The following is a 230,686-nucleotide window of genomic DNA, read 5'->3' on the forward strand; positions in this document are numbered from 1 at the left end:
GCAACCGTAGGGGAGTCGATGATCACCATCATTCACCCGGTCGGGCAGGGAGAACTCGGCACCGACATCGTCGAGCTGCAACGGGACGAACGTCTGCACGCCCAGGAAGCCCGGCAGAAGGAACTGCGGCAGCAGGTGGCTGAGGCCGACGCCGAGGTGCTGTCCAACAGGCTGCTGAACATTCCCCCGGACGAGGGCGGGCGCCCGGGCCGCTTCAAGCGCACCCCGCTGGCGCTGGTGCTGGAGGCACTGCGCGGCAGGGGCGCCGTCGTGCGGGTAATCCTCCTGGGCACGGCCAATGGCCGCGAGGGCACCGAAACCGACGTCGAGGCTGCGCTGCTGGAGCAGGCCTACAACCGCCCCGACGTGAAGGCCAGACTTGAGGAGTACTTCGGGCTGGCGTTACAGGTCGAGGCCTACCAGCATGGCGATCTCTTCGAACGGAAGTGCGTCGACGACCTGCACCGGTGGCTGGATGACGATGGGGCGATCACGGACGGGAAGGTCATCGTCTCCGGCATCGCAGGGGCGAATGCCGTTGTGTTCGCGGTCATGGGTCTGGCCGACCAGATGGGCCTGGACTGGCGGCTCGCCGTCGCCCCGGAGGAGGGAGAGAAGCGGGCCGTGTTCCTGGAGCGCGCCGCCAACCGGGTCGCCCCGTTCTACTGGCTGCGATCCCTCGGGTACCCCAAGCAGGCGTCGGACTGGGCCGAGACCACGGGGGCGGCATCCGCGCTGCCGACGGGGGAGCAGCAGGCGACGGAGGCGCTCGCTGCCGCCCTGGACCGCGCCCGCTACGGGGATGACAGAGAGCCGGGAGCACTCGCCGCGCTGGCGGTCACCGACATGGCGCGCGCCGACCACGGCGCCGGCCTGGCGCTGCGGGCCTGGGTGGAGCGGCGTTACCGGAGCCTGTATGGGAAGGAGCGGGAGCTGGCCGAGCAGAAGGGGGATAAGCCGCGCCCGCCGTTGCGCTTCGTGAAGGCCAATGGTCGACCGAAGATGCTCGGCGAGGTCGTTGCCGACGCTGCGGCGGAGGCCGTCCGCCTGGGTGAGGACTGCCCCGGCTCGACCGCGTGGCTCGCCTCCGCCGGGCCGCTCAACGATCTGGCCAAGCGCACCGTTCACGACGGCCAGGCGCCGCACGCCGAGGACTGGGCGGTAGTTGAGGGGGAGCCGGCTCTCCTTGAGGCGCTGCCGAAGTGGGTGACGCGGCCGGGTCGGCGTCCGGTCCTGTACATATTCGGTTGTGGAAGGTCCTTCCGGTCGCCGACCATCCCGGAGCGTGTGCTGCGTGCCGAGCCCGAGCGCGAGCTGCGGCGGGCGGTTCCTGGGGCCTTGCTGGAGCGGGACGCGTTCGCCGCGGGACCGGACGGACACCCCGCCCTGCCGGTCGAGTTCGTCATTCTGCACTCGGCGCATCCCGAATCCAGGAAGACGGCCTGGCTCAACGCGCAGACCGTCGTCGCCGACGGCGTGCACCGGGAGTGGGAGCTGCCCGAACCGGGCTGGAGCTTTTTGGACTACGGTGAGGGGGATTCCGGAGCCCGGGCGGTGCCCGAAGCGATGTGGACAGTTCGCGAGCGTGTGGGCGCGGTTCTGGCGCAGCAGATGCCGTCCGCGGTGGTGATTGTGGGAACCGGGGAGAAGTCTGCGGTCTACGGCGCGCTCGAGGGGGCGCAGGAGTGGTGCGCGCTCAACGCTGTGCCGCTGTTCGTCCAGACCTTCGTAGACAAGGGCCGGGGCATCAAGGAGCCGGCCTCCCAGTTTCACCGGATCGCCCTGCGCAACGACGCCGAGGAGGCCTTGCGGCGTGCCGCCGCCATCAGCCTGCGCAGCCTCAACCTGCTCAGCGCTGTGCGGGTGCTGGCCGCCGGTGATCGGGACATGGACGCGCTCGCGGAGAAATGCGAAGAGTTGCGTCAGGAATACGTGCAGGCGCGGCAGGCGGAAAGGCTCGACGACCACGCTGGAGTGATTGTGGATGTGCTGCGCACGGTACGTCTACTATTCGATGAAGCAGACTGGCTGACGCAGGCGCGGCTGGTGGTGGCTGCGGCAGAGGCCGTGCACGCGCGCCGGCTTTCCAAGAGAGGGCAGAGCCTGCTTCAGGAGCCCGACACGCTACTGAATAAGGAGAAGGTAGCCGAGCGGAAGAAAGCTGGCACAAAAGCTGCGTTTGCATGTCTAAAACGTGGCGATCTCTTGCGCCTTCCCTACGAGGTGCGCGACAGACTGGTGATCACCCATGGGCGTTCCACCGTTCAGGAAGCGTTGGAGCGTGCTTTGGATGAGCTGCGGGTGGACGCTCCCGAGGGATTCACCTTCGCTGACTTACTGGATGCGCTTATCGCGCGCTTGGAATGTGATGCCAAGGGGAAGACAGGAAGCGGTGCTAGGAACGAGAACGAAGGCTGTGGCGAGAGTAAGGACGACTTCGGCGCCCTGGATCTCAGCGCGTCCTGGTCTGCCGAGTTCGCGCAATTGCTGCGGGACATTGAGGGATGATCGTAGGTGCGGAACGACCGCGCGGTGCTGGTGGTCGGTGCGCGAGACCGGCTGTCTTGACGGCGGAGGGACCTGGAAGGAGGTGTGACGCGTGTGCAGCCTGGTTCTTATGTGACACATGTGGCTGGTGTGACACCTGCCAGGAGGTCACGATTCGGTCTACGGTACAAAGATTGGTACGTTTTGACCCCGACTTTTCCGCATGACTTCGTTGAAAGTTGGTGGCTGGAGGGGTTGGATGGGTGTCGGTGGCGCTTGGCTTGTTTTCAACGAAAGGTGGTAGTTTTGGCCTGGTGCCAGTCGGTCTCGTGGGGTGCTTGCGGGGTCGGTGGCGATCTCGCCTCTGGAAGTGGCGGTATGACGCGGTTTCCAGGGGTAGGGGTCAGGAAGCACCTCGCACCTTAAGGTGCATTAAGACCGGCGACGGTCATGGGGTACCTCTTTCTCGGGTGGTGGTCAGGAAGCACCTCGCACCTTAAGGTGCATTAAGACCGACAGCGACTCGCCACAGGCGACGATGATGACTGCGGTCAGGAAGCACCTCGCACCTTAAGGTGCATTAAGACAGGTCCTTCCGGCGCGAGTCTCATAGCAGAGGAAGGTCAGGAAGCACCTCGCACCTTAAGGTGCATTAAGACCTGAGCGTCGATGGCGCTCCGGGCCGCCAGGCGCTCGTCAGGAAGCACCTCGCACCTTAAGGTGCATTAAGACGCCCCGGAAAGAAATTCGAACCCCTCAGGCATAGGGTCAGGAAGCACCTCGCACCTTAAGGTGCATTAAGACTGTGCGACCGCCGCGTGCCGTGTCCGCCTCAAGCTGGTCAGGAAGCACCTCGCACCTTAAGGTGCATTAAGACCCCAATTCAAGTCCAACCCGTACGTCGGAATGTCGTGTCAGGAAGCACCTCGCACCTTAAGGTGCATTAAGACTGGTAGTCGACCGCGACCAGGTCGCCGGTGTGCATAGTCAGGAAGCACCTCGCACCTTAAGGTGCATTAAGACGTAGCGCCGTCGCTCCGCGTCTCTGCGTTCAACACACGTCAGGAAGCACCTCGCACCTTAAGGTGCATTAAGACTCCACTGGTGGAAGTACCCGGTGATGTACAGCGTGTGTCAGGAAGCACCTCGCACCTTAAGGTGCATTAAGACACATGGTGGGTTCTCCTTTGGCGAGAGCGTTCTTCTTGTCAGGAAGCACCTCGCACCTTAAGGTGCATTAGGACCTCGGCGGTGGTGTCGTAGTGGAGCATGGATTGGTCGTCAGGAAGCACCTCGCACCTTAAGGTGCATTAAGACTTGATCGGCAGTACCTGCATCTCGGAGACCAGTCTGTCGTCAGGAAGCACCTCGCACCTTAAGGTGCATTAAGACTTCTCGGCCTGGTACTGCACGCACCGCGTGGCAGCAGTCAGGAAGCACCTCGCACCTTAAGGTGCATTAAGACAGCCAGTCGATGGGGGTGATGCCGAGCCCGTACCCGTCAGGAAGCACCTCGCACCTTAAGGTGCATTAAGACTCACCATGCAGAAGATGCTGAGGATGTTCATCAGCGTCAGGAAGCACCTCGCACCTTAAGGTGCATTAAGACCGTTCTTATCGGTCTTGGTGCGCATGGTTGGTGTCAGGAAGCACCTCGCACCTTAAGGTGCATTAAGACTGCCGGTGAACTCGGTCGTGGTCATTGGGTTGCTCGTCAGGAGGCACCTCGCACCTTAAGGTGCATTAAGACGGTGAGCAGCGCTGATGAGGTCATGGAGCAGGTCCTGTCAGGAAGCACCTCGCACCTCAAGGTGCATTAAGACGGCTTCGGCGGCATCATCTGCTGAGCATTTCCTGGCTCTTCGTGCGTGGGGCGTGGAGGGTTGCGTGTCGCAGGGTGAGGAACCCGGTGAGCCGTGGCGGTTCATTGCGCCGGAATTGACTGCCGCTATCCCCGGGACCGGAAGCGGGGGCTGTCTACTACGCCACTTCGGGGTTAACAACGCCGGTTAACGTTCTGCTGAAGGGCTCCGAGGTATACAGCAGAGCGTTAAGTAGCGTTGTTAACGTCCAACCGGCGTAGCAGACTGTCTCGGCCTGGCGCGCCAGGAGACTGCGCCTAGAGGCTTGACCGGGTACGTCCACCCGCGTAACAGTTGCAGCCCGAACCGCCGCACCCACAAGCACTACGAGCCGCTCGGACGCTCCGTCCCTGCCGCATGCCGCTCAGTGCGCTACCAACTCGAGCAGAGCACAGGCCTCCCGATAGGCGGCGTCCTGCTTGGTAATCCGGGTCTGACCAGCAGGGTTCCACTGAACGCCGTCGAAGATGGCCCAGCACTCGAAGGGACCGAGCTTCGACATGTACCGAACGCCGCCGTACGCCGGTTCGCCGGACGCCGATGAGGCGAGATACGCCCAACGCGCCAGCAGGCGAGTCACCAGTCGATTGGATCCTCGGACGATGCTGACATCAATGTGTGACACGCCGAGCAGGCTCAGCTCAGGGGCCAGCGCGTCTTCAAGTACCGGCCAGGCGTCGGAACTCTCCACATCGATGAACGGGCTTGGTTCTTCAAGGGTTAGCCGTGCGAGCCGACGCCGTTCACGCCAGTCCCGGGGCACTGATCCAGCAATCATGAGCCCCGGGGTGTCGCGCGCGACAGCGGCCCGTGCCGCCGTGGTCGGTCGGAACGACTGCAGTGTCTCAACGAAGGCGCCCGTAGGAGTGCTGGCCGCATACAGAACGCCGCCTCCGAGGACGTCGAAGCGGTTGCCTGCCCGGGGTAACTCAGAGACGTCGGGCGAAATCTCCGAGAAGTGAAATGGCGAGTCCGCTCGACCGATCCGGTACAGCGGTCCCGTCGGCTTGCATAGCATGGTCATCTACGAAGCCACTACGCCTGGAAGGAGCGAGCGGCGGCGAAGACCTCCTTGAAGCGGTCCTCCGACAGCGCCTCCGCGGGGGAGTCGTTCCCGAGCTCGGGGTTCGAGCCCATAAACCACGCGCGTACGGTGTGTGGTGAGTCCGTGGCCGCCAATTCCAGGTAGATGCGGAACGCTTCCCGCATGCGTCGTTCGTTGGCTTCCCGGGGGTTCGCGGACGTGCCCTTCGTCCAGCGGATGATGGTCTCTGGTGCGACTCCGACGATCAGTGACACCAGGCCGGTGCCGAGGTTGTCGACGAGCGTGTTGGTTACTGTGCGCCAATCCGTCATCGTTGTGCGACGGTGCGCCGTACGTGCTTGGATCAGTGCCGAAGTAGTCATAAAGTCAATGATATGTCGCGCGGATGTCGGCGACAAGACCTGCGGCGCCCGACCGGACATTCGGTCGGGCGCCGCAGAACAGGGCACTATCCAAGGGCTCTACCTATCGGTAGGCATCACCCGTAGAAGACCCAGCTGCGGAACTTCGTCGCTGCGGTCGCATGCGTCGCGGTCGCGGTGGCGTAGTGCCCGGGGTAGTGCCGTTCGAACCAGGCCGAGTAGAACGACGTAGTGTTTGTGCGCTGCTGACCGGTCTGCGCCTGCTGCGCGCCGGACGCATCCCCGGAAATGCCGGGGTTGGCGTCGTCCCCGGACGCGCCGGTGGTCGCACCGTCGGTGGCGGAGGCGGGGGCGCCCGCGCTGCCCGTGCCGGCGGGGGCGGGCTGGCTGTTGTTGACGGTGGTGGAGGTCAACTCCGGGCGGGCGACGAAGGACAGGTCCTCCTTCAGCAAGGGGTTGAGCGCGGTGATGTTCACGCCGGTGCCGGTGCCCGTGGAGTGCAGCAGCATGCCGTCGCCCAGGTAGATGGCGGCGTGGTAGACGTTGCCGAAGTAGGTGGCCTCCTCGCCACTGCGCACCTCGTCGAGGCGTCCCTCCGGGTTCTGCGCGGAGAAGAACAGGATGTCCCCGCGCTCGTAGTTGTCGTTCGTCTCCAGCCACAGGTCGCCGTGGGCGTAGAACCAGCTGGCCAGGTTGTTCGCGCGCCAGATCTTGGAGGTGCTGGGGTCCACCCCGAAGTCGACGGCGTAGCCCACCTGGGTGTTGGTGTCAGCCGTGTAGGTGGTGTGCGTGTAGTCCCAGCCCAGCAGCACCATGCTCACGAAGGTGGAGCACGTGACCCCGTAGGGCGCCGTCGTGGCGCTGTGCACCACGGTGCCGGTCAACGGGGTGGGTCGGCTGGAGTCCCAGACCAGCGTGGCGCCGGCGTCATAGAAGCTCTCGCCGCGGGAGATAAGGTCCTCGACCTGGGCGGAGTTGGAAGCGCGCGTCGGCGCGGTGGGCAGGTCCTGCGGCACCGCCCAGGTCCCATCCGCCAGCGGAACGGCGATGTTGCCCTCAATGCCGTCCGGGAGGGTGCTGGTGACGTTGAAGCGCATGCCGGCGCCGTCGTCGGCGGTCTCATCGCCCGAGGTGTAGACGGTGCCGGACAGGTTGGAGGCGGCCATGAGATCGGCGGTCGTGTCGAACTGCGAGCCTGAGGTACTGGGGGCGGCGAGCGCCGGGGCGGCGGGTAGGGCGACGCCGACGGCCAGTGCGACGGCGGCAGCGGCGGTTCGTATGGTGGCGGATGCACATCGGTGCATGGATTTGATCGACGACAAAGTCAGGGTCTCCTGTGCTCGTGTAGCGGCGGGTGCTGCGATGCGGACCGTGCCCTGGGAGCCAGGGACCGAACCGGCGCAGCTCGGGCGTGTGTGGCGCCGGTCTCAGGGATGAGTCCCGGCGTGCATGTTACCGACACGTTAGATGACGGGACCCGGCCTGCGTCAAATGGATGCGGCCCGCGTCGCCCTTCGACTTGGACACATTGCCAACGCACAGGTTGCCCCCCCCGCGCAGGGAATACGCCGCTTTCCGCACCGCATCCCGCCCACGCCCGGCGCGAACAGGAGGCCGCTGGAGGCGAAACCCAGGCGCGGTTTCCGCTAGCGTCAGAGGGGTTAGACGTGCGAAGGGACCAAACGCCGATGAACGATTCCGGTCAGATCCGCGTGACCGAACGCTCCAGCAAGCCGAGCGGCCGCGGCGGTGACAAGGGAGGCTCCAAGCCGGGGAGCGGACGGCGCCGGGCGGCGCTGGGCAACCCCCTGCTGTGGATCGCTCCCTTCGTCCTACTCATCCTGCTGGGCTGGGCCCTGTTGAGCTCCGCCAGCGGATACCGCTCCATCGACACCTCCGAGGGGCTGGCGATCCTCCAGGACAGTGCCGACACCGTCGAATCCATCACCGTGATCGACGGCACTCAGCGTGTGGAGCTCGACCTCACCGAGGACTACACCAGCCAGGCCAACCGGCAGGGTGAGAGCTCCCAGAACCTGGGGCGCCGGGTCCAGTTCACCTTCACGGAGGCGCAGGCCGGGCAGGTCAACCGGCTCGTCCAGGCCGCCGATCCCTCCGGCGGCTATAACTCGGTCGTCCCCACCACCACCTGGTGGTCCTCCATGCTGCAGCTGCTGCTGCCGATGGTGATCTTCGTGGCCTTCATGTGGTGGTTCATCGGCCGCATGGGTGGCGGCCGCAACGGTGCCATGGGCTTCGGCCGCTCCAAGGCGAAGGTCGGCAGCAAGGAGATGCCCGACGTCACCTTCGACGACGTCGCCGGGGAGGACGAGGCCGTCGAGGAACTCGAGGAGATCCGCGAGTTCCTGTCCGAGCCGGAGAAGTTCCAGGCCGTCGGCGCCAAGATCCCCAAGGGCGTGCTGCTGTACGGCCCCCCCGGCACCGGCAAGACCCTGCTGGCCCGCGCCGTGGCCGGCGAGGCCGGCGTGCCCTTCTTCTCCATGTCCGGTTCGGAGTTCGTGGAGATGTTCGTCGGCGTGGGCGCCTCGCGCGTGCGCGACCTGTTCGACCAGGCCAAGGAGAACGCCCCCGCCATCATCTTCGTAGATGAGATCGACGCCGTCGGCCGCCACCGCGGGTCCGGCATGGGCGGCGGGCACGACGAGCGCGAGCAGACCCTCAACCAGCTACTGGTGGAGATGGACGGCTTCGACGCCACCACCAACGTCATCCTCATCGCGGCCACCAACCGGCCCGACGTGCTCGACCCCGCCCTGCTGCGCCCGGGCCGCTTCGATCGGCAGGTGTCCGTGGAGGCCCCGGACATGGCCGGCCGCGCCGCCATCCTGCGCGTACACGCCAAGGGCAAGCCCATGACCCGCGACGTCGACCTCGACCAGGTGGCCAAGCGCACCCCCGGTTTCACCGGCGCCGACCTGGCCAACGTCCTCAACGAGGCGGCCCTGCTGACGGCCCGCTCCAACGCGCAACTGATCGACAACCGGGCCCTGGACGAGGCCATCGACCGCGTCATCGCCGGCCCGCAGAAGCGCACCCGCGTCATGAACGACCACGAGAAGGCCATCACCGCCTACCACGAGGCCGGCCACGCCCTGTGCGCGGCGGCCAGCGCCTACTCCGACCCGGTCACCAAGGTCACCATCCTGCCGCGCGGCAAGGCCCTGGGCTACACCATGGTCATGCCCGCGGACGACAAGTACTCCACCACCCGCAACGAGCTGCTCGACCAACTGGTCTACGCCATGGGCGGGCGCGCCGCGGAGGAGATCGTCTTCCGCGACCCCACCACGGGCGCCTCCAACGACATTGAGAAGGCCACCGAGACGGCCCGCAAGATGGTCACCGACTACGGCATGACCCGCTCCGTGGGGGCCGTGCGCCTGGGCACCACCGAGAACGAGACGGTGCTGGGCCTGAACGCCACCAGCCGCGACTTCTCCGAGGACGTCGCCGCTACGGTCGACGCCGAGGTGCGCGCCCTCATGGACGCCGCCCACCGCGAGGCCTGGGAGATCCTGGTGCGCAACCGGGACATCCTGGAGGAGCTCGCCACCCAGCTGCTGGAGAAGGAGACCCTGCTGGAGAAGGACCTGGAACGGATCTTCGCCCCCGTGATCAAGCAGCCGCAGCGCCCGCTGTGGCACTCCGACGACGCCTTGGTCCTGACCGACGACGTCTCCGCCACCTTCGCCTCCGCCGCCCAGGCCCCCGATCGCCACACCGCCAAGGCCGCCCGGGCCGCGTCCGAGTCGGTCGACGCCGTCGACACGGCCGGCGGCCCGTCGGAGGGCGTGAGTGGCGAACGGCCGACATACGCCGGCCAGAACCCGGACTCCGACGAGCAGCACGACTCCTGGAGGCAGTGGTGAGCTACGACGCCGACGGCGTGCGCCACGCCATTCGCGAGCTGCTGGTCGCCGTCGGGGAGGACCCCGACCGCGAGGGACTGCGGGGCACTCCCGACCGGATCGCCCGCGCCCTGGCGGAGATGTTCTCCGGCCTGGAGGACGACCCGGCCCGCCACCTGGAGACCGTCTTCGACGCCGACCACCAGGAAATGGTGCTGGTGCGGGACATCCCCCTGTACTCGGTGTGCGAGCACCACCTGCTGCCCTTCCACGGGGTCGCCCACGTCGGCTACATCCCCGGCGAGGACGGGCGCGTCACGGGTCTGAGCAAACTCGCCCGCCTGGTGGAGGGCTACGCCCGCCGCCCGCAGGTGCAGGAGCGCCTCACCTCGCAGATCGCCGACGCCATGGTGGAGCGCCTGGGCGTGCGCGGCGTGATCGTGGTGATCGAGGCCGAGCACCTGTGCATGTCCATGCGCGGCGTGCACAAGCCCGGCGCCAACACCGTCACCAGCGCGGTGCGCGGCGTCATGCACAATGCCGCCACCCGCTCCGAGGCCATGAGCCTGGTACTGGGCCGCCGCGCCTGACCCCGACGCAGCGCCCCGTCGGGACGGGCGTGCCAGGCCAGGCGGGGCCGTGCCGGGGTTGTGTCCGCGAAATCCTGGGGAAACGGGCGGCGTCCGATAGCCTGGGGGCGTGAACGCGATCCCCATCACGGCCCCGGCGCCACTACCGCAGCCGCTCGCGGCCGCCTCCGCCGCCGGTCGGACCCTGGTGATGGGCATCATCAACGTCACCCCGGACTCCTTCTCCGACGGCGGCCGCTGGGATACCACCGGGCTCGCCGTCGCCCACGGCCGTCAGCTGCTGGCCCAGGGCGCCGACATACTCGACATCGGCGGCGAGTCCACCCGCCCCGGTGCCGCTCCGGTGACGGTGGCGCAGGAGCAGGACCGTGTACTGCCGGTCGTCCGTGCGCTCGCCGACGCCGGCGCGGTCGTCTCCGTCGACACCCTGCATGCCGAAACCGCGGACGCCGCCATCGCCGCCGGCGCCCACATCATTAACGACGTCTCCGGCGGGCTCGCCGACCCCGACATGCACCGCGTCGTCGCCGCGGCGGGCGTCGTCTACATCTGCCAGCACTGGCGCGGCACCCCCGAGACCATGGACGCCCTGACCGACTACGGGCCGGACGGCGTCGTCGCCGGGGTGGAGGCGGAACTGCGTTCGCGGCTGGACGAATTGGTCACCGCCGGGGCACGCCCGGAGCAGATCGTGCTTGACCCGGGCCTGGGCTTCGCCAAGACTCACTCACAGTCCTGGCAGTTGCTGGCCGCCACCGGGCAGCTCGTGGCCGACCTGGGGCACCCGGTCCTGATCGGCGCTTCCCGCAAGCGCTTCCTGGCCGCCGCCACCGTCCCCGAGGCCGCCCCCGACCCGCTCGCGCGCGACGCCGTCACCGTAGCCACCACCACCCTGGCCGCCGCCGCCGGCGCCTGGGCCGTCAGAGTCCACGAGGTCCCGGCCAACCGGGACGCCGTCCGCACTGCTTCCCTCTGGAAGGAAAACCGATGAGTACCAACCACGACAACGCCGACAGGATCGTGCTGACGGGTTTGTCCGCCCGCGGCTACCACGGGCTCCTTCCCTTCGAGCGCACCGAGGGGCAGTTGTTCACCGCCGACGTCACCGTCTTCCTGGGGGAGCGCGGCACGGCGGTCGCGGCCGTCACCGACTCGCTCGACGACGCCGTCAACTACGTGGACATCGCCCGGGAGGTGGTCGGCGTCATCGAGGGGGAGCCGGTCGGCCTGCTGGAGACGCTCGCCGAGCGCATCAGCGACGCCGTGCTCGCCCTCCCGCGCGTAAGCGCCGTGGAGGTCACCGTCCACAAGCCCCAGGCGCCCCTGGACGTCGCCTTCGACGACGTGTCCGTGAGCATCGCCCGCGACGCCGACTCCGCCGCCGAGATGACGCCGGCCGCGGAGCCCGGCGCGGCCGCATTCAACGCCGTCCCAACTGCGGCCGCGGCCCCACTGGCGGCGGCCGCCCCCGCCGCGGAGCCCGGCGCAGTCGCCGACGCCGCAGAGCCGGTTGCCGAGTCCAGGCCGGTGGTGGAGCCGCTCGCTCAGCCCCACGTCGAGTCGGCGGCCCAGCCGGCTGAGGTCGGCGCTGCGCAGCCCGCCGTGCCGGCGGAGGCGCCGGTCGCCCCCGAGTTGCCCGACCTCGCCGCCGGGACGCCACTGCCGCCGGTGCCCGCCGCCCCATTTGCCGCGCCGCCGGCCGCACCGGCGGGAGGCCCGCTGTCCGCGGGCCCCGTCGCGCCGTCGGAGCCCGGTGTTGCCCAGCCACCAGCGGTGGCGCCGACCGGCACCCCGGAGGCGCCCGCCGTCGCGCCCGTGCCGGAGGCGGCCGTCGCGCCCGTGCCGCCGCAGCCACCGGTCGACCCGCTCACCGTGCGCCCGCAGGCGCCCGTGCAACTGGTCATCGCCCTGGGCGGCAACGTCGGCGGCGTCGTCCCCTCGCTGCGCACCGCGGTGAACACGCTGCGCCAGACCGACGGCATTACCGTCACCACGGTCGCCCCGCTGGCGCGCACGGCTGCGGTCGTCAGCGACGGTGTGGAGCAGCCCGACTACCTCAACACCGTGGTGCTGGCGACCACCACCCTCTCCCCGCGGGAGGTGCTGGCCGTCTGCCAGGGCCTGGAGGCCGCCGCCGGGCGCGTGCGCACCCGGCCCCAGGGGCCCCGCACCCTCGACGCCGACATCATCACCTACGAGGGCGTCACCTCCACCGACCCCGAACTCACCCTGCCGCACCCGCGCGCCGCGCAACGCGCCTTCGTGCTGGTGCCCTGGGCACAGGCCGACCCCTTCGCCGAGATCGGCGACCAGTCCGTGGCCGCCCTGGCCGAGTCCGCCCCAGACCGCGACGGCGTGCGCTGGCTCGCCCTCGACTGGCTCGACTCCGACCACCTGCCCGCCCTGCCGACCGGGCAGTACGTTGCCCCGCCGGAAGCGGAGCCCGAGCCCGTGGCGCCGGTCGAGCCCGAGGCGGCGGTTGCGCCCGAGAGCGCAGCGCCGGTGGAGCCCGTGGCGCCGGCCGAGCCCGAAGCGGCGCCGTCCGCGGATGCGGACCCGGCAGAGGCCGCACGCGCAGTGCCTGCCGAGCCGGAACAGGCTGCCCAGCAGCAGCCGGTTGTGCCCGCCGCACCGGCGCAGCCGGTCCCCGTCGAGCCCGCCCGGCCCGAGCCGATCGCACCCGCCCAGGCGGAGCCGGTTGTGCCCCCGCAGCCAGACCAGAACCAGCCCGAGCCGCCGGCCGCACCCCGGTTCTCCGGTGACGGTGACGCCGCTGGTGCCGATGCGGGCGAGTGGACGGCCCCGCCGGCCTGGAACGACGTCATCGGCCGCAACGGCCGGGACCTGTGATGCGGCGCACGCGCTGGACGACCGTCCTCGCGTGCTTCGCCGGGCCGGCCGTCCTCGCCTGGGCGGCCTCCGACCTCATGCTGCGCCACCGCGGCTGGGCGGTCTCGTTGACGCCGTGGGGCGCCGCCGTCGCCGTCGCGATCGCCGCGATTGTGCTGCTCGCCGGCCTGGCGGTCCGCCGCCTGCGCGAGCATGAGCCCACCTGGATGACCCCCACCGGCGCCGCCCTGACCGCAGCCGCCGCACAGGCGTCGTCCCGGGTCGGGGCGGTGGTTGGCGGAGTGTACGGCGGCGGGCTCGTCGTCGCGCTGATGCACCTGAACTCCCCGGCCATGACCGCCCTGGCCTGGTCGGCCGCCGCCTGCCTGGCCGCGTGCGTGCTGTGGATCGGCGTCGGCCTGATCGTCGAGCACTGGTGCGCCATCGGCGAGGACGACGATGATGACCTGCACACCGGCTCCTCCCCGAGCGGCAGCGCCGCCTAGGCCCGCCCCGGCGCGCCGTGAGAGCATCGCGTCATGCCCACGACCCCTGCCACGCCCGCCGACCCCGAACCGACCCCGAACCCGCCGACCCGGCCGCCGCGGCCCGGCAGGCTGGGAGTCGGCATCATCAGCGCCGGGCGGGTCGGCGCCGTACTCGGTTCCGCGCTGCGCTCGGTCGACCACCAAATCATCGGCGTGCACGCCGTCTCCGAGGCCTCACGCGAACGCGCCGAACTGCTGCTGCCCGGCGTGCCCCTGCTGGAGGTGGAGGACATCGTCGAGCGGGCCGAACTCGTGCTGCTCGCCGTCCCTGATGACGCCCTGGCCGGCCTCGTCCAGGGGCTGGCCGACCTGAAGCGGTGGCAGCCCGGCCAACTGGTGGTTCACACCTCCGGCGCCTACGGCACCGCGGTGCTCGAGCCCGCCCGCCGCTGCGGCGCCATCCCGCTCGCCATCCACCCGGCCATGACCTTCGGCGGTTTCTCCACCGACGTCGCCCGCCTGGTCGGCTGCCCCATGGCCGTGACCGCCCCCGCCGCGGTGCTGCCGATCGGGCAGGCACTCGCCGTCGAACTGGGCGGGGAGCCCTTCGTACTGCCGGAGCAGTCCCGCCCCGCCTACCATGCGGCCCTCGCCCACGGCGCCAACCACCTGGTCACGCTGGTCAACCAGGCCGTGCGCATCCTGGCCGCCGCCGGCGTCGAGGACGGGGCCGCCACCCTCACCCCACTGCTGTCCACCGCGCTCGACCGCGCCCTGCGGGAGGGTGAAGCCGGACTGACCGGACCCGTGGCGCGCGGCGACGCCGGCACGGTGCGTACCCACCTGGAGGCGCTGGGCGCGCTGCGCGACGCGAATGGTCGACCGCTGGACGACGTCGTCGCCACCTACCGGGTGCTGGCGGAGGCGACGTTGCAGCGCCGCGAGGCCACCGGGGCACTCGGGGAGCAGCAGGTGCGCGCCCTGCGCGAAGCCCTCGCGGCCCCTCCGGCAGAACCCGGCAGGGACTCCAACACCAGTCCCGCCGACTAACCCGCCCCGGCCCGCCGCGTCGTCCTCGTTGAGGTCGGCAGAACTTGCATATCGCGCTCGGTTGAAGCGGCCTCAGCCGCGCGCTCCTGGCGCCGGGCGTTCCCGGTCGTTATTCGGCCAACCGGCGAACCTGGTGACTGCGCTCGGAGCGGATCATCTAGCGTTGGTTCCATGACCGCCTCAACCTCCCCGGACACTCCCGCCCGCACCGCCCTGGCCCGCACCCGCGAAGAACTCGCCTCCGCCCTGGCCGGCGACGACGCCCCCCGCGCCGTCGTCATGACCATGGGTGCCCTCCACCAGGGCCACTTCGATCTCGTGCGCGAGGCCGCCCGCCACGTCGGGGCCGACGGCACCGTCGTCGTCACCATCTTCGTCAACCCGCTGCAGTTCGCGCCCGGGGAGGACCTGGACGCCTACCCGCGCACCCTGGAGGCGGACCTGGACGGCCTGGCCGCCGTCCTGACAGGTGCGGACGGCGCGCTCGCGGTGGGGCGACTGGTGGTCTTCGCCCCCACCCCCGAGGTCATGTACCCCTACGGCGACCCGCAGGTGCGCATCGACCCCGGTCCGCTGGCAACCGTCCTGGAGGGCCGCACCCGCCCGACCCACTTCGCCGGCGTGTGCCAGGTGGTGCTGTCCCTGATGCACCTGACCGCGCCGCGCTGGGCCATGTTCGGCCGCAAGGACGCCCAGCAGCTCGCCGTCGTCAAGGCCATGGTGCGCGACCTGGCGGTACCGGTTGAGATCGTGCCCGTCGACATCCGCCGCGAGACCGACGGCCTGGCCATGAGCTCACGCAACGCCTACCTGTCCGACGCCGAACGCGGGCACGCGCTCGCTTTGTCGCGGGCGCTGGAGGCCGGGCGTGCTGCCGCCCGTACCGGCGCCGACGCCGCCGCGGTGCGTGCGGCCGCCCAGCAGGTGCTCGACGCCGAGGCGGGCGTGGAGGCCGACTACGTCGCCGTCGTCGACCCGGATTCCTTCGTCGACCTGGCCGGGGCCGGGCTCGGCCTGGAACCGCAGGACGGGGCGGCGGACGGTGCGCGGTCGTCCCAGGGGCTGCTCGCCGTCGCCGCCCGCGTCGGCAGCACCCGGCTTATCGACAACACGCTGATCGACCTTCCCTGAGGCGGAACCGAGCGCGGCAGGGCCGGGCACCGACCGGGGCGCGAGGACGCTCCGGGATGAGTGGCGTCGGCGTGGCGCGGACATCGAGCCCCGAGCCCGCGCCGAAACGGAGTACCGCCGGTACAGGACCGGCAGCCGAAAGTGCAGGCACCCGAGCCCGCGCCGAAACGGACTGCCGGGTTCCGCAGGGCTCCTACCGCAGGAGGATGCGTGCGCCGGGGGCGCCTGCGATGCTCGCCGCGAACGACCTTCAGGAGCCGCCATGATCCCCTCCGTCCCACCGTCCGAGGTCACGCCGCTCGCGGCCGATCCCTTCGCCCCCGTCGGCGTCGAATTCCGTCCCGTCTCCCCACGCCTGATCGCCGCCCGGCTCGTGCCCAACCTGATCCTCGATGGCGTGTGTCTGCTCGGCCTGATGATCGCGGGCATGCTGGCCAGCCGTTGGTTCTATGCCGGCGCGGCGGTGGTTGCCGTCGGCATGGTGTGGGAGTTGTGGATCATCCCGCGACAGGTGCGGGCCATGGGGTACGCCATGGCGGACGACCACCTGCTGTGGCGCAAGGGCATTATGTTCCGCAGAATCAGCGTGATTCCCTACGGACGCATGCAGTTCGTGGACACCTCCCAGGGGCCGTTGGGGCGGCACCTGGGCATCGCGGAGGTGAAGCTGCATACGGCGTCGGCCTCCACGGACGCGACCATTAACGGACTGCCCGTTGCCGAGGCCGAGAGCCTCCGTCGGGTCCTGTCCGAACGCGGCGAGCAGAGGATGGCCGGACTATGAGCACGCATCCGGCCACATCCGGCGACCCCGGCGCGCCACGGGCAGCCACCGTCCCGCCCGGGCCCGGCGATCGGCGTCGGCGCGATGACCTGAACCCGACCACCCAGGAACGCGGTATCACCCTCCCACCCGACGCCAAGTGGTCCCGGGTGCACCCCATTACCCCGCTTCTAGAAGGGTGGAAGGGCATCACCGCCGTACTGGCCATCCTGGTCTGGCAGAACGTTGAGTACGTGGGCGACGCCTATTCAGCGCTACAAGAGGTACAGGCGCGTGTATCGCCGCGGCTGATTCTGGGGGCGGCACTGGCTGTCCTCGGTGTGGTCGTGGTGATCGGCCTGGGCTTGTGGCTGTCATGGCGGATGCGCGCATTCGCCGTCGACCGCGACGCCGTCTACCTGCGCACGGGGGTTCTCAACCGCCAGTTGCGCACCGCGCGCCTGCCGCGCATCCAGTCCGTTGACATCGTCCACCCGCTGCTCGGCCGCATCTTCGGCCTGGGCCGGCTGAGGGTGGAGGTGGCCGGTGGCAGCGATTCGCACGTACTGATCGGATTCCTGCGGACGGGCGAGCTGGAGGAGCTGCGCGATCGGATCCTGTCGCTGGCGGCCGGAGCCCAGCTGTACGGCGAGGGTGAGGCGGTGGAGCCGAATGCGACTGCGGGCCCGGGGATGGAGCGGCTTGGCGAGGTCGGCGAACCGTATGGGGATGCGGTGCCGCGCAGTCGCCTCGTTGACCCCGACGGGGCGGCGGGGCCGGGTTCGGCGGAGCGCGGGATGCGTGCCTCCGGGGAGCCGGGGCGCGTACCCGGGGAAGCGCCCGCCGTTGGCGGGGAACAACGCGAGGGAGCCGCGGCGGGCCGGTCGGTGCCCCGCGGATTCGAGGACGCCGCGGCCGCGCAGCCGATCCCAGAGGAGCGTCTATCCGCCGTCGAGCACTACCTGTATGAGGTGGACACCCGCATCCTGATCGGTTCCATGCTCCGCTCCGGAACGACCCTGGCCGCCGCCGCGGTGTCGATCGACTTCCTGGTGCTGTTGGCTGTGTGGCTGAGAATCGGGGCCTTCCAGGACGACAGGGCGCTGGCGGTGTTCGTCAGCGTGTTGCCCATGCTGACCATACCGTTCGGTCTGGGGGCCTATGCGTGGAGCCGCTTCGACAAGGGGTGGCGCTTCCGTGCCGCGGCCACGCCTGCGGGGATTCGCACGCGCTTCGGGCTGACTGCGGAGACTTCCTCCACGCTTCCTCCCGGCAGGGTCCACGGCGTGCAGGTAGAACAGGGCGTGCTGTGGCGCCGGCGCGACTGGTGGCGAGTCGAGGTGAGCGTGGCCGGGCGCGATACCGCGGAGGCCAAGTCCTCCGGGGCGGTGGAGAACACCGGTGCGAACGTGCTGCTGCCGGTGGGGCGGCGGGAGACGGCTCTGTGGGCGCTGTGGCTGGTGGTGCCCGACCTAGGCGTGGCCGATCCCGACGCCTTCCTGGAATCTGCCCTGACCGGGCAGGACCAGGACGGTGTGGGCGACGAGCGACTCGCGGTAGAGGACCCGGGACGCGGCTTCATCCGTATCAGTCCCCGCGGACGTCTGTTCTCACCGCTGGCGTGGCGGCGCGAAGCGATTGCGCTGACCTACACCTGCGTGGTGCTGCGGCTCGGCCGGTGGCGGCGGCGCATTAGCGTGATCCCCTATGAGCGGATCCAGTCGCTGCGGCTGGTGCAGGGGCCCTGCGCGCGGCGGCGTGGCCTGGCTGCGCTGCATCTGGACATGGTGGATGCGGAGATAGGCCGCTCCTTGAGCAACCTGGACCTGAACGATGCCGCCGCCATTGAACGCGTCATCTCCGAGCGGGCGCTGCGGCGCCGCCAGCAGGAGCGTCTGGACCGCTGGCTCGCCCGCGCCACCGAGGTCGGTTGATATGACCGCCGAGGTCGGTTGAAGCTGTCACGGACGACGGGCGCTGTGTCCAGGGCCCGTCGTCCTCGTCACGCTGTCTTCTCTGTCACGACACTGCGGCGGTCGATCCCGGGGCGTCTACGCTTATATGCGATGAGCACTCGCACTCGGACGATGATGACGTCCAAGATCCACCGCGCCACCGTGACGCAGGCCGACCTCGACTACGTCGGCTCCATCACCGTGGACGCGGATCTGCTCGAAGCAGCCGATCTGCTGCCCGGCGAGCGGGTGGACATCTGCGACTGCACCAACGGCAACCGCCTGTCCACCTACGTCATCCCCGGCGAGCGTGGCGCGGGCGAGATCTGCATCAACGGCGCCGCCGCTCACCTGGTGGACCCGGGCGACATCGTCATTCTCATCGGCTACTCCCAACTGAGCGATGACGAGGCGCGCACCTACCTGCCGCACGTGGTGTTCGTGGACGCGGACAACCGCATCGTCGAACGCGGCACCGAGCCCGGGCAGGTTCCCGCGGACTCCGACGTGGCCCGGATGCAGGGACTGCGGTCCTCCGGCCTGCCGCTCGCTGCGGTGCGCGGCTGAACTGCGCAGTGTCCACGGTTGGGCAAGTTGAGCCGATGCCCCAGCCTCGCTTCCCGACGACAACTAACGGTGCATACGGCGCCGAATCTCCCGTCGAGTGCCACGGCTGATCTTGTGGCTGCGGAGCATAAAGCGAAGGGCAGCTTTGCGTCTGAGCGAGCGCGGTGTTGCACGCAACGGCTAATCTCCTACGCCGGGTGGGAGCTGGCGCAATGGTGGAATAGCAACGAAAAACTCCAATTGGTCGGTGGACCGCGCGGTTGTCTGACCACCCTCCAGTGTGCAGCGGAGGTCTCGCTGCACACTGGAAGCTCATCACGCTTGTGCGGCCTTGCGAAGATTCCGCATGATTCCGGGGTTTTCTGGGAGAGCCAGTCGGCTCGAGTGTGCAACGCCGAGGAATGCCCGCGCAACGACGCTCCGAATGTGGTCCTCTCCGGCTGCCACATCCTGTCCGGTGAGGCGGACGGCAACGTAACCGCCCGCGAGCGCCTCCTGGTCGCGCCGGCGATCTTGCGTGAACTGTTCGTTGGATGAATGGAACTCCCAGCCATCCGTCTCAACGATGAGCCAGTTCTGCACCAGCATGTCGACCTCGCCGACGCCCTCAATGGTTACGCCTGTTTCGACGGCTAAGCCGATATGCCGCAATGCGAGCCGAGTGCGAGTTTCCAGAGGTGAGCGGGAGGCGGGGTCTGTGAGCATCAGGCGCTGTCGCCCTTTTGCTGCGTATCGTCCAGTCAACAGTTCCGAGATCTCCTCCGTCGAAGTGTCGCCGCGGTTGAGGGCCGCGTCCGCGACGCATATGGCATCGAGTTCGTCGAGGCACACCAGGCAGCAGGCGACTATCTCCGCCGGGGACACAACTGGGAAATCGTCCACTGTCAGCGGTGTGATCTGGGTCTTGCGATGCAGCGTTACGGTATCCAGATCCCGGTAAGTGCTGGGCCGCATGCTGTGGTTTCTTGGAACCGCCAGGTGTAGGGATTCAGGCTTGTTCCACATGGGGTAGCCGAGTACCTCGGCGGCGCTCGCGCAGGTCAGGTGCGCTCGAAACTGTCTGCACTTGACAATGCGTGGATCTGTTCCCGGGATCGCAAGGAATCGCGGTATGGGGCGGTAGAGCAGCTCGGCGGCGAGGGCGGCTTCGATGATGCGCTTATCCTCCGCACCGCGAACGACCTCATCGTCATACGCCGCACCGTGCAGTGCCGTGACGCGTTCCAGCAATAGCTCGACTTCGAGGTCCATGAAGGAATAATGGCCTTGCACCCGTCGACTCGTGTAGCCCCGGTCGCCTGCCTGTGGATAACTCGCGCACGGAGTGGTCTGCCGCTGCTACCTGTGGATGCCCCTGAGGATAGGTCGGTGGATGTTCGGGACGGGCTCGGGAACGTTCTGGGGTCGGGCCCGGTCAACGCTGGTGGAGATGACGTCCGGCCGGATATGAGCCCTGTACGGCCAGCGGTTACACTCGCGCGCGTGAGTGAAGCCCTCGACAACCAGCAGACTTCCGCGCCGCAGGCCGCCGAGCCGGGCGCATCTCGGCCCGAACCCCGGCAGGCCGCTCCATCGTCGGGCGACCAGTTCCGGATCAGGTCCGATAAGCGCGACCGCCTGCGCGAGGAGGGTTGGGAGCCGTACCCGGTTTCCGTGCCGCTGACCACCACGATCTCCGCCGTGCGTGAGCGCTACGGCCACCTCCAGGCCGGCGAGGAGACAAGCGATGTCGTCGGCGTCGCGGGACGCGTCGTGTTCCTGCGCAACACCGGCCGTCTTTGCTTCGTCACCCTGCAGGACGGCGCAGGCGAGACTCTCCAGGCGATGCTGTCGGCCAAGTCGCTGCCGGGCGCGGGTCACTCGAGCCTCGCCGCCTTCAAGACCGACGTTGACCTCGGCGATCACCTGTTCGTCCACGGGCACGTAGGTGCCTCCCGGCGCGGGGAGTTGTCCGTCTTCGCGGAGCCGGAGTTGCGCGCGGACGCCGACCCCGCCGCCCTGGCCGAACTTGGTGACGACGCCATCGCGACCCCGGCCTGGCGCATCGCCTCCAAGGCGCTGCGGCCTCTGCCCAAGACTTGGACCAATGAGGCCGGAGAGGCGGTGACCCTCTCGGAGGAGCAACGGGTGCGCCGTCGGGAGCTGGACCTGCTCACGCGCCCGGCCGCCCGCGACATGGTGCGCACCCGGGCCGCCGTGGTGCGCAGCCTGCGGGAGAACTTCTACGGGCGCGACTACGTCGAACTGGAGACGCCGGTGCTGCAGGCGATTCACGGCGGCGCCGCCGCACGGCCGTTCATCACGCACATGAACGCACTGGACATGGACCTGTACCTGCGCATCGCCACGGAGATCTACCTCAAGCGTGCCGTCGTAGGCGGCGTCGACCGGGTGTTCGAGATCGGCCGGGTTTTCCGCAACGAGGGCATGGACTCCTCCCACTCCCCGGAGTTCGCGGTCCTGGAGGCCTACGAGGCCTACTCCGACTACAACGGCATGGCCGAGCTGACCCAGAACCTGGTGCAGCAGGCGGCCCGCGACGCCTTCGACCTGAGCGAGGGCGAGGAGATCGTGCGCCTGGCCGACGGCACCGAGTACGACCTGTCCGGCCAGTGGCGCCGACTCGACCTGTACACCTCCGTATCCGAGGCGGTGGGGGAGGAGATCACCGTCGCCACCCCGCGCGAGCAGCTGGTCCGGATCGCGGAGCGGCTCGGCCTGGAGGTCGACGACTACGCCGTGGCTGGCAAGATCGTGGAGGACATCTTCGAGGAGACGGTCGGCAACGACCTGTGGGAGCCGACCTTCGTCTACGACTTCCCCGAGGACACCTCCCCGCTGACCCGCTACCACCGCTCCCGCCCGGGGCTCACCGAGAAGTGGGACCTGTACATTCGCGGCACCGAGACCGCCACCGCCTACTCCGAGCTGGCCGACCCGGTCGTCCAGCGCGAGCGCTTCGAGGCGCAGGCGCTGGCCGCAGCCAAGGGCGACCCCGAGGCCATGGTCTTGGACGAGGACTTCTTGGTGGCCATGGAGCAGGGCTTCCCGCCCTGCGGCGGCATGGGCATGGGGGTGGACCGGCTGCTCATGGCCCTGACCGGTCAGGGCATCCGCGAGACCATCACCTTCCCCCTGGTGCGGCGCGGCTGAGTTGGCCGGGCAGGTCTAGTCGGCCCGCCCGACGACGACGGCGAAACGCGCCTCCCCCGGTTCGGTCACGCCGCGCCTAGGGGCCTAGCAGCAGCCGGTCAGGTCATGCCCGGGAGCGGGGTCACTTCTGTCGGCGTTACCGGTCAAGGAGCGCTGGCAGTTCACTCAGTGATTTGACGCAGGGCTGGAAATGGCCGGTGTCGAACCGGTCCAGGTGGAATGCCTGCCAGCCGGCGGCGCGTGCACCGAGCACGTCGACTTCGACGTCGTCGCCGATGTATGTGAGTTCCGCACTCGGTGCGTTCAACACCTCGGCTGCCCGGTCGAATGCCTCCCGGTGAGGTTTTGCGGCTCCCAAGGAGTCGGAGGTGAGCACGCAGGAGAAGAACTTGCGGACGCCGATCCGCTCAAGTTTCAGGTCTTGCTGCCGAGCATCGCCGTTACTGAGCACCGCGAGCTTGAAGCCGCGGTCGCGCAGCTCCTCCAAACACGGCGGTGCGTCAGGGTAGGCCCGCCAGGCGCGTTCGTACTCTGCCAGGTAGGAATCGAAGAGCTGGTCCAGTTGCGCTTCGCCGCCGACGGTCTTCCCCAGTGCTTTGAGCAGGTCCGCCATGCGTAGGCGTCGCTGCTCGGTGAAACTCAGCTCCCCTTCTCGCCATGCCGTGAAGTGCTTCCGTTCTGCTCGAATCCAGGTGTTGTGCAGCGACGGCGTGGGCTCGGCCCCTATCAGGCGAAGATAACTGTCCAGGCCTGCGTCTGCCGCCGCCCTGTGGTCCATGAGCGTCCCGTCGATGTCAAAGACAATAACTGTGCCGGTCATAGGGCGATCCTCCGATTGAGCCGTGGCGGATTTCGGTGCGTGTGCGGCACACATACTTGTAGGTATCGAAGTCAGTTGGTGAGATCGCCAGGCCAGTTTCTCTGCGACGCCGGAGCCCTCGTCCCGCGGACGGGAGTGTTTCGGCGAGTCGTCCGTGTGCGGCGGCTTTGGCTTGCTCGGGGGCAGTGTGGTCGCGGATCCTCCATTGTGTGCCTACCAAGTTGTATGTCACAGTTAAACTTTCGGGTTGCATGGACTGGAGGATGGGGTGAGCATTCGGGTTGGAGGCGGCGCCTCTAGCCCGGTTCCCCACCGGGCCCGGTCTTGTCGTTCAGGAGTTGTCAATGAAGAAGCGCATCGTGAAGGGCGTGCTGTCTCTGGTTGCGGGCATCGCCGTGATAGGCGCCGCCTTTGGCGGCCTCGCCTGGGCAGGGGTGCTCGGGGTGGGTAAGCCGACCATGGATTCGACGACGATTGCCGCATCGTTCGAAGATATCGCCGAACTGGCCACGGAGGAGTACAACTTCACCAACGTCGGTAAGTACTCCGAGAGCGGCAACAAGATACTGGCCTGGGATGTTCCGCTCACCGGTGGCTCCTTCCTCATCACCTACAACGGTACGGTCAAGGCCGGCATCGCCGACTTCTCCGCCGTCAGTATCGAGATCGATGACCAGAGCAAGTTCGTTGAACTCAACGCTCCCGCCGTTGAGATTCTGTCCTCTACGATCGATCCGGCGATCGTGCACACCTACGATCAGTCCTTCAGCCTCGTCAACCAGCTGGATGTTGATGATGTCACGACCTTCCTGGCTGCGGAGGAGGCCAATGTCCAGCAGGTGGCCATCGACGGCGGCGTGCTGGACAAGGCCAGGATACGAGCCGAGGAGCTGCTCACCTCACATGTTGAGAGTATGCTCGCCGGAACGGACCGAAGCGACTACACGGTCAGTGTCGAGTGGTCCGAGTGATTCTGGTGAAGGGCCGGTGAGCAATGGCTGATCGTCCGTGTGCGACTCGGGTTTGTTCGGCTTCGCTATGGCGGCGTCATCTCCATGGTCTCTCGCTGTGCACGGGGCGTGCGTGGGGTCTGGAGTACGGTTTCCTGCTGGATTGATGGCTATTCTCCCACTCGGGGTGCGCAGGACGGGAGGAAGGTGTGCTGACGGTAGATCGTCCCGAATACGGGGATCACTTCTCGCTCAAGCACTTCAGCCTGCTCAACGCGCTGCTTGGCGCCTTCAATGCGTCCGAGGTGGGTTCGCCCGGCTATGTGTTGTCCAAATACCTGCTGGAGCACTTCGATGACCTGCCCCGTCTGAACGTTTACGAGGTCGCCGAGGAGTGCGCCATCTCGCGGTCGAGCATCCGCCGCTTCTGCCAGGCGATCGGCTTCGAGACCTTCACGGGGGTCAAGGCGGCCGCCTATGAATGGCAGCTGCACTGGCGGTACTTCGTCGACTACGCGAACGAGCCTGGATTCGATGCCAACCTGTCGGCTCACATCATCCGCATGCTCTCTGAAATTCGTGACGTCGCCGCCTCCCGGAGTGTGCGGGAGTTCGTGGAGGATCTACACCGGGCGCGCGAGGTGGCGTGTCTTGCCTCCGACTTCTCATCCATGAGTGTGCGGGAGTTCCAGCAGGCGATGCTCTACGGCGGCAAGCTTCTGCACGTCCTGACCGAGGGCTCCGGGGATCCCGTGGTGTTGGACGGCCTATGCCGGGAGGACCTCGTCGTGGTCGTGTCGGTGACGGGCAACTACGCCAAGGCCGCTTCTAAACAACTGCGAACGTTACGTGCACGCACCGTTGTACTGACCACCAACCGCTCGGCGGAGCTGCACCGCTTATTCGACCGGGTCATCTACCTCAGTCGCGAGGATCTCCAAGGACGCAGAAGCGTGTACTCAAAGTACGGGGTGAGTGTGTTCTTCGATCTGGTCTACAGCCAGTACACGCGACGCTATCTCGCCTCGGAGCCGGTTCGGCGCTCGCTCGAACCCGGTTGGCATCCCGATGACGGTGTGCTGGACTGATCGCTTCGACGCTTGGGTTCAGAATATGAACCCCGTGGCCGGGCGGGCCGCTTCTAACTTTGAAGTACCACCACGCTGGTGCACTTCAAAGGAGATGGCATATGCACTACGACTGGAATCCTCGCTTTCCCGAGGGCTTCTTATTCGGCGCCTCCAGTGCCGCCTGGCAGGTTGAGGGGGCGACCACCGAGGACGGTCGCACTCCGGCGATCATCGACCTCAACTCGCAGAAGAAGGCCCCGTTCGTCGACAACAAGTTCACCGCGGACCACTACCACCGTTATGCCGAGGATGTCGCGCTCATGAAGGAGTGCGGTCTGACCAGCTACCGCTTTTCGATCGCCTGGCCGCGGATCATCCCGGCCGCCGACGGCGCTGTGAATCCCGACGGCATCGCCTTCTACAACGGCCTCATCGACGAGCTGTTGGCGGCTGGCATCACTCCAATCGTCACCCTGTACCACTACGACATGCCGGTTTGGGTCGAAGAGGAGCTGGGCGGCTGGCGGTCTCGAGACGTCATCCCGGCCTTCGAACACTACGCGCGTACCTGCTTCGAAGCCTTCGGTGATCGTGTCAAGTACTGGCTCAGTATCAACGAGCAGAACATGCAGATCTGCTACGGCGACTGGCTGGGCGTATCCAAGGGCGTCGAGGACTGGTTCCGTGACAAATGGAAGATCAACCACATCATGAACCTCTGCCACGCCGTGGCGGTCAATCTCTGTCATGAGCTCGTGGCCGGAGGCAAGATCGGCCCGGTTCCCGGGTATGTGCCGATCTACCCCGAGACCTGCCGCCCCGAGGACCAGATCGCCGCAATGAACGCGGAGGAGTTCACCGAGAAGATCTGGTGCGACACCTACGCCTACGGAGACTACTCGCCCTTCTTGTACAACTATTGGCGTAACCACGACATCGACCCGGATATCCGGCCGGGCGACATCGAGACGATGAAACGGGCGAAGAGCGACTTCCTCGCAGTCAACTGCTACCGGTCCAATACCGCCAGGCACGCCCCGGCCGACGCCGAGGCGCAGGACTACCTGTTGAACGCGTCCGGTAATAAGGGGGAGCTCACTTTCCCGGTGGTTCCCGGCCAGTACGCGCTCACCCGCAACCCCTACGTCGAGTACACCGATTGGGACTGGGAGATCGACCCGGTTGCGATGCGCTACGCCCTGCGCTACCTCTGGGACCACTATCGGCTGCCGATGGTTATCACCGAGAACGGTTTCGGTGCCCACGAGTCCAAGAGTTCCGACGGGAAGGTCCATGACCCGCAGCGCCTGAACTACATCCGAGACAACCTCTACCAGATCGGCTTGGCCATCGAGGACGGCGTGGAAGTATTCGGCTACAACGCGTGGACCTTCACCGATCTGCTTTCCACCGGCAATGGAATGGCGAAGCGGTACGGCTTCGTTTTCATCGACACGACCGACGAGGAGCAGAAGGCGACAGACGACGTCTCCACCTTGGCCCTGACCCGCATTCCCAAGGACTCCTTCTACTGGTACCAGTCATTCATCGCCTCCGGGGCGACGCAGTGGGGTAAGGAGATGAGCAACTGATGGGGATCAAGGAAGACCGTATTGCGCTCAGCCGGGACCTGATTGAATACATGGGCGGCGAGGCAAATATCTTGGCGGCGGCTCACTGCTACACGCGTCTGCGCCTGACGGCAAGAGATCCGTCGAAGATCGATGAGGCCGCTATTTCTGGCCGTGACGGGGTGCTGGGGCTGGTCAAGCGCAACGGCCAGTATCAGATCGTGATCGGCCCGGATGCGACGGATCTGTACCACGAGTTCGTGCAGCTCGGCGACTTCGAATCCGCCGGCGGCGTCGTCGACGAACAGGCCGCGGCGGAGGACGCCCAGCACTCCGCGGGGAGCGTCGAGGCGGGGGAGCAGGGACGGCGCGGCTGGATGACCACCGTCCTGGACTTCATCGGGGGTACGTTCTCGCCGGTCATCCCAGTGCTGATCGCGGGCGGCCTGACCGGGGCCGTGCTGACGGTGCTGACGAACTTCTTCCACGTCGCCGACACCTCCGGCACCTACCAGGTCTTCTACGCCGTCAACCAGGCCGCCTTCTACTTCCTGCCCGTGTTCATCGGTTTCAGCGCGGCACGAAAGCTGAATGTGGATGGCTACCTGGGTGCCTTCCTCGGCACGGTCCTGCTGTTTGAGACGATCAACGGGGCGGAGGGGCTGACCTTCGTGGGACTCCCGGTAGCCCAGGTCACCTACAACACCACGGTGTTCCCGATCATTCTGGGCGTGCTGTTCATGAGCCTGGTGTACCGCGGATTCGGGCGCATTCTGCCCGGGGCGCTGCGCGCGGTGTTCCTGCCGTTGCTGACCATGCTGGTGACGGTCCCGGTGACGCTGCTGGCGCTGGGACCGATAGGCAACGTGCTCGGCGGCTGGCTGGCGAGTGGGGTCACGACGGTGTACGACGCCGCACCGCCGCTGGCCGTGCTCGTCATCGGGGCGACGACGCCATTCCTGGTGTTCTTCGGCATGAACAACGCTCTGTATCCGGTCGTCTTTGCCCTCCTGGCAGAAGTGGGCGGCGATCCACTGGTGATGGCCGGGATGCTGGCGGCGAACGTGTCCGTGGGTGCCGCCTGCCTCGCCGTGGGACTCAGATCCCGGGAGGTGAAGACGAAGTCCGTGGCGATCTCCGCCGGCATCACCGGCCTGCTGGGCATCACCGAACCCGGCGTCTACGGCGTGCTGTTCCCGCTGCGCCGCCCGTTGATCGCCGCCGTCATCGGCGGTGGCGCCGGAGGGCTGCTGGCCGGTCTGCTGGGCACCACCCAGTACGTCATCGCCAGCCCGAGCTTCGCCTCACTGCCCGCCTACATCCCCGCCGACGGCTCAATGTCGAACTTCTACGGGGCGATCGGGGTGGCAGTCTTCTCGGTGGTGGTCGCCTTCACCGCGGCATGGCTGCTCGGAACCGGGGAGAAGGCACGGGCTCCGCAGGCGGGATGAGCGCCGACATCATCGACGACGGCGCCGGAGCCACCCACCACGGGCGGGCTCCGGCGCCGTCGGGCCCGGCCCTATTCGAACCGGACCGTCGCGGAGGCGACCATCCGGGCCGCCGCCCGCGTGCTCGCCAACACGGCGACGCCGACCAGCGCCAGGCATGCGCCGAGCACCACGTAGTAGGAGCCCGCAGGCCAGCCGACTCCCCGCGACGAGGTACCGACGATGACGACCCACGCCGTGTACACCGCCGCGCCAATGCTCAAAGCCAGCACGGTGACCACGGGAAGCAGCATCTCCCAGGCGACCGCATGCCGCAGCGTCCGCTGGGGCATCCCCACCAGGCGCAGCAGGGACAGTACCCGGCGCCGCGCCAGTAGAGAGGAGACGGTGGATACCGCCAGCGCCGCCGCCGACACCCCCGCGGCGATGAGGATGCCGATATAGCCCAGGGCCGCGAACTGGTTCTCCAACGCGGAGGCGGAGGTGACCACATTGTCGACGCGTGAGATCGGGTATTGGTTGATCACTCCCGGTGCCGAGTTCACCATGGCGGTGCGGGCGCGCTCCACCGAGGTCGCTTCGCCGTCGGTCGCGACCAGCAGCATGGCTGCGGCATCGGCCTCGGGAGCGGTATACGGCCGCGGATCGGCGGCCTCGTTGAGGAGCCAGTCCCACCCGACGCTGACCCACTCAGAGTCCTCGACCGCCCCCGGGGAATCGGCGTCGAAAGCGCCCAGGGCGCAGGCGTCCTCCGTCCGCAGCGCCAGCCGCATGGAGGCGTCCTCGGAATCGCCCGATGCGTCGGGGGCGACGGCTACGGCAGTCACGCCCTCGACCTGCGCGATCCGGTTCGCCACCTGCTCGAGCTCGGTCGCGGCGTCGAGCTCGGGCAGCGTGTACAGCGTCGTCGGCGCCAGGTAGCCGCGGCCCTGGTGCAGCTCCGGGATGCCGGCCGCGGCGGTGATGGCGACTGCGAACAAAGTCACCGCGTACACGGCGACGACGAGGCCGCCGACGGCGCGGAAGGTCGCCCGGGGATGCTGGACCATCCTGCCCAGGCCGATCACCTGCGCCGCATTGCGGGCGCGGCGTTGCGCCAGGCGAGCAGCCCATGAGGTCAGCAGGGGGCCGGCCCACAGCAGTCCCAGCATGGTCAGCACGAATGAGGCCACCAGCAGTTGGCCAGTGGGCATGGCGGCGGCCCACCCCGAGCCGGATTCGACGGCGCTGGTGAGAATGCGCACCGTCGTCAGTCCCGCCAGGCCCAGCAGCAGGGGCAGGAGGGAGCGCAGCCGCGGCGGGCGCTCGCGGCGCTCGCGGGAGGCGCCCAAGGGGCCGACGTCGGCCCGCAGCGTCGTCCACCAGGTCACCGCCGCCGCCATCAGGGGGACGGCGACGACGGTCGCGCCGATGACTCCCGGCGAGGTCAGCAGATCGCGTGGGAAGAAGGTCGAGGAGCCGATCTCAAGGCGCGCCGCCAGCGGGATGAGGAGGAGGTATAGGACGACGCCGAGCATTGCTCCCAGCAGGGCCGTCACGGCGGTCTCCGCCGCGGCAATCCGCGCCACCCGCCCGGGAGTGGCGCCGATCAGACGTAGGGTGGCGAAGCGCTCGGCGCGTTGTGCCGCACCGAGACCGGTGACGATGGCGATCAGCAGCAGCACCGGAACGAGTACGGCGATCGCCCCGATGAGGGCAACGATCCGGTAGGCCGCGGAGGCGTAGTCGTAGCCGATGAACTCGGTGACCACTTGGGGATCGCTCCTACCCTCCCACTCCAGCACGCGTGACTGCTCCACTCCGAGCACCAGCACCAGGGAGTCCGGCCCCTCGATGGCGTCGTCGGACAGGACTCCCACGCGCTCGCCGTAGCGCTCGCCCAGCTGGTCGGCGGGCACGGCATCGATGAGTTCGGCCAGGGCGGGGGAGGAGAGATACTGGCCCGGGCGGGGGACGACGTCGGAGCCGGGGATCCGCACCCGGGTGTCCGGTGTGGTGGCGACCATCAGGATGGTGATCAGGCGATCCTCGTAATGGTCGGTGGCTGATACGGCGGCGGCCGTCTCCGGCGTTAAGACTGTGTCCTCCTCAAGTTGCTGCACCACCCCCGGGTTTGTCAGCATCAGGTCGGTCCAGGTGGAGCGCTCGGAGCGCTGCCCGAAGGCCTGGGCGGCGGCGGCCAGCAGCAGGAAGAGTGCGACGCCGATCATGACGCCCGCCGTAATACCCGCAAGACGGCGGCGAGCGACGCGGTCTCCGGCCACGACCAGGCGGGCAAGGGGGAGCGTGCTCATCGTGTCTGCTCCTCGCCGTCGGGCCGGGCTGCGGCGAGCAGGCCGTTGTTGAGGCTGACGCGCCCGTCGCGGATGATCACCTCGCGGTCGGCGTAGGCGGCGATGCGGGCGTCGTGAGTGACGATCACCAGGGCGGAGTGCGCCGCACGCGCGGCCTTGAGTAGGGCGCCCATTGTCTGTTCGGCGGCCAGGGAGTCCAGGGAACCGGTGGGCTCGTCGGCGAACAGGATGCGCGGCGAGGTGACCAGGACGCGGGCGACCGCGACGCGTTGGGCCTGCCCGCCCGAGAGCTGGGTGGGCAGTTTGCGTTCGTGGTCGCCCAGGTCGAGGGCCGCCAGTTGGGCGTGGGCGCGTGTAAGGGCCTCCCGGCGCGAGGCGCCCGCCAGCAGCAGTGGCAGTGTCACGTTGTCCAGCGCCGACAGGTCCGGCAGGAGCTGACCGAACTGGAAGATGAAGCCGAACTCCGCCAGGCGCAGGCGGGCGCGGTCGGCCTCATTCAGGGCGGCGACGTCGCGGCCGCCGTAGAGCACGCTGCCGGCGTCGGGCGTCAGCACTCCCGCCAGCACGTGCAGGAGCGTGGACTTGCCCGAGCCGGAGGGGCCGGTGATGGCCAGGACCTCGTCCGTGGCGATGTCGAGGTCGATGCCGCGCAGTGCGCGGGTGGCGCCGAAGGCGAGTTTCAGTCCGCGCGCCCGCACGATCACCTCGGGTGCCGAGGCGGGGGAGGGCGTGGCTGAAGCGGCTGGGGCGGCCGAAGCATTCGGGGCGGAGGGTGTGGTGCTCATGCCCGGACCTCCCGGCGCAGCTCGTTCAAGCGGGCGGCGGTCAGGTCGATCCAGCGCAGGTCCGCCTCCAGGTGGAACAGGGCGTGGTCGGCAATGAGGATCGTGTGCAGGTCGGCCCCCTCCTTGCGGCGGGTGAGCTCCCGCATGCGCTGGGTGTGGGCGGAGCGTTGCAGGTCCAGGAGGTGCTCGGCGTCGTCGTCGAGCAGGATGGCGATGATGGTCTTGGCGAACAGGTCGGCCTGGATGGAGTCGGAGGGGACCTCGGGGCTGCGAATCCACTCCTCCACGGCGGCGCGCCCGGTTTCGGTGATCTCGTAGCGCTTGCGTTCCGGGCCGGCGCCGGTTTCGGCCCCGAGCTGGACAATGAGGCCGTCACGCAACAGGCGGGCGAGGGTGGCGTAGACCTGGCCGAAGGCGAGAGGCTTGGTGCCGGCGAACCAGCGGTCCCAGTGCGTCTTGAGGTCGTATCCGTAGCCGGGGCCGGTGCTGAGCAGCCCGAGGAGCGTGAGGCGTGTGTCCATGAGCCGGACTATACACGCGAGGTATACCTGTGGTGTGTAGATGGGGTGTGGATCGGTTGGACGCTCACTAGCTGGAACTCGGTTGGGCAAAGTGTCCGGAATCGGCATGAACGTCCGCGGATGGCCGTCCTGCGTCTTGCGGATCGCCGAAATTACGCGGTTTTCCTGCCCAGCGACTCAAGTCCGGGTGGCGTTTGTGCCGTTCTTGGACAGTTTCGGCGACTGGGCTGCCAGGTTCGAGTGGCGGTGTTGGTGTGTTTAGTGTCCTTGTTGGGTTTCGGCTTGGTCGGTGAGGTAGGTGGTGGTGCGGACGATGTTGTAGGCGGTGGTGGTGTTGGTGGTGGTGATGGTGCCGACTACGGGGGTGGTGGTGCCGCCGGTGGGGGTGTAGGTGGCTTGCCAGGTGGTGGTCAGGGTGGTGGTTACGCCTTGGGCGGTGGTGGTGTATTGGTGGGTGACGGTTTGGTTTGGCCAGGGGGCTCCGGGGTCGGTGGTGGTTGTGGTGGTGTTGTCGCCCCAGTTCCAGGTGTAGGTGGTGGGGGTGGCGTGGATGGTGACCTCGGTGCCGGCGATGGTGGTTGTGAGGGTTTGGGTGTCGGGGTTGGTGTAGACGATGAAGTCTTTGGTCAGTAGTACTTCCGGGCCTGGGGGTTGGCGGGTGATACCGGACCCGTCGGCTAGGAGGGTGGACACGTCGGTGGCGGTGACGGTAATTGCCACCATGGTGCCGTCCGCTGCTTGGGCGGTGGTTGTAGGGGCGGCGTCTGTGTCGCAGTCGGCGGGGTTGAGGAGGAAGGCCCCCACACCGGTATTCACGCTGGTTCTCATGCCAATGCAGGCTAGGTAGCGTAGTTGGGCAACTTGGGCGGCATGCTCATTGAATACGCCGCCGCCGACAGCGGTGTTCGCTGCGGCCGGCCCACCCGGCGCAAACGCGAACACCTGATACGACGTGTCACCAGTAACCGTCACCGAATTACCGGAGCCGTGGGCGTCGTATTGGTTCGAACGCTGCGTGGGGACTTCGGCGTACGCTGGTGCACCTAGAAGTAGCGCAACGATCATTAGTCCTGTAATGCAGAACACGGGCAGGTTGAGTCTCATTCTGAGTCCTGGTCGTTGTTAGTTTGGAGTGCCTCGACACTCCAGTCATCGCCGTTCCAATACAGTTGGATCAACAGCTCACGATCGAAATACTCAACCTGCTGCGATGGGGCAGAGGGGGTTGGATGCTCCGTATACCCGTCGGATGTTACTTGGGCGCGTATGACGTATCGGTTGGGGTCTGCGTTGTCAACCCACCCATCCAGGGGCGTGATCTCCTGCTCCCACGGATCTGTCCAACCACCCGCGTCATGCATTTCGGATGCCTCAGCTCCGACTCCGTTGCAGAATTCGCAGTTGTCGCCGCTCATGTCCTCGAACGCAACTAGGTCGCCGGTGGCACCCACGTAAGGAACTAGCTCGAGGAAGTATGTGGCTGCGGTGGCTGCGCCTTCGGGGGTGAACTCCGGGGTGTAGGGGGCGGGTGGTTCCATGGCCAGGGCGGTGGTCCGGGCGGCGGCGTCCTCGGGCGAGAGTGTGGGCGTGGCGCTAGCGCTGGCGGTGGCGGGTGGGGTCCAGGTGGGGGTGTAGGTGGTGCGGTTGGTGGCGTTTGCACAGCCTGCACCCAGGACGGTGAGGCAGATGGCCAGCGCCGCTGCTTGGCGTGCTCGGTGCGCTGGTGCCGGGTTATAGGGGTGTGCGGCAGTACGCGCCTGGTGGCATGGGCTGACGTGCGGCGTGGTGGCGGGTGTGGGCATGTTGGGGGTGGCCTCCTCGGTGAGGGCCCGGGTGGGGTGTCGGCGGCGTGCCGATGCTCCGCAACCGTACCGTGACCCTCGCCGTTGTCGCCACCCGGCCCGTGGCCCCTGTGGATAACCCCAGGGGCGGGGCGGTCGGCGGAGCCCGCGGGTCGGGCTGGCTGTGCCGACCGGCCCTAGTGACGTTTTACGACCTTGGGGTACGTTCCACGACTACCCCGGGGTCGTTAAACGCACCCCAGGGTCGAAAAACGCCGAGTGAAGCCCCCGGGACATACCTCCCGCCGGTCGGGGAACGTCACCGGCGCCGGTATCGGCGAAGCGGAGGAGTGGGGAGAGCTAGAAAGGCGCGGGAGCTGGGCGCTAGACGATTCTTAGGCCCGCATGTACGGCGAGTGCGGGCGCGAGCTCAACGAGTTGATCGGCGCCCACCCACGCTCCTCGCAGGCCCGCGGCGTCGTCGATCTGCTCGAGTTGAAGTCCCCGCAGGTCCACGTCTTTGAGTCGGCTCTCCCGGATCCGCAACTCACCGACGCGGCAGTCGTCAAAAGCCATTCGGTTGAGCGTGGCGGCGGTCAGGTCGAGCGTGTCCACCGTGCAACCGCGTAGGCGCACATCCAGCAGATTGGCCCGCCCCAGCCCCAGGAAGCCGATGCGGCAGTCCTCGACCAGCACGCTGCGCCACTGCGCATCGTGGCATTCGCAGGCTCCGACCCGTGACGACTCCCAGGAGACCTCTCTCCACACCGACCGCTGCGCGTGCAGCTCGGAGGCCGTCAGCCTGTCCACGCGCGACTCCGCCAGGCGGAACTCCTCAAGATGGGCACGATCCGCCCGCACATCCTCCAGGACGCACTCAACCAGTTCCAACCCGCGCAGATCCACCCCGGAGATGTCGACGCTGCTTATCCGGGCTAGGTCAACGTACCCTCCCGCACGCAGGACGACGGCGCCGGCGGACTCAAGGTCCCGCGGTCGGATCGGTTTCGCGCGGGGCGGCCGGGGGAGATGCCTGTCGGACACGGGGCTCAGGCGGCGTCGTCGGCCCGGGACTGCTGGACGCCGGCGCTGAGGTATTCAGTGATGATGGCCTCGCACTCGGCGCGATCGACCGGGCGGCACCCCTTCGCCACCCAGCCGGCGATCTTGGTGGGTTCCTCCCGCGCCAGTCGCAGTCCGCGGCGCAGCAGCACATGAATGGGCTTGCGATGCTCGGCCAGGTCCCGGCGCAGCCGGAACCACCAGGTCTGCAGGCGCGGGCGCCGCAGCACGAGCGCGTCGGCGAGCACGCCGGCCTCCCGGCAACGGTCCACGAGCTCCGCGGCGAACACGCCCTCCGCGACGTATGCCGGCAGGGCGTCCACGTCGAGGGTGGTGTAGTCGACGGTGGCGTTGTCCCGGATCGAGTACACGGGCACAGTCGTCGAGCCCGTGGCACACAGTTCCAGAATCGCCGTCATGGCCCGGTCGGCGTCCCAGGAGGCCGGGTTATCCCAGTCAATGGCGCTCATGGCCTCGGCCCGACTGACGCCGTCTGCGCCCGAGAACGTGCCGTCCAGCAGGGGCATGCCTGGCTCATCGCCGTCGCGATAGAAGTCGTCCAGTTTGAGGCGGTGTGCGCCGCACCGACGTAGCAGGGAGGTCTTACCGGAGCCGGACGGGCCGGCAAGCAGGATGACGCGGGTGCTCACGGGACCCAAGGCTATCCTGCCGGGCGGGTGCAGGCGGAAACGACGGGGTTGTCGGCAGACGCAAATGCAGATCGGAGTGGGCGGATCGGGGCAAGCGAGCATGCGATTCGAACGTGCGATCTCTGTCCCGGGGGCTGCCGTCGAAAGCGGCGAATTGGGTACTATCGCCGTGAGGGGCAAACATGAGGCGGCGTCATGGGGAACGTGCGAGAGGCTGAGGCCAGTGAACTCCTCGGGCTGATCCGGCGCGGAGAGGCGACCACTCGGTCCGAGCTTCAGGATCGTATGCAGCTTTCACGAGTCACGTTGGGCAAGCGGCTTGACGTGCTGCTGCGCTCGGGGCTGGTGGACGAGGCCGGGCAGGACGCCTCGACCGGTGGCAGGCCGCGCACGGTATTCCGAATTCGCCCCGGCTGCGGCGTGCTGCTGGCCGTCGACATCGGCAGCTCACGCACCAACCTGGCGGTGACGGACTTCGCCGGGACGATCCTGGTACGTGATGACCGGCTACTGGACCTCTCTGGCGGTCCTGGCACGGTGCTCCCCTGGGTCCGCCGTCGTTTGAAGGCAATGCTCAAGGAGATCGGCGCCGCCGACAGCGTCCTCGGTGTGGGAGTCTGTGTTCCCGGTCCGGTCGATCCCGTCTCACGGCGCCTGGTCCACCCGGCGCTCATGCCTGGATGGCACGGGGTCGATCTTGCCGCGGAGTTGAAAGAGGATTTCGACGGCGTCCCGGTGGCCGTGGGCAGTGATGTGCAGGTGACCGCACTCGGCGAGTACCGGATGCACTGGTCCAACCCCGACGGCATCATCCTGGTTAAGGCGGGTGAGGGAATCGCCGCGGCTGCCGTGATCAATGGCGTCGTGCGCACGGGCGCCACTGGGGCGGCCGGAGAGATCGGGCACATGCGGATTTCGGAGGGGCGGCAGTGCCGCTGCGGGCGATTCGGGTGCTTGGAATCGGTCGCCGGCGGCTGGGCCCTGCGGGAGCGCCTGAGCGAGGCCGGCTGGACGGTCGGCAGTAGTGAGGAACTGGCCGACCTGGCGCTGCGCGGGGACTCGCTGAGTATCGAGCTGCTCGAGCTTTCGGCGCGACTCGTGGGCCGTGCGCTCGCGCCGGTCATTGCGGTTCTCAATCCCTCCGCGGTGGTGGTCGCCGGCGCCCTCGCCGACGGCGGAGCGGTGTTCCTGGACCCGTTGCGCGCCGCCTTGGAAGCCGTCGGGCCCCAGGAGGCGACTCGGCCGCTCGTCGTCGCGTCGGCGCAGTTGGGGGCCGATGCCGGCGTGGTCGGGGCGGCGCTGTTGGCTCAGGATCTGCTGACGGCCCCCGCGCATCTGGACATGCTGCTGACCCGAGTGACCTCACGGCGCCCAGACCAGGACAGTTTTGTAAAGCTCTTTACATAACGGGTTGTGGCCGGTATCGTCGTGTCCACCGGAACCCACCGGCACACATGACGAGAAGAGGCAACGATGGCTGTTCTCACTCTGTCCACCGCTTTACCGGATACGTCCTTCCGACTCGACGTCGACGCGACCGACTGGCGTGATGCGCTTCGGCTGGCAGGGGAGGGGCTTACCGCTTCCGGGGCGGCGACACCCGAATACACCGAGGAGATGATCGCGGCCGTGGAGGAGCACGGCCCCTACATCGTCATCGCCCCCGGTCTCGCCCTGGCGCACTCGCGGCCCTCCCCGGCGGTGCTGAACACCGGCATGAGCTGGGTGCGGCTGACACACCCCGTCGACTTCGGCAGCCCGAACGATCCGGTGCGCCACATCATCGGGCTGGCAGCCAAGGACGAGCGGGAGCACCTGGACGTCATGGCCGCCCTCGCCCGCGCCCTGTCCGACCCTGTCGCTCGCACCGAGTTGGACCGTGCACCCACTCCCGCGGCGCTCCGCGCACTGCTCGACCCGAACTCAACCGACACCACCACCTCTACCGGATTGGAAGAAGAATGAACATCACCTGCGTCTGCGGCATGGGCATCGGCACCTCGATGCTGCTGAAGATGAACGTCGAGCAGGCCGCGGCCTCGCTCGGCCTTGACGCGGAGGTCAGCACCTCCGACATCGGCACCGCCAAGGGGGCCGCGCAGAGCGCCGATCTGATCATCACCTCGGCTGAACTCGCCGAGGAGCTCACCGGGCTGTCCACGCCGGTCGCCGTGGTCCACAACTTCACCGACATCTCCGAGATCGAGGCCGCCTTGAAGGAGAAGACTCAGTGAACGCGTTGGTCGCGGTTCTCGATTTCATCAGCCAGGAGATCCTCAACGTCCCCGCCTACCTGATCGGCATCGTCGCCGCCGTCGGCCTGATCGCGCTGCGCAAGTCCGCCGGGCAGGTCATCGGCGGAGGACTCAAGGCGGCAATGGGGTATCTGATTCTCGGTGCCGGCGCCACCGTGGTCACGAGCGCGCTGGCGCCGTTCGGGGACCTGATCTTCACGGTTACCGGCGCCCACGGCGTCGTCCCGACCAACGAGGTCATTACCGCCCAGGCCGCGAGCGAGTATGGGACCACATCCGCCTATCTCATCGTGCTCAGCTTCCTGGTGATGCTGCTGCTGGCCAGATTCACGCCGCTGAAGTACGTGTTCCTTACCGGACACCACATGGTGTTCATGTCGACGCTGCTGGCCGTGGTCCTGTCGGTGGGCTTCGGCCCCGGGCACTCCGCCCTCGTGGTGGTGGTCGGCTCGGTGCTCATGGGCATCATCATGGTGGTGATGCCGGCCTTCGCCCAGCCGTACATGAACCGGGTCACCGGGGATGACAAGCTGGCCGTGGGTCACTTCAACACTGTCGGCTACCTGCTGGCGGGTGCGCTCGGCAGCGCCGTCGGCAAGCGCTCACGCTCCACCGAGGACATGAAGTTCCCGCAGGGCCTGCGCTTCCTACGCGACTCCATGGTCTCAACGACCCTGCTCATGCTGGTCCTGTATCTGGTGTTCGCCATCTGGGGCATGATCGCCGTACCCCGCGAGGAACTCATGACGGTCTTCGAGGGGACGCAGACCTCCGACACCTACGGCTCCTACATCATGGCGGCCTTTGCGCAGGCACTGCAGTTCGGGATCGGCGTCAGCATCATCCTGTACGGGGTGCGCATCATCCTCGGTGAACTGGTACCGGCCTTCCAGGGAATCGCCAACCGGGTGGTGCCCGGCGCCAAGCCCGCGCTCGACATCCCGATCGTCTTCCCCTTCGGCCCCAACGCCTCACTGATCGGCTTCATCGCCTCCTTCCTGGGCGGTCTGGCCTCGCTGGCGCTGATCGCCGTCTGGTTCGGGCCCGCCTGGGGGATGGCGCTCATCCTGCCCGGCATGGTCCCGCACTTCTTCGACGGCGGCGGTGCGGGGGTGTTCGGCAATGCCACCGGCGGGCGCCGGGGCGCGATCCTGGGCGGATTCGTCAACGGCATGCTCATCACCTTCCTGCCGGCCGCGCTGCTGACCGTCATGGGGTCCCTCGGCCTGGCCAACTCCACCTTCGGTGACGCCGACTTCGGCTGGTTCGGCTCGATCGTGGGCGTGCTCAGCCGTTTGGGAGCCGTCGGCGGTTCGCTCACCGCGCTCGGCTTCGGCGTCCTCCTGTTCGCCGTGGCCTGGTGGTACCAGGTACGGCTGGTGAACACCGGCTGGCTGCCCGCATCCGAGCGGGCGGCGCTGCAGGAGGAGAACAAGGCGAAGGCGGCGGCCGCCTGACCGAGGGCGGCTGCCTGAATTCGACGCACACGACGGGCCCGACGACTAAAGTCGTCGGGCCCGTCATTACTACTGGTCGCGGTGTGTGGCTTGTGCCGGCCTCGCTAGCCGTCTCGACCGATCTCGGCACGTAACGTCTACCGACCTCGGTGAAGGGGGGCCGGTGATGGCTCAGGCGAGCAGGGCGCGCATGCGGGCGCGGGCACCCTCGCGCTTGAGCGCCGCCAGCTCCTCGATGTAGGCGGTGCGGAAGCGCTCGTCGTCGGCCAGGTCGCCGAAGATCTCCCGGTTGCCGATGAAGCCGAGCTCGTCGCCTGCCTCCTGCTTCTCGGCGAAGGGCCGCAGGTCGTCGGCCACCGGGATCGCCTCACCGTTCTCGTCGGTGCCGAGCACCCCCAGCGACCAGGCGGCGCACATGGCCGCGCCCAGGCGGATCGGCCCGCCCGCGGCGAGGTTGTCGCGCACGGTCGGCAGCACGAACTTCGGCATGCCGGAGGGGCCGAACTGCGCCAGCCGCAGCAGCGTGTCCGCGATCGCCTCATTGGTGAAGCGCTCGAAGAGCGTGTCGATGTACTCGTCCAAGTCGATGCCCGGCACCGGCAGCAGCCGCGGCCGCGCCTCGCGCTCCAGGAAGGCACGCACCCAGGCGGCAATGTCGGGGTCGGCGGCGGCCGTGTGCGCGTACTCCATGCCCAGCAGCCGGCCCCAGTGCGCCAGGCCCTGGTGGGAGGCGTTCAGCAGCCGCAGCTTCATCAGCTCATAGGGGACGACGTCGTCGACCATCTGCACCCCGACCTCCTCATAGGGCGGGCGTCCGGCCGGGAAGTCGTCCTCCAGCACCCACTGGGTGAAGGGCTCGGCCACCACCGGCCACGCGTCCTCCACATCCAGTTCGGCGCGCACCTCCTCAATGTCGGCGGGGGTGGTCTGCGGGGTGATGCGGTCGACCATGCAGTTGGGGAAGGCGACGTTGGCGTCGATCCAGTCGGCCAGTTCCGGGTCGGACAGGCGCGCCTGGGCGACGACGGCGGTGCGGGCGATCCTCCCGTTGCCGGGAAGGTTGTCGCAGCTCATCACCGTGAACGGGGCGGTGCCGGCCTCGCGGCGCAGCCGCAGCGCCTCCACGATGTAGCCGAAGGAGGTCTCCGGCTCGTGGGGGTGGGCGGCGTCGTGGGCGGCCCCGGGCGCCTCGGCGCGGAAGGCGCCGGTGGCGTCGTCGATGTTGTAGCCGCCCTCGGTCACGGTCAGGGAGACGATCCGGGTGGTCGGCGCCGTCATCACCTCCAGCACCCCGGCACGGTCCTCGGGGGCGAAGCGGTAGTCGCAGATGGAGCCGATGATGGCCGGCTCGTGGTGGCCGTCGGGGTGCTTGAGGGTCAGGCTGTACAGGTAGTCCTGGCCGGTCAGGGCGTCCCGCATGCGCGCGTCCTGGGGCAGCAGGCCGACCCCGCAGATGCCCCAGTCCAGGGCCTTGCCGTTGCGCATGAGCCGGTCGAGGTACATGGCCTGGTGGGCGCGGTGGAAGCCGCCCACACCCATGTGGACGATGCCGGTGGTAATGGCGGAGCGGTCGTAGCTGGGGGCGAGCGGAGAGGCGGCGAGTGTGGTGGTCATGGTGTTGACATCCTTGTCTTGAGTCGGGTTCAGCGGTGTGGAAGTGGATGGGGTTTGCGGCCGGCGTCGGGCCGGGGTGCCGTATGCGCCCCGGGCGGGTGACGGCGGCGTCGCTGGTGCGGGATCAGGCGGTGACCGCCTCCTTTTGCTCGTCGGCGTCCTCATCACTGAAGGTATCGAGGATGCGGGCGTTGCCGGGCAGTTTCAGGGCGAAGCACAGGAAGAACGAGACGACGTAGATGCCGGCCAGCGCCATGGCCACCCACAGGTAGCCGGAGGCGGTGTTCTCGTCCCCCATCAGCAGGGTGACGATGGCTGGGCCCACGAAGGCGCCCAGGCCGGCGCCGAGGTTCAGGATCGCCAGGGCGTTGCCGGTCTCGCCGTGAGCGTGGGCGGTGATCAGCGGCGTGGTGGGCACGTGGGCGCTGAGTCCGATGCCGACGGCGGAGGTACCCAGGGCGATCAGGAAGAAGTTCGGGCCCGCGACGATCGGGATCAGGTAGATGTAGGCCAGCGCCGCCGCCGTGATGGGGGTGGCGAACCACTGCAGGGTATTGCGCCAGCCGAGCTTGTCGCCGATCACGCCCCAGAAGACGTCGCCGAGGATGGCCACGAAGCCGAAGATGGAGAACTCCAGGATCGCCTGGGACTCGGGCATGCCGTAGACCTTGTGCAGGTAGACCACGTAGTAGGCCTGCATGCCGTACTGGCCGGACAGGTTGATGACCTTGACGATGCCGCCGATGGAGACCTTCGGGTAGCGCCACAGTACCGAGACCGCCGAACCGACGGACTGGGCCACCGACTTGCCGCGGGTCTGCGCCGAGGAGGGGTGCAGCCGCAGGAACAGCATGCCGATAGTGCCGCCGACCGCCGCCAGTACCCAGCCGAGCCACAGGGTGGGGATGTGGCCGATGTGCGGCAGCAGCAGGCTGGAGAAGTAGGAGCCGAGCAGCTGCATGCCCAGGCTGAAGGCGAACCAGAACCAGCCGGAGACCGAGGACTGCCGGGCGGGCGGGGTCACCATCATGGTCCAGGTGAGGAACCCGTAGGCGAACATGGGGTAGCCGAAGCCGCGGAACCCATAGAACAGGAGCAGCAGCGGCAGATTGTGACTGGGCAGGCCCACGGCGATGAACAGCGCGTCGAACACCAGGAATGACACCAGGCCGATCAGCATCACCCGCCGGCAACCGATCGCGTCACACAGGGCGCCGGACAGGAAGGCCGCAATGGCGACGACCACCCCGTAGGAGGTGACGATCATTGAGGCCTGGGAGACGGCGAAGCCGACGGCGTCGCTGGACAGGTAGTTGGTGATCCACACCGCCTCGATGCCGTCACCGATCACGAAGATGATGACCGCCAGGAATCCGGTGGCGAGGTTGGTGGGGAATCCAGTCTTCTGTATGGCTGCTATGAGCCTGTTGGAGGAGGGCATCGTTGCTCGATCACCTTTGGTCGCTGTTTCAGGGGCCGGCGTCCTTCGCCGGTGAACCCAGTTTGCGGTCCCCGAGTGACCGTCTTGCTGACCGGTTGACCGCCCGCGAGCGACCGATATTGAGCCTCGTTGGCCTTGGAACGGTGCGGTCGCAGTTGACCGGTTGGGGCGGGCGGTGACCGGTCAGGGCCGGAGGCGTGACCGCTTCGGCACCCGGCCCGACGGCGGCGGCGCGCTTGGGCGCGGCCTCGCCCGGCCGGCGGGCCCGCCCACCTCGCGCGCTCAGACCCGCTCGACCTGTGGGCCCAGGCCGCCGAGTCTGCGCGCCGTCGCGGAGCGCAGCTCCCGGCCGGTGATGATGCGCTCCAGGGACCGCACATGGCCGAAGCGCACGAAGGTGGAATGCCCGAACTTGGAGTGATTGCCAACGAATATCGCGCGGCGGGCAACGGCGAGCGCCGTCTCCTTGACCGCGGCGACCGCCGGGTCCGGGGTGGTCAGCCAGCCGTCGTCGGTCACCCCGTTGGCGCCGATGAAGGCGAGGTCCGGCTCCATACGCTCCAGCATGGTGGTGGCCCAGTGATCAACGGCGCCCAGGGTCTTCGGCCGTACCCGGCCGCCGACGGCGATTACGGTGTAGCGCGGCCGCTCGGCCAGCTCGATCGCCGTCGGCAGGGAGGTGGTCACCACGGTGAGCTCGCGGTCGGCGGGCAGGGCGCGCCCCACCAGCAGCGGCTGGTTACCCTCGTCGAGGAAGACCGTCTCCGCGTCACCCAGGCACGCGGCGGCCGCCCGGGCGATGCGGTCCTTCTCGGCGACATTGTGGCTGGAGCGGAACGCCTGCGTGGTCTCGTAGGCGGCGGACTCGGCGGCCGTGACCCGGCCGTAGGAGCGGATGATGCGGCCGCTCGTCTCCAACTGACGCAGGTCGCGGCGGATGGTCTCCACAGACACGCCGAACCGCTCCGGCAGGGCGGCCACCTCTGTTTCCCCGCGCTCACGCAGGTAGCGGATGAGCGCCTCCCGTCGCGACCGAGTGTCCGAGCGCGCCGGGAGTGGATCAGGGGTGCCGTTGTTCATGCGAGCCTCGTTGCCGTCAGGTACCGGCCGCCAGTGCCGCCCCGATCGGCGGCACTGGTCTCAGTGGGCGATGACCACGCCCAGGTTGCGCGGGCCATGCACGCCGTTGACACGCACCAGCTCAATGTCGGAAGTCGCCGAGGGGCCGGCGATCCAGGTCATCGGGCGGGTGGGGTGCCGGCCGAGCACGTCGACGGCCTGCGGCACGGTCGGCATGATCATCTCGCGCTCCAGCACGATCACGTGCTTGTCCGGCACCAGGGTGATGGCGCGTCGGCCCTGATCGGGTTCTCCGTCCAGGCAGATCGTCCCGGACAGGGACACGCCCACCCGGGAGCAGGTGACGACGGCGTCGATCTCGTTGAGTTCGAGCGTGGGGATCTGCTGCTCGCGGGAGTCCTCCACCACTTTGCGTCCGTTGCGGGCGGCCGCTTCCTTGTACGCGGCGGGCAGCCCGGCGGGGACGACGACGGTCCTCGCCTCTCCGAGCAGCTCGTCGATACCGTCCAGGATGGCGGCGTCCTTCGGGGCCTGTACCACCTTCGCGGAGTAGTCCTCGAGCTTCTCGATCATGTCCGCCACCACCGGCTCCGAACCGGGGGCGTCGGCGCCGACGCGAATGTAGTCACGCGGGATCTCGCGCACCGGGCGGCCCTGCTGAGAGCGGGAGATGGCCTCGCGGGCACGGGCGAGAATGGCGGTCTTGGCATCCATCAGCGGTTCTCCTCGGTGGCGGCGGGCTGGGCGGCGTCGACGGCGTCGGTGGCCGGGCGGGCCGGGGTGACGCCGTCGGGATGGGTGCGCTTCCACCAGTGCCGCAACGACTCCTTGGGGGCGATCGGCAGGTCGCGCGAGCGCGTCCACAGGGAGGCGGGGAAGGGCAGGGCTCCGATGCGCCCGTCATGCCCGATCAGCCGAGTGGCCTTGACCCCCTCGGTGGCCGCCAGCCAGGCCTTGCCATTGGACATGATCGGGGTGGTGGCGTTCATGGCCACGTCCCACATGTCCGGCACCAGGCGGCGCTTGACGTCCACGCTGCGGGCCCGCAGGTGAATCAGGATGGTGGGGATGTCGATCTTGACCGGGCACACCTCCGCGCAGGCACCGCACAGGGAGGAGGCGAAGGGCAGCGTGTGGACCGGATCGTCGTCGTCGAGTCCCTGCGTGAGCTGGGGGGTGAGGATCGAGCCGATCGGACCGGGGTAGACCGAGCCGTAGGCGTGCCCGCCGGTGTGCTGGTAGACGGGGCAGATGTTCATGCACGAGCCGCAGCGGATGCAGGCCAGGGCCTGCCGACCGATCGGGTCGGTGAGCACCTTGGTACGACCGTTGTCCATGAGGATCAGGTGGAACTCCTGCGGGCCGTCGCCGGGAGTGACGCCCGTCCACATGGAGGTGTAGGGGTTCATGCGCTCGCCGGTCGCGGAGCGGGGCAGCAGCTGGGTGAAGATCTCCACGTCCTGGAAGCGGGGGACCAGTTTCTCAATGCCCATCAGCGTGATCAACGTGTCCGGCAGGGTCAGGCACATGCGGCCGTTGCCCTCGGACTCGAAGATGGAGACGGTGCCGGTCTCGGCCACACCCATGTTGGTGCCGGAGACGGCCACCTTCGCGTGCAGGAACTTGCGGCGCAGGTGGGCGCGGGCGGCGGCGGTGAGCTCCTGCGGGTTGTCCGACAGGTCCTCGGGGGCGTCCCCCATGCGGTCCAGGAAGATGCCGCGCACCTCGGAGCGGTTGCGGTGGATGGCCGGGACCACGATGTGGGAGGGCATGTCGTCGGCGAGCTGGACGATCATCTCCGCCAGGTCGGTCTCGTGCGCGGTGATGCCCTCGTCCGCGAGGTACTCGTTGAGGTTGGTCTCCTGGGTGGCCATCGACTTGATCTTGACGACGTCGTCGACCCCCTTGGACTTGATGATGTCGGCGACGATCCGGTTGGCCTCCGCGGCGTCACGCGCCCAGTGGACGATGCCGCCGTTGGCGGTCACATTCGCCTCGAACTGTTCCAGCAGCTCCGGCAGGCGGGAGGCGACCTCGAACTTGACGGCCTCCGCGGCGTTGCGCAGGTCCTCCCAGTCGGGCATCTCATCCACGCGCATTTGCCGCTTGTTGCGGATGGTGCGGGTGGCGTGGCCCAGGTTGCGGCGCATCTGGGTGTTGGCGAGGGTCTTGTGGGCGCCCTCGGGGAAGGTGTGGCCCCAGCGCAGCGTGTCCTGCGGGACTTCGACGTTGGTGCGCCAGCCGCCGGTGTGGGGCTGCTCGTCGGGGGTGGAAGCGGGCATGCCTAGAAACGTCTGGGTCATTACAGTCGCACCTGATCCTTGCTGGGCTGGAAGGAGACGTGGCCCTCGAACGGGGCTTCCTTGGTGGAGGCGAGAATCTCCGCCAGGTGCATGACGCGCACGCCGGAGTTGACGCGGGACAGGGCCCCGCCGATGTTCATGAGGCAGGAGTAGTCGCCGGTGCACAGCACCTCGGCGCCGGTGGACATGACGTTGGCGGCCTTGTCCGCGACCATGGCGGTGGAGGTGTCGGAGTTCTTGATGGAGAAGGTGCCGCCGAAGCCGCAGCACACCTTCTCATCGGGAAGCTCGATGAGGGTCAGGCCCTCGACGGCCCGCAGCAGCCGGTAGGGGCGGTCGCCGACGTGCGCCACCCGCATGGAGTGGCAGGTGGGGTGGTAGGTGACTGTGTGCGGGAAGTAGGCGCCCACGTCCTCCAGGCCGAGTACGTCGACGAGGAACTCGGAGATGTCGTAGGTGTACTTGCTCAGGGCGTCCACCCGCTTGACCAGGGCGGCGTCGCCCACGTGCTCGGCCACGAGCCGCTGTTCGTGCCGGGCGGCGCCCGCGCAGGACCCGGAGGGTACGACGACTGCGTCCCACTCCCCGTCCAGGACCGGCTCGAAGGTCTTGACGTGGTTGGCCACGATGGAGGCGGCCTGCTTGAAGTAACCGGTGTTGGCGTGCATCTGACCACAGCAGGCCTGCCCCTGGGGGAAGACCACCTCGTGGCCGAGGCGCTCGAGAATACTGACGGTGGCCTGTGCGGCCTGAGGGAACATCGTGTCTGCCAGACACGTGGCGAATAGTGCGATGCGCAAGGGATGGGGTCCTTTCCTCCACGGCGGCGTTGGCGTAACCGTGACCAGGTTAGGACGGCGGCGCGGCCGTCTCCACCGGTCGGCGCGAGCACCTTCGAGCTCCCTGGGTGAGGCCTGGAATCTCGGGGGAAAGTGGGGGCGTTTCGGGTCGGCGGGTGGTCGTGTGGGCGCCGCGGTGGGCGCGTTTTGGATCACATTCCGCAAGTCCGGTCTTCGGTTTTCCTCACCTGTTGCCGCGTGCGGCCGACGATGTCGTTGGCTGACTCTTCCGGTTCGAGGGTGCGGGTGTGGGGGCGGGGCGGTTTCCGGGGTGCGCGGCTGTTTGCGGTTGGCCACCTGGCGCCGACGCTTCGGCACTTCCGACGACGCTTCGGCACTTGGCATCAGCGCTTCGTACCCTCCGGTGACGGTTCGTACCCTGGAGTGCCGAACCGTCACCGGAGGGTACGAAGCGTCCACCGGAAGGTACGAAGCGTCGTCCCGCCGCTTAAGGGATCCCTACGGGAATTGCCACCCCGCCACGAGCCCTGCCCCTTGAGCATGGTGTTACGCCGTCAGGAGTAGTGCCCGGTGCCGACCATGACGACGAGGTTGCACTCGGTGGACAGTGCTAGCTCATCCACGGTGAACCGCTCCGAGCCTCCCTCGAGGTCGGCGTTCTCGGTGTCGAGAATCCGGTTCGCGTCGGACTCCGGGACGGTGACGAAGGTGCAGTCCTGGGGAACGTACTGGTGCAGGTCGGGGTAGATCGGCGGCAGCAGGTCGGGCGTGGTAGTCGCGGTGTCGCTCAGAGCCTGGCTGGTGGCCTGGTCGACTTCGATGACGGCGTGGAACCAGTAGGGGCGATCGGGCTCCGGCAGCCGGGACTCGCCCTTGTTGACCCGATACTGCCCGACGAAGTGCACGTCCGTGGCACCCATGGCCGGCATGCGGCTGGTGACCGAGTCCAGGGAGGTCTGCACGGTCAGTGGGTCGGGAACGTACTGCGTGAATTCGGCGAAACGTTCGTCCTGCCCATTGCCCTGTTCCTGTGAGGGCGCAGAGGAGCACGCGCCAAGGAGAAGGACTGCGCTCATAGTTATGCAGGCGACTGCCGTGCCGAGGCCCCCGCTTCTCAGGTGCCGACGCGCGCAACGAGTACGACGGTTCGAGGACGTCATGTTTGGCCCGATGTCACGCAGGCATGTAACCGCCCAGCCAGCCCTGGGATGCGGCCAGCACCAGGCAGCACAGCACCAGCAGCAGCCCGATGGAGTAGGGGGCGGCCTTCTTAAGGATCTCTGCGTCGGTGCCGGGGGCGTCCACGGCGGTGGTGACCACGGCCAGGTTCTGCGGGGAGACGATCTTGCCCAGGCCGCCTCCGATGGTGTTGGCTGCCAGCAGGATGCGGGGGTCCAGGTGGGCCTGTGCGGCGGCGGTGGCCTGCAGGTTGGCGAACAGCGCTCCGGCGCTGGTGGCCGATCCGGCCACTGCCGTACCGACCCAGCCCAGGACGGGGGACAAGAAGGCGAAGGCGGCGCCGGTGGTGGCCAGGGCGGCGCCGACGGCCGTGGTCTGGCCCGAGAAGTTCATGACGTAGGCCAGGGCCATCACCGAGGCGATGGTCAGGATCGACATGCGCAGCGTGTAGATGGTGCGCGGCAGCACCGCGAACATGGCGCCGATGGAGGTCTGGAAGCGTCCGCCCGAGGAGCGGGTGCCGTAGACGATGCACACGATCACCGCCGTCAGCAGGATCCAGGTGCCCGGGTTGGACAGGGTCTGCAGGTTGTAGACCGCGGAGGTGGAGGCCTCGCCGTCGGCGGTGAGCAGGTTGCCGTACACGCCCGGCCAGGGGATCTTGATGTCGGTGCCGGACAGGACGGCGGACAGGTCCACGCCGAGCTTCCACAGCTTGGTGATGGCGATGATGACCACCACGAGCACGTAGGGCAGCAGAGCCAGGATGACGCGCTCGCGGTCGGGCTTGTCGGCGGCGGCGACCTCGGAGTGGTACTCGTCCGGCGTGCTCGGCGTCCACGCCAGCAGGAACAGGTAGCAGGCGGCGAAGGCCAGCAGCGCGCCCACCACAGAGGTCAGCTCGTAGGAGAGACTGGGAGTGATGAAATGGCCGGCGCCGGCTGCGATCCCCGCCACCAGGGCCAGCGGCCACAGCTGTCGCACGCCGCGGGTGCCGTCGAGGATGAACAGCAGCAGGAAGGGCACCAGCACGCAGATGAGCGAGGTCAGGTGGCCCATGTTCTGCGCGACGGACACCGGGTCCTCACCGCCGAGGTTCCCGGCGGTGGTCACCGGGATGGACATGGCGCCGAATCCGACGTAGATGCCGTTGCCCACGATGGTGGCGATCGCGGCCTTTAACTTGGGTACCCCCAGGGTCACCAGCATGGCGGCGGTGATGGCCACGGGCGCGCCGAAGCCGGCCAGGCCCTCCAGCAGGCCGCAGAAGCAGAAGGCGACGATCAGGGCCTGGGCGCGCTGGTCGCCCTTGCCGATCGTGTTGAACACGGCCTTCAGGTCCTGGCTGCGGCCGGAGGTCTCAGTGAGGTTGTACAGCCACACGGCCGCGATGATGATGTAGATGATCGGCACGAAGCCCATGGCCAGGCCCTGCGTGGCCGACAGCGCCGTCATTCCCACTGGCATGTGGAAGGCGGCGACGGCGATTACGGCGGACAGTGCCAGGGCGATGATCGCGCACCAGTGGGTGGCGACCTTGAAGGCGCCCATGAGCACGAAGAACGCGATCAGTGGTAACAGGCCGATGATCGCGGTGAGGAAGACATTGCCGCCGACGGCGGTCGTCGAGGGCGTGAAGGCCGTGGCGAGCAGGGCTGATGTAAGTGTCATGAGCTGTTCCGGGCGGAGTCGGGGGCGTCGGTGTCTGGACCGGAGGGCGTCGATTGCCACGGCCGCGACGTGCGGATCATCTCATCTTTTCGGCCACGGCGTGTGAGGCTCGGCAGGCCGGTTCATCGGCGGGGCTGACGGGGGGCCCAGGGGAGGACGGCCGAGTCGGCGGCCGTATGCTCCGGACGGTTGGGAAGTCAGTGGTGAGGTGGGATGTCCGCCTCGTCTGCTCGGGTTCCGAGGCTCTCCAGGACGAGACGGCGCAGCCAGTGCTCTGGGGGACTGAGCCTTTCGCGTGTCCTGGTGTAGACGGACACCGGAGGGCTGTCGATCGGCCAGGGAAGGTCGTGAAGCAGCAATTCGTGGCGTTCGGCGTACACCTCGCCGACGTGGCGCGGGAGGAGAGCGACCAGATCGGAGGATTCGACGACCAGCGGGACCGTCGCGTAGCTCTCTACCCACATGGCGACCGAATCCAGCAGACAATGCCGTTCGAGGGCCTGGTTGGGATAGATGTGCCCTCCGTGCGCCGCGACCCTGACGAAGCGACGGCCGTTGAACATCGTGGTGCCGGTGTGCTGCAGGGGGTGGCGGCGCGAGGTGACGGCTACGTAGGTGACGGGCAGGAAGGGCGTGCGCCACAGGTACTGAGTGGGCAGTACGGACACGGAGATCGACAGGTCCACGGCGCCTCGCACGAGCGTGTCCTCCACCTCCAATGATTTGGCGGGGATGACGCGAAGCCGGGCGCCCGGAGCCTCTTGTCGGAATCGCTGCAGGATGCGCGGGAGGAAAACCTGCTCTCCGATTGAGGACAGCGCGAGCGTGAACTCGTCCCGGGTCGCCGCGGGGTCGAACTCGGCCTGTTCATCGACCGCGCGATCGATCTGCACGACCGCGTCCTTGAGGGAGTGGTAGAGGGAGGAGGCCCGCGGGGTGGGGACGAAGGACCGTCCGCGGCGACGGAACAAGTCGTCTGCGAACCGGCGGCGAAGGCGTCCGAGCGCGTAGCTCACGGTCGGCTGGGTGACGTTGAGGCGGTCGGCGGCGGCGGTGGCGCTGCGGGTCTCGTAGAGCGTGACGAAGGTGCGGGCGAGATTGAGGTCCTCAAGCGGCATGGATCAACCATATCAATAACATGCGAATGAAATATTTATTGGACTTTTGGCTCCGGGGATCTCAGGATTCTCGTAACGGCCCAAAGGAGGAATTCCGATGATCATTGATGTGCACGGCCACTACACCACGGCGCCGGAGCAACTCGCAGCGTGGCGAGAGCTGCAGGTCGCCTCCGTTCGGGGCGAGGGGGACGCCCCCTTCCCCGACTCTCTGACGATCAGCGACGACGACATTCGTGAGACTCTTGAATCGAACCAGCTCCGCCAGATGGACGAACGCGGTGTGGACCTCACCGTCTTCAGTCCGCGCGCATCATTCATGGCTCACCACATCGGCGATCTGTCCGTGTCGACGGTGTGGGCCAGGATCTGCAATGACCTGTGTTATCGAGTCAGTCAGCTGTTCCCCGATCGCTTCGCGATGGCCGCGATGCTGCCCCAGTCGCCGGGATTCGACCCCGTCACCTCGGTGCCCGAACTCGTTCGCGCGGTCGAGGAACTCGGCGCCGTTGCGGTCAATATCAATCCCGATCCCTCCGGCGGGCACTGGACGGCGCCTCCGTTGACGGATCGCTCCTGGTACCCGCTGTACGACAAGCTCGTGGAGTACGGGGTTCCGGCCATGATCCACGTGTCGACCTCATGCAACCGGGCCTTTCATACCACCGGCGCCCACTACCTCAACGCGGACACGACCGCGGTGATGCAGCTCATCCAGGGGGACCTCTTCCGCGACTTCCCCGATCTCAAGCTGGTCATCCCTCATGGCGGCGGCGCGGTGCCCTATCACTGGGGCCGTTTCCGCGGGCTTGCCATGGCCCTGAAACGGCCCGAACTTCAGGAGCACCTGCTGGGCAACGTCTTCTTCGATACCTGTGTCTATCACCAGCCGGGCGTCGACCTGCTGACCAGCGTCATACCGGTGGAAAACATCTTGTTCGCATCCGAAATGATCGGGGCCGTGCGTGACGTCGATCCCCGCACCGGTCATTACTTCGATGATACCAAACGCTATATCGAGGCAACCGCGAACCTGACCGATGCGCAGCGCCGGCAGGTCTATGAGACCAATGCCCGGAGCGTCTACACCCGACTGGACCGTCAACTCACGGCACGCGGGCTGTGACGAGGAAAACGAAGAGCAAGGAGGCCGCTCATGAAAACGAACAATCTCGGCGAGGTGCATACCGGCATTGAACGAGCGCCGCGGGAGGCCGTTGAGGCGCTCTCAAGGTTCGGCGTCGCCACGATTCACGAGGCCATGGGGAGGGTCGGGCTCATGCGTCCCTACATTCGGCCCGTCTACCCGGGCGCCCATCTGTGCGGAACTGCGGTCACCGTGCTGTTGCAGCCGGGCGATAACTGGATGCTTCACGTTGTTGTCGAGCAGTTGAGCCCGGGCGACGTGGTAGTTGCCGGCTGCACGAGCGAAAGCGAGGACGGCTTCTTCGGGGAGCTGCTCGCGACCTCGATGCGCGCCCACGGTTGTGCGGGGCTGGTCATCGACGGCGGCGTGCGCGACGTCGCCTCGCTGGAGGCGATGGGCTTCCCGGTGTTCAGCCGTGCCATCAGCGCCAGGGGAACCGTCAAGGCGACCCTCGGTTCCGTCAACGTCCCCGTGGTGGTGGCGAATGCGAGTGTCAGCCCGGGGGACGTCGTCATCGGGGACGTCGACGGCGTCGTCGTCGTACCTCGCCAGTACGCGGCAGCCGTGGCGCAGGCGGCCGCCGAGCGCGAGGCGAACGAGGCGGCGAAGCGGACCGAGTTTCAGGCCGGAACCCTCGGCCTAGATCTTTACGACATGCGGGGCCGGCTCGAGGCCAAGGGATTGACATACCTCGACTGACCCCGAGGCGGCTGCCACGCCCGTCATCCAATACCACTAAGGAGATCAATGATGATCCATGGACAGACCACCGGAGACTTCATCAAGACCGAGGGCTGGCTGGACTGGTGCGAAGACCCGTCCGTGCCCGAGCTGGCCCTGCCCGATGGGGCGGTTGACGCTCACTGTCACGTATTCGGCCCCGGGGAGCGGTTTCCCTACGCGCCCCAGCGTAAGTACACACCCTGCGACGCCCCTGCCGAGCAGCTCTTCGCGTTGCGAGACCACTTGGGCTTCTCCCGGAACGTCATAGTGCAGGCAACCTGCCATGGGGCGGATAACTCGGCGCTGGTAGACGCCTTGCAGCGCTCCGACGGGCGCGCCCGCGGCGTCGCGACGGTGACTCCGGACGTGGACGAGCGTGAGCTGCTCCGCCTCCACGAGGCCGGGGTCAGGGGGGTGCGCTTCAACTTCGTCAAGCGGCTCGTGGACGCGGTTCCGACCGACTCGCTGACCGCGATCGTGGAGAAGATCCGCCCGCTCCACTGGCACGTAGTCGTCTACTTCGAGGCGGTGGACCTGCCCGAGCTCAGCGAGTTCTTCGCCGCGATCCCCGTCGATGTCGTCGTTGATCACATGGGACGCCCAGACGTCACGAAGGACGTCAACGGGCCGGAGTTCGGACTGTTCCTCCGATTCATGGAGGAGAATCCCTCTGTCTGGGTGAAAGTCTCCTGCCCGGAGCGCCTGTCGGTCACCGGGCCGGCCGCGCTCGCCGGCGAGCGCAATGCTTACACGGACGTCGTCCCCTTCGCCCGCCGGCTCGTCGAACGGTTCCCCGACCGGGTGCTTTGGGGGACCGACTGGCCCCACCCCAACCTCAAGAAGCACATGCCCGACGACGGCCTGCTGGTGGACTACATCTCGCGGATAGCGGTGAGCGCTCAGGCCCGGCACAAGCTACTGGTCGACAATCCGATGCGTCTGTACTGGCCGGAGGAGACGGCATGAGCGCCGCGGAAGGAAGGGGACTGGGAATCAGAGTCCTGTGCTCGATGGCCGTTCGGCATCTCCTGACCGACCTCGCCGAATCAGCCCAGGGAACTCGGGGAGTTCGGACGAGTCCGGTGGTTGTCACCTCAGTGGGGGGAGTGACGGCACGAGAGATGATTGCGACTAAGGACTGTGCCGACGTCGCCGTCCTGGCCGACGGGGCCATCCGGTCGCTTGAGCGCGAGGGACACATTCTGCCCGGGACGGTCACCCCACTGGTGGTCTCCGACATGGTGGCCGCGGTACCGGAGGACGACGGCGCCTCGCCCCGGCCGGACGGCACGGCCTTCGCCGACGCCGACGGCCTTCGCGGCGCCCTGCTGGAGGCGCGCTCGATCGGCTATTCCACCGGCCCCAGCGGTCGTGCACTCCTGTCCATGATCGACGGCTGGGGGCTGAGGCCAGCGCTGGACAACAGGTTGGTGCAGGCGCCCGCGGGGGTGCCCGTGGCCGAACTGATCGCCTCCGGGACGGTGTCTCTCGGATTCCAGCAGAGAAGCGAGTTGACGGGGGCATCCGGGGTGAAGGTGCTCGGAGCCCTACCGGCCGATTGTGCGGTCAAGTCCGTGTTCTCGATGGGTGCGGCCGCACGTGCAGTCGATACTCGCGCGGCACGGTCGCTAATAGCCGAATGGGCCTCCCCGCGTACTGGCCGGATGCGGCTGGCGCACGGATTCGAACTGCCCTGAACGTGACGGCAGCACCGGACCCGATCGGCCGGGTGGCGGGCCGCCTGCTCTCCAACGACGTAGAACGGTAATGCAATGAAATCTCAGATGATCAAGCTGGGCGCGTGCATGGCGCTTGTCGTCATTCTGCTTCTCCTGCCCGCTCCGGCCGGGCTGTCCCCCATCGGCTGGAGGGTCTTCGCCCTCTACCTCGGCGTGATGGCCGCATTCATGCTGCGGCCGGTCCCGGCGCCGGTGACGTTTCTTCTGGTAATCGGCGCGGTCGGCGTTGTTCTGCCGACCGGCGGGGAGATCTCCTTCGAGGACCTCCTGGCCGGATACTCCAATGCCACGGTGTGGCTGGTGTTCTCGGCATTCTTCATCGGTACGGCCTTCGCCACCACCGGGCTGGGCCGGCGAATCGCCTACCATCTCATCGACATGATGGGGTCCACGCCCCTGCGCCTGGGATACGTTGCCTGCCTGACGGACCTGGTGCTGGCGCCGGCGACCCCCTCCAACGCCGCCCGCACCGGTGGGATCACCTATCCGATTATGCGCAACGTGGCTTCTGCGCTCGATTCCGATCCCGGCCCCAAAGGCGGGCGAATCGGCCGATACCTGACAATGACCACCTATTACGCCAGCTTCGCCACCTCGACGATCTTCCTCACTGCGATCGCCTTCCTCCCGCTCACCGTCCAGGTCATCGGGGAGGGACTGGGCGTGGCTCCGGTGACCTGGATGCAGTACACCACCTACGCCGTTGTCCCGGGTCTGGGCCTGCTGCTCATCGTTCCGCTCGCGGTCTACCTCATGGAGCGGCCGCAGCTGCACCGCATCGACAACAAGGACATCGCCCGCCGGGGTCTTGCGGAGCTCGGCCCGATGACGGGGAAGGAGAAGTGGCTGCTGGTTCTCTTCCTGGCGGCGATCCTCGCATGGGCGCTCGGGTCGTTCTTCGGAGTCAACGCCAACGCGGTCGCAGTACTGTTCGTGGCTCTCCTGAGCGTGGTTGGTGTCATGTCCTGGGAGGACGTGTTGAACACCAGGGCGGCCTGGACCACCTTCATGTGGTACGGGGGGATTGTCGGCCTCATGGGTGCCTTGACGAAGACCGGATTCTTCGCCTGGCTCGGTGACTTCATCCGAATGCACGTCCATCTGAGCGGGCTGCCGTGGCTCCTGACCCTGCTCGGCCTCATACTCGTGGTCATAGCAAGCCGTTACCTGTTCGCGTCCGGAGTGGTGTATGCGGGAACGGTACTGCCCATACTCGTGGCCATCGCGGCGGCCGCCCGCGTTCCGGTATGGCCCGCGTTCATGACGCTCGCGCTCGTGTCTATTTACGGCGGTCAAGTGACTCACTACTCCGGGACGCTGTCCCCGGTGCTGTTCGGCACGGGATACGTGAGTCAGCAACGATGGTGGGCGATGAGCCTCGCCATGGCGCTCATCTGGACGGTTGTCTCCTTGGCGCTTGGCCTACCCTACTGGAAGCTTCTTGGTTTGTACTGACATCCGGGCCATCCGTATTGTGCCCTAGGGGCATGAGCCGGTTGATTCCGGGGCGGGTGTGAGCGTGGGGCGTGCGATACGGCGGTCGGCCCCGTAGCTGCGGGCTACGGGGCCGACCGCCGTATCTGCCGGACCCAGGGGGCCTTACTTCACGTCGTCGTCCACCCAGTCGAAGGTGCGGGTGACGGCCTTCTTCCACAGCCGGTAGGTGCGGTCGCGCTCGGCGGCGTCCATGGACGGCGTCCAGCGCTTGCCCTCCTGCCAGTTGGCCACGACGTCCTCGGTGCCGTTCCAGAAGCCCACCGCGATGCCGGCGGCGTAGGCCGCGCCCAGCGCGGTGGTCTCGGCCACCACGGGCTGGATGACGTCGACGCCACACAGGTCGGCCTGGAACTGCATGACCAGGTCGTCGTTGGTCATGCCGCCGTCGACCTTGAGCTCCTTGAGCGGTACCCCGGCGTCGGCGTTGATCGCGTCGAGCAACTCGGCGGACTGGAAGGCGGTGGACTCCTCCACGGCGCGGGCGATGTGCCCCTTGGTGGCGTAGCGGGTCAGACCCACGATCACGCCGCGGGCGTCGTCGCGCCAGTAGGGGGCGAACAGGCCGGAGAAGGCGGGCACGAAGTACACCCCGCCGTTGTCCTCCACCGTGCGCGCCAGGGCCTGGATGTCGCTGGACTTCTCGATCATGCCGAGGTTGTCGCGCAGCCACTGCACCAGCGAGCCCGCCACCGCGATGGAGCCCTCCAGCGCGTACACCGGCTTGGCGTCGCCGAGCTGGTACAGCACCGTGGTCAGCAGGCCGTTCTTCGAGAAGACGGGCTCCTCACCGGTGTTCATCAGCATGAAGCAGCCGGTGCCGTAGGTGTTCTTAGCAGTGCCGACCTCGAAGCAGGCCTGCCCGAAGGTGGCCGCCTGCTGGTCGCCGAGAATGCCGGAGATCGGGGTGTCGATCAGCAGGCCGTTCTTGCGACCGTAGCCGTAGATCTCGGAGGAGGAGCGGATCTCGGGCAGCATGGACATCGGGATGCCGAAGTCGGCGCAGATGTCCTCGCGCCACTTCAGCGTGCGCACGTCCATCAGCAGCGTGCGGGAGGCGTTGGTGACGTCGGTGACGTGGACGCCGCCGTTGACGCCGCCGGTCAGGTTCCACACGACCCAGGTGTCGGGGGTGCCGAACAGCAGGTCTCCGGCCTCGGCCTTCTCGCGGGCCCCGGGCACGTTGTCCAGGATCCACTTCACCTTGGTGGCCGAGGGGTAGGTGGAGATGTTCTCGCCGGTGATCTGGCGGTAGCGCTCGGTGCCGAGCGGGTCGCCGGCGGCGATCTCGCGGGCGATCGATGCGGTGCGGGTGTCCTGCCAGACGATGGCGTTGTAGATCGGCTCGCCCGTGTTCTTGTCCCACACGATGGTGGTCTCGCGCTGGTTGGTGATGCCGACGGCGGCCAGCGAGTGGCGGTTGATCTCCGCCTTCTGCAGGGCCTCGGCGACGACGGCGCGCACCGACTCCCAGATCTCCACCGGGTTGTGTTCGACCCAGCCGGGGTTGGGGAAGATCTGGGTGAATTCCTGCTGGCCGATGGAGACGACCTGGCCGGAGTGGTTGAAGACGATCGCGCGGGAGGAGGTGGTGCCCTGGTCGATTGCCAGGACGTACTTCTCGGCCTCGGTTGCTTCGGTCATGAACGAGTCCTTTCAGTTCACTTCATTGTGATTGCGGGCGAGTGTCAGAACAGCCCGGCCATGTTCGGGATGAGCAGACCGGCGACGACGCCGCCGAGGAGCGGGCCGACCACCGGCACCCAGGAGTAGGCCCAGTCAGCGGAGCCCTTGCCCGGGATCGGCAGGAACGCGTAGGCGATGCGCGGACCCAGGTCACGGGCGGGGTTGATGGCGTAGCCGGTGGGGCCACCCAGCGACAGGCCGATGGCGACAATCACGAAGGCCACCGCCAGCGGGCCGAGCTCGGAGGGGGACTTGCCGTTGTAGATCACCCAGGAGACCAGGGCGAAGGTGCCGATGGCCTCGGTGACGACGTTCCAGCCGTAGGAGCGGATGCCGGGGCCGGTGGAGAAGCAGCTGAGCTTGACCTCGCCGGGGGCCTGCTCGTCGAAGTGCTTCTTGTAGGCCAGCCAGGCGGCGACAGCGCCGACGATGGCGCCCAGCATCTGGGCGAGGATGTAGATGCAGATGTTCGCGGCGGTGGCAGGGACACCCGCCGCCAGATCCTTGCCGGCTACGGCCAGGCCGATGGTGACTGCCGGGTTCAGGTGACCGCCGGTGGCGTAGGCGGCGTAGACGCCCATGAAGACCGCCAGGCCCCATCCGAAGGCGATGACGATCCAGCCGGATCCCTGCGCCTTGGACTTGGGGAGATTGACGGCGGCGCAGACGCCGGCACCAAAGAGGATGAGGATGAACGTCCCGAAGAACTCCGATAGGAAGATCTGGGCGAGACTCATGGCCTGCTCACTTTCTGCACGACAGCGTGCTCGATGTGTAGGGCGAGCGGCCTGCCGCCGCCCGCGTTCCACGAAGGATCGGGCGGAGTCGTTGCTGTGCCCGAACACCCTAGAAAGTACTCGACGGCGGCCCCCGATTCGGAGCTCTGCACCGCCGGGACGGAAGGTTGGTGAGGTGAAACTCAGTTGCGAAGTCGGCGGATTTGCAAAGAAAAAAGGGGGTTTGTCCGATCGTTACGGGAAATAGGTGCGCGCCGTCGTGTCGCGCGGTGAACGTTTGCGCATTCGGCGTGCACGAGCTCCCGACGCCGTGTAGTCATGAAAATGACAAACAGTTCGGGTGGCCCGGCGTGGCCGCCCCGCCGAGCCGGACGAGGAGGTCCTAAAAAGTGAGAGCCATGACTGCCGACGTGGTCGTCGTCGGCGGCGGCGCCACCGGCGTCGGGGTCGCCCGGGACGCCGCCATGCGTGGCCTGAGCGTCGTGCTGCTGGAGCGCGCCGACCTGGCACAGGGCACCTCCGGCCGCTTCCATGGGCTGCTGCACTCCGGGGGCCGCTACGTCGTATCCGACCCCGGCTCCGCCCGCGAGTGCGCCGAGGAGAACGCCATCGTCTCCCGCATCCACGCCGACGCCGTCGAGCGCACCGGCGGCATGTTCGTCGTCACCCCCGAGGACGACCTGGAATTCTCCGACCGCTTCCTCATCGGCGCGCAGGAGACCGGCGTCGCCTGCGAGGAGTTGAGCCTGTCCGAGGCGCTGCGGCTGGAGCCGCGCCTGAACCCCGGCATCAAGCGAGCCTTCGCCGTCAACGACGCCGCCGTGGACGGCTGGCAGATGGTGTGGGGCGCCGCCCGCTCGGCCCGGGCTCACGGCGCCGAGATCCTGACCTACCACGAGGTCACCGACCTGGTGGTTGAGGGCGAGGGGGAAGACCGCCGCGTCGTCGCCGTGCGGGCCCACGGGCTCAAGACCGGCGAGGACCTGACCATCTCCTGTGCCATGGTCGTCAACGCCGCCGGCCCCTGGGGCGGGCGCCTGGCCGCCATGGCCGGCTCCGAGGCGGTGGAGATCGTGGCCGGCGCGGGCATCATGATCGCCGTCAACCACCGGCTGGTCAACCACGTCATCAATCGCTGCGTCTACCCCGCCGACGGCGACATCCTCGTCCCCGACCACACGGTGTCCATCATCGGCACCACCGACAGTCGCATCCCCGACCCCGATCACATCCCGATTCCCCGCGAAGAGGTCGCCCAGATGCTCGACGCCGGCGAGGTCCTCATCCCCGGGTTCCGGCAGACGCGGTTGGTGCACGCCTGGGCCGGCGCCCGGCCACTGGTGCGCGACAAGCGCGTATCCGGCACCGATACCCGCCACATGAGCCGCGGCATGACCGTGCTGCGGCACAGCGAGGCCGAGGGCCTGGCCGGGCTGATCACCGTGGCCGGCGGCAAGCTGACCACCTACCGGCTGATGGCAAAGAACACGGTCGACGCCGTCTGCGCCGAGCTGGGCGTGGAGCGGCCGTGCACCACGGACACCGAGTCCGTCCCCGGCTCCGAGTCCGGCCACAACTACCGCATCACCCACCGGCTGGCGGCCCGGGAGCAGGATCGGCTGGAGGACCAGATCATCTGCGAGTGCGAACTGGTCACCCGCAAGATGCTCACCGACCTGATGGACGAGCAGCCCGACGCCTCCTTCGACGACCTGCGCCGCCAGTTGCGCATCGGCATGGGCCCGTGCCAGGGCGGTTTCTGCGCCGCCCGCGTGGCCGGCGTACACGTGTGCCAGGGGCGTACCGATGCTGCCGAGGCGACCGAGCTGCTGCGCACCTTCCTGCGGCACCGTTGGATCGGGCTGTGGTCCATCCTGCACGGCGAGCAGGTCCGCGAGGCGGCCCTGGACTTCTGGATGCTGCAGGGCACGCTCGACGTCGAGGACCTGCCCACCGCCGCGGCCCCCGCCGCCGCGGCCACCCCGATTGAGAACGCGGAGGACGGCGAGCAGCGGCCCGACGAACTGGCGGAGGCCCTGGCCGCCCTGGCCGCAGCTCCCCGGCTCGACGCCGAAGCCGCGGCCCTCGCCGGCGCGACCCGCGCCACTGCCGCAGCCAACCAGGAGGTCCGTGCATGAACAGCGACGTCGTCGTCATCGGCGCCGGGATCGCCGGCTACGCCGCCGCCCTGCGGCTGCGCCGGGCCGGAGCCGGCGTCACCCTGGTCACCAAGGGCATGGGCGGGCTGGCCCTGTCGCCCGGAACCATCGACGTGCTCGGACGGCTCGGCGGCGCGGCCGGCCCCGCCGGTCCAGGAGCCGGAGGCGAGGCGGAGCGAGCCGCACGCCGTGCCATCACCCACCCCTACGCCGCCATTGCCGCGGCCGACCTGCTGCCGGAGGGCCATCCCTATCGGGTGATCGGCCGGGAGGCCACTGCCGCCGGCGTGGATCGTTTCGCCGCCCTGGTCGGCCCCGACCTGCTGACCGCGCGCCCGGACGGCGCCGCCGAGGACGCCGGCACGGGGCAGGGCGGCTCCGCCGCGAACAGCGGCGAGGGGCCCGCGAACCTGTGGCTGCCCACGGCGCTGGGGGCCGTGCGCCCCACCCTGCTGGTGCAGCCCTCCATGCAGGCGTCCGTGCTGCACGACGGCGGCCGCTACCTGGTGGTCGGCCTGGCCCGGCTCAAGGACTTCACCGCCGACATGGTGGCCGGGAACCTGGGGCGCGCCGAACTGCCCGGCGGCGGACGCGTGCAGGCGCGCGCCATCACCGTCGACTTCGAGGCCCGCGCAGGCGAGAGCGACACCAACGCGGTCGGGCATGCCCGCGCCCTGGACCACCCGGACGGGATCGACCGGCTCGCCCGCCTGCTGGACGGCAGGGTGCGCGACGGCGAGACCGTGCTGCTGCCCGCCGTGCTCGGGCTGAACCGCCCCGGCGTCTTCCGGGAACTCGCCGACCGCCTCGGCGCGCCCGTCGGCGAGATTCCCCTGGTGCCGCCGTCGGTACCCGGGCTGCGGCTGGAGCACTGGCTGGACCGGCTCGCCTCCGCCGAGCGCGTGCGCGTGGTCATGGGGGCACGCGTCGTCGACAGCTGCATAGAGGGCGGCCGACTGGTCTCCGTCACCAGTGCGGCCGCGGGCCGACCCCGCGAGCACCGTGCCGACGCCTTCATCCTGGCCGCCGGAGGCTTCGAGTCCGGGGCCCTGACCATGGACTCCCACGGGCAGGTGACCGACACGGTGTTGGGCCTGCCGCTGGCCGGGGTCAGCGCGGACGGGCAGGAGAACCTGCGCCGCCTGATCCACCACGATTACTGGGGCGCGCCCCAGGGACTGTTCCGCGTGGGCGTGGCGGTCGATGCGCAGATGCGGCCGCTCGGCCCCGATGGCGCCCCCGTCCTGGCCGGTGTCCATGCCGCCGGCGGGGTGCTGGCCGGCGCGGTGCGCTGGAGTGAGAAGTCGGGGGAAGGCATTGCGCTCGGCTCGGCCGAGGCGGCGGCCGCCGCGGTGATGGCCGAGCTCGGCCACGGCGCGGCCCCGGACGCGAACAACGACAGCTTGAACGTAACGAAGGAGCAGGACTGATGTTCGACGTCGACACCCTGGCTCAGCGCTGGGACCTGCCGCTGCCCGGCAAGGGCGGGGCGCGGGTCAAGAGCGGCGCCGCCGCCGTCGAAACCGCCGCCCACTCGCTGGCTCGAGCCAGCCTTGACTGCTGCGTCAAGTGCACCATCTGCGAGACGATGTGCCCGGTCATGGAGGTCACCGACCTGTTCCCCGGCCCGAAGTTCGTCGGCCCGCAGGCGGAGCGCTACCGCAACGGGGAGAGCGTGGACCACTCCATCGACTACTGCTCCTCCTGTGGCACCTGTACGCGGGTGTGCCCGCAGGGCGTGAAGATCGCCGAACTGAACAACCAGGCCCGCGCCGTCATGCGCGCGCAGAACAACGCTGTGCCCGTGCGCGACCGGCTGATCACCCAGACCACCCTCATGGGCAAGGTGATGACCCCTATCGCGCCGCTGGCCAACGCCGCACTGGCCAACAAGCCCATCCGCGTGGTCATGGAGAAGACGGTCGGGGTGCACCGCGACGCGCCCATGCCGCACGCACAGCCGCAGTCACTGGCCGGCTGGCTGCGTCGTCGCACCAAGCGGGCCCGCACGCTGGTGCCCGCCGGCTCGCGTGGGCCGATCGTGTTCTTCCACGGCTGCGCCGGTGGCTACTTCGAGGTGGAGACCTCCAAGCGCGCCATCGAGGTGCTTGAGCACATCGGCTATGAGGTGATCGTGCCCAAGCAGGGCTGCTGCGGCCTGGCCGCCCAGTCCAACGGCCTGTACGGGCAGGCGTCGGCCAACGTGGTCAAGTTGTGCGAGCAGCTGGCGGCGGCCGGCAAGGACCTGACGATCGTGTCCTCCTCCGGCTCCTGCGCCGGCATGCTCAAGCACGAGGCTCACGAGATCATGGGCGTGGACGCCGAGGTACTCGCCGACGTGTCCCCGCGGACCGTGGAGCTGTCGGAGTTCCTGCGCGACCTGGACGACGCCGGTGAGTTGCCGCACCACTTCCGCCGCATCGACGCCACGGTCGCCTACCACGCCCCCTGCCAGCTCAAGGGGCAGAACATGGGGATGCCCGCGATCGAGCTCATGGAACTGGTGCCGGGCTTCCACGTGGTCGAGTCCGGCCGGGCCTGCTGCGGCATCGCCGGCACCTACGGGTTGAAGAAGGAGAAGTACGACGTCGCCCAGGCGGTCGGCGGACCCCTGTTCGACATCGTGCGTGAGGTGAACCCGAACCTGGCGGTGTGTGAGACCGAGACCTGCCGTTGGCAGATCGAGCAGTCCAGCGGCGTCAAGACGGTCCACCCGATCTGGGTGCTGCACGCCGCCTACGGCCTGTCCCGGCTGGCCGGCATCGAGCCCAAGCCGGAGCGCGCCGACCGGGCGCGCTGATCCCGCGGATACTGCGTCCAACCCGTTTGGGCCGCCACCCTCCTGTTCGGACCCATGCTTTCGGTTTGGGTCGTCGCAGTGTGCTACTGGGGCGATCCAAACTGACGCGAGCGGTCCAGACCGACTTACGGGGTCCAAACCGGTGCCAGGTGTCAAGGGCAGCCGCCGGCGCATGCGATAATGGTCGCTCATGGCGCACGAACGTGCAGGCCAGTGGGTGACAGGGGGATGCATGACGGAGGGGGCCGGCAGCACGGTCTCACTCGAGCGCTGCTATGAGGCCGCCTCGATGTACTACGTCCAGGGGGAGACCATGGACGTGATCGCCCGCCACCTGGGCGTGTCACGCTCCACCGTGTCCCGCCTGCTGACGCGGGCACGCGCCGACGGCATTGTCCGCATAACCCTGACCGCGCCCGGCGGTGCCGGCACCCTGGAGGCCGCACTGAGGGACACCTTCAACGTCTCCGCCCGGATCGTGCCCGTGCGTGAGGGCACCACCGAGATTCACCGGCTGGAGCAGGTTGCCGCCGTGGCCGCCGAGGAGCTGGTGGCCCTCGCCCCCGAGAACGGGGTGATGGGCGCGGCCTGGGGCACCACCATGTCGGAGGTCTCCGCCGCCCTGCCGCGGCGCCGCGTGCCGGGACTGACCGTGGTTCAACTCAACGGGGCCACCGCACCCGAGGGCGACGGCCCGAATGTGGGGGAGGTATTGGCCGACTTCTCCGAGCGACTCGGCGCGCGCACGGTTGCCTTCCCGGTTCCCGCGTTCTTCGACCACGCCGCCACCCGGGAGGCCATGTGGTCGGAGCGTTCCGTGCGGCGCGTGCTGGCGCTCGCGGACCGGGCGAGCCTGGCGGTTTTCGGCGTCGGCTCACTGGATCCGAATGCGGCGCTGCCCAGTCAGGTCTACAGCGGCGGGCACCTGAGCGAGCAGGACCGCGCCCTGCTGCTGCGCGACGGCGTCGTCGGTGACGTGTGCACCGTCATGCTGCGTCAGGACGGCACTTGGCGTGACGTCGCCCTCAATGTGCGCGCCACCGGTCCGACGCCGGCGCAGCTGTCGCGGATTCCTCGCAGACTGTGTGTGGTGGCGGGTGTCGGCAAGACGCGCGCCCTGCTGGCGGCGTTGCGGGCCCGCGTGGCCACCGACCTGGTGGTCGACGACGCGACCGCCCGCGCGGTGCTGGCGCTGGCCGCACGGAAGGAGAAGCGCGAACATGGGCCGCATGCGCAATATGCCCAGCACCGACAACGCTGAGTCGAGCGCCGTGGTGCCCGCAACCAGCGCGGGAGCCGAAACGGATGCGACCACCGCGGCGGATGCGGCGGCGTCTGCCGCCCCGACGGCATCGCCGGCGGTACCCGTGGCTGCGTCCGACGCTGGCGCCCGGCTGCCCGACCGCTTCCGGGACGCGGCGTGGCGCACCGTGCTGCGCCCCGCCCGCCCTGCCGACGCGCGCGCCATCGCCGAGCTCGTGCGCCCCTATGCGGAGCGGCGCATCCTGATCGGTAAGGACCTGATCAACTACTTCGAGGACATTCAGGAGTTCACCGTCGCGGAGGGCACCGGCCAACTAGACGGCGCTACCGAGTCGGGGCTGATCGGCTGCGGCGCCCTACACGTCATGTGGGATGACATCGCGGAGGTGCGCACGCTGGCGGTACGCCGCGACCACCTGCACCACGGCGTCGGCCATGCCATCTTGAACAACCTGCTGGACCGTGCCCGCACCCTGGGGTTGCGGCGGGTGTTCTGCCTGACCTTCGAGGTCGACTTCTTCGCCGCCCACGGGTTCAAGGAGATTCAGGGCACGCCCGTGGGTACCGACATCTTCGTGGAGATGCTGCGCAGCCACGACGACGGCGTCGCCGAGTTCCTCGACCTGGCGCGTGCCAAGCCCAACACCCTGGGCAATACCCGCATGCTCCTGGAGCTGGACGACTGAGAGGACGTTCGCTGGAGTCGCTCCGGGAGACGAAGGACGCCGCTCGCGTTCAGGCGTTGTTCGTCGGGGTCACCAGGAGTCGGACTCCTGGGTCCACTCCGGGGTGGTCAAGGTCTCCAGCGAGCCCGCCTGCCCGGCCACGCCGGGATCCGCGATGTAGTCCTCCTGGACCTCGTCTTCCAGCAGTGGGATGTCGTAGGTGCCGTGGGGGCGCCGCCGTTGGCGCGACTGCCCCCCGCCGCGTCCCGCGGCCGGCGCACCCATGGCGGGGCGTCCGGTTGCGCCGTGCGCGGCGGATCCCGCGGTGCTGCTGCCCTGAGCGGAAGCGGCACCAGCAGTGGTAGCCGCCATTCCGGTGCTGCCGTTGATGCCGGCGGTCGTGGTGGCGCCCATTGTTGCGCTGGTGCCGACGGCTGCGGTTCCGCTGGCTCCGCTCAACCCGCGCACGACAGCCGCGGCCGCGGCTGTGGCGCCGACAGTGCCAGCAGTTCCGGCGGCAAGGCAGGTGGTGCCGGGACCGCCCGCTCCGCCGACTGACGTGGTGTGACTTGCGGATGCCAGGGGGATGAGTTTGCCGTTCTCAACCGTGTAGCGTGCCGACGCAAATGCGGTGCTCTGTGTCGAAGCCGGACCGTTGACTCTGCTGGTGAAGCGATCAACCTGGGTGACGGAGTGACCGATATGGGTGTTGGGAACGAGACGCGAAGTCGCGGTGACCGCCGTCGTACCGATTGCGGCTGTACCGGTTGCGGTTGGCACGAGGGGGACGGCGTGACCGGTGGCGTAAGTGCCTGCCCCGTAGCCGGCGGTGCTCCCGGCTCCTCCGGAGCCTGCGGCCCCACCGCCGCCGGCGCCTGCTCCCGAAGTGGCGCCACCGCCGCCGCCGTTGCCTGCGGAACTGGAGCTGGGAAGCTCGTCGAGCGGTGTCTGGTTGACCTGGCGATTCGGGTCGAACTCCGGCCGTGAGAGGTCAATCGCGCGCAGGGCCGCTGCCGAGGCGGTCAGCGTGGTGTCCATGGGGGAGAGCGCTTCGGCGGCCTGCCTGTTACGCCTGTCCTCAATGACGATTTCTTCATCCATGATGTCTGAGGTGTGCTCGGGCAGTTCGTCATACTTGGGCTTGGCGGTGCGCATGGAGTCGCGGGCCGTGGTGCGCTCGGATTTGATGGCGTCTACTGCTGCGTACCATTTGCGCACCTCCGCCTGCAGCTGGGCGAGTGCCCCGTTGACGGCGAGTTGGGTCTCGCCCTCGAAGGCGGGGCTGGCGGCGATCGTGCGGATGGTGTCGTCGCAGGAGACCAAGTTCGACCGGATCTGGGCGAGGATGACGTCGTCCCCGTAGTCGTCCAGGTCGAGGTCGTGGATCTTCTTCAACTCGTCGGCGTTCGTTCCCATGCTTCGTTAGTCCTTGTCGATCCTTCGTCGTATGTCAGTCTTCTTGGTTTTCTCTACGCCGGGCCGAGGCGCGTGCGAATCGTACGGCCGCGGGCGGTGGACGCTACTCGGCGGTGGCCCTTGTCTGAGCGGGACCGCCGGGCAGGCCGGTGGGCCTCGACGTATCGGGGATTTCGGAGCGGTTCTCGCTCCACTTCTTCAGGGTCTGTAACGCGTCTTCCTTACTCTGCTCGTCCTGCTCGGTGAAGGCGGTGACGGCGGCGTCATAGTTCGTCTTGAGCGTGTCCAGATCCTTCTGCGTGGAGGCGATGCAGGCCTGGAGCTGATCGAGCACATCGGTGTATGCGCGCATGCAGGAGTGGGCCTGGGTGTGGGTGGACCAGGTCGTGGTCGACTGGTTGACGGTGACCGAGTCCACGCTGGTTGCTGCTGGTGAGGCGTACTCGTCGGAGGCGGTGGCCATCTTGGCGGAGTTGCTCGTCGCGGTGTCGTAGTCGACCGAGAAAGTACCGGACATTGTGTCTCCAACTGTTCGCAGGGGCGGATGTAAATCTGTAGTGGTTGAGGTGGCGGTGGAGCCGTATGTGAACGACCGTAGCCGGTGAGGGCATTGATCTGAAGGCATGAGAGTGGGGAGCGCTCCCCACCCTCGCGCCGACGTCGAAGCGCCAGGCGTGGTGGGGGGGCCGACCACCCACATGTCACGAACACGCTACGCCAGTTGTGTCCGGACTGTCACCGTTGTGCGGGCGCTGAAGGCGTGACATCTGCCTCGCCGCCGCGTCATCCCGGGGTTCCCGTCGACTAGCCCCGGTCGTTATCATGATCGTCCCGTGACAGAGGAGAGTGAGATGACGCAGCCGACACCGGGACGGGGGCAGGGCCAGGAGCCTCAGGTGCAGGGGCAAGGGCTGCGCCCGGGCGTGCAGGGTTACGGCCAGTACGGGCAGCCCGGCGGGTATGGAGCTCCCGAGTACGGCTCGGATGCCGGCGGGCAGGCGCTCGGGAGCGGTCAGTATGGGCACGTCCCCACGCAGTCCGGCTACGGTTACGTGCAGCCGGGCCCCCCGGCCGGCCAGGGGGCGACGACGCCGTCGGCCGGGCAGCCTTATCCTGCGGGTTTTCAGCAGCCGGGAATGGCGGGTGAGGAGCAGCCCCTGAAAGTTGAACTCGCCCCGATCCCGCTCTCGCAGGAGCGGCTCGTGCTCAAGTCCAACATCACGACATCCGGTGGCTTTGCCTTCTGGTTGACGGCGGGTTTCGGACTTGCCTGCCTGTACGGCGCCGGCTGGTACCTGGTGAATGAGCCGGACAGGATCGGCTACATGCTGGTGGCGCTGTTCGCGGGCCTGGCGTCGCTGGCTCTGGTCGTCACCATGGCGCGCAGTCACACCGTACTGGACGCGACCGGAATCCACCTGCATGTGTTCGGACAAACGCGCGACTTCCCCTGGCCGACCTCGCGCACCAGCCTGTTCGCCCGCGTGACGCTGGGGAAGGTGGTTAAGAGCGCGGATGCCTACATGGTGATGCCGGATGGACAGGCGGTGGCGCTGACGGGACTGTCCTGGATGGGGGCGTGGCCGCCGTCGCTGGAGGCTCGGGCCGTGGCCCAGTGCTCGCGGATCTGGGACTGGGCGGTGGCCCGCGGCTACACGCAGGAGACGCATGATTACATTCCGCTGTCGGGCGTCACCTGGCAGGCGCAGCAGGTGGTGCGTGAGAGTCAGGAGCGGCGTTACGGGCTGCGGTGATCGACGACTGCTATGAGCCGGTCCAGCATGTGCTGGTTCAGCTTGTCAGTGAGTTGATCAACCCGTCGTCCCGGCACTGCAGCATGTGCCGGGCTATTGCTCATGCGATTGGTGCTGCGAAGCGGGCGCAGTAGGTGGGGTCTACCGGGGGTGTTTGGCCCTGGGCGTTGGTGATGGTGGTGGCGACGGCGCGTTCGAAGCGTTCCTGGGGCGTGGGCTGGTCGGGAACGGGCTGGTTTGGCGTGGTCATTGGCTGGTGTCCTCCTGGTCCGGGCCGCTTTCGGATTGTTGGCGCTCCTGCATCCTACGAAAAGTGAACATGGCGGCAATGCCCTCGGACTGCCGGTAGTACCGACGGTTTGGTGCGGGCTTGATCCATGGCTGGGGCCGGTAGGGCAGGATCGGATCACCGTCCCTCCACCAGGGGCCGAACAAGGCGTGGTCGGTGGCGACCCGTGCCGGGACGGGTTCGGCGGAGGGGACAGTTATCGGGCTGCCCGGGTCGGTTGGGACGGCGGGCAGTGGCGTAAGGGTCACGGGAAGCCACAGGACCGGGAGCCTGATCTCCATGGCGTTTAGGTCGGTGGGCCAGGGCTCTGCATCGGTGCGTGAGGCCGCCCATGCCCGCCCGTAGTACTCCAGCACGAATGTGGTCTGGCCTGCAGGGTTGGTGGTGCGGAATAGTCCTACGATCCAGACGTCCTGATCCGACCGCTCCAGCCCGTAGTCCCACCGATCGGCGTCTATTTCTGTCCGGTCGGCCTGGTCGGTGTCGAGGCGGATGCTGGTCGAAAAGCCTCGACGCAACCGAAGGCTGTAGGTGGGAGGAGTCTTTACCGGCGATAGGACCTCATCGGCCCAACGCGGCTTGCTGGGCGGGACCCGACGCACCCGCGTACCGCCACGCTGATCCTCTAATGCGACGTATTCTGTCTGTGCGTGGCGCAGCCGGTTGCGGCGCCAATTCTCGGCGTCACGTTCTTGGGACTCCTGATCGGTCATGCCTTCGTAGTCGATGGTGCCGTCTTCAGGACGGGTGGGGTACCAGCGTCGGTCCCAGTGCTGGTCCTCAAGATCATCGGGGATCTGTCCCAGCCCCAGACGTGTGGACTCGGACTGGTCAATGCGCAAATGGTCTTTGATGACACCGAAGCGGAGGTCTCTGATGTCGCCGGTGAATGGACGGCGCACCCCATCGTCGCCAATCAAATCAAACATGGCTGTGCGGCTCTCCCGGTTTGAGGGCGTAGAGGCTCCCGCGCGGGGCTGCGATGTGTGGTCGTTGGGCGCGAGGGAGCGATGTCGTTGTCGGGTTGGGCGGCGGTGGGACGCCGCCCAGTGCCATGTGTATCGCTCAGGCACGTCCGTATTCCCAGGCGACGTTGCCGATTCTGGGCTTCCTAATCTCAATCGGTGATATAGGTCGACGCCCGCAAAACGGCTGTGGTCAGTCGCCGCGTTCCTGCTCGCGCTTGCGGCGGTAGTTCTCTCGACGACGTGCATTGCGCTCCTGGCGTTTGAGTTCGGCCTCGTAGCCCTTGCGCAGCCAGTCCGGGATGAACTCATTGTCACGCGGATACAGATCCAGCTCAATCCAACAATCCCGCGGTCCCGGGGGGCCACCATCAGGTTCGTCGAAGATCGGCTCGCGCATCCAGTCGCTCTCCTGGTGCAGCACCCCGTCGGCGGCATCCATCCACAAGTGGCACCACGTCCACGCACCACGACCAGGCAACGCCTGCGCGTGACGAAGATCGCCGAATGGTAGTCGTGTACCGTATGGGGGTATAACCCTATTCGTGGTTCCGTCAACAGTTAACTGTGGGTCGTACTGGCTGGTTCGACCAATAGCGTTGATGACTATTTCGGTATGGGATGCTCCAGCATGCTGTATCCAGTTTTGGATAGTTTCTTCTAATTCTCTAATGATGCACTCTGTCGACTTTATTTCCCTTGGCGTCATTCTTGGCCCTCTTCTTGTGTTCACCGGTTTTCAAAGCGTCTTGGAACTCTAGAAATGCCATTCGCGTCCTGTGAATGTACTTCCCAACGTGTTGGTACTCTATCAACCGGGTTGACGTCGCTGAGACGGTTGACGGAGTCGGCGTTGGCTGGTGGGCCGTCGTACTCGATGCGGATGTCGATGTTCCTGTAGTTGTCCGGGTTAGCGGCGACCTCATACTCAAACCGTCTATAACTTTTCGGGTAGGTGCCGTTGGTCCCGCGGTTGACGTCCTTGTGCATGGGAGCCTCGTTGAGATCCTCGGGCCCGCCTCCGCTCTGCGAACCAACCATGTGCCCACCATCATAGGTGTCCTTGGCGATTCCGTCCCCGTAGTGGCCGATCCGCTGCTGCACGGACTCGGACCGATACCGCAGGCTCTGGTCGACCACATCCATGCGATCGACTTGGATGCGTACGGTGCGACCCCAGGGGTCGGTGGTGTAGTGGAACTTGCCGTCCACCGTATAGGTGGCATTAGGCAGCGGATCCTTCAGGTCCGGGTTCATCGGGGACACGCCGTCGTGGTCCCACCACGTCTGGCGCAGAGCCGCGGACTCGGTCTCCACGTGCACGATCTCGCCCTGCTCGTTGGTGTAGAACCTGCCGCGTTCGGCCACGTCGTAGCAGGTGTTCGGTTGCAGGTCGACGCCGTCACCGAAGGGCTTGGTCGTCTTAGGTGCCAGTGGGCTGTCGGCTCCAACTGTGACGTTGTGCTTGATGTCGGGCCGGTGCTCCTGGTTAAAGGCATCCTGACCCGGGTCATAGTGCTGCTTGCCGTCCCCGGCGTCAGGCGAGTCCTTCGCATCTGCAGAATCAGCATCCGAGGTCGACTCGCCGTGACGGTCATTGTCGGCCTCGTGCTGACCGTCCTTGTCGGCAGCGCCGTCCTTCGCGTGGTCGTTGTTGGTGTCGGTGTCGCTGTTGTGGGTCGTGTCGGGGTCGGGTGTGTCGTCGGTTTTGGGTGTGGGGTTGTGGCCTCGGCTGCTGCGGCGTTCGAGTGGGAGTTGTTGTCTTCCGGGTCCCTGCGAGCAGACACGGATTCGGGTTCCTGGCCCTTGGGGTGCTCGGGGTCCGGCGATTCTGGATCCCGGGGGTGCTGGTCGGGGGCCTGTTTGCCGTGCTCGTCGGGTTGATGCTGCTGTGGGCTGTGATCGCCAGGCCGGTTGCCACCCGGGTCGGCGTCAGCATCGGACCGGCCGTGAGTGTCGGTGCCTGTGTTGTTGGGGTTGGTGTTCCCGGGGTCGCTGGTGCGCGAGAGTCAGGAGCGGCGCTACGGGCTGCGGTGATCGACGACTGCAATGAGTCGGGTGCCGGGTGCTGGTTCAGCTTGTCAGTGAGTTGATCAACCCGTCAGCCCGGTACTCCAGCATGTGCCGGGCTGTTTCATGCGATTGGTACGGCGAAGCGGGCGCAGTAGGCGGGGTCTACCGGGGGTGTTTGGCCCTGGGCGTTGGTGATGGTGGTGGCGACGGCGCGCATGAGTTGGGCGACGGCGTCATTGGTGAGCTGGCTGGCCCACTGCTGGTCGTCGGTGGGCATGAGCTGCTCGATCAGTTCGACGGTGTGTCCGGCGACCTGGAGGAAGCGGCCGGTGTACAAGACGGTCCCCGGCAGGAGCGCTACCTCCTGGGCCTGGGGCACGGCCGATACCGGCCCCACATCCCTTCCGGTATGTACCACGACGACGGCGATGCCGGGGCTGGTCATTCCTGCGGTGGCTACCACGAGGTCACGGCTGGTGGCGGTGATACCCCGGGGCACTACCACTCCTGGCTGGGTGCCGGTCGGGCTGGTAATGCCGCGGAAGGTGACCGCCCCGGTGGGCGGCAGCTCGCGCAGTCCCGCGACGGCGCGCTCGAAGCGCTCCTCGGCCGTGGGCTGATCGGGCCCGGGCTGATTGGGTGTGGTCATTGGCCGGCGTCCTCCTGGTTGCGGTGCATCTCCTGTTCCCTTTGCTCTTGTGCCTTCCGGTAGGAGCGCTTGGCTTTGTGGCCCAGTGCTTGTCGGTAGTGTTCACGGTTTGGGGCTGGTTTAACCCATGGTTGGGGCCGGTATGGCAGGATCGGCTCTCCATCCTTCCACCAGGGGCCGAACACGGCATGATCGGTGGCGACTTGGGCCGCGACGGGCTCGGCGGATGTGGGGATGGATACTGGGCTGCCCGGGTCGTTGGGGATGGTGGGCAGCGGTGTCAGGGTCACGGGCAGCCACAGCGTCAGAATGCTGAGTTCACTGGCGTTCAGGTCGGTGGGCCAGGGGACGCCGTCGGTGCGGGCCGCCGCCCATGCCTGCCCGTAGTACTCCAACACCAAGGTGGTCTGGCCTTCAGGAGCGTCAGTACGGAACAGTCCCACAATCCAGGCATCCTGCTCCTGACGGTTAAGCCGGTCATACCACTGGTTTACGTCGGGCTCAGGCTGGTTGGCGTCGAGGCGGATGCTGGTCAGAAAGCCCCGACGCAACCGGAAGCTGCAGGTGGGCGGGAGCATCTTCAGCCCCGTCGGGTCATCCGCCCAGCGGGGCCTTTTCGGCGGGACCTGGCGTACACGGGTCCTGCCGCGCTCGTCCTCGGTGACCGTGTAATGCAACTGTGCGTGGCGCAACCGGTTGCGGCGAAGATTCTCCGCGTCGCGTTCTTGGGACTCCTGGGTGGTTATACATTCGTAGTCGATGGTGCCGTCCTCAGGGCGGGTGGGGTACCAGCGACGGTCCCAGTACTGGTCCTCCAGATCGTCAGGGATCTGCCCCAGCCCCAGGCGCGTGGCCTCGGCCTGGTCAATGCGCAAACGGTCTTGAATGACGCCTGGGCGGAGATCACGGATATCGCCGGTGAACGGCCGACGCACCCCATCATCATCGATCAAATCAAACATGCTTACACCTCCGTCATCTTCACATAGAGTATACCATCTGCGCCGACACTGGACTCGGTCACTTTGAACGTAGTGCCTGGTCGGAAAAGGATTTCCGCTTCACCCTTGTGGGCCGAGAACGGATTGACGTCCACTCCGCTGTGTCCTTCGATGGTGAAGACGACGGCATTATTGCTGTTGTCCTTGAAGGTGTCGGCTATGTTGCCCTCCTTCGATGAGCTCAGGAATCCTTGGTCGACGTATTCTTTTGCTCCGTCCTTAAGTGAATGGTAAACGTCGTCTGGGAGATTGGTTCCGCGGTAGGTTGTCCCTGGAACGGGGGGCAATTCGTCCATGCCCTTGAGCGTATTGTCGATACGCGCCTGGACCTCGGGAGTAAGCGGGGCGTCGGGTGATCCTCGCAGTGCTGGATTCATTGTGCTGTACCCGTTATTTGTCGTGTAGTCATAGGTGCCGATGACTCCGTCCCTGGAGAGCCCGGTGGCTGCGGAGGTCTCATCCGCCCACCTGGCAACCTCTGGATCGTTGTACGCGTAACGGGGAGTGTCGAAAGTCTCCTGAGGCGGTGTCGGAACATCCTTTTTGTCGAAGTGGACGTGTCCGTCGGAGTCTGAGGGAGGCTCGCTATCGTGTGCATCGTGGGAGCTGGCCTCCCCGTCGTCGTTCGAGTGGCTGGATGTGGTGTCGGTGTCGGGTGTGTCCTTGTGGTTGCCGGTGGGGTCGGGTGTGTCGTCGGTTTTGGTGTGTGGGGTTGTGGTGTCGGCTGCTGCGGCGTTCGAGTGAGAATTGTTGTCTTCCGGGTCCCTGCGGGCAGACACGGATTCGGGTTCCTGGCCCTTGGGGTGCTCGGGGTCCGGCTCCTGGCCCTTGGGGCGCTCAGAATCCGGCGACTCCGGATCCCGGGGGCGCTCGGGGTCCGGCTCCTGGCCCTTGGGGCGCTCAGAATCCGGCGACTCCGGATCCCGGGGGTGCTCGTCGGGTTGATGCTGCTGTGGATCTTGGTCGCCGGGCCGGTTGCTACCCGGGTCGGCGTCAGCATCGGACCGGCCGTGAGTGTCTGTGTCGGTGCCTGTGTCGTTGGGGTTGGTGTTCCCGGGGTCGCTGTCGGAGCCGGTCTTACCGTCACCGGTGTCGTTGGCGTGTTGGGTGTCAGGCCGGTCACTCTCGGGGGCGCGCTCGGAGTGCGGGTTGCTGGCGTCCGGGGTGTCGGTATCGGGACTGCCGGTGCGCGAGGGGTGCGGGCCGGCGCTGTCTCCTGTGGGTGTGGGCTGGTCCGGGCGCTCGGGGTGGCCGGTGTCCTGTCCGGTCTCGGGGCTGGATCCGTCGCGGGTGGTGGTGTCGGGCTGGTCGGCGTCGGTGCGTGCGGGCGTGGTTTCGGCATCACGGCCGGCAGGCTCGGTGTCGTGTTGTGCGGGCCGAGAGCTGTCCGCGTCGGCGCCGTCACCGGTGTGGGTACCGTCGGCCTCAGCCGGGGCGTTACCAGAGTCGGCGCGCCCAGTGTCGGTGTCGTTTGTGCGGCTGGACCCGGAGTCAGGGTCGCCGGCCTCGGCCCGGCCGGTGTCCGCCTCGGGGCTGCTGGTGCGAGCGCCCTCCGGGCCACTGCTGCCCGCCCGCGAGGTGTCTCCGGTAGCACCGGCGTCGGCGCGCGTGGTGTCGGCGTGTGTCGTGTTGTGGGCAGAGGAGGGGGCACCGGCGGTGTCGCCGTGGATGGGGTCGATGCCGTGGTAGCTGGCATCGGTCGTCGGGACCGCCGGGGTGGTGGCGGGGGTGTCGGCTTGCGGGGTGGTGGTGCCGGCCCGGGTGTGGCTACCACCAGCGGCATCAGCCATGCTCGCGGACGCCGGGGTCGAGGACGTCGATGCTGCTGGGGACGAGGGCGTTGTACCGGTGGTGTCGCCGTGGATGGGGTCGATGCCGTGGTAGCTGGTACCAGACCCGCCGGAGCTGCTGCCTGGGCTACCCGCGCCGCCGGAACTACTGGTGCTGGTGGTGCTGTGGCCGCCGCCGGCGGAACTGGTGGTGGAGTGGCTGGAGCTCGTACTGGTGGTGGAGTGGCTGCTGGTAGTGGAAGTGCTGTTGCCCCTGCCCCCCGAAGTGCTGGTGTGGGCTGCGGTCAGGGTGGTGGTGTGGTGCTTGGGGGTGGAGCCGCTCATGTGGTTCTTGATGTCGCGGCCCACCTGGGTGCCCTTGCTCTCGGCCCAGTCGGACAGGTCGAGCTTCTTCAGGCCGTTCATGAGCTTGGTGACGCCCGGCTCGATCTTCTTCAGCAGCTCGGACAGCGCCTCGAAGGAGTTGACCAGGTCCTTGGCCTTGGAGGCCAGCATGCTGACCTTGTCCGCCACCCAGGTGCTGATCTGGCCCGCCACCACCGGGGTGGCCAGGCCGAGGGAGAAGATCTCCTCTGCGGCCGCCTCGAAGAACATGCCGATCGCCTCGGAGATCGCGTCGCGCACCATGTCATGCACGAACTGCACGATCGCCGCGGAGATCTCTAATCCTTTGGCGATGTTCGCCGCCGCAGCCGACATGGCATTCATACCGCCGGCCAGCTTGCCCGCGCGGGTTCTCCACGCGTCCGCGGTCTGCCCGGCCTGGTCGGCCATGTCCGCGGTGAGGTAGTCGTTCAGGCTCGTGGCCTGCTGGGTGTAAGCGTCAGCGATGTTCGTCCAGGTCTGCGACCCGGCTATCACCGCGTCCGCGTCACCGGTGAGCTGCTCCAGCATCTCATCCAGTGGGGAGATGTGCTCAATGATCCAGCCGACGACGATGCTGACTCCGGCGGCGATCGGGTTGGTGACGGTGAAGAGCACGTCCCCGGCCAGACCCACACCGGCCAGGCTCCCCTGCACCCACGAACCTTCGCCGATGGCCTGGCTCAAATCGGAGATGTCCTCGCCAACACCGGTACCCGCCCAAAATGACGACTCCGACTCCTGCTGCGCGGCAACCAGCGGGTTAGCAACAGTCACGACAGACCTCCAGGGGGTGAGCTAATTACGAAAAACAGGTGATACGGCGGGTGTGTGGGGTGGGACGGGGTCAGACCGCCGGGTAGGTGTTGTTGGCGTCGGTGGCCGCCTGGGAGTCGGTCTCCTCGAAGTCGGTGGCCACGCTCCGCAGGGTCTGCGCGTCCTCGTCCAGCTGTCCGCTGAGCGTGGCGGTGCCCGAGTCGAAGGCCAGCTTGGCGATCGCGTAGGCCGGGGCGAACAGCGGCGTACATATCACCCCGAAGGGCAGGCCGCTCAGGGCGGCGTCCGAAGCCTGGTCGATGGTGTCCAGTCCGTCGCCTACCGAGGCGACGTGCCCGGCGTGGGTGCGCCACACCTCCGGGGAGATCTCCAGGTCAGCCATCACCAACCACCCCTGAAGCCACGCCCGTCATCGCCCTGCCGCAAGCTTCCTAACGAACCGGTCGGGTCGATCAGGCCCGCACCCCGCGGGGCGGTCCCAGGCCGCCGGCCCGACCCCGACTGCGACTGCGAAGCCCCCTCGTCCTCGCCGCCGGTGTAGGCCTGCCGGACTCGCTGTGCAACCGCCGAGTCCTCACCCCACACATCCGCGGCCATTTGGGCCGTCTTCTCGCCCGCACGCGCGGACGCCTTCTGGACCGCCCGCATGATCGCCGCGGCCAGATCGCCGGGCGTGAAGTCCATTGCCGGCTCGCGCAGCTTCAAATCGACCAGCCTGCCGGCCGCATCCACCGTCACGCTGATAGCCCGATCCCGGCTCACCTCGGTCTCGCGCAAAGACTCCACCTGCTTCGCCAGACGCTGGGAGGCCTCCGCACGCTCCTGCGCCTGACGCACCCAGCCATCAATATGCGCATGCGCCCGCGACGCGGCGTCATCGATCTCGTTGGCCACCGAAACTCCTCCTCATGCGTGTAACCGAAATGGAACATACCAAACCTGCAACGCCACTTACCAGGTGCACGCGTGGGTAGTTCTTCACTTGCGTGCCGCGGCTCGCGGTGCTCTACCTCCCGCCTTGGACGCCACCAGGGGCAATATCAGCGCGATGGTGCCCACTGCGCCGACGCTCGCCGCCAGCCGCCGCCGTCGAGCCGGCGCCGGGTCGGGGGACGGGGGCGTGGCCATGGCCACCGCCGGGGTTGCCCTTGTGGTACTCCCGCGCGGATTGGCGGGTCCGAGTGCCGTGCCATCGTTGACGAACTCGATGGCCGCGTAGGGCGCCACCAGCCCCCAACCGGTGTTGGCGTTGCGCTCCGCCGGGGAGGTGCGCAGGGCGGTGACGGTGAGTCGGTACGCCCAGTCCGCCGGAGACTCCGTCCCATGAGCCTCCGCCACCAGGGCCGCCGCGGCGCCCGCGTATCCGGTGGCCAGGGCCGTGGACGGAGCCTGCTGAGAGACCACGCAGTCGCCGTCGCCGAAGAATGCGGTCAGCACCGACTGCGCCGGGACGGCGAGGTCGACGTCGTCGCCGTGCAGCACGGCGTCGGAAACCGCGCCCGCGGAGTCCAGGGCGGTGACACCGAGGACACCCTCATAGGCGGCGGGATAACGGGTCGTCGAGTCCGCCTCGGCAGCTTCCGTGCCGGCGGTGCCGATGGCATCCGCAGTGGGCTGCGCGGAAGCATTGGCGGCGGATGACTCCTGCGGCTGGTCGCCGGTGGAGGCAACGACGAGCGCCCCGGCTGCGGTTGCATGCTCCACCGCCGCGGCCAGCTCTGCGGAGCCCTCGCTCAGCGCGCGCGGCACCACGATGATCGTGGCTCCGTTGTCCGCGGCCCAGACGATGCCCGACGCGGTCTGGTCGGCGCGTGGGCCCGTGCCGGCCTCAACGGCGGCCTCCGAGGTGTCCGTCAGCACCCGCACCGGCATGATCGCGGCGTCGTGTGCCAGCCCGGTCAGTCCTGACCCGGAGACGGCGCGCCCGCTGATCACCCCGGCGACGGCGGTGCCCAGGCCGTCCACGTCCGTGGTCGCCTCTCCGGTTCCGGTCAGGTCCACGCCGTCGACGAGCGCGTGGGTCAGGTGCGGGTTGGTTGCGTCCACACCGGAGTCGACGACGGCGACGACGACGCCCTGCCCGGTGGACACGGTCCACGCCTGCTCCGCACCGATCTGTGCGATCACCGACGGCGGGGTCTGCACGAGCGCCGTTTGTCCGCGTTCGCAGTCGGCGACCTCGGTCGCGGTGGTCGGGGTTGGGGCAGTGGTGGGCGTGGGGTCCGGCGTCGGCTCAACCGCTTCGGTGGCCTCTGGCGTGGGCTCCGGCTCCGTGGTCTCCTGGGCGACCGGCTCCTCTTCTGGTGCCTGCGGGGTGGGCTGCGGCTGCGGCTCCGCGGTTTTCTCGGTGCGGGGAATCGTGTTGCGGGCTACGAAGCCGTCGGTCTGAACCGTCGCGGGCGTCTCATCCGCGGACGCCATGCCGCCGGCCGGAAAACCAGCCGCTAAGCCGACTGCGACGATTGAGGACAGGGCGAGCACTGCGCCCAGGCGCCTGCGCCGGTGCGAGTGCCGCAGATCGGTGAACCTGCCGGAAGTGCCGGTGCGGATCATTCCTCGGTGACCCCCTCCCAGACCGCTTCTCGGGAGAGCTCAGTGCCTGTGGGGAACAGGGCCAGCCACGGTGAGGGGACCGTGGCGATCTGCTCCTCCGTGTACCCCAGCCGCTGCACCGTGTCGCTCGGGTCCCCGCCCAGGCCCCAAGCACGGCCCGCATCGGTGATCAGGAAGACCGGTCCCATGGTGCCGCCGGACACCGAACGCACCAGTGCCCCCGTGCCGCCGGCAACGCTCACTCCGCCCGTGGTGATTGCGTCGGCAGAGGCGAGAGCGGTCTGTGACGCATCGCCGGTGGAACTCGCGCCGAGCACGGCACATAGGGAGTCGTCTTCCGAAAGAGCGGTGTCCAGAGACTCGGGCCAGTCCGACGGTGCGCCACCGCTGGTGGATACACGCGTCAGATCGGAGACCCCGACCTCCTGGATCGGAGTGTCCGCTCCCTCGCCGAGTTGGTACATGGTCACCGCCACCTCACTGAGGCGGCTCAGGCTGCCGTCCTGCTGCACGACGTAGTACCGCTCGGCACCCGAAGCGTCGGTAACCGACAGCAGCATGCCCGCGACCGGGTCGGTTATCGCCGCGGACAGGCCGTTCACGGGGGTGCCCGCACCGGGGACGGAGAACGGTTCCAGCGTGCTGCCACGCGCGAATAGGTTGAGCCAGGTGGCGTCGACGGCGACGACGGGCTCCGATTCCAGCCCCAGCGCCAGCAGCGTGGTACTCAGCTGATCGGCAGGGATCTCGTGGCTGACGCCGTCGGCCACCAGATAGGTGGTCTCGCCGACCGACACCAGCGCATGCTGCACGCTGCTCAAGCCGGCGGGGGAGGAGCCCAGGTAGGTCATGGTGGTCCCGTCCGCCGTCGAGCAGGCCGACCATCCGTCCGCCACCAGCCGGTCGGCCTCGGGCAGGTGCTCCGGGGCGTCGTCGATCCCCACCTTGCTGCCGCGCTCAATGCCGTCGAGGACGGAGGCGTCAACGGAGACTTCCTGGAACGAACCGGTCTCGGACAGCAGCATGGCGCTGGCCAGGTTGGTGACCGGCCGCAATCTGCCGTTGATCGTCAGGTAGCGGGCACCCTCGCCGTTGACCACCACCAAGGTGTTGTTCTCCCATCCGTCCGGCAGGGAACTGATGAACAGTCCGGAGACCCAAGACACCAGCAGGATTACCAGTGACAAGGCGATACCACCGATTAGCGGACGTGTCACGCTGCGGGGCTCAAGCTCGCGGCCCCCGGGGGCACCGGCGACGAATACGGTGACGAGGCGACGGCGGTTGAACCGCTGCGCATCCAGGATGTCCTTATTGGAAGCCACCTACAACACCTCGCAGGCCAACGCCGCCAGCGGCAGGATGGTCAGCAGCACGATGATCTCGGCAGCGTCGGCGACGCGGGCCAACTGTGGCCGGTACGTCGGACCGAGCACATTCAACAGCAGCACAACAACCCCGACGGCACCAACGACAGCTGTCACCGGTGCCACCAGGTCGGTGCGGCTGACCGCAACCGTTACCACCACTGTCGCCAGGATTCCCATCCCGCCGACGATCCCCGCCACGACGTCGGCGCGCGAGCGCACCGCCCGGGTGCCCAGCAGCGAGGCGACGGCGATGGCGGTGGCCAGGGCGGTGCCGGCCCAGCCCTGGGACATGAGCGAGGGGACGCTTAGCAACACGATCAGCGAGCAGGCGATACGGGTGGATAGCACCAGGCCGCGAGAGTTCATCACTCGAGCCGTAAGGGACGGCGCGACCTCCATGTCCGGCTCCGGTCTGATCGAGTCGATGCGATCGGGCAGGCGTACGTCGATCGGCACGGAGGCAAGCGCCAGCCACGGCGCAAGCAGAGACAGGACCGCGGCGCAAGCGGACACGATCGCCAGCATGTGTGGTAGGGGCTGATGAGCGAGCTCGGTTCCGAACCCGACGCTGATCAACGCGACCCCGGCCACCACCGGTCCCGCGACGAGCGGACGGTCATTGCCGAGCAGCGGGATGCAGGCGAGCACAGTCATCGCCAGGGCTGCGCCGGCAAACGCCAGGCGCAGGCCACTGGGTGAGGCGACCACTTCCGAGTAGCCGGTGTAGGCCGCGACGGCGACCAGCGCTCCCGCGGTGAGCACCAGCGCCCAACCGTGCGTCCTGCCGAGCCGCTTGAGCGCGTATGCGGCCAACACCAGCACCAGAGCCGCCGTCGCCGCGGCCACGGGCGCGAACAGGCCCGGACCGTCCTGCCGCAGCAGCAGCCCTCCGGCGACCAAGAACATCACACAGGTGGAGACTACGGACATGGTGGTGGAGTCCGCGGGACGCCACGCGACCTCCTGCCGCTCAACCGCCGTCGCCACCGCTTCCACGAGGTCGTCATAGCGGGCGGCCTCATCCGGGTTGCGCACTTCCAGGGTGAGCACACTGCCGGCCGCCACCCGTTGCTCCTCCAAGGACCGCGAGTCCTCCAGGCCGATGCCGGCTGCCGTGACCAGCCGCATGCCGTAGACCGCCCCGTCGGGCTCCAATGCGTCCAAGCGTTGCGCGAGGGATGGCAGGACCTCTGCCAGGGGTAGGTTCGCAGGCAGCGACACGTCGGCCGGGATGCCGCGATATATCACAGTGGCGGGCACTGTCATCACGCCGTGTACGGTACTGCTCGACTGGCTCAAAGGCACTCTCCTGCGACGGGAACGACCTGCGGGCAAGTCGGAAGAGGTCGGCGCCGGTGACACGTCATCCGATGCCGCCGCGCGGGGAGGACGCGGCTCCCGCCTGCCACGGGGAGGACTGTGCCATCGTGGCACATCTGGGCCTCCGTGTCACGGCGGCGTTAATGCCGCCGTTCTGCCGGGATGGGTATTTCTACCCACCGCAGGTGGCGGTGTTTGAGTGCGAGATTGGTTAAAACCGTAGACAACGGAACGTGTGGAGGGGTTAGTCTTGGTCCGTTACCGAACCTCCTCCGGGATGTGTCGCGGTGGTTACCGCGGTCACAGCGGATGAGGGCGGAACGGCGCTCGCGGTCCTCTGCTCGGCGCCAGACTCTGCACCACACCTGAGAAAGGTCACAGACCATGAGTACTAACCTCGCAGCCGGGAGCGGCACCCTAGCCAATGCCGCAAACGTCGTCGCCACCCATCGCGGCCAGCAGGAGAGCATCCTGCGCAACGTGGAGAACGCCGTCCAGGAGCTCAGCCCCGGCTGGAAGGGGACTGGTGGGGCGGCCTTCACCGCGGCGACCAACCAGTGGCTGCAGGACGCCCGCAGCATCGTACGGGTACTCAGCAATTTCGAGTCCGGGCTGCGGAACACCGACGCCGCCTACCAGAACACCGAGGAGGAGACGGCGTCGAACGCCCAGAGCCTCGGGGCCAACTCGCAGGGCTACCACGGGATGATGGCCTGATCCCGCAGGCTTACAGCTAGCTCACACCACGCTTACGACTTAGGAGAGTAACTATGACCGACATGCTGGTGAACTACGGATCGATGTCCGCCGCGGCCGAGGCCCTGACTCAGGCGTCCTCGGCGATGAGCTCCGACCTGGAGGACATGGACGCGGAACTGCGCCCGACCCAGTCCGACTGGAGTGGTGAGGCGCAGGCCCAGTACACGGCTGCCAAGGCGCAGTGGAACCAGTCGCTCCAGGACATGAACGCGCTGCTCGCGCAGCTGGGCGCACACGTGACCTCGTCCTCGGAGAACTACAACGCTACCGACGTGCGGGGGCGGGCCAACTTCGGAGGCTGAGCCGACCTGCCGCCGTTTTCAGCGGGCTGGTTCGTCCAGAACCATTGGAGTTCTGGACGAACCAGCCCGTTCTTGGTTGTCGGGCTCTTCGTGTTTGTGGGCGTGGGGGGTTCGGAGCGGTAGGCCGCTGTGTGGTGGTCGTGTTTGGGCGCGAGAGGACGACGTCGGGATGGCGATGACCGTTGTTACGACCTCTGCGCGCGCCTGGCCCGCCGGCTCGCCTCAACGGTGACTTGCACCTGCTCGGCCAGCACCACGACGCCTCCCCGCCCCAGCGGTGTGCGGACGCCGGGTTCCAGAGGGACTCGCGTGCCATTCGCCCGCAATATCATGCTGCCGTTCGCAGACCCGAGATCCTCCGCCCAGGGCCCGCCGCCGGCCACACCGATGCGCAGGTGCGAACGGGAGACGGCCGTGGAGGCATCCAGCGCTAGGAGCTGAACGTCGTCGTCGGCCAGTCGCTGTGGATCGCGTCCGAGGATGCACTGCCCTTCAAGCGGTAGCCATCGGGTCGAATCAATGACGATGTGGTACAGCGGTGGAGACGTGGCGCCGGACGAGTTTGCGGTGCCAGTGGCTGAACTCGCAGTTGTAGGTAGCTGCGTGGTGGGAACCGGACCGGTGGCGGCGGGGTCGAGCGCCGGGCCGGGGGCGGATTCGCGTGGCGTCCCGGTGCCGCCGGGCGGGAAGGACTGTGGCAGCTGCGCAGGCGGAGGCGGAGCAGGACTCGCAGCGGGCTGCGGTCGCGGCGGGGTGGACTGCACATCAGGCGGTGGGGCGTCGGGCGAGTGCAGCGACGGTGAGGTAGCTGAGGCGTACGAGGCCGCCGTGGACGGAGCGCCCGGGACGATGGGCGGGGTCGGAGCCGGGCCGGACGCTTGTGATGGGCCGTATTCGGCCTGTCGACCATACGCCTGCCGACCATATGTCTGCGGCTGTTGGCCATATGTCTGCTGGCCATACGCAGGTGCAGGGATAGCGGGGTCTGCGGGCAGGGCGGGCTCGGCCGGCGCCGCTGCGGGCCCCGGTGCCGACGCAGGCATGGGCGCGAAAGACGTTACGGGTTCCGGCGCGGACTGTGCCTGCGGCGCGGGTTGTGTCGGCGGGGCGGTGTAGAGATTCGCTGCCTGCGCGGGCTGTGTCGGCGGGGTGGGTTGTGTCGGCGGCGCGGTGTAGAGATTGACCGTCTGCGCGGACGTTTGCCGACTGGCCCGCCTGGTCCTGGTGCTGGTTCGGGTGATCGAGTCGACCAGCGACTTCCGCCCCCCGGCACCGGTGCCCCCGCTCGTGGCGCTCGGGGTGCGGCGTTGGATCGGCAGCAGCGGCGTCAGCAGAACCCGGGCCAGAGCCGTAGCGATGCCCGGTGTCTTCCCCACCGAGGATGCCGCGGATGCGGACATGACGGCCAGGCCCGGGGTGCGTCCGAGCGTGGCCAACAGCAGCGCCATGACGACCACGATTTCTCCGGCGATGATCCACGCCAGCACCGTCCAGTCCAGCACCAGGTGCACCAGCACTGCGGGAACCAGCACCAGCAGGACGTCGACGAGCGCGACCGCGATGGACTCTGGGACGTTGAGCGGGCGGCCGGTGCTCGGATCAGGGCGCGATGGGGCCGCCTGCGATGGATTCCTCCGTGGCGACTCGACTTGGGGCGTTTGTGCCTGGCGGACTACCTCGAATTGACTCACAGTTGCCTCATCACTTCTATCAGTCCGGCTGCGACCACCGCGGTGGGGAGTATCAGGAAGGCAGAAAGCCGTTCGAACACGTCGCCTAGGCGTCCCCACCACGCCGATCGTCTGAGCAGGGTGAATGCGCCGACCAGGCTCAAGGCGCCCCCGATCGCCAGCACCGCGCCCGCCGCGACCCACGGTTGAACCGCTTGCGTCGCTGCCGCCACCAGCGCGCTGAGACAAATGGCGATGCATGCGAACATCCGCGGAATAATGCGGGCAGCGTGCGAGCGGGCGGTGCGCGGCCGAAGCGTGAGCAGTGCCAGCGCAAAGATGATCTCTGCCCGTGCCCCCCAGGCCTCGATTCCGTGGCCTACCGCTACTCCGGTGACAGCGGGTAAGCACGCTGCGACCAGAGCGCCCAAGGCGATCTCAAGTGCGACAGAGACGGCTTCGGCGTCGGCAACGGTGCGCCGGGTGCGGGCGCGGGTGACCTGAACCGGGGGAGCCGTCGTCGGAGCACGTACCGACTGCCCCGCAGCCCTCTGCCCGGTCATGTCCAGGAGCTGTCGATCCGGCACCGAGGCCAAGGCGGCCCCTGAAATCAGCAGACCGCCGAGCGCCGCCAGCGCGGCCGTCAACAGCGCCAGCGTTGTGGCCGAGATCCCCAGCGCAGCGCCGACCGTCACCACCGTCGCCGCAGCGGCCCAGGTCGCCGCGGCGACGGCGTCGCTTGGGCCCCTGTGGCGCAGCCACAGTGCCATGGCCGTAGCCGCTGCGCCCCAAAGCGCAACGAGGGTCGCCAGCAGCGCCCAGTCCGGGTTGGTGGGAGGAACTAGCAGGGCACTCATGCTCGCACCCAGCAACGGAAGTGACAAAGTGAACAGTGCCGCCGATGTAGGCGTACAGGATGCGCGTTGTGGCAGCCCGAGCGCCGCTAGCAGCGCGAGCAACATCACAGCGGCCGTCACGCGGACGGGTAGCGACAGCACAGATGTTCCGGTGAGGATCCCGGCAAATACGAAGGCGAGCATCAGCGCGGCTAGCAGAACCGCCGTCGCCTCCGCCAGCCAGAACGGGGGACGTACTGCCGCCCAGGACGCTGGACGCGGATGCGTCGTCGCCCGGCCGTTAGTGTCCACTGCATCGGTGATCACCAACACCGATCCCTCGGCCACGTCCTGTCCGATCAACCCACCGGTCTCGATCGGAAGGCCCGACGGCGTGGCGATGGCCGCCGGACGAGCGTCCGGAACAATGCGTTGGGATCCCAACAGTTCGTCGACGCTCGTGCCCGGTGCGGCCGCAACGTCAACCGCGCCGCCCTCGTGGACGAGGGTGACATGAATGGCCGTTGCGCTCATACGCCTCGCTGCTCCGAGTATGGGGTGGCCCGTTGGGCCGCCCGACGGAAGGTTACTAACGCGGTTACTCTAGGTGCAGATAGCATAACGACGCGACGGGGTGGGCCTTGTGGCAAGGCTCGCCCCGTGCCGCCGGCCCCAGACTCGGACGGAACTGCCTCGATGGCGGCCCTCCGCCAAATGGTGCCGGAACACGACCGGAAGGTGCCCGCCCACCCCATGAATGCCAACAACAATCAGTCCCCAGAGCCCGCCGGCGGGACTATCGAGGTCAAGGCCCCGCCCGACACCATCGCCCCGCAGGACGCCACCAGCGTCCTTGCCTCCGTCTTGCCGCTGACCGGCTCCATGGGCGTGATGGTGTTCATGGCGATCTCCAACAGCTCCAACACGCGGATGCTGCTCATGGGCGGAGGCATGGTGGTGGCGATGCTGTCGATGGTGGCCGCCAACATCTACCGGCAGATCCGCCAGCATCGGGGCAACGTCACCGACCAGCGCCGCGAGTATCTGGCATACCTGTCGGAAATGCGCGAGACGGTGCGCAACGCGGCCCGGCAGCAGCGCGCCGAGTCCATACGCAGCTTCCCCGACCCGGTCTCTCTGCCTTATTTCGCCCAGTACGGGCAGCGCGTCTGGGAACGCAGCGAAGCTGCCGATGATCCGCTGGCGGTGCGTTTGGGGCGGGGAACGGTGAAGTTGTCCGCCGAGCTCAAGGCCGAGAAGCTCGATGCGCTGGCCAAGCCGGACCCGGTGTGCCTCTCGGCAATGACTCGGTTCGTGTCTACCCACGGGGAGGTCGACGGGGTGCCATGGGTGGTTTCGCTGGGCAACCTCTCCCGCGTGGAGGTGGTGGGGGAGGGGAGCGTCACGCGCGCTCACACCCGGGCACTGCTCACCCACCTGCTTGCGATGACGCCTCCGAGCCTGTTACGCGTGGCGGTACTCGCCAGCGAGGAGAATCTTCCGGAATGGGACTGGATCAAATGGGCGCCGCACGCCTGGTCCGACTCGGTTAGGGACGCCGTCGGCCCGGCACGCCTGATCGCCACCGACCTCGACCAGCTCTTGGACAAGCTTCCCGAGGGGCTGGAACACCGGGGGGCCTTTTCCGCCGGTGCAGGCGAGGGGCCCACGCCCCACGTCATCATCGTCGTCGACGGCGGTCGGCTGCCCGATACCTCCCCGCTGGGCTCAGCCGCGGGAGTACGCGGCGTCACCATTGTTGATCTGCCCGCCGAGTGGGGACTGCTGACCTCCCCGACGACGCTGCGTCTCCTGCTCTACCCGCCCCAGCCGGGCGGCGCGGGCGACGCCGACGGGTCGGTCACCGTGCCCATGGAGATTGCCGTCGTCGGCCAGGACCCCGTTCCACTGGCGGCGGACATGCTTGACCCGACCGCGGCTGAAGCGGTGACTCGGCGTCTGGCGGCCAGGTTCACCGAGGTTGGGGAGGACGCTGCCGCCGTCCCCGTGGGCATCTCTGACCCCAAGCGCTCCGCGGACCTGTTGGACCTGCTGGGCCTGGGAGACGTGCGGGACATTGATCCGGAGCGGTGCTGGACGCCGCGTCTGGGCGACGACAGGCTGCGGGTTCCCTTCGGCGTCACGCCCGAGGGCACTCCCGTGGTGTTGGACATCAAGGAGTCGGCGCAGGGAGGCATGGGCCCCCACGGGCTGCTGGTGGGGGCAACCGGATCCGGTAAGTCAGAAGTCTTGCGCACCCTTGTCCTGGCGCTCGCGCTGACGCACTCGCCCGACCAGCTCAACTTCGTGCTGGTGGACTTCAAGGGCGGTGCCACCTTCGCAGGCATGTCCGAACTGCCACACGTGTCCGCCATGATCTCCAACCTCGAGAACGAGCTCGGTTTGGTCGACCGCATGGAGGAAGCGCTGCGCGGGGAGATGAACCGCCGCCAGGAGATCCTGCTCAAGACGGGCAACTACGCCAATGTCTCCGACTACGAGGCCGCTCGCCGCGCGGGCAAGCACAATGGCGAGCCACTGCCCGCACTGTTCGTCATTCTTGACGAGTTCTCCGAGCTGCTCGCCGCCAAGCCCGACTTCATCGAGGTATTCGTCGCCATCGGCCGTCTGGGCCGTTCCATGCAGATCCACCTGCTGCTGTCCTCACAGCGCCTGGAGGAGGGGCGCCTGCACGGCCTGGAGTCCCACCTGTCCTACCGAATCGGACTGCGCACCTTCTCTGCCTCGGAATCGCGCACCGTCCTGGGCGTCACCGACGCATACGACCTGCCGCCCTACCCGGGAGTCGGCTACCTCAAGAGCGACACCCGCACCATGACCCGGTTCCGGGCCGCCTATGTGGCAGGGCCGCCGCCGGAGCGCGCCGCGGCCACCGGACGCGCCTCGGAGCGGCCGGAGCTCCCGGCCGCGAGCAGCCCGGGGCGCGGTGACACCGGTCCGCTGGTGCTGCCCTTCACCGCCCAGGAGATCCCGCTGCCGCCACAGGCACAGCAAGCAGAGCCCGAGCCGACGTCGGAGCAGCAGGTGCCGGAGACGTCCGCAAAGGACGCCACCTACGCCGACATGTCCACCATGGACATCGCCGTGGCGCGCATGACCGGTCACGGCAACCCGGCGCATCGGATCTGGCTGCCGCCGCTGGACGTCCCCGAGACCTTCGACTCGTTGATCGACGACCTGGCGGTCGACCCCGAGCTCGGACTGATCTCCCCATCATGGCGAGCTCGTGGCGACCTAGTGGTACCGCTGGGTATCACCGACGTGCCGCTGGAGCAGCGGCGCGACCAGTACAGCGTGGACTTGTCCGGGGCGGGCGGCCACGTGGGCGTCGTCGGCGGTCCGCTCTCCGGCAAATCCACCGCTCTACGATCGTTGCTCATGGGCCTGGCGCTGACCCATACACCCACCGAGGTCCAGTTCTATGTGATCGATCTGGGCGGCGGGACCTTCTCCACGATGCTCGACCTGCCGCATCTGGCCGGCGTGGGCACGCGTGACGACCCCGACATCATCGCCCGCATCGTGGCGGAGATCGAAGCGATGCTGGTTGACCGTGAACGCTACTTCAAGGCCAATCGGATCGACTCGATCCAAACCTATCGACGCCGGCGCGCCGCCGGTCAGGCCGACGACGGCTACGGTGACGTCTTCCTCATCATCGATGGCTGGTCCGTGCTCAAGACGGACTTCGAGAACATCACGGAGCGCGTGCAGGCGATCATGACGCGGGCGCTCGCCTTCGGCGTGCACCTGGTCATTTCCGCGGGCAGGTGGATGGAGATGCGTGCCGCGATCAAGGACGCCCTCGGTACCCGGATCGAACTGCGTCTGGGTGAGCCCTCCGATTCCGAGATCAGTCGCCCCGCCGCCAAGGCGGTGCCGACTGGCCGGCCTGGACGGGGGCTGGACCCCGCCGGGCGGCACATGCTGCTTACGCTCCCGCGAGTGGACGGCGAGCACGATCCCGCCACGCTCTCCGAAGGCGTCGGCCACGCGTGCCGCACCATCGCCGATGCTTATCAAGGACCGGCCGGACCGAAGCTGCGGCTGCTGCCGACCCGCATCGACCTTGCCGAGCTCCAGGCCCTGGTGCCCGCCGAGGATGGCCCCGTCATCGGGATCAACGAGGCCCGCCTGGAGCCCGTCACCCTCGACATGCGGCAGGAGCCCCACCTGATCGTGCTGGGCGATGCGAAGAAGGGCAAGTCATCCTTCCTGCGTGCCCTGATGGCCGAGCTGACCCGCGATCGCACCCCGAATGACCTGCGCATCCTTCCGGTCGACCCGCGTCGCTCCCTGCTCGGCGACATCCCCGAGGAGTTCATGCTCACGTATGTGACCCTGCGCGATCAGGCGGCCAAGGAGATGACGGATCTGGCGGAGTTTCTCAAGCAGCGCCTGCCCGGTCCGGAGGTGACGCCGGAGCAGTTGCGTACCCGCAGTTGGTGGAACGGCCCCGAGGTATACATCCTCGTGGACGACTACGACCTGATGACCACCGGCCAGATGAATCCACTGCTGCCGCTCCAGGCCCTGCTGCCCCAGGGGCAGGACATTGGCCTGCACCTGGTGTTGACTCGGCGCACGGGCGGGGCCAGCCGCGCCCTGTTCGAGCCCTTGGTGCAGACGCTTAACGACCTTTCCACCCCCGGGATCATGTTGCCCGGCAACCCTGACGAGGGGCCGCTACTCGGGCGTCAGCGTCCCAAGCCGGGGCCGGCCGGGCGTGCCAGCCTGATCACCCGCGACTCGGTCCAGTCCGTCCAGCTGGCCTGGTCCCCGCCGACGGCGTGAGCCGCCAACCCCCCGGCCTAGCGCCTTGTGACGCATCGCCGGGACGCTGCCAGAGGCGGTCGTGCCCGCCAGCCCCGGCTCGCGCCTCGTGGCGACACGCCTCCCGGCTTGGGCATGCCGGCGGGTGTCTTGGGCGGGGCGCTGACCGGGGCGGGACCGCGGCGCCGGTACAGTCGACCCCATGGCGCAGAGACGGAACTCGGGAGACGGCTCCCACGGCGGCGGGCGCGGTCGCAGCACGGGGGGCCGGGCGTCGTCTGCGCGTTCTGGCGGTTCCCGCTCCGCCTCCGCCCGCGGTGGCACCTCTCGCTCCGGCGCTTCGGATAGCGGCGGCGCATCCCGCTCGACGTCGTCGGCGCGCCCCCGCGTTTCCTCCGCATCCCGCTCACGGCAGGCGCCCCGCGGCCATGCCCGCGCGCAGCGCACCGTCACCACCCAGGATGGCCGCCCGGGACGGCGGCCCGCCCGCACCGCCCGTACCGGCCGCGGCCAGACCGCTCGTTCGGCGGCGCGCTCCGGCGTCGCTCAGTCGGCCGACCGGGGAGGCGCTCGTGGCGGCGCCAACCGCTCTGCGACGCGACCGGGTGCCGGTAATCGACGTGGGCAGACCCGGGGGCGCGGGGCCACCGCCAGCCGCAGACAGGCCAGGACCCGGCGGCCGCGCTACTGGCTGCGCCGACTCGTGGTGCTGCTGCTCGCCGTGGCTCTGCTGGCGGGGATTTCTGCCGGTGTCTTGTCGGCAGCCGTCTGGGCGCGCAACACCATCCGTGCCCAAGACGACCAGGCCGCCGCGCACACCGCCACCACCTACGCCAACCCGGTGGAGTGCACCGCAGCGGACCTGGATGTCACCTTCACCTCACCCGACACGGTATCCACCGGCGCGGGCTTGAAGCTGAACCTGACCGTGAACAACACCGGCTCCGAGGCCTGCCTGATCGACGTCGGCTCGCAGTCGCTCGGCGCCGTCATCACCTCCGGCGAGCAGACGATTTGGACCTCCACCGCCTGCCCGGCCAACCCGGCCAGCCGGCGCCTGCTGGTCGCGGCCGGCACCGCTGCGTCCGCCACCATCACCTGGGACGGCAACGTGGCCTCGTCGGAATGCACACCTGCTGACACGGCGTCGACCACGGCAGCTGCCCCCGCCGCCGAGGATGCCGCGGCGACGCCCACCGACGCGGAGCCTACGAAGGATGGTGAGGCCGCGCAGGAGGACGAAGGAACTGAAACAGCCTCCTCCGAGGAGACGGCCCAGGCCGCCTCCGGAAATGCGGCCACCGCCGGGACCTATCGGGTACGCATCCAACTGGACGGAACGGACCTCACCGAGGACCGCGTCTTCGTGATCGAGTAGGGGAGCGGCGTCGTTCTCTGCGTCGGCACCTACGCCGCACATCGACTTCTGTCCGATATCCGGTGGTGCGGTGTGTGAGGGTGGTTTCTCGGGCGGGGGTCTTGCTGATGTCCGTGCCGTGGCTGACGGTGGTGTTTTGGTGTCGGTGGGGTTACGGTTTGGTTTTGTGAACTGTGGTGTCGTCTCGGGCGAGCGGCGCGCCAACCACCTGGCGAGTGAGGGGTAAGTGTGGGTTTGAGCCTGGATGCGGTTGCGGGCGCCGTGGTCGGCGAGATCCCGGGCTCTCCCGGTGGGGTGCTGGCGGTGGCGGACTCCTGGAGGACCGGGGCCCGGGTGCTGGATGAGGCCGCCAGTGGGGTGGTGTCCTCACGCCTGGCGGTCCCGTCCTGGCAGGGGGCGAGCGCGGAGGCGTTCCGCTCCTCCTCCCGGCGCCTGGAGACGGACCTGGATGCCTCGATCACCAGTCTGCTGGACGGGGCCAGCCGTTTGGAGGCTTACGCCCAGGTGCTGGCTGAGGCGAAGGAGGCGTTGGAGCGGCTGCGCGCCCTGGTCGGTGCGGCGCTGTTGGAGGCCGTGGACGCTGGGGCGCCGGCGGTGCTGGTGGCGGGGGTGCGGTATGCGGCCGCGGGTGCGGCCGTGGGTATCCGTGCCCGGGTGAGTATCGCGGCCATGCAAACTGCCGCGGCCCTGAATGCCGTTGGTGTAGGTGCTAGCTCGCGAGTTGGTTCGGGGGCTGCTGGTGTGGGCGCGCATGGGGGCGGCGGTGTCGGTGCGGGTAAGGGCAAGGACGATGACGGCACTGGGAGCAAGACCAAGTTCAGTGATGAGGACATAAGGCGGTTGCGGCAGCAGGCGGACGGCTCCTCGGACTGGGACCCAGTGGACCAGTACAAGATCGGCGACTGTTACTTTCTGGCGACTTTGGACGCGTATTCGCAGTCGGAGGAGGGGGAGCAGTTTCTGCGGGATCATGTGCGGTGGAGTGAGGAGGATCAGGCGTTCATCGTCACCCTGTACAACTTCTTCGGCTTTCCGGAGGAGATCAAGGTCACCGACTACTACACCGACGGTAACCAGGGTGATGATCTGGGTGGTGGGCGGCGGGGGCCGAACCTGATGAGCGTGTACGAGCGCGCCTACGGCCAATACCTGGGCGACCACAACCTCCCGAACGGGAGGCCAGCTGATGCGATGCGGGCGATCTCCGGGCAGTACGGCCCGCCAGTAGTTGACACCAGAGGCACCTCGGGGTTCCTGGGGGCGGTGCGTGAAGATCATGAGTACACCGATGAGGAGTGGTCTCAGATCGAACAGGCGGTGAAGGATGGTAGGCCGGTCGTTGCAACTACGGCAGGAGGTGACTTCGGTGACGGCAACACGGCCTCGGATGCGACCGCCAACACCGACGCCCGCGCCGCCGACAGGCAGCACCCGGACGCCGCGATCGACACCCACGACAGGTCTGGCGACTACCAGATCGCCGAAGGCCACGCCTACACGGTGATCGCGATCGACGATAAGTACGTGACCCTGCGCAACCCCTGGGCACACAACAACCTGGCGAACGGCTCCGACGCCGGAGACGACGGCATTATCCGCATCACCAGCGAGGACTACGAGAAATACTTCGCCCGCACCGACATCGGTGGAGAAATACCATAACCAGAATCATGTCGCGAGAGCGTTCACCTAATTACCTCTACCCCGGGGTCGAGGACGATGTACACCTTGTAGGTCCAGCCCCCTGTCCGGTAGTCGGGGATCAGCGGTTTTGGGTTAACGGCGAACAAGGTGACTGTGCCCAGTCCGTCGATGTGGGTGGTTTCTCCTAGTCGTAGTTCAATGGGTTCTTGGACGCCGTCATTGTGACGCCATAGCAGCGTGCCGATCCATTCATGTCCCTCCGAGCGCAACGGCCCCACTTGCAACCCGCCTGCTGCGGTCTCTACCGGTTCGATACTCGTATGAATCCGTGCGTAGGTTCCGTCCTTGGCGGCAAGCTCATCGGGCAACGGCACCTCCCGTACTGGCGGTCTGGTCCACCACAGCCAACCGCCCGCGACTCCCACCACAACCACCACGACCACAAGGGAACCCCGCAGGAGATTCCGCATGAGGCGTCGGCGCGGCGAGACTAACGAGATGTCTCCACCTGATGGACTCACAGCACCGTACCCGACGGATTCTGCTTTCGTGTCCGCTCCAGCTGAGGCCACCTCGGAACGAGCACCGGACCCCCCGCCGTCGGCGATTGCTGATGCCACTGCCAACACCCTCCTTGTCCATCACGGGTAACCAGATGGTGACAATCCTACGCTGACTTACGTACGGGTAACAGGTCCTGATCCATGTAGTTCCGCAGCGACATCGGCGAAGAAATACCATGAGCAGAGTCGTATATGCGCGAACTATCACCACATTATCTCTACCCCGGGGTCGAGAGTGACATTAACAGCGTAAGTCCAGGCTCCGTCCCGGTAGTCTGGGAGCAATGGTTCGGGGTGGACCCGCAGTAGCGTCACGGTTCCCAGGCCGTCGATGTGCACGCTTTCCCCCAGGCGCAGTTCGAATATCTCCACGACCCCGTCACTGCGGTCCCACTCCAAAGACCCGATCCACTCATGGTTCTCCGAGCGCAGGGGTCCTTCTCTCAACATGCCCGCTTCGGTACTTGCTGGCCAAACGCTCGTGCCGATATACCAGACATGCCCGGCCTCAACACCGTCGGGCAGCGGCACCTCCCGTACCGGTGGCCTGGTCCACCACAGCCAACCCCCGAAGCCTGCCGTGGCCAGCAGTGCGACCAGGAGGCAGCCGGTAAGGACGCGCCGTACGCGTCGTCGCCTCGGCGGAGCCACTGAGGCGACGTACTCCTCGTCAGCCGCTGATTTCACGCCGCACTTCTTCCCCTGGAGTCGTCGATATTCTCGCGCCGTGGTCTAGCCGGTCAGGCCGTGGTAGGTGACGGTCTTAGCCCTGGCTCCGGCGACGGCACCGCCCGCAGCCGAGCCACCAAGATTGCGCAGCCCACTGGCCGATGCTGCGAGCCGATGCGCGCCGTCGGCAGCCTCGTCGTCGGTGCTCGCATACCCCTGCTGCGCGGCCAGCAACCCGTCTGCGTCCGCATTCGCCCGCGCCGCCGTACGCTCTGCCTGCTGCTCGTGGTGAGCAGCAAACCGGGCTGCAGCCGATGCGAGCACGGCAGAACCGAATAAGCCCTCACCGCCTGAGTCCAAATGGAACTGGGACAACGCATGGCGGCTGTCATCCAGGCGCGCTCGAGCGGCGGCGAGCTCCTCCGGCACAACCCGCAGTACCACTTCAACACCTTCCCTGGATGCCCACCCGAACCGTTGACAAGTGTGCCGCACAGCGCGAACAAACCGTTTTCAAACGGTCTCAGCTTAGCATCGGCGGCCCTGTCCCGCGCTCACAGCACCGCCCTCACGCGTACCGGTCGGCGATGGACACCTCCGCCAGGCGCGACAGACCGTCGCGCAGGGTACGTGCCTGGCGCGCGCCGACGCCGTCGACGGCCTCCAGCTCCTCCACCGTCGCCGCGAGCACCGCCTGCAAGGAGCCCCAGTTATCCACCACCGCGCGCGCCGTCACCAGTGGCAGCCGCGGGATCTTGGACAGGATCCGCAGCCCACGCGGTGAGACCGACGCGTCCAGGTCTTGGCCGTCGGCGCCGCCGAGGCCCATTGCGCGGGCAACCATGGCCAGGTCCAGCAGGGCGGGGGAGCCCACCCACTTCAGGCGTGCGTCCACCGTGGCGGTGTCCAGTCCCTGCGGGAGGTAGTCGGTCAGCAGGAAGTCGCGCTCGGCCATGAGCCCGCGGGTCAGCTCCTCCACCTGCAGGGCGAGCAGCCGCCCATCGGTGCCCAGCTCGACCATGTAGCCGTCGATGTCGGAGGCGATGCGACTGACCATCTCCAACAGCTGCAGCACGGCGGTGACGTCGCGTACCGTCACCAGGTCCTCGATCTCCAGGGCATCCAGGCCGCCGGAGATCTTGTCCAGGCGCGCCTTGTAGCGCTCCAGCGTGGCCAGCGCCTGGTTGGCGCGCGCCAGAATCGCCTCGCTCGGCTCGATCACGTGCCGACGCCCGTCCACGTACAGGGAGATGATCCGCATGGACTGGCTCACCGAGATCACCGGGTGCCCGGTCTGCCGCGCCACGCGCTCGGCGGTGCGGTGACGCATGCCGGCCTCGGCGGTCTCGATGGAGGCGTTGGGCAACAGCTGCACGTTGGCGCGCCGGATGCGGTTGTTGGCCCGGTCCACGATCACGGCCCCGTCCATTTTGGCCAGCTCCCGCAGTCGCGCCGCGGTCAACTCGACGTCGAGCCGAAAGCCGCCCGAGGAGATCGCCTCCACCGTCTCGTCGAAGCCGAGCACGATGATCGCCCCGGTGCGCCCGCGCAGAATGCGCTCCAGACCGTCGCGCAGAACGGTGCCGGGGGCGACGAGTGCGAGGGTCTCGCGCAGCAGGTTGACGGGGTTTTCGGTCATGGGTCTCTCCTGGGGGTGGTCCGAGCGCGCCGACTGGCGCGGGCCTCGGACCGATGCCGCATCATGCTAACCGCCCGGGGCGGCCGACCGCCGTGAAACAGATCGCGCCTTACCCGCCCGCCCGCGTTTGGCGGGTGGTCTGTACGCACCGGAGCGGCCGGGGATCAGCCGCGGGGCAGGGCTGCGCCGATGGCTTCGCTCAGGTGCGCAACCGGCAGCACGCGCATGCCGTCGACGCCGCGCAACTCCTTAGAGCCGGCCAACGGCACGATGGCCCGGTCGAAGCCGAGACGCGCCGCCTCCGCCAGACGCCGCTGCACACCCACCGTCGCCCGCACCTCCCCGGTCAGGCCCACCTCCCCGAAGGCCACCAGGCCGGGGGGAGTGGGCAGGTTCTGCGCGGCGGAGACGACGGCGATCGCCACCGCCAGGTCCGTGGCCGGCTCCACCGCCCGCGCCCCGCCCACGGTGGATACGTACACGTCGGTGGTGGAGGTGTCCACTCGCAGCCGGGCCGCCAGCACCGCCAGCGCCATCGCCACCCGGGAGTGGTCCACCCCGGAGGTGGTGCGCCGCGGTGAGCCGGCGGCGGTCCCGGCCACCAGCGCCTGAATCTCCACCGGCATGGGGCGGCGCCCCTCCAGCGTCACGGTGGCGCACGTGCCCGGCACCTCGCTGCGCGCCGCCGAAAGGAACAGACCCGAGGGGTCGGCCAGACCGACAATGCCGCGCTCGCCCAGGTCGAAACAGCCGACCTCATCGGTGGGGCCATAGCGGTTCTTCACCGCCCGCAGCAGCCGCAGCCGCGCATGCCGGTCTCCCTCGAACTGGCAGACGACGTCCACCAGGTGTTCCAGTACGCGCGGCCCCGCAATACCGCCGTCCTTGGTCACGTGTCCTACCAGCAGCACCGGGATGGCCCGCTCCTTGGCCACCTGGATGAGGGCGCTCGCCACCGCCCGCACCTGGGTGATGCCACCTGCGCCACCCTCGACCTGCGCGGAGGCGATGGTCTGGATCGAGTCCACAATCAGCAGGGACGGGGAGACGTCCTGCACGTGCCCGAGGAGCGCGCCCAGCTCGGTCTCGGCGGCGAGCAGCAGCGCCGGGTCGATGGCGTCGATGCGCTCGGCGCGCAGCCGCACCTGGCTGGCCGACTCCTCCCCGGTCACATACAGCACCGGCCCCTGTCCGCGCTCACGGGAGGCCGCGGCCGCCTTCGCGGCGACATCCAGCAGCAGCGTGGACTTGCCGACGCCTGGCTCTCCTGCCAGCAGCAACACTGCCCCAGGCACGACGCCGCCGCCCAGAACCCGGTCCAACTCGCCCACCCCGGTGGGGCGGGCGCGGGCCTCCTCCGCGCTGACTTCCGCGATGGGGCGCGCGGCGACGGCGGGGCGAATCGGCGCCGCCGACATGGGGACGCGTCCGGGAGAACCGATTCCGCCCGGGGCCGACTCTACGAACTCCTCCAACGTGCCCCAGGCGCGGCACTCGCGACACTGACCGAGCCACTTGGGGCTGGACCAGCCGCACTCGGTGCACACGTAGGCGGTGTGTGCCTTCGCTGTCTTCGTGGTGGCCATGGCGGCAGGCTACCGGGAGCCCCCGACATGAATTCGGGCGGCTTCAGGACGCCGTCGGTCCGTACCCGCCGACGCCGTATCCGTGCGCGGAGGGCTGTGTCTGCGTGGACGCTGTGGGTTGAGCGGGCGGCATGGGCTGGCCGGGTGCCAGCACCTGGTTGTAGCTCGGGACCTGGCCGTAGGCCGGCACGGGTCCGTGCCCCTGGGCCTGCCCGTAACCCGAGGCCGGATCGTTCCCGGCGGCGAGCGGGATGCCGGTGAGGGGATCGCGCCCGAGCCGTTCGGCGAGCAGCTGGCGGTCCTTTGGGCGCACCAGGTGCGGAGAGTTGGCGAGAATCTTCTCGTCTATTGCGCGCGCAGCACCGATGGTGAAGAACATCAGAGCGATCGCCAGGGCGCGAAGACCGAATTTGAATCCTAGGTATCCGACGAGCACGCCGAGGATGACGTAGATGCCCACGACGCCAATCACGATCGCCGCCGCGATCAGGGCCCAGTAGTACTTGGAATGGGGAACGGATTCATTGCGCTGCGTGATGGCCATGAGGACACTCCTGTAGTTGATGGTGTCGTTACCGCTCCAGTATTGGTCTCGATCTTGTCACGCGGCAATGGCGTCGACTGGGGACTACTACCCGTCTGCGTGGGTCCGTGTTACCTACGCCGTGGGGGCGCCGTAGCCGTAGGAGCCATACGCCTCCGGCTGTCCCTGGGGCGTGGACTGCCCATATCCCTGACCCTGACGCCCCTGGTCCACGTACCCCTGGGAGCTCGGCTGTGCCGACGTGGTCTGGGCGTATCCGTAACCCGGCGTGGTGGGCTGTGAACCCGCCGGCATCTGACCGTATCCCTGCAAGGTCTGGGTGGCCTGAACCTGCCCGTAGCCGTACTGGGGCGTCCTGCCCGCCTGGCCCAGTGGCTGCGGGCCGGGACCATACGCTGCTGTGCCGGGGATGCCGTTGCCCTGTGTTGGGGCGTAGCCGCCGACGTTGAGGGGCGCCCCGGTGATGGGGTCGTGTCCAAGCTTCTGGGCCAGCAGGTACCGGTCCTGGTTCCGCACCAGCCGTGGGGCCTTCGCCAGGATGGCGTCGTCGATGACGCCTGCAATGGCGATGAAGAGCAATAGCGGGAAGATCAGCAGGATCACGGGAATGCGCACCGATCCCTCGACGTGGCTGGAGATCCACACGTAGATCCCGATCACGCCTGGTATGCCCAGGATGACCGCCAAGGTGATGAGCAGCCAGTGGAACTTGGAGTGGGGCGTGGGCTCGTTCTTATCGCTTTTCTTGGCCATGAGGCAGCTCCTGGGTCGGGGTAAGGGCTCGTCCAGTATTTCGCTGCGGTGTCAGACGGGACAAGGGGTGGGGGCACGCGGGAAGTGTGTGATTCGTTATCAGGCTCTTACAGTTTGAGGATGTGGTGGGCGGCGTCGGTCGCAGCCCACGCTGCATGCCGGCGCTCCAGAGTCGGTCCGCACGCAAGAGCCGCCCGAGCAGACCTGGCTGAATCCCGTTTTCCCTTGGAAATAAGCGGAAATCACTTCTCCGGCAGAGTCCGGTGACACTGCTCCAGTGTGCAACGAGCCATTCGCTGCACACAGGAGCAGTGTCATGACACTCGGTCTGCAAGCCAAATCCGCACTATCATGCGGATCCCGCCCTGGCGTTTACTTCTCGAGTGTGCAGACCCACGACGGGAGCTCGAACAACGCCGTTCAACCGGCCGCTGCCACTATCCGGGCGTGCGGACATGTGGAGATTGCTTGGTCGCCGTGAGCCGCGAGCAACCTTGCCGCACGGCCTCCTCGCATAGGAAAATGCCCTCGACCGAGGCCCGGGCGCCCGGCGCCGGGGCCGTGACCGAAGGGAAGAACGTCTTTGGCCGATTCCGCCGATTCTGCCGGTTCTACCGACCTCGCCCGCGGCACCGAGCGGCGTCGCGCCAGTTCCGCCGCCCGCACCGGTGCCTGCCGCCTGAGCCGCCGCACCCTCCTGGCAGGTGCCGCCGCCGCGGGTGCCGCCGTACTGCTGGCGGCCTGCGCCTCCGGCGGCAGCAGCACGGCGGGGCCATCCGCCGCCGCGGGCAACGCCTCACAGGGAGCCACCGAATCCTTCCCCATTACCATTGCCCACACCTATGGCTCCACCACGATTGCGGCCGAGCCGACTCGCATCGTGGCCATCTCCACCGTCGACGCCGATGTGGTCATCTCCCTAGGCGTGGTCCCCCTGGGTATGCCCGCCGTCACTGCGGACGCCGACGGCGAGGAGGCCTACCCCTGGACCGCCGCAGGACTCGAAGCGCTGGGCGCCGGCTGGGACACCGTCGCCGCGCCCACCCTGTACGCCGCGGCGGAAGATGTCGACGTTGACGCGGTCGCTGCGCTTGAACCCGACCTGATCCTCGGTGTGCACTCGGGCATGAGTGAGGACGAATACGCGCGCCTGTCCGCCGTCGCTCCGACCCTGGCCTACCCGGCCGATGCCTCCGCCTACGAGGCCTCCTGGGAGGCGGTGACCGTCGCCGTCGGCAGGGCGCTGGGGCGCTCCGCCGCCGCCGAGGCCCTGGTCAATACCACCACCGATGTGCTGACCACCGCTCGTACCTTGAATCCGGATCTGTCCGGTGCCACCTACGCGGCGGTCGCGCTAGATGCGAGCGGCCCCTCCATCACCGTGTACACCGAGGTCGATACGCGCTCGCAGGTGCTGCGCCAACTGGGCCTGACCCTCGCGCCTGCAGCCCAGGCGGCGGAGGGGGCCGCGGGAGCGGTCGCCGCGAACTATCCGCTCAGCGAGGCCGAGGAGTTGGAAGCCGACCTGTTGTGGGCTCAGGTGGGCGGCGACGGCGCCGTGGACGCCGTCAAGGCGGACCCCCAGTTGGCGAAGATTCCGGCCGTCGCCAACGGCACGGCCCTGTTCGTCGCCGACGAGGTCGCCGCCATGAGCCTGGCGGCGGCCTCCCCGCTGTCACTGCCGTGGTGCTGCGAGAACCACGTGCCCGACATCGTCGCCGCCGTCGAGGCGAGCCGGGGCGCCGCAACGGCGTCGCCGAGTGCCACTGCGAGTGCCGGCGCTTCGGCCTCGGCGTCGTGAACCGGCACGCCGCCACATCAACCGACCTCGGGATGTAACTTCCACCGACCTCGGCGGTTGCTTCGAGCGGCCTCGGGGCGAGATAGGGCTTGCCGTTCGCCTCCACGGCGACATAGGTTAGCCATACATAGGTGAACCTGACCTAAGTTCAGTGGGTTGGCGGAAGCCTGTGCCTCTCGCGTGGACCGTGCCGCGCGAGCCCTACCATCCTGAAGGAAGACATGTCTCGCAAACTCCCTGCGCTCCTGGCGCTGTCGGCGACCGTGAGCCTCGCCCTCGCCGGCTGCTCCGGCAGTACCGATTCCGCGTCCACCTCCGCGGCCTCAGACGCCGCCTCTACCTCCGTGTCCCAGGCATCCTCGGTCACCATCGAGGACAATCACGGCAGCGTCGAGGTGTCCTTGCCCGTCCAGCGGGCGGCCTCCACCGACAACCGCACCTTCGAGGTCCTCGCCGACTGGGATGTGCCGCTGGTCGCCGTGCCCAAGGGGATCATGCCCTCCACCGTGACCGCATACGACGGCGACGACGTCGCCGACATCGGCAACCACCGTGAGCCCGACCTGGAGGCCCTGGCTGCGGCCGACCCCGATCTGGTGATCGTCGGCCAGCGCTTCTCCGACCAGTATGACTCGATCGCCGAACTGACCCCCGATGCCGCCCTACTCGACCTCGAGCCCCGCGACGGTGAGCCCTTAGACGCCGAACTCGAGCGCCAGGTAACCGACCTGGGGCAGGTGTTCGGCAAGGAGGCCGAGGCCGATCAGCTCATCGCCGACTTCGAGGACGCCCTGGAGCGCGCCAAGAACGCCTACGACGGCTCCTCCACGGTCATGGCCGTGATCGTCTCCGGCGGAGAGATCGGCTACTCCGGGCCCACCACCGGACGCACCTGGGGGCCGCTGTTCGACCTGCTTGAGCTGGAGCCCGCCCTCGAGGTAGAGGGCTCCACCGATGACCACCAGGGCGACGACGTCTCCGTGGAGCAGATCGCCGAGTCCAACCCGGACTGGATCTTCGTAATGGACCGCGACGCCGCCATCACCGCGGACGACCCGAATTACACGCCCGCCGCGGATGTGATCGCGGGCAACGCCGCGCTGCAGAATGTCACGGCGGTGACCTCCGGGCAGATCGTCTACGCCCCGGATGACACCTACACCAACGAGTCGATCATCACCTACACCGAGATCCTCAACTCGATTGCCGATGCCTTCGAAGGGGCACAGAACTGAGCACCCGGCAGCTCTCAAGGTCGGGCGCGCCGCCCAGTGACGCGACCGATACCGCCGCCCGCACCCGCGAGCCCCTGGTCAGCCGGGGGCTCGCGGTCGGGCTGCTGGCGGTACTGGCCCTGCTGGGCCTAAGCCTGGCTACCGGCCAGTACTCCATCCTGTCCCACGCGGACGGCTGGGAGATGTTCCGCAACGTCCGCGTCCCCCGCACGCTCGCGCTGGTTTTGGCCGGGGCCGCCATGAGCATGTCCGGCCTGGTCATGCAGCTGATCACCCAGAACCGATTCGTGGAGCCGACCACCACCGGCACCACCGAATGGGCCGGCCTGGGCCTGTTGACGGTGATGGTGGTCTTCCCGCGCGCCAGCGTGTTGGGGCGAATGGCCGGCGCCGTCACCGCCTCATTCATCGGCACCATGGTGTTCTTCCTGCTGCTGCGCCGGGTCTCCCTGCGCTCCTCGCTGCTGGTGCCGATCATCGGCATGATGCTGGGGGCGGTGGTCAGCGCGGTGTCTACCTTCTTCGCGCTTCAGACCGACATGCTGCAATCCCTGGGCGTGTGGTTCCAGGGCAGCTTCACGTCGGTGTACCGGGGCCAGTACGAGGTGATGTGGATCGTGGTGGCGGTCGTGGCCGCGATCTTCTACTACGCCGACCACCTGACCGCCGTTGGCCTGGGGGAGGACGTCGCCACGAACATCGGCGTCGACTACCGGCGCACGGTGCTGATCGGCACCGGGCTGGTGGCCGTGGCCACGGGCACCGTCACCGTGGTGGTCGGCTCGCTGCCCTTCCTGGGGTTGATCGTCCCCAACCTGGTGTCCATGCGCCGTGGGGACGACCTGCGCTCCAACCTGCCCTGGGTGTGCTTGGTGGGGATCGGCTTGATCACCGCCTGCGACCTGCTCGCTCGTACCGTCATCGCCCCCTTCGAGATCCCGGTGTCCGTGATTCTCGGCCTGGTGGGGGCCGCGGTGTTCATCGCCCTGATCATCCGCCAAACCGGGAAGGGCTGAGCATGAGTCTCGGAGCTTCCGCCGCGCCGACCGCGGGCCGCCCCGACGTCGGCCCGACCACCCGCAGCGCCGGCACGACGCCGGGCGCCCCCACCGACGCCGACGCGGCCACGCGCAGTCCCGCCGTCGTCCGCCGCTCCGGCGCCTTCCCTAACCCGGCTGCCCGCCGTCGCTGGTGGCTGACCTACCTGGCGGTCACCGGCCTGGCGGTCTGCTTCGCCGTCGGCCTGCTGGTGTGGAAGAACCCGATGGAACCGGGCAGCCGCGGCTTCTGGCTCATCGCCCAGCGGCGCCTGGACGCCGTAGTCGCCATGATCGTGGTGGCCGTATGCCAGGCCATGGCCACCGTCGCCTTCCAGACCGCAACCGGCAACCGCATCATCACGCCGTCGCTCATGGGATTCGAGTCCCTGTACCGGACCATCCAGACCGCCACCATCTTCTTCTTCGGGGCCACCGGCCTGGCCGCCACCCGTACTGCGCCCATGTTCGCCCTGCGGCTGGCGCTCATGGTGGGGCTGTCCCTGCTGCTGTACTCCTGGCTGCTGACCGGCGGCGCGCGCAACCTGTACTCGATGCTGCTGATCGGCGTCGTGATCGGCTCGGCCCTGGGGAGCCTGACCACCTTCATGCAGCGCCTGCTCACGCCCAGCGAGTTCGACCTGCTCTCCGCCCGACTGTTCGGCTCCATCGCCAATGCCGACCCCGACTACTACCCGATCGCCATCCCCCTGGCGGTGGTGGCGAGTGCCGCACTGCTGGCGTACTCGCGCCGGCTCAATGTGCTCGCCCTGGGGCGGGACACCGCCACCACTCTGGGGCTGAACCACACCCGCGCCACCATCGCCGTGTTGGTGCTGGTCTCGGTGCTCATGGCCACTTCGACGGCGCTGGTCGGCCCCATGACCTTCCTCGGCTTCCTGGTGGCGACCCTGTCCTACCAGCTGTCGGGCACCTACGACCACCGCTACCTGTTCCCCATGGCTGCCAGCCTGGGACTGCTCGTGCTCACGGGCGCCTACTTCGTCATGCGGCACATGTTCTACGCCCAGGGCGTCGTCTCCATCATCATCGAGCTGGTGGGCGGCTCGGTGTTCCTCTTCGTCGTGCTCAGAAAGGGGCGCCTGTGATCGAACTGGACCGGGTGCGCAAGGTCTACAACCCCGAGGTTGTCATCGGGCCGGTCAGCCTGGAGCTGCCCGCCGGCGGGATCACCGCCTTCATCGGCCCCAACGGGGCGGGCAAGTCCACCCTGCTGACCATGGTGGGGCGGCTGCTGGGCATTGACGAGGGCGCCGTGCGTGTGGCCGGGCTGGATGTGTCCTCCACCAAGTCGGCGGACCTGGCCCGGGTGCTGTCCATCCTGCGGCAGGAGAACCACTTCATCACCCGGCTCACCGTGCGTCAACTGGTGGGCTTCGGGCGCTTCCCCTACTCCCACGGGCGGCTCACGGCCGACGACGAGCGCATCATCTCCCGCTACATCGACTTCTTCGCTCTGGGCGACTTGGAGGGGCGTCACCTGGATGAGCTGTCCGGCGGGCAGCGGCAGCGCGCCTACGTGGCCATGGTGCTGTGCCAGGAGACCGACTACGTGCTGCTGGATGAGCCCCTGAACAACCTCGACATCGCCCACAGCGTGGAGATGATGAACCACCTGGAGCGTGCCGCGAAGGAATTCGGCCGCACCGTGCTGATCGTGCTGCACGACATCAACTTCGCGGCCCGCTACGCCGACCGCATCTGCGCCCTGAAGGACGGCGGCGTATTCCGCTTCGGCCCGCCGGCGGAGATCATGCGCGATGACGTGCTCACCGCCGTCTTCGGCACCCCCATCCAGGTGATCGAGGGCCCATCGGGGCCGCTCGCCTGCTACTAGGTCTGTTGTGTAAGCGCTTGGGTGGCGGTGTGTGGTTTTTGAGCCGGTCAGTTGGACCCCTGTTCCCCCGTTGGACCCCTGTTCCCCCGTTGGACCGCTGTTCCCCGGTTGGACCGCCGTAGCCGCCGGTTACAGCGGTCCAACGGGGCGTGGGCGGTCCAACGGGGCGTGGGCGGTCCAACCGGGGCGGTGCAAGACCCACTCGCCCCCTTCGACGGGCGCACACCAAGCCCACTCAAGCTGGGGCCCCGTAGCCACCAGATACGACGAACTCGCCATCCGCTACCAGAGACCACCCACATCGCCAACACCGACCCACCGGCACAAACGACTCACACAACACGACCTAGGTGCGGGCACACCGGCGGTGCCCGGCGCGTTCCGCGGTCGGGGGGCGCACTGCACGACCTCGGGCCGCATTTCACGACCTCGGGCCGCACTGCACGACCTCGGTGTGCTTTCCACGACCACCCCGGGGTCGTGCAACGTACACCAAGGTCGTGGAACATCGCCGGGGGTCGTGGAATGCGGCCCGGTGCGTCTTGAGCGGGAGCGTCGAGACCGGGTGGGTAGACATGCCGAACGGGCGTGGGCGAGCGCACCGGCTGAGGCAGGTGGCTCACCCACGCCATGGCGGACGTTCGTCAAGCGCGGGCGAACCGCCGGCAAAGGTGGTCCGCCCGCGCCTCAGCGAAGTGAGGGAGTGGTTCGTCAGGCGCGAGCCAGGGCGTCGCGTACCCGCGCCGCCACCGCCTCGCCGGTGAAGCCGTACTCCTCGAACAGCTGCGCGCCGGGCGCAGAGGCGCCGAAGTGGTCCAGGGAGACGATCTCACCGTCTGCGCCGACCACCTCACGCCAACCCATGGCAATGCCCGCCTCCACCGAGACCCGCACGCCCGTCTCGGGCAGCACCGAGGCCCGGTAGGCCTCGTCCTGCTGGGCGAACCACTCCAGGCAGGGGGCGGAGACCACGCGGGTGGGCGTGCCCTCGGCCTGCAGCACCTCGCGGGCGTCCATGGCGACGCCCACCTCGGAGCCGGTGGCGATCAGGATCGCCGCGGGGGCGACCTCGGCGCCGGCGGCGTCGGTGGCCTCGGCCAGCACGTAGGCGCCACGGCCGACGCCGGCGCGGGCGGTCTCGGCGTCGGCGTGCACGGTCAGGTTCTGCCGAGACAGCACGATTCCGGCCGGGCCCTCCGGGCGGCGCAGGATCTCCGCCCAGGCGGCTGCCGTCTCATTGGCGTCGGCGGGACGGACGACGGCGAGTCCGGGGATGGCGCGCAGCGCGGCCAGGTGCTCGATCGGCTGGTGGGTGGGGCCGTCCTCGCCCACGCCGATGGAGTCGTGCGTCCAGACGAAGATGGAGCCCAGGCCCATCAGCGCCGCCAGGCGCACGGCGGGACGCATGTAGTCGGAGAACACCATGAAGGTGCCGCCGTACGGGCGGGTCAGGCGGTCCAGGGCGATGCCGTTGAGGATCCCGCCCATGGCGTGTTCACGGATGCCGAAGTGCAGCGTGCGCCCGTAAGGGCCGTCGCCGTCGGCCTGGGCCAGGTCGGCGGGCAGGAAGGAGGGCTCACCGGCCATGGTGGTGTTGTTCGAGCCGGCCAGGTCGGCCGACCCGCCCCACAGCTCCGGGGCGACCGGCGCCAGGGCCGTCAGTGTCTTGCCGGAAGCGGCGCGGGTGGCCAGGGCCTCCCCGACCTCCCACACCGGCAGTGCGGCGTCCAGACCCTCATCCAGCTTGCCGGCGCGCAGGCGCTCCAACAGGGCGGCCTGCTCGGGGGAGTTCTGCTGCCAGGCGGCCAGGCGGGCGTCCCAGTCGGCGCGGGCGGCCGCGGCGCGCTCGGCGGCGTGCGAGCGGGTGAAGGCGACGACGTCGTCGGGCAGCTGGAAGGTCGCCTGCGGGTCCAGGCCCAGGGCGGTCTTCAGCCCGGCCAGCTCCTCGGCGCCGAGCTTGGCGCCGTGGGAGGACTCCGACCCCTGCTTGGTGGGGGAGGGCCAGGCGATGATCGTGTGCAGGCGGATCATGGTGGGCCGCTTGGTCTCGGCGCGGGCGGTCACCAGCGCCTCGTGCAGGGCCTGCAGGTCCTCGTGGTAGGTGCCGCCGGCCTTCCAGTCGACGTCGAGCACCTGCCAGCCGTAGGCCTCGAAACGGGCGGAGGGATCTTCGGTGAAGGAGATGTCGGTGTCGCCCTCGATGGAGATGTCGTTGTCGTCGTAGATGGCGATCAGGTTGCCCAGCTGCAGGGTGCCGGCCAGGGAGGCGGCCTCGGAGGCGACGCCCTCCTGCATGCACCCGTCGCCCATGATCGTGTAGACGAAGTGGTCGAACAGGGAGGCGCCGTCGGCGGCATCGGGCTCGAACAGGCCGTGCTCGCGGCGGGCCGCCATGGCCAGGCCGACGGCGTTGGAGAAGCCCGCGCCCAGCGGACCGGTGGTGGTCTCGATGCCGGGGGTGTGCCCGTACTCGGGGTGTCCGGGCAGGCCGGCGGAGGAGCGGAAGTGGGTGAAGCCCTCCACCGGGATGTCGTAGCCGGTCAGGAACAGCTGGCAGTACTGCAGCAGGGAGGCGTGCCCGGCGGACAGGACGAACCGGTCCCGGCCGAGCCAGTTCGGGTCGGCCGGGTCGTGGCGCAGCTCGTGCTGGTAGAGCAGGTGGGCCACGGGTGCCAGTGAGATCGCGGTGCCGGGGTGGCCGGAGCCCGCCGCCTCCACGGCGTCGGCGGCCAGCGCCTTGGCGACGTTGATGGCCTTGAGGTCGAGGTCGGTGAGCGCGAGGGGCTCGGTGGTCATGGACTAACTCCTTTGTCGGTTGTCTGTGCGACAGGCGCTGTGGTTGGTTTTCGCCCGGCCGGTGGTGTGTCCGCCGGAGTCGCTAAACGCATCATCCCCGTTGGCGGGGCGGGCTAGCAAGACGTGCTGCTGCACATCGGTGCAGGTGCCGTCCCTGGAGTCGCCGTTCGTGCTGCGCCGATTTGCGGCATGAGCGCGGGAGGTTGCTCCTGAACGGCGGCCGTAGGATCCGCACCAGTTGAATGTATCACGATCAGACAAACGTCGCCGGGGCGATGCTCGCGAAGTGACCTGTTGACACGTCCGTGTCTCCTGGTGCACACTGGATCACGCCACACTTTTGAACCGGTCCAAAGAGGGATCGGTGCAGCCAGTCGCATGCTCATCGGGGAGCTTGTGGGAACGTGGCGATGGAGGACAGATATGAAACATCGTCTAGGTATGGCAGCGGCGGCAGGCGCCACATGCCTCGCGCTGGCAGTCGCAGGTTGCGCCGGCGGTAACGGCGGAGGCTCGTCGAGCGGAGCCGGCGGCGGCACAGCCGACGGAACATCGGTTTCCGTTGCATTCGTGCCTAAGATCCAGGGTATTCCCTTCTTCGAGGCCATGAATACCGGCGGCGCCGACGCCGCCGAGGAATTCGGCTTCAACTGGGTCTATTCAGGACCGAACACGGCTGATCCCGCCGCGCAGAGCGAAGTTGTTCGTTCTTTGATGCAGCAGAAGGTGGACGCGCTGCTGATTGCGCCCAACGACCCCGACTCCATGGCGCCCTTGATCACCGAGGCCCAAGACCAAGGAATAAAGGTCGGAACGGCGGACACGGACGCCTCGTCGTCTTCGCGCGAAGTATTCGTGACTCAAGCCACGGAGGAGGCTATTGGCACGGCACTGCTGGAACAAATGGCGGAGCCGATTGACGGAGAGGGGCAGATCGCGATCGTGTCGTGCGGCCAGACCGCGGCCAACCTCAACGCGTGGATCGAGGTGTTCAAGGACAAGGCCGCCACCGACTATCCAGACATGGAGATTGTCGACACCGTCTATGCCGATGAGGACCAAGCGAAGGCCGTCACCATGGCCAAGAACCTTATCAACGCATATCCGGACCTCAAGGGACTGGTCGGGGTCTGTACAACGTCCGCACCCGGGGTTGCGCAGGCAGTACAGGAGTCTGGCAAGACGGGTGAGATCGCCACGGTTGGCGTCGGAACGCCGCAGGCCATGCTGCCGTACCTAGAGGACGGTTCGGCAAGCTCATCGGTGCTGTGGGACGTTGAGAACCTCGGATATCTGACGGCATGGGCCGGCTGGAAGCTGGCACAGGGCGAGTCCTTCGAAGCAACTCAGGACGTGGGCAGGATTCCCGGCGTGACGTACGACGAGGCGTCGCAGACACTGGTCATGGGAGAACCTTTGATTCTGACCGAGGAGAACGCGGGGGACTACGACTACTGACTCGCTTCGTGAACCATGGTGTGCGCGGTCGCCACGGTCGCGCACACCATGGGGAGTATGGGGGGGCGAATATGCCGAAGACTGGAAGTGAAGACATGCCTTCCGAAGAGCAAACACTGGAGGTTCGGGGAGTCGACAAGCGTTACGGCGGCGTTCATGCGCTTCGGAACGTCAACTGGTCTGTTCGTGCCGGAGAGGTACACGGACTGGTTGGTGAGAACGGAGCGGGGAAGTCTACCCTGATAAAAATGATCAGCGGGGCCGAGACCCCGGACCGGGGCGCCGTGCTAATACATGGGCAACCGATCGTTCTAGGGGATACGCAGTCCGCGCTCGCCGCAGGAGTGTCGCCGGTGTATCAGGAGCCAGAGCTGTTTGCCGACCTGTCCGTGGCCGAAAACATATTCCTAGGCCGCGAGGAGACCCGTATGGGCCGGGTCGACTGGACGAGTCAGCAAAAGACAGTCGAAAGGCTACTGAGTCGCCTGAAGCTGGACCCCGAAATCATGCACAGTCGGGTTGGAGATCTTCCCGTAGGGGAGCAGCAGTTGGTATCCATAGCGAAGGCATTCGCAGTGGACGTCCGCCTGCTCATCCTGGATGAGCCGTCGGCCATCCTAACGAATACGGAGATCGAGCGCCTATTCGATATTATCAGGGGCCTGCGCGACGAAGGCATAGGCGTGATATATATATCGCACAGATTGGACGAGTTGGGGCGCATCACCGATAGGATCACCGTAATGCGTGACGGTTCCGTCATTGGGACTTACGCCACCGAGGAGATGTCTCCGGCCAAGATCGCGCAGGCCATGGTGGGCGACAAGTTCGAGATCGCCGATCGTTCAGACAGGCGCAGTGCCGCGACCGACGACGTCGTGCTAGAAGTCTCATCCCTCGCGCAGGGAAAACGGCTCGACAATGTCAGCCTTCAGCTGCATCGAGGCGAAATCGTCGGTGTGTACGGCCTCATTGGTTCGGGCACGACGGAGCTTGCGCGCGTTCTCTTCGGTGTTACTCCCCCCGACGGCGGCGATATCAGGGTCAAAGGCGAACTGGTGCGGATACGTTCACCACGGAGTGCCATGCGACTGGGCCTGGCCATGCTCCCCGGAAACCGGAAACTGCAGGGCGTGTTTCAGCCCAAGAGCCTCGCCTTCAATGTCTCCGCCAGTCACCTGCCGTTCTTCTCCCGTCTGGGCATATTCGATGACCGACACGAGCGGAGAACGACGGGCGATCTGATTCGCAGGTTGGGTATTAAGGCGCCGGGTCCCTCGACTCCGGTAGGCGCATTGTCCGGCGGTAATCAGCAGAAGGTCGTTATGGGGCGTCAACTGGTAGAGGTGCCCGACATCCTGCTGGCCGAGGAGCCCACTCAGGGCGTGGATGTAGGCGCAAAGTCTGAAATACACCAGTTGATCCTGGATCACGCGGCTGAAGGGCATTCGGCAATAGTGTTCTCAACCGATTTGGACGAGATCCGTTTCCTGGCGGACCGGATCCTCGTTATGAGACATGGTGAGATATCGGCCGAGTTGAATGGCGACGTGTCTGCAGTCACCTTGCTGAGCGCCGCATCGGGAGAGCTTGAGAGCGAGGGCGCGAGATGAGTCCGTCAGCAACTGGTCGGAGTGTTGGTGCGGCACGATGGCCCAGGCGCCGGGGACGCCGGCCTTTGATCGAGGGCCAGGAAATGGTTCTCGTCGTCGTGATTGCGCTGCTGTGGCTGGTCATGGGTGTGACGACGCCGACCTTCGTCGAGCCGTCCAGCGTATTTGCGATCTTCTACACGGTCGCGCCGATTGCTCTCATAGGCATCGCTATGACGCCGATCATGTGTGCCGCCGGTATCGACGTGTCGGTTGGATCCGGTCTCGCGGTAGTGATGGTGGTGGTATCAAAGCTCATACGTGACTTCGATATCAATGCTCCTGTCGCGATTGCGGTGGCGCTGCTGGTCGGCAGCGCGTTGGGCGTCGTCAATGCCACTCTCATAGCGTTCGGACGAGTTCCGGCGATGGTGTGCACGTTCGGCACGCTGAACGTTTTTCGCTATGTAGCGCTGCAGGTGTTCGGTGAAACTCAGGTCGCCGGCGTCCCGGGCACTCTCGGCTTTTTGGGCGGGAGCATCTCGCGTGCACGCTTTCTGGGGTTGCCCAACGCGATGTGGCTTGCGATCGTACTGACCGCGATCGTATGGGTGTACATGAGACACTGGGCGACTGGCCGCCACATATACGCGATTGGCAATGACGCCGACGCCGCTCGGCTTGCAGGCGTTAAGGTCAGGCGTCGCATATTCATGTTGTACGTGTTCTGCGGCGCCATGGTAGGGCTGGCTGCTGTCGTGTCGGTCGGCAGCGGAGGTCTTATCCAGCAGAATGTCGGTATCGGGATGGAGATGTCGGTGATCGCGGCGTGCGTTATCGGCGGAACTTCCGTCATCGGGGGACGCGGAACGGTACTGGGAACATTGTTGGGCGCCGTATTGGTCGGAAGTGTTCAGGCGGCGGTCATTCACCTTCACCTGCCGACTGAGATTACGCAACTATTTGTCGGCATCATCATACTAATCGCGGTGGGCGTGGATCTACTGCGTCAGGCGAGGAGGGCCAGGTCATGACAGTGCCTGCTACGGACGGTGTATTCGAGGAACGCGAGTCTGTGCCTGCACGAGTTCTGCGCGTTCTCCTGACGGAGAGGACCGCGGCGCTCGCGCTGCTCACGGTCCTGCTGGTCATCATGTTCTCGGCGCTGGGAAGAGGGGGCTATCTATTCGCAGACTTCGACGCCGCCTATATGGCGTCGTCCCTACAATCGCTGGTTCCCGTCGCGCTTCTGGCGCTGGCCGAGATGTTCGTCATTATCTCCGGGTACTCGGGCATCGATCTTTCGGTTGGTGCTATCGTGTCATTGGCCGGAATGCTCTTCGGCCACTTGATACAGAATGTGGGAGTCCCGCTCGTGCCGGCGGTAGTATGCACGGTAGTCGCGGGCGGTCTGTTGGGAGCAGTCAATGGCGTGCTCGTAGGGTATCTCAAATTCCCCCCGCTTATTGCCACTCTGGCGACGCAATACGCTTACGCCTCAATCGCCATGGTGGTCTCAGGGTCTGCACCGATCTCCGGCGACAAGATCACGGCGGCAAACGGTGTTCTCACCGGACGCGTCGCGTTGTTCGGCCTCATGATCCCGACGCAGGTACTCACGATACTGGTTCCAAGCGTGCTTATTTCATGGCTGCTGCTGGACCGCATGACGTGGGGGCGGTCTCTCTTGGCCGTTGGAACCAACGCGACGGCGGCGCGCTATGCGGCTCAGAATGTGCGCGCAATTCGAGGTTCGTCCTATATGGTATCGGGCCTGCTGTGTGGCCTTGCCGCGGTAGTCAATGTCGCTCAGTACGCCTCGGCGAGGCCGGATGCGGGTACCGCGGGTAACGGCATGGCGCTGACCGCCATTACGATAGCGGCGCTCGGCGGTGTGTTGATCCAGGGGGGATTCGGCAGAGTGAGCGGCGTCGTCATGGCGGCGGTGCTGATCACGTGGCTGAACGCAGGACTGCTAATTTCGATGGAGGGTTCCGCCGGGTCGAGGTCCCAACTGCTCGCCCTCGGCGCCGTACTTATTTGTTCCATCCTGGTGAATAGTTACGCGGCGCGCCGGTATCAACTACGGAGCTGATCAGAGTTGGGCACGGTGCGTGGCGGAAGGCTGAAGATCCGGGAGGTGGCGAGGCTCGCGGGCGTCTCGGTCGGTACGGTCTCAAACGTGATCAACCACCCGGAGCGGGTTTCGGATGGATTGCGCAGGCGTGTGGAGAGTGTATTGGAGGAGAGCGGTTTCAGCCCAGATCCTACGGCCCGCGCACTCAGCCTGGGACGCTCGTCCATGATCGGTGTGGTCTTCTTCGATATTTCCAACCCGTTCTTCGCCGAGGCTGCCCATCAATTGAGTCGTTTGTTCGAGAATCTTGGCTGTTCCATGGTGCTGGCGGAAACCGATCAGGTCGCGGAGATTGAGAGCCGGGTACTTCGCAACATGGAACGGGTCGGCGTCGACGCCGTGATCGTGTGCTCCACCGGCGCCTGCTGGGATGACTTGTCTCGGCTACGTGACCGCGGTGTTCCAGTGGTGTTGATGGCGCAGCGTAGCGAGCGCCCGGGCTTCCCGTCGGTCGGCATCAACGATTACGACGGCATGCGGAAGGTGGCAGGTCACCTTTGGGGGCGCGGCCTGCGCAGGTTCAGCTTCGTGAACGAGCCGGTACAGGCGACTCAGCACAAGGACCGCTGGCGCGGCTTCTCGGACGAGATTGTGGCTCGCGGCATGCGTGTGGAGGACGTCGATGTTCAGTGGGCCTCCGGTCCCACCTGGGATGGCGGCTACGAGGTTGCGCGGCACGTCATGTCTCGTCCGAGCGCGTTGTGGCCGGATGCTTTCGTTTGTCTTAATGACCACCTCGCCATGGGTGTTTCAAAGGCTGTCACGGATGCCGGCCTGACGGTTGGTCGCGACGTATGTGTGTCCGGTTTCGACGACGTGCCGTATGCGTCTGTGCTGGGTGTCCCGCTCACCACGATACGACAGCCGATTGCGGGCATTTGCGAGTACATTGCTCGGGAGATAGGTGACTTCTTGAATGGGGAGGGGGCGGTGTCGGGCCGCACTTTCGATGCGGAGCTCATCGTGCGGCAGTCAGCGTAGTGGTCGATTCAGGTTTCATGTGTGGTGTTTTTCGATCGAGTTAGGAGTTGTGTAGATGTTGTCGGAGCAGAATGTTGACCGCTGGAAGCGCGAGCTTGTCGAGCAGTATCTCGCGGCGAAGCGGGCGGACCCCGAACGGTTCGAGCCCAGGCTGAATTTGTCGTGGTCGAACTGGGGATTCGGGCTGGAGGAGCTCGAGCGTTCCGCCGAGAGACTGGCGTCCAATGGCGTTACGTACATCGAGCTTCACGGAAATCATTATGGACCTTCTCTGGGGTATGAGGTCGAAGAGACTCGTGCGGTTCTCCGTCAGTACGGGCTGCAGACCTCAGGGGTCTGTGGCATGTTTTCGGATGACAATGACTTGTCTTCGAATCGCCCCGTTTGTCAGCAGGCCGCGCTCGATTATATTGAGCGGGAAGTTGAGTTCACGCATGCAATGGGTGGCTATTACTTGCTAGTGGTTCCGGCCTCCGTTGGGCGAGCCGACGCCTACGACGCGTATGAATTTGAACGCTCGGTGTTGGCTCTTAAACGAGTCGCGCACGTGTTCAGCGAGCAGGGGGTCAAGGCTGCGATCGAACCCATTCGGTCCGCGGAGACCTCGATCGTGCATACGGTCGCAGATGCTTTGGACTACATTGGCGCGGTTGATTCGCCTGGTGTCCAGTGCATCAATGGAGACGTGTATCACATGCAGGTGGAGGAGCAGTACATCCCGAAGGCGATACTCGAGGCGGGGGACAGGCTGGTCAACTTGCACCTTGCCGATTCGAATAGGCGTGCATTGGGTGACGGTTCGCTCGACCTGGATGCGGTCATTATGGCTGCGTATCTTGTTGGGGCCAACTCCGAGGGCAGGTTCATGACCCCTGAGCCCCTCGGTCCTGGTGCGGGGCCGTATCCCGCTCGCAATGGTGTGCCCGACGTTCCGGCGCTCGATCGACTCGTGCATGACACGGTGGGCTACTTCCGTGAGCGCGAGGACGCGGTTCGTTCGATGAGCGCCTGACACCGCGCTCCTTCGGAGGTCCGTCGACAATGGCGTCGGCGGACCTCCGTAGGAGCTTTTCCGCTTGGGGATACGGTTTCTGGGACCCGCGGGTGGCGTCCTGCTCGATCTGTTGGGGCGCTACAGGGGCGGAGGCGTGCATTCTGCTGCGGCGCGGGTACCTCCGCATCACCGGCCGTTGTATATGGCCGTGGCAGAGCGACGCACCCCGGTGCGCGGTCGTAGAGCGCCCGCGCTGCGACTTGGCGCCATCGACGTGTCAACAACGCGGGCGGACGACGTCGACAACAATGAAGACGTTCTCATGTTCCAGGCGACGGCCCGGCCACTTCGGCTACGTCCTCATGCCCCGGATACGTCTTCTCGCGCCCGAGTGCCGGGCCGCGTCGCTGTCACGTCCTGAACCGCCACGACGCCGCCGACCTGCACCCGTGACCCGGGGATCGATACCCCGGAGACAGCGGAAGGCTGTCCTTCCCCGCATTCGCCGTCCCGACTGGCTTCGAATTGGCGGAACCGGGCTACGCCCACCTTGAGGTGCTGAACAGATGTTCATTGTGTCCTGTGGAAGATGCCAGGGTAAAGGCCGAAGAATCGCTCGAATATGCGGCGTCGCAGGCTCCTCCCGGAGGGGTCGGTGGTTCATTTGGCGAACATATGTTCACGTGACTTCTGTTCGTTGGTGGGCTGCCGCGCTATTTTCCGGGGTGTCCGGACCGTGTCCGGGCTCTGGTACTCGATGACGAGACTCAAGGAGATGGCAGACATGCGGCTGGATCTGCTCAAACGCGACCTGGTTCGCCTCGACTGGGAGGTGAAGGACCAGGAGGACTTCTTCGACCGGATCTCGGCGGAGCTCCTGCGCGCGGGCTACATCAAGGATTCCTTCTGCGAGGCGCTGGCAGAGCGAGAACGCAAGTATCCGACGGCGCTCCCGACCTCGCCGGAGGCGGTTGCGATCCCCCACTCCGACGTCGAACACATCGTCAAGCCCTTCATCGCATCGGTGCGCCTGGCCAGGCCGATTGACTGGCGGGAGATGGGTAACGACGACGTCATCCATCCGGTGCGCTTCATATTCGTCCTCGGCTTCGTACAGGAGGACCGCCACGTGGAGGTACTGCAAATCATGCTGCAGGCCTTCCAGGACCCGGTCTTCATGGAACGGCTGAGCGAGGCACAGAGCCCGGACGAGTACTACCGGGTGCTTTCCGACATGTCAGGCCTCGAGGCCGCGTGAATCGGGCGTTCCCATACCCATACCCACCCATCCACAAGGAGAAGTCATCATGACTGCGAAAGTAATCGTCGCCTGCGGCAGTGGCGTCGCCACCTCCCAGACCGTGGCCAGCAAGGTCAACCGTCTGCTGAAGGAGGCGAGGGTCGACGCCGACGTCCAGGCCGTCGACCTCAAGTCCGTCGACCGCCACCTGACCGACGCCGCCGCCTACATCACCATCGTGCGGGAGAACAAGCCGCGCTCCGTGCCCGTCATCAACGGGATCGCGTTCCTCACCGGCATGGGGCAGGATCAGGAGCTGGCCAAGCTGATCGAGGCCATCAAGGCCTCCGGGAGCAACTGACATGCAAGTCCTTCAGAGCTCCGTCAACTTCCTGCTGTCGCTCGGGGCCGCCATCTTCGTCCCGATCATTATCATCATCGCCGGGCTGATCGTCCGGATGAAGATCAAGGACGCCGTCTCTGCGGGCATCACCCTGGGTGTGGCCTTCTCCGGCATGACCATGCTCATCAGTTACATGACCGAGGCCATCACGCCGGCCGCTCAGGCCATGTCGGACACGATCGGTGTGGATCTGCCCATCACCGACGGCGGGTGGACGACGATGTCTACGATTTCCTGGTCGTGGCCGTACGCCTTCCTCATGTTCCCACTGGTGATCGGCATCAACATTGTGCTGATCCTGTTCAAGCAGACCGAGACCTTCAACGCGGACCTGTGGAACGTGTGGGGCAAGATCTTCACCGCCGTCGCCGTCTACTACATCACGGGAATGGTGTGGCTGGCCTTCGTCATCGCGGCCATTCAGGTGGTCTTTGAGCTGAAAACGGCCGACTTCCACCAGCATCGGGTCGAAACCATGTCCGGTATCCCGGGGGTGACGATTACCCACCGCATGGTGTTCCTGGCTGCCCCGATGTACCCGATCGACTGGCTGCTGCGCAAGATCCCCGGACTCGACCGCTCGTTCAACGCCGCCGACCTGCGCGACAAGCTCGGTATTTTCGCCGAGAACCACGTCCTGGGGTTCATCCTCGGCATCCTGTTCGGCATTCTGGCCCGCTTCGACGTGGCCGCCATTTTGACGCTCGGCATTCAGGCCGCGACGGCGCTGACCCTGTTCCCGGTCATCTCCAAGTACTTCATGCAGGCACTCGAGCCGATCTCGAACGCCATCTCCGAGTACATGCAGAAGCGCTTCAACGACCGCCAGCTGTTCGTCGGACTCGACTGGCCCTTCCTCGGTGGCGCCAACGAAATCTGGATTGCCGTCATCTGGACCATCCCGGTGACCCTGGCATACGCGTTCTTCCTCCCCGGCAACGGCATCCTCCCTTTCGCCGGCATCATCAACATCTGCATCGCGGTGGCGGCCTACTTCGCCAGCAAGGGGAACATCATCCGGATGCTCATCCAGTGCACGATCTTCGCACCCGTGTTCCTGTGGGCGGGCACCGCCTTCGCCCCATTCATGACCGAGTTGGCCAACTCCACCAAGGCTGTGGAGCTGTCCGCCGGGCAGATGATCTCCAACTCCTCCATCGACGCGCCGATCTTCACTTATGCGCTGTCCCACCTCATGCAGTTCCTCGACGGGAACTTCATTCCGCTGCTCATCTTCGTGGTCTGGCTGATCTGCTTCGTCCTGTACTCGCGCAGTCTGATCAAGGAGCGCAACGAGGCGCGCGCGGCCGCCGCGGAGGCCGGGGCCGCCGCCTGAGGCGGCTGACTCCACGTGACGACGGCGGTCCCCCCCGCCGTCGTCACGGCCCCGATGAACACCAAAGAATCCACTGAAACCAGAAAGTAGGACATACCCATGCTTGAAACCCTGAAGAAGGAACTATGCGAGATCGCCAAGCGGGCGCAGCACGACGGGCTGTGCAAGCACAAGTCCGGCAACTTCTCCATCCGAGACTCCGAGACCGGTCTGCTGGTCGCCTCGCCCACCAGCCTGGACCGCGATTTGATGACCCCGCGTGACGTGGTGGTCATGGACCTCGATGCCCACGTCGTCGAGAACGAGTCCGGCCTGCGACCGACCAGTGAGGTGCTCATGCACCTGGAGATATACAAGGAGCGTCCTGAGGTGGCCGCCATTGTGCACACGCACTCGGTCTACGCCACCTCGTTCGCGCTGCTGAACAAGCCGATCCCCGCCATTGTCTACGAGGTCGCCAACCTGGGACTGAGCCGGGCGCGCATCCCCGTGGCCCCATACGGCCGCCCCGGCACGCCCGAGCTGGCCGCCTCGGTGCGTCAGGCGGTGCGCGAGGCGGACTGCGTGCTGCTGGAGAAGCACGGCACCGTCGCCGTCGACTCCCGCAATCTCTACGAGGCCTACCTCAAGGCCGCATACATCGAGGAGCTCGCCGAACTCTACCACCACGCGCTCACGGCGAACCGCGGCGTCGAGCCCGAGCCCTTCGCCACCGAAGAACTCCAGAAGTGGGCGTATCCGTCGGAGATCACCTTCCCCAACCAGCACTGAACCGACCTGTAGAACTCTGGGAGAGAACGATGAAGAAGATTCTCAACAGTGCGGACACCTTCGTCCGCGACACGATGGAGGGCATCGAAGCGGCATACGGCGACCGCGTGGGTCTGCTCGACGGCGACTTCCGAGTGCTCGTCTCACGCTACCCGGCACCGGAGGGCAAGGTAGGCATTGTTACGGCCGGGGGCAGCGGCCACCTGCCTCTGTTCCTCGGCTACGTCGGGCAGGGAATGCTTGACGGATGCGCCGTCGGCGAGGTCTTCGCCTCACCGGCCGCCGAGAAGATGGCCGACATGATCCGCGCCTGTGACCGTGGCGCCGGCGTCCTGTGCCTGTACGGAAACTACAACGGCGATGTCTTCAATTTCCGTATGGCCTGCGAGGATGTCGAGTTCGACGACATCGAGACCCGCCAGCTGCTCGGTCGCGACGACGTCGCCAGTTCCCCGAAGGATCGCGCCGACAAGCGCCGGGGCGTGGCCGGGCTGGTCTACGCGTTCAAGATCGCCGGGGCGGCGGCCGAACGGATGATGACGCTTGACGAGGTCACCGCTGTCACGGCTCGTGCCCTGGACAACATCCGTACCATGGGCGTGGCGCTGTCCCCGTGCATTGTCCCCAAGGTCGGGCAACCGACCTTCACCATTGAGGAGGGGCAGATCGAGATCGGCATGGGCATCCACGGGGAGGCCGGCATCGAAGTGCGTCCCATGATGACCGCAGACGAGATCGCTCGCCTCATCCTTGAGACCATCGAGGCGGACATGCCGCTGAATGCCGGGGACGAGGTTTCGGTGATGATCAACGGTCTGGGCGGCACCCCGCTGGAGGAACAGCTCATCGTGTACCGCTCCGTGCACGCGCGGCTGGCCGAACGCGGAGTCGCGGTGGTGATGCCGCATGTGGGCGAGTTCGCCACGTCGATGGAGATGGCCGGTCTGTCGGTGTCAGTTTTCAAGCTCGACGCAGAACTGAAGGAATTGCTGCGCGCTCCGGCCGCCACGCCCTTCTACACCAACGCGAACAAGTGAGGGTCAAAATGCTGAACCGTGAATCACTTGCGGCAATCGTCGGTGAAATCAGCGCCCTGATGGCCGAGAATCGTGACTATCTGGTCTCCCTGGATCAGGTTAACGGAGATGGTGATCTGGGCATCTCCATGGATGACGGCTTCAAGGCGCTCGCCGAATACCTTGCCACCCAGGAACAGGCCGATCTCGGACAGCTACTGCGCGGGGCGGCCAAGGCGTTCAACAGTGCGGCGCCGTCGTCATTGGGAACCATCCTCAGCTTCGGGATGATGGGTATGGCGCGGACGCTGCGCGGAAAGACTGAGGCCAACGTTGTTACCGCCGCGCAGGCCGTGCAGGCGGGCGTGGAGGCCATTATGGAAAAGGCCGAGTCAAAGCCGGGGGAGAAAACCATCCTGGATGCGCTCGCGCCCGGGGCGACGGCCCTCGTGGAGGGCGCCGGCGCCGTCGACGGGGGCGGAGCCGCGTTGACGGAGCTTTTGCGACGCGCTGCCGAGGCGGCCGCCCAGGGTTCGGAGTCCACCCGGGAGATGGAGGCCGTGCACGGACGCGCCGCCTACTCAGCTTCCCGCAGCATCGGGGTGCTCGACGGCGGCTCCGTCGTCGGCCGCCTCATCTTCGAGGGGCTGGCCGCCTGGGCGGTCTGAGGACCGCGGATCTGCGGGGGCTGGAGGCACAGAAAGCCCTTCCGTCCCCGCAGATCGGCTCGTATCGTATGTGTCATGGAATACAGACAGCTGGGCAAAAGCGGCCTACGGGTCTCGACCATCACCTTGGGCACCATGGGCTTTGGTGGTACCGGGTTTGCGCGTACCGTGGGGCAGATTGATGTGGACGGAGCGCGTCGGCAAATCGACATAGCGCGCGACGCCGGAGTGAACCTCTTCGACACCGCCGACATGTACTCCGCCGGACTTTCCGAGGAGATCCTCGGCAGGGCGCTCGGCGCGGAGCGCGACGACGTCCTGATCGCCACCAAGGTGCGGATGCCCATGGGGGAGGGCCCCAATGACGCCGGCCTGTCCCGGCATCACATCATGCGCAGTGTGGAGGCGAGCCTGCGCCGCCTGGGCACTGACCACATCGACCTCTACCAGGTGCACGAGTGGGACGGGGTCACGCCCCTGGAGGAGACGCTTACCGCTCTGGACGATCTGGTACACGCGGGCAAGGTGCGCTACATCGGCTGCTCCAACTATGCGGCCTGGCACATGATGAAGTCCCTGTGGACCGCAGACCGTCACGGCCTGACCCCGTTCGTCAGCAACCAGGTGCACTACTCCGTGCAGACCCGGGATATCGAGCATGAGATCGTGCCCGCCGCGGTGGACCAGGGCATAGGCATCCTGGTGTGGAGCCCGCTGGCCGGCGGGCTGTTGACCGGCAAGTACCGTCGCGGAGTCGACGCGCCCGCCGGCAGCCGCCACGTTGAGGGCTGGAATGAGCCGCCGGTGTATGACGTCGAGGTCCTCTACGACATCGTCGAGGAACTCGTGGCGATCGCCGACGGGCACGGTGTCGCACCGAGTCAGGTGGCCCTTGCCTACGTCCTGGCCAAGCCGGCGGTCACCTCGGTGATCGTAGGGGCGCGCAATGAGCAACAGTTGCAGCAGAACCTCGGTGCGGCTGACTTGGCGCTCACAGCTGAGGAGATGGAGCGGCTGGAACAGGTCAGCGCAACCGGGCTGCCCTACCCGTTCTGGCACCACCTGAACGCCGCGGACCGGTTGAGCCCGGCCGACCTGACGTTGTTGGCTCGGCACCTGCGGGATCGCGGCTGAAGGTACTGCTCTACGCTGAGGCACTATGCCCGTCTCGTTCACAGGCCTGCTTAGTGTCCTGCCGCTAAACGCCACCGCCCTCCCGCCGGCACCGCGCAGTCCGGTGCTACTGTTCGCCGTCCTCATTCAGCCGGTGGCGCTGCTGGTCGCCTATCTGGCCGGTCGCTTCGCCTCTCACCTGGTACGGCGTCGAGCCCAGATCTCTACCTCCACGGCCACCCTCACTGCCCTGATCGGCCTGTGGGCCGGGTTCGCCGGCGGCGCCTGGCTGTTCAACGAGGACTATCTGTGGGCGCCGCGGATGCTGGCCTCGGCCGTCGTAGTCGCGGTAATCGTCGTGGGAATAACCGCGCTGGTAATAACCCGCATCCAGCATGAGCCGCCGCTGGACCCGATCGCCGAGGTGGCCCGGCGGGGTGAGTCGGAACGGCTGGAGCTGAAGTCCTCCGCCCGCGTGAACATGCACACCGGCAAGCGCGACGATGCCATGGAAACGGTGGTGGCCAAGACCGTGGCCGCCTTTCTCAACTCCCGGGGAGGCACCCTGCTGCTGGGCGTCGACGACGACGGGCGCCTGATTGGCCTGGCCCCGGACTACGCCACTCTGCGCCAGCCCGACGCCGACCGCTTCGAGCTGTTCCTACGCAGCCTGTGGCGAGTGCGGCTGGGTACAAACGCCGCGGCGCTGCCGCGCCTGGACTTTGCGTCGGCCGCTGACGGGGCCGGCGAGGTGTGCCGGGTGACGGTGCCGCCTTCGCCCGTCCCCGTGTACCTCAAGGGCCCGAAGGGCAATGGTGGCACCGAACTATGGGTACGCGTCGGCAATTCCACGCAGCGGCTCGAAGTGGACGACGCCATCTCCTACGTCGCCCGTCGCTGGCCGCACGAGGTGCGCCCGAGCCTGCGCGCCCGCGTAGGTGCCTACCTGCTCTACCACCGTAAGCGCGCAGCGGTTCCACAGGTGGATACGGATTAGTGCGGTGATCGGTGAACATGCGCTGGCACCGATGGCTTGCGATGTGAGATGACTCAGTCCCGGCAACGCCCAACCGCATACTTGCTCTGATTCCTCCCGGCCCGGTACGCGGGTGGCCTCCGGTTCAGAGCATGTCGAGGATTGACAGGGCGGTCTGGTAGTCGGTGGCCAGCGCGCTCAGGATGCCGCCGCGCACTGCTCCGATAATCGCCTCCACCTTGTCCTCACCGCCGGCCGCCCCGATGACCAGTGGGATGCGCCGCAACTCATCCAGGGGCAGCGCCAGTGTGCGCGGGGTCAGCGGCGTGGGAACGGGATTGCCGTAGGCGTCGTAATGGTGATCGAGGATGTGTCCCACTGCGCCACCCGCGCGAATGGCCTCACGTACGTCCGGGGTGAGGTACTCGGCCAGGATGTTACCCGCGCCCTTCGCCTCCACTCCGGCCACGCCTACGAGCGCCACGTCGGCGCGCGCAGCCAAAGCCAGCGTGGTGGCCACCTTCTCCTCGCGCATGAGCGGCCGCAACAGCGAGGGATCGTCCACGATCAATGGAACCGGCATGCGGGACACCTTGGCGCCAAGCTGGCTGGCAATGCGGGTGCAGATGGTTGGCGCGTCGCGGCCCCAGGAGGGCAGGCCGCCTGGAATCGAACCGAGTAGCTGAACGATTGTGCAGTCCACTCGCGGTATTTGCGGGATGCGCTGGGCGGCGGCCTGTATGGAGCGTCCGTTGCCGACGGCGACTACCTGCCCGTTCGCGACCGAGTCGACCAGCAGTTCGGCGGCGGCTTGTCCGACGGCTCCGATCACATCGGTCCCGTTGACCTCGGCGACCCGGACCGCCTTGAGTGGCAGTCTCTCGCGCAGGCGCTTCTCCACCGACAAGATGTGTTCGAGCGGGTGGGAGATGGTGACTTGCACGATCCCCTGTTCACGGGCGCGATTGAGTAGCCGCGAGACGCTGGGGCGTGAATAGCCGATCTCGCGGGCGATGTCCGCCTGGGTGAGGTGCTGCTCGTAGTACATGCGCGCCACCCTCAGCAGCAGTTCGACATCGCCCCGCGTGCTGTCCTGGCCCACGGCCCAATGCTAAGTCAGCCGACACGACTGCTGCAGATTCTCCCCAGCGGCGGCCGTGGAGGACGGGCGAGGTGGTGTTCCCGGGACCGCCGCAGGGGTGAAGTGCCAGACATCGAAATTTCGATCTTTTCGGCGTCGCGTTGACCCCGGCCGAGGGCGCGTTGCACACTATTCGAAGCGCTTCGACGAAACGCTTCGAACGTTGGAATGTCAGCGAGATCCGACGCGCGTAGTGGTTCGCGAGCACAGGTCGGGCAGTGGCCGGGGTGCTTCCGGTGCGGTCTGTGCGCGGCAAGGACAGCGCCGGGACGCGGATACGCCGATCGGATCGAGGAGGCAGGCATGGCGACCATGCAGGATGTGGCCCGACGGGCCAACGTTGCCGTGTCAACCGTCTCCTACACCCTTTCTGGTGCGCGTCCGGTGGCTCCGGAGACCGCCCGACGCGTCCGTGCTGCAATGGAGGAACTCAACTACCAGCCGAACGCCATGGCGCGCGGGCTCGCCAGCCACCGTTCCCACACCTTGGCCATGACCTTTCCGCGCTTCGACACCGCGATGGGTGAGACGGTCTTCGAGATCGTCCGTGGCGCTCAGCACGAGGCCGCCCGCCACGGCTACAGCCTTGCCGTCTGGCCGTTGGAGGAGACCGAGGCGGGCGCGGAGTTGGTGGCGCTGGTGCGGCAGGGCAAGGCCGACGGCGTGCTACTCGTCGAAGTGGAGGTGGACGATCCGCGAGTCGCCGCACTCAAACGTGCCCGGCTGCCATTCGTCATGGTTGGACGCACCGCCGACCCTACTGGACTGGCATACGTAGATATCGACTTCGAGCACACCGTCGACGACGCCGTCGGCGAGCTGTATCGCCTCGGCCACCGCCGCATCGCCTTCATTGGACGTCCTGCGTCCCAGGCGGAGACGGGCTATGGGCCGGCGGTAAGGGGACGACAGGGATACCTGCGGGCGATGAACAACCGTGCGTTGGAGCCGCTCGCCTTCCACTGCGACGCCAGTCCCCAGGCGGGCCAGGCGCTTGCCCGCGAACTGGCCGCACTGGAGGAACCTCCCACCGGGGTGGTGGTCATGAATGACATGGCCTCCCTCGGACTGCTCGCCGGACTGCAGGCGCAAGGACTAAGGGTTCCCCGGGATATCTCCGTGGTCGGCGCGGTCTCCTCCCCGACGCTCGGTGCCATGACAACTCCCGTCCTGACGACGACGCATGCGCCCGGCGAGCGCATGGGTGCCTTCGCCGCCCGCGCCCTGCTGGCCATCCTCGACGAGCGCCTCGACCCGGCCGACTGCCACCAGCTAGTGACCTGCTCGGTGGTCGAGGGCGAGAGCCTCGGCCCCGCCCCGGGAGCCGACCTGGACGGCAACCATCCGCGCGAGAAGAGCAGCAGCTGAATACAGCCCGCTGAAACCCACAATCTCCCGGCGCCCACCGGCGTCGGGCCCCATCGCCACTCCCCAGCGGAGTGCCCGCACTCAATGAAGAGGAAACATCATGATGAAGCGCAGGAACTTCAACGCCCTCCTGGCCGCCGCGGCCGCCACCGGCCTGCTCGGCCCGACACTGTCCGCTTGCGGCTCCTCCGGGTCATCCGGAGCGGGATCGGACACCTTCACCATCTGGGACTACGAGTCCGACGACTCCGCCATGGGACAGGCCTGGGCCCGTGCGATCGAGATCTTCAAGGAGCAGCACCCCGAGGTCACCGTCAAAATCGAGGATCAGACCTTCGAGCAGCTGCAGAAGAACGCCAAGATCGTGCTGACCGGAGACGACGTCCCGGACATCATGGAGTACAACAAGGGCAACTCAACCTCCGGACAGCTCGCCTCCCAGGGACTCATTGAGCCGCTGACCGAGCAGGCGACCGAACGCGGCTGGGACGCCAAGCTCGCGGCCTCGTTGCAGACCACGGCCCGCTACAGTGAGGACGGGCTCATGGGCGACGGCGACTGGTACGGGGTCCCCAACTACGGCGAGTACGTGTTCGTCTACTACAACCAGGACATGTTCGACGCCCAGGGGCTCAGTGTGCCGACCACCCTGGAGGAGTTCGAGGCCGTATGTGACGCCTTCGTCGCCGCCGGGCAGATCCCGCTGGCCGAGGCCGGCTCGGAGTACCCCATGGGGCAGCTCTGGTACCAGTTGGTTCTCGCCCACGCCGACCGCTCCTTCGTCAACGCCTACCAGCTCTTCGAAGGCGACGTCGACTGGACCGCCGACCCGATCAAGGCCGGAACCGACAAGCTCGTGGAATGGATCGACAAGGGGTACGTCGCCGCCGACTCCGCCGGTCTGACCGCCGAGGACGCCGGCACCGCCTTCATCAACGGCAGCTATCCCATGTTCGTCTCCGGCTCCTGGTGGTTCGGGCGGATCGTCGGGGACATGGCCGACAAGAACTGGGACCAGTTCCTCTTCCCGGGCACGGAACTGTTCCCGGGCTCCTCCGGGAACCTGTGGGTGGTGCCGACCAATGCCAAGAACAAGGAACTCGCCTACGACTTCATCGACATCACCCTGTCCGATGAGGTCCAGGCGATCCTCGGCGAGAAGGGCGGGCTGCCGGTGAGTGGCGACCCCTCCACCATTGAGGACGAGAAGACCCGCACCATGACCGAGAACTTCGCTCAGATCAACGAGCAGGACGGCCTGGCCTTCTACCCGGACTGGCCGGTGGCGGGCTTCTACGACCAGATCGTCTCCGCCATGCAGTCCCTCATCAACGGTTCCAAGACCGGTGACGAGGTTCTTGCCGACCTGCGCTCCGCATATGACGAGGGCAAGGCCGATATGGGCATTGAGGGCTGACCGTGCGCGCCCGAACCGAACGGCCCTCGCGCCGCAGGTCGCGGAGTCTGGCCTACCTGCCCTACCTCATTCCGGGAGCGGTCTGCTTCACCATCATCATTCTGGTGCCGCTGGCTCTCAACGTCTGGTACTCGCTCAACAGCTGGAAGGGCGGCATGTCGCCGATGCGGTTCATCGGGCTGGACAATTATGCCCAACTGCTGGATGACGCGAAGTTCTGGGCGTCCTTCCGCAACTCGTTGTCGATGATCGTGGCCATGGTCATCATCCCGACGCTCATCGGGCTGGTGCTGGCTGCCGTCCTGTTCGACTACATCGGCAAGCACTTCGGCTCTCGTACCGCCGCGACGCTGCGCGCCATGTACTACCTGCCGCAGATCCTGCCGATCTCCGTGGCCGGCATCGTGTGGAACTGGATCCTCAACTCCCAGACGGGTGCGGTCAACACGATTCTGCGCGGCCTGGGTGTCACCGACCCGCCCAACTGGCTGGGTTCCACCTCGACGGCGTTGGGCTCGGTCATGCTCGTGCTCATCTGGATCCAGATCGGCTACCCGACCGTCATCTTCATGTCCGCCCTGCAGCGGGTGGACCCGGAGTTGTACGAGGCGGCCGAGCTCGACGGCGCGGGCTGGTTCGCGCGCTTCCGCGCCATCACCGTGCCGCAGATCCGGCCGGAGACCTTCGTGATCGTGCTCACCTGCACCATCGCGGCGCTGAAGGTGTTCGCGCCCATCTACGTGCTCACCCGTGGCGGTCCGGAGAGCTCCACCCTGGTGCCGAGCTACTACTCCTACCTGAACTTCTTCGACAAGTCGAAGGTCGGCTACGGCGCCGCCATCTCAACCGTGCTCACAATCGTCATTATCGTCATCGCCGGCGTCATCCAGGTCTTCCAGAACCGCAGCGCCCGGCGTGAGGAGGAGGGACGCTGACATGTCCGACACCGTCCTCAGCTCAGCATCTGTGGCCACTCGTGCGGCGGGCACAACCAAACGCGCCCCGGCGCCGAAACCGGGCACGGCCACTCGCAGGAAGGACCGCTTCCATCGGGGCGCCGGACGCTGGATCGTGCTCGCCGTCGTCGGCCTGTTCGCGCTGCTCATGGTGGCCCCTTTCCTGTTGATGGTCATCAACGCCTTCAAATCTCCGGCCGACTACTCCGGCGGCAGCCCGCTGTCCCTGCCGAAGCAGATCTACACCGACGGTCTGGCCTACTTCTGGCAGCGAGTCAACTTCCCCGTCAAGCTGTGGAACTCCATCTGGACCTCGGCGCTGGTAGCCGTGGCCGGCACGCTGCTTTCCCTGCTGAACGCCTATGCCATCGGCGTGGGCCGGGTACGGGGACGCGCCTGGATCGTGGCCGTGTTCATGATCGCCAACATGCTGCCGCAGGAGGGGCTGATCTACCCCCTGTTCACCATGGCGCAGAAGACCGGGCTCACGGACAACCCGTGGTCGATCGTCATCATCTTCACCGTCATCCAGTCGGCCTTCGGCACCTACCTGCTCTCCTCCGTGCTGGGCACCTTCCCACGCGCCCTGCTGGAGGCGGCCGAGCTCGACGGCGCCGGCCGCTGGCAGATCCTGTGGCGGGTGGTCTACCCGATCGTCCGCCCCACCATGAGCGTGCTCGCGATCTTCTTCTTCATCTGGACGTGGAACGAGTTCTTCATTCCCCTGGTGATGCTCACCAGCAATGACAACCAGACGGTGCCGATCGCCCTGTCCAGCCTGCAGGGTGACCGCATGCTCGACGTGCCCACCCTCAACGCCGGCGCCCTCGTCTCGCTTGTTCCTACCTTCCTGTTCTTCCTCTTCTTCCAGCGCACCCTGACCCGCGGCGTCACCGCCGGCGCGGTTAAGTAGCGCAAGCAGATCAATCAGCAAAGGACCCCCATGAAGTTCTCCAACGGCTATTGGCTCGACCGTCCCGGTTACACCGTGGAAAAGGCCCGCGGTCTGCTCGACCTATCCGTCGGCGCCGCCCACTGCGGCGACACCGGCAGCACTGTTCACGCATACGCCCCGGTCCGTCCGGTCTCCGGCCGTGGCGACACCTTGAACGTGGCGTTGCTGTCGGCGACCTTCACCGCCGTCGCCGACGGCGTCATCAAGGTGGAACTGGTCAACCACCGCGGCGTGCGTGACCGCGGGCCGCATTTCGCGGTAGCTACGACGGAGGACTATCGGGGCGAGGTCGAGCAGGCGGCGGGCGGCGTCACCCTGCGGGCCGGCGCTCTGGCCGTGACCCTGCGGGAGGGGGAGGACTGGACGGCTGTCTTCAGTTCCGCCGGACGCCCGCTCACGGCAAGTCTGCCGCGCGCCGTCGCCCACGTCGTCGGGCCGGACGGGACCCGCTACATGCGCGAAGAGCTCTCCCTGCGCCCGGGGGAGCGGGTCTACGGGCTGGGGGAGCGCTTCGGCGCCTTCACCAAAAACGGCCAGAGCGTGGACATCTGGAACGAGGACGGCGGCACCGCCTCCGAGCAGGCCTACAAGAACATCCCCTTCTACCTCTCCAGCGCCGGCTACGGGGTGTTCGTCGCCGAGGCCGGCGGAGTGTCATTCGAAGTCGGCAGTGAGATCACCACCCGCGTCCAGTTCTCGGTGGAGGGCGAGCGCCTGACCTACTACGTGATCGATGGGCCCACCCCGAAGGACGTGCTGCGGCGGTACACGGCGCTGACCGGCCGCGCCCCGATGGTGCCCACCTGGTCCTTCGGACTGTGGCTGACCACCTCTTTCACCACCGACTACGACGAACAGACCGTCATGTCATTCATTGACGGCATGGAGCAGCGGGGCCTGCCGCTGAGCGTGTTCCACTTCGACACCTTCTGGATGCGTGGCTTTCGCTGGTGCGACTTCGTGTGGGACCCCGCGACCTTCCCCGACCCGGCCGGCATGCTGGAGCGCATCAAGGCCCGCGGCCTGCGCGTATGCGTGTGGATCAACCCCTATATCGCCCAGCGCTCGGCATTGTTCGATGAGGGTGCCGCGCGCGGATATCTGGTGCGCACCACCGACGGTGATGTGTGGCAGACCGATCTGTGGCAGGCGGGCATGGCCCTGGTCGACTTCACCAACCCCGACGCCGTCGCCTGGTACCGGGAGAAACTCCAGGTGCTGCTGGACATGGGTGTGGACTGCTTCAAGACCGACTTCGGGGAGCGGATCCCGGTACGGGGCATCGCCTGGCATGACGGCTCCGACCCGGAGAAGATGCACAACTACTACACACAGCTGTACAACCGCACCGTCTTCGAACTGCTGCGCGAGCGGCGCGGCCAGGGGGAGGCGGTCCTGTTCGCCCGCTCGGCCACGGCGGGTGGACAGCAGTTCCCCGTGCACTGGGGCGGCGACAACGAGTCCACCTACGCCTCCATGGGGGAGACGCTGCGCGGCGGCTTGTCCCTGTGCGCCTCCGGCTTCGCCTATTGGAGCCACGACATCGGCGGTTTCGAGGGCACCCCCGACCCGGGCGTGTTCAAGCGCTGGCTGGCCTTCGGACTGCTGTCCTCCCATGCCCGGCTGCACGGCTCGAACTCGGTGCGCGTGCCCTGGGCCTTCGACGCCGAGGCGGTCGAGGTGGCCCGCCGGTTCATCCGCCTGCGCCTGTCGCTCATGCCCTACCTGTACCGGCTGGCGGAGCAGGCGCACGCCACGGGGGCGCCGATGATGCGGCCCATGTTCCTGGAGTTCCCCGACGACCCCGGGGCCAGGGACATCGACACCCAGTACATGCTCGGGGAGGCCCTACTGGTGGCGCCCGTGATGGACGCCGACGGCGAGGTGGAGGTCTACCTGCCCGAAGGCACCTGGACCTCCTGGTGGGATGGGACGACGGTGGCTGGGCCGCGGTGGGTGCGCGAGCGCCACGGCCTGGACACCCTGCCGCTGTACGTGCGGCAGGGGAGTGTACTGCCCGTGACGGGACGGGTGGAACGGCCGGAGGACGACTGGGCCGCCGACCTCACCCTGCGCTGCTTCGGCCTGGTCGACGGCGACGAACGTGAGGTGGTGGTCCCTGCGCACGACGACTGCGCGGCGGTCGCCTTCCACGTCGCCCGCCGCGACGGCGTGATCACCGCGCGGGCCGACGGCGCTCGCGGGCCGTGGCGGCTGGAGGCCGGCGGGACGCGCGTGCGGGCGGACGGTAAAGAGACGGTTAGCCTGGCCCCGAGCTTGAGGATGTGACCGCTCGGGACAATAAGTACACCCTGCCAGTCGTTTCGATGTCCGAATCGTCAGAACCCGTGACAAACGTGTCCGTGGACGCGCACTACGCTTTGACAATCGTTGGAATCAAGCTGTTCTGCTGTATGGTCGCGAGGCGATCGACGACGCTTGTCATGGTCTTTGAGGTTGGGTGTTGAGAATGCGGAACGTACCTTGGCCCCTACCCGGGGTACCAGTATCGCACTGGCGTCGTACGGCCGTACCGCCCGACGCGACGGGCTGCGACGTGAGCGCGATGGTGGTACTCGGTGAAGTCAATTGCGCCTCGCGCGGGTGGGCCGCCACGAGCAGCTATGACAGTACGTGGGGTAGGTGGGCAGAGCATGAGTGAGCGACTCAGATGTGCGGAGGCGCCGTCGAGGAGCGCACGACGAGAGAGGTGGGGATTCGTATTGAGTCGGACGTGGTAGCCGCTCCCTCAATCTGGCGCAGCGCGAGACGAACGCACGCTCTGCCTAGGGCGTGGAAATCTTGGTGAACCGTCGTCAGCGGGGTGGGGAAACCCGTTCCGATCGGCAGGTCGTCGAAGCCAACCACCGAGAGATCGCCGGGAATATCACGGCCAAGCTCAGCAGCCGCCCGCGTGAGTCCCAGTGCTTCCTCGTCGTTGGCGCAGAAGACGGCGGTGACGGCCGGATCGCGGAGCAAAGAGAGCCCAGCATGATAACCGGAGGAAGCGGACCAATCACCGCCTAACGGCTCGGGAACGTTCCGTCCATTGTCCTCAAGCGCAACGCGCCAAGCTTGGGTGCGCGCCTTCGCCGCATAAGAGTAAACGGGGCCGGTCACGTGATGAACGGTGTCGTGTCCCAAGGACAGCAGGTGTTCGACGGCAAGCCTGGCGCCCTGCGCCTGGTCGGTGTCGACACTGGGGTAGCCGCCGGCGTCTCCGGAGGTCACAACAACAAGGCGATCGCTGGTGGGGACGACGAAGGTACCCTCGCACGGCGACGCCTCCATAACAAGGATGACCGCGTCAGTCGACATCTCCTCGAGTCGCACTACAGCACCTGAAACCGCCTCAGAGGTGCGCGGCCCGGAGGGCGCCAGTACGATCGAGTAGCCGACTTCAGACGCTGCTTCGGCAATGGCGGCCAGAATCCTCGACTGCCCTTCCGAGAAGAGGTCGAACATGACAACTCCGAGGCTTTGGAAGGTGCCACGTTTGAGCGCGCGGGCCGCGGCGTTCGGCCGATAACCCAGGTCAGCTATTGCCTTACACACTCGTTCTCGTGTGTGTTCCGTGACGGCAGCAGAACCGTTCGCGACTCTCGAAACCGTCTGCGGAGAGACTCTCGCCGCTCGGGCGACGTCTGCCATCGATGGGCGACGCGTGGATTGGGGCCGATGGGTCACCATGACAGGCCTCCTGTCCGATGCCGCTTGACACGTTGCTTCCCTGCTGCGATAGTAACCCACGCGACAATGGTTGCGTAACCATCTTCAGTCTACTGCCGCTGTCGCGCATACCCACACTGGGACCCGTGACTGCCAAGATGACGGTGACGCCGCGGGTCCTGCCATCGCCTCGATCTCCTTCCCCGGGGACGAGGTGCCGATCTCAAGGAGGAGATCCCATGCCCATGATGCTCACTCGTCGTTCTGCGCTGATTGGCGGTCTCGTGGCTGCCGGCACTGCTAGCCTCGCGGCCTGCGGGGGCGGTTCCGACTCGGACTCCGGATCCAAGTCGGACAGCACCACCCTCAAGGTCTGGTGCTGGGACCCGGCCTTCAACATCTACGCGATGCAGGAGGCCGAGAAGATCTATGCAGAGGACCATCCGGACTTTAAGCTAGAGATTACGGAGATGGCCTGGGATGACGTCCAGCAGAAGCTAACTACCCTGGCTCAGTCGCAGGACCTCGACCAGCTCCCAGACATCTTCCTCATGCAGAACATGGCAGGACAGAAGAATATCGTAAACTACCCGGACATATTCTCTGACTATGCCGACTCTGGGATCGACTTCAGCCAGTTCCCTGAGGCCGTCGTCAGCTACTCCAACTACGAGGATGTTCAGTACGGTCTTCCCTTCGACTCCGGCACCGCGATCGGGGCATGGCGCACGGACTTCCTCGAACAGGCAGGCTATACCATCGACGACCTAACTGACATTACATGGTCACGCTTCATCGAGATTGGCAAAGACGTCAAGTCTCAGATAAACAAGCCAATGCTCTCGAGCCAGGCGGGGCAGTCGGACCTCATCATGATGATGAACCAGTCGGCGGGTTCCTCTCTGTTTACTGATGACGGAACGGTTCACATCAAGGACAACGACACGCTCAAGAAATGCGCCGAAATCTATAAACAGCTCGTCGACGAGGGCATCCTCATTGAGGTCAACTCGTGGGATGAGTATGTTGCTTCCTTCACCAGTGAGCAGGTTGTCGGCACGATCAACGGTGTGTGGATCTCGGGTTCGATCCAGACGGCGAGTGATCAGTCCGGCAAGTGGGCGGTCACGAACGTTCCGTCCGTCGATGGCGTCGATGGTGCTACAAACTACACGGCTAACGGTGGCTCATTCTGGGCGATTTCCTCGACGGGGAACTACGACCTGGCTGCGGACTTCTTAAAGTCTACTTTTGCGGGATCCACCGAGTTCTACGACAACATCTTGCCGTCGTCAGGTGCCATCGCGAACTGGATACCTGCCGGCGATTCCGACGTCTACAACCAGCCGGCCGAATTCTACGGCGGCCAGACGGTCTACGCTGACGTCGTCGACTTTGGGTCGAAGGTTCCGACGGTGACCACTGGCGTCTACTACTACGAGGGACGCGACGCTGTCTCTGCCGCTCTTACACAGATCGTCGGCGGTGCAAACGTCGACAATGCGCTGTCCGACGCCTCGGATACCACCGAGTTTGCTATGGACTGATAATCAGTGCTACCCATCCGGGGGTCAAGGCGCTGTTCCGCCCTGACCCCCGGAGCGCGCGACAGATATACGAGTATGCGGGCGCGATCCGCTAATATGACGAAATGGATTGTCAATGACGACGGCGAATATTATCTCAAGAACGAGTTTAGGGAAGAAGAAGAAAGCCACGCGTCCTACGCGGTCCGAACGGCGGCGCAACCTTACGGGGTGGGTCTTCATCATCCCGGCTGCGCTCCTCATATGCGTAATGAGTTTCTGGCCGATGGTGCAGGCATTTCTACTGTCATTGCAGACTGGACGGGGGGCCAGGCTTAAATACGCTGATCCGTTGTGGATGAACTATGAGCGCTTGTTCCACGACGAGATTTTCCTCATGACGCTCAAGACTACTTTCATCTACCTCATCATCCAGGTCCCGATCATGCTTGGGACAGCACTACTGCTGTCCGTGCTGCTCAACGACCCGAATCTGAGATTCAAGGCGTTCTGGCGCACTGCGATATTCTTGCCGTGCGCTGTCTCGCTAGTCTCCTACTCACTTGTGTTCCGTACTCTCTTTGCCAACGATGGCTTCATCAATGACCTGCTCACAGGGTTGCATCTTATCGATAGCCCCGTCAACTGGCTCGGGCAGACGAGTACAGCACGCATGGTCATTATCCTCGGTCTGCTATGGCGCTGGACGGGATACAACATGGTCTTTTATCTGGCAGGTCTGCAAAACATCGATATGGCCACGCTTGAGGCTGCCAAGATCGATGGGGCTAATGCGTGGCAGACCTTCTGGCACGTGACGGTGCCCCAGCTCAAACCAATGATCGTTCTCACCGCGATCATGTCCATTAACGGAACGCTCCAGCTCTTCGATGAGTCTTGGAATCTCACGAGGGGAGGCCCCGCGTACACGTCAATGTCGATGTCGCACTACCTTTACGAGCTCTCCTTCCTTAAGAGCCCGAACTTCGGATACGCTTCAGCGTTGTCCTACGTCATTCTTGTTCTTGTAGCGGTTCTCGCGTTCATTCAGATGAAAGTTGGTGACAAACGTGATGCGTAGATCCTCACTACGTCGTGTTCCCGCCTATGTATTTTTGTCGGTCGTGGCGTTCTTGTCGCTGTTCCCGCTGTACTTCATGGTGGTATCGGCTACAAACAGTTCCAACGAGGTTCTCTCTTCCAAGATGACTTTCGGTGGCAGTCTTGCGAATAACTGGCATCGATTGCTCGAGCTGTCCGACCTGTACTCGGCCTTGGGATACTCGGCGGCTATAGCGCTGCTGACAACGCTCCTTGCGCTCGTGGTGTGCTCTATCGCTGGGTACGGTTTCGAGATCTATCACTCGAGGGGCAAGGATACGGTGATGGCGATATTGCTGTTGGCGATGATGATTCCCTTTGCGGCGACGATGATCCCTCTGTTCCAGCTGTTCGGGAAAGTGGGACTCGTGAACTCGTTATGGGCGGTCGTCTTGCCGACGGTCTCTACGCCTTTCCTTATTCTGCTATTTCGTCAGGCATCCCGATCTTTTCCTCATGAGATTATCGAGGCGGCGCGACTAGATGGTCTGAGCGAGGTGGCCATCTTCGTACGCATGTACATTCCGACAATGAAATCCACGTATGCGGCGGCTGCGGTTGTTACATTCATGAATGCTTGGAACAACTTCATGTGGCCGAAAATCATTCTTGTCGACGTTCAATACCAGACTATGCCGATGCTGGTGTCTAACCTCGCAAGTGGTTACGTGACTGACTACGGCGTTCTCATGCTCGCGGTCCTCATCGCCTCCCTGCCGGCGGTGATCGTCTTCCTGGTCCTTCAGAGGTCGTTTGCGAACGGAATTATGGGTGCGGTCAAATGAGTTTCGACATTGCTCGCCTTGCGGACCCGGCTTTCTTTTCCGAGAACACGCTTCCTGCTCACTCCGATCACTTGTGGTACGCGAGCCAGGCTGAGGTCGCCGCTGGTAAGTCGTCGTTCCAAGTTAGTCTGGACGGGGTGTGGAAGTTCTCGTACGCTAAGAACCCGGAGGTTGCCGTAGACGGATTCGAAGACCCGTCATACGATGTCATCGAGTGGGACGACATTCCGGTTCCCGCGCACATTCAGCTTCACGGTTATGACCGGCCGCAGTATGTCAACGTCCAGTATCCCTGGGACGGACACGAGCAGGTCGATCCGGGCCAGGTGCCCAGCCACTACAACCCCGTCGCTTCGTACGTACGCGGTTTCACGCTACCCCGGTCTCTGCCTGAGGGCGAGCGGTTGGTCCTGCGCTTGGAAGGCGCCGAGTCCGCTGTGGTTGTTTGGGTGAACGGCGAGTATGTCGGTTACAGCGAGGACTCGTTCACGCCTGCCGAGTTCGACATCACGGAGTACGTGCGCTGTGGTTCCAACAGGCTCGCGCTGAGGGTATTTAAATGGAGTTCCGGCTCTTGGATCGAGGACCAAGACTTCTTCCGATTCTCTGGGCTGTTCCGCTCCGTCTTGTTGCGACGCCTGCCGGCTGTCCATCTGGCCGACGTAAGAGTGGGAGTCGCGCTTTCCGACGATCTCGATTCCGCTGAGGTCACAGTAGGTACCCGTCTCGAAGGCAATGGTAGAGTGAGGGCCAGGTTGGACGGTGTCGGCGCGCTGGTCTGGGACGACGACGGTGTGGGGCACGTAACGGTGCGCAACCCGCATCTGTGGAGCGCTGAGGACCCGCACCTTTACGACCTCACGATTGAGGTGCTCGATGAGGGAGGAGACGTCCAAGAAATTGTCCCTCAACGTGTCGGACTGAGGCGTCTTGAGATCGAGGACGGTCTTCTACGGATCAACGGCGAACGCATTGTCTTCAAGGGCGTTAATCGGCACGAGTTTGGGGAGCAGGGCCGCGTGATGTCGCGCGAGCGTACCGAACTGGACATCGTCGCCCTGAAACGCGCGAATGTTAACGCCGTCCGTACGAGCCATTACCCGAATAACTCGTTCTTCTATGAGTTGTGTGACCAGTATGGCCTCTACGTCATTGACGAGGCCAATCTCGAGTCTCACGGCGTTTGGGACGAGATTCTCCGGCATGACAAGGGCGTCGCCGGCGTGGTTCCCGGCGATCAGCCGCAGTGGCGCGAAGCGGTCCTCGACCGAGTGCGATCAATGTACGAGCGCGACAAGAACCATCCGTCGATTGTAATGTGGTCGTGCGGCAACGAGTCCTTTGGCGGCGACAATATTGCCGATATGGCCGCATTCCTGCGTGCCCACGATCAACGTCCCGTCCACTACGAGGGCATCTGCTGGGACCCGCGTCGGCCGGACTCCTCGGACGTTGTGTCCCACATGTATACGCCTGCCGCGAGTATCGAAGAGATGCTCCGCAGTCACGGGGATAAACCCTTCATCTTGTGCGAGTTCGCTCACGCGATGGGCAACTCCTTCGGTGCGGTCGACCGTTACCTTGACCTCAGCGAACGGGAACCGCGCTTCCAAGGCGGTTTCATTTGGGACTTTGCAGACCAGGCGATCCGGCTGACGGCCCCCAACGGCGAGGAGTACTGGGCCTACGGCGGTGACAGCGATGAGTCGCCGCACGACGGCGACTTCTGCGGTAATGGGATTTTCTATGCTGATCACAGTCCATCGCCCAAGATCCAGGAGGTGCGCCACCTTTACCAGCCGTTGCGGACCCACGTCACTGAGCGCTGTGTGACGGTAACTAACCGTTTCCTGTTCACCCGCTCTTCGGCCTACGACTGCGTAGTCACGCTCGAGCGCGAAGGCGTCATGGTTGCCCGCTCCACCCTCGATACTGACGTCGCACCCGGAGCGGAGGAGACATACGCACTGCCGTTGTCTCTGCCTGACGGTGATGGCGGTACTGGCGGCGAGTACGTCATCGTGGTCTCCTTCCGCTACCGCGAGCCCACTCAGTGGGCGCAAGCCGGTGAAGAGGTTTCCTGGGACGAGTGCGTCGTCACCATCGCGCCTCCGACTACGGCCGATATACACGCGCCCGCGGTACCGCTCTTTGTCATTCCTGGAAACCGTGCCCAACGCCCCGAGCTCGTCCGCGGACGGCACAACGTCGGAGTACGCGGCGAGTCCTTCGAAGCCGTATTCTCCTTCCTGACGCCCGCGCTGACCTCTTACCGGTTCGGACGCACACAGGATGGAGGAACTGAGCTATTGCGTGCCCCCGTCACACCGTGTTTCTGGCACGCTCCGACGGCCAACGAGCGCGGATATGGCGGCCCCTTCGAGGAGGGCCAGTGGCATCTGGCGTCGAGGTACTCTCGTCCCAGCGCGAACGGTACGGAACCCGTCGTCGCTGAAGATGAAGACGCCGTCACCGTGTCATACACGTACGTCCTCGCAGGCATGGAGAACGGGCGCTGCGTTATGAGTTATCGGGTGCTCTCCGACGGCACTGTAGAGGTCACCGAGACCCTTGAGCCTGGCGAGGATCCGCCGTCGTTGCCTGAGCTGTCCGTCATCATGGAGCTCCCCGGAACGATGAACCGGCTGACGTTTTACGGCGAGGGGCCGGAGGAAACCTACATTGATCGTCGCGGCGGCGGTCGTTTGGGCGTGTACTCCAGTACCGTAGCCTCCCAGATGGCCGACTATCTCGTCCCTCAGGAGTGTGGATCGCATACCGGTGTCCGTTGGGCCATGGTTACCGACCGGCGCGGACGTGGGATGAAGGTGAGTGCACCGAATGGCTCACCGATCGAGTTCTCCGCTCTCCCATGGACCCCATTCGAGATTGAAAATGCTCGTCACAGCTTCGAGCTACCGGCCAGCGGCAGGACCGTCCTGCGGCCAGCGGTTATGCGTAGAGGACTCGGCGGAGATGACTCCTGGGGGGCACGCCCACACGCGGAGTATCTCCTGCCGTCCGGCAGGATTGAGCACCGTTTCTCCTTTACAGGGGTGCTGTGATGACGGCGTTCCCGCGGCGTCCCAGTAGGGACGACAGCGCGCTGCACTACGGAGCGGACTACAACCCGGAGCAGTGGCCGCGCGAGACCTGGCGCGAGGACATTGCACTTATGCAAGAGGCCGGAGTCACAGTCGTGACGCTCGCAGTGTTCTCCTGGGCGCGCATCCAACCCACCGAAGACACCTGGGACTTCACATGGCTCGACGAGATCATCGACATGCTGTCCAAGGCGGGCATCGATGTCGACCTGGCCACTTCGACGGCCTCCCCTCCGGCATGGTTGACGATGAAGCACCCCGAGGTCCTCCCGGTCACGTACGACGGGCACATTCTTTGGCAGGGCGGCAGACAGCACTGGCGGCCAACTTCACCGCTCTTCCGTCAGTACGCCCTCGAGGTCACACGTCGTCTGGCTGAGCGCTATGGACATAACCCGGCCGTCGTGGCCTGGCACGTCAACAACGAGCTCGGAGGCGCCAATGTCTTCGACTACTCGGATGACGCCGCCGCGGCATTCAGGGCGTGGCTGCGTGGACATTACGACGACCTCGAGGACCTCAACGCGGCCTGGGGCACAAGTTTCTGGTCCCAGCATTACGCGCGGTGGGAGGAGATTCTTCCACCGCGCCAGGCGGGCGCGCAGAACAACCCCGGTCAGGTGCTTGACTTCCAACGCTTCAGCGGTGATGCCTTGCGCGATCACCTGGCAGCCGAGACCGCGATCCTTCACGAGTTGTCACCGGGCGTCCCCGTGACCACGAACCTCATGCTGGCGGCGAACTATCAGAGCATCGACTACTCGGCATGGGCCCGCGACACAGATTTCATTTCCAACGACCACTACCTCCTGCCTGGCGAGGGAGGAATCGAGGAGCTGGCGTTCTCCGCCTCCGCCACGTCGGCGATCGCCGACGGCGAGCCTTGGTGGCTCATGGAGCACGCGACGAGCGCTGTGAACTGGCGCACGGTAAACCCGGCGAAGCGACCTGGACAGTTGCGCCGCGACTCGCTCACTCACCTCGGTCACGGCGCTGATGCCATCTGCTTCTTCCAGTGGCGGGCATCTGCGGCAGGCGGTGAGCGGTTCCACTCTGCTATGGTCCCTCACGCCGGTAGGCACTCCCGGGTGTTCCGCGAGGTGACCGCACTGGGCCGAGAACTGCGTTCTCTTCGCGAGGTCGCAGGGAGCCCTAGCCTGCCGGCGCGCTGCGCGCTCGTCTTCGATTATGAGACCTGGCTCCTCTTTCAAGGCGACTCTATGCCCGATAACCGTATCGAATATCGGGAAGAGCTCGTACGCTGGTACCGCGTGTTTGCCGATCTCGGGCTACGGGTAGACGTCGTGTGTCCGCAAAATGACCTGGCGCGTTACGACTTTCTTGCTGCTCCTCTGCTCCACCTAGTGCCGAGTACGCTTGCTGCCCGGCTGCGTGAGGCAGTGGAAAGCGGGACTCACCTCGTCACGACCTACTTCTCCGGTATCGCCGACGAGCACGCCAGGGTCTACCTTGGCGGCTACCCGGGTGCCCTGAGAGGCCTGCTCGGTGTGCGGGTGGACGAGATGCGTCCATTACTCGACGGTACGACCCTCATGGTCGATGGTGGTGGGACGATGGCAAACGGCTTGGCCAGCTCCTGGTGCGAGCCCGTTGAGATTGTCTCCCCTGAAGTCGAGGTGCTACGGACCTATAGCGATTGCCAGGACACGCTGAAAGCAGGATTGCAACCCGGTACTCCGGCTGTAACTCGTCGGACACTGGGGCGTGGGTCGGCCGCCTACGTCTCGACGAGGCTCGAGCACAGTGCACTGAGTGACCTGCTTGCCGAACTGATCGCTCGCGCCGGCATCACTGCGGACTTGCCCACGCCGCTCGCCGGCGAGGTCATCGCTTCGGTGCGCCGTGGTGACCAGGCGGATTACTGGACGCTTACCAATCGCGGGCGGGTTGACCTTGGGCCCGCGGACGATGTTGCGGCGCTACTGGGCGGCACCGTACTCGGCGGGGCGCATACTCTCGGGCTCGACGACGCCATCGTTGTGCGGGTGCCGCGTCGTTGACTCTGTGTGCGGAGATGCCCGAACTGCGAATGGGTTGGTCAGGCGTCCTGGGAAGAAAGCTGCGGCCTTGCTTGTGAAGGAACATAAGCCTGAGTCCTGGCAGTTTAGTGCCCTGGGTTTAGATTGTTGAGGATTTGCTGTGCGGTCAGGGTGGTCCGGGGTTGGTCGGTGGTGGTCTGCTCGCCGACGCCCGGCGCGTCGGCGTTGTCGATGATGCCGGTGCCGTCGGCGGTGGTGCCGTCGGTGATGGTGTCGTCTGGTGGTGGTGGGGTGTAGGCCTGTTCGTGCTCGATCGGGGTGTGCATGCCTATGGCGGAGTGAGGACGGGTGTTGCCCGACCAGTTGCACCCACTGGGCGGTAGCGAACACGGGCGTCCTCGATGCCCTGCCAGGGGCCGTGGTCGTCGAGGTAATGGCGGCCCAAGGATCAATTCCGCCTTGTACAGGGAGTTCAGGGCCTCGGCCAGAGCGTTATCGTATGAGTCTCCCTCGGGTGCCCACCGCGGCCACAGCATCACAGTCCGAGCAGGGCCTGCCCGCACTCGGATTGCCCGGTACTGGACCCCGCGGCCGCGTGTGGTGGATCAGGCCTTTCAGCTCGGCTCCTTCGCGCCGACGCTGCCAGATCCCCATGCGTAGGGCGCCCCTGGGCCAGGCCGATATATAGGCTCGCGGGTGGTCTGCCACCCGCTGATCCTGCGGGAGTAGACGTCGGCGGGCGAAGGCAGGCGCACCACCCAGCCTGGGAGGGTGCGTACCTAGGTGGGGGTACCTCCCACGTAGTGGGGGTCCGCCGCCCGCAGCTCATTCGGCCTGAACGCTGAGAAGTGCCTCTTGACCAGGTCTGCTGGCTACTGCTCCTTGGGAGCGCTGCGCGTGGTACGCGGTGATTTGGCGCGGCCGGTGGCCGTGCAGGCCCATGGCCCGCATCAGCCGCAACCGCGGTGCAGCGGGCGTCGCATGCCCCAGCCCGTGCCGGACGGAGGCCTCAGGACGGCCCGGCATCGCATGCATCTTCCTTGCGCCCAGTACGCAGTAGTTGTTCTCATGCACCCGCCCGGTTCTCGGTCTTCAGAACCTGGTCGCGCACAGCCCTGGCACTGGGGGACGGGACTTGGCTGCGCAAGTGGTGCTCGGGGCGATCTTGACATAGGCGCTGGTCAGCGCCTTGCAGAACCGGCACAGGCCCCAAGCACTTGTCTTGTTGCCCGGCGATGAATGAGACCGGTGACCTCTTCCGGCGCTCACACTCCGCCCGTGGCGCATATGCGCGCTCGCCTTGCGCAGGATCCCCGTTGGTCCGCCCCCGGCTCGCGGCTTGTCGGCCTCCAGCTGCCTGATCCGCTCAGCGTCCTGACTGGTGGTTCCCGGCCGGGCGCCCGCGTCGATCTCGCCCCTCCTACGTAGCAGGTGCGCAGCGCCTCGGGGCGGGGCGCCCAGCTCCTCGCCGATCTTCCAGGCCCGCCCCCTTAGACCACTCCGGGGTCCCCCGACGGGCCCCTGCACACCCCATCCTGGTAGCCCGCTCTCGCAGCCCTCTTCGGGATACTTCCACGGGTAGCACTCCCGGCAGTGATCCTTCCGTGTATTCACTGCCTCCATCAAACCCGGTGCAGTTCACCATGCTGTCGCTTCGCCGCCGGCATGTGAGCGCCGGCCGGGAAAGGGGCAGGGGTCATGGTGTCAGCGCGGCGCGCCACGAATGATCAGCCAACCACGCCCGAGCGGTCGTTCAAGTAGTAGCGCAGCGTCGCCTGCGAATCCAGTACGCCACGGCTCAGTGATGGTGCTGATGTCTATGTCCTCTAAGCCGCCACCGGATTGTTTTGCTTCAGGATAGCTCTCGACGTGTTCTCCGGGATAACCGGTGTTGTTGGTAACGTAATCGCGGATGGCTTGGTCTTCGGCGGTGAAGGCGATGATGTAGCCCCAGCCTCCGGGGTAGTTTTCGGCGAAGTTCACGGCTGGGGAGACCGAGAGGACTTCGGCGTTCTCGGGTAGCTCGTGTCCTTGGCCGATGGACAGGATGTCGTCCAGGTGCTCAATATCCGCCGGGTAGGGGGCGCCCTCCTGCTGGTTCGCTGTCACTGCGGCCTCCTGGGTTGCGACTGACTGCGTGGGTGAGGTGCTACGTGAGTTTGACGTCGCGCCACAGGCCAAGAGCGCCAAGGCTCCAGCGAGCAGGACAGCGGCGAATAAGCCGGAGACTCGTCGTGATTCCACGCGCAACATGCGGGTGCGTTTGGAGACAGGGATTGGCGGCATGGGTAACCGCATGAGCGTCAGCGGGGCGCGCCGCGGATAATCAGCCAACCGCGCCCCAGGGGACGTTCGAGCAGCAATACCGCGTCGCCAGCAAAACCCCAATTCCAAGGATCTGAAATTGAACTCAGATCGACGTCCTCTAAACCGTCTGCATTCTGTCTAGCATTTGCGCCAACGTCTATGTGCTTGCCAGAGTAGCTCGTCTGGTTTGAAACGTAGTCACGTATGGCTTGATCCTCGGCTGTGAAGGCGATGATGTAGCCCCAGCCTCCGGGGTAGTTTTCGGCGAAGTTCACGGCTGGGGAGACCGAGAGTACTTCGGCGTTCTCAGGAAGCTCGTGTCCTTGGCCGACGGACAGGATGTCGTCCAGGTGCTCCATGTCCGCCGGGTAGGGCGCTCCCTCCTGCTGAGTGGATGTCATGGTGGCCTCCTGGGTAGCGATAGACTGAGTGGGTGTGGCGTCGCGCGAGCCTGATACTGCTCCACAGGACGACAGCACCAGCGCGCTCGTGAGTAGGACACCGAGCGTAGCCCGTGGTTTCGCTGCGTTGATCATGGCCCAGTCCCGTGCTGCACTGATGACTTACCGACCAGATCGTACTCCTGTGCTATGCCAGCCTGATGCAGCTTCTGCATTTCGGCATCGGTTATATTCGCGGGACCTATCGGTGTGTCCTTATTGCGGTCCCAGTTGTACCGATCGGCCACGTGTACCCGGTAGTCGTAAGAGTAAGTGTAATCTGAGTTCGAGTCGGTTGGCGGGTATACGGTTACGGTGCCTTCTGTGCAGTACTGGTAGCCACCCGTCGCATAAAACCAGTTCTCGCTCTCGCTTTGTTGAGCGTAGCCAGACGTCCAATCGGTGTTGAAAGGGTAGGTCATCGGACCGGTCGCCCCGGAGGTTTTGTAGTCGTCTACTGCGGCGTTGACCATACTGGTGACGTAATCCTGTGAACCTTCGTCCAAGCTGGACAAGTCGTTTAGCATGCCGTCAACGTTGATGTTTTGCGGCGTTCCGGTGTTGTCCAGGAAGTGGTTGAGATTCGCCGCGACATCTGGCCATGTATCCTCGAGTGCACGTGCGGCAAGCGTTGCCCCCTCGTGTACTAGGTGATCTCGCAGAGTGGCGTCGCGTTGTCCGTGCGGGCCGGATCCCTCGTCCGGAGTGTCGCCCGGATACTGCCATGGGTCTACACCCGGCATGTCGGCGTGTTCGCCGGGTACCGGATCGCCCAGGCCTGTTTTACTGGTGTTGCCGTCTGAGTTTCCCTTCCCGCTCGGCACGCTGCCCCTGGGCACCACGCGCCCGGAGCGGGAACTCCGGGTGGCGGTGTCTCCTCCGACCTGGGACGGGTTAGAACGCGGATTTGGATTGGGGTCGGGCTTAGGTGATGGTCCTGGTTGCGGATTCGGCGTGGCTGAATTGAGTGCCTGGGCGTAGTCGGTGTCGACCTGGTTGGCCAGGGTGACGGTGGCTGCCACCATTCCGGCCAGTTCATCGGCCTGGGACTGGATGAGTTTCGCATCGGCCGTCGTCCTACCGGCGGAGCCACCGGTCGTGGTTGCTGCCGTAGCGGCGGTCATGTTGCTCGTCGTGGGGAGGGTCGCGGTGACAGTTCCGTCATCGGCCAGGGACAAATAGGGATTGGCGTCGGCGTAGTCCTGGCGCGCCAAGACCTGACGACGAACTGCGATCAGCCCGTCGCAGGCAGTGGCGGTGGCGGTCCGGAGCGAGTCGACCCGCGCGATAAGCTCGCTGTGTTCGGCGATGCTCGAGCGCAGCGCCGCGCGCATGGCGTTGACGCCCGAAGACCGCGAGGCCACCTGGCCCAGTGCCAACTCGGCGTCTTCGTGTAGAGATGACAGGTGTGTGCCCAGTGTCCTGAGCGAGTCCGAGGCTTCAGCCACGCCGTCGGGATCCACGCTTCGTACGTCGCCGTCCAGCGAGCCGAGCCGGGCGGCCAGCATCTCCAGGTCGCCCGCGACGATGTGAATAACCCATCAGACATCGATTGCGCTCTTCCTGAAGGCGAAATATGGGTGCAGCAGCATGACTCCGAGGCGCTCTCCCAGGGGCGGCCGACGGCGAGAACGTACGCCTGCGGCCTTTCCTTGTCAAGACCGTTATGTGGACGCTGGTGCGGCCGACGCGGCCGCGTATCTAAAAGGTCACACCTGGAGTGTGGTCCGGCAACTGGCCCGTAGACTCTATCCACCCTAGGGTGGATATTATGAAGAGTAAATACATGTACATCGCTGCCGTAGTCCTGTTCGTAGTCGGCGTGGCCATGATCTTTGTCGAGCACGTCGGCCCGGAACCGGACATCAGCTGTGCTGGGCCTGATGATCCGTTGTCGGGCTACACATTCGAGGTCGACGGCGAGGAGTGCCCCATAAGCGTCGAGGACTTCAACGCCATCCTCGAATACGATCGATCGGCGCTGCCGGTGCGCCGCGCGGGCCTGGGGATCGCCGTCGTCGGCATCGGGGTGGGCATTGGCGGGATCGTCGTCGGCCGTCGTCAGAAGCGGGCCGCTCGCGCCGCCGCCGATGCCGTCCCGCCGCAGCAATACGGAGCCTGAGGCGCTGCGACGCGCGGGCGCTTGGGGGCCCGCTACGGCTTGATACGCGCCCGCTGCGGTTGCGGATGAAATCGCCGATCCATGTCTTGCCCCTGAAGCGGTCTTATTTAGAAGCAAGGTCGACGCTCGAGTTAAAGCGGTTATTCGGATCGGTGGGTGTGGTGCTTAGGGGCGGAGTGCTGCGATGAGGTGGTCGTTCTCGGGCGTGGGAGGTCGTTTTCGGGCCGACGAGGACGTCTTGGGCGAACCCGGGACGTCCTCGGGCTGGCGGTGTTGGTGGCCGACGGCGATTCGTTCGAGTTGTCGGAGTTATGCGGGCACCGGATCGAGGGTCGTGGCCCTTGGCGACGCATGGCAGCGGCACCGGGTGCCGCGCACAAGGCGCACACGGCTCGCCAACCGCGCATACTGGGGTGGGCCTACCAGCGGGTGGTCGCTCCGCAAGCTGTGGGACGCTGTCTCGGCTTGTGAAGCGCCATCTCCCAAACGGCTCATGCCGGCTGCCCCGCGTCTGTTGGGACCGAGTCGCCGCCTCAGTCCAGTTTGAAGGCACGGCGGGGGATCGCGTCCACCAGATCGTGGGCCACGGCAGCCGCCTCATCCATACTCAGCCGGTGCTCGACCACCAGTCGTGCCAGGAAGCCCGCGTCGCAGCGGCGCGCGATGCCGTGGCGCGCCGGAATCGAGCAGAAGGCCCGGGTGTCGTCGATGAAGCCGGAGGTCTTGTAGAAGGTCGCCGAACCCGTCGTCGCCTCCCGGAAGCGCGTGATCGCATCCGGCTCGTCGATGAACCACCACGGCACCCCCACGTACACGGCCCGGTACCAACCGGCCAGTGGCGCCAGTTCGCGGGAGTAGACCGACTCATCCATGGTGAAGGGGATCAGGTGGAAGCCGTCGGCGTTGCCGTAGGCGTCCAACAGTGGCTGTAGGGCACGCGTGAACTCCACCGAGGTGGGAATGTCCCCGCCCACGTCAGCGCCGTACCGGGACAGTGCCCCGGAGTCGTGATTGCGGTACACGGCCGGGTGCAGCGTCATCACCAACCCGTCGTCCGCCGCCAGCCGCGCCTGGTCGTTCACCATGTGGCGCCGCAGCCGGGCGGCGTCGGCGGCGTCGATTCGTCCCGCCAGGGCGCGCGCGTACAGCACCTCCGCCTCCGCGTCCTCCAGCCGCTGTGTGCCCGCATCCGCATGCGAGTGATCCGAGGAGACCGCGCCACAGGCCTTGAAGAAGGCCCGTCGGCGCCGCATCGCCTCGACGTGCCCGGCATAGGTGGAAACCTCCTGGTCGGCCGCCTGCCCCAGCGCCTCGGTCAACTCCCGCCAGCCGGGCCGGGCCGGCTCCAGATAGGCGTCGGGGCGGAACGTCGGGATCACCCGGCCGTTCCAATCCGGGTCGGCGGCCAGGGCGCGGTGGGCGGCCAAGTCCGAGCACGGATCGTCCGTCGTCGCCAGCACCGCGATGTTGAAACGCTCGTACAGTGCCCGCGCCGTGAACGGCTCCGTGCGCAGGGCGGCGTCGATCTGGTCGTAGATCGCGTCCGCGGTGGCGGCCGACGGTCGAACCCGCACTCCGAACACGTCGTGGAAGACCTCGGTGAACCAGGTCTGTACCGGGGTACCGGCCAGCAGGTGCCAGTGCTCGCACAGCAGCCGGAATGCCGCCCGTGACCTCTCCGGGCTCAATTCGCTGCCCACCGGGACACCCAGTTGCTCCAGTTCCACCCCGCCCAGGGAGTGCAGTAAACGGTTGGTGTAGTGGTCCGGAGTGAGCAACAGGCTGGTGGGGTCGGCGAAGGAGGCGTCCTGGGCCAGCCACTCGGGTGGGACGTGCCCGTGCGGGGAGATGATCGGCGCGTCGGCCACCTCCGCCAGGAGTTCGCGGGCCACCGCGCGGGTGGCCGGGTCGGCGGGCAGCAGCCGGTCGGGGCTAAGGGGCAGTGGCTGGACTGGGGCGGACACGGTGGTCTCCTTGGTAACTGGTGCTGAAACTGGGGCATGGCGGCCGACGACGATGTCGGTTACGGGCTGCTCCCGCAAGGGGGCGCCGTCGTCGGGCGGGGGAGGCCGGGCTCAGGTGACGGGCGGCAGGACGGGTGGCGCCACGGGCACCGGCCCGACGCTCTCCCGCTCCTGCAGGGACATCTCCAGCATGGTGACCGCCGGCTGCGGCTGGGACCGGTGGCGCAGGTGCCCGACGATCGCCGTCGCCGCCCGCATGCCCAGCCGCCGCGACCCGGCCGCCAAGGAGGTGAGCCCCGGGTTGGTCAGGGCGGACAGGTCCACGTTGTCCACGCCGATGATCGATACATCCTCGGGCACGCGCAGGCCGCGAGCGACCGCCGCCTTCATGAAGCCGATCGCCAGGAGGTCGTTGTAGCCGACAACGGCACTGGTCGGGTGGCGGCCCCACGTCTCCAAGGCGTGCAGTCCACCGCCGATGGTGGGGGAGAAGGGCCCGATCCGGCGCGGGCGCAGGCCGAGGGCATGACAGGCGCGGGTCAGCCCCTCCCAGCGAGTGCCGTTGGACCATGAGTCCGGCGGCCCCGCCAGGTAGGTCAGCTCGCTATGCCCGTGGGCGGCCAGGTGCTCAACGACGGCGCGCATCCCCTGTACGGAGTCCGACAGGATCGAGGTGACGCCGGGAACCTGCCGGTTCAGCGACACCACGGGCACGGCCCGGTTGAACTGTTGGATCGCCGAGTTGCTCATGCGGGAGGAGGCCAGGACGATCCCGTCGATCAGGTGCAGTACCTTCCCGATGGCGGCCCTCTCCTCGGCGGCGTTCTCCCGGGAATCGACCAGCAGCACCGTGTACCCGTTGGCGCGTGCCGACTCCTGCAGGCCGATCATGACCCGGCTGAAGAAGGGGTTGCCGACGTCGGCGATCGCCAGCGCGATCACATAGGTTTCCTCCGCGGAGTCGGCGGGACGGCGGGGCCGAGTGCGCTTGTAGCCCAACTGTTCGGCGACGGCGTGGATGCGGTCGGCGGTCTCGGCGGACACCCGGCCGGGGCGGGTCAGCGCGCGGGACACGGTCGATGGCGCCACCCCGGCCGCGGCGGCGATGTCGTAGATCGTGATGGGCTTGTCGCGCCCGCGCTCCTCTGCGCCCTGTGGACGCGTCGAGGCATTGTCGACGTCGGCTAAGGCGGTGGTGTCGTCGTCCGAGACTGTGGTTGGCAAGCGTGCTCCTTTCCGAGTGGCGGGCGGTGCCGCGTTGTCGCGGCCGGGAGTCCGAAGCGAGTGAGCGGGTCAACACTCGTGGCGGCGCCGCTTGCCCAGCCAACGGTCTCGCACCACGAAGGCATTCTGCTTGGGCTCCCGCGACCGGGTGAACATGCCCTTCTTGTTGCCGCCGACTCGGGTGGTGCCGGTCCCGGTCTGGAAGTCGGCGAAATTCCACATCTGCTCACCCACGATCTGCGGGTAGGCGTCGAAGACGCGGTGGTACATGGCCAGCAGGTCCACCTGAAACTCCTCGGACCACGGGCGGCGCAGCAGATCCCGCATACCGGACAGCGTGTCGGCCCCGTACTCGGTGAACAGGATCGGCTTGCCCGGTGCCCGCTCGATCCAGCCGTCGATCTCCGCTCGCAGTCCCGCCTCGGCGGCCGGCAGGTCGCCGTTGTTCACGTACCAGCCGTAGTAACGGTTGAGCATGACCACGTCGAACAGGTCAACCACCCGCTCCTGGGCGGGCTGTCCCATCATCACATTGACATAGCCGACCGGTCGGTTCGGGTCCGCTTCCCGGGCCGCGGCGGCCAGAGGCTCGAAGTATCGCAATGAGGCTTCGGTGTTGCTCTCCGGCTCGTTGGCCAGCGACCACAGCACTACGCACGGGTGATTCTTGTCTCGGGCGATCAACTCGCGGATGTGGTCGGCGTGAGCCGCCTGCGTATGTGCGTTCACGTGGTCCTCGCTGAACAAGGGAATCGGATCGCCCCCGAAGAAGCCGCCGATGATGGCCGTGTTCAGCCCGACCGCCGCCGTTTCGTCGATCACCACGAAGCCGCGTTCATCGGCGTAGTCCATGACCTCCTCGGCGTAGGGGTAGTGGGAGGTGCGGAAGGAGTTCGCGCCCTGCCACTCCATCAGCTCGAAGTCATGGACCATGAGCGCGGGGTCGTGTCCCTTGCCCCGTACCAGGTTGTCCTCGTGGCGGCCGTAGCCGCGGAAGTAGAACGGTTCCCCGTTGATGAGGAACTGCGAGTCGCGCACCGTCACGGTGCGCACGCCGAAGCGCTGCGGGTAGACGTCCTCACTCGCGCCGCCGTCCGCGGAGCCGCGGGCGTGCACCTCCAGCGTGTACAGGTAGCCGGAACCGGGCTGCCATAGGTTTACGTTGTCGATGGTGAGCGTCCCGGCGGCGCCTTCGGCATGGGCGACCTCCGCACCGGCGGCATCCTTGACGACGACGTGGACGTGCTCGGCGCCCTCCGCCTCAACGGTGTAGGTGACGCGTCCGGCGGTGCCCTCGGGGCCGGTGGCGTAGTCGGTGACGATGGTGACGTCGGTGACGGCGATCCACGGCCGGGTATAAAGCACGACCGAGCGGTGGATGCCCGCGTAGTTGAAGAAGTCGTAGAAGTAACGCTGCACGGTGCGTCCCTGGGCGTCCTCCGCGAGGAAGCCCACGGGGATGGACTGCCAGGACAGTCGATTGTCCACGCGCACGGTGATGCGGAAGTCGCGCCCAGCCGTCACATGGTCGGTGATGTCGGCCTCGAAAGGAAGGTAACCGCCAGTGTGCTGGGCAACCTCGACGCCGTCGACCCACACGCGCGCCTCATGGGTCACGGAGCCGAAACGTAGAACCAGTCGGTCCTCGCCCAGATTGTGCGGGGCGACGGCCTCGCGCTCGTACCATGCAGGACCCACGTGGTCGTGGACTTCGGGGCGATGGTGATGTCGTTGTAGGAGGCGGGCACCGGCATGGGGCGCGGTGCGGGCAAGGGTGTGGCGAACCAACGCTCGGCCTGACCACGGTCCTCCGGGTCGAGCTGGAAGCGCCACACCCCGTCGAGGGACACGACTGTGCGCGAGGCGGAATTGCGTACGGACAGCATGCGGGCTCCCTTGTCTGTCGCCCGCAGAGGCCTGCTCCACCGCGCCGTCGTGGAGCGTGGATTCTGCGGGGGCGTGTGTGGTGAACTACATTGCCATCCCACAACTTAGTCCCTGATCCGCCTACGAGTTGCCGTTTGTTGCCACTTGAAGCAGAGGGTGAAGGTGCGGCCGACGGCGTCCGTGCCTGAAGGCACTTCCTGCTCCAGCGCCTACTGCGAGCTTTTGTCATCTGTTTCGAGCTTTTGCACCCTGGTGTGTGGCAAATAGGTGTACAGCAGAGCACAAAAGCTCGTAGCAGAGGGGCGGTAGCACGCCTCCCAGGCTCCGGAGGGCTCCACGGCGGTCGGGTGGTCTTTGGCAACTCGTGGCAACTGGGGATGTCGCTGCCGTCCGGGAGAGAATCTGCATTCAGTAGCGTCCGCAGCAAAGGAGCCGATCCGCCCATGAAACTGACCATAGAGGGTCTGCAGGATCGGGACGCGTTCCGGGACGCGGGTGTCGTCACGCCCGGCTTCGATGTCGCCGCCATGCAGGACGCGGGGAGACGCCGTCCGCGCTGGCTCCACCTGGGTGCCGGCAATATCTTCCGTGTCTTCCTGGCCCGTATCGCCGACGACCTCATCACCGCCGGACACCACTGGCCCATTACCGCCGTCGTCACCACCGACCCGGCCGGCTTCAACGCCCGGCTCGGCGCCCACGACCTACTCACCCTCTCGGTCATCCTCAATCCCGACGGCGGCCGCGATCTGCGCGCCATCGCCGGGGTGTGCGAGGCCCTGGTCACCCGCCGCGAGGGCGACCTCGCCCGTCTGTTCGCACTCGCCGCCGATCCGGAGGTCACGCTCGTCTCCCTGACCATCACCGAGAAGGGCTACGCGGTTTACGACGGCGCCGGCCGACTCCTGCCGGAGCTCGCCGACGCCGTTGCCACCGATCCCCACGGTTACCAGCCCCACGCCATGGCGGTGCTCGCGGCCCTTCTGCTGACCCGCTACGAGGCGGGCGGCGCCCCCATCACCCTGATGAGCTGCGACAACTTCAGCCACAACGGCGATCGGCTGCGAGAGGCGATCACCGTCGTCGCCCGCGGCTGGGTGCAGGCCGGCTCCGCGGCGGAGAGTTTCCTCGCGTGGCTGGCCGACCCGACCCGCGTCGCCTTCCCCATCACCGTCATCGACAAGATCACTCCGCGACCCAGCCCGGCCGTCAGTGACGACCTGGCCCGGCTCGGCTTCACCGACATGGCGCTGGCCACCCGTGGACGCATCGCGATGGCCGGCTTCGTCAACGCCGAACCCACCGAGTACCTGATCATCGAGGACGCCTTCGCTGCCGACCGCCCGCCCTTCGAGCAGGCCGGCGCGCACGTGGTCGCACGCGAGGTGTGCGACAGGTTCGAGAACATGAAGGTCACCACCTGCCTCAACCCGCTGCACACGGCTCTCGCCGTCGCCGGCTGCCTACTGCGGATGCCCACGATTGATGCGGAGATGCGCGACCCGGCCCTGGAAGCGCTGGTCAGCCGCCTGGGCTGGGACGAGGGCCTGCCGGTGGTCTCCGATCCCGGCGTCGTCGCCCCCGCGGATTTCCTCACCGAGGTCCTGGGAACCCGCTTCACCAACCCCTACCTGCCCGACGACCCGGCCCGCATCGCCATGGACACCTCGCAGAAGCTGCCGATCCGCTTCGGACAGACCCTGCTGCGCTACCGCGAACGCGGCCTGGACCTGGGCGGCCTGACGGCCATCCCGCTGGTGATCGCCCTGTGGTGCCGCTATCTGACGGGCATTGCCGACGACGGTGCGCCCTTCACGCCGTCCTCCGATCCGCGCTATGAGGAGCTGCACGCCCACGTGGCCGGTCTGTCCCTGGGCGGGAGCGCCGACGCCGCGGCCATCCACGCCGCACTGCGACCCATCCTGTCCGACCCGACCCTGTTCGCCCTGGACCTGTACACCACCCCGCTGGCCGTCAAGATCGAGACACTGCTGGCGCGACTACTCGCCGGCCCCGGCGCCGTGCGCACCACCATCGAGGAGGAGATGCTGCCATGAAGATGACCTTCCGCTGGTATGGGGAGGCCTACGACCCGATCCCCCTGGAGCATGTGCGCCAGATACCCGGCATGACCGGCATCATGGGGGTGTTGGACCAGTACGCCGCGGGCGAGGTCTGGAGCCGGGAGGACATCGGCGCCCTGGTGGATCGGGTACACGCCCAGGGCCTCGAGTGTGAGGTGATCGAGTCCGTCAATGTCCACGAGGACATCAAGCTGGGACTGCCCAGCCGTGACGCCTACATCGCCAACTACTGCCAGACCTTGGAGAACCTGGCGGCGTTCGGCATCAAGGTGGTCATTTACAACTTCATGCCGGTGTTCGACTGGTTGCGCACCGAGTTGTACCACCGCAACGAGGACGGCTCCACCTGCCTGTACTACAACCACGCCGACGTCGAGGGCATGGGACCGCGCGAGATCGTCGCCATGACCGAGCGCGCCTCCGGCGGGCTGACCCTGCCCGGCTGGGAGCCCGAGCGGCTGGGCCGGCTGGAGGAGGTGCTCGCCCTGTACGAGGGCATCGACCACGCCCGAATGCGCGAGCACTACCGCTACTTCCTTCAGGGCGTCATCCCCACCTGTGAAAGGGTCGGCATCCGCCTGGCGGTCCACCCCGATGACCCCGCCTGGGACCTGTTCGGCCTGCCGCGCGTGTGCAAGAACCGGGACGATCTGGACGCCATCGTGGGCCTGGTCGACTCCCCGGCCAACTCCCTGTGCGTGTGCTCCGGGTCCCTCGGCTCCAACCCGGACAACGACGTGCCCGCGATCTTCCGCGAATTCGGTGAGCGCGGCCGCATCGCCGCCGCCCACGTGCGCAATGTCAAGCACCTGGGTCCCAAGCACTTCCAAGAGGCGCAGCACCTGTCCGCCGACGGCAGCCTGGACATGGCCGCCATCGTCGAAGCCATCTACGACACCTGCCCCGACGTCTACGTGCGCCCCGACCACGGCCGCATGATCTGGGGCGAGACCGGCCGCCCCGGCTACCCGCTGTACGACCGCGCCCTGGGAGCCACCTACATCAACGGCCTGTACGAGGCCACCGCCAAACTCAAGTCCCGGCGTGCCTGAGCCCTTAACCGACTATCGCCGTCCCATCCGGAGAGGTCGGCCGCCATGGCGGCCGAGACCGGCGCGAGTAATATGCCGAGATCGGCATAAGTTACGTGCCGGAACCAATCTCAACCACGCGCCTACGGATCAGCGGGTGCAGAGAGGTAGATGTAATGACAGGAACGATTGAAACACCCGCCCGAGACGATACCGCCGCCCAGTCGTCGCTCGCCGCGCTGCTGGCCGCCAACCCGGTGGTGCCGGTCGTCGTCGTCGACTCCGCCGAGGACGGCGTGAACGTCGGCAAGGCGCTGGTCGCCGGTGGCATCACCACGGCGGAGGTAACCTTCCGCACCGCCGCAGGCGCCGACGCCATCCGCGCCATGCAGGAGGTCGAGGGCCTCACCGTCGGGGCCGGAACCGTCATCAACACCGCGCAGGTCGAAGCCGCCGTCGCCGCCGGCGCGAAGTACATCGTGTCGCCAGGATTCAGCGCCGACGTCGTGCGCGCCACCCAGGACGCCGGTGTCCTCTCGCTGCCCGCCTGCTCGGACGCCTCCTGGATCATGGCCGCCCTCGAGCTCGGCATCGACACCGTCAAGTTCTTCCCGGCCTCGGTCAACGGCGGCGTGCCCGCAATCAAGGCGCTTTCCGCCGCGTTCCCCGGCTTGGGCTTCGTGCCCACCGGCGGCGTCAACGCCGACAACCTGGCCGACTACCTGTCTGTCGACGTGATCCGCGCCTGCGGCGGCTCCTGGATGGTGAAGAAGGACCTGGTCGCCGCGGGCGACTGGGAGCAGATCACCCGCCTGTCCGCCCAGGCCATTGCCATCGCGAAGGAGTGCGGCCGATGAGCACCGTCAGCGAAACGACTGCCACCGGGCCGGTGCCCCTGCGCCCCGCCGAGGAGTGCCGCTACGACGTCGTCTCCCTGGGCGAGGTGATGCTGCGCCTGGATCCGGGCGAGGGGCGGGTGCGCACCGCCCGACGCTTCGAGGCGTGGGAGGGCGGCGGCGAGTACAACGTCGCCCGCGGCCTATCCCGCTGCTTCGGCCTGCGCGCCGGCGTGGTCACCGCGCTCGCGGACAACGAGGTCGGCCACCTGATCGAGGGCATGATCCTGGCCGGCGGCGTCGACCCCATGATCACCTGGGCGCCGTACGACGGCATCGGCCGTACCGTCCGCAACGGGTTGAACTTCACCGAGCGCGGCTTCGGGGTGCGGGGCGCCGTCGGCGTGTCCGACCGCGGGAACACCGCCATCGCCCAACTGCGGGCCGACGACGTCGACTTCGAGTACCTGTTCGGCACCCTCGGGGTGCGCTGGCTGCACACCGGCGGCATTTTCGCCGCTCTGTCCGAGTCAGCGGCCGAGGTCGCCCAGGCCGCCATGAGTGCCGCCCGCCGCCACGGCACGATCGTCTCCTACGACCTGAACTACCGGCCCTCCCTGTGGAAGGGGATCGGTGGCATTGAGCGGGCCCAGGAGGTCAATCGGCGCCTGGCGTGCCTGGTGGACGTCATGATCGGTAACGAGGAGGACTTCACCGCCTCCCTCGGTTACGAGGTGGAGGGCGTGGACGCGGGCCTGTCCAAGCTGGACACCACCGCCTTCGAGCGCATGATCGAGCGGGTCACTGCCGACTTCGACAACTTCAAGGTCGCCGCCACTACCCTGCGCCAGGTGCGTACCGCCACGGTCAACGACTGGTCGGCGATCGCCTGGTCGCGGCAGGACGGTTTCGTGCGCTCCACCCAGCGGCCGGGGCTGGAGATCCTCGACCGCGTCGGCGGCGGCGACTCCTTCGCCTCCGGGCTGATCTACGGGCTCATCGACACCGGCGACCTGGCCACCGCGGTCGAGTACGGCGCGGCTCACGGCGCCCTGGCGATGACCACGCCCGGCGATACGAGCATGGCCACCAAGGCCGAGGTTCTGCGTCTCGCCGCCGGGGGCGGCGCCCGGGTGCAGCGCTGACGGACGGCCGTCTGAAACACGCTTTCGCCTCAAGTACACGAGTTTTGGAGGTTTGCGGGTGCTGGGCGCATGCATACCTCTAAAACTCGTGTTCGAGGCGTGAACGCGTGTTCGTGGCGCACGGGGCACCAGGGGTGTGTGGCGCGTGGAGGGCAGCGCCTCACATCCAGGCGACCGGGTCGGCGACGACCTCCTCCAACAGGGACCAGGCCGCGCCGGTGACCGCCGGCGTCTGATCCTGCGAGGTGGTGATCACCTCGGGCACCGACCAGCGAGAGGACAGCACCCGCTGGCGCAGCTCCGCCTCCAACTCGGGACGCAGGATGTCGGCCAGTGGGGCGAGGTGGCCGCCCAGGATCACCGTGGGAATGTCCAAGACGTTGATGGCGGCGCTCAGTCCGACGCCGAGCGCCCGGGCGGCATCGGTGACGGCCCGACGTGCGGCCGGCGCCTCCGCCTCCCAGGCCGCCACCAACTCCTGTGGCCCGGCCGTTGCCTCCAAACCGGCGGCGGCCAGAATGAGCCGGCGGCCGGCGTAGCGTTCAACGCAGCCGCGGTTGCCGCAGGTGCACAGCGGGCCGGTCGGGTCCACCTGGATATGTCCCACCTCGCCGGCGAAGCCCGAGACCCCGAGCATGACCCGATTGTCGCGCACAATTCCTGCCCCGATTCCGTTCTCCCCGGAGAGGTAGATGAAGGAGGGGGATGAATGCAGCGCCGCGGGTCGTTCGCGTCCCGCGGTCAGGGCACCGAAGTTGGCCTCGTTGCCCAGGCGCAGCACCAGGCCGTCCGGCTGGAGGACGTCGGTCAGGAATGGGCGCGGATCGATCCGCTCCCATCCCAGGTTGGGGGCGCGCAGCAGCGTCTCGTGCGAGACCAAGCCGGGGAGGGCGATGGCGGCGCCCACCTTGCGGGCCCGCCGTACGGCGTCGAGACTCAGCACATCGCGGGTCAGCCTTGCCAGCCGGGGCAGGACCTCCGCGGGATCGGAGGCCTCAAAGTCATCCAGCACTACCCGCTCCGCCAGCACCTGGCCGGACAGGTCAATCGCGCGTACCGCCATCCGCGACACGTTCACCTCCAGGCCGATAGCCACGAAGGTGCCCCGCGCCGGAGCCAGTGGCACTGCCGGACGGCCGGGCCCGGAGGCCGGGGAGGGGTCCAGCTCGGTCAGGATGCCGGCCGCCACCAGGTCGTCGGCCAACCGCGAGGCGGTTGAGCGGGTCATGCCGGTCATGGCGGCGACGTCGGCGCGCGATACCGGCTTGGGGGCGGCGAAGACGTGCCCGGCCAACAGGGCCAGGTTTGCCGTCCGCAGGGTGGACTGCCGTGCGGAGACAGTGGCTGCGGATGCCTGGGTACGGGGGGCGAGGGACGGCGACGCTGACGTCGTGCGGGCTTGAGACACGCCTTGACCATACCGCACACCCGTGGCATAGTTGCGTGAGCGAACAAAATCCGGCTCGAGGAGGAACCATGGTTCGTAAGCCCACCAAGGAAGACAAGTTCTCATTCGGTCTGTGGACCGTCGGCTGGCTGGCCGCCGACCCCTTCGGCGACACCACCCGCACCGCCTTGAAGCCCTGGGAGTACGCCGAGAAGCTCGCCGAACTGGGCGCCTGGGGCATCACCTTCCACGACAACGACGTCTTCCCCTTCGACGCCACCGATGCCGAGCGCGCGAAGATCGTCGGCAAGCTCAAGGACACGGTGGACGCCACGGGCCTGACCATCGAGATGGTCACCACCAACACCTTCACCCACCCGATCTTCAAGGATGGTGGTCTGACCAACAACGACCGCTCCATCCGCCGCTTCGGGCTGCGCAAGATCCTGCGCAACGTGGACCTGGCCGCCGAGTTGGGCGCCACCACCTTCGTCATGTGGGGCGGGCGCGAGGGCGCCGAGTACGACTCCTCCAAGGACCTGGGTGCCGTCTTCGACCGCTACAAGGAGGGTCTGGACACCGTCGCGCAGTACATCAAGGACCAGGGCTACAACCTGCGCATCGGCCTGGAGCCCAAGCCGAATGAGCCCCGCGGTGACATCTTCCTGCCCACCGTCGGCCACGCCCTGGCTCTGATCGCCGAGCTGGACAACGGCGACATCGTCGGTCTGAACCCCGAGGTCGGCCACGAGCAGATGGCAGGTCTGAACTACACCCACGCCCTGGCACAGGCGCTGAACGCCGGCAAGCTCTTCCACATCGACCTCAATGGTCAGAAGGGCCTGAAGTACGACCAGGACCTGGTCTTCGGCCACGGCGACCTGCTCAGCGCCTTCTTCACCGTCGACCTGCTGGTCAACGGCTTCCCCAGCGGCGGCCCGCGCTACGACGGGCCGATCCACTTCGACTACAAGCCCTCGCGCACCGACGGCATTGAGGGTGTGTGGGAGTCTGCGGCCGCCAACATGGAGATGTACATCCAGCTGGCGGAGAAGGCCCGTGCCTTCCGCGCCGACCCGGAGGTGCAGGAGGCGCTCAAGCTCTCCGGCATCTACGAACTGGCCGAGCCGACCCTCGCCGAGGGGGAGACGATCGCCGACCTGCTCGCCGACCGCTCCGCCTACGAGGACTTCGACGCCGAGGCGGCCGCCGCCCGCGACTACCACTTCGTCGACCTCTACGAGAAGGCCGTCCAGCACCTCATCGGTTGAACCGGAGTGGCGATGGGGTGGCGCCAAGGCGGTGCCGCCCCATCGCCCGTCGGCCCCCGCGAGGAAGACGACCCTTCGCCTCGACAACGTCCCGCTTCAACATACGACTACACGACTACGCTTTAGTTCGTCCCTTCGAAATCCAACCGCCTTCAACGTGGAAGGAACTCTTATGGCCCTCGTCGCCGGCGTCGACTCCTCGACGCAGTCCTGCAAGCTCGTCGTCCGCGACGCCGCCACCGGCGCCCTCGTGCGTGAGGCCAAGGCCTCCCATCCGGACGGCTCCGAAGTCCACCCCGATCACTGGTGGACCGCACTCAACGAAGTGATCGACGCCGTCGGCGGGCTCGATGACGTCGCCGCCCTGAGCGTTGGCGGGCAGCAGCACGGAATGGTGGTGCTCGATGCCGACGGTGAGGTCATCCGCCCTGCCCTGCTGTGGAACGACACCCGCAGCGCCGGCGCCGCCCGCGATCTGATCCGCGAGCTCGGCGACGGCGACGAAGCCGCCGGGGCCAAGGCCTGGGCCGACGCCGTCGGCTCGGTGCTCGTGGCCTCCCTGACCATCACCAAGCTGCGCTGGCTGGCCGACCACGAGCCCGAGAATGCCGCCCGCATCGCGGCCATCTGCCTGCCGCACGACTGGCTCACCTGGAAGCTGTCCGGCGCCGCCTCGCTGGACACCCTCGTCACCGACCGCTCCGACGCCTCCGGCACGGGCTACTTCGACTCCGTGGCCAACAGCTACCGCCGCGACCTGCTCGCGCTCGCCCTGCACCGCAGCGAGGCCGAGGTCGCCGACATCGTATTGCCCCGCGTCGTCGGCCCACACGAGGAGGCCGCCCGCGGCGGCGCCTTCACCACTCCGACGGGGAAGGCGCGGGACCTGACCCATCTGGTGCTCGGTCCCGGCTGCGGCGACAACGCCGGCGCCGCCCTCGGACTGGGCCTGCGCCCCGGCGCCACCAGTGTCTCCCTGGGCACCTCCGGCGTGGTCGCCGCCGTCTCCGCCACGCCCACCCATGACGCCTCCGGGTTGGTCACCGGCTTCGCCGACGCCACCGGCGCCTTCCTGCCGCTGGCCTGCACGCTCAACGCCGCGCGCATTCTGGACGCCGCCAAGCAGGTGCTGGGAGTCTCCTACGACGAGTTCGACCGGCTCGCACTGTCCGCCGAGCCCGGTGCCGCCGGGCTGGTGCACGTGCCCTACCTGGAGGGTGAGCGCACCCCGAACCTGCCCGAGGCCACGGGCATGCTCACCGGCATGACGCTGGCCTCGCTGACCCCTGCGAACTACGCGCGCGCCGCCGTCGAGGGACTGCTGTGCCTGATGGGGGCGTGCGTCGACGCCGTGCGCGGCCAGGGGGTCGAGGTCGACGCCGTCACGCTCGTGGGTGGGGGAGTGAAGTGGGCCTGTGCCCGCGAGCTCGCCCCCGCCGTGCTCGCCGTTCCGGTGGATGTGCCCGAGCCCGGCGAGTATGTCGCCAACGGCGCCGCCAAGCAGGCCGCCTGGGTGCTTGCCGGCGGTGAGGAGCCGCCCGTATGGGAACTCGGCCCGGTCGAGCACCTGACCGCCGAGCCGCAGCCGCAGGTGCGTGCCGCCTACGATGCGGCGGCAGCCATCGTGGCAGCATCGCAGCAGGGGGACTGACTCGCGCTAAGGGCACTGCCGGTAGGGGCTCTCCGACCGGCTGCGACGGCGTCGCCGCTATCCCCGCGGCGGCGCCGTCGAGGCGCGCTCAGACAGCGTGGTCGCGATCTCGATATGGTGAGCCTCGGGTTGGCCGTCGTCTTTCATAAGGAGGACGGTTTCCACCGCTCTGCGTCCCATCTCCTCCAGGGGCTGCCGCACGGCGGTGAGGTGCGGAGTGGTGAGCGTGGTGATGAAGGTGTCGTCGTAGGAGACGAGGCTGAGGTTCTCCGGGATGCGTAGGCCGAGATCGTTGGCTGCCTGCATGACGCCGATGGCCTGGAGGTCGGAGCCTGCAGTGATCGCCGTCGGGCGTCTCGGGCCGAGGGACAGCCACTCCCGGGCGACTTGGTAACCGGTTGCCTGCGTGAAGGGGCCATGCCGGATGAGATCGGGCTCGGGGGTGAGTCCACGGCGGCTACAGGCAGACAGGAAACCGTCAAGGCGGGCTGTACCGCTCAGGGAGGCGACAGGCCCGGTAAGGATGGCCAGACGGGTATGACCGAGCCCAAGCAGGTGTTCCGCGGCGCTGTGCCCGCCGAGCCAGTTGGTCGCGCCCACGGAGACGATCTCCGGATGGGAGGAGTCCAGTGGGTCGATGACGACGATCGGCAGCCGGGCGCTTTCAATGCCGGCTACTGTGTCGGAGTCGAGACTCGCGGTAAGAACGACGGCGCCCGAGCGATTGCGTGACAGCAGTCGATGGTTGAGATCCGACTGGGGGACTGGGGAGGTCCTTTCCGCGGAGGTGTGGGTGCGCTCTATGACTAGATCGACGCCGTGAGCCTCGGCGGCGTCGCGGGCCCCCTTGAGGATCGTCATGGCGTAGGCGCTCTCGATTACGTCGGCCATGAACGAGATGGACGGGGGCGTCTCTTCGGGGTGGTGCACGCGTGTGACGTAGCCGAGTTCTTTTATGGCGGCCTCGACGCGAGCACGGGTGGCTGGGGAGACCTCGGGGCGGCCGTTGGCGACTTTTGAAGCGGTCGCGAGTGAGACGCCGGCCCGTGCGGCGACGTCCGCAAGCAGGGTGCGGCTCGCGGCTGGCGGGTTGTTCATGGGGGTGCCTTTCAGCGGTCGGTGTGATGTTGTAACCGCATGCCCGCATGGTAGGGGACCGGGAGAACCGGCCGTCCGCGTTTGTGGGCGTCGTGGCTGGGGCCGGGCGGGAGTGGTTGGTCGCGTTCGGGTCGGCGGGGACGTCAAGCGGCGCCTCGGCGACCAGTCGGCGAGTCATCAGGCGGGGCCCGTCCCGTCGCCATTCGTCAGCAACGTGTACCGGGACGTGCGCATCAACCACCACTCGCCAGCCTCATGCCTTCAAACGCGAGGAGCTGGAGCACGTCCCCTCTCCCGTCCGCTTCGGGTAGGGAAACACGGTGCAACGTGAGCTACGCGCGGTGGCTGCGATGACGACTTCATCACATGGGGTGAGGCACTTGCGGATCATCAGGGGGAACGCTACGCTGAACACGTCAAAGTTTTGGCAGTCGGCCGAAACTTTTGGTACGAAAGGCTCGAAGATGAGTGTTCGTGGTCATTACACGCTTTCACGCCGCGGTCTGCTCAAGGCATCTGGCATCGTTGTCAGTTCCGCGGCAATGACGTCCGCACTGGTCGCCTGCGGGTCCTCCGGCCCAAACTCCTCAGATGCTGGCGGGGCGGGTGACTTCGCCGCCAGTGCTTGGGCAATCCAGAGCTCCCAGTCGGACTCATACATCGCCGCCGTCGACCGGTGGAACGAGGCGCACCCGGAGGAGCGGATCGACCTGCAGGTCATGCCCGACAACGGGTACAAGGACAAGGTTCGCGTCGCCCTTGGCGCCGATCAGGCGCCAACCCTCATATATGGGTGGGGCGGTGGCGGCCTGCGCGATTACGTGGAACAGGGCCTAGTCGATTCCATAACGCAACTTGCGGGCAGCGAGCACGCCGGCATCGCGGAGCGCTACCTCGAGGCGACCCTCGGGGCGGCCACCATCGATGGCGAGCTTTACGGCGTCCCGATCGGCAACATGCAGCCCGTGGTCGTGCTTTACAACAAGGAGGTGTTCTCCGCGATCGGTGCCGAGGTCCCGCAGACCTGGAGCGAGTTGCTCAACGTCGTCGAGCAGGCCAAGAGTGCGAACTTCACTCCTATTGCTCTGGCCGGCCAGAGCAAGTGGACCCACCTTCCGTATCTCGCCTACCTGGTAGACCGCATCGGTGGGCCGGAGGTCTTTGCCAAGGTCGAGGCGGACCAGGCCGACGGCTGGTCCGACCCGGCTGTGCTCGAAGCGGCACGGAAGATCCAAGAGCTCGTAGAGGCCGGCGCATTCGCCTCCGACGCCTCTGCAACCTCCTATGAGAGCGGCGCAGCCGATGCCCTGCTCTATACCGGGAAGGCGGCGATGCTCGTCATGCTGTCCAACGCCTACTCCAACATCGCCCAGGCTTCGCCGGAGTTCGTCGAGTCGGGCAACCTGGGCTACTTCGCCTTCCCAGCGGTCGAAGGGGGCAAGGGCGACCCGAAGGACGTCACAGGTAACCCCTCGGCGTACTGGTACGTCACCAGTGCCTCGACCGATGCTGCCAAGGATATCGCCATCCGGTTCCTCGACGAACAGGTCATGAACGACCAATACGTCGAGGAGATCATTGGCCGCGCCTCGGTACCGGGTGCCGTATCCGCGGGCGACAAGCTTGCCGCCGCGGAGGATCCCTTTGCCTCCTACGTCTTTGAAATGGTCAATGAGGCGCCTGCGTTCCAGCTGTCCCTGGACCAGGCACTCACGCCGGTACAGGGTGAAGCCCTCAACACGGCGCTTGACCAACTGTTCCTCCTTGAGATCACCCCTCAGGAATTCGTTGACACGATGACCGCCACCGTGGGCAAGTGAGGCTGCTCGTGAGCGTTTCAGACAACTCCGACGGCGTGCGGGCAAGGACCAAGACTGGCCCCAGCCCGTGGTTCATCGTCCCGGCCCTTGTCTTATTCCTCGTCTTCGCGATCATCCCCCTGTTCGGCGCGGTAATTCTATCCCTGACCAAGTGGGACGGCCTTGGTTCACCGCAACTGACGGGACTGACGAACTGGCGTGCCGTGCTGACCGATCCGGTCACTTGGACCACGATCAAGCTCAGCCTAATAGTGATGGTCGGGTCCTGGGCCGTCCAGACGCCACTAAGCCTGCTGCTTGGCGTCTGGGCTGCCCAGGCGGGCCGCACGCGGGCCGTCGTAACAACCGTCTACTTCCTGCCTCTTTTGCTCTCCTCGGCAGCAGTCGGCCTGACCTTCAAGAACCTGCTCGACCCGAACTTCGGCATGACCGCCATGGAGCGGCTCGGACCGTTGAGCAGAAACTGGCTCGGGGACAGGGAGACCGTTCTTGCGGTTGTGGTCTTCATCATCGCGTGGCACTTCGTGCCGCTGCACACGTTGCTTTACCAGGCGGGTGCGCGGCAGATCCCGAAGTCCCTTTACGAGGCGGCCTCGTGCGACGGTGCCGGCGGATTACGGATGTTCTTCCAGATCACGCTGCCACAGTTGAAGTACACAATCGTCACCTCGTCGACCCTGATGCTAGTAGGCTCACTGACCTACTTTGACCTCATATTCGTGCTGACATCGGGCGGACCGGGTTATGCCACCCGGATCCTGCCGCTGCACATGTATCTCACGGGCTTCCAGGCGGCAGACATGGGGCGTGCCAGCGCCATCGCCACGCTGCTTGCGATGCTGGGCCTGATCCTGTCTCTGACACTGACGAAAATAACGGGCTTCACCCGGATGGAAAGCCAGCAGGAGGGAATCTGATGGGCGCCATTGACTTGCCCCGGGCCTCTGGGATCGTAGGACGGGCAGCACGTCGGCGCAGCGGGCCTCGGGTGAACATCCCCGGTGGCCTAGGTGCGGTCCTCTGGCTTCTTGTCGTCGTCGTGCCGATCTACTGGGTGGTCGTCACCTCACTGCGCACGCAGCAGAACTTCTTCACCGACGGGGCGCTTGTGCCGCCGAGCAACCCGACACTGGAGAACTATGCGGCGGTGTTCGAGAAGGGCTTCGCACGGTTCTTCCTCAACTCGATCATCGTGACCGTCGGCGCCGTCGGCCTGACCATAGCCGTCGGGCTCATGGCCGCCTACGCCATCGTGCGCAGCAGGCGGGCGATCGCTAAGCGATCCCTGGGGGTCTTTCTGCTCGGCCTGGCGATCCCGGCCCAGTCGGCGATCATCCCGATCTTCTACATGATCACGCGGATGCGCCTGTACGACACGCTCCTGGCCGTAATCCTGCCGTCCACCGCCTTCGCCATCCCGGTCACGGTGCTCATCTTCACCAACTACCTCAGGGATATCCCGAGCGAGTTGTTCGAGTCGATGCGCCTGGACGGGGCGACCGAGTGGCAGATCCTCAGCAGGCTGGTGCTGCCGTTGTGCGTTCCGGCTCTCTCGACGACCGCGATCTACAACGGCGTCAATGTCTGGAACAACTTCCTGTTCCCGCTCGTGCTGACTCAGTCGCCCCAGAGCAGGGTGCTGCCCTTGGCCTTGTGGACCTTTCAGGGCGAGTTGACGATCAACGTGCCCGCCATGATGGCAGCCATCGTGCTGTCAGCTCTGCCTATCCTCAGCCTCTATGTGCTCGGTCGCCGTCAGCTGATCGCCGGCATGACGGCTGGATTCGGCAAGTAGCACCGGTTCCAGCCGGCTTCTCCATCAAATCCAGAAAGACTTCCCATGACCTACACCGGCAAACGCACCTCCGCCAACTGGCCTATCGCCGCTGCCATGCTTCCCTTCCCGGACTCCCAGGACGCCGACGAGTACACCTGGCGCAAGCAGCTCGCCCAGGTCCGCTTCGAGGGGTTCACGGCCGTCGATCTCACCGATAACTGGGTCCGTGTCGGAGACCTCAGTCGGGAGCGCCTGGCTCTCCTCAAGGGGCTCCTCAAGGAGTACGGGCTCGCCCCATCGGCGATCTCCGCGATCCGCCGTTCCGTCATCGATCCCGTCGGGTGGGAGGACAATCTCGAATACTCGCATCGGGTCATTGACGCGGCGGCCTTTCTCGGCTCCGAGATTGTCTCCGTCGGCCTGCACCGTCCTCTCCTCGGTGCCCAGGCCCACGCCCTGTGGTTCTGGACTCAGCCGGGTCCCGTTGACTCCCGTGATCCGGACAACTGGCACCGAGCCGTCACCCGCCTGCGCGAGCTCGGCGAACACGCCGTGAGCCTGGGCCTGCTGCTGTCCCTGGAGATGTACGAGGACACCCTGCTCGGCACCGCCGATTCCGCGGTCAGGCTCGTCACCGATATCGGGATGAGCGGCGTCGGCCTGAACCCCGATCTGGGCAACCTCTACCGCCTGCACCGGCCCATTGAGGACTTCCTCGTCAGTGTTGAGAAGTGCATGCCATACGCCAACTACTGGCACATGAAGAGCTATTCGCGCGATGTAAACGCCGAGGGGCACGTAACCACGGTGCCCGCCCCCATGGCATTCGGCACGGCGAATTACCGCGAGGCGATCCAGATCGCCATTGACGCCGGCTTCGACGGCCCGATGTGCGTGGAGAACTATGGCGGCGACGGCCTGACTGTATCCGCGGAGAACATGCGCTACATCCGCCGGATGCTGGCTGTCGCGCTGAATGAGATCTGAAAGGGAGCCACCATGACGGAAACCACTACGGCAAACCGCACAGCCGTCCTCGGCCTGGGAGCCATGGGGCTGCCCATGGCAACCCGCCTCGCCGCAGTCGCCCCCGGGGGCGTAGTCGGCTATGACCCCTTTGAACCGCGCCGCGAACTCGCTGCGTGTGCCGGGGTCCTGCCTGCCGTGTCCGCGGCCGAGGCAGTCCAGGGCGCTGACGTCGCCGTCATCGCGGTGAGGTCAGCAGACCAGATCGATGAAGTCCTGTTCGGGGCGCGGGGAGCCGCCTCCGGCCTGCGCGAAGGGGCAGTCGTCGTCATCACTTCCACCGTGGGTGCGGCCTGCGTTGTGGACGTGGCTGCCAGGCTCGCGGAAGGCGGTGTTCTCACCGTCGACGCCCCGGTCTCCGGAGGGGCGGTCCGCGCGGGTGACGGCACTCTGCTCATCATGATTGGGGGCTCGCAGGAGGCGCTCGCGGCCGGCCGCCCGACGCTCACCGCGTTGGGTGAGACCCTGGTTGAAACGGGTCCTGTTGGAGCCGGCCAGAACATGAAGGCCGTGAACCAGCTGCTGTGCGGCATTCACACCGCGGCCGCGGCGGAGGCACTGGCCATGGCGGCGAGTCTCGGCCTCGATCCGCGCCGATGCGTAGAGGTGTTCATGCAGGGGGCGGCCGCCTCTTTCATGCTCGGTGACCGCGGTCCGCGTATGGCCGAGCAGTTGCGGGGAGCGCCGGTGGAACTGCGGTCCCGTCTCGACATCATCGACAAGGACATGGGCATAGTCGGTGATCTAAATCGGGCCGCTCACCTGCCCACGCCCGTAGCGGGCGCTGCTGAGAATCTCTATCGCACCGCTATGAAGGCGGGCTTGGCGGCTCAGGACGACTCGGCTCTGGCGGTCTTCCTGCACGGCGGAGCCCTCAGCGGGAACTGAATGACAGCATCCTGACAAGACCTCAAAGCAAAGGAACACGACTCAATCATGGATATACATGTCCGAAAACAGGGATCGGACCTTGCTCCGGGGACGGCACAGGAGCCGCTCCTTACCATCTCGGAGGCCGCCCGTAGAGCCCTTCCGGGTGACACCGTCATTGTTCACGAAGGCACCTACCGCGAGTGGGTTGACCCGCAGCGCGGTGGACGTGATGAACTGCGCCGCATCACATACACAGCCGCGCCTGGAGAGCATGTCGTCATCAAGGGCTCCGAGGAACTGAACGAATGGGAGGAGATCGAGGACGGTCTGTGGTCCACGGCTCTAGACAACTCCTTGTTCGGCGACTTCAACCCCTACCGGGAGGTGATCGCAGGCGACTGGTTGGTGCGCCCCGTGGGGGCGGACGCCCCTCAGCACCTGGGTGAGGTGTATCTAGACGGTACGGCACTGAGGGAAGTTCGCGACCGCGAAGAACTGCGCCGACCCCCCGCGCTGCCCGAGATCGTCGATGACTGGACCGGGGTGCAGGTGGCCCCCGCCGGCGGGCCGGTGCCCGGCACCTGGCTTGCCGTCGTCGATGACACCACGACGACGATCATGGTGAACCTCGCGGGTCGCAGCCCACGTGAGGCGCTCATCGAGGCGAATGTCCGCCGCTCGGTGTTCTTTCCGCGCAATCACCAGATCGACTACATCACCGTGCGCGGTTTTGAGTTGGCGCACGCTGCGACCCCGTGGGCGCCGCCAACCGGCGACCAGCCCGGTCTGATCGGCCCCAACTGGGCCAGAGGCTGGATCATTGAGGACAACCACATTCACGACGCCAAGTGCGCGGCCGTCTCGCTGGGCAAGGAGGGCTCCACAGGAGACAACTACTCCACCACGAGGGGGGACCGCTCGGGCTACCAGTATCAGTTGGAGTCGGTCTTCGCCGGGCTCGAACTCGGGTGGTCCAGAGAGAAGGTCGGCTCCCACGTCGTTCGGCGCAATCTCATTCACGACTGCGGGCAGAACGCCGTCGTAGGACACATGGGTTGTGCCTTCTCCACGATTGAGGACAATGAGATTCACACGATCTCTGCGCGCCGGGCCTTCTACGGTCATGAGATCGCGGGCATCAAGTTGCATGCCGCGATCGACACGAGCATCACCCACAACCACGTGCACGGGTGCTCCCTCGGCATCTGGCTCGACTGGGAGACGCAGGGTACCAGGGTCGCCCGCAACGTGCTGCACGATAACTCCCGCGACCTCTTCATCGAGGTCAGTCACGGCCCTTACGTTGTGGACTCGAACGTCCTCGCCTCCCCCGCATCGATCGAGATACTCAGTCAGGGCGGCGCCTACGTGGCGAACCTCGTGCTCGGCACCGTCAGAGTCGAGACTGTCCCCGACCGATCCACGCCGTATCACCTGCCCCACTCGACGAAGGTCGCCGGTGTCTCGGTCGTATTCGGAGGTGATGACCGCTTCATCGGCAATGTCTTCGGGCCCGGGACTCAGGCCCCGGCCTATGTCACGCCACGTCCGGCATTGAGTGTGTACGGGCATGGCACGGTCGCCTACGACGGGTGCCCCTCGAAGTGGAGTGATTACCTCGCTCAGGTCCGTGCGGAGGCTGGCGACCACCGCCGTTACAACGACGTGCGTCAGGTCGTTGTCATTCGGGACAACGTCTACCTCGGCGGCGCCCGGGGCTACTCGCTTGAGGAACGCCCTGTGCGGGTGCCCGACGGTGCCGCCCGGGTCGAGACCGACGGTGACGGGCGCGTCAGTGTGGTCATCGACCTGCCCGAGGACGGCTCGCTCCCCGGCCTCGCTCCGGTGAGTGCGCAGGACCTTGGACACGTGCGCATGGCCGGGCTGCCCTTCACCGCCCCCGACGGCTCCCCGGTGTGCCTTTCCATGGATCTGGTTGGGAATGAGCGCCCGGAGGATACCTGGATCCCCGGACCGCTTGCCGAATTAGGGGACGGACGTATCTGCGTTTGGGACGCCGATCGGGTGCTCGGCGCCGAGGGGAGGACAACGGCATGACCATGATTTACAACAGCCCAGCCGATTTCACCGAGGATGCGACCCGGGGATTCGTCGACCTGCACTCCGACCGACTCCGTCTTGTTCCCGGTGGTGTCGTGAGACGTCGACGTTCGATGAAGCCAAAAGTGGCCGTCATCTATGGCGGTGGTTCCGGCCACTATCCGGCCTTCGCCGGCGTCGTCGGCCCCGGAATGGGGGACGGCGCTGTCATCGGCAATCTCTTCACCTCGCCGTCCACCGTACAGGCGTACTCGGTGGCGCGGGCTGCCAGCTCCGGGGCAGGGGTGGTCATCAGCTACGGCAACTACGCGGGCGACGTCATGAACTTCGGTCTCGCGGGAGAGCGACTCACCGCGGAGGGAATTGAGACCCGACAGCTGGTCATCACCGATGACATCGCCTCCGCGCCGCCCGCACAGTCCTCGAAGCGGCGCGGGATTGCTGGGGACTTCGTGGTGTTCAAGATTCTGGGTGCGGCGGCGGAGCGCGGTGACGATCTCGACGAGGTGGTCCGGTTGGGGCTGAGGGCCAACGCCGCGACCTTCTCCCTCGGGGTGGCCTTCGCGGGTTGCACCTTCCCCGGCGCCCGGGAGCCCCACTTCACCGTGCCCGAGGGCAAGATGGGCCTCGGCCTGGGGATCCATGGGGAGCCGGGGCTGGAGGATATCGACTGGATGCCCGCTGACGAGCTGGCCGCGCTCCTCGTGGGGCGCCTGCTCTCGGAACGTCCGGCAGGATCGGGAACACGGGTCGCCGCGATACTCAACGGCCTTGGCTCAACGAAGTACGAGGAACTCTTCCTCTTGTGGGGTCATGTAGCGGCCCTGTTGCGGGAGGCGGGTCTGGAGGTAGTCGCGCCCGAGGTCGGGGAACTCGTGACGAGCCTTGACATGGCCGGGGTGTCACTCACGCTGTGCTGGCTGGATGATGAGTTGGAGGCCCTGTGGCTGGCACCGGCCGACACTCCTGCCTTCCGGCGCGGTGTGCTTGAGGGGACGGCCGCATCCGCAACCGCCGATGAGGAAGCCGTCGAGTATTTCTATTCAGAACCCGACGTCGAGTCGCCCTTGGGATCGGAGGATTCGCGCGTCGTCGGCGCTCTGGTTGTCGACTGCCTGCGGGCCATGCAGGCGGTGCTGCACGAGCGGGAGGACGAACTGGGCCGCATCGACCAGGTGGCCGGCGACGGCGACCACGGCCGCGGTATGGTTCGCGGAGTCGACTGCGCCGTAGACGCGGCTACGGCGGCCCTCGCAACGGGATGGGGCGCCGCCGGCGTGCTCGCAAGCGCCGGCGACGCGTGGGCGGAGCACGCCGGCGGCACCTCGGGTGTCCTGTGGGGTGCTGCGCTTAGAGCGCTGGGGGCCGGGCTCGGCAACGAGGTCACGGTTGTGCCCGCGGATGTGGCAGCCGCTGTGGAGCGTTTCGTCCTGGCGATGACCGATCTGGGAAAGGCCGAGCTCGGGGACAAGACGGTCATAGACGCGGCAGTTCCGTTCCGGGACCGCCTGCGTCTCGAAATCGATGCGCAGGCATCATTGAGTGACGCTTGGAGCGCGGCCGCGTCCGAGGCGTGCCGTGCAGCCGAGGAGACGAGAGTCCTGTCACCACGAAGGGGAAGGGCACGTCCGCTCGCCGAGAGGTCTATTGGGCATCCGGACCCCGGGGCCGTCTCCTTCGGGATGTGTGCCGCTGCCGTCGGGAGCCTGCTCCGCGCGAGAGAGGGGGAGACCGGCTCGTGATGGCGAGCACGGCTGGGCGTGGTGCGGCAGAGGTCTGCATGCGCCCAGCCGCACACTCGCTCCGGGTCCTGCGGGGCTGGTAGCCAGAAGCGGTAGGAAGAGGACATTGGCACTATGAGTACAGAGGTAAGCGGGCCGGCTCGGCGGGGCGGAGGAGTGCAGTGGCGTGACACCGCGGTTCCGACGCGTCATGGCGAGGTTACCGTGCGGCTGTGGACTCCGGACAGCGGCATTCCTAGTGAGCCAGTAGTGGTCTGGCTCCATGGTTCCGCTTACATCCGTGGGGCGATCAACATGCCGGAGGCGATGAGTGTTGCCGGACACCTCTCGCGCAGGGGATGCACAGTCGCCGTTGTGGACTATTCCCTTGCGGAGCACATCCCCGCGGGTGATGAGTGGCCATGGCCTCCGAGGGAGGCCGCGGGCATTCGCTTCCCTGTCCCGATCGATGAGGTTGTCGACGTTTGTGCGGCGCTGCCGAGTCTCGCTGGTGTGACCTCCGTCTGGTATCTGGGAGGGGCGAGTGCTGGCGCGAGTGTGGCGCTGTCCGCGGCGCAACGTCTTCGCGACGAGGGCGGCCAGTTGCCCGCCGGCATTCCGCTGGTGTACCCGACGGCCCACTCGGTGCTGCCGCCGATGACGCCGGAATTGCGTAACAAATACCTTCGCATCCCCTTCGAGCAGCGTTACTCGCCGTTGCGGGTCCACCTGATGAATCTCAACTTCGTGGGGACGGAGGACCGGATGGAGGAGCCCTACGCCTTCCCCGGCGACGGCGACCTGAGTGGGCTCCCCCCGGTCTATGTCCTCAATTCGGAGCTGGACGGCCTGAGGGCGAGCGGGCAGACGCTGGCGGCCTCTCTGGCAGCCGCAGGTAACGACGTAGTCCAGTTCTGCGAGCCGGAAGCGCTTCACGGGCACCTGAACACGCCCGAGCTCGTGGTCTCGGACCGTTCGCTCGCCAGGATCGACGCCTGGATGACCCTGATCGAAGCGAATGCCAGGGCGTCGGGGCTCGGAATGTGAGCGCGGGCCGCGGGCGTGGGCCGGGAGCCGGGTAACTGATGCTTTGCATGCGGCTCCCGACCACGTTGCAGCGCGAGGCCTCAGGCTCTACTTGCCTCGTAATCGCGAATACGGTCGACCTTGGGGGCGGACCTACCGGCGGGGTCGAAGACGCCGTCGAGGTACTCGCGCAGAAGGAGTTTGGCCGTCTCGGGACCGACGACCTGTGCCCCCATCGAGACGAGGTTCGCGTCATTGGATCGGGCCGCGCGCTGAGCCTGGTAGGCGTCGCTGATACAGGCACAGTAGGCTCCGGCAACCTTGTTGGCGGCGATTGAGACACCGATGCCCGTTCCGCACAACAATATCCCGCGGTCCGCCAAACCAGCGGCGACGTCCTGGGCGACTCGGATAGCGACATTGGCATAGATGGGGTCGTCAGAGGGGTAGTCGATGATCTCATGGCCGAGGGCGGACGCCTCGGTGATCAGCAGGTGTTTGAGTGCTGTGGCGTTGGGGTCGCAGCCGAATGCGAGCTTCATGGTGGTCCTTCTTCGGATGTGCCCGGCGCCTTTGGCGGGGGCGCGGGCAGTGCGCTGGGTGGCTTCCCTTGCGACGAAAGTTTAGGCGTGTCGCAGAAACAAATGCAATGGTGGGGGGGTGACTCGCCTTGTTGCTCACAGGGGAGGCTGGTGGTGCTCGCGGTTCTAGGCTCGTCGCGCCAACTCGCGACGATCCGCTACACCCGCGGCGGCGCCGTCGAGGCGCGCTCGACCAGGCGCGTAGGAATCTTGACCGAGCCGATCGTTCGCTTGGTCTTGGTTCCTGTGGAGTCTTCGGCGAGGTCTAGGGACGCCTCGACTGCCCGCGCCCCCATCGTCTCCAGCGCCTGGTGAACGGTTGTGAGCGGGGGAGCGGCGCACTCGGCAAGGAAAGTGTCGTCATAGCCGACAACACTGAGTTCGTCGGGAACGGACAGTCCGTGCTGACGGGCAGCCTCATATACGCCTATTGCGGAGACGTCGCAGGCGCACATGACGGCGGTGGGACGGCTTTCCGGCGCGATATCGAGCAGGGTCAGCCCCGCGCGCAGCCCATTGGCATAAGTGAAGCTGTTCCCAAGGATGAGTGTGGGATCCACGTCGAGGCCGGCATCCATCATGGCGGAACGGAAACCGAGCAGGCGTTCCCTGGCCGGTAGCGAGCGCTCCGGGCCGGCGACGAAGGCTATGCGCTGGTGCCCCAGTGCGAGCAGGTGCTGGGTGGCGGCCATGCCGCCGTTCCAGTTGGTCGAGGAGATCTCAAGCACCCCGTCGGGGGTTTCTTGAGCCGGGTCCACGGTGATCGCAGGCAGCTGGAGTGTATGCACCGCGTCGATCTGCGCATCAGACAGTTCCATGGTGACAACGATCAGTGCTAAATGACCTTCTGCCACGATCCGTCGCACCCAGGAGTCGGACGCGGCCTCTCGACGGTCATTGAAGGAGCGGACATCAAGAATGGCGCCATGATCGTGCGCTGCCGCTACCGCCCCGGCGAGCACGCGGTTGGTGTAGTACGTATCGAGAGAATCGAAGACGATTGTGATCGTCGGGGAACTCCGCTCTGCGGATGTAGGCGCCTCATAGCCGAGTTGTTCGGCCAGGTCAAGGATCTGTCGACGTGTACGCGCAGAGACGTCCTGACGGCCATTGATCGCCTTGGACACGGTTGCGCGCGAGACCTGAGCGGCTGCAGCTATGGTGTCAAGCGTGACGCGTTCGCGCGGAGTCACAGTGTCCTCCATTCTCGGGTCGCCCCACACCGGCGCGGGTAGAAGCCGGTGGTACAAGTGTTGTTCCAGCAAGCGTAGTGTCCTTGCCCCTGCCCCTGTACCGATGTTTCTGCCATTGGTCCGTGCCGGTGACCTTGTCCTGAGCAGGAGTTGCAGCTTACACTCGCGATCGCACGAAAACGTGCGAAAGACCTCGAAATGCGGCTGCGCGCCGCACCGGTGTGGCTGCCGCACCTCAAGGGAGGATGTGCATGGCTACTTTGCCCCCGCAACTCGGCCCGCTTCCGCCTTCAGTCGTATCGGAACCAGATGACTTCGATCGTTTCTGGGTGCGGACGTTGGGTGAGGCGCGCAGCTTCGATCCCGAGGCGAGGACGACTGAACGCGTCGCCGTGGAGCAGCCCCTCTCGGAGCTGCGCTACTGGGACATCTCCTTCAGGGGGTTCGGCGGGCAGCGGGTGAAGGCGTGGCTGTCCCGGCCGGCAAGGTGCGACGATGAACCGCTACCCTGCGTGGTTCAGATTCCGGGCTACGGCCGCGGGCGTGGACTGCCGGGCGAGAATCCCCACGTAGCGGCCGCGGGTATGGCACACCTGCTGCTTGACGTACGCGGGCAGGGGTGCGGATATGGGAGCGGTGGGGACACGCCGGATCTCCACGACGGCGCCCCCGAAGCGCCCGGCGTTGTCACCCGTGGCATCTCCGCGCCCGAAACGTACTATTACCGCCGCCTCATCGTGGACGCGGTGCGCGCCGTGGATGCGGTACGCAAACTGCCGGACGTCGACGCCGAGCGCGTGATCGTGATGGGAAACTCTCAGGGGGGCGGCGTTGCTCTTGCCGTTGCCGGACTGGTGTCCGACCTGCGCGGAGTGACCGTATCCGTCCCCTTTCTTTGCGACATTCCGGCCGTCTATCAGTCTGCGCAGGGCGAGCCCTACGCGGAACTGGTCCGATACCTGTCGGTGCGGCGAGCCGAGCGTGAGGTGGTCTTCCGCACCCTGGCCTACGTCGACGGCGTCAACCATGCGCGGCGTGCCCAGGCCCCGTCGCTTTGGGGGCTGGGGTTGCGCGATACCTGCTGTCCACCCTTGGGCGGTCAACAGGCGCTGGCGGCATACGCCGGCCCGACAGAGGTGGAGATCTACCCGGACAACGGGCATGAGAGCGGCGAGTTCTACTATCTGCGCCGTCAGCTCACGTGGATCCGCGAGCTCTGCGCGGCCTAGCCGGCCTAGAGCTCTGCGCGGCCTAGCCGGCCTAATAGTCTTGTCGTTAGGCAATTTACGGCAATTCGCGCGGGTGGGTGAGAGCAGGTCTATCATCCCACCGTTTTCGCCGATCCAATTTTCGTGTACGGCAAGACAAATCCTTGACGAGAGTGACTCGCGACGTTACTCTAAGGTCGTCGCTAGCGAACGGTGACGCGAAAACGTTCGCAAGCCGTAAAGTCACGAGGAGGTGATGTGTCGTGGCAGAAGCAGTGGATACAGCGCCGAGCGTGCCCCGGGCAACCGGGCGCCGCGCGCCCTCCATGCCTACAGCTTCGGCCTTCAGTAAGCGAACCCGCAGGGGTACGGGACGACCCGGCAGGCGCAGGAGCAGTCGTCGAGGCGACTGGCAGCTCTATACCCTCGTGGTTATCCCGGTGATCTGGTTCATCGTCTTCCGGTACGCACCGATGGTCGGCAACGTCATTGCCTTCCGCCGATTCGTGCCCGGCGGTTCCATGTACGGCGAGGAATGGGTGGGGCTGAAATATGTCAAGATGTTCATCGCGGACCCCACCTTCTGGCGGGTGTTCCGTAACACGGTGGTCATCGGTTTCTCGACACTGCTGGTGTCCTTCCCGGCACCGATCATCCTGGCCCTGCTCCTGAACGAGGTCCGCCGAGTCTGGTTCAAGAAGATCGTTCAGACCGTTTCATACCTGCCACACTTCCTCTCGATGGTCATCATTGCGGGGATCATCATGGAAGTCGTCGCGGTGGACGGCCCGATCAACAGCCTGATCACCGCCTTGGGCGGTCAGGCGGTCAACTTCATTCAAACGGCCAAGGCGTTCGTGCCCATCTACGTCATCTCCGACGTGTGGCAGACCGTTGGCTGGGGGACGATCCTGTATCTGGCGGCGCTCACCACCATTGATGACTCCTTGTATGAGGCTGCCCAGATCGACGGCGCCAACCGCTGGCAGCAGACCTGGCACATCACGCTGCCGGGAATTCGGCCCACTATCGTCACGCTACTGATTCTCAACGTCGGCTCCTTCCTGGCGGTGGGCTTCGAGAAGATCCTGCTGATCTACAACCCGCTGACCTATGAGACCGGCGATGTCATCTCCACCTACCTGTACCGGGTGGGCCTGCAGTCGTCCAACTTCAGCTATGCGGCAGCCATCGGCCTGTTCGAGTCATTGATCGGGCTGATCATGGTCATGGCCGCCAACTTCGCGTCCCGCAAGTTCGCCAAGACGAGTCTGTGGTGATTGGATATGCCTGTTCAAAACGCCAAATACGATTCGCGCAGCTACCGGGCCTTCCGCCTGCTCAACACGGTCATACTCCTGGGCGTCATATTCGTGACGCTGTTCCCCTTCCTGAACGTCGTGGCCAAGTCCTTCTCAAGCGAGGCGGCCATCTCTGCCGGGGAGGTGAACCTCATCCCCAAGGGATTCAACGTCACTACCTACAAAGTGGTGCTTGGGGACTCCGCCTTCTGGACCGGCTATCGGAACACCATCGTGTACACGGTCGTCGCCACCTTCATCTCGCTGGTCTTCACCACTGCGTTCGCCTACGTACTGTCCAAGAAGGACCTGAAGGGCCGCAATGCGCTGGTCGGCTTCGCCGTATTCACCATGTTCTTCAACGGTGGTCTGATCCCGAACTACATTCTGATTACCAACCTGGGAATGAAGAACACGATCTGGGCGGTCGTGCTGCCCAATGCGATCAACGTGTTCAACCTGCTGGTCATGAAGTCCTTCTTCGAGGGGCTGCCGCATGAACTGGAGGAGGCCGGCGAGCTCGACGGGTTGGGTACCTACGGAATCCTCTTCCGCATTGTGCTGCCGTTGTCCAAGGCGATCATCGCCACCATGTTCCTCTTCTATGCGGTCGCCAACTGGAACGCCTGGTTCGGGGCCTTCCTGTACTTCGACGACAAGAACCTGTTCCCGGTAACCATCTACCTGCGAAACATGCTCGCGGGAGTGACCACCTCCGACTCCCTCGGAGGAGGAACCGCCGACCAGACCCAGATTTCCTCCAACCTCAGATCGGTGACCATGGTGCTCACCTCGCTGCCGATCCTCTGCGTCTACCCCTTTGTGCAGAAGTACTTCGTCACCGGCGTCACCCTTGGGTCCGTCAAGGGCTGACAAGAGCCCACAAAGGCGTCGACCGGGGGCGCGGCCGGCAACGGCAGCGGCGCCCACCCATCCATCCACCACTCCTCCCAATCCGACCCACCATCCGGCCGATCATGGCCGACACCATTAGAAAGGCACTCAGCGATGAGCCCCAGTCTCTTCTCCCACCCCTTCACCCGCCGTCGGGCCGGCGCCCTGCTTCTGAGCACGGCGGCAGCCGCCGCACTGGCGGCCTGTGGCTCCGGTTCCGACTCCGGCGATGCGGCGCAGGGCGTGACCAATACGGCCGCCGCCATGGATGACTTCGCCGCCGATACCAGCTTCAAGGCGACCGAGCCGCTGACCTTCAGTTGCCTGTTCTCCGATCACCCCAACTACCCCTATAAGGCCGACTGGATGCTGCTGGAGGAGATCACCAACCGCACCAATGTCACCCTCGACATGACGATCGTGCCAATGTCCGACTACGAGCAGAAGCGCTCTCTGCTGATCTCCTCCGGCGATGCGCCGCTCATCCTTCCCAAGACGTACCCCGGCCAGGAGTCCGCCTTCGTCTCCTCCGGGGCGGTCCTGGCGGTGTCCGACTACTTCGACCTTATGCCCAACTTCCGCAAGAAGGTTGAAGAATGGCAGCTTGACGAGGAGCTGGACACGCTGCGCCAGGCCGACGGCTCCATCTATGTTCTTCCCGGCCTGCACGAGGAGATCTGGCCCGACTACACCTTCGAAATCCGCAAGGATCTCCTCGACGAACAGGGACTGGAGCTGCCCACCACGTGGGAGGAGCTGCAGGACGTGATTTCTAAGGTGCAGGAGCGCCACCCGGACATGAAGGGCATCTCCGATCGTTTCGAGGGGCTCAGCATGCTCAACCTTGCAGCGGTCTCCTACGGCACCCAGTCCGGCGGTTCCTGGGGCATGACCACCATGGCCGAGTGGGACGAGGACTCGCAGTCGTTCATCTTCTGCGGCACCTCCGACAACTACAAGGCCATGGTCACCATGCTGCGCGGCATGGTCGACGCCGGCGTACTCGACCCGGACTCCTTCACCCAGGACGAGGACACGGCCGTCAACACCTTCACCACCGGCAAGTCGATCGCCATCGGAACCAACTCCCAGTACGACGTCACCTACGAGACGACGATGAAGGAGACCCTCGGAGAGGGCAACTTCGAGGTCGTCAAGATTCTCCAGCCGGCCGGCCCCGCCGGCGCGCTGATCGGTGGCACCCGCCTGGAGAACGGCATCATGATCTCCTCCAAGGCCGCCGACGACCCGAACTTCGTGGCCATGATGCAGTTCATCGACTGGCTGTGGTACTCCGACGAGGGCGAAGAATTCGCCAAGTGGGGTGTGGAAGGGGTTACCTACAACAAGGACGCAGATGGCACCCGCACGCTGGTCGATGACATCAACTACAACGGTCTGAACCCGGCCGGCGACAAAGACCTGCGCGTCGAGTACGGCTTCTCCGGAGGCGTCTTCGCCTACGGCGGCACCACTGAACTGCTGCACTCAATGATGCTGGACAAGGAACTTGCCTGGCAGGAGGAGATGGCAGCCACGCACACGCAGAGGCCCATCGATCCGCCGGCTCCGTTGGATGAGACCCAGCGCGAGCAGGCAACGCTCCTGATCACTCCGTTGCAGGACTACGTCATGCAGGAGACGCTGAAGTTCATCACAGGAAGGCGCGACCTGGCCGAGTGGGACACCTACGTCACCGAATGTGAGGCCAAGGGCGTGACCTCCTACATGGACATCCTCAACGCGGCGCGCGCCACCTACGTGGAGAACAATGGCTGACCGTCACCCGGGTGCGGGCACCCCATCGCGGGGCGCCCGCACCCGCCCATCGTCGGGACTCGTCGCGACCGGGGAAGGTTCCGATGTCCCGGACGATCCCTTCGACTCCCCACTGGTGCGGATCAGTTCGGTGGTCTACCAGGCGGCCGCCCTCGGCGTGGGCTCGCTGCCGCTCGCAATTCCGGCGGCGGTAGGCATGCTCACGCTCGATGGGAGTTCTGTCTGGTCGCTGCTGGTTCTAGTACTGACCTGGGTGCTGGCGCTAACCGCCCTGCCGGCAGTCGTTTACGCCGTCACCCGACCGGGGTGGACCTACGATCCCTCCGCCCGGCGCCGCATCGCCGCACTGTGGCGCGGATGGGCCGGGTCGATCGCCCAGTTCGGCCCGTTGGCGGCGCTCGCCGTCGTATTGGCGGTGGGACTGGCGGGATCCGCCGCCGGGGTGGGAGGCGGACTACGTGTGCCCGTCCTCATCGTGCTTGCGTCCGCCGGGCTGGGCGTTGGACGCGCGGGCACAATCATCGCTCTGTTCAATTTCAAGATGTCCGACGTGCTCGTGCTAACGGCCGTCATGACTGTGCGCGACGCCGCCGGGACACTCCTACTCGCGGGCATCGGTGCTGCGGGTCTGCTCATTGCCTTGCACGTTCCGGCACTCCTGATGCTCGCCTGGGTGCCGTTGTGCGCGCTGGCGGCTCCCGCCACGAGTGGACAGAGGCGCATTCTCACTGAGCAATTCACCCGGGCTTCCGTCACTACGTCCGTTCCATAGGAGGCATTAATGCAGTTTCCCGAGCACATCCTGCATGGAGGTGACTACAACCCGGAGCAGTGGGACGATGCCACCATCGATGCCGACCTGACTGCCCTGGAGGCAGCCGGAATCAACACACTCACGCTCAACGTATTCGGATGGGCAGACCTGCAACCGGCCCCTGACACCTTCGCCTTCGACCGCCTCGACGTCTTACTGGACCGTGTCCATGCCCGCGGCTTCGGCGTCATCCTGGCCACCCCGACTGCGGCGATCCCGCCCTGGCTAGCAACTGAGAAGCCGAGCACAATGCGTGTGGACTTCGAAGGGCGGCGACACGGCTTCGGTCAGCGGCACCATTTCTGCCCCACCTCGCCGGTTTTCCGAGAAAAGGCGCAACAAATCGCCGGTCTGCTCGCGCATCGCTACCATGGGCACCCCGCTCTACTCGCGTGGCATATTGGCAACGAATACGGCGGTGCCTGCTACTGCGAGAACTGCGTTGCCGAATTCCGCCGTTGGCTGTTGCGGAGGCACGGTGGGCTCGGCAACCTCAACCACGACTGGTGCACGCAGATCTGGTCCCACCGTTTCACACACGCAGACCAGATTCCCGCACCGAACGCGCTCACAGAGCACTGGGGCGGCCCCTACCGCAGTGGTTTTCCAATCATCACGCTCGAGTACAAGCGTTTCATGACCGAGCAGTTCGCCGCCTGCCTGGAGGGGGAAATCGAGCAGATTCGCCATTTCGACGCCGTCCACCCGGTCACTACCAATCTAATGGGCGCGTACGAGCATCTGGATTACTTCCGGTTCGCCAGCGGCCTTGACGTTGTGGCCTGGGACAACTACCCGCGTGCCATCCGCGCCTGGCCGGAGATGGCTTTCAACCACTCCCTGATGCGCGCGGTAGGACGTGGTAGGCCCATGTGGCTGATGGAGCAGGCGCCGGTGGCCACGACGTGCCGGGACGTCAACCCCACCCGTGCGCCGGGTGTGCTGCGTCGCTGGAGCCTACAAGCGCTCGCTCAAGGGGCTGATACAGTGCTCCACTTCCAGATGCGCTCCGCACCGGCCGGATCGGAAATGTGGTTCGGTGGCGTCCTGGACCACCGCGGTCGCACCGACACGCGTACCTACCGGGAGACGGCGAGACTCGGCCGAGAGCTGTTCCAACTCGACGACCTCGTCGGCAGTCGGGTAGAAGCCCAGGCGGCGGTCCTTATGGATTGGGACTCCTGGTGGTACAGCCGGCTCGTCGATGGGTTTTCCGACCACTGGGACCTTGTCGATCAGGCCCGGCAGTGGCACGAGGCACTTGCACGTCACCTCGGAGGTGTGGACGTCACCGACGGCCGCAGCGACCTGTCCCGGTACCGGATCGTTGTCGCGCCCAGCCTCTATATGGCTCACAACGACGTTATCGACGCCCTGCGCCGGTACGTGGCAGATGGCGGCATACTGCTGACCGGCCCGATGTCCTTTGCCGCCGATGCCACCGGCCGTGTGTTGGTGGACGACCGGGTGGACGAACTGCTCGGCTGTCAGGTCGAGGAACGCGACGCTCAGGAGCCCGGATTCGGCGTTGAACTGACTCTTCCTGACGGGACCACCGATACCGCCCACCATCTCTTCGAGATCTTGCGTCCCACCGGCGGGCAGACTGCAGGGCATTGGCGGTCCAGTTGGTTCGCAGGCGGCTCCGCCATAATTCGCAACGCCTTCGGTCGTGGCACCGTCATACGCCTCGGCGCGCTGCTGAGCCAGGCCGGACGCCGACGCCTGATAGCCTCCCTTATCGGCCCGGCCCCCGGGCACCCTCTGGTCGGCGAACTGGAACACGTCAGCCGCACCTGTTCCCGTGGCACCTTCGACATCCTGCTCAACCACGATCAGACGCCCCTGGCCTGGACACCGCCCGTGCAGGGCGTTGACCTGCTCACTGGCAGGGAGTCCCCGGCAGGGGAATCGCTGACCATCCCGGCCGGAGACGTGATCGTGCTTCGTCGCACTTGACCGCACGCCTTCGCCACCCCGTCGCTCAATTCGAGGAGCCCCGCATGCCCGCCCGACCTTTCACCACCAGCTCATCCATGTGGCTCGAGCCGGCTACAAAGCCGTGGCTTAACGCCTACACCCCCCGCCCCATAGGCGGAGACGAGCTGATCGAGCGAGCCGCCGATGACTGGCGACGGCTCGCCGCTAGTGCTCCGCCTGCTCGGGGCATAGGTGAGTTGTTGATTACCACCCTCGAGTACGCTTCAGTTCTGCCGCCCACGATGTACGGAGCCGCCTGCGCTGTGGCGGCGCCCCCTGCACCCGAGGGGTACGTCGTCACTCGCGGCAACGCAGGGGATCTAGCTGTCGTTGGGGCCGACGCTGCCGGCGCTCTGTACGGCACATTACGGTTGCTCGTCCTGGGGCCCGAAGCCCTGTTGGGAGGGAAGAAGACCGTCGTCAGCAGCCCGGATCTGTCCCTGCGCATGCTGGACCATTGGGACAACCTCGTGCCCCACCCGGTCATGGGGACCATTGAGCGCGGGTATGCGGGAGACTCGGTATTCTTCGAAAACGGAGACCTGGTCCCCGATACGGATCGCATCGACGACTACGGGTTGCTGCTGGCATCCATTGGCATCAACGCCGTATGCCTGAACAACGTAAATGTCCACGCTACCGAGGCGACGCTGGTCGGAGAGCGCCTCGATCTGGTGCGGGCTATCGCCGACATTTTGAGACGTCACAACATCACCACCTTCGTTTCCGTCGACTTCGCCGCGCCCATGACCCTGGGAGGGCTGGCGACTTGCGATCCGCTTGACGAGTCCGTGGAGCGTTGGTGGCGTGAAACTACTGATCGTGTGTACAGCGCTGTGCCCGACCTAGGCGGTTACGTGGTCAAAGCCGACTCGGAGGGGCGTCCCGGCCCCTTCGACTACGGGCGGGACCATGCCGACGGCGCTAACCTGCTGGCCGCTGCACTCGCACCGCACGGCGGACTGGTCATGTGGCGGTGCTTCGTTTACAACCACCGTCAGGACTGGCGCGATCGGACCCTGGACCGTGCCCGCGCCGCCTATGACCACTTCATGCCCCTGGACGGGCGTTTCGCCGACAACGTCCTACTCCAGATCAAGCACGGTCCCCTCGACTTTCAAGTGCGTGAACCAGTCTCCCCACTGTTGCTCGGTCTGCGCGAGACTCGCGTGGCCCTCGAACTGCAGATCGCCCAGGAGTACACCGGGCATGCCTGGGATACCTACTTTCTGCCCACCGCTTGGCGGGAAGTGCTGGAACTCGATGTCGCTGGAGATGGTGGTGCGGATCTGGGCCGGGATCTGGTGGATCGCCGAGGCTCGGCGATCGTCGCTGTTGCCGGGGTGGGCCGGGACTGGAACTGGACCGGAAACACCTTCTCGCAGGCCAATCTGTATGGATACGGACGGTTGGCGTGGGACTTGCATGAAGGCACGCAGACCATCGCTCAGGAGTGGGCCATCGCTTCCTTCACTGGTGACGCCGACCTGCATGAGGCATTGACCCGCATTCTGCTGCGCTCCCGTGAAGCCTACGAGAACTACACTGCGCCGCTCGGCGTCGGATTCATGGTGACTCCGGGTGGACATTATGGCCCCAACATCGACGGATACGAGTATTCCCCCTGGGGCACCTATCACTTCGCCGACCGGGACGGCGTAGGTGTGGATCGCACGCCCACAGGATCGGGGTACACCGAGCAGTACCCGCCGGCGCTCGCAGCTCGGTATCGGTCGTTGGAGGACTGCCCGGAACGTTTACTGCTCTTCTTCCACCATCTGCGCTATGACCAGGTGCTGCCTCAATCCGGGGTGACACTGATCCAGCGGATCTACGACACTCACTTCGAAGGGGTTGAGCAGGTGCGCGCCATGCGGCGAGACTGGGAGACGGTGCGTGAGCAGGTGCCGGAAGGCACCCGCACCGATGTCGACCGCCGCTGGCAGGCTCAGGAACACAATGCCATCGAATGGCGCGATCAGGTATGCACGTACTTCTTGCGTCACTCCGGCATTGCCGACGCTGCCGGCCGTACCGTCTACCCGTAACCGACTCGGCACTCGTTCGCGCGTACCCCATCGCACCCCTCGGAGCGGCCCACATGAAGAGGATCAGTGGCGAAACGCAACGAAACCGTTGATGTCGCATTTCGGTATGTGTAGTGTCGCGACCGCGGGCCAGCGTCGGCCGGCATCCCCTAGCCATCCTCATCACTTGGACCTGCCGCTACGAGCGCTCCCATGTAGGACCGTACCGCCGCATGGGGCTCATCGTCGCGCCGTCGCGGTAGGCGTCCGGGCCGGTGGGACAACAGCAAAGGCAAGCGCATGCGCACAGCAAAACCCCGGCGTGCCCGCCGGAACCGTCTGCTTGGGGCGATTGCCGCGGCCGCCGTCGCGACCGCGGGATTGACGGCGGGGGCGGCCGCGGTCGAAACACCGACAGAGCCCCAGCCCTATGCAGTCAGCTACTCCAACTTCGAGTCCAGTCAGCCGGACATGCCGTGGGTCCCGCGCGGCGAGGGTGTCACCGCCGTCACCACCAACGAGGTGCGGCGTAGCCCCTGGAACAGCCTGTACGTCACCGGTCGTACCCAGGCCTGGCACGGAGTGGAGATATCCATCGGCGACTATATGGAGGCGGGGCAGGCCTATGACGTCACGGCCTGGGTGCGCCTACCGGACGGGGCGGCCTCCACCCGCGCCAAGCTCACCGCTGCCCAGAGTGACGGGCGGTACGTCGAGATCACCTCACCTACCGAGGTCGGCCAGGAGTGGGTTGAGCTTACGGGCGGTTACACCCCGGCCGAGGGCGTAGACGGGACAATCTACATCGAGCTGGAGGACCCCACCGCTTCCTTCTACGTGGACGATGCCGCCATCACCGCCTACGCCTGCGGGCGCGGCCCGGTTGACGACTCCACCTCCCTGCTCGACGCCCTGCCCTACCCGGTGGGCGCGGCGGTCACGGCCAACACCGTCCAGGGCGACTCACTAGAGCTGCTGAACCAGCACTTCAACCAGGTCACCCCGGAGAACTTCATGAAGCCGGAGGCCTGGTACAACGACGACCACAGCTTCGTCACCGAGAACGCCGAGGCCGATGCCGTCATGGACTGGGCCCAAGCCAATGGCGGCCGGGTTTACGGCCACGTGCTCGTATGGCACTCCCAGACCCCGGATTGGCTGTTCCAGCACGAGGACGGCACCTTCCTCTCGGGCGACTCCGAGGCCGATCGTGCCGAACTGCGAGAGCGAATGCGCACCCACGTCAACAACGTGGCCAGATACCTGTCTGACAAGTACGGGCTGTTCGGCTCGGACACCAACCCGCTGGTGGCCTTCGACGTTGTCAACGAGGTGATCACCGACGGGCCCTCACCTGAGACCGACGGGCTGCGCAACTCCTACTGGTACCAGATCCTGGGCGAGGAGTTCATCGATGACGCCTTCATCTACGCCAACGAAGCCTTCAACTCCACCTACGCCGCTCCCGGAGCCGATCACCCGGTGACACTGTTCATCAACGAATACAACACCCAGTACGGCACCGACGGCTCCTCGAAGACCGGGCGCTACCACGCCCTCATCGAGCGGCTGGTGGACCGGGGTGTCCCGATCGACGGCGTCGGGCATCAGTTCCACGCCTGGCTCGACGACGATGTCGAGGGTTTCGGCGCGGCCATGAGCGCCTTCGATGAGCTGCCGCTGGTGCAGGCGGTCACCGAGCTGGACGTGCCCACCCGCACCGGTACGCCCGTCGACACCCAGACGCTGCTGGACCAGGGCCGCTTCTACCAGAGATTGTTCGAGATGTTTGCCGAGCAGGACGCCAAGCGGGATCTGTTCTCGGTGACGCTGTGGGGCCTGGTCGACTCCGGCTCGTGGCGGTTCTACTCGGGTGATCCGCTGCTGTTCGACCCGTACTACCACGGCAAGTGGGCATACGCGGCGGCTGTGGGCCAGGAGATTCCGGCGACGCCCCAGGAGTGCAGCGTTCCGGAGCCGACGCAGGATCCGACGCCTACCGCGGTCCCCTCGGTCGCCGCAACAGAGCCCGCGGCTTCGGCTGTGCCCAGTGCGAGCGGTCCGCCCGCGCCTTCGGGGGCAGCAAGTGCTACGCCGATAGTTGGAGCCGAGCCCTCGCCGAATGGCGGTGGTAGCCCGCTGGCACGTACCGGTGCCGAGGTGCTGGCCCTTCCAGTAGCGGCCCTGCTATTGGGGGCAGGCACATTGATGCTGCGGGCACGACGTCGGGTCGGTTGAGACTCCCTTAGCCGGGGCGGTACGACCCGGCTACGGGATGCGTCGGTCGGGGGACGCTACCCGCCGGCGCCGCGGGAGGGTGCGATGGGATGCCGTCGCGCCCTCCCGTCGTACTTCGGCTGGAGTGGTGCGCTGTTACCTCGGATTCCTGTCGCACCTGCTGCGTAGGCTGGTGACGCCTTCTTCGGCACCTCCTCTCGGAACAGCTCATGTCCTTGGCCGAGAAGGTAGGAGCCAGGAAGGAGGTGGGGGCCATGTCCAAGCCGAAAGGCCGACATGCCAAAGTCCGCAAGGGCAAGGGAATGGCCCGGAAGTTGAGCGAACTGTTCGAATCACTCGCTCATCTGATCCGGGCCATTGGTGTCCTTGTGGATGCCCTCAGCAGGTGGCTCAACTGAACCGCCTGCATAGGGGAGTCATCCGGTCGCAGCCGGGTGGCTCCCCACTATTGTGCCCGCCGGTGCGCCTATCTGACAAGCCGATTAGGGGTGTAGGGGAGGCGCGGTTGAGTCGCGTACTACCAGGGTGGTGGCCAGTTCGATGGGGGACAGGGCGCGGGAGCCGCGTGAGGTAGCCAGGCGGATGACGGTGCGCATGGCTTCGGCGCCGATGTCGACCAGCGGCTGGTGAACGGTGGTGAGCCTGGGTGAGCAGACCGTGGCGGTCAAAGTGTCGTCGAATCCCACCACCGACAGGTCCTCGGGTACGCGCAGACCACGGCGCCGGGCCGCCTCGATGACGCCGACCGCAGCTGCGTCGCAGCCGGCTACGATGGCGGTGGGCGGCGCCTCGAGGTCCAGCAGATCCCCGCCATGGACCAGGCCGGAGTCGTAATCGAAGCGTCCGGCGCGCACCAGTGCGGGGTCGTGCGCGATGCCTGCGGTGGCCAGGGCGCTGCGGTATCCGGCTACCCGCTCGTTGGCGGGTATGGATTCCGACGGTCCGGTGACGATGCCGATGCGGCGGTGGCCCAGTTCGAGCAGGTGCGTCACGGCCTGTTGCCCGCCGCGTTGGTTGGTGGCACCGATCGATGAGATGCCCACGGGCACCGCACTGGCTGGGTCGACGGCAACCAGGGGAACGCTCAGTTCACCGGCGGAGGCGACCATTGTCGCGGTGACGCCCGTGGTGACCAGCACGACCCCGTAAGAGGAGGGCAGCACCTCAAGCACGCTGCGTTCCCACACCTCCCGGTGCGCCTGATCCAACTGGTCCATCGACGAACCGATGTGCCGGACCCGCAGCCACACGCCATCGAGTTCCGCCTCCTCCAGCAGTCCTCGCAGCACATAGGCGGCGTACTGAGTGTCGACGGTGTCGAATACCGCCGTCACCGGGCGCACGGCTGGATCTGCGGCGGCACCGGGCAGCGTGGTAACCGGGGTGCGATAGCCGAGCTCACGCGCGGCGGCGAGTACGGCCGTCCGGGTCGGGGCGGAGATGACCGGGTCTGCCCGCAGCGCCTTCGAGACTGTGGCCACGGAGACTCCCGCACGGGCGGCGACGGCGGCCTGCGTAGGGCCGGAGGAGCGCGGTCGGGACATCTGAACCTCTCAGGATTGGGGCAATAAGTTTCGTTTATTTTCACATAGTGGGCCGCTGCTTCCGGCGTGCGTTGTAAGATCGTGATCAAATGAACGGTTGTTTGGCGTGTCGCGGACATGTAGGATCAGTTTGTCGGCGAAACAAACGAAAATGTTTTCGCTATGTGGACGACGACGTTCACCGAATGCTCGCTCACTTCCCGCGGTGCGGCGGCGTGGCCGCACCGGCTCAGCATGAGAGGAACAACCATGTACCAGCTGAAGATCTCGCGGCGGCAGATGACCGGCGGCATACTCGCGGCGGGCGCAGCCGGGCTCCTTGCCGCCTGCGGCAACCGGCCCGGATCCACCTCCTCCGCAGGTAATGGCGCCACCGCCTGGGTGCTGACCGGCGGCCCGGAACAGACCTTCCGCGACTCCTTCGAGCGTTGGAACTCCGCACACACCGATCGGCAGATCGCCACCGAGTGGTTCGCCAACGATGCTTACAAGGAGAAGATCCGCACCGCCGTCGGCGCCGGTAATGCCCCAACTCTGCTATACAACTGGGCCGGCGGCACGCTGGCGGACTACGTCGCCAACGAGCAGGTGGTTGACCTGACCGAATCCACCGTCACGGCGCAGGAGCGCATCGTCCCCTCGCTGCTGGACCCCGGCAAGGTCGATGGCAAGGTATACGCCCTGCCCAACAACAACGCCCAGCCGGTGATGCTCTACTACTCCAAGCCCGCCTTCGAGGCCATCGGCGCGCAGCCGCCGACCACCTGGGACGAGCTGCTGGACCTCGTCCCCGAGTTCACTGCCGCCGGATACATCCCCTTCGCCGAGGCCGGCTCCTCCCAGTGGCCCTACCTGATGTGGATCGAGTACCTGGCCGACCGCATCGGCGGTCCGGAGCCCTTCGCCAGAATCGTGGCCGGAGAGAAGGACGCCTGGTCGGACCCGGCCATCACCGGCGCGCTGGAGAAGATCCAGGAGTTGGTCAGGGCCGGCGGTTTCGGAGACTCCTACGGCTCGGTCGACGCCGACTCCGGCGCCGACATCGCCCTCATCCACACCGGCAAGGCGGCCATGATCCTCCAGGGCTCCTGGGTGTACGCCAACTTCCTCACCGATGCCCCGGACTTCATGAGTGACGGCAACCTCGGCTACATGGACTTCCCCTCGGTGGCCGACGGCACCGGCGACCTGTCCAACATCGTGGGCAACCCCGCCAACTACTGGTCGGTGGCCTCCAATGGTTCCCAGGAGGTCCAGCAGATCGCCATCGACTACCTCAATGAGGAGCTCTACAACGAGGCCTATATAGAAGCGCTCGTGGCAGGAGGCACCATTCCGGCCGCGCTGGACGCCGACGACGCCATCGCCGCCTCCGAGCACGCCGAGTACCTCGCCTACGGCTATGACATGGTGAAGAACGCCGGGAGCTTCACCCAGTCGTGGGACCAGGCGCTGTCCTCGGCCGCGGCGCAGGAACTGCTCACCAACCTCTCCCAAATCTTCTTGCTGCAGCAAGAGCCCGAGCAGTTCGTCGCCAATATGAATGCGACCCTGTGAGGGCATTCCGAGCCGCACACATGCCTAGCAGGATCGATCATGACTAATCCCATTGCCCGTCGTCGAACGGCCGGCCGCGTCCGCGGATCGGGCGGACACGGCGTCGGCGCCGGCCCCTCGGCCTGGTACGCCGCTCCGGCGCTCATCTTCTTCGGCTGCTTCGCCCTGGTTCCGCTCATCGGCGTATTCGTGCTGTCCTTCATGAACTGGGACGGCCTGGGCTCGTTGTCCTTCGCCGGCACGAGCAACTGGAGCCGAATGCTCGGCAACGCCACCACGCAGCACGCGATCGTCCTGACCCTGATCATGACGGTCATGTGCTGGGTCATCCAGACCCCGATCAGCCTGCTGCTGGGCGTATTCATGGCCGGACAGCAGCGCTACCGTGCGGTGCTCTCGGTGCTTTACTTCCTGCCGCTGCTGTTCAGCGCGACCGCTGTGGGCATCGCCTTCACCGCACTGTTGGACCCCAACTTCGGCATGTCGCGGGCATTCGGGCTCGACTTCCTGTCCCGGGACTTCCTGGGGAACCCAAGCCTAGCGCTGCCGACGATCATGGCGGTCATCGCCTGGTGCTTCGTCCCCTTCCATTCCCTGCTCTACCAGGGCGCTGCGCGCCAGATCCCGGCCAGCATTTACGAGGCGGCAATGATTGACGGGGCCAATAGGGTGCAGAACTTCTTCTACATCACCCTGCCGCAACTGCGAAACACCATCATCACGTCCTCCACCCTGATGATCACCGGCTCACTGACCTACTTCGACCTGATCTTCGTGATGACGGCCGGCGGGCCGGGCAATGCCACGCGTGTGCTGCCTCTTGACATGTACCTGACCGGTTTCCGCTCATACAACATGGGAGGAGCCAGTGTCATCGGTGTCATTCTGGTCGTCGTCGGCCTGCTTATCGCCTGGCTCCTTAACAACGTCTCCGGCAGTTCGAAGATGGAGAGCGACATGGAAGGAGCCCTGTGATGAAACTCTTCCGCGGAGGGACGCGACCGAATCTGATCGGCGGGCTGTTCGGTTGGATCTGGCTGGCGATCGCCGTCGTCCCGATCTACTACATCATCGTCACCAGTCTGCGCTCGCAGGCCGACTACTACGTCGAGAACCCGCTTTCCCTGCCTTCCAACCCGACGCTGGACGCATATATCCAGGTCTTCGCGAACGATTTCTGGACCTACTTCCTCAACTCCGTCATCGTGACCGTGGCGACCGTCGCCGCAATCCTCGTCGTCTCCTTCATGGCCGCCTATGTGATCGTGCGCAGCCGCACAGCCTTCTCCAAGCGGATCTTCTCCCTGTTCCTGCTGGGCATTGCGATTCCGATCCAGGCGACCATCGTGCCCGTCTACTACCTGATCGTGCAGCTCGGCCTATATGACACCCTCTGGGCACTGATACTGCCCTCGGTCGCCTTCGCCATCCCCATCTCGGTGCTCATCCTGACCAACTTCCTGCGGGACGTGCCCCGGGAACTGTTCGAGTCAATGAAGGTCGACGGCGCGACCGACTGGCAGATGCTCTGGCGCCTTGCCGCACCCATGTGTCGACCCGCGCTGGTAACCGTGGCCATCTACGACGCCCTCAACGTGTGGAACGGGTTCCTGTTCCCCCTCGTGCTCACGCAGAGCGCCAACAAACGCGTTCTGCCGCTGTCACTGTGGAACTTCCAGGGGGCCTTCTCCTCCAATACACCCGCCATCCTCGCCGCCGTCGTGCTCTCGGCCCTGCCGCTGATCGTCGCCTACGCCTTCGGGCGCCGGCAGATGGTGGCCGGACTGACCGCCGGCGTCGGCAAGTAACCGCATCCCGAACCAACCGCTTTATCCGAGCCTGAAAGAGGAACCAACATGTCCGATACCTCCGAGCCATTCTCCCTACCGCAGACCATGCGCGCATCCGTCCTTAAGGAGGCGGGCGTCATCGTGTTGGAGGAGCGTCCCGTACCCGTCCCAGATCCGGACCAGGTTCTGGTCCGCATCGAGTCCGTGGGTGTATGCGGCTCGGACGTTCACTACTACCAACACGGACGCATCGGAGACTTCGTCGTCCGCGAGCCCATGATCCTCGGCCACGAGTCCGCCGGCACCATCGTCTCCGTGGGTGCCGACGTCGATCCCGGCCGGGTGGGGCAGCGGGTGTCCATCGAGCCGCAGCGCTGCTGCCGGGTATGCAAGTACTGCAAGCGTGGGGAGTACAACCTGTGTCCGCACATCGAGTTCTACGCCACTCCGCCCATCGACGGAAGCTTCTCCGAATACGCCCTCATCCAGGACGACTTCGCCCACGCCATCCCGGATGACATGTCCTTCGACGCCGCCGCGCTGCTCGAACCGCTTAGCGTCGGCATCGCCGCGGTGCGCAAGGCCCGCATCGGCGTGGGCGACAGCGTCCTCATCGCGGGCGCCGGGCCCATCGGGGCCATCGTCGCCCAGGTTGCCCGCGCCTACGGAGTCGGCACCGTCGTCGTCACCGACCCCGTGGAACAGCGTCGCCGCATGGTCCTGGAGCTGGGGGCCACCGAGGCCCACGCCCCCGGGGATGCTGCACTCGACGGACGCGCCTTCACTGCCTTCTTCGACGCCACTGGCGTGACCGCCGCCGTCGTCGATGGCATCAAACGCGTCGAGCCTGGCGGCTCCGCGGTCATCATCGGAATGGGGGACGACGACATGCTCCTGCCGGTCTCCTACATCACTAGCCACGAGGTCAACGTCACCGGCATCTTCCGCTACAACAACACCTGGCCCACCGCGATCGAACTGGTCTCCTCCGGAAGGGTCGATCTCGACGCCCTGGCCACCGACCACTTCGGCCTCGCTGACGCCGAGACCCCGCTGCGGGACAAGCCCGCGTCCACGACGCTGAAGAGCATGGTTCACCCGCAGCGCTGACGCACGCTGCCGCCGCCCACAACCACAGAAACGAGCACATACATGTCCACCGTCTTCCACGTATCCCCCGCCGGCTCTGATGCCGCCCCCGGCGACGCCGCCGCTCCCTTCCGCACCATCAACCGGGCCGCCCGCGCCGCCATGCCCGGTGACACCGTCCTCATCCACGAGGGAACCTACCGCGAGTGGGTGCGCCCGCCCCGTACTGGGCGGGACGAGGAGCGCCGCATCATCTTCGCCGCCGCCCCCGGTGAGCGCCCGGTGATCAAGGGCTCTGAAGTTGTTACCGGCTGGGAGCGCGAGGGTGACGGCGTCTGGCGGGTGGAACTGCCGGGCACCATGTTCGGCGACTTCAACCCCTTCGCCGAACCGATCGAGGGCGACTGGATCGTCTACGCCTCTCGGCAGGCCCCGCGCAAGCATCTGGGCGAGGTGTACCTGGACGGGCGCAGCCTGTACGAGGTGACCAGTCGGGCGGAGGTGGATTCCCCGCCCCGCCGCACGCAGGATGTGGATCAGTGGACCTGCACCCCGGAAGCCGTGCGCGACCCCGACTGGACTCAGCGCGTTTGGTACGCGGAGGTGGGGGAGAGGGCCACCACGGTGTGGGCGAACTTCGGGTCGGCGGATCCCAATGAGGCGCTGGTGGAGGTCAACGTGCGCCGCAGCGTGTTCTACCCGGAGGTGCACCACATCAACTACATCACCGTGCGCGGCTTGGAGCTCGCCCAGGCCGCGACCCCCTGGGCGCCGCCGACGGCGGACCAGCCGGGACTGATCGGCCCCAACTGGGCCAAGGGGTGGGTGATCGAGGACTGCGACATCCACGACGCCAAGTGCTCCGCCGTCTCCCTGGGCAAGGAGAACTCCTCCGGAGCCAACTGGGCCGCTGAGCGTCTGGATAAACCCGGCTACCAGTATCAGCTGGAGGCCGTCTTCTCTGCTCGCCGGGTGGGCTGGTCCAAGGAGCTGATCGGTTCGCACGTGGTGCGCCGCAACCACATTCACGACTGCGGGCAGACCGGCATTGTCGGGCATTTGGGCTGCGTGTTCTCGGTCATCGAGGACAATCACATCCATGACATTGCCACCAAGCGTGAGTTCTACGGCTATGAGATCGCCGGCATCAAACTGCACGCCGCCATCGACACGGTGCTACGCCACAACCTGATCGAGGATTGCACTCTGGGGACCTGGCTGGACTGGGAGGCGCAGGGCACGCGCGTGACGCGGAACGTGTACCGCCGTAACACCCGAGACTTGTTCATTGAGGTCAGTCACGGGCCCTACCTGGTGGACCACAATGTATTCGCCTCGCCGGTCTCGCTGGAGGGCCATTCCCAGGGCGGCGCCTACGTCAACAATCTTGTGCTCGGCGTGGTCGCCAACCAGCCCATTATTGAGCGGCCCACGCCTTACCACCTGCCGCACTCCACGCAGGTGGCCGGGTACGCGGCCATCCGCGGCGGCGATGACCGTTACATCGCCAACCTGTTCCTGTCCACCGTAGGGGAGGTCGCCTTCGTCAACCCGCCCGCTCACCGGAAGATCAGCGATGGCACATCCCTGTTCGATGCGCATCCCCATGGTGCGGAGGCCTACCTGGCGCAGGTGAACGATCCCTCCAAGGGTGACCATGAGCGCTTCGAGGGCGTGGAGCTGCCCGTGTACGTGCGCGATAACGCCTACGGCAATGGCGCTCCCGCCTATGTGCGTGAGACACGGCCGGTCCACCTCGGAGAGGTGAATGTCGCGATCGAGGACGCCGACGGTGGTGGCGTAGAGCTGGTGATTGAACTGCCGGAGGCCTTTGCTACGGCAGCCTCGACGACGATCACCGGACGGGACTTGGGGCGCGCCTGGTATCCGGATGCCGCTTGGGAGAACCCGGACGGCAGCGAGGCCTGGGCCGACGTCGACCTGGTAGGCGGCGTCAAGGACCACGACGCCGCCAACCCGGCCGGGCCGCTGGCCGGTCTGACACCAGGGGTGAATCGCGTGCGGATCTGGTGATTCAGGCGCGGCTTGGCCCGCTGCCGCTCCGGACGAGGGCGGCAGCGGGCCTGAGTGCTCGCGAGTCAGCCGCCATATTTGCTCCCTGAGTCATAGCCATACATATCGCCGTTGCCGAAGTTGTCGGTGATGTCTTCGAACACGTAGTCACCGGTGGCTGCTTCCACCATTTCGACCCACGTTGACACCTCGTCTGGGGCCATGGTGGGGTCGTCGGCTTTTGATAGGTCGATGGTGTGGGTGCCGTCAGGGTTGGTGATGATCCAGGTGAAGGTCTTTGCCCTTTTACCGGTGTAGTCGTTGTAGCCGGTGATGGTGTAGTCCTCGGGGTCCAGCAGGCCCGCGTTCGCGGCATCCTGGATGGCCATGGCGGATAGTTGGTTTTCGTCGTTGGTGTGTCCGGTGATGAAGGCGTGATTGTAGGTGCTGGTGCCGGTCTTGTTCTCGGTGAGGCCGGCGAGGTAGCTGATGGCGTAGACGGCTCGTTGGTAGGGGATGTTGATGGCGTCGACTCTAGGGTCATAGTCGTCATTGATGGTGCCGGGTTTGGGGTTGGTGATGGTGTTGAGGTTGGTTTGTGCTTGGGTGTGTGCGTGACGGGTTATGGCCTTGGCGATGGTGCTGGTGGTTTCGGGGGTGTCGGTGATGCGCCAGGCCAGGGCGGTGATTGGGGTGGGGTCGACGGGTTCGTAGATGGAGGGCTGGCGTTCGAACCAGATGTCTCCGTAGTCGCAGGTGGAGGTGCGCCAGGACTTGTAGGGGTTGTCCTGGTTCAAGGCGCAGGTGACTTCAGCGGGGCTGTTGGCCAGCAGGTTGGCGATGGCGGTCTCGGTGGCGGGGGTGTACTGGTCCTCGGTGGTGCTGGCGGCCAGGTAGTTGATGGCTTGGCCGGCGAGCTGGTCGGCCTGGTGCTGGGTGGTGGGGTCGGTGCTGGTGCGCAGGGTCGTGGCGGAGGCGATGGCGGTGGTGTAGGCGGCCAGGCCGGCCTGGTCCCACTGGCGTTGGGACAGCTGCTCCAGGGGCGGCCCGCCGCCGGCGGCGGGGGTGCTGGTGAGGTAGTTCAGGGCGGTTTGGGGGTGTGCGGCGATGGCTTCCAGTACTCCGGTCAGGGGGTCGAAGGAGTAGCCGGTCAGGTAGCCGCCCAGGGCCTGCTTGCCGAAGCTGGTCAGGTCGGGGTAGCTGGTGTTGGCGTACCCGCGGTAGCGGCGGATCGTGTCGGGGTTTATGTCTGCCAGCTCGCCGGCCAGAGCGGCCAAGAACTCGGGGGCGAAGTCGGAGCCGACGGCTGCGTCCTGCTGGTCGGGGGAGTGGGTGAGTATTGCGTTCAGGGCGGTGATGCGCCCCCACTCGCCCTTGCCATCGACGGACTCCTTGATAGTCGTGGCCATGGACTCACAGGTGTCTTCGTCCCAAGTGGTGGATGCCGCAGCGAGAGTCCGGCCGAGCAGATTGGCGAGTGCCTGGCCGTCGGGAACGGCCCCGGCCAGGGGAAGGCCGGCAAGGTTGTCGGCCCCCAGGGCGGTGACGAAGTCATTGGCCCACACCGGATCAGAGGCATGCGGGCTAATGGCCTCCACCAGCTCGCTCACCCCAGCGCCGCTGGTGCCGGTGCCGCGTGCCGCGTCCGAGAGCTCCTGCGCCGCCCGCCCACCAGAAGACACCACGTCCGCGGCATCAGCGGAAGCCGCCGTCCCCGAGGCCCCCGCCACCGCACCAGCGCCGGCAGCACACCCCGACAGCACCAGCCCAACAGCCAACGCCACCGCGGACACCCCAAGACGGAGACGGCGCCCAGGACCCAGCCCGATCTGATGGAACCTTACTGTGTTACGCGAGTCAGCCACCGTACATACTCCCCTTGTCATAGCCAGACGCGTAACTGCCGTTGAAGTCGTCGGTGATGTCTTCGAAGATGTAGTCTCCGGTGGCTGCTTCCACCATTTCGACCCACGTTGACACCTCGTCTGGGGCCATGGTGGGGTCGTCGGCTTTTGATAGGTCGATGGTGTGGGTGCCGTCAGGGTTGGTGATGATCCAGGTGAAGGTCTTTGCCCTTTTACCGGTGTAGTCGTTGTAGCCGGTGATGGTGTAGTCCTCGGGTTTCAGTAGCCCCGCGTTCGCGGCATCCTGGATGGCAGCCGCCTGCAGGCCTTTGTCCATTCCACTTGGAGCGGCGGAACTGACCTGGGCGGCGTCGTACTCCACCACGGGCTCAAGCAGTGTTGCGGCCGCCTCGAATCCGGCGGCCCCGCCGGCAACCATGGTTGGAGGTCCTCCAACCGCCCCGAATCCGGCACCGGCGACCGTGCCGAGCACGCTGAGCGCGGTCTTGGCGGCCTCGCTGTGGTTGTCCGCCGTATTCTGGGCGGTGGAGTTGATGTCGTTTGCCTTCTTGTCCGCCAGCCCCGCAAGATACCCCGTAGCCACTGTTGCTCGATCGTATGCTTTGTTGATGTCGGCGATTTGGGTGTCGGGGTCACCGGCGTGACTGGCTGCGTCGCGTTGTGCTCGGTCGTGGGCATATTGTGCGAGCTGGGCGGCAATAGTAGCGGTCGCGTCGCAGGAGTCCGCTACCCGGTAGCCCAGAGCATTAAGGTCCGCGGCCGTGGCAGCCGGAAGCTGCTGATGCGTATTCGGATCAACCTGAGTCCGATCGCCGTTCCATGCGCGTGTGAGTTCTGCGGGGCAGTTGGCCAGGAGCAGGGCGACACGGGCCTTGGCATCGTCGTCGTAGATGCCCTCATCGGTGTTCGTGGCCAGGTAGTGTATGCCGTATCCAGCCACGTTGTTGGCCTGCCTGCGTGTGGTCTCATTGGTGGCAGGACGTTGGCTGGAGGCGGCGGCCAAGGCCGCGGTGAAGCCTGCGAATCCCTGTTCGTCCCACTCCCGTTTGGATAGCTTCTCCACTAGAGTCATATCCGATCCGTCGCCGCATTCGGACGCCTTGGCGAGGTAGTCGAGGGCGGCTTGAGGATTGTTGCCCATGGCGTCCAGCACTCCGGCGAGTGGGTCGAAGGACTGGCCTCCCAGGTAGGGGCCGAGGTCCTTCTTGTCATAGCGGGCGATGTCTCTATCGGTGTTGGGATCCGTGGCGCGGTCGGCGCAGGCCTTGATGGTGTTCCAATCGAGGTCGTCCAGGTTGTTCGCCAGGGCGGTGAGGAAGGTGCTGTTGAATTCCAGGTCGTTAACATGGTTGCCGTCGGCGTCATGCCCGTCGAGCATGGCGTTCAGTACGGTTATGCGCCCCCACTCGCCCTTGTCGTCGACAGACTCCTTGATCGTATTCGCCATGGACTCGCAGGTTTCTTTGTCCCAAGTGGTCGAGGCGGAGGCCAGCAGTGTGCCCAGCAACTCGGCCAGCTCGGTTCCGGCCTCCGGCCTCAGGGCATGGCTACCTGTGTCATCACTTGCGGTGTAGTGCTCCTGGACTTCCAATGGAAGGCTGGTGAGATTCTCCGGGCCGAGTGCGTTGATCAGCGCCGCTGCGTAGGCGGGGTCACCTGACCGTTCCCTCATTGCCTCAATGACTTGGTCGTAGGTGCGGCCGTTTGACGTCGACCCCACAACGAGCCCGCCGTCGATGATGGTTTGCAGGTCGTGGGCATCAATGGTGGCCTGCGACCAGGCTGTCAAGTCATCAATCGAGTTGATGGTGGTGTCGTCTGGGACTTCGCAACTGATGCCCCCGTCAGCGGTCATGCTGCCGACGCCGGACTCATTGACCGCCACGATAGCATCCTTGGCCTTCGCCAGATCATCCGCGAGGGCGTCGACACCATCGATGGCGTCTGTCCCGGCTGTACGGAAGTCACTGATGTCCATGGGGTCGTGCCTGAACTCGAACTCGTCATCAATCCTGAATTTAGCGGTTTTGCAGTCGTCTGCGAAGTCTCGTAGGTCCTGAATTACGGTATCCAGCTTGTCAGGGTTCAAGTACAGTACTGCCATCTCGGATTCGCTCTCCTATTCGTTCCCTGTTTCCTCGCTCGTTTCATTACGGCTCATTGGGCCAGTTTGCTGCCGGGTCACTCTCGTCGAGTTCCTCGGGCAGTGCCACGATCGCGGCGTTGATCCGGTCGAGCAGATCGCTGAACACGGTGTCGACCGCGTCAACGTCGGCCTTCGTGTCTTCGGCGGAGGTGTTTGCCAACGGGCCGGTCCACGTGTCGGAGGCGTTAACCGCTGAACTGAACTCGGAGCCCTTAGAGCCGTGAAAGATATCGCGCGTGATGTCCCAGGCTGTAGAGTTGGTTTTGAACCCGAGACTCTGGTTCCTGTGTGACACGTATTCGCTGAGCTTCTCGAGAGCTTGCCGCTTAGGGTTGGCGACCATTCGAGTTGTCTCCAATCGATCGGTTGGTTTGTGTCTGTCGGCAACGTTCTGTTCGTAATCGAGTGCAGGTGTCCGATTGTGTGTAGGCTGTCATGGTTGTTTGGTGGGTTGGGTGTTGAGAGTTTGGATCTCCGCCACCGGGATGCTGGTGGTCGCGGAGGTGGTGTGAGTATCCATGGTGCCGACGGCGCCGTCGGTGGCCGTGTAGGTGATCGCGTAGGACACCTTCACATCCACCGGAGTCACGCTGTCCTTGAAGTGCGCACTGGACCGGTCAAACACGATCTTGCAGTCCGTGCCCTTGGCGTCATTGTCCTCACTCCAGGGGATCCCGAAGCTGGTGCACTTGGCGGTGCCGTCCTTGGGCTGGAGCGTTAACCACTTCGCGGTGGCGGTGATTGTGGCGGTGGTAGACCCCGCCGTAGCAGTCACGGTCACCTCCTTCGGCGTGTCGCCCGTGGCCCACACCCAGGTATCCATACCCACAACCGTGGCCCCCACATCCCCAACCATCGGGTTATAACCAATCGTCGCAGTAGGAATCGTCACCGCATCCCACGCCGCCTGAGCCAACGTGACCCCATCGACCTCCGGGGCGGGAGCAGACTCGCCTGCAGGGACGTAGACGGGGCTGTTGCTGGCGTAGTAGTCCGCCATGATCTCACCGAAGTCGCGCTCGTCATCATCGGCCATGTACCTGGGGTCGCAGTTGGGGACATACCAATGCCCCTCCGTGTCGTCGGCGTAGGACTCATAGTCAGGGAAGCGGGCCTTATAGTCATCCCACATGCTGCCGCGTGTAATACTCATGTAGCTGGTGGACTCCGGCGAGTCGATATATTTCGCCTTCTCCGCGCCAGTACTACTCTGCGTGTACCAGCACACCGGATGCACGCTCGCGGTCACCGACTGCGACCACGCGGTAGCGCCGCCACCGGAACCAGCCGAGCCATCCGCAGCAGCCGACACGGACTCCACGTTGACCGCCATCGTCACTGAGCCATCCCCACCGGTGGACACCGAACCAGAAGACGAAGCACCAGCAGGGTCCTTGCCCTGCCAGACTGCCTGGGCCGGCGAGGCCGTCATGATGAGCGATGTCGCCAGAATGATTGCCACACTGAGTGTGGCGGTTAGTTTGCTAGGGGTCCTCATCTTGGGTCACACCGTGCACTCGTTGGTCGACAGGTACTCCTCGGCGGCTTCCTTCCAGGTGCCGCCCTCATAAACCATCGTGATGATGATCTTGTACCGCACCTGCAGCGTCTCCGGGTTGCTGACGTCATTGCCGTCGGCGTCATAATCAACCAGGTCGGTCTGGTCGTCACAGACCTGGACTGTCGCCTTCGGCGGCGAATCGTCGGGGGACGTCAGATACACCGACGTCACCGCGACCCGCACCGTACCGTCGGTCCTGCCTGCTGCGTTTTCTTCAAAGTAGTCCGTGAAGGCCTGGTACTCGTCGGCGGTCATGAGGGGCTGGGCGTCCTCGATGCCGGTGCGGGTGAACCAGATGTTCCAGGTCACCTCGTCGTAGTTGACGAAGGCCTTGAGGATCTCGGTCTGCTGCTCGTCCAGGCCCTCCGGGATCGACGTGATCACATGCCGCTCAGTGGACAGTGACTCCGCCGTCACCACACCCGCCGCCTCCGCCGAGGCCGCAGCCGACACAGACGCCTCAGCGGCGGCGGCCGACTCCGAGGCCTCCGCCGACGCCGCAGCCTCCGGATCATAGGTGGGGATATTCAGGGGATTGTCGTCCGACTCCGATGAGCACGCCACCAGGGGCGCACAAGCCAGAAGCAGCGCCGCCGCCCCTGCGGCAGCACTACGCAGTCCGAGCGAACCGGTATGGAAACGGCGCATGAGCGACTCCTAAGGGGCAAGGGCTCGTCATCAGGATGTTACAAAGTCTCACACTCCCGCAGGCCACGCGCAAGTGCTCCGGGTTTGGTGGCGGTCCGACTCAGGGGCTCGGCTGCTCCTGGGGCGCGAGCAACGCCGGTCCCGCTTGGCGGGTTGTCACGACTCCATATAAGTGCTAGCGTGCAACTAAATGGATTGCAGGATCCGTGACCCATCACCCGAGGCGAGGAGGCCTCAATGCAGAATTTGTCGCGCAGGTCGTTTATTGCGGGCGGGTCCGTCGCAGCGGCGGCGCTGCTGGCGGCGTGCACCGCGGAGCGAACGGCCGACTACTACGGCGACGTCAGCGGCGGCGAAGGAGCGCTGATCGGCGTCTCCATGCCGACCAAGAACCTGGAGCGTTGGAGCCGCGACGGCGAGAATCTCAAGCGGCTGCTCGAGGATCTCGGCTACACCGTCGAGCTCCAGTTCGCCGACAACAAGGTCGAGCAGCAGAACTCCCAGATCCAGACGATGATCAACAAGTCCCCGGCCGTGATCGTCGTCGGCTCCATCGACGGCTCCGCGCTCGGGCCCGTGCTGCAGAGCGCCGCCGGGCTGGGCATCAAGATCATCGCCTACGACCGCCTGATCCGGGACACCGAGGCGGTGGACTACTACGTCACCTTCGACAACTACAACGTCGGCGCCATGCAGGGGCAGTACATCGTCGACGCCCTCGATCTGGAGAACGCCTCCGGCCCCTTCAACTTCGAGCCCTTCGCCGGTTCCCCCGATGACAACAACGCCCGCTTCTTCTTCGAAGGCGCCTGGGACGTGCTGAGCCCCTACATCGAGTCGGGCAAGCTGGTCTGCCCGTCGGGAAAGATGCCCTCCAGCGTGGACGACTGGCAGTCGATCGGAATCCAGGCGTGGTCCAACACCACCGCTCAGTCGGAGATGGAGAACCGGCTCAACTCCTTCTACTCCAGCACCACACGCGTCGACGTCGTACTGTCCCCGAACGACGCCATCGCCCTGGGCGTGGGCCAGGCCCTGGCCTCCGCCGGCTACAACGATGACAACTGGCCGGTCCTCACCGGTCAGGACGCCGACCAGGCCAACGTCGCAAACATTGTGAAGGGCCGCCAGTCGATGACGGTCTTCAAGGACACCCGCCTGCTCGGGGAGCGTTGCGCCACCATGGTCGACCAGATCGCCCGGGGGCAGGAGGTCGAGGTCAACGACACCGAGTCCTACGACAACGGGCAACTGGTGGTGCCCTCCTACCTGCTCGCCCCGGTGACCGTCGATGCCGACAACGTCCAAGAGGTCCTGGTCGACTCCGGCTACTACACCGCCGCCGAGGTGGGGCTGTAATGACCGCCGACCCCAAGACCCCGCGTGCCTCCGCGCCCGCGCAGGAAGCGTCGTCGTCCGCGGACACGATTCTGGAGATGCGGCACATAACCAAGGCCTTCGGCTCCTTCAAGGCCCTGGATGACGTCAACCTGGAGGTCCGTCGCGGCGAGATCCTGGCCATCTGCGGCGAGAACGGCGCCGGCAAATCCACCCTGATGAACGTGCTGTCCGGGGTCTGGCCCCGCGGTACCTATGACGGCGACATCGTCTACGACGGCCAGGTCCGTGAATTCCGCTCTATCCGCGACTCCGAGGCCCTCGGCATCGTCATCATCCACCAGGAGCTGGCACTCAGCCCGTACCTGTCGGTGGCCGAGAACATCTTCATGGGCAACGAGAAGGCTACCCGCGGTGTAATCGACTGGGATGCCACCAATGAGGTGGCCGCCAAACTGCTTCAGGAGGTCGGCCTGAACATCCGTCCGCAGACCCGTGTGGCGGACCTCGGCGTCGGCCAGCAGCAGCTGGTGGAGATCGCCAAGGCCCTGTCCAAAGACGTGCGCCTGCTCATTCTCGATGAGCCCACCGCCGCCCTCAACGACGACGACTCCGCCCACCTGCTCGACCTCATGTGGGGGCTGCGCGAACGCGGCATCACCATGGTGATGATCTCCCACAAGCTGGCGGAGGTGGCCGGTGTCGCCGACCGCACCACCATCATCCGGGACGGCCGCACCGTCGGCACCGCCCCACTGCACGGAGAAGGCGCCATCGACGAGGACGAGATCATCCGTCTCATGGTGGGGCGCGAGCTGTCCAGCCGGTTCCCCGAACACACTCCGCATGTAGAGGAGGAAGTGCTCCGGATCGAACACTGGACCGCTCACCACCCCATCGACACCGCCCGGGCCGTCGTCGACGACGCCGCCCTGACGTTGCGGCGCGGAGAGATCGTCGGGCTCGCTGGCCTCATGGGAGCCGGACGCACGGAACTGGCCATGAGCCTGTTCGGGCGCTCCTGGGGCACCAACATCTCCGGACACGTCTATAAGGACGGCAAGGAGATCTCCACCGCCACCGTGCGGCAGGCCATCGACAACGGTCTGGCCTACGTCACCGAGGACCGCAAGGTGCTCGGACTGAACCTCATCCAGGACGTCAAGACCAACACCACGGCTGCAGCCCTGAACAAGGTCTCCTCCCGCGGCATCGTCGACGACGCCGCGGAGGAGGAGGTGGCCGAACGCTACCGGCGCGAGCTGCGCACCAAAACGGAGTCGCTCGCCACGCCGGTCGGCTCCCTGTCCGGCGGCAACCAACAGAAGGTCGTCCTGGCCAAGTGGATGTTCTCCGACCCCGATGTCCTCATCCTCGACGAGCCGACCCGTGGCATCGACGTCGGCGCCAAATACGAGATCTACCAGATCATCAACCAACTGGCCGATGCAGGAAAGGCCATCCTCGTCATCTCCTCCGAGCTTCCCGAGCTGCTGGGGATATGCGACCGCATCTACACCATGAGCCAAGGCCGGATCACGGGGCAACTGCCCCGGGCCGAGGCCACCCAGGAGAACCTAATGAAGCTCATGACCGTCGAGAAGGACGCCGCCGGCCGGGGGCCGCGCCGCGCATGGAACAGGAAGGAGCGGAGCAGTGAGCCAGCCGAATTCAGCCGACATCACGACGTCGGAAAGCAAGGTCGAGCGCGCCTCGGGGCGTGGCGAGAATGTCCCCGGTGCCGGGGCCAAGCTGCGCGAGTCCCTCGGCCGCAACCTCCGCCAGTACGGAATCCTGGCCGCCCTGGTGGCGATCATCATCTTCTTCCAGATCCTCACCGGTGGGCTGCTGCTGGCGCCCAACAATGTCGCCAGCCTCATCCAGCAGAACGCCTACGTGATGATCCTGGCGGTCGGCATGGTCATGATCATCATCGCCCGGCACATCGACCTGTCGGTCGGCTCGATCGTCGGATTCGTGGGCGGCGTCATCGGCCTGCTGGTGGTCAACTCCGGGGTGCCATGGCTGGTGGCCGTGCTGGTAGCGATCGTGATCGGTCTGCTCATTGGCTGCTGGCAGGGCTTCTGGGTGGCGATCATGGAGATCCCCGCCTTCATCGTGACCCTCGGCAGCATGCTCATCTTCCGTGGGCTGACGGTGGTGCTGGTCCAGCGCACCGTCTCCGGACTGCCGCCCAGCTTCGTGTCCATCGCCAACGGCTCGCTGCCGGCCTGGCTGGGGTACTTCAAGAACTACGACGGCGTCACCATCCTGATCGGCGCGGTCGCCATTGCCGGGCTGGTGTTCACGCAGCTACGTACCCGCCGCCGCAACCGTGCCGCGGGCCGGGCGGTGGACTCCGTTGGTGTAGTCGCCCTGCGACTGGTGGTCTTCGCCGCCGCCATCGGCTTCTTCACAATGTTGCTCGCCTACTCGGCAGGCGGCACGCCGATCGTGCTGGTGATCGTCGGCGCGGTGATCCTCATCTACTCCTTCGTCATGAACAAGACCGTGTTCGGGCGACACATCTACGCGGTCGGCGGCAACCTCAAGGCCGCCCGCCTGTCCGGCGTTAACGTCAAGCGGGTGGACTTCATGGTGTTCGTCAACATGGGCTTCCTGGCCTCGCTGGCGGCAATCGTGACCACCTCGCGCGCCGGGGCCGCGGTTTCTACCGCCGGCAACCTGTACGAGATGGACGCCATCGCGGCGGCCTACATCGGCGGCGCCGCCGTCTCCGGCGGCGTGGGTCGGGTGTCCGGCGCCATCATCGGTGCACTGATCATGGGTGTGCTCAACATGGGGCTGTCAATCATGGCCGTGGACTCCGCCTGGCAGCAGGCCATCAAGGGTCTGGTGCTGGTGCTTGCCGTAGCCGTGGACATCGCCGGCAAACGCCGCAGCGCCGTGTGACGCGGTTCCGCACTCGCCGTCGAGACGACAGGAGTGGCCGGCAGCCGGAGCGGCTGTCGGCCACTCCTCGTGTATGCGCGCGACCGCGTGGAGTTGCGTGGAGTGTGGACCGGATGGGGGCTACGAGCCCTTCCGACTTCCCGAGCATGTGCGACGGTGGTTCTGTGTGTCGAGAGGCGAGCGGAAGGAGACGGGGTCGTAGCGGACGTGTGAAGAGCCCGTATGAAGCCTTGCTGTTAGCGCAAACATCGCCTATGCTGCACGTGCGGTTCGTGAACGTTCACATTGGCGTGGGTCTGGGCCGCGACAATCACAGTCTGCTTGACGCCGTCCATCCGCTCTCGCGCCGACGGCGCCCGGCTGGTGCACCTTCCAAGGGAGGAACGTGTCCGTGAAAGCTAAGCACGCAACCACAGCGGTTGGAGTTCTGAGTGCCGCTCTACTGACCGCCGGTATGGCACTCCCGGTTCCTGCCGCAGTGGCCGCCAACGGGGTTCCCGCCCCGACGGCTCACTACGATATGTCGCACTCGGGTTCCGTACTAATCGACGTCTCCGGCAATGGTCGCGACGCCCGGCTCACGGGCCTAGACGATTCGGACTTCAAGGTGTATGCGGCCGACGAGTCCCTCGTCTTCGATGGCAATGGTTATGCGACCATGCCGGCAGGAGCTGTAACCGGTACCGACAACGAATTCACCGTAGAGATGTCTTTGACGAATGCAGCCGTCGCCAACCAGTTCGGCTGGGTCATCGGCGACGGCATCGGCTCGTGGAACACGAATCAACTGGGGAACCATGTCTTTGTCAACCCCGCCTCCGGCGAGCGTGAGGGCGGGATCCTATCCGGCATCCGTGTCAAGACTGACGGCGGCAATGGCGAGGAGCGTGTGCCCGCCGGTGGACGTCTCGCCTCCGATGCCGTTTCCACGATCACGCTGGTTTCCTCGGGCGACACCATCACCCTGTATGTCGACGGCGTCCAGGAATCCCAGCTCCAGCACGGCAAATCAATGAGCGACATCGTCAAGGGCGACGTCCTGGGCTACATCGGCCGCTCGCTCTACGAGCCGGATGCCCTGCTTAAGGCAACAGTTACGGACATGAAGCTGTGGGACGATGCCCTCACCCCCACCGAGGTTGCCGCTTCAGTCCCGACCGCCGCAGAGCGAGCGGCTGTCTTCCAAGCCATCGTTGCCGAGCAGATCGAGCTCCGTCTCCTCGCCGCCAACACCTCCCTTGAAGACGTGAGGGAAAACCTGACTCCACCCACCGCTGTCAGCGGCACAGTACTGACCTGGGCCTCGTCTGATCCCGCCGTCGTCGCGGCGGATGGCACGATCGCCCGTGGCGCGCAGGATCGCCAGTCCACCCTGACCGCAACGGACCCCGCGGGGCGGACCTACGTCTTCGAAGTCACCGTCAAGGCCATATCCGATGACGAGGTTGCCTCACACCTTGCCGCAGAACTGGAAGCAATCAAGCTGGAGTCGGTCACCTACGAGAATCTGCCTCTGGTTGCTGAAGGCGCCCGATACGGCTCGCAGATCACGTGGACCTCCTCCGACCCCTCCGTCATCAGTGAGACCGACTCGGCCTATGCCGCTCCTGACGTCGGCTCTGCCGATCCCTTCGAAGGCGCCGGCATCGTCAGTCGGCCCGCCTACGGCTCCGGGGACAAACAGGTCGTCCTGACCGCCACCGCCACGCTGGGCGGGCAGAGCGCCACGCGCACCTTTGATGTGACCGTCGCTGAGCTGGGCCGCAGTGCGCCCGACGTCGGCTACGCAGCCGCCTACTTCAAGTCGGACAGCAACGAGCGGATATACCAGGACTACACGACGACAAACGACTTCTTCACCTTCACGCCGGCGAACGGCGGCCAGCCGACGGTCGCGTCGCAGACCGACACGCAAGGCCTGCGAGATCCATACATCCTGCGCTCGGTAAACGGCGACAAGTACTACATGCTCGCCACCGATCTGTGCATCGGCTGCGGCACCTCCTGGGGTGATGCCCAATCCAAGGGCTCGCTGAAGATTGAGGCCTGGGAGTCCGCCGACCTGGTCAACTGGACGCGCACCAACGCGGATGACGGCGATACCGGCATTGTGGTCAACCAGCCCGAGGCCGGCATGACCTGGGCTCCTGAGGTCTACTGGGACGATGCGTTGCAGTCCTACGTGGTCTTCTTCGCCTCACGCCTGTACGACGACGTTGACCACATGACCACCTCTACCGGCGCTCACGCCCGCATGTTCTACGTACTGACCCGCGACTTCGAGACCTTCACCTACCCTCCGCAGGTGTGGCAGGACACGGGTTACGCCCGTATCGACTCAACCGTTACGAAGATCGGTGATTACTACTACCGCTTCACCAAGAACGAGGACGGCGGTTCTGCCGATGGGCTGGAGCGTGGCAAGGACATCTTCTTGGAACGGTCCCGGGTCCTGACCTCGGTCACCACCCAGTCCTCTGCAGGCACGGATCCGGCCACCGGTTGGCAGCTGGTCGATACCGCAATGACCACGCCGCTCACCGGTCAGGCGGGCGAGGGCCCGGAGATCGTCAAGCTCAACGAGGGTGACCCGAACAACACAGGCGACGGCTACGTCTTCCTCGTCGACAACTACGGCAACGGCGGTTACGTCCCCTTCGTGACAACCGGTACCGCCATTGCCGCCTCGACGATGGATTCCCGGCTGTCCAAGACGGTCGGCTGGACACCCCACGCACAGACGGGCTTGCCTTCCAGCCCGCGTCACGGCGCATTCGTCAACGTTCCCCAGACGATCCTGGACGCAATGGAATCCTGGAGCGGAATACACGCCGTCGACTCCGTCACGGAAGTCGCTCTGGACGGGCGACGAGCCACCGCTACCGTGACCGCCGCCGACTCCGGCGACGTCGTCGGTACGGTCACCTTCACGCTGGGCGACTGGAGCCAGGCCGTCGCTCTGACCGATGGGCGGGCCGACGTCGCCCTGCCCGGGGGACTTGCGGGCACGCTCATCGCTCACTACGACGGCTATCGCGACAACCTGGTCAACGCTTCACAGGGCGCTGTCGCCGTTCCCGCCGACGAACCCACAGCCGAACCGACCGCTGAGCCGACGGCGGAGCCCACCGCGGTGGAGCCGACGACTCCGACCGCCACTCCATCCCCTGCTCCTGCAAGTGGTAGCGGCCAACCGGGTGACGGTCCCGTCACGAGCGCCTCCACAAACGCCCCGGCCGAGGTCGCTGTCGCCGAGAGGGTGTCGCGCAGTGGGAAGGCGGAACCGGGCCGGCCCGGCGCTTCCCTAGCTCGTACGGGCGCAAACACGGACCTCGCCTTGCTCAGTGGCGGCCTGGTGCTCATCGGTGCGGGCGCAGTGAGCGTGCGCCGTCGTCGCGCCTGAGCCCACCGGGGGCGGGGCGCAGCCGTGCCTCGCCCCCCTCACCCCAGCCCCGTCAACCGATGCGACCACGTGGGCGAGACCGCCCCCGCAGTAGAAGGAACCTCAAATGCCCCTAACGATCCCGGACCGCAGACGGGCGCGGCGCATACGCGCCGGACTCGGCCGTGCCGCAGCGGCCGCGTTGCTTGCCGCGCCCCTGGCCCCCGCAGTGGCTTTCGCCGCCGAGCTGCCAGACCCTTACGTTCATTACACCTTCGACTCTGCCGCCGCTGACGGTACGGTCGCCGACGCGGCGGGCAGTGGTCTGGCGGCCACGGTCTCCGGTGAGGGCGCCGCCTTCGCCGAAGGCTCGATCTCACTGCCCGGAGGCGCGAACGGCTCGGGCGCCGCCTTCGTGAGTATCCCGGGCGCCGCATATGCAGGACAGGAAGCCGTCACCATCTCCATCTGGATGACCAACGCCACCGGCAGCGACAACTATGCCGGCGCCTACGTGGGCAACGCCGACCGCACCAAGGGCTACTGGCTGCTCAATCCTGCCAACCCCTCGGGCGCCGTCAAGTCCGTCATCACTTCTGCCACGGCCGCAAACCCGGCCGCGGAGACCTGGAACACCGAGATCGGCTCGACGCAGGCCCCGGCCCGCTCATCCCTGTCGCTGTACACGACCGTCATCAGCGGCGCCACCGGCACGATGAGCTTCTACCTAGATGGCGTCAAGATCTCCTCACACGCGATCGCCACCGACCTGACCGACTTCGGCGATCTCGTCGCATTCATTGGTAAGTCGCCCTATCCTGATCGGTTCTTCAAGGGGACGGTTGACGACTATGCGGTCTACCACGAGGCGCTCACCGACCAGCAGGTGTCCGAGCTTTATGCCGACCAAGCGGCTGAGCGCGCAGAGGTCCTCGCCCCTGCCGCGATCGAGTCCGCATTGGCCGTCGTTGCTGCCAAGGTCCCCGCTGAGGCAGTGGAGACCTTCACTGTCCCGGTCACCTCTGGGCCGGTCGGGATCTCCTGGTCATCCTCGGAGCCCGGGGTGATCAATGTGGACGGCGATGGTGTAGCCTCCGTCTCTCGGCCGCGCGCCGAGGAGGGTGATGCGGCGGTGACTCTGACCGCCACCTACTCGTTCCCCGGCGCGGATCCAGCGGTGCGCACCTATACCGTCAAGGTATCGGCCGACCAGACCGATACTGCCAAGGTGTCGGCAGACGCCGAAGCACTGGTGATCCACAACGCCGACGACATGCGCTCGAACTTCTCAGTTCCCACCGTCGGCGCCGCAGGCTCGGCGATCGCCTGGGAGGTGATTGAGCCCGGCGCCGCCGATCCGCGACTGATCGCCGGTGTCCGCGACGGGTCGGCCACCTACGTGATCAAGCGCCCGTCCGCCGGCTCCGATCCGACCATCGTGGTTCTGCGCGCCACGGTGACCAGCGGCGACGTCGCCCAGACGAAGGACATTGCTGTCACCGTCCAACCGATGCCGTCCGTGCAGGCCGAGGAGGCATACGTGTGGGCCTTCTTCACAGGTGAGGGACAGGGCGCGGAGAAGATCTCCATTGCCGCCTCCAAGGGCAACGACGCGCTCGCCTGGAACACCCTCAACGACGGTAATCCGCTCATCGAGTCCACCGAGGGCACCGGAGGCCTGCGCGACCCGTTCATCATCCGCTCCCACGACGGCGATCGCTTCTACATGCTTGCCACCGATCTTAAAGTTGCGGGCCTGCCCGGCGGATTCACCACCGCCCAGCGCACCGGTTCGAAGTACCTCGAGATCTGGGAGTCAACCGACCTCGTCAGCTGGTCCGAGCAGCGCCACGTCAAGGTCTCCAGCGACTACGCCGGCAACACCTGGGCGCCGGAGGCCTACTGGGACGCCGAACTGGGCAAGTACGTCGTGTACTGGGCCTCCAATCTGTATGACACCGTCGACTCCGCGGATCGAACCAGCCTCACCTACAACCGCATGATGTATGTGACAACGGACGACTTCGTCACCTTCTCTGAGCCACGTGTATGGATCGACTCGGTGCGCAAGTCGGGAACGGACGGCCTGGGCACCATTGACGTAACCGTCGCCGAAGAGGACGGCGTCTACTACCGGGTCTACAAGGATGAGGGCGATATGACTCTTCGCGAGGAAAAATCTACGGTCCTGACATCCACGGTGTCCGGGGACCTTCCCGGTGCCGAGGGGGCTCCCGACCAGTGGACACTCATTACCGAACGAATCGCGGCAGGGCTGCCCAACGGTGTGGGGACGAACACCTTCGTCCACGGCGAGGGGCCGTCGATCTTCAAGGCGAATGCTGACGACATCAATGGTGCCGCCTGGTACCTGTTCATCGACCAGCCCGACTATCATGGGGGCCCAAACCATTACGTGCCCTTCGCCACTGACAAGCCCCTCGCCGACACCTCGGCGGCCGACTGGTACTCCGCCGCGGCGAAGCTATCCAGCAACCTGCCGCAGAACGCGGACGGCGGCCGGCCACGCCACGGCACGGTCATTCCGGTCACCCGGGCGGAGTATCAAACAGTACTACTGGCGCTTCAACCCGATATCGCGGTCAGTGCCGTCGAACAGGTGTCCGTTACCACGACGCTGAACACTCAACCATCGCTGCCGAGCACCGTGGAGTTGACCATGGCCGACGGATCCGTCCAGGAGGCTGGCGTGACCTGGGCGCCGATCACAGCCGAGTCACTGGCAAGCCCCGGGCAGATACGCGTCCGGGGAACTGCGGCTAACGACACCCGTGAACCCGTTGAAGCCGTGGTCACCGTCCTGCCCGTCAATGAACCCGACTCAGAACCGTCACCGGTACCTACGCCATCACCAACGCGGGCGGCGAGCGGTGAATCGCCGACCCCGGCCCAGGCCGCGACCGGAACCCCAATGACGCGGGCGCAGGAGTCGGCTGCAGCTGCCGCCCCCGTGCCAACATCAGCGCCCCCTTCTCAGAACCCGGCCTCTGTTAACAGCACGACGGCGGCTCCAATACGGCGAGACGACAATGCTGGATCCGGTGGGCGCGGGAGTCTTCCCAAAACCGGCACCGGACTGACGGGATTGCTGATATCGGTAGCGTTCGTGGGCGGCGGGTGTGTCTTGGTAGCACTTCGTAACAGCAAGCGCGGGCTGTACTCACACCCGGATCCTCGGTAGCCGGACGTGCGGACGCCACCGTGACGTGTGTCGTGGGTCGGGGCGGGGGACTGGGCGAGGTCCGCTGGTTCTTGATGGTGTAGCCCATACCTCCGAGCCCCGTCGTCCTACACGAAAGTGTCGGGTCTGGGCGCGCCGGGGTGCCGCCGGCGAAGTCAAAAACAACAACTTCATAACGGGACGGCCGAAGGTTTGACAGGCCGCATGTGAACGTTCACAATCTAGTTGTACGAGCGCATAACCGGCGCGTGAAGTTCGTCCTGCTAGGGGTGAACGTCGGGCGTGCGCAAACGTGGCGGTTACCTAAAGGTGGGGCCGTTCTGATTCTCGAGGGAGAGACTCATGAAGCGTCGCGAATTCCTTGTCATGTCTGCTGTTGGTGGGGCGGTCCTGGGTTTGAGTGCCTGTGGTTCGTCCAAGTCGGGCGGCTCCGGCGCCGAAGGGGACACCATCGTCGTCGGGTACTCACAGCTGGGCGCCGAGTCGGGTTGGCGCACCGCCAACACCGAGGACATCAAGAAGCATCTGACCGCCGAGAACGGGTTTGATCTGACATTCGTGGACGCCCAGCAGAAGCAGGAGAACCAGATCAAGGCGCTGCGCGACTTCATCAGCCAGGATGTGGACATTGTCGCGTTCTCTCCCGTCGTTGAGACGGGTTGGGACGACGTGCTCCAGGAACTCAAGGATGCCGAGATTCCAGTGATCTTGGTGGACCGTTCCGTCGACACAACGGTCGAGGATCCCTACGTTGCGCACATTGGCTCCGATATGGCTGCCGAGGGCAAAATGGCCGGCGAATGGGTGCAGGAGAACTTCCCGAACGCCAAGATCTTTGAGCTTCAGGGCACGATGGGTTCGGGGCCGCAGGTGGACCGGGAAGCGGCATTCGACGCCATCATGGGTGACAACGTCATCGGCAAGGCCACGGGGAACTTCACTCGTGCCGAAGGCAAGACCGCAATGGAGGCCGCACTCCAGGCGTATCCGGACATGGACCTCGTGTTCTCCCACAACGACGACATGGGCCTGGGAGCGATCGAGGCGATTGAAGCGGCCGGCAAGAAGCCGGGTACGGATATTGCCATCGTCACCGTCGACGGCGTCAAGGACGGGCTGCAGGCGCTGGTCGACAAGAAGTTCAATTACGTTGTTGAGTGCAACCCAATCTTCGGCGAACAGCTCGGCGAACTCATGAAGAAGGTCGTTGCCGGCGAAGAGGTCGAGAAGAACACCGTTGTTGAGGACAAGACGTTTGATCAGACAATCACGCAGGAGGAGGTCGACGCGCGGCCGTACTAACTCGGATCGGCGTTCCTGAGGTGTTCAGCTTGCGGCCCACGGCCTGGCCGTGGGCCGCAAGCACGGCCGTACTCCTCTTCTCCAAATGATTCCTACCACTACACTTCGACGAAACGGAGGGACCATGGCTACCGGCACGCAGGATGTGCGTGGGGCCCCCACCCCGATCGTGGAGATGTCCGGCATCACAGTCACCTTTCCGGGAGTGAAGGCGCTCGACGACGTCGACTTCCGTCTTTTTCCCGGCGAGGTGCATGCTCTCATGGGCGAGAACGGTGCAGGTAAGTCCACGCTCATCAAGGCGCTGACCGGCGTCAATAGACTGACGGCGGGCACGATCAAGGTTGACGGTGAGGAGGTGAGTTTCGCCGATCCGGCTGATGCGCAGAACAACGGTGTCGCGGTTGTGTACCAGGAGGTCAATCTCTGCCCCAACCTATCGGTAGCCGAAAACGTCATGCTGGGGCACGAGCCCAAGCGTGGTCCCTTCATCAACTGGCGGGAGATGCGCCGACAGACCAAGGAACACCTGTCGCGACTTCACCTAGATATTGACCCTGCCACCACGTTGTCGCAGCACAGCATAGCTACTCAGCAGTTGTGCGCCATTGCGCGGGCCCTGGTCGTCGACGCCAAGGTCCTTATACTTGATGAGCCGACCTCGTCGCTTGACGAGGATGAGGTGTCGGAACTGTTTGAGGTCATCCGAGAACTGCGCGACGCGGGTGTCGCAATCCTATTCGTTTCGCATTTCCTCGACCAGGTATATGAGATATCGGACCGTATGACAGTGCTTCGCAACGGCAAACTGGTCGGCGAGACTCCCACGGGTGAGCTGTCGCGCTCCGAACTCATCTCCCAGATGATCGGCAAGGACGCCGCTGAACTCGACGCAATCGGCGGCGGAACCCATGAGGCGGCGGTCAAGCGTGAGGACGCTCCGGTGCTCAGCGCGCTCGGGGTCTCCAGCAAGGGGAATGTCGCGGCATACGATCTTGATGTGTACCGGGGAGAAATCGTCGGCATCGCGGGCTTGTTGGGGTCCGGTCGCACCGAGGCGTCTCGCCTACTGGCGGGGATAGACAAGATTGACACCGGCGAACTGAAGATCAAAGGCTCCAGCGTACGCCTCGCCAGCCCGCTGGCCGCGTTGAAACAGGGGGTCGCATACTCCACCGAGGATCGAAAGAAGGAAGGCATTATCGGCGACCTAACCGTCCGCGAGAACATCGCGTTGGCCGTCCAGGCGTCGCGCGGCGCATGGCGGCCTCTGCCGCGCAAGGAACTGGACGGGATTGTCGATAAGTACATGGAGGCGCTTGACATTCATCCCCGCAATCCCGGGATGTTGATCAAGAACCTGTCTGGTGGGAATCAGCAGAAGGTGCTGTTGGCCAGGTGGCTGGCCACCGCCCCCGCGCTGCTGATTCTTGATGAGCCGACCCGCGGCATCGATGTTGGAACGAAGGCCGAGATTCAACGTCTCGTAGCTGAGCTCGCTGGGCAGGGTATGAGCGTCATCTTCATCTCCTCCGAGTTGGAAGAGGTCTTACGCCTCTCTCACCGGATCATGATTATGCGAGACCGCAGTAAGGTGGGCGAAATGGTCAACGGGCCGGGGGTTACGGCCGGCACTGTCATGTCGACTATTGCTGCTGAGAAGGGTGAGGCCGATGAGTGATGCACGGTCGAACGAAGGTACGGATAATCGGGCGCCCGCGGATATCAAGCGAGGTTCCGCCGTCCGAGCGCCTGGCGACTACGCGGATCGCGAGCGAGTCGAACGGACATCCGCCTTACGGCGTATCACCTCCCACAACCTGTTTGGGCCGGTGCTCGCACTTTTGCTTCTCCTGGCGGCGTGCCAGGTGATGAGCCCGGGCTTCCTGAGCATTTCCCTCCAAGATGGGCACCTGTTCGGACAGCTAATAGATATTCTGCGCGCGGCCGTCACTCCCATGCTCCTCGGACTGGGGATGTGCCTGGTCATCGCTACTGCAGGCATCGATCTTTCAGTGGGTGCCGTTATGGCTATTTCACTGGCGGTGTCGTTGACGTTCCTTGATAACGCCAATGATGCTGCAGCGCCGGGGACTGTCGTTACTGCGATCGGGCTGGGCCTGGCGGTCGGGTTGGCGGTAGGCGTGTTTAACGGCTTCCTGGTCTCCGTGTTGGATATACAGCCATTCATCGCCACGATGATCCTCATGGTTGCGGGCCGGGGTATAGCAATGCTTATCACGCGGGCACAGATCACAACGGTGACTTCGGCGCCGTTCAAGTCGATCGGTTCCGGATTCACCCTCGGTCTGCCGACCCCGGTAGTCATCGGTGCGCTGGTGTTCATCCTGCTGGTATTGTTCGTGCGCAAGACGGCTCTGGGCATGTTGGTGGAGTCGATCGGCATCAACGCGGAGGCGTCGCGTATATCGGGTGTGCAATCGCGCCGGATTATGTGGCTCGTATACATTCTGTGTGGCCTGCTGGCGGGCTTGGCGGGGCTCATCTACGGTGCCCCGACCATGGCCGCGGACGCTAATAATATCGGCCTCATGAAGGAGATGGACGCGATCCTCTGTGTCGTCATAGGCGGCACAAAGATGAGCGGCGGCAAGTTCTATCTCGGCGGCACGGTAGTCGGCGCTCTGGTGCTGACCACTATCGAGCGCGCCGTCATCATCTTTCACATCCCTGCGACCGCGACTCCGTTGTTCAAGGCAATTGTCGTCATCGTGGTTGTGGTCGCGCAGGCACCGCAGTTCCGCGACTGGGCCCAACGCCACAAGCGGGTCGGCGGGGCCGTTGAAGACTCGGTTAGGGAGGTAGCGGCATGAGTGACGTAGCCATGTCCACCGTGAACAAAAGGAAGCGAGACAACGCTGGGCGGGGCGCCGGGAAGGCCGCTCGCAATGGCCTCCTTGCTCGTGTATTCGATCCGAAGTATTTGCCGGTAGGCTCCACAATACTGACGCTGCTGATCATGCTCGCGATCGGCCAGGTCCGGTACTCGGGTAGTCGTCCGTTCGTCTCGATGAAGCTGTTCTCGAATCTCTTCGCTGACAACTCCTTCATTCTCGTTCTGGCCGTCGGCATGACGGTCTGCATCCTCACCGGTGGTATCGATCTTTCTGTGGGCGCGGTCGTGGCCCTCGTAGGCCTGGTGATAGCGAAGCTGTTGCCGGCGGGGGTGCCGCTGCCGATCGTGCTGGTCGCCGCGGTGCTCATCGGCACCTGCTCGGGCCTGCTGATTGGGGTATTGGTGAGGTACTTCGACTTTCAACCATTCATCGCTTCGCTAGCGGTGATGTTCCTCGTCCGTGGCGTCGCCAACCTGGTGTCCGCTCAGTCGCTGGCCATTAATGACGAGGGCTTCTCGGCCTTGGCCTCCTGGGCGATTAAATTCGGTGAGGGTCGCGATTCGTGGAAGATTACGCTTCCGATGATTATTGCATTCGTGGTGGTGCTGATCGGTTTCTATCTGCTGCACTACACGCGTTTTGGTCGTACCGTGTACGGCATCGGGTCCGGCGATGATGGTGCGGCGGCGAATCTCATGGGACTCGCGGTAGGCCGCACGAAGATCCTGCTCTACATGTTTTCGGGGACGTGCGCGGGCATCGCCGGCATCCTCTTCGCCATGTACACCAAATCGGGCTATAACCTCACCGGTGTGGGCATGGAGCTGGATGCGATCGCTCCGGTGGCCATCGGCGGCACCTTGCTGACCGGCGGGCGCGGATACGTCTGGGGTAGCGTCGTGGGCGTTATGGTCTATGGCCTACTCCAGGTTCTGATCGCCCGCGAGGGACTCGACTCGTGGTGGACGAAGGTATTCATTGGTGTCTTCCTGCTCGCCTTCGTGCTCCTGCAGCGTGCACTGAGTCGTAGGGGTAACTGAACTAGGTGACCCGGATTCCGGTGGCGGGGCGTTCCGATACTTCTCGGTCCACCCCGCCACCGGTTTTGTGGCTTTTCGTGTTTGTGGGTGGGGTGTCTGGGTGGTGGTTTGTGTGTGCTCCGGCGGGTGCGATGAGCGGGGATGGGATAGTTCACCGTGAATCTCGGCGGATAGCGGCGGATCACGGCGGATAGCGGCGGATCACGGCGGATAGCGGCGGATCGTGCGTGAGGGTTCGCGCCTTCGCCTGACGGTTCGTACGCTCGGGTCGACGGTTCGGCACATCCAGCGACGGTTCGTACGTTCTGGTCGACGGTTCGGCACATCCGGCGACGGTTCGTGGGGTAGGGGTACGAACCGTCGTCGTTCATGCCGAACCGTTGCTGCTACCTGACGAACCGTCACCGGAACACACGAACCGTCCACCCCACGACACCACCCCATCACGCCGCGCCCTGACGCCGACCAATGATGGCCCACGTGCCAGAGCCCTCCGACACACCGCACTCGGCAGTCCACCTGACCCGCGCCCGCCGGTGTGGGCCAGCGCCCGGCTGAGTGGTCCGGCGGTGTGGGCCTGGGGGTGTCGGGGAGGTCGTTTGTGACGCTAGTTAGTGGTCTGTTGAAGGTCTCCCGGGGCGTGCGGCAGGCCGGTGAGTGGCGTTGCGGAAGGTCAAGGCGGTGTTGCGTACCGAAACCCTCCACATTCGGGAGGGTCTCGGGCCGAAGAGGACGTTCTGGCCGAACCAAGGTCGTTCTCAGTCCAACCAGAACACACCACCAGCCACACCTCCCAAACACGAAGAGCCGCTTTAGGCCGGTGTGTCGTTGGGTGTTCGCAGTCGGCGTGCCTTGTTTGGAGCGCTTCTTTATGTTTGGACCGCCGTAGTGTGCCACTGGGGCGGCCCAAACAGACGTAAGGGCTCCGACCGATGTCGGCCCCACCCGGCGAGGCCGGCTGCGGCGCGGTGGTCGAGGCCCGGCAGGCGGTGCACTCCCACCGTTGGGCGCCTACGGCGGTGCGGCTCGAGCTGCCGGGAACTGAGCCAGGCTCGGCGCCGGCGGCGGTGCAGGATCCACTGACCGCCGGCGCCGAAGCGGCTCAGCTCTCCGACCGGCGCCGGAGCAGTACGGTGCCGGACACAAGCAGTCCTGCAGCGGCGAAGGCGCTGGCGATATTGACCCCGGTTCGCGCCAGCGAGTGTCCGGACTTTCCGGGCACCGGTTGGGCGGAGGCCCGGGCGGTGATAGCCGCCTCGGCGCTTTGGCTGGGCGTGGAGCCCGGGCTTTGGGGAATGGCCGTAGGCATAGCGCTGGATGCGGTCGTAGCCTCGGGTATCGGTGCGGAGGTGGGAGCACCCGCACTGCTGGTCGCCGTCGGCTGCGGCACGGCGCTAGGAGTCCCGGCCTGAGTGGGTTCTGGTGTGGCGATGGGCTGCGTGAGTGTCACGTGCACGGTGTAGGTCGTCTGCGTCCCGTCGGGCGCGGTGACCGTGATCGTTGTTGTGCCCTGGCCATCCGAGCGTTGATCAACGCTCGCGTCGACGTCGGTCGGTACGGCGAAGACGGGCGGCTGCTGATCGGCGGTGACGGTGAGTGCGTACTCGGTGACATCGGGGGAGAACCCCTCCACGTCAACACCGCCTACGGTGAGCCGAGAGAGTGTCGATACCGAGGACGGAGCCGCGCGCAGGGCGTTTATCTCCACCTCTGAGACGATCATGTGGGTGTTCTCGCGTGCAGTGAGTACGAAGCGCACAGCCGCGGCCTGGATGTTTCCAAAATCGACTGTCACGGTTGGTGCCGTTGCTTGATCTGGGACGGGCACGCTCGGCAGGCTCATCCAGGATCCGGTGTCGGGATCGAGATACTCGGGGACAATCTGCGTTGCCCAGCTGTGTGAGGAGCCGTCCATGTAGAAATACACAGTTGCATCCGTCACCGTCTCGTTGTCCGCGAAGGTGTAGGTGAGAGTGTCGCTGAGGTTCTTATCCGAGGACTTCCAGTTCGACCAAGCCTTATCGGTCAACACGAGGTTCGTCGTGCCCTCGACGGAATAGCCGGGCTCGGTGAAGGTGGCTGTAGGGGCCGACTCGGGGGCGATGTTCGCAGGGGCGACACCGACGACGATCACGTTGAGTGTTGCCGGGATTTCGGCGCCGCCCGAGGATGCGGTTCCCGGTACTACGTACACGCCCACGGTGGCGAGTTGCTCGGCGGTGAGGTCTGAGAAGTCCCAGACTACTGGGGCGTCGAAACGCGAAGCGGAGTCTCCGGCCTGGGCGCGTACCGTTTCCGGCGCCCCTGCACTCACATCCGCGACGGAGGCGCCACTCCGGACCGTGACGCTGGTCGGGTCGGAAGAAGTTGCCGGTCCCACCTCTATCGTGGCTACGACGTCGTCGAATGCGTTTCCGTATGCATCGGTACCGGAGCCGTGGATTGTGACTGTACCCGACGTCGACCAGTCCTGCCCGGACACGTCCCAGGTCACGGAGGCGGGGGCGCCGGGGCCGTCCGCGTAAAGGGGAATGACGGTCTCTGGCAGCACCGGGACTACGCCTACAGACGTGTTAGCGGTGACCGGTTTGAAGCCCGTGATTGTGATGTCCCGGGCGGTCCAGCGCTGGTTGCCGCCGCCGTTGGACTTGTAGGTCCCTATGCGGCTGCCCGCGCTCTGCGCCTGGCCGTTCACCTCCACCACTACGGGGCGGGCGGTGGACACCAGGGAGAAGTCCTCGCCGTTAGTGGTGGTCACGATCCACGTGCTTGAGTCCTCCGAAACGGTGTCGGGAGCGGCGGCAACCGCCGTACCGTCGACATCTGCCAGCACCTGCCCGGCACGGTTGGTGAGTGTGACGCGCTGTTGGTTGGTGCCGGCGCCGGAGAGAGTGTGCACGGTCCACAACTGGTTTGCGGAGTCCGCGGGGGTGAAGTCGTCGATGACTACGCCACCGTTCTTCGCCGTCAGGGACCGGCCGGACTGAACGCCGGTGACTTCGTAGGTGTGGCCGTCCTGAAGGAATGCAGCGTTGTCGGCGACACCGGTGACGCCGTCGATAAGGAATGTGGTGACGGACATCGCGGGAACGGTCAGTGTAGCCGTCTTGGTGACAGGGTCGACGTTGAGGGCCGAGCCGGTCACCAGCGCGTTGGCGGTCGGATCGGACTCGGGGGACTCGGTAGTGGTTACTGGGGTAACGGTCGCGCCGGCGACCGAGGCGAACTTGGACAGGTCGATGGTGACTGCGCGCTCCTCGGAGGAGTCATTGATATGAACCATGTTGACTCCGGACCCGTCGGGGCGGATAGCCGCGGTCGACTGTGTGGAATCCGTCGGGATGAGATGGGAGCCGGGGACGATGTAGTGCGTGTAGTTGCGCACGGTGTTGTACTTGGAGTTCGTCAGGACTTTGCAGCTCGGATCGGCGTCGCCGTCGGCCAGGCGCCGTTCGGAATCGCCGTTGTCGTTGCAGTCGAAGTCGATGAAGACCGAGCCCCAGTTGAGCCGCTCCACCTTCTCCATGTTGTAAAGGTCCTCGACGGGTTGCCAGAACACCCAGGCATCGGGCTCGAGCTCGCGCAGGTCGTCGGTGATGTGCTGGGCCATGCCTAGACCGTTGCCCATCTCGGTGAGGTTCAGCCCGTTCTTCGGGCTCCAGTCGCCCTCCACCTCGCTCATCCAGAGTGACGTGTCATCAACCTTGGCTATGTCGCGGACGACCTGGCGATCGCCCGTACCATAGGTGTGCACGTTGTACTGGTCGACCGCGGCCCGCGACCGGGCGGAGTACGCGTTCCAGTCGGTGACGAAAGTGCTGGGATTGGTTTCATCCATAGCGGAGATGACGGCCTCGGTGCCGGTCCCGGGCTCGTTGAGGCGAGCCTGGAGGACCTGGATCATCTCGTTCTGTGCTTGCGGACCGATGTGGGCGCCCTCTTGCCGTGAGGAGGAGTTGGGCCACTGCTCGCCGCTGCGGATCGATGTGGACCAATAGTTGGTGTTGGGCTCGTTGAAGGGGTCAATCGTGTTCACCTTGATTCCGTGGGCAGATTCCAGCTCATCGACCACGGTGACGAGGTAGTCGGCGAAGGCCTCCATGTCATCGGAGGACAGTTGCTCGGCCCAACCGTCGTTGACGCCTCCGGAGACGAACCCCGACTGGGTGAGGAAATACGGTGGGGAATTGGAGAAGGCCTCCCAGTGCGTGATGTCGGCCTTGATCGCGTCTATCCACCACCGTTGCGTCGCATCCGCAGACAGGTTGTAGGAGTTCGTGTCGTCGCCATTCCAGGCGGCGCGGTAACGGCCGCGGTCGGCATAGGTCGAGGTGATGCTCCCCTCGTCGTCCGTTGCGTGCAGATCGGGGTTCCACCACCCTTCGACTGCTCCTCCTGGACGTAGGTAGTCGGGAACGTCCGTCGCGTTGCCGCCGCCGATGTTGTAGCGCGCAATGTTGAGGTTCAGCCCCTCCTCGCCGAACACGGCGTCGCGTAGCTGTTCACGGACCTCTTGCGGGTAGTCCCCGGTGGCGTTGGCAAACCAGACCAGGGAAGTCCCCCAGCCTTCGAAGGCGTCCGATTGATAGCTCGGGTTAATGGTGACGGTGACTGCGGTGGCTGCTGACGCCTTGGGTGGCGCTATGCCAACGATTCCAGCAGCCGCAAGTGATGCGGCTGCGAGGGCCGCCAGGGTGCGGATACGTAGCTTCCTCATGAACTCTCCCCATTGAGAAATAGCGGAATATCAGCGATGGTTGCGCAAACATCACTGCCTGTACCGATTATTGCCGCGCCCCACCGCGGCGTCAAGGGTGAGGAAACTTGTTCAGTGCTTCCGTGGCGGTGCCGTGGATGCGCGTACCACCAGTGACGTCGGCACCAGCTCCTGGCCGGTCTCGGCCACCCCGGTGCTCATCATGCGCACCAGGCGGGCCATACAGGCCCGGCCCATGCCGGCAAAGTCCTGGTGCACGGTCGTCAGCGGGGGAGCGAAGTCGGCGGCAAGGGGGATGTCGTCAAAGCCGACCACCGACAGGTCCTCCGGGACGTGCCGCCCCAGATCCTGTGCGGCGTGCAGCAGTCCGAGTGACATCTCGTCATTCGCGCAGAAGACGGCGGTGCAGCTCGGATCCTTCAGCAGAGTCAGGGCTGCCTGGTAGCCGGAGCCGGCCGACCAGTCGCCGTGTGCCGGCTCGGGCACCCGCCGTCCGGCCTCGGTGAGCACTTCACGCCAGGCCTTCTCGCGGCGCTGTGCCGAATACGAATAGGCCGGGCCGGTGATGTGGTGGACGGTCGCGTGCCCCAGTGCCAGTAGGTGCTCGACGGCGGACCGAGTGCCGGCGGCCTGATCGGTATCGACCACCGCATGATCCGGGCCCAGGGCGGAATCGACAACGACGAGGTGCTCGACGTCGGGGAGCGTGAAGGACGCGCCCTCGGCGTCGTCGGGCATCGACTCCATCACCAGGATGATCCCGTCGACCAGCAGCTCGCTCAGGCGGTCGAAGGCTCCCGAGACGGAGGCTGTGGTGCGGGACTGCGGTGCCATGAGGGTGACGGTGTAGCCGTGGGATGAAGCGGACTCGGAGATCGCCGCGAGGGTAGAGGTGTTGCCTGTAGCGGTCAGGTCGAACATGACCACGCCGATGTTGTGGAAGCTGCCGCGTTTGAGGGCGCGGGCGGCCGCGTTGGGGTGGTAACCGAGCTCGCGCATGGCTGCGACCACCCGCTCGCGGGTCTCGGGGACCACGCCCTCGTATCCGTTGGACACGCGCGAGACGGTTTGTGCGGAGACGCCGGCCAGCTGAGCCACGTCCGCCATGGAGACCTGGCGGCGCCGTCGTGCGGGCATGATGACCTCCTGAGGTCAACGATGGTTGGGGTCATGGTTGACATAACTGAACCGATGTGACAAGGTAACACCCGTTCACGATGTTTACGCAACCATCCCCGCTGTTGCAATTGTTTGCGTAAACACCACTCTATCGGCCCACTCCGCTCAGTGCAGAGACGGAAGGACAAGGATGTCGGCGATTCCCGTCGCAGCGAGCACCTCCGGTGCCGCGCAAACCAACCCCGCGCCCGAGCGGCGCCATAAACGTCGCTGGACCGGATGGGGCTTCGTTGGCCCCTTCATGGTGGTCTTCGCCTTCGTTTTCCTCGCACCCATCTTCTACTCGATCTACCTGAGCCTGTTCCAGAACCGGATGGTCGGCGGCAACCAGTTCGTCGGCCTGGACAACTACATCCAGCTCTTCGGCGACCCGCAGTTCTGGGAGGCATTCCGCCGCGTCGCACTGTTCCTGGTGGTTCAGGTGCCCATCATGCTGACGCTGTCGCTGCTGGCGGCCTTGGCGATCGACTCTCTGAAGCTCCACGGCACGGCGTTCTTCCGCATCTCCATCTTCATGCCCTACGCGGTGCCCGCCGTGGTCGCCGCGCTCATGTGGGGCTTCATGTACGGCAACCGCTTCGGCCTGGTGGGCTCACTGTCCGACTTCCTCGGTGTGAGCATCCCCGACCCGTTGGGTGCGAACGTCATTCTGGTGTCGATCGGCAACATCGTCACCTGGGAGTTCGTCGGCTACAACATGCTGATCTTCTACTCCTCGCTGAAGACGATTCCGCACAGCCTGTACGAGGCCGCCGCGATCGACGGCGCCAGCGAGTGGCGCATCATCACCGCCATCAAGATCCCGGCCCTGCGCGGCGCCCTGGGTATCGCCACGATCTTCTCCATCATCGGATCGTTCCAGCTGTTCAACGAACCCTCGATCCTGCAAAGCCTCGCCCCCAACGCGATCACCACCTACTACACGCCGAACTACTACGCCTACAACCTCTCCTTCGCCGGCCAGCAGTACAACTACTCGGCCACCGTCGCCATCGTCATGGGCCTGATCACCATGGCCGTGGCCTACTTCGTCCAGCTGCGCGGGAACCGGGAGAACTGAGCCATGAGCAAGAAGACCACCGAGGCCGCCGTCGCCCACCGCGGTTACAACGTCGAGAACCCCCGCAAGAGTTGGCTGCTGACAATCGTGATGGGCCTGATGCTCATCTACACCTACCTGCCGCTGCTGTGGCTGTTCATCTCCTCGACCAAGACCCAGGGGGACCTCTTCTCCACCTTCGGGCTGTGGTTCGGTCATGACTTCGCCCTGTGGGACAACATCCGCGAGACGCTCACCTACAACGACGGCCAGTTCGTGCGCTGGTTCCTGAACACGCTGATGTACGTGGTTCTGGGCGCCGGCGGCTCCGTGCTGCTCTCGGTACTGGCCGGGTATGGTCTGGCCAAGTTCGACTTCCCGGGTAAGAACGCCGTCTTCGCCATTGTCATCGGCGCCGTCGCCGTCCCCGGCACCGCGCTCGCGGTCCCGACCTTCCTCATGTTCGCCAAGCTGGGGCTGACAAACACTCCGTGGTCGGTGATCATCCCCTCGCTGATCTCGCCCTTCGGCCTGTATCTGATGTGGCAGTTCACCCGCGACGCCGTGCCCACCGAGCTGCTCGAGGCGGCCCGGATCGACGGCGCGAGCGAGTTTCGTACCTTCCGTCAGGTGGCTCTGCCGCTGCTGGGCCCCGGCATCGTGACGGTCGCCCTGTTCGCGATCGTGGCCACCTGGAACAACTACTTCCTGCCGTTGATCATGTTGAAGGACGCCAGCTGGTATCCGCTCACCATCGGTTTGAACGCCTGGAACGCGCAGGCCGCTACGGCCGGAGGGCAGGCGATCTTCAACCTGGTCATCACCGCCTCGCTGCTCACCATCATTCCGCTGATCGCGGCCTTCCTCGGCTTGCAGCGCTTCTGGCAGGCCGGCCTGGCCTCCGGCGGCGTCAAGGAATGATGCCGCCACTCCAAGCCTCCTTCCGCCTGCCCCTGCGTCCTTCGACTACATCAACCCCCAACCCAAACACTCCCACCAGCACCGCAAGGGTGCGAATTGGAAAGGAAAATCCCATGACCATCGATCGTCGAATGTTTCTGCGCGCCGGCTCTGCCGTGGCCGTGGCCGGCGCTACCTCAGCTCTGCTGGCCGCCTGCGGCTCGGGCTCCTCGTCCTCCGGTGGGGCGGCCGACGTCGATCCCTCCGCCGCAGCCTCGGCCGCGGAGGCGGGCGGCGAACTGCTCGTGTGGGCGTGGGACAACACCATTGAGCCCTGCGCGCAGGCCTTCATGAAGAAGTACCCCAACGTCAAGGTCACCGTGACCAACGTCGGCACCTCCGCCGACCAGTACACGTCCTTGCAGAACGCGATTTCTGCCGGCAAGGGCGGGCCCGACGTAGCCCAGGTCGAGTACTACGCCCTGCAGCAGTTCTCCATCTCCGAGTCCCTGGCGGATCTGACGCAGTTCGGCGCTGCCGACTACGAGGGCACGTTCACCGAGGGGCCGTGGAACTCCGTTCACACCGGTGAGGGCGTATACGGCCTGCCCCTGGACTCCGGCCCGATGGCCATGTTCTACAACGAGGAGGTCTTCACCGAGCTCGGCGTCGACGTCCCCACCACCTGGGACGAGTACCTGGATGCCGCCCGCAAGATTCACGCCGCCGACCCGAGCAAGTACATCGCCAGCGACACCGGCGACGCGGGCGCCACCCTGTCCGGGCTGTGGCAGGCGGGAGCCCAGCCCTACACGGTGGACGGCACCACCGTCACCATTGACTTCTCCTCGGACGAGGCCGAGAAGTTCTCCGAGCTCCAGACCACCCTGATCAAGGAGGGGCTGCTCGCCCCGATCTCCAGCTGGACCGACGAGTGGTTCCAGGGGCTGGGCGACGGCACTATCGCCGCACTCGTGACGGGCGCATGGATGCCCGGCAACTTCACCTCCTCCGTGCCGGGTGCGTCCGGGAAGTGGCGCGTGGCCCCCCAGCCGCGCTGGGACGCTGACACTCCCGCCTGCGCCGAGAACGGCGGCTCCTCGCTCGCGGTCATGGCCGCCTCCGAGAAGCAGGCGCTGGCCTACTCGTTCGTCGAGTTCTGCTCCGCCCAGGACGGCATCCAGATCCGCATCGACGGCGGCGCCTTCCCCTCCACGACGGCGGAACTCGACTCCGAGGACTTCCTGGGCAAGGAGTTCGAGTACTTCGGCGGCCAGAAGGCCAACGAGGTCCTGTCCCAGGCCGCCAAGGACGTGCTGTCCGGCTGGACCTACCTGCCCTTCCAGGTCTACGCCAACTCCATCTTCAACGACCACGTCGGCAAGGCCTACACGACGGGCGGCGACACCACCATCGCCGAGGGGCTGGCCTCCTGGCAGGACGCCTGCATCGCCTACGGCAACCAGCAGGGCTTCACGGTCTCCTGACCGCGTCGCGCCACCACGACCGACGCTCCATCCGAATCAAGAGAAAAGGTTCCGTCATGCCCGTTGATCTGACCCGTCGCAGCGCCTTATCCGCCCTCGGCGCTTCCGCTCTCGCCCTTACCCTGGCCGCCTGCTCCGGCTCCGACTCCGACGGCGGCAGCACTGCCGAGGTCGACCCCTCGGCCGCGGCCTCCGCCGCCGCGGCCGGCGGGGAGCTGCTCGTATGGTCCTGGGAGCCCACACTCACCGACGTCGTCGCCGAGTACCAGCGCGCCTTCCCCAACGTGAAGGTCGAACTGGTCAATGCCGGTACCAACGTCGAGGAGTACACGGCGCTGCAGAACGCCATTTCCGCAGGGTCCGGCGTCCCCGACGTCGCCCAGATCGAGTACTACGCCCTGCCGCAGTTCTCCCTGTCCGAGTCGCTCGCGGACCTGACCCAGTTCGGTGCCGCCGACCTGGCCGGCTCCTACTCCGCCGGCCCCTGGGCGTCGGTCGCCTCGGACGAGGGCATCTTCGGCCTGCCCATGGACTCCGGCCCGATGGCCCTGTTCTACAACGAGGAGGTCTTCAATGCGGCGGGGGTTGAGGTCCCCAGCACCTGGGAGGAGTATCTCGACGCCGCCCGCGCCATTCACGCCGCCAACCCGGAGCAGTACATCGCCAACGACATCGGGGACGCGGTCAAGACGCTGTCGCTGCTGTGGCAGGCCGGTTCCCGTCCCTACACGGTGGACGGCACCACCGTCGGCATCGACTTCAGCGAGGAGACCTCCCAGAAGTACGCCGAGCTGTGGGCCACGCTGATCGAGGAGGAACTGCTCTATCCCTGCGCCGACTGGTCCGACGAGTGGTATCGGGGCCTGGGAGACGGCACCATCGCCTCCCTCGTCATGGGCGCGTGGATGCCGGCCTCCTTCGTAGGCGGCGTTGAGGCCGGGGCGGGCAAGTGGCGGGTGGCGCCGCTGCCGGCCTGGGAGGCCGGGCAGACCGCCTCCTCGGAGATGGGCGGTTCCTCGCTTGCGGTGACTGCTGCCAGCGATAAGCAGGCCCTGGCGTACCACTTCATCGAATACGCCAACGCCGGGGACGGCGTCGCCAGCCGTATCGCCAATGGGGCCTTCCCGGCCACAACGGCGGACCTGAGCAGCGAGGAGTTCCTGGGGACCGAATTCGAGTATTTCGGCGGCCAGAAGGCAAACGAGATCTTCGCCGACAGTGCCGCGGCCGTCACCGAGGGCTGGTCCTTCCTCCCCTTCCAGGCCTACGCCAACTCCATCTTCAACGACTCCGTGGGCAAGGCCTACGAGTCCAAAGGTGCCACCTCCATTGCCGACGGGCTGTCCGCCTGGCAGCAGGCATGCATCACCTACGGCAATCAGCAGGGCTTCACGGTCTCCTGACCGCGCCCGCACGACGCGCCGTGGAGCCGAAACACGCTTTGACTCCACGGCGCGTCGTCGCCAACCACCACAGAATCGGCTCAGGTCGGTTCAGGACTAGGCAAGGCACGAATGAACAGCAACGCCACCACCCGCCCCGGCTTCCCGCGGCGCCCGCGCCGCGAGAGCGCGGCCATCCACTTCGGTGCCGACTACAACCCCGACCAGTGGCCAGAGGCCACCTGGGAACAGGACATCGCTTTGATGCGGCGGGCGGGCGTAACCGTCGTCACCCTACCGGTGTTCTCCTGGGCGCATATACAACCGAACGAGGACACCTGGGACTTCGAGTGGCTGGACCGGATCATGGACCGACTGGCGCAGGCCGGTATCGACGTCGACATGGCCACCTCCACCGCGTCTCCGCCCGCCTGGCTCACCTCCAAGCACCCCGAGGTACTGCCGGTCACCCGTACGGGTGAGACGCTGTGGCCGGGGGGACGACAGCAGTGGCGTCCCACCTCGCCCGTGTTCCGCCGTTACGCCCTGGAGCTGACGCGCCGTCTGGCGGAGCGCTCTGGAAGCCACCCTGCGCTGGCCGCCTGGCATGTGAACAACGAGCTCGGCTGCCACAACGCCTACGACTACTCCGACGATGCCGCCGCGGCCTTCCGCGCCTGGTTGCGCGAGCGCTACACCACGTTGGAGACGCTCAACGACGCCTGGGGGACGGCATTCTGGTCACAGACCTACCACCGGTGGGAGGAGATCCTTCCACCCCGCCTGGCCGCCTCCGAGCCCAACCCCAGCCAGCTGCTCGACTTCCGTCGCTTCTCCTCCGACGCCCTGCGCGACCACCTGCGCGCCGAGAGCGAAGTGCTGCGGGCCATCACCCCCGACGTGCCGATCACCACCAACTTCATGGTCATGGGTGACACCTCCGCCATGGACTACCCGGGCTGGGCGGATGACGTCGACTTCGTCTCCAACGACCACTACCTGGACCCCGGCCCCGGCGGTATCGATGAGCTCGCCTTCTCCGCCTCCCTGACCTCCGCCATTGCCAAGGGTCGGCCGTGGTGGCTCATGGAGCACGCCACCTCCGCCGTCAACTGGCGGCCCGTGAATCCGCCCAAGCTCCCCGGGGAATTGATGCGCGACTCACTGACGCACCTCGGCCACGGCGCCGACGCCATCTGCTTCTTCCAATGGCGGGCCTCGCGCGCGGGCGCCGAGAAATACCACGCCGCCCTGCTTCCGCACGCCGGGGAGGACTCGCGCCTGTTCCGCGACGTCGTCGCCCTGGGCAAGAGCCTGGAGGACCTGGCCGCGGTGGCCGGCAGCCCGGCACTGCCCGCCCGCGCCGCGGTCATCTTCGACTACGAGTCCTGGTGGTCGCTCACGCAGGAATTCCTGCCGCACACCCGCCTGGACTATCGCGGCCAGGCCCTGGACTGGTACCGGGCCCTGGTCGCCGCGGGAATGCGAGTCGACGTCGTTACTGCACGCAACAATCTGGAGAGGTACGACCTGCTCGTCGCCCCGCTGCTGCACGTCGTGCCCGCCGACCTGGCCGAGCGCCTGCACGCCGCCGTCGCGGGCGGCACCCACCTGGTGACAACCTACTTCTCCGGGACCGTGGACGAGCACGACCACATCATTCTCGGAGGTTACCCCGGCGCCCTGCGCGATCTTTTAGGCATCCGCGTCGAGGAGTTCAGCCCGCTGCTGGACGACGACGCAGCAGCGCTCTCCAATGGCGGCACCGGCCGTATGTGGAGCGAGCGGGTGGAGCTCACCGCTCCCGACGTCCAGGTGCTGCGCCGTTACGAACATGCTCGCGGCATTGAAGCGGGCGTCCCCGCCGTCACGCGGCGCCCGGTGGGACAGGGGTCGGCAACGTATGTCTCCACGCGCCTGGAGGGTGAAGACCTGGCAGAGCTGGTTGCCGAACTGCTTGCGTCCGCCGGCATCGGCCCGGACCTTCCCGAGCCGTTGCGCGGGCAGGTGATTGCCTCCGCCCGCCGCGGCGAGGCGGCAGACTACTGGACACTCACCAACCGGGGGAACCACGACCTCGGGACTGCCGCCGCCGTCGCCGGGACGTTGGGCGGCGTACCGCTGGGAGGCGCCGACTCCCTCGGCGCGAGCGACGCCGTCGTCGTACGGGTGCCGCGCAGCTGAGCCGCCTCACCGCACCTGGGGAATACCCAACTCGTCGCGCGCGTCGCGCATCTGGGCGGCCTCGGCGCGCGAGAACTCGAACTCCGCCTCGCTCCAGTCCCACATCGCCTGGATGAGGGGCTTGAAGCTCTCCCCGCGGCGGGTCAACCGGTACTCAACGCGGGGAGGCACCTCGCCGTAGTCGACGCGCTCCAGGAAGTCGTCCGCAACCAGCTCCCGCAGTTGCTTGGACAGGGTCGAGTCCGACACGCCGTGCAGGCAACGCTTCAACTGGCCGAAGTGTCTGACCTCGGCCAGGGCGACGTAGAAGAGAATCTCGATCTTCCACTTGCCGCCCACGACCTTCTGCAGGGACGCGATCGCGGGGCACCACTCGATCTTGGGGGCCTCGGCCATGCCGCTCCTCTCCTTCGTGCCGCTAGTACTACAGAAAAAGATAGTACTAGCGGAACCGTAGCGCCATGAGTGACAGTTGCTCCAGATGCGCAGGCCGCGCGCAGCGCGCCGGCGCCCACAACCCCGAGGAGGAACACATGAAGGTGACCTACTGGTCGGACTTCGCATGCCCGTACTGCTACGTAGGCGAGACCCGCCTGCACAAGGCGATCGAGTCGCTCGGCCTGGCCGACGACGTCGAGGTGGAGATGAAGGCCTTCGAGCTTTACCCGGACGCGCCCCGCGAGGTGCAGGGAACGACGCTTGACCGCTTCGCCAGGAAGTACCGGCTGACCAGGGCGGCTGCACGCCAGCGCATCGACTCCATCAGCGCGATGGGGCGGGCCGAAGGCATCGACTTCAACTACGCCACCACGCGCAACACCAATATGTTCGATGCGCACCGGCTCACCAAGCTCGCGCACGAGCAGGGCAACACCCGCTTCGAGGAACTCTGCTTCCACGCCTACTTCGTGGACAACGAGGTCATGTCCGACCACGCCGTCTTGCGGCGCCTGGCCAAGCAGGCCGGACTGCCGGAGGTGGACGTGGAGCGCGTGCTGTCCAGTGACGAGTACGCCGACGCCGTGCGTGCCGATGAGCGCGAGGCGCACTCCATGGGGGTGAACGCCGTACCGTTCTTCGTGGTGGACGGCAAGTACACGATTTCGGGGGCCCAGCCGATCGAGGAGATGACCCGCGTGCTCACAAACGCGCGCGACGCGGCGCTCGCGGAGGACACGACCGAGGGCGGCGCCTGCGGCCCGGAGGGGTGCGCGATCTGATGGGGGTACAGGTTCGCCCGCTTCTGGCCCGGGGCGTGTTTGCCACATACGGCTACTTCGTCGTCGACGAGGTCACGCGACATGCGTTCCTGATCGACCCCGGTGCCCAGGCGAACCTGTTTCTGCGTGCCGTGCGCGGGCATCAGTGGACCGTGGAGGCCATCGTGCTCACGCACGGCCACTTCGATCATGTCGGGGCCGTGGATGAGCTGCGCGCTGCCCTGGGCGTCCCCGTGCTGGCGCATGCGGAATCCAAGCGCTACCTGGGCGACCCCGATCTGAACCTGTCCGCCGCCCACGGCGCGCCCCTGCGGGTCCGCGGTGTGGAGAACTTCCAACACGGCGACCGCCTGGCCCTGGGGGAGGGATCGAGCGTCGAACTCGAGGTCCTGCACGTTCCCGGGCATACCGATGACTCCTGCGCCTTCTACTGCGAACAGGCCGGCTTCGCGGTGGTTGGTGACACGGTCTACGAGGGAGGCCCCGGGCTGACCATCTTTCCGACGGGGGATGCGGGCAAGCTCCGTGAGAGCCTGGAGATCAGGCTGCTCACGCTCCCCGATGGCACGGAACTGCTGTCGGGACACTCCCTCCCCATCACGGTCGCGCGCCTCAGACGCGCGGTACGACGGTGCGACGCGGCCGAGTGATTCGGGGCCGACTACCCTGAGCGGCATAGGGCAAGCCGCGACGAGAAGGCTCGGTGCGGCCGGGAGCAACCGAGAAGGATTTGGGCAGCATGGCGCGCGTGGAAGGCAGGCGACCCAGCATGGTCGACGTCGGTCGTGCCGCCGGAGTGTCCGCTCAGACCGTCTCGCGTTACTTCAACGGCGGATATGTCTCTGCCGACGCCAGTGCGCGCGTGGAGGCCGCCGTAAATGCGCTGGGGTACGTGCGCAATCGCATTCCGCTGCAGATGAAGGCGCGGCACACGAACCTGATCGGGCTAGTGCTGCTGGGGCCGCTCAATTACGGCAATTCCGGGATCATGGGCGGCTTGACGCGTGCGGCTCGGGAGGCCGGACAGGCGGTGATGATCTCCCACATGGAACGCGATCCCGCCACAAGCGCAGAGTCCTGGGCGGCACTCCTGACAGAGGTGGACACGCTGTTGTCCATGCGCGTGGACGCCCTGATCGTGGGCTCCCCGTATGACAGCATCAAGCGGATCATTGATTACGTGGATGGCGCGGTCCCGCTAGTAACTCTGGCGGAGTTGCCTGACAAGGCCGTAGACGCCGTTGGCCCCTACTCCTACGAGGCCTCCTGTGCGGTCATGCGGCACCTGATCGCGCTGGGGCACCGCCGGATCCTGCACATATCGGGGCCATCCGACCGGGCACAGGCGGTCGCCCGGCGGCGCGCCTACGAGGCGGAGATGACCGCCGCCGGCCTGGAGGGGTTGCCGGTGCTGGAGAGTCGTGAGTGGAACGCCGCCTCCGGAGCCGAATGTGCTGGGCGGGTGGAGGCGGGATCGTTCTCCGCCGTTTTCGCGGGAAGCGACACCATTGCTCTGGGATTCATCAGTGCACTGCGCCAGCGGGGACTCATAGCGCCCCGCGACTATGCGATTGCAGGCTTCGATGACATGCCCGACGCACAGTTCATGGATCCTCCGCTCACAACTGCACGTATCGACTTCGAGCGGATTGGTGAGGTAGCGCTGCGTCGGGCCGTCGCCGATGTAACCGGCGTCAGTTACGACGACGATGCGCCGCGGCCCGAGTTGGTGGTGCGCGCTTCGACGGCCGGATACCTGGGCGCGCTGGGCTGAGTCGACCTCGGTCGAATACGCAACCGCAGCCCTTGACAGCAGAGCGCAGACTGTTATGCTTAACAGTGTTCATTCAATGTTGAATGAACATGAGACCTGCCGTTGTCCGGCACTGCAGCCGCACGACAGCTTCAACGCCACAGGGGACATCATGAAAACAACTCTCACTCGCCGTCACGCCATCGGGCTCGGTACCGCCCTCCTCACTGCCGGCGCTCTCGCCGCCTGCGGACGCCAGGGAGGAGGGGCGTCGGGCGGTGGCGCGGACTCCCTTACCCTCTGGCTCGGCGCACTCGAGGACTCCCAAAAGCAGGACATCGACCGCCTGGTTGCCGCTTTCGAAGAGGCTAACGGCGTGACCGTCAAGTACGAGACACACTCCACCGACTCACTCAAGGAGTCCATGCGTCAGGTCTCCGGCACCAACGCTGGACCGGACATCTACTGGTACTGGGAGGGACCGGGACTAGGAGGAGATCTTGTCGAGGCGGGTATGAGCCTGGACCTGACCGACTATTACAA

At 66.2% G+C, this 230,686-nt stretch carries 181 protein-coding genes, 2 pseudogenes and 1 CRISPR repeat array (2 of these 184 cut by a window edge); of the genes and pseudogenes, 112 read left to right on the forward strand and 71 right to left on the reverse strand.

Features of this window, described 5'->3' with window-relative positions:
* On the forward strand, nucleotides 1-2,508 hold the 3' portion of the coding sequence (locus C3B71_RS02060; protein ID WP_108965812.1) for a hypothetical protein. 1,875 nt of this gene lie to the left of the window's left edge; the window shows 2,508 of its 4,383 coding nt (coding positions 1,876-4,383); the start codon falls outside the window, past its left edge; it ends in the stop codon at nucleotides 2,506-2,508.
* Nucleotides 2,509-2,889: 381 nt separating this feature from the next.
* A CRISPR array of direct repeats spans nucleotides 2,890-4,310; the repeat unit is 37 nt; unit sequence GTCAGGAAGCACCTCGCACCTTAAGGTGCATTAAGAC.
* A 403-nt stretch (nucleotides 4,311-4,713) separates the two neighbouring features.
* Here the strand turns inward: C3B71_RS02060 and C3B71_RS02065 are convergent.
* The 3 genes from C3B71_RS02065 to C3B71_RS02075 all read right to left on the reverse strand — a co-directional run bounded on the left by C3B71_RS02065 (nucleotide 4,714) and on the right by C3B71_RS02075 (nucleotide 7,060).
* Nucleotides 4,714-5,373 (reverse strand): RES family NAD+ phosphorylase, encoded by a 660-nt coding sequence (locus C3B71_RS02065; protein ID WP_108965814.1) that lies wholly within the window; start codon nucleotides 5,371-5,373, stop codon nucleotides 4,714-4,716.
* Nucleotides 5,374-5,384: 11 nt separating this feature from the next.
* Nucleotides 5,385-5,756, reverse strand: a complete 372-nt coding sequence (locus C3B71_RS02070) for a hypothetical protein (RefSeq protein ID WP_073330155.1) — start codon at nucleotides 5,754-5,756, stop codon at nucleotides 5,385-5,387.
* A 116-nt stretch (nucleotides 5,757-5,872) separates the two neighbouring features.
* Nucleotides 5,873-7,060, reverse strand: a complete 1,188-nt coding sequence (locus C3B71_RS02075) for a hypothetical protein (protein WP_108965816.1) — start codon at nucleotides 7,058-7,060, stop codon at nucleotides 5,873-5,875.
* A gap of 384 nt (nucleotides 7,061-7,444) precedes the next feature.
* On the opposite strand from C3B71_RS02075, the gene ftsH reads away from it, so the two are divergent.
* The 10 genes from ftsH (at nucleotide 7,445) to panD (ending at nucleotide 18,998) form a co-directional block, all read left to right on the forward strand.
* Nucleotides 7,445-9,646, forward strand: coding sequence for an ATP-dependent zinc metalloprotease FtsH (gene ftsH, locus C3B71_RS02080; RefSeq protein ID WP_108965818.1), 2,202 nt, complete (start codon nucleotides 7,445-7,447; stop codon nucleotides 9,644-9,646).
* Nucleotides 9,643-10,215, forward strand: a complete 573-nt coding sequence (gene folE, locus C3B71_RS02085; RefSeq protein ID WP_073330150.1) for a GTP cyclohydrolase I FolE — start codon at nucleotides 9,643-9,645, stop codon at nucleotides 10,213-10,215. The genes ftsH and folE overlap by 4 nt, the downstream gene beginning before the upstream one ends.
* Nucleotides 10,216-10,324: 109 nt before the next feature.
* Nucleotides 10,325-11,206, forward strand: coding sequence for a dihydropteroate synthase (folP, locus tag C3B71_RS02090; RefSeq protein WP_395994450.1), 882 nt, complete (start codon nucleotides 10,325-10,327; stop codon nucleotides 11,204-11,206).
* A complete protein-coding gene (gene folK / locus C3B71_RS02095) occupies nucleotides 11,203-13,065 on the forward strand; it encodes a 2-amino-4-hydroxy-6-hydroxymethyldihydropteridine diphosphokinase (RefSeq protein ID WP_108965820.1) in 1,863 nt (620 codons plus the stop codon). Before folP ends, folK begins: the two co-directional genes overlap by 4 nt.
* Complete coding sequence (locus tag C3B71_RS02100; protein WP_108965822.1) at nucleotides 13,065-13,550, forward strand: DUF3180 family protein; 486 nt, start codon at nucleotides 13,065-13,067, stop codon at nucleotides 13,548-13,550. Before folK ends, C3B71_RS02100 begins: the two co-directional genes overlap by 1 nt.
* 33 nt (nucleotides 13,551-13,583) lie before the next feature.
* Entirely contained in the window at nucleotides 13,584-14,582 is a 999-nt protein-coding gene (locus tag C3B71_RS02105; RefSeq protein WP_108965824.1) for a Rossmann-like and DUF2520 domain-containing protein, read from the forward strand.
* A gap of 171 nt (nucleotides 14,583-14,753) precedes the next feature.
* On the forward strand, nucleotides 14,754-15,713 hold the full coding sequence (gene panC / locus C3B71_RS02110) for a pantoate--beta-alanine ligase (protein ID WP_108965826.1): 960 nt from the start codon (nucleotides 14,754-14,756) through the stop codon (nucleotides 15,711-15,713).
* A 262-nt stretch (nucleotides 15,714-15,975) separates the two neighbouring features.
* A complete protein-coding gene (locus tag C3B71_RS02115) occupies nucleotides 15,976-16,497 on the forward strand; it encodes a PH domain-containing protein (protein ID WP_108965828.1) in 522 nt (173 codons plus the stop codon).
* Complete coding sequence (locus C3B71_RS02120; RefSeq protein WP_108965830.1) at nucleotides 16,494-18,410, forward strand: PH domain-containing protein; 1,917 nt, start codon at nucleotides 16,494-16,496, stop codon at nucleotides 18,408-18,410. Before C3B71_RS02115 ends, C3B71_RS02120 begins: the two co-directional genes overlap by 4 nt.
* Before the next feature lie 132 nt (nucleotides 18,411-18,542).
* Nucleotides 18,543-18,998, forward strand: coding sequence for an aspartate 1-decarboxylase (gene panD / locus C3B71_RS02125; protein WP_108965832.1), 456 nt, complete (start codon nucleotides 18,543-18,545; stop codon nucleotides 18,996-18,998).
* Between the two features lie 315 nt (nucleotides 18,999-19,313).
* Here panD and C3B71_RS16305 read toward each other — a convergent pair whose 3' ends face one another.
* Nucleotides 19,314-20,249, reverse strand: coding sequence for a hypothetical protein (locus tag C3B71_RS16305; protein ID WP_234416041.1), 936 nt, complete (start codon nucleotides 20,247-20,249; stop codon nucleotides 19,314-19,316).
* Nucleotides 20,250-20,480: 231 nt separating this feature from the next.
* Here C3B71_RS16305 and C3B71_RS02135 point away from each other — a divergent pair, with 231 nt between their 5' ends.
* On the forward strand, nucleotides 20,481-22,151 hold the full coding sequence (locus tag C3B71_RS02135) for a lysine--tRNA ligase (RefSeq protein ID WP_073330126.1): 1,671 nt from the start codon (nucleotides 20,481-20,483) through the stop codon (nucleotides 22,149-22,151).
* A 136-nt stretch (nucleotides 22,152-22,287) separates the two neighbouring features.
* Here the strand turns inward: C3B71_RS02135 and C3B71_RS02140 are convergent, their stop codons facing one another.
* Complete coding sequence (locus C3B71_RS02140) at nucleotides 22,288-22,971, reverse strand: HAD family hydrolase (RefSeq protein ID WP_159097616.1); 684 nt, start codon at nucleotides 22,969-22,971, stop codon at nucleotides 22,288-22,290.
* 344 nt (nucleotides 22,972-23,315) lie between these two features.
* Here C3B71_RS02140 and C3B71_RS02145 point away from each other — a divergent pair, with 344 nt between their 5' ends.
* The 4 genes from C3B71_RS02145 (at nucleotide 23,316) to C3B71_RS02160 (ending at nucleotide 28,013) form a co-directional block, all read left to right on the forward strand.
* The gene (locus C3B71_RS02145; RefSeq protein WP_108965836.1) at nucleotides 23,316-23,942 is read left to right on the forward strand and encodes a DUF4230 domain-containing protein; all 627 of its coding nucleotides are present in this window, start codon (nucleotides 23,316-23,318) and stop codon (nucleotides 23,940-23,942) included.
* A gap of 188 nt (nucleotides 23,943-24,130) precedes the next feature.
* Nucleotides 24,131-25,009, forward strand: a complete 879-nt coding sequence (locus C3B71_RS02150) for a MurR/RpiR family transcriptional regulator (protein ID WP_108965838.1) — start codon at nucleotides 24,131-24,133, stop codon at nucleotides 25,007-25,009.
* 101 nt (nucleotides 25,010-25,110) lie between these two features.
* Nucleotides 25,111-26,583: a glycoside hydrolase family 1 protein gene (locus C3B71_RS02155; RefSeq protein ID WP_108965841.1), complete on the forward strand. Its 1,473-nt coding sequence runs from the start codon at nucleotides 25,111-25,113 to the stop codon at nucleotides 26,581-26,583.
* A complete protein-coding gene (locus C3B71_RS02160; RefSeq protein WP_108965843.1) occupies nucleotides 26,583-28,013 on the forward strand; it encodes a PTS transporter subunit EIIC in 1,431 nt (476 codons plus the stop codon). The genes C3B71_RS02155 and C3B71_RS02160 overlap by 1 nt, the downstream gene beginning before the upstream one ends.
* A gap of 71 nt (nucleotides 28,014-28,084) precedes the next feature.
* Here the strand turns inward: C3B71_RS02160 and C3B71_RS02165 are convergent, their stop codons facing one another.
* The 7 genes from C3B71_RS02165 to C3B71_RS02195 all read right to left on the reverse strand — a co-directional run bounded on the left by C3B71_RS02165 (nucleotide 28,085) and on the right by C3B71_RS02195 (nucleotide 35,106).
* On the reverse strand, nucleotides 28,085-30,307 hold the full coding sequence (locus C3B71_RS02165; protein ID WP_108965845.1) for an FtsX-like permease family protein: 2,223 nt from the start codon (nucleotides 30,305-30,307) through the stop codon (nucleotides 28,085-28,087).
* Nucleotides 30,304-31,092 (reverse strand): ABC transporter ATP-binding protein, encoded by a 789-nt coding sequence (locus C3B71_RS02170; protein WP_108965847.1) that lies wholly within the window; start codon nucleotides 31,090-31,092, stop codon nucleotides 30,304-30,306. Before C3B71_RS02170 ends, C3B71_RS02165 begins: the two co-directional genes overlap by 4 nt.
* Complete coding sequence (locus C3B71_RS02175) at nucleotides 31,089-31,613, reverse strand: PadR family transcriptional regulator (protein ID WP_108965848.1); 525 nt, start codon at nucleotides 31,611-31,613, stop codon at nucleotides 31,089-31,091. Before C3B71_RS02175 ends, C3B71_RS02170 begins: the two co-directional genes overlap by 4 nt.
* A 258-nt stretch (nucleotides 31,614-31,871) precedes the next feature.
* Nucleotides 31,872-32,441, reverse strand: coding sequence for a zinc transporter (locus tag C3B71_RS02180; protein WP_159097617.1), 570 nt, complete (start codon nucleotides 32,439-32,441; stop codon nucleotides 31,872-31,874).
* Nucleotides 32,442-32,713: 272 nt separating this feature from the next.
* Complete coding sequence (locus C3B71_RS02185; protein ID WP_108965852.1) at nucleotides 32,714-33,415, reverse strand: DUF6318 family protein; 702 nt, start codon at nucleotides 33,413-33,415, stop codon at nucleotides 32,714-32,716.
* A 363-nt stretch (nucleotides 33,416-33,778) separates the two neighbouring features.
* Nucleotides 33,779-34,285 carry a pentapeptide repeat-containing protein gene (locus C3B71_RS02190; RefSeq protein ID WP_234416043.1) on the reverse strand — a complete coding sequence of 169 codons (507 nt, stop codon included), beginning with the start codon at nucleotides 34,283-34,285 and terminating at the stop codon, nucleotides 33,779-33,781.
* A gap of 158 nt (nucleotides 34,286-34,443) precedes the next feature.
* Nucleotides 34,444-35,106 (reverse strand): ATP-binding protein, encoded by a 663-nt coding sequence (locus C3B71_RS02195; protein WP_108965856.1) that lies wholly within the window; start codon nucleotides 35,104-35,106, stop codon nucleotides 34,444-34,446.
* A 285-nt stretch (nucleotides 35,107-35,391) separates the two neighbouring features.
* On the opposite strand from C3B71_RS02195, the gene C3B71_RS02200 reads away from it, so the two are divergent.
* The 4 genes from C3B71_RS02200 (at nucleotide 35,392) to C3B71_RS02210 (ending at nucleotide 38,818) form a co-directional block, all read left to right on the forward strand.
* Nucleotides 35,392-36,513 (forward strand): ROK family protein, encoded by a 1,122-nt coding sequence (locus tag C3B71_RS02200; protein ID WP_159097618.1) that lies wholly within the window; start codon nucleotides 35,392-35,394, stop codon nucleotides 36,511-36,513.
* A 66-nt stretch (nucleotides 36,514-36,579) separates the two neighbouring features.
* The gene (locus C3B71_RS16065; protein WP_181574799.1) at nucleotides 36,580-37,071 is read left to right on the forward strand and encodes a PTS sugar transporter subunit IIA; all 492 of its coding nucleotides are present in this window, start codon (nucleotides 36,580-36,582) and stop codon (nucleotides 37,069-37,071) included.
* Entirely contained in the window at nucleotides 37,068-37,340 is a 273-nt protein-coding gene (locus C3B71_RS16070; protein ID WP_073330091.1) for a PTS sugar transporter subunit IIB, read from the forward strand. Before C3B71_RS16065 ends, C3B71_RS16070 begins: the two co-directional genes overlap by 4 nt.
* Nucleotides 37,337-38,818 carry a PTS ascorbate transporter subunit IIC gene (locus C3B71_RS02210; RefSeq protein ID WP_108965858.1) on the forward strand — a complete coding sequence of 494 codons (1,482 nt, stop codon included), beginning with the start codon at nucleotides 37,337-37,339 and terminating at the stop codon, nucleotides 38,816-38,818. Before C3B71_RS16070 ends, C3B71_RS02210 begins: the two co-directional genes overlap by 4 nt.
* Nucleotides 38,819-38,989: 171 nt before the next feature.
* Here the strand turns inward: C3B71_RS02210 and C3B71_RS02215 are convergent, their stop codons facing one another.
* From C3B71_RS02215 to C3B71_RS02255, 9 genes are all read right to left on the reverse strand, one after another.
* Entirely contained in the window at nucleotides 38,990-40,432 is a 1,443-nt protein-coding gene (locus tag C3B71_RS02215) for a mannitol dehydrogenase family protein (protein ID WP_108965859.1), read from the reverse strand.
* Nucleotides 40,433-40,556: 124 nt separating this feature from the next.
* A complete protein-coding gene (locus C3B71_RS02220; RefSeq protein WP_108965861.1) occupies nucleotides 40,557-41,873 on the reverse strand; it encodes an MFS transporter in 1,317 nt (438 codons plus the stop codon).
* Nucleotides 41,874-42,155: 282 nt separating this feature from the next.
* The gene (locus tag C3B71_RS02225; protein ID WP_108965863.1) at nucleotides 42,156-42,953 is read right to left on the reverse strand and encodes a DeoR/GlpR family DNA-binding transcription regulator; all 798 of its coding nucleotides are present in this window, start codon (nucleotides 42,951-42,953) and stop codon (nucleotides 42,156-42,158) included.
* A 60-nt stretch (nucleotides 42,954-43,013) separates the two neighbouring features.
* Nucleotides 43,014-43,667: a LutC/YkgG family protein gene (locus tag C3B71_RS02230; RefSeq protein ID WP_108965865.1), complete on the reverse strand. Its 654-nt coding sequence runs from the start codon at nucleotides 43,665-43,667 to the stop codon at nucleotides 43,014-43,016.
* Entirely contained in the window at nucleotides 43,667-45,256 is a 1,590-nt protein-coding gene (locus C3B71_RS02235) for a LutB/LldF family L-lactate oxidation iron-sulfur protein (RefSeq protein WP_108965867.1), read from the reverse strand. Before C3B71_RS02235 ends, C3B71_RS02230 begins: the two co-directional genes overlap by 1 nt.
* On the reverse strand, nucleotides 45,256-46,056 hold the full coding sequence (locus C3B71_RS02240; RefSeq protein WP_073330073.1) for a (Fe-S)-binding protein: 801 nt from the start codon (nucleotides 46,054-46,056) through the stop codon (nucleotides 45,256-45,258). The genes C3B71_RS02235 and C3B71_RS02240 overlap by 1 nt, the downstream gene beginning before the upstream one ends.
* A gap of 554 nt (nucleotides 46,057-46,610) precedes the next feature.
* The gene (locus tag C3B71_RS02245) at nucleotides 46,611-47,132 is read right to left on the reverse strand and encodes a hypothetical protein (RefSeq protein WP_108965869.1); all 522 of its coding nucleotides are present in this window, start codon (nucleotides 47,130-47,132) and stop codon (nucleotides 46,611-46,613) included.
* 97 nt (nucleotides 47,133-47,229) lie between these two features.
* Nucleotides 47,230-48,906 carry an L-lactate permease gene (locus C3B71_RS02250; RefSeq protein WP_108965871.1) on the reverse strand — a complete coding sequence of 559 codons (1,677 nt, stop codon included), beginning with the start codon at nucleotides 48,904-48,906 and terminating at the stop codon, nucleotides 47,230-47,232.
* Nucleotides 48,907-49,103: 197 nt separating this feature from the next.
* Nucleotides 49,104-50,024: a LysR family transcriptional regulator gene (locus tag C3B71_RS02255; protein ID WP_108965873.1), complete on the reverse strand. Its 921-nt coding sequence runs from the start codon at nucleotides 50,022-50,024 to the stop codon at nucleotides 49,104-49,106.
* Nucleotides 50,025-50,121: 97 nt separating this feature from the next.
* Between C3B71_RS02255 and C3B71_RS02260 the strand changes: the two genes are divergently transcribed.
* From C3B71_RS02260 to C3B71_RS02280, 5 genes are all read left to right on the forward strand, one after another.
* A complete protein-coding gene (locus tag C3B71_RS02260; protein ID WP_108965875.1) occupies nucleotides 50,122-51,150 on the forward strand; it encodes an amidohydrolase family protein in 1,029 nt (342 codons plus the stop codon).
* Nucleotides 51,151-51,180: 30 nt separating this feature from the next.
* Nucleotides 51,181-51,870, forward strand: coding sequence for a 4-carboxy-4-hydroxy-2-oxoadipate aldolase/oxaloacetate decarboxylase (gene ligK, locus C3B71_RS02265; protein WP_108965877.1), 690 nt, complete (start codon nucleotides 51,181-51,183; stop codon nucleotides 51,868-51,870).
* Nucleotides 51,871-51,918: 48 nt separating this feature from the next.
* Nucleotides 51,919-52,860 carry an amidohydrolase family protein gene (locus tag C3B71_RS02270; protein ID WP_108965879.1) on the forward strand — a complete coding sequence of 314 codons (942 nt, stop codon included), beginning with the start codon at nucleotides 51,919-51,921 and terminating at the stop codon, nucleotides 52,858-52,860.
* A complete protein-coding gene (locus C3B71_RS02275; RefSeq protein WP_199912549.1) occupies nucleotides 52,857-53,591 on the forward strand; it encodes a substrate-binding domain-containing protein in 735 nt (244 codons plus the stop codon). The genes C3B71_RS02270 and C3B71_RS02275 overlap by 4 nt, the downstream gene beginning before the upstream one ends.
* Before the next feature lie 75 nt (nucleotides 53,592-53,666).
* Complete coding sequence (locus tag C3B71_RS02280; protein WP_108965881.1) at nucleotides 53,667-55,088, forward strand: DASS family sodium-coupled anion symporter; 1,422 nt, start codon at nucleotides 53,667-53,669, stop codon at nucleotides 55,086-55,088.
* 144 nt (nucleotides 55,089-55,232) lie between these two features.
* Here C3B71_RS02280 and glpK read toward each other — a convergent pair whose 3' ends face one another.
* Together glpK and C3B71_RS02290 are read right to left on the reverse strand one after the other, a co-directional pair.
* Nucleotides 55,233-56,771: a glycerol kinase GlpK gene (glpK, locus tag C3B71_RS02285; RefSeq protein ID WP_108965883.1), complete on the reverse strand. Its 1,539-nt coding sequence runs from the start codon at nucleotides 56,769-56,771 to the stop codon at nucleotides 55,233-55,235.
* Nucleotides 56,772-56,815: 44 nt separating this feature from the next.
* Nucleotides 56,816-57,550: an MIP/aquaporin family protein gene (locus C3B71_RS02290; protein WP_073330061.1), complete on the reverse strand. Its 735-nt coding sequence runs from the start codon at nucleotides 57,548-57,550 to the stop codon at nucleotides 56,816-56,818.
* A 389-nt stretch (nucleotides 57,551-57,939) separates the two neighbouring features.
* Between C3B71_RS02290 and glpA the strand changes: the two genes are divergently transcribed.
* The 5 genes from glpA (at nucleotide 57,940) to C3B71_RS02315 (ending at nucleotide 64,458) form a co-directional block, all read left to right on the forward strand.
* A complete protein-coding gene (gene glpA, locus C3B71_RS02295) occupies nucleotides 57,940-59,688 on the forward strand; it encodes an anaerobic glycerol-3-phosphate dehydrogenase subunit GlpA (protein ID WP_108965885.1) in 1,749 nt (582 codons plus the stop codon).
* A complete protein-coding gene (glpB, locus tag C3B71_RS02300) occupies nucleotides 59,685-61,139 on the forward strand; it encodes a glycerol-3-phosphate dehydrogenase subunit GlpB (RefSeq protein ID WP_108965887.1) in 1,455 nt (484 codons plus the stop codon). The genes glpA and glpB overlap by 4 nt, the downstream gene beginning before the upstream one ends.
* Nucleotides 61,139-62,509, forward strand: a complete 1,371-nt coding sequence (locus C3B71_RS02305) for an anaerobic glycerol-3-phosphate dehydrogenase subunit C (protein WP_083565747.1) — start codon at nucleotides 61,139-61,141, stop codon at nucleotides 62,507-62,509. The genes glpB and C3B71_RS02305 overlap by 1 nt, the downstream gene beginning before the upstream one ends.
* Before the next feature lie 232 nt (nucleotides 62,510-62,741).
* On the forward strand, nucleotides 62,742-63,770 hold the full coding sequence (locus C3B71_RS02310) for a sugar-binding transcriptional regulator (protein ID WP_234416045.1): 1,029 nt from the start codon (nucleotides 62,742-62,744) through the stop codon (nucleotides 63,768-63,770).
* Nucleotides 63,739-64,458, forward strand: a complete 720-nt coding sequence (locus C3B71_RS02315) for an amino-acid N-acetyltransferase (RefSeq protein ID WP_234416047.1) — start codon at nucleotides 63,739-63,741, stop codon at nucleotides 64,456-64,458. Before C3B71_RS02310 ends, C3B71_RS02315 begins: the two co-directional genes overlap by 32 nt.
* Before the next feature lie 69 nt (nucleotides 64,459-64,527).
* Here C3B71_RS02315 and C3B71_RS16075 read toward each other — a convergent pair whose 3' ends face one another.
* Both C3B71_RS16075 and C3B71_RS02330 read right to left on the reverse strand, forming a co-directional pair.
* Nucleotides 64,528-65,853 carry a hypothetical protein gene (locus C3B71_RS16075; protein WP_181574800.1) on the reverse strand — a complete coding sequence of 442 codons (1,326 nt, stop codon included), beginning with the start codon at nucleotides 65,851-65,853 and terminating at the stop codon, nucleotides 64,528-64,530.
* 103 nt (nucleotides 65,854-65,956) lie between these two features.
* Nucleotides 65,957-66,370 carry a hypothetical protein gene (locus tag C3B71_RS02330; RefSeq protein WP_108965889.1) on the reverse strand — a complete coding sequence of 138 codons (414 nt, stop codon included), beginning with the start codon at nucleotides 66,368-66,370 and terminating at the stop codon, nucleotides 65,957-65,959.
* A 334-nt stretch (nucleotides 66,371-66,704) separates the two neighbouring features.
* Here C3B71_RS02330 and C3B71_RS02335 point away from each other — a divergent pair, with 334 nt between their 5' ends.
* Nucleotides 66,705-67,607, forward strand: coding sequence for a hypothetical protein (locus C3B71_RS02335; RefSeq protein WP_108965891.1), 903 nt, complete (start codon nucleotides 66,705-66,707; stop codon nucleotides 67,605-67,607).
* A gap of 100 nt (nucleotides 67,608-67,707) precedes the next feature.
* Here C3B71_RS02335 and C3B71_RS15775 read toward each other — a convergent pair whose 3' ends face one another.
* The 12 genes from C3B71_RS15775 to eccD all read right to left on the reverse strand — a co-directional run bounded on the left by C3B71_RS15775 (nucleotide 67,708) and on the right by eccD (nucleotide 80,643).
* On the reverse strand, nucleotides 67,708-67,857 hold the full coding sequence (locus C3B71_RS15775; protein WP_159097619.1) for a hypothetical protein: 150 nt from the start codon (nucleotides 67,855-67,857) through the stop codon (nucleotides 67,708-67,710).
* On the reverse strand, nucleotides 67,854-68,825 hold the full coding sequence (locus C3B71_RS02340) for a hypothetical protein (RefSeq protein WP_108965893.1): 972 nt from the start codon (nucleotides 68,823-68,825) through the stop codon (nucleotides 67,854-67,856). The genes C3B71_RS15775 and C3B71_RS02340 overlap by 4 nt, the downstream gene beginning before the upstream one ends.
* A gap of 229 nt (nucleotides 68,826-69,054) precedes the next feature.
* Nucleotides 69,055-69,303, reverse strand: coding sequence for a hypothetical protein (locus tag C3B71_RS02345; RefSeq protein ID WP_108965895.1), 249 nt, complete (start codon nucleotides 69,301-69,303; stop codon nucleotides 69,055-69,057).
* A gap of 287 nt (nucleotides 69,304-69,590) precedes the next feature.
* A complete protein-coding gene (locus tag C3B71_RS02350; RefSeq protein WP_108965897.1) occupies nucleotides 69,591-70,229 on the reverse strand; it encodes a DNA/RNA non-specific endonuclease in 639 nt (212 codons plus the stop codon).
* Nucleotides 70,230-70,995: 766 nt separating this feature from the next.
* Nucleotides 70,996-71,523, reverse strand: a complete 528-nt coding sequence (locus C3B71_RS02355) for a hypothetical protein (RefSeq protein WP_108965899.1) — start codon at nucleotides 71,521-71,523, stop codon at nucleotides 70,996-70,998.
* Complete coding sequence (locus C3B71_RS02360; RefSeq protein ID WP_108965901.1) at nucleotides 71,520-72,485, reverse strand: hypothetical protein; 966 nt, start codon at nucleotides 72,483-72,485, stop codon at nucleotides 71,520-71,522. The genes C3B71_RS02355 and C3B71_RS02360 overlap by 4 nt, the downstream gene beginning before the upstream one ends.
* Nucleotides 72,486-72,487: 2 nt before the next feature.
* Entirely contained in the window at nucleotides 72,488-75,454 is a 2,967-nt protein-coding gene (locus C3B71_RS02365; RefSeq protein ID WP_108965903.1) for an ADP-ribosyltransferase, read from the reverse strand.
* A 70-nt stretch (nucleotides 75,455-75,524) separates the two neighbouring features.
* Complete coding sequence (locus C3B71_RS02370; RefSeq protein ID WP_108965905.1) at nucleotides 75,525-75,836, reverse strand: type VII secretion target; 312 nt, start codon at nucleotides 75,834-75,836, stop codon at nucleotides 75,525-75,527.
* Nucleotides 75,836-76,348, reverse strand: a complete 513-nt coding sequence (locus C3B71_RS02375; RefSeq protein WP_073330024.1) for a YbaB/EbfC family nucleoid-associated protein — start codon at nucleotides 76,346-76,348, stop codon at nucleotides 75,836-75,838. The genes C3B71_RS02370 and C3B71_RS02375 overlap by 1 nt, the downstream gene beginning before the upstream one ends.
* Before the next feature lie 84 nt (nucleotides 76,349-76,432).
* Nucleotides 76,433-78,007 carry a S8 family serine peptidase gene (locus C3B71_RS02380; RefSeq protein WP_108965907.1) on the reverse strand — a complete coding sequence of 525 codons (1,575 nt, stop codon included), beginning with the start codon at nucleotides 78,005-78,007 and terminating at the stop codon, nucleotides 76,433-76,435.
* Entirely contained in the window at nucleotides 78,004-79,332 is a 1,329-nt protein-coding gene (gene eccB / locus C3B71_RS02385; RefSeq protein ID WP_108965909.1) for a type VII secretion protein EccB, read from the reverse strand. Before eccB ends, C3B71_RS02380 begins: the two co-directional genes overlap by 4 nt.
* Nucleotides 79,333-80,643: a type VII secretion integral membrane protein EccD gene (gene eccD / locus C3B71_RS02390; protein WP_073330505.1), complete on the reverse strand. Its 1,311-nt coding sequence runs from the start codon at nucleotides 80,641-80,643 to the stop codon at nucleotides 79,333-79,335.
* Nucleotides 80,644-81,081: 438 nt separating this feature from the next.
* Here eccD and C3B71_RS02395 point away from each other — a divergent pair, with 438 nt between their 5' ends.
* Together C3B71_RS02395 and C3B71_RS02400 are read left to right on the forward strand one after the other, a co-directional pair.
* Entirely contained in the window at nucleotides 81,082-81,414 is a 333-nt protein-coding gene (locus C3B71_RS02395) for a WXG100 family type VII secretion target (protein ID WP_073330015.1), read from the forward strand.
* Nucleotides 81,415-81,467: 53 nt separating this feature from the next.
* Complete coding sequence (locus C3B71_RS02400) at nucleotides 81,468-81,758, forward strand: WXG100 family type VII secretion target (protein WP_073330012.1); 291 nt, start codon at nucleotides 81,468-81,470, stop codon at nucleotides 81,756-81,758.
* 185 nt (nucleotides 81,759-81,943) lie between these two features.
* On the opposite strand, the gene C3B71_RS02405 is transcribed toward C3B71_RS02400, so the two are convergent.
* The gene (locus C3B71_RS02405) at nucleotides 81,944-83,449 is read right to left on the reverse strand and encodes an FHA domain-containing protein (RefSeq protein WP_108965911.1); all 1,506 of its coding nucleotides are present in this window, start codon (nucleotides 83,447-83,449) and stop codon (nucleotides 81,944-81,946) included.
* Nucleotides 83,446-84,798, reverse strand: coding sequence for a hypothetical protein (locus C3B71_RS02410; protein WP_073330003.1), 1,353 nt, complete (start codon nucleotides 84,796-84,798; stop codon nucleotides 83,446-83,448). Before C3B71_RS02410 ends, C3B71_RS02405 begins: the two co-directional genes overlap by 4 nt.
* A 219-nt stretch (nucleotides 84,799-85,017) precedes the next feature.
* On the opposite strand from C3B71_RS02410, the gene eccCa reads away from it, so the two are divergent.
* The 3 genes from eccCa (at nucleotide 85,018) to C3B71_RS02425 (ending at nucleotide 92,098) form a co-directional block, all read left to right on the forward strand.
* Complete coding sequence (gene eccCa, locus C3B71_RS02415) at nucleotides 85,018-89,079, forward strand: type VII secretion protein EccCa (protein ID WP_108969451.1); 4,062 nt, start codon at nucleotides 85,018-85,020, stop codon at nucleotides 89,077-89,079.
* A 181-nt stretch (nucleotides 89,080-89,260) separates the two neighbouring features.
* Entirely contained in the window at nucleotides 89,261-90,436 is a 1,176-nt protein-coding gene (locus tag C3B71_RS15780) for a hypothetical protein (RefSeq protein WP_146752330.1), read from the forward strand.
* Between the two features lie 228 nt (nucleotides 90,437-90,664).
* Entirely contained in the window at nucleotides 90,665-92,098 is a 1,434-nt protein-coding gene (locus tag C3B71_RS02425; protein ID WP_108965915.1) for a C2 family cysteine protease, read from the forward strand.
* 23 nt (nucleotides 92,099-92,121) lie between these two features.
* On the opposite strand, the gene C3B71_RS15785 is transcribed toward C3B71_RS02425, so the two are convergent.
* From C3B71_RS15785 to C3B71_RS02455, 7 genes are all read right to left on the reverse strand, one after another.
* Nucleotides 92,122-92,448: a hypothetical protein gene (locus C3B71_RS15785; protein WP_146750855.1), complete on the reverse strand. Its 327-nt coding sequence runs from the start codon at nucleotides 92,446-92,448 to the stop codon at nucleotides 92,122-92,124.
* A 399-nt stretch (nucleotides 92,449-92,847) separates the two neighbouring features.
* Nucleotides 92,848-93,330 carry a hypothetical protein gene (locus C3B71_RS15790; protein ID WP_146752331.1) on the reverse strand — a complete coding sequence of 161 codons (483 nt, stop codon included), beginning with the start codon at nucleotides 93,328-93,330 and terminating at the stop codon, nucleotides 92,848-92,850.
* 45 nt (nucleotides 93,331-93,375) lie between these two features.
* The gene (locus C3B71_RS02435; protein ID WP_108965916.1) at nucleotides 93,376-93,756 is read right to left on the reverse strand and encodes a hypothetical protein; all 381 of its coding nucleotides are present in this window, start codon (nucleotides 93,754-93,756) and stop codon (nucleotides 93,376-93,378) included.
* 124 nt (nucleotides 93,757-93,880) lie between these two features.
* Nucleotides 93,881-94,951: a DNA integrity scanning diadenylate cyclase DisA gene (disA, locus tag C3B71_RS02440; RefSeq protein ID WP_108965918.1), complete on the reverse strand. Its 1,071-nt coding sequence runs from the start codon at nucleotides 94,949-94,951 to the stop codon at nucleotides 93,881-93,883.
* 164 nt (nucleotides 94,952-95,115) lie between these two features.
* Complete coding sequence (radA, locus tag C3B71_RS02445; protein ID WP_108965920.1) at nucleotides 95,116-96,537, reverse strand: DNA repair protein RadA; 1,422 nt, start codon at nucleotides 96,535-96,537, stop codon at nucleotides 95,116-95,118.
* Between the two features lie 43 nt (nucleotides 96,538-96,580).
* Nucleotides 96,581-97,081, reverse strand: a complete 501-nt coding sequence (locus C3B71_RS02450; protein ID WP_073329988.1) for a hypothetical protein — start codon at nucleotides 97,079-97,081, stop codon at nucleotides 96,581-96,583.
* A 114-nt stretch (nucleotides 97,082-97,195) separates the two neighbouring features.
* Complete coding sequence (locus C3B71_RS02455; protein ID WP_073329985.1) at nucleotides 97,196-97,834, reverse strand: hypothetical protein; 639 nt, start codon at nucleotides 97,832-97,834, stop codon at nucleotides 97,196-97,198.
* A gap of 583 nt (nucleotides 97,835-98,417) precedes the next feature.
* Here C3B71_RS02455 and C3B71_RS02460 point away from each other — a divergent pair.
* From C3B71_RS02460 to C3B71_RS02480, 5 genes are all read left to right on the forward strand, one after another.
* Entirely contained in the window at nucleotides 98,418-99,635 is a 1,218-nt protein-coding gene (locus C3B71_RS02460) for an ABC transporter substrate-binding protein (RefSeq protein WP_108965921.1), read from the forward strand.
* 221 nt (nucleotides 99,636-99,856) lie between these two features.
* Nucleotides 99,857-100,870 (forward strand): siderophore ABC transporter substrate-binding protein, encoded by a 1,014-nt coding sequence (locus tag C3B71_RS02465; protein ID WP_108965923.1) that lies wholly within the window; start codon nucleotides 99,857-99,859, stop codon nucleotides 100,868-100,870.
* 104 nt (nucleotides 100,871-100,974) lie between these two features.
* Nucleotides 100,975-101,886: an ABC transporter permease gene (locus C3B71_RS02470; RefSeq protein WP_396027126.1), complete on the forward strand. Its 912-nt coding sequence runs from the start codon at nucleotides 100,975-100,977 to the stop codon at nucleotides 101,884-101,886.
* A 2-nt stretch (nucleotides 101,887-101,888) separates the two neighbouring features.
* On the forward strand, nucleotides 101,889-103,016 hold the full coding sequence (locus C3B71_RS02475) for an iron chelate uptake ABC transporter family permease subunit (RefSeq protein ID WP_108965925.1): 1,128 nt from the start codon (nucleotides 101,889-101,891) through the stop codon (nucleotides 103,014-103,016).
* A complete protein-coding gene (locus C3B71_RS02480) occupies nucleotides 103,013-103,765 on the forward strand; it encodes an iron ABC transporter ATP-binding protein (RefSeq protein ID WP_108965927.1) in 753 nt (250 codons plus the stop codon). The genes C3B71_RS02475 and C3B71_RS02480 overlap by 4 nt, the downstream gene beginning before the upstream one ends.
* Before the next feature lie 711 nt (nucleotides 103,766-104,476).
* Here C3B71_RS02480 and tkt read toward each other — a convergent pair.
* Complete coding sequence (gene tkt / locus C3B71_RS02485; RefSeq protein WP_108965929.1) at nucleotides 104,477-106,561, reverse strand: transketolase; 2,085 nt, start codon at nucleotides 106,559-106,561, stop codon at nucleotides 104,477-104,479.
* A gap of 423 nt (nucleotides 106,562-106,984) precedes the next feature.
* Between tkt and C3B71_RS02490 the strand changes: the two genes are divergently transcribed.
* From C3B71_RS02490 to C3B71_RS02555, 14 genes are all read left to right on the forward strand, one after another.
* Complete coding sequence (locus tag C3B71_RS02490; RefSeq protein ID WP_073329970.1) at nucleotides 106,985-108,019, forward strand: autoinducer 2 ABC transporter substrate-binding protein; 1,035 nt, start codon at nucleotides 106,985-106,987, stop codon at nucleotides 108,017-108,019.
* A gap of 95 nt (nucleotides 108,020-108,114) precedes the next feature.
* The gene (locus tag C3B71_RS02495) at nucleotides 108,115-109,632 is read left to right on the forward strand and encodes a sugar ABC transporter ATP-binding protein (protein WP_108965931.1); all 1,518 of its coding nucleotides are present in this window, start codon (nucleotides 108,115-108,117) and stop codon (nucleotides 109,630-109,632) included.
* Between the two features lie 65 nt (nucleotides 109,633-109,697).
* Nucleotides 109,698-110,645, forward strand: a complete 948-nt coding sequence (locus C3B71_RS02500) for an ABC transporter permease (protein ID WP_234416049.1) — start codon at nucleotides 109,698-109,700, stop codon at nucleotides 110,643-110,645.
* A complete protein-coding gene (locus C3B71_RS02505; protein ID WP_073329958.1) occupies nucleotides 110,642-111,706 on the forward strand; it encodes an ABC transporter permease in 1,065 nt (354 codons plus the stop codon). Before C3B71_RS02500 ends, C3B71_RS02505 begins: the two co-directional genes overlap by 4 nt.
* Before the next feature lie 45 nt (nucleotides 111,707-111,751).
* Nucleotides 111,752-112,729 (forward strand): LacI family DNA-binding transcriptional regulator, encoded by a 978-nt coding sequence (locus C3B71_RS02510; RefSeq protein WP_258522305.1) that lies wholly within the window; start codon nucleotides 111,752-111,754, stop codon nucleotides 112,727-112,729.
* A 55-nt stretch (nucleotides 112,730-112,784) separates the two neighbouring features.
* Complete coding sequence (locus tag C3B71_RS02515; RefSeq protein ID WP_073329948.1) at nucleotides 112,785-113,741, forward strand: sugar phosphate isomerase/epimerase family protein; 957 nt, start codon at nucleotides 112,785-112,787, stop codon at nucleotides 113,739-113,741.
* 757 nt (nucleotides 113,742-114,498) lie between these two features.
* The gene (locus C3B71_RS02520; RefSeq protein ID WP_199912550.1) at nucleotides 114,499-114,981 is read left to right on the forward strand and encodes a PTS sugar transporter subunit IIA; all 483 of its coding nucleotides are present in this window, start codon (nucleotides 114,499-114,501) and stop codon (nucleotides 114,979-114,981) included.
* 49 nt (nucleotides 114,982-115,030) lie between these two features.
* A complete protein-coding gene (locus C3B71_RS02525; RefSeq protein ID WP_073329936.1) occupies nucleotides 115,031-115,324 on the forward strand; it encodes a PTS sugar transporter subunit IIB in 294 nt (97 codons plus the stop codon).
* A gap of 1 nt (nucleotide 115,325) precedes the next feature.
* A complete protein-coding gene (locus C3B71_RS02530) occupies nucleotides 115,326-116,702 on the forward strand; it encodes a PTS galactitol transporter subunit IIC (protein WP_108965935.1) in 1,377 nt (458 codons plus the stop codon).
* Between the two features lie 99 nt (nucleotides 116,703-116,801).
* The gene (locus tag C3B71_RS02535) at nucleotides 116,802-117,473 is read left to right on the forward strand and encodes a class II aldolase/adducin family protein (protein ID WP_073329927.1); all 672 of its coding nucleotides are present in this window, start codon (nucleotides 116,802-116,804) and stop codon (nucleotides 117,471-117,473) included.
* Nucleotides 117,474-117,502: 29 nt separating this feature from the next.
* Entirely contained in the window at nucleotides 117,503-118,510 is a 1,008-nt protein-coding gene (locus tag C3B71_RS02540; protein WP_073329922.1) for a dihydroxyacetone kinase subunit DhaK, read from the forward strand.
* Nucleotides 118,511-118,518: 8 nt separating this feature from the next.
* Nucleotides 118,519-119,157 carry a dihydroxyacetone kinase subunit L gene (locus C3B71_RS02545; RefSeq protein ID WP_181574801.1) on the forward strand — a complete coding sequence of 213 codons (639 nt, stop codon included), beginning with the start codon at nucleotides 118,519-118,521 and terminating at the stop codon, nucleotides 119,155-119,157.
* 75 nt (nucleotides 119,158-119,232) lie between these two features.
* Nucleotides 119,233-120,291 carry an aldo/keto reductase gene (locus C3B71_RS02550; RefSeq protein WP_108965936.1) on the forward strand — a complete coding sequence of 353 codons (1,059 nt, stop codon included), beginning with the start codon at nucleotides 119,233-119,235 and terminating at the stop codon, nucleotides 120,289-120,291.
* Between the two features lie 25 nt (nucleotides 120,292-120,316).
* Nucleotides 120,317-121,267 (forward strand): AlbA family DNA-binding domain-containing protein, encoded by a 951-nt coding sequence (locus tag C3B71_RS02555; RefSeq protein WP_083565737.1) that lies wholly within the window; start codon nucleotides 120,317-120,319, stop codon nucleotides 121,265-121,267.
* Between the two features lie 124 nt (nucleotides 121,268-121,391).
* Here C3B71_RS02555 and C3B71_RS02560 read toward each other — a convergent pair whose 3' ends face one another.
* Nucleotides 121,392-122,348 (reverse strand): sugar-binding transcriptional regulator, encoded by a 957-nt coding sequence (locus C3B71_RS02560; RefSeq protein WP_108965938.1) that lies wholly within the window; start codon nucleotides 122,346-122,348, stop codon nucleotides 121,392-121,394.
* Between the two features lie 342 nt (nucleotides 122,349-122,690).
* On the opposite strand from C3B71_RS02560, the gene C3B71_RS02565 reads away from it, so the two are divergent.
* The 5 genes from C3B71_RS02565 (at nucleotide 122,691) to yicI (ending at nucleotide 129,372) form a co-directional block, all read left to right on the forward strand.
* Complete coding sequence (locus C3B71_RS02565) at nucleotides 122,691-123,755, forward strand: LacI family DNA-binding transcriptional regulator (RefSeq protein WP_159097620.1); 1,065 nt, start codon at nucleotides 122,691-122,693, stop codon at nucleotides 123,753-123,755.
* Nucleotides 123,756-123,855: 100 nt separating this feature from the next.
* Complete coding sequence (locus C3B71_RS02570) at nucleotides 123,856-125,172, forward strand: ABC transporter substrate-binding protein (protein ID WP_108965942.1); 1,317 nt, start codon at nucleotides 123,856-123,858, stop codon at nucleotides 125,170-125,172.
* 2 nt (nucleotides 125,173-125,174) lie between these two features.
* The gene (locus tag C3B71_RS02575) at nucleotides 125,175-126,107 is read left to right on the forward strand and encodes a carbohydrate ABC transporter permease (protein ID WP_234416053.1); all 933 of its coding nucleotides are present in this window, start codon (nucleotides 125,175-125,177) and stop codon (nucleotides 126,105-126,107) included.
* Between the two features lies 1 nt (nucleotide 126,108).
* Nucleotides 126,109-127,041, forward strand: coding sequence for a carbohydrate ABC transporter permease (locus tag C3B71_RS02580; RefSeq protein ID WP_108965945.1), 933 nt, complete (start codon nucleotides 126,109-126,111; stop codon nucleotides 127,039-127,041).
* Nucleotides 127,042-127,071: 30 nt separating this feature from the next.
* On the forward strand, nucleotides 127,072-129,372 hold the full coding sequence (gene yicI / locus C3B71_RS02585; RefSeq protein ID WP_108965947.1) for an alpha-xylosidase: 2,301 nt from the start codon (nucleotides 127,072-127,074) through the stop codon (nucleotides 129,370-129,372).
* 378 nt (nucleotides 129,373-129,750) lie between these two features.
* On the opposite strand, the gene C3B71_RS02590 is transcribed toward yicI, so the two are convergent.
* Both C3B71_RS02590 and C3B71_RS16665 read right to left on the reverse strand, forming a co-directional pair.
* Entirely contained in the window at nucleotides 129,751-130,548 is a 798-nt protein-coding gene (locus tag C3B71_RS02590; protein WP_234416183.1) for a substrate-binding domain-containing protein, read from the reverse strand.
* A 63-nt stretch (nucleotides 130,549-130,611) separates the two neighbouring features.
* Nucleotides 130,612-130,773: pseudogene (locus C3B71_RS16665) on the reverse strand (LacI family DNA-binding transcriptional regulator); the annotation flags it as partial.
* A 218-nt stretch (nucleotides 130,774-130,991) separates the two neighbouring features.
* Here C3B71_RS16665 and C3B71_RS02595 point away from each other — a divergent pair.
* From C3B71_RS02595 to C3B71_RS02615, 5 genes are all read left to right on the forward strand, one after another.
* Nucleotides 130,992-132,299 (forward strand): ABC transporter substrate-binding protein, encoded by a 1,308-nt coding sequence (locus tag C3B71_RS02595; protein WP_234416054.1) that lies wholly within the window; start codon nucleotides 130,992-130,994, stop codon nucleotides 132,297-132,299.
* A gap of 115 nt (nucleotides 132,300-132,414) precedes the next feature.
* Nucleotides 132,415-133,359 (forward strand): carbohydrate ABC transporter permease, encoded by a 945-nt coding sequence (locus tag C3B71_RS02600; RefSeq protein WP_108965949.1) that lies wholly within the window; start codon nucleotides 132,415-132,417, stop codon nucleotides 133,357-133,359.
* Complete coding sequence (locus C3B71_RS02605) at nucleotides 133,352-134,164, forward strand: carbohydrate ABC transporter permease (protein WP_108965951.1); 813 nt, start codon at nucleotides 133,352-133,354, stop codon at nucleotides 134,162-134,164. Before C3B71_RS02600 ends, C3B71_RS02605 begins: the two co-directional genes overlap by 8 nt.
* A complete protein-coding gene (locus C3B71_RS02610) occupies nucleotides 134,161-137,229 on the forward strand; it encodes a glycoside hydrolase family 2 TIM barrel-domain containing protein (RefSeq protein WP_108965952.1) in 3,069 nt (1,022 codons plus the stop codon). Before C3B71_RS02605 ends, C3B71_RS02610 begins: the two co-directional genes overlap by 4 nt.
* Nucleotides 137,229-139,289, forward strand: a complete 2,061-nt coding sequence (locus C3B71_RS02615) for a beta-galactosidase (protein ID WP_108965954.1) — start codon at nucleotides 137,229-137,231, stop codon at nucleotides 139,287-139,289. The genes C3B71_RS02610 and C3B71_RS02615 overlap by 1 nt, the downstream gene beginning before the upstream one ends.
* Before the next feature lie 104 nt (nucleotides 139,290-139,393).
* On the opposite strand, the gene C3B71_RS02620 is transcribed toward C3B71_RS02615, so the two are convergent.
* The 4 genes from C3B71_RS02620 to C3B71_RS02635 form a co-directional block, all read right to left on the reverse strand.
* Nucleotides 139,394-139,594, reverse strand: coding sequence for a hypothetical protein (locus C3B71_RS02620; protein WP_108965956.1), 201 nt, complete (start codon nucleotides 139,592-139,594; stop codon nucleotides 139,394-139,396).
* A gap of 1,378 nt (nucleotides 139,595-140,972) precedes the next feature.
* The gene (locus tag C3B71_RS02625; RefSeq protein WP_234416056.1) at nucleotides 140,973-141,377 is read right to left on the reverse strand and encodes a hypothetical protein; all 405 of its coding nucleotides are present in this window, start codon (nucleotides 141,375-141,377) and stop codon (nucleotides 140,973-140,975) included.
* A 194-nt stretch (nucleotides 141,378-141,571) separates the two neighbouring features.
* On the reverse strand, nucleotides 141,572-141,976 hold the full coding sequence (locus C3B71_RS02630) for a hypothetical protein (RefSeq protein WP_234416058.1): 405 nt from the start codon (nucleotides 141,974-141,976) through the stop codon (nucleotides 141,572-141,574).
* Between the two features lie 131 nt (nucleotides 141,977-142,107).
* Entirely contained in the window at nucleotides 142,108-143,523 is a 1,416-nt protein-coding gene (locus C3B71_RS02635) for a hypothetical protein (RefSeq protein WP_234416059.1), read from the reverse strand.
* 263 nt (nucleotides 143,524-143,786) lie between these two features.
* On the opposite strand from C3B71_RS02635, the gene C3B71_RS02640 reads away from it, so the two are divergent.
* Complete coding sequence (locus C3B71_RS02640) at nucleotides 143,787-144,137, forward strand: hypothetical protein (protein WP_146752332.1); 351 nt, start codon at nucleotides 143,787-143,789, stop codon at nucleotides 144,135-144,137.
* Nucleotides 144,138-144,670: 533 nt separating this feature from the next.
* On the opposite strand, the gene uxaC is transcribed toward C3B71_RS02640, so the two are convergent.
* The 4 genes from uxaC to C3B71_RS16080 form a co-directional block, all read right to left on the reverse strand.
* On the reverse strand, nucleotides 144,671-146,101 hold the full coding sequence (gene uxaC, locus C3B71_RS02645) for a glucuronate isomerase (protein ID WP_108965960.1): 1,431 nt from the start codon (nucleotides 146,099-146,101) through the stop codon (nucleotides 144,671-144,673).
* Between the two features lie 111 nt (nucleotides 146,102-146,212).
* Nucleotides 146,213-147,325, reverse strand: coding sequence for a LacI family DNA-binding transcriptional regulator (locus C3B71_RS02650; RefSeq protein ID WP_108965962.1), 1,113 nt, complete (start codon nucleotides 147,323-147,325; stop codon nucleotides 146,213-146,215).
* A 69-nt stretch (nucleotides 147,326-147,394) separates the two neighbouring features.
* The gene (gene uidA / locus C3B71_RS02655) at nucleotides 147,395-149,023 is read right to left on the reverse strand and encodes a beta-glucuronidase (RefSeq protein ID WP_199912553.1); all 1,629 of its coding nucleotides are present in this window, start codon (nucleotides 149,021-149,023) and stop codon (nucleotides 147,395-147,397) included.
* Complete coding sequence (locus tag C3B71_RS16080) at nucleotides 148,939-149,211, reverse strand: hypothetical protein (RefSeq protein ID WP_199912627.1); 273 nt, start codon at nucleotides 149,209-149,211, stop codon at nucleotides 148,939-148,941. The genes uidA and C3B71_RS16080 overlap by 85 nt, the downstream gene beginning before the upstream one ends.
* Nucleotides 149,212-149,655: 444 nt before the next feature.
* Between C3B71_RS16080 and C3B71_RS02660 the strand changes: the two genes are divergently transcribed.
* The 4 genes from C3B71_RS02660 to C3B71_RS02675 all read left to right on the forward strand — a co-directional run bounded on the left by C3B71_RS02660 (nucleotide 149,656) and on the right by C3B71_RS02675 (nucleotide 154,308).
* A complete protein-coding gene (locus tag C3B71_RS02660) occupies nucleotides 149,656-151,269 on the forward strand; it encodes a mannitol dehydrogenase family protein (RefSeq protein WP_108965964.1) in 1,614 nt (537 codons plus the stop codon).
* Nucleotides 151,266-152,348 (forward strand): mannonate dehydratase, encoded by a 1,083-nt coding sequence (uxuA, locus tag C3B71_RS02665; protein ID WP_108965966.1) that lies wholly within the window; start codon nucleotides 151,266-151,268, stop codon nucleotides 152,346-152,348. The genes C3B71_RS02660 and uxuA overlap by 4 nt, the downstream gene beginning before the upstream one ends.
* Before the next feature lie 155 nt (nucleotides 152,349-152,503).
* Nucleotides 152,504-153,184 (forward strand): bifunctional 4-hydroxy-2-oxoglutarate aldolase/2-dehydro-3-deoxy-phosphogluconate aldolase, encoded by a 681-nt coding sequence (eda, locus tag C3B71_RS02670; protein WP_108965968.1) that lies wholly within the window; start codon nucleotides 152,504-152,506, stop codon nucleotides 153,182-153,184.
* Nucleotides 153,181-154,308, forward strand: a complete 1,128-nt coding sequence (locus C3B71_RS02675) for a sugar kinase (protein ID WP_108965970.1) — start codon at nucleotides 153,181-153,183, stop codon at nucleotides 154,306-154,308. Before eda ends, C3B71_RS02675 begins: the two co-directional genes overlap by 4 nt.
* Nucleotides 154,309-154,468: 160 nt before the next feature.
* Here the strand turns inward: C3B71_RS02675 and C3B71_RS02680 are convergent, their stop codons facing one another.
* Nucleotides 154,469-155,716 (reverse strand): ROK family protein, encoded by a 1,248-nt coding sequence (locus C3B71_RS02680; protein WP_234416061.1) that lies wholly within the window; start codon nucleotides 155,714-155,716, stop codon nucleotides 154,469-154,471.
* A gap of 68 nt (nucleotides 155,717-155,784) precedes the next feature.
* On the opposite strand from C3B71_RS02680, the gene xylA reads away from it, so the two are divergent.
* Together xylA and C3B71_RS02690 are read left to right on the forward strand one after the other, a co-directional pair.
* Complete coding sequence (xylA, locus tag C3B71_RS02685) at nucleotides 155,785-156,966, forward strand: xylose isomerase (RefSeq protein ID WP_073329862.1); 1,182 nt, start codon at nucleotides 155,785-155,787, stop codon at nucleotides 156,964-156,966.
* A 172-nt stretch (nucleotides 156,967-157,138) separates the two neighbouring features.
* Nucleotides 157,139-158,617 (forward strand): xylulokinase, encoded by a 1,479-nt coding sequence (locus C3B71_RS02690; protein ID WP_073329859.1) that lies wholly within the window; start codon nucleotides 157,139-157,141, stop codon nucleotides 158,615-158,617.
* Between the two features lie 57 nt (nucleotides 158,618-158,674).
* Here C3B71_RS02690 and C3B71_RS02695 read toward each other — a convergent pair whose 3' ends face one another.
* Nucleotides 158,675-159,715, reverse strand: a complete 1,041-nt coding sequence (locus tag C3B71_RS02695; RefSeq protein WP_073329856.1) for a LacI family DNA-binding transcriptional regulator — start codon at nucleotides 159,713-159,715, stop codon at nucleotides 158,675-158,677.
* A 464-nt stretch (nucleotides 159,716-160,179) separates the two neighbouring features.
* Here C3B71_RS02695 and C3B71_RS02700 point away from each other — a divergent pair, with 464 nt between their 5' ends.
* The 8 genes from C3B71_RS02700 (at nucleotide 160,180) to C3B71_RS02735 (ending at nucleotide 170,040) form a co-directional block, all read left to right on the forward strand.
* A complete protein-coding gene (locus C3B71_RS02700; protein WP_159097621.1) occupies nucleotides 160,180-161,535 on the forward strand; it encodes an ABC transporter substrate-binding protein in 1,356 nt (451 codons plus the stop codon).
* An 8-nt stretch (nucleotides 161,536-161,543) separates the two neighbouring features.
* Nucleotides 161,544-162,452 (forward strand): carbohydrate ABC transporter permease, encoded by a 909-nt coding sequence (locus C3B71_RS02705; protein ID WP_108969469.1) that lies wholly within the window; start codon nucleotides 161,544-161,546, stop codon nucleotides 162,450-162,452.
* 71 nt (nucleotides 162,453-162,523) lie between these two features.
* Nucleotides 162,524-163,330 carry a carbohydrate ABC transporter permease gene (locus C3B71_RS02710; RefSeq protein WP_234416066.1) on the forward strand — a complete coding sequence of 269 codons (807 nt, stop codon included), beginning with the start codon at nucleotides 162,524-162,526 and terminating at the stop codon, nucleotides 163,328-163,330.
* Nucleotides 163,331-163,375: 45 nt separating this feature from the next.
* Nucleotides 163,376-164,299 (forward strand): sugar phosphate isomerase/epimerase family protein, encoded by a 924-nt coding sequence (locus tag C3B71_RS02715; RefSeq protein ID WP_073329851.1) that lies wholly within the window; start codon nucleotides 163,376-163,378, stop codon nucleotides 164,297-164,299.
* A gap of 12 nt (nucleotides 164,300-164,311) precedes the next feature.
* Nucleotides 164,312-165,226, forward strand: a complete 915-nt coding sequence (locus C3B71_RS02720) for an NAD(P)-dependent oxidoreductase (RefSeq protein WP_073329849.1) — start codon at nucleotides 164,312-164,314, stop codon at nucleotides 165,224-165,226.
* 48 nt (nucleotides 165,227-165,274) lie between these two features.
* The gene (locus tag C3B71_RS02725; protein WP_073329846.1) at nucleotides 165,275-167,269 is read left to right on the forward strand and encodes a right-handed parallel beta-helix repeat-containing protein; all 1,995 of its coding nucleotides are present in this window, start codon (nucleotides 165,275-165,277) and stop codon (nucleotides 167,267-167,269) included.
* Nucleotides 167,270-167,271: 2 nt separating this feature from the next.
* A complete protein-coding gene (locus C3B71_RS02730; protein WP_309300302.1) occupies nucleotides 167,272-169,014 on the forward strand; it encodes a dihydroxyacetone kinase family protein in 1,743 nt (580 codons plus the stop codon).
* Nucleotides 169,015-169,368: 354 nt separating this feature from the next.
* Nucleotides 169,369-170,040 carry an alpha/beta hydrolase fold domain-containing protein gene (locus C3B71_RS02735; RefSeq protein ID WP_159097622.1) on the forward strand — a complete coding sequence of 224 codons (672 nt, stop codon included), beginning with the start codon at nucleotides 169,369-169,371 and terminating at the stop codon, nucleotides 170,038-170,040.
* Nucleotides 170,041-170,120: 80 nt separating this feature from the next.
* On the opposite strand, the gene C3B71_RS02740 is transcribed toward C3B71_RS02735, so the two are convergent.
* Nucleotides 170,121-170,561 carry an RpiB/LacA/LacB family sugar-phosphate isomerase gene (locus tag C3B71_RS02740; protein ID WP_108965984.1) on the reverse strand — a complete coding sequence of 147 codons (441 nt, stop codon included), beginning with the start codon at nucleotides 170,559-170,561 and terminating at the stop codon, nucleotides 170,121-170,123.
* A 197-nt stretch (nucleotides 170,562-170,758) separates the two neighbouring features.
* Nucleotides 170,759-171,793 carry a LacI family DNA-binding transcriptional regulator gene (locus C3B71_RS02745; RefSeq protein WP_159097623.1) on the reverse strand — a complete coding sequence of 345 codons (1,035 nt, stop codon included), beginning with the start codon at nucleotides 171,791-171,793 and terminating at the stop codon, nucleotides 170,759-170,761.
* 251 nt (nucleotides 171,794-172,044) lie between these two features.
* On the opposite strand from C3B71_RS02745, the gene C3B71_RS02750 reads away from it, so the two are divergent.
* The 9 genes from C3B71_RS02750 to C3B71_RS16085 all read left to right on the forward strand — a co-directional run bounded on the left by C3B71_RS02750 (nucleotide 172,045) and on the right by C3B71_RS16085 (nucleotide 184,432).
* A complete protein-coding gene (locus C3B71_RS02750) occupies nucleotides 172,045-173,022 on the forward strand; it encodes an acetylxylan esterase (RefSeq protein WP_199912554.1) in 978 nt (325 codons plus the stop codon).
* A 407-nt stretch (nucleotides 173,023-173,429) separates the two neighbouring features.
* Entirely contained in the window at nucleotides 173,430-174,281 is an 852-nt protein-coding gene (locus C3B71_RS02755; RefSeq protein ID WP_199912555.1) for an ABC transporter permease, read from the forward strand.
* 6 nt (nucleotides 174,282-174,287) lie between these two features.
* Nucleotides 174,288-175,175: a carbohydrate ABC transporter permease gene (locus C3B71_RS02760; protein ID WP_073329830.1), complete on the forward strand. Its 888-nt coding sequence runs from the start codon at nucleotides 174,288-174,290 to the stop codon at nucleotides 175,173-175,175.
* A 135-nt stretch (nucleotides 175,176-175,310) separates the two neighbouring features.
* A complete protein-coding gene (locus C3B71_RS02765; RefSeq protein ID WP_108965991.1) occupies nucleotides 175,311-176,975 on the forward strand; it encodes an ABC transporter substrate-binding protein in 1,665 nt (554 codons plus the stop codon).
* Nucleotides 176,968-177,747 (forward strand): hypothetical protein, encoded by a 780-nt coding sequence (locus tag C3B71_RS02770; RefSeq protein ID WP_108965993.1) that lies wholly within the window; start codon nucleotides 176,968-176,970, stop codon nucleotides 177,745-177,747. The genes C3B71_RS02765 and C3B71_RS02770 overlap by 8 nt, the downstream gene beginning before the upstream one ends.
* Nucleotides 177,748-177,756: 9 nt before the next feature.
* Nucleotides 177,757-179,748 carry a beta-galactosidase gene (locus C3B71_RS02775; RefSeq protein ID WP_108965995.1) on the forward strand — a complete coding sequence of 664 codons (1,992 nt, stop codon included), beginning with the start codon at nucleotides 177,757-177,759 and terminating at the stop codon, nucleotides 179,746-179,748.
* A gap of 44 nt (nucleotides 179,749-179,792) precedes the next feature.
* Nucleotides 179,793-181,817: a hypothetical protein gene (locus tag C3B71_RS02780; protein WP_199912556.1), complete on the forward strand. Its 2,025-nt coding sequence runs from the start codon at nucleotides 179,793-179,795 to the stop codon at nucleotides 181,815-181,817.
* Between the two features lie 279 nt (nucleotides 181,818-182,096).
* On the forward strand, nucleotides 182,097-184,034 hold the full coding sequence (locus C3B71_RS02785; RefSeq protein WP_108965997.1) for an endo-1,4-beta-xylanase: 1,938 nt from the start codon (nucleotides 182,097-182,099) through the stop codon (nucleotides 184,032-184,034).
* A 254-nt stretch (nucleotides 184,035-184,288) separates the two neighbouring features.
* Nucleotides 184,289-184,432 (forward strand): hypothetical protein, encoded by a 144-nt coding sequence (locus C3B71_RS16085; RefSeq protein WP_181574803.1) that lies wholly within the window; start codon nucleotides 184,289-184,291, stop codon nucleotides 184,430-184,432.
* A gap of 84 nt (nucleotides 184,433-184,516) precedes the next feature.
* Here C3B71_RS16085 and C3B71_RS02795 read toward each other — a convergent pair whose 3' ends face one another.
* Nucleotides 184,517-185,578 carry a LacI family DNA-binding transcriptional regulator gene (locus C3B71_RS02795; protein WP_108966001.1) on the reverse strand — a complete coding sequence of 354 codons (1,062 nt, stop codon included), beginning with the start codon at nucleotides 185,576-185,578 and terminating at the stop codon, nucleotides 184,517-184,519.
* A 249-nt stretch (nucleotides 185,579-185,827) separates the two neighbouring features.
* On the opposite strand from C3B71_RS02795, the gene C3B71_RS02800 reads away from it, so the two are divergent.
* From C3B71_RS02800 to C3B71_RS02820, 5 genes are read left to right on the forward strand one after another with little or no spacing between them, the layout of a single operon-like run.
* A complete protein-coding gene (locus C3B71_RS02800; protein ID WP_108966003.1) occupies nucleotides 185,828-187,135 on the forward strand; it encodes an extracellular solute-binding protein in 1,308 nt (435 codons plus the stop codon).
* Between the two features lie 39 nt (nucleotides 187,136-187,174).
* Nucleotides 187,175-188,110 carry a carbohydrate ABC transporter permease gene (locus C3B71_RS02805; RefSeq protein WP_108966005.1) on the forward strand — a complete coding sequence of 312 codons (936 nt, stop codon included), beginning with the start codon at nucleotides 187,175-187,177 and terminating at the stop codon, nucleotides 188,108-188,110.
* Nucleotides 188,110-188,943, forward strand: a complete 834-nt coding sequence (locus C3B71_RS02810; protein ID WP_108966006.1) for a carbohydrate ABC transporter permease — start codon at nucleotides 188,110-188,112, stop codon at nucleotides 188,941-188,943. Before C3B71_RS02805 ends, C3B71_RS02810 begins: the two co-directional genes overlap by 1 nt.
* 48 nt (nucleotides 188,944-188,991) lie before the next feature.
* Complete coding sequence (locus tag C3B71_RS02815) at nucleotides 188,992-190,035, forward strand: NAD(P)-dependent alcohol dehydrogenase (RefSeq protein ID WP_108966009.1); 1,044 nt, start codon at nucleotides 188,992-188,994, stop codon at nucleotides 190,033-190,035.
* Between the two features lie 42 nt (nucleotides 190,036-190,077).
* On the forward strand, nucleotides 190,078-192,048 hold the full coding sequence (locus C3B71_RS02820; protein ID WP_108966011.1) for a right-handed parallel beta-helix repeat-containing protein: 1,971 nt from the start codon (nucleotides 190,078-190,080) through the stop codon (nucleotides 192,046-192,048).
* Between the two features lie 65 nt (nucleotides 192,049-192,113).
* Here the strand turns inward: C3B71_RS02820 and C3B71_RS02825 are convergent, their stop codons facing one another.
* The 5 genes from C3B71_RS02825 to C3B71_RS15795 all read right to left on the reverse strand — a co-directional run bounded on the left by C3B71_RS02825 (nucleotide 192,114) and on the right by C3B71_RS15795 (nucleotide 198,247).
* On the reverse strand, nucleotides 192,114-193,712 hold the full coding sequence (locus C3B71_RS02825) for a DUF6571 family protein (protein WP_159097624.1): 1,599 nt from the start codon (nucleotides 193,710-193,712) through the stop codon (nucleotides 192,114-192,116).
* Between the two features lie 172 nt (nucleotides 193,713-193,884).
* Nucleotides 193,885-195,996 carry a DUF6571 family protein gene (locus C3B71_RS02830; RefSeq protein ID WP_108966015.1) on the reverse strand — a complete coding sequence of 704 codons (2,112 nt, stop codon included), beginning with the start codon at nucleotides 195,994-195,996 and terminating at the stop codon, nucleotides 193,885-193,887.
* Nucleotides 195,997-196,042: 46 nt separating this feature from the next.
* Nucleotides 196,043-196,381, reverse strand: a complete 339-nt coding sequence (locus C3B71_RS02835; RefSeq protein ID WP_108966017.1) for a hypothetical protein — start codon at nucleotides 196,379-196,381, stop codon at nucleotides 196,043-196,045.
* A gap of 90 nt (nucleotides 196,382-196,471) precedes the next feature.
* The gene (locus tag C3B71_RS16315; protein ID WP_234416067.1) at nucleotides 196,472-197,470 is read right to left on the reverse strand and encodes a hypothetical protein; all 999 of its coding nucleotides are present in this window, start codon (nucleotides 197,468-197,470) and stop codon (nucleotides 196,472-196,474) included.
* Between the two features lie 72 nt (nucleotides 197,471-197,542).
* Nucleotides 197,543-198,247: a hypothetical protein gene (locus tag C3B71_RS15795; RefSeq protein WP_146752405.1), complete on the reverse strand. Its 705-nt coding sequence runs from the start codon at nucleotides 198,245-198,247 to the stop codon at nucleotides 197,543-197,545.
* 237 nt (nucleotides 198,248-198,484) lie between these two features.
* Between C3B71_RS15795 and chvE the strand changes: the two genes are divergently transcribed.
* The 9 genes and pseudogenes from chvE (at nucleotide 198,485) to C3B71_RS02905 (ending at nucleotide 214,282) form a co-directional block, all read left to right on the forward strand.
* Nucleotides 198,485-199,606, forward strand: coding sequence for a multiple monosaccharide ABC transporter substrate-binding protein (gene chvE / locus C3B71_RS02855; protein WP_108966023.1), 1,122 nt, complete (start codon nucleotides 198,485-198,487; stop codon nucleotides 199,604-199,606).
* 77 nt (nucleotides 199,607-199,683) lie between these two features.
* Nucleotides 199,684-201,117 (forward strand): annotated as a pseudogene (locus C3B71_RS02860) (ATP-binding cassette domain-containing protein); the annotation flags it as partial.
* Between the two features lie 124 nt (nucleotides 201,118-201,241).
* A complete protein-coding gene (gene mmsB / locus C3B71_RS02865; RefSeq protein ID WP_108966025.1) occupies nucleotides 201,242-202,498 on the forward strand; it encodes a multiple monosaccharide ABC transporter permease in 1,257 nt (418 codons plus the stop codon).
* A 391-nt stretch (nucleotides 202,499-202,889) separates the two neighbouring features.
* Entirely contained in the window at nucleotides 202,890-205,901 is a 3,012-nt protein-coding gene (locus tag C3B71_RS02870; RefSeq protein WP_146752404.1) for an immunoglobulin-like domain-containing protein, read from the forward strand.
* Between the two features lie 106 nt (nucleotides 205,902-206,007).
* The gene (locus tag C3B71_RS15800; protein WP_159097625.1) at nucleotides 206,008-209,082 is read left to right on the forward strand and encodes an immunoglobulin-like domain-containing protein; all 3,075 of its coding nucleotides are present in this window, start codon (nucleotides 206,008-206,010) and stop codon (nucleotides 209,080-209,082) included.
* 342 nt (nucleotides 209,083-209,424) lie between these two features.
* Nucleotides 209,425-210,384, forward strand: coding sequence for an ABC transporter substrate-binding protein (locus C3B71_RS02890; RefSeq protein WP_073327718.1), 960 nt, complete (start codon nucleotides 209,425-209,427; stop codon nucleotides 210,382-210,384).
* A gap of 124 nt (nucleotides 210,385-210,508) precedes the next feature.
* Nucleotides 210,509-212,065, forward strand: coding sequence for a sugar ABC transporter ATP-binding protein (locus tag C3B71_RS02895; RefSeq protein WP_108966030.1), 1,557 nt, complete (start codon nucleotides 210,509-210,511; stop codon nucleotides 212,063-212,065).
* A complete protein-coding gene (locus C3B71_RS02900; protein WP_083565358.1) occupies nucleotides 212,058-213,218 on the forward strand; it encodes an ABC transporter permease in 1,161 nt (386 codons plus the stop codon). Before C3B71_RS02895 ends, C3B71_RS02900 begins: the two co-directional genes overlap by 8 nt.
* The gene (locus C3B71_RS02905) at nucleotides 213,215-214,282 is read left to right on the forward strand and encodes an ABC transporter permease subunit (protein ID WP_199912557.1); all 1,068 of its coding nucleotides are present in this window, start codon (nucleotides 213,215-213,217) and stop codon (nucleotides 214,280-214,282) included. The genes C3B71_RS02900 and C3B71_RS02905 overlap by 4 nt, the downstream gene beginning before the upstream one ends.
* 1,102 nt (nucleotides 214,283-215,384) lie before the next feature.
* On the opposite strand, the gene C3B71_RS02910 is transcribed toward C3B71_RS02905, so the two are convergent.
* Together C3B71_RS02910 and C3B71_RS02915 are read right to left on the reverse strand one after the other, a co-directional pair.
* Nucleotides 215,385-218,999 carry a glycoside hydrolase gene (locus tag C3B71_RS02910; RefSeq protein ID WP_108966032.1) on the reverse strand — a complete coding sequence of 1,205 codons (3,615 nt, stop codon included), beginning with the start codon at nucleotides 218,997-218,999 and terminating at the stop codon, nucleotides 215,385-215,387.
* Between the two features lie 111 nt (nucleotides 219,000-219,110).
* The gene (locus tag C3B71_RS02915; protein ID WP_108966034.1) at nucleotides 219,111-220,136 is read right to left on the reverse strand and encodes a LacI family DNA-binding transcriptional regulator; all 1,026 of its coding nucleotides are present in this window, start codon (nucleotides 220,134-220,136) and stop codon (nucleotides 219,111-219,113) included.
* A 172-nt stretch (nucleotides 220,137-220,308) separates the two neighbouring features.
* Between C3B71_RS02915 and C3B71_RS02920 the strand changes: the two genes are divergently transcribed.
* From C3B71_RS02920 to C3B71_RS02940, 5 genes are all read left to right on the forward strand, one after another.
* Nucleotides 220,309-221,238 carry a carbohydrate ABC transporter permease gene (locus tag C3B71_RS02920; RefSeq protein ID WP_073327710.1) on the forward strand — a complete coding sequence of 310 codons (930 nt, stop codon included), beginning with the start codon at nucleotides 220,309-220,311 and terminating at the stop codon, nucleotides 221,236-221,238.
* 3 nt (nucleotides 221,239-221,241) lie between these two features.
* Complete coding sequence (locus C3B71_RS02925; protein WP_073327709.1) at nucleotides 221,242-222,138, forward strand: carbohydrate ABC transporter permease; 897 nt, start codon at nucleotides 221,242-221,244, stop codon at nucleotides 222,136-222,138.
* A 113-nt stretch (nucleotides 222,139-222,251) separates the two neighbouring features.
* A complete protein-coding gene (locus C3B71_RS02930) occupies nucleotides 222,252-223,604 on the forward strand; it encodes an ABC transporter substrate-binding protein (protein ID WP_108966037.1) in 1,353 nt (450 codons plus the stop codon).
* A 56-nt stretch (nucleotides 223,605-223,660) separates the two neighbouring features.
* The gene (locus C3B71_RS02935) at nucleotides 223,661-225,007 is read left to right on the forward strand and encodes an extracellular solute-binding protein (RefSeq protein WP_108966039.1); all 1,347 of its coding nucleotides are present in this window, start codon (nucleotides 223,661-223,663) and stop codon (nucleotides 225,005-225,007) included.
* A 111-nt stretch (nucleotides 225,008-225,118) separates the two neighbouring features.
* Nucleotides 225,119-227,170 (forward strand): beta-galactosidase, encoded by a 2,052-nt coding sequence (locus tag C3B71_RS02940; RefSeq protein WP_108966041.1) that lies wholly within the window; start codon nucleotides 225,119-225,121, stop codon nucleotides 227,168-227,170.
* 6 nt (nucleotides 227,171-227,176) lie between these two features.
* Here C3B71_RS02940 and C3B71_RS02945 read toward each other — a convergent pair whose 3' ends face one another.
* Nucleotides 227,177-227,566: a winged helix-turn-helix transcriptional regulator gene (locus C3B71_RS02945; RefSeq protein ID WP_108966043.1), complete on the reverse strand. Its 390-nt coding sequence runs from the start codon at nucleotides 227,564-227,566 to the stop codon at nucleotides 227,177-227,179.
* A 65-nt stretch (nucleotides 227,567-227,631) separates the two neighbouring features.
* Between C3B71_RS02945 and C3B71_RS02950 the strand changes: the two genes are divergently transcribed.
* From C3B71_RS02950 to C3B71_RS02965, 4 genes are all read left to right on the forward strand, one after another.
* Nucleotides 227,632-228,390 carry a DsbA family oxidoreductase gene (locus tag C3B71_RS02950; protein WP_199912558.1) on the forward strand — a complete coding sequence of 253 codons (759 nt, stop codon included), beginning with the start codon at nucleotides 227,632-227,634 and terminating at the stop codon, nucleotides 228,388-228,390.
* Between the two features lie 35 nt (nucleotides 228,391-228,425).
* Nucleotides 228,426-229,040, forward strand: coding sequence for an MBL fold metallo-hydrolase (locus tag C3B71_RS02955; RefSeq protein WP_159097626.1), 615 nt, complete (start codon nucleotides 228,426-228,428; stop codon nucleotides 229,038-229,040).
* 89 nt (nucleotides 229,041-229,129) lie between these two features.
* Entirely contained in the window at nucleotides 229,130-230,164 is a 1,035-nt protein-coding gene (locus tag C3B71_RS02960; protein ID WP_083565354.1) for a LacI family DNA-binding transcriptional regulator, read from the forward strand.
* 151 nt (nucleotides 230,165-230,315) lie between these two features.
* Nucleotides 230,316-230,686, forward strand: the start of a protein-coding gene (locus C3B71_RS02965) for an ABC transporter substrate-binding protein (RefSeq protein WP_108969478.1). 904 nt of this gene lie beyond the right edge of the window; 371 of the gene's 1,275 nt are visible here — the first part of the coding sequence; it begins with the start codon at nucleotides 230,316-230,318; its stop codon lies off the right edge, out of view.

The organism is Actinomyces sp. Z16 (assembly GCF_003111765.1).
GTDB classification, from domain to species: domain Bacteria; phylum Actinomycetota; class Actinomycetes; order Actinomycetales; family Actinomycetaceae; genus Actinomyces; species Actinomyces glycerinitolerans.

What these genes read in the sequence shown, in the direction of transcription:
- C3B71_RS02245 (WP_108965869.1), bottom strand. Translation starts at nt 47,132, where the DNA reads ATGAGCGCAGTCCTTCTCCTTGGCGCGTGCTCCTCTGCGCCCTCACAG.
- C3B71_RS02450 (WP_073329988.1), bottom strand. Translation starts at nt 97,081, where the DNA reads ATGGCCATCACGCAGCGCAATGAATCCGTTCCCCATTCCAAGTACTAC.
- C3B71_RS02770 (WP_108965993.1), top strand. Translation starts at nt 176,968, where the DNA reads ATGGCTGACCGTCACCCGGGTGCGGGCACCCCATCGCGGGGCGCCCGC.
- xylA (WP_073329862.1), top strand. Translation starts at nt 155,785, where the DNA reads ATGGTTCGTAAGCCCACCAAGGAAGACAAGTTCTCATTCGGTCTGTGG.
- C3B71_RS02145 (WP_108965836.1), top strand. Translation starts at nt 23,316, where the DNA reads ATGAAGAAGCGCATCGTGAAGGGCGTGCTGTCTCTGGTTGCGGGCATC.
- C3B71_RS02835 (WP_108966017.1), bottom strand. Translation starts at nt 196,381, where the DNA reads ATGGTCGCCAACCCTAAGCGGCAAGCTCTCGAGAAGCTCAGCGAATAC.
- C3B71_RS02905 (WP_199912557.1), top strand. Translation starts at nt 213,215, where the DNA reads ATGAGTGACGTAGCCATGTCCACCGTGAACAAAAGGAAGCGAGACAAC.
- C3B71_RS02465 (WP_108965923.1), top strand. Translation starts at nt 99,857, where the DNA reads ATGTCTCGCAAACTCCCTGCGCTCCTGGCGCTGTCGGCGACCGTGAGC.
- disA (WP_108965918.1), bottom strand. Translation starts at nt 94,951, where the DNA reads ATGACCGAAAACCCCGTCAACCTGCTGCGCGAGACCCTCGCACTCGTC.
- eccCa (WP_108969451.1), top strand. Translation starts at nt 85,018, where the DNA reads ATGAATGCCAACAACAATCAGTCCCCAGAGCCCGCCGGCGGGACTATC.
- C3B71_RS02275 (WP_199912549.1), top strand. Translation starts at nt 52,857, where the DNA reads ATGAGCGCCGCGGAAGGAAGGGGACTGGGAATCAGAGTCCTGTGCTCG.
- C3B71_RS02545 (WP_181574801.1), top strand. Translation starts at nt 118,519, where the DNA reads ATGCTGAACCGTGAATCACTTGCGGCAATCGTCGGTGAAATCAGCGCC.
- C3B71_RS02900 (WP_083565358.1), top strand. Translation starts at nt 212,058, where the DNA reads ATGAGTGATGCACGGTCGAACGAAGGTACGGATAATCGGGCGCCCGCG.
- C3B71_RS02580 (WP_108965945.1), top strand. Translation starts at nt 126,109, where the DNA reads ATGTCCGACACCGTCCTCAGCTCAGCATCTGTGGCCACTCGTGCGGCG.
- C3B71_RS02505 (WP_073329958.1), top strand. Translation starts at nt 110,642, where the DNA reads ATGACAGTGCCTGCTACGGACGGTGTATTCGAGGAACGCGAGTCTGTG.
- C3B71_RS02140 (WP_159097616.1), bottom strand. Translation starts at nt 22,971, where the DNA reads ATGACCGGCACAGTTATTGTCTTTGACATCGACGGGACGCTCATGGAC.
- C3B71_RS02810 (WP_108966006.1), top strand. Translation starts at nt 188,110, where the DNA reads ATGAAACTCTTCCGCGGAGGGACGCGACCGAATCTGATCGGCGGGCTG.
- C3B71_RS02220 (WP_108965861.1), bottom strand. Translation starts at nt 41,873, where the DNA reads ATGCCCTCCTCCAACAGGCTCATAGCAGCCATACAGAAGACTGGATTC.
- C3B71_RS02775 (WP_108965995.1), top strand. Translation starts at nt 177,757, where the DNA reads ATGCAGTTTCCCGAGCACATCCTGCATGGAGGTGACTACAACCCGGAG.
- C3B71_RS15795 (WP_146752405.1), bottom strand. Translation starts at nt 198,247, where the DNA reads ATGCGCCGTTTCCATACCGGTTCGCTCGGACTGCGTAGTGCTGCCGCA.
- C3B71_RS02255 (WP_108965873.1), bottom strand. Translation starts at nt 50,024, where the DNA reads ATGCCGCTTGAGGACCTCAATCTCGCCCGCACCTTCGTCACGCTCTAC.
- radA (WP_108965920.1), bottom strand. Translation starts at nt 96,537, where the DNA reads ATGGCCACCACGAAGACAGCGAAGGCACACACCGCCTACGTGTGCACC.
- C3B71_RS02740 (WP_108965984.1), bottom strand. Translation starts at nt 170,561, where the DNA reads ATGAAGCTCGCATTCGGCTGCGACCCCAACGCCACAGCACTCAAACAC.
- C3B71_RS02715 (WP_073329851.1), top strand. Translation starts at nt 163,376, where the DNA reads ATGACCTACACCGGCAAACGCACCTCCGCCAACTGGCCTATCGCCGCT.
- C3B71_RS02750 (WP_199912554.1), top strand. Translation starts at nt 172,045, where the DNA reads ATGGCTACTTTGCCCCCGCAACTCGGCCCGCTTCCGCCTTCAGTCGTA.
- C3B71_RS02930 (WP_108966037.1), top strand. Translation starts at nt 222,252, where the DNA reads ATGACCATCGATCGTCGAATGTTTCTGCGCGCCGGCTCTGCCGTGGCC.
- C3B71_RS02250 (WP_108965871.1), bottom strand. Translation starts at nt 48,906, where the DNA reads ATGACACTTACATCAGCCCTGCTCGCCACGGCCTTCACGCCCTCGACG.
- C3B71_RS02640 (WP_146752332.1), top strand. Translation starts at nt 143,787, where the DNA reads ATGAAGAGTAAATACATGTACATCGCTGCCGTAGTCCTGTTCGTAGTC.
- C3B71_RS02490 (WP_073329970.1), top strand. Translation starts at nt 106,985, where the DNA reads ATGAAACATCGTCTAGGTATGGCAGCGGCGGCAGGCGCCACATGCCTC.
- C3B71_RS02495 (WP_108965931.1), top strand. Translation starts at nt 108,115, where the DNA reads ATGCCTTCCGAAGAGCAAACACTGGAGGTTCGGGGAGTCGACAAGCGT.
- uxuA (WP_108965966.1), top strand. Translation starts at nt 151,266, where the DNA reads ATGAAGATGACCTTCCGCTGGTATGGGGAGGCCTACGACCCGATCCCC.
- C3B71_RS02355 (WP_108965899.1), bottom strand. Translation starts at nt 71,523, where the DNA reads ATGACCACACCCAATCAGCCCGGGCCCGATCAGCCCACGGCCGAGGAG.
- C3B71_RS02310 (WP_234416045.1), top strand. Translation starts at nt 62,742, where the DNA reads ATGACGGAGGGGGCCGGCAGCACGGTCTCACTCGAGCGCTGCTATGAG.
- C3B71_RS16085 (WP_181574803.1), top strand. Translation starts at nt 184,289, where the DNA reads ATGTCCAAGCCGAAAGGCCGACATGCCAAAGTCCGCAAGGGCAAGGGA.
- C3B71_RS02155 (WP_108965841.1), top strand. Translation starts at nt 25,111, where the DNA reads ATGCACTACGACTGGAATCCTCGCTTTCCCGAGGGCTTCTTATTCGGC.
- C3B71_RS02200 (WP_159097618.1), top strand. Translation starts at nt 35,392, where the DNA reads ATGCAGCTTTCACGAGTCACGTTGGGCAAGCGGCTTGACGTGCTGCTG.
- C3B71_RS02830 (WP_108966015.1), bottom strand. Translation starts at nt 195,996, where the DNA reads ATGGCAGTACTGTACTTGAACCCTGACAAGCTGGATACCGTAATTCAG.
- C3B71_RS02160 (WP_108965843.1), top strand. Translation starts at nt 26,583, where the DNA reads ATGGGGATCAAGGAAGACCGTATTGCGCTCAGCCGGGACCTGATTGAA.
- C3B71_RS02570 (WP_108965942.1), top strand. Translation starts at nt 123,856, where the DNA reads ATGATGAAGCGCAGGAACTTCAACGCCCTCCTGGCCGCCGCGGCCGCC.
- C3B71_RS02920 (WP_073327710.1), top strand. Translation starts at nt 220,309, where the DNA reads ATGTCGGCGATTCCCGTCGCAGCGAGCACCTCCGGTGCCGCGCAAACC.
- C3B71_RS02270 (WP_108965879.1), top strand. Translation starts at nt 51,919, where the DNA reads ATGATGATCCATGGACAGACCACCGGAGACTTCATCAAGACCGAGGGC.
- C3B71_RS02290 (WP_073330061.1), bottom strand. Translation starts at nt 57,550, where the DNA reads ATGAGTCTCGCCCAGATCTTCCTATCGGAGTTCTTCGGGACGTTCATC.
- C3B71_RS02070 (WP_073330155.1), bottom strand. Translation starts at nt 5,756, where the DNA reads ATGACTACTTCGGCACTGATCCAAGCACGTACGGCGCACCGTCGCACA.
- C3B71_RS02535 (WP_073329927.1), top strand. Translation starts at nt 116,802, where the DNA reads ATGCTTGAAACCCTGAAGAAGGAACTATGCGAGATCGCCAAGCGGGCG.
- C3B71_RS02895 (WP_108966030.1), top strand. Translation starts at nt 210,509, where the DNA reads ATGGCTACCGGCACGCAGGATGTGCGTGGGGCCCCCACCCCGATCGTG.
- C3B71_RS15800 (WP_159097625.1), top strand. Translation starts at nt 206,008, where the DNA reads ATGCCCCTAACGATCCCGGACCGCAGACGGGCGCGGCGCATACGCGCC.
- C3B71_RS02335 (WP_108965891.1), top strand. Translation starts at nt 66,705, where the DNA reads ATGACGCAGCCGACACCGGGACGGGGGCAGGGCCAGGAGCCTCAGGTG.
- C3B71_RS02760 (WP_073329830.1), top strand. Translation starts at nt 174,288, where the DNA reads ATGCCTGTTCAAAACGCCAAATACGATTCGCGCAGCTACCGGGCCTTC.
- C3B71_RS02730 (WP_309300302.1), top strand. Translation starts at nt 167,272, where the DNA reads ATGATTTACAACAGCCCAGCCGATTTCACCGAGGATGCGACCCGGGGA.
- C3B71_RS02305 (WP_083565747.1), top strand. Translation starts at nt 61,139, where the DNA reads ATGTTCGACGTCGACACCCTGGCTCAGCGCTGGGACCTGCCGCTGCCC.
- C3B71_RS02700 (WP_159097621.1), top strand. Translation starts at nt 160,180, where the DNA reads ATGAGTGTTCGTGGTCATTACACGCTTTCACGCCGCGGTCTGCTCAAG.
- C3B71_RS02165 (WP_108965845.1), bottom strand. Translation starts at nt 30,307, where the DNA reads ATGAGCACGCTCCCCCTTGCCCGCCTGGTCGTGGCCGGAGACCGCGTC.
- C3B71_RS02550 (WP_108965936.1), top strand. Translation starts at nt 119,233, where the DNA reads ATGGAATACAGACAGCTGGGCAAAAGCGGCCTACGGGTCTCGACCATC.
- C3B71_RS02065 (WP_108965814.1), bottom strand. Translation starts at nt 5,373, where the DNA reads ATGACCATGCTATGCAAGCCGACGGGACCGCTGTACCGGATCGGTCGA.
- C3B71_RS02105 (WP_108965824.1), top strand. Translation starts at nt 13,584, where the DNA reads ATGCCCACGACCCCTGCCACGCCCGCCGACCCCGAACCGACCCCGAAC.
- C3B71_RS02610 (WP_108965952.1), top strand. Translation starts at nt 134,161, where the DNA reads ATGAGTTTCGACATTGCTCGCCTTGCGGACCCGGCTTTCTTTTCCGAG.
- C3B71_RS02340 (WP_108965893.1), bottom strand. Translation starts at nt 68,825, where the DNA reads ATGTTTGATTTGATTGGCGACGATGGGGTGCGCCGTCCATTCACCGGC.
- C3B71_RS02925 (WP_073327709.1), top strand. Translation starts at nt 221,242, where the DNA reads ATGAGCAAGAAGACCACCGAGGCCGCCGTCGCCCACCGCGGTTACAAC.
- C3B71_RS02765 (WP_108965991.1), top strand. Translation starts at nt 175,311, where the DNA reads ATGAGCCCCAGTCTCTTCTCCCACCCCTTCACCCGCCGTCGGGCCGGC.
- C3B71_RS02635 (WP_234416059.1), bottom strand. Translation starts at nt 143,523, where the DNA reads ATGCTGGCCGCCCGGCTCGGCTCGCTGGACGGCGACGTACGAAGCGTG.
- C3B71_RS02890 (WP_073327718.1), top strand. Translation starts at nt 209,425, where the DNA reads ATGAAGCGTCGCGAATTCCTTGTCATGTCTGCTGTTGGTGGGGCGGTC.
- C3B71_RS02525 (WP_073329936.1), top strand. Translation starts at nt 115,031, where the DNA reads ATGACTGCGAAAGTAATCGTCGCCTGCGGCAGTGGCGTCGCCACCTCC.
- ligK (WP_108965877.1), top strand. Translation starts at nt 51,181, where the DNA reads ATGAAAACGAACAATCTCGGCGAGGTGCATACCGGCATTGAACGAGCG.
- C3B71_RS02280 (WP_108965881.1), top strand. Translation starts at nt 53,667, where the DNA reads ATGAAATCTCAGATGATCAAGCTGGGCGCGTGCATGGCGCTTGTCGTC.
- C3B71_RS02330 (WP_108965889.1), bottom strand. Translation starts at nt 66,370, where the DNA reads ATGTCCGGTACTTTCTCGGTCGACTACGACACCGCGACGAGCAACTCC.
- C3B71_RS02170 (WP_108965847.1), bottom strand. Translation starts at nt 31,092, where the DNA reads ATGAGCACCACACCCTCCGCCCCGAATGCTTCGGCCGCCCCAGCCGCT.
- C3B71_RS02075 (WP_108965816.1), bottom strand. Translation starts at nt 7,060, where the DNA reads ATGCACCGATGTGCATCCGCCACCATACGAACCGCCGCTGCCGCCGTC.
- C3B71_RS02660 (WP_108965964.1), top strand. Translation starts at nt 149,656, where the DNA reads ATGAAACTGACCATAGAGGGTCTGCAGGATCGGGACGCGTTCCGGGAC.
- glpK (WP_108965883.1), bottom strand. Translation starts at nt 56,771, where the DNA reads ATGACCGAAGCAACCGAGGCCGAGAAGTACGTCCTGGCAATCGACCAG.
- C3B71_RS02225 (WP_108965863.1), bottom strand. Translation starts at nt 42,953, where the DNA reads ATGAACAACGGCACCCCTGATCCACTCCCGGCGCGCTCGGACACTCGG.
- C3B71_RS02590 (WP_234416183.1), bottom strand. Translation starts at nt 130,548, where the DNA reads ATGTTCGACCTCTTCTCGGAAGGGCAGTCGAGGATTCTGGCCGCCATT.
- tkt (WP_108965929.1), bottom strand. Translation starts at nt 106,561, where the DNA reads ATGACCACCGAGCCCCTCGCGCTCACCGACCTCGACCTCAAGGCCATC.
- ftsH (WP_108965818.1), top strand. Translation starts at nt 7,445, where the DNA reads ATGAACGATTCCGGTCAGATCCGCGTGACCGAACGCTCCAGCAAGCCG.
- C3B71_RS02690 (WP_073329859.1), top strand. Translation starts at nt 157,139, where the DNA reads ATGGCCCTCGTCGCCGGCGTCGACTCCTCGACGCAGTCCTGCAAGCTC.
- C3B71_RS16065 (WP_181574799.1), top strand. Translation starts at nt 36,580, where the DNA reads ATGGCTGTTCTCACTCTGTCCACCGCTTTACCGGATACGTCCTTCCGA.
- eccD (WP_073330505.1), bottom strand. Translation starts at nt 80,643, where the DNA reads ATGACAGTGCCCGCCACTGTGATATATCGCGGCATCCCGGCCGACGTG.
- C3B71_RS16305 (WP_234416041.1), bottom strand. Translation starts at nt 20,249, where the DNA reads ATGGACCTCGAAGTCGAGCTATTGCTGGAACGCGTCACGGCACTGCAC.
- C3B71_RS02785 (WP_108965997.1), top strand. Translation starts at nt 182,097, where the DNA reads ATGCGCACAGCAAAACCCCGGCGTGCCCGCCGGAACCGTCTGCTTGGG.
- C3B71_RS02605 (WP_108965951.1), top strand. Translation starts at nt 133,352, where the DNA reads ATGCGTAGATCCTCACTACGTCGTGTTCCCGCCTATGTATTTTTGTCG.
- C3B71_RS02370 (WP_108965905.1), bottom strand. Translation starts at nt 75,836, where the DNA reads ATGGCTGACCTGGAGATCTCCCCGGAGGTGTGGCGCACCCACGCCGGG.
- C3B71_RS02615 (WP_108965954.1), top strand. Translation starts at nt 137,229, where the DNA reads ATGACGGCGTTCCCGCGGCGTCCCAGTAGGGACGACAGCGCGCTGCAC.
- C3B71_RS02695 (WP_073329856.1), bottom strand. Translation starts at nt 159,715, where the DNA reads ATGAACAACCCGCCAGCCGCGAGCCGCACCCTGCTTGCGGACGTCGCC.
- C3B71_RS02260 (WP_108965875.1), top strand. Translation starts at nt 50,122, where the DNA reads ATGATCATTGATGTGCACGGCCACTACACCACGGCGCCGGAGCAACTC.
- C3B71_RS02185 (WP_108965852.1), bottom strand. Translation starts at nt 33,415, where the DNA reads ATGCCCACACCCGCCACCACGCCGCACGTCAGCCCATGCCACCAGGCG.
- C3B71_RS02800 (WP_108966003.1), top strand. Translation starts at nt 185,828, where the DNA reads ATGTACCAGCTGAAGATCTCGCGGCGGCAGATGACCGGCGGCATACTC.
- C3B71_RS02725 (WP_073329846.1), top strand. Translation starts at nt 165,275, where the DNA reads ATGGATATACATGTCCGAAAACAGGGATCGGACCTTGCTCCGGGGACG.
- C3B71_RS02940 (WP_108966041.1), top strand. Translation starts at nt 225,119, where the DNA reads ATGAACAGCAACGCCACCACCCGCCCCGGCTTCCCGCGGCGCCCGCGC.
- C3B71_RS15780 (WP_146752330.1), top strand. Translation starts at nt 89,261, where the DNA reads ATGGCGCAGAGACGGAACTCGGGAGACGGCTCCCACGGCGGCGGGCGC.
- glpB (WP_108965887.1), top strand. Translation starts at nt 59,685, where the DNA reads ATGAACAGCGACGTCGTCGTCATCGGCGCCGGGATCGCCGGCTACGCC.
- C3B71_RS16070 (WP_073330091.1), top strand. Translation starts at nt 37,068, where the DNA reads ATGAACATCACCTGCGTCTGCGGCATGGGCATCGGCACCTCGATGCTG.
- C3B71_RS02100 (WP_108965822.1), top strand. Translation starts at nt 13,065, where the DNA reads ATGCGGCGCACGCGCTGGACGACCGTCCTCGCGTGCTTCGCCGGGCCG.
- C3B71_RS02910 (WP_108966032.1), bottom strand. Translation starts at nt 218,999, where the DNA reads ATGAGGAAGCTACGTATCCGCACCCTGGCGGCCCTCGCAGCCGCATCA.
- C3B71_RS16080 (WP_199912627.1), bottom strand. Translation starts at nt 149,211, where the DNA reads ATGCTGTCCGTACGCAATTCCGCCTCGCGCACAGTCGTGTCCCTCGAC.
- C3B71_RS02520 (WP_199912550.1), top strand. Translation starts at nt 114,499, where the DNA reads ATGGCAGACATGCGGCTGGATCTGCTCAAACGCGACCTGGTTCGCCTC.
- chvE (WP_108966023.1), top strand. Translation starts at nt 198,485, where the DNA reads ATGCAGAATTTGTCGCGCAGGTCGTTTATTGCGGGCGGGTCCGTCGCA.
- folK (WP_108965820.1), top strand. Translation starts at nt 11,203, where the DNA reads ATGAGTACCAACCACGACAACGCCGACAGGATCGTGCTGACGGGTTTG.
- C3B71_RS02945 (WP_108966043.1), bottom strand. Translation starts at nt 227,566, where the DNA reads ATGGCCGAGGCCCCCAAGATCGAGTGGTGCCCCGCGATCGCGTCCCTG.
- C3B71_RS02400 (WP_073330012.1), top strand. Translation starts at nt 81,468, where the DNA reads ATGACCGACATGCTGGTGAACTACGGATCGATGTCCGCCGCGGCCGAG.
- yicI (WP_108965947.1), top strand. Translation starts at nt 127,072, where the DNA reads ATGAAGTTCTCCAACGGCTATTGGCTCGACCGTCCCGGTTACACCGTG.
- eda (WP_108965968.1), top strand. Translation starts at nt 152,504, where the DNA reads ATGACAGGAACGATTGAAACACCCGCCCGAGACGATACCGCCGCCCAG.
- C3B71_RS02455 (WP_073329985.1), bottom strand. Translation starts at nt 97,834, where the DNA reads ATGGCCAAGAAAAGCGATAAGAACGAGCCCACGCCCCACTCCAAGTTC.
- C3B71_RS02215 (WP_108965859.1), bottom strand. Translation starts at nt 40,432, where the DNA reads ATGACCACCACACTCGCCGCCTCTCCGCTCGCCCCCAGCTACGACCGC.
- C3B71_RS16315 (WP_234416067.1), bottom strand. Translation starts at nt 197,470, where the DNA reads ATGACGGCCTCGCCGGCCCAGGCAGTCTGGCAGGGCAAGGACCCTGCT.
- C3B71_RS02345 (WP_108965895.1), bottom strand. Translation starts at nt 69,303, where the DNA reads ATGGATGCCGCCGACGGGGTGCTGCACCAGGAGAGCGACTGGATGCGC.
- C3B71_RS02720 (WP_073329849.1), top strand. Translation starts at nt 164,312, where the DNA reads ATGACGGAAACCACTACGGCAAACCGCACAGCCGTCCTCGGCCTGGGA.
- C3B71_RS02395 (WP_073330015.1), top strand. Translation starts at nt 81,082, where the DNA reads ATGAGTACTAACCTCGCAGCCGGGAGCGGCACCCTAGCCAATGCCGCA.
- C3B71_RS16075 (WP_181574800.1), bottom strand. Translation starts at nt 65,853, where the DNA reads ATGGGAACGAACGCCGACGAGTTGAAGAAGATCCACGACCTCGACCTG.
- C3B71_RS02630 (WP_234416058.1), bottom strand. Translation starts at nt 141,976, where the DNA reads ATGACATCCACTCAGCAGGAGGGAGCGCCCTACCCGGCGGACATGGAG.
- C3B71_RS02595 (WP_234416054.1), top strand. Translation starts at nt 130,992, where the DNA reads ATGCCCATGATGCTCACTCGTCGTTCTGCGCTGATTGGCGGTCTCGTG.
- C3B71_RS02620 (WP_108965956.1), bottom strand. Translation starts at nt 139,594, where the DNA reads ATGCACACCCCGATCGAGCACGAACAGGCCTACACCCCACCACCACCA.
- C3B71_RS02175 (WP_108965848.1), bottom strand. Translation starts at nt 31,613, where the DNA reads ATGGACACACGCCTCACGCTCCTCGGGCTGCTCAGCACCGGCCCCGGC.
- panD (WP_108965832.1), top strand. Translation starts at nt 18,543, where the DNA reads ATGAGCACTCGCACTCGGACGATGATGACGTCCAAGATCCACCGCGCC.
- C3B71_RS15775 (WP_159097619.1), bottom strand. Translation starts at nt 67,857, where the DNA reads ATGACCACGCCAAACCAGCCCGTTCCCGACCAGCCCACGCCCCAGGAA.
- C3B71_RS02805 (WP_108966005.1), top strand. Translation starts at nt 187,175, where the DNA reads ATGACTAATCCCATTGCCCGTCGTCGAACGGCCGGCCGCGTCCGCGGA.
- C3B71_RS02935 (WP_108966039.1), top strand. Translation starts at nt 223,661, where the DNA reads ATGCCCGTTGATCTGACCCGTCGCAGCGCCTTATCCGCCCTCGGCGCT.
- C3B71_RS02815 (WP_108966009.1), top strand. Translation starts at nt 188,992, where the DNA reads ATGTCCGATACCTCCGAGCCATTCTCCCTACCGCAGACCATGCGCGCA.
- C3B71_RS02380 (WP_108965907.1), bottom strand. Translation starts at nt 78,007, where the DNA reads ATGATCCGCACCGGCACTTCCGGCAGGTTCACCGATCTGCGGCACTCG.
- C3B71_RS02315 (WP_234416047.1), top strand. Translation starts at nt 63,739, where the DNA reads ATGCGCAATATGCCCAGCACCGACAACGCTGAGTCGAGCGCCGTGGTG.
- C3B71_RS02950 (WP_199912558.1), top strand. Translation starts at nt 227,632, where the DNA reads ATGAGTGACAGTTGCTCCAGATGCGCAGGCCGCGCGCAGCGCGCCGGC.
- C3B71_RS02360 (WP_108965901.1), bottom strand. Translation starts at nt 72,485, where the DNA reads ATGTTTGATTTGATCGATGATGATGGGGTGCGTCGGCCGTTCACCGGC.
- C3B71_RS02600 (WP_108965949.1), top strand. Translation starts at nt 132,415, where the DNA reads ATGACGACGGCGAATATTATCTCAAGAACGAGTTTAGGGAAGAAGAAG.
- C3B71_RS02915 (WP_108966034.1), bottom strand. Translation starts at nt 220,136, where the DNA reads ATGCCCGCACGACGGCGCCGCCAGGTCTCCATGGCGGACGTGGCTCAG.
- C3B71_RS02115 (WP_108965828.1), top strand. Translation starts at nt 15,976, where the DNA reads ATGATCCCCTCCGTCCCACCGTCCGAGGTCACGCCGCTCGCGGCCGAT.
- C3B71_RS02120 (WP_108965830.1), top strand. Translation starts at nt 16,494, where the DNA reads ATGAGCACGCATCCGGCCACATCCGGCGACCCCGGCGCGCCACGGGCA.
- panC (WP_108965826.1), top strand. Translation starts at nt 14,754, where the DNA reads ATGACCGCCTCAACCTCCCCGGACACTCCCGCCCGCACCGCCCTGGCC.
- C3B71_RS02410 (WP_073330003.1), bottom strand. Translation starts at nt 84,798, where the DNA reads ATGAGCGCAACGGCCATTCATGTCACCCTCGTCCACGAGGGCGGCGCG.
- C3B71_RS02530 (WP_108965935.1), top strand. Translation starts at nt 115,326, where the DNA reads ATGCAAGTCCTTCAGAGCTCCGTCAACTTCCTGCTGTCGCTCGGGGCC.
- C3B71_RS02820 (WP_108966011.1), top strand. Translation starts at nt 190,078, where the DNA reads ATGTCCACCGTCTTCCACGTATCCCCCGCCGGCTCTGATGCCGCCCCC.
- C3B71_RS02675 (WP_108965970.1), top strand. Translation starts at nt 153,181, where the DNA reads ATGAGCACCGTCAGCGAAACGACTGCCACCGGGCCGGTGCCCCTGCGC.
- C3B71_RS02540 (WP_073329922.1), top strand. Translation starts at nt 117,503, where the DNA reads ATGAAGAAGATTCTCAACAGTGCGGACACCTTCGTCCGCGACACGATG.
- C3B71_RS02795 (WP_108966001.1), bottom strand. Translation starts at nt 185,578, where the DNA reads ATGTCCCGACCGCGCTCCTCCGGCCCTACGCAGGCCGCCGTCGCCGCC.
- C3B71_RS02780 (WP_199912556.1), top strand. Translation starts at nt 179,793, where the DNA reads ATGCCCGCCCGACCTTTCACCACCAGCTCATCCATGTGGCTCGAGCCG.
- C3B71_RS02515 (WP_073329948.1), top strand. Translation starts at nt 112,785, where the DNA reads ATGTTGTCGGAGCAGAATGTTGACCGCTGGAAGCGCGAGCTTGTCGAG.
- C3B71_RS02555 (WP_083565737.1), top strand. Translation starts at nt 120,317, where the DNA reads ATGCCCGTCTCGTTCACAGGCCTGCTTAGTGTCCTGCCGCTAAACGCC.
- C3B71_RS02180 (WP_159097617.1), bottom strand. Translation starts at nt 32,441, where the DNA reads ATGAGAACCAGCGTGAATACCGGTGTGGGGGCCTTCCTCCTCAACCCC.
- C3B71_RS02565 (WP_159097620.1), top strand. Translation starts at nt 122,691, where the DNA reads ATGGCGACCATGCAGGATGTGGCCCGACGGGCCAACGTTGCCGTGTCA.
- C3B71_RS02960 (WP_083565354.1), top strand. Translation starts at nt 229,130, where the DNA reads ATGGCGCGCGTGGAAGGCAGGCGACCCAGCATGGTCGACGTCGGTCGT.
- C3B71_RS02475 (WP_108965925.1), top strand. Translation starts at nt 101,889, where the DNA reads ATGAGTCTCGGAGCTTCCGCCGCGCCGACCGCGGGCCGCCCCGACGTC.
- C3B71_RS02235 (WP_108965867.1), bottom strand. Translation starts at nt 45,256, where the DNA reads ATGACCCAGACGTTTCTAGGCATGCCCGCTTCCACCCCCGACGAGCAG.
- C3B71_RS02230 (WP_108965865.1), bottom strand. Translation starts at nt 43,667, where the DNA reads ATGGATGCCAAGACCGCCATTCTCGCCCGTGCCCGCGAGGCCATCTCC.